The sequence below is a fragment of the Tunturiibacter lichenicola genome (assembly GCF_051013355.1).
Classification (GTDB): Bacteria; Acidobacteriota; Terriglobia; order Terriglobales; family Acidobacteriaceae; genus Edaphobacter; species Edaphobacter lichenicola_F.
Window position 1 is genome coordinate 3,456,092 of record NZ_CP132944.1, and the last position, 230,686, is coordinate 3,686,777.

Here is a 230,686-nt window from a genome sequence, read left to right on the forward strand (position 1 = left end):
GGACAGTCGATTCCTCCGGTCTTATTCGAGAGTGGGAATTCAAGATCAATGCTGATCATCATGCGCTCGGGCAAGTTCTTACCTACATGGCTCACGCGCGCATTGAGTTGAAATTTCGCCCTGTTCGGGGAGTCATCGCCTCCTTCGTCTTTACCGACGAGTTGCGACGCACCGTAGAGGTGATGAACCTCAACATTGAACTTGTCACTCTGGCTTCGTGGATGGCGTTCGGCGGCAATATTCCGGTTCTACCTACGAGCAGCAAACCGTTAGCAGTGATTCCCTCGCTCAATTTCCATGCCAAACCCACCCTCACCAATAAGGAGAAACAATGATCCCCGCCATCCCCACGACTCAACTTATCTCTATCGACGCGATTGCAGGCGACCCTGCCTATCAGGATCTCAAGATTGTTCGCGCGCAATCAGATGCTGTCGCGGCCAAAAACTATAACAGTGTCTCCTACCGTTTTCAACATGAGACCGAATATACCGTCGTGCGGGCAACGTTGACGCGGAAGGGAATGGTAAATGCCAAGAACCGCCTCACCGTTTACACGCACCCTACGTTGCTGCAGTTCACGCACATGGTGCAATACGATCCGTCGAATCCTCCCATCGATAACTATGCGGCACTCGGCATGGTAACGGCCCATCAGCAGACGCAGAGTGATTTCAAGGGACAAAAGCAGTCGAACAAGATGCTCTTCAAGGAGTATCTACACGAAAGCATTTACGGAACCAGGCGTGCCTACCTACCGACCATTTCTGGTTGGCAGACCACAGCAACGTTCGCAAAAACGATCTTTGTTGCCTTCGATGAAGAAGATCCGGATGCCCTCTATGGTTTGATCTATCTCCCAAAATCTCCCATCATGCAAGCAGATGGGCAGACACAGACCGCTGCGCTTTTCGCTCTCTCGGACATGAAAGACGCAAAGGATAAGGGCGCACTCGAGAACTTCCGCGTCACCTTGGAAATCGAGTTGAACATGGACGAGAAACAGGCGGGCCAAAGCTTTGCAGATCGAAACGGTCGTGGTTCGAAGAAGAACAAGAATCTTGTGATTGGCCTGGACACTTCTTCAGCGTTGAGCCAACTTCGCGAAGAATCAATCAAGGGAACAGTCTTTGAGAATCGCATTGCAACAGGGCGCTCTACTGAAACCGGTGAGACGGCGGTCGGCAAGATTGTCGATCTTTCAAGTATGGAACAAATGCTCATGCTCGTAGCAACTGGGAACAATGGCAGCACTGAGATCTTCAAGCACTACCATATGCCAGCTTTTTTGCCTTATACGCGTGACTTCATTCTTCTGCTTGAAAGCCTCTTTGCCCCTCAGTGGCCGGCGCCAACTCCGATCAATCAAGACCCGTTTCGGAAACTCTACGTACACGGTTGGCCGTTTACGCTGAAGGCAATCGCAGGAGCATATCATCGTGCGCGTATCAGCGAGATTGGACCATTGACTAGATCTCTTCGAGCCAAGAACACTGGCATGTCTCTGGAGGAAGCATTCGCCGCACAGGTTGAAGTAGAAAAGGAAAAGGAATCAAGTCAAGAATCGCTCGGTATATCGCTCGCTGAGCTCACCAGTCGTTTGCAAAAGATTGATTGGATTAGGTACCGCAAACACTGGGTCGATCTCACGGGCGCCAAGATCGGCAAGGAGGGAGGGCGAAAGACCTTCAAATTGAAGTCGACCGGAGAGTCCAAGGTGGATGCACAGGCCCAGAACACCGCATCGGTCATCAGCAATGTTCGCGATATGATTCTATCCCCTTCCTGGGAGATCCTCACCGGGACGGAGGATGCTGAACTCATCTAGTTGTTGCGGGGGTTACCGGCTTCCGGTAACCCCTGTTGCGTTGCTTTCAGAACGACTCCATACCGATGTTCTGTACTGGAGGAGGAGGTAATTTGCGAGCAGGCGAATGTCCTTCGTCGTGTTCTGAATTTCATTCCACTTTCGCGTAACATTCCCGCCGAAATCCCAAAATCCATTTGTCCATCGACAGAAGCGTTCCATGCCCTTCAGATCGGCTCGATAGTGATCGAGTGTAATAAATTGTTCATCGTGGTGCCGATCAACGATGGCGTCCATCACAAATCCCATGCTTACAATGCCTGCCCCATGAACCAGTCGAGACCGGTTTGGCGGTAGCTCCCACGCATCTCGAAACACAAGGGCGACAGCAGACCAGTAGGTCTTGAGAAGAAGCAGCATCGCCTCTACATCGCCCTCTCCGTTTGGCCCTCGGTATTGATAGAGGGCCCCGTCGCTTAGGCTGTGTTCGATCATTTTCAGGACTGAATTATCTTGAACCACTCCCTCCTGGTTCGTCGCGGTCTTGATCTTGAGCCTCAGAGGGGAATCAGGATCATAGTTCAGGCGATTAAGCAGCATGGAAGGGAAGCGACGCTTCTCCAACATATCCGGGAGGAGCATCTGCGTGGTTGGCAGCAGTTCGTAGATCAAGCCCTTCGAAAGAGGCTTTGCTGAATTCACCAGAATGAACTGCTCACGCTGTTCCTGCACACTTTCAGCTTTGAACGCTGTGACGCAAATAGGGAAACTGCCGATACGAGCCTCACGGATGGCGGCGATTCGCTGCTGGCCGTCGACCACCCAGGCCGGTTTTTCTTGCTCGGTCCACGACGATTGAAGAGGGATTCTGAGATGCCCAAGACGGCTGAAGGACGAGTTTTTGCTGTTGCTTGGCGTGAAACTGACTCGCTGATCGAACGCGAGCACAACGGCATTCGGAATAAGTGGTGCCTCGGACTCAATGTATTTGCGGATTCCAGAGATGTGGGAAAGAACTTCTGGCCGTTGGTACCCATCAACATCCGTTCCGTCTGGTCTCGAAATCCGAGAAATAGCTGCAAATTGGGGCAGCATCTTGCCATCTACCGCAAAGCTATACAGGATTCGGCCCTCCCCCTGAGTGACCTCTACCGCTGGAAGCACCAGTTCATTGTGTTTCATCATCGTGACAAGGCCTCGTGCGCCTCAAGGTCGAACAAACCTTTTGCCGCTGCTTTTCGTTGTTGGAGCTTGTTGTAGAACACATGAAGGTTGTGAAAACCTCTACGTCTGTTTCGTTCTGCTCCCCTGAAGAGAATGACGTGAATGCCTAGAGCTCCGCAGACATCACAGGGGCATTTCTTCCATGGCTCATCTTGTAAAGTATCTCGGTATTCGTTCGCGAATGTGCGCCTGTCGTCATACAAGGTTTCGTACGTTAACAGCGAATCGAGCGTTTCCTCAAGGCCACAGGTCCCTCGATCGAATTGCTTAAGGCAGGCCAAGCAATGTTGTTCAAGCTTCCTCGCCTCCTGCTGGTTGATTTTTCCGGCCTTAATGTTCCTTACCAATTGGGGGTTCGCTTCTACCTGGGGTACCCGGAGAGCCGTATAGGTGCGATCAGGAGCATAGTAATTGTCCTTCATGTCTTTGAAGGCCTGCCGAAGCGGAGACGTACTATCTATGCTGCTCACACCGAAGTCGGCAAACAGTTGAACGCTTTCGATGCGAGTAATTCCCAAGATATGCATGCGTACGCCGGATTGAAGAATCGGGTGGACCATCTTGAGACAGCTAAGGATGTCCGGTGTTTTCAGACCGATCATGCCGCCTAGTGCGATGTAGTCGTAACCCATCGCCTGCAGTTGCTCAACTGCATCGGCATAGGATGATGGACTCCATCCTTGTGCGACTCCAATTGGAGTGAAGCGGGACTTAGTCTTTCTGTGTTGATCAAGAAATTGCTTCGCGAGTGACAAAGTTAATTCATGTCTGAAACGCCAATCCTCGGGAATATCGTGATCAGATGGCTCATATCCGAAGATGATGTGATCGACGGACATTCCGAAATCAAAGCCCATCGTCTGGTAGTATTCGACGACTTCCTCCACGCTGAATGGTGGGCGCTCCTCGCGGACATAGGTGAAGGCACCACAGTCCCCCATGGTGAGGAGATTCGGGTCAGAAATTCTGAAGAATTCCCGGACTCCGACCCGCAGCATTCGATGTTTTTGAGCGATGCTGTAACGGCCCGCGTCGAGAACGGCCTTAGAGACAAGGACACCGTCGAAGGGCGGTCGCTGAAACAACTCATGGGCGTAGAGATCTTCTCTATGTCGCAGGCGAAGTCGGGAACGCTCCTCCGTATCGAAGTCGAAGCTTGGGTCAACCTGGTCCTGACTATCTGGGAAGTAAAACTTCATGCCCGATGCCCTTTTTGCACATATGTGCGGACTAGGAAGTTAGACAGGAGACGGATGTGACGCGGAACGTTTTGAATTTCGTTCCATTCAAGATCGCCCATATCCTCCCAGCTGCCGGAGGTCCATCTGCAGACCGGCACTAGAATCGCCAGTTCTTTCTCTACAAGAGCTAGCGCCTTAGGATTTTGAATATTGATCGAAGGCATTACTCTGTCCATGACACGGCCGATGGACCGAATTCCTGCTCCGTGCATCAACCGGCTCTTCGCTGCCGATTTGCCCCAGGCATCTGGAAAGACATTTTTAACGGCTTTCCAAAAGACAACTACTGTGGCCCAGATCATATCCATGTCGGACTGCCCGGTAGCTATATTCCTAAAAGGAAATAGACAGCCGGAAGGTGTTGTCAGGCTCTCCTGCAACATACGGAGAATCGAAGTGTCTGTGACTACTGCCGAGTGCTTTGCACCTGCCGGAGTAGATGCTCGCAAGATCATTCCTTTGAATGGGGAGTCATCCATGGTATTCAGAAGATCGCACAATGCGGATGGCATCTTACGCGACTCAAGGTTGGCCGGAAGCACCGTCGAGACTTCGGGTAAGAGTTCTGTGATGAGGCCGCGGGGGAGAGGCTTAGTGTTATTTACTCGAAGAAACTGGTCCCGCTGAATTTCAATATCATCAGCGATAAACGCATTTATAGGGAACATCATGTCTTTGCGTTTGGACTTCGAAATCGCCAATGCGCGCTGCTGCCCATCGACGATCCAAGCCGGGCGGATACCACCCGCGCGAGGCAATTGAATCTCTATTTCACCTGCATCAGCCAAACCGTCATCTACTCGTGGTCCGCGACTAGCCCGAAATTTCGTCCGGGAAGTGAGCGCCAGGATAATGGAGTTGGGAAATAGTCCTGCCTCTGTATCAAGGTAGTTCGTGATGTCCTGAACGTGCTTCTTGACCTCCGGCCGCTGGTAGCCGATCAACTTGCCATCGTCTCCTCGTGAGAGGCGAGAAATATCGGCGATCAGGAGAATCTCAGCGCCAGTGAGGCAGAACATGAAGAGAGGGTGTTTCAAGTTCTGCTTGAGACGGATGGCGCGGCGAATAATGGTCCGAGATTGTCTAGCCAACACGAACCCCCTCTTTTGTGGAGTGAAATAGACCTCGAAAGCGTTTTTGTTCCGCAGCTCTGCCTGACTTCCGAAAACGCTGTAGGAGCACAGTTCCAGAAAGTCTGCGATCTTCGATCAGGCTGTTTGAAATGAACTGTCTAATCTCGTCGTCGGTCGTCTTGTTCCTGATCGGAACATCTCTTACGAATGCAGTGGCGCCAAGCTCCTGGATCGATCGTTCGATTGATGAACGCCGATCGATTTCCGGATGTTCTGCGACGAGCCACTTCAGGACCCGAGCGTTCAGAGAGGTGAGCGCTCCGCCAAGTACCGTTGCCAGATCCGCACTAATACGTACTTCTGAGGCCGCTAAGGAGGCCGGTATGGCTCCCTTGCGACAAAGGATTGTAAGTTGTTCCGGAGTTCCAAGCCGTCCTCTGGCCACGACGAGGTCATCCGACATTGCGTCCAGGTACTCGGCTGAACCTGCGACGAGTATTGGCGAGTCCGGATAACGATCGGCCAATTCGGCGACGTTCCGGGGGGTATTCGCATCGAAAGTTAGTTTCGAGGTCAGTAGTCGCCACCATTCCCGTCGGTCAGTCGGTCTCGCAACGACTGAGTCGATATCTCCTCCAGCGAATGTCGCACCATAGGCAGGAACTGAAGTTTCGGGAGTCAGGAGGCCGCAACCAGCCGAAGCGACCCAGATATTGACCTTGCGTACTCGTTGCTCCGATCTCGCGAGGATTAAGGCTCGAATTGTCGCCCAGTGGTCTCCTTGGTAGAGATCCCAGACTTTAATACCGGCCTGCTTATGCAAAGCCAAGCGATCAACCCACGCATTCGCTCGCCGTTGGATATTTGAATCGGTGAGATTACGAACCAGGAGATCCGGATGCGGAGTAGCGCTCTTGCGATTGGCGCAAGTCGTGATGACGTTAATTACAGGTAGAGTCGATTGGCAGGCCATGTAAATACTTCGATCCGAGCGTTTAGGTTACCATCGGGCGTTTTGGCTGTCATGTGCTTTTGAAAGCGAAATTAGGGACAGGACTATTTAGCCAATGAAAGTTGCGCCACTCGTGCATGTCTCGCGAACCACCACCCGACACAAACCCGGCAGGTTGCCGGCCAGGTGCGACCAGATCCATCGGGCCAGCACCTCGCTTGTGGGGTTTTCAAGCCCTGGAATTTCGTTCAAGTAGTTGTGATCCAGCTGTTTATAAAGCGGATCGAACGCTGCCTTGATGTCGGCAAAGTCCATTATCCAACCGGTCACCGGATCGACTTCACCAGCTACGTGAATCTCAGCACGGAAGGAATGACCGTGCAGTCTGCCGCACTTGTGACCTTCCGGGACATGCGGAAGACGGTGCGCGGCTTCGAAGGTGAACTCCTTAAATATTTCCATGCTGTTGAAATCATATCCCACGTAATTGACAAAATTCCAGGTTTCGCTGGAATCGCTAATTACGTGCGGGGCCTAGAGTGAAGCTGGAGCAGCGGCGTTCCAGTGCTTACCGAAGGCCGATGATTTTATGAGTCTGCAGGCTCAACCGCCAAATCGGGTTGTCGGAACAGAATTGTACCGCCAGAGCGAGATGCTCCCTGGCGTTCGCTCCATCTTTAGCCTGGATGAAGAAGTATTCAAATTGCAATGTTTCGTATGAACGCGGGTCTATCTCTTGGGGGTAGACCACCTTCAGTTCATCGCCAGATGTGACTACCAGCGCGGCTCCACTCTTAGGGCTCACGCAAACCCAGTCAATACCTTTAGGCACAGGAAGTGTGCCGTTTGTCTCGATTGCGATCATGAATCCTTGCTCGTGAAGCGCTGCGGTAAGTGCGGGATCAATCTGGAGGAGAGGTTCGCCCCCTGTGCAGACGACAAACTTCCTACCAGAGGCCTGATTCGGCCATTTGTTGGAGATGGCTTGAGCAAGATCAGCGGCGTTTGCGAATTTGCCACCTCCGTCCCCGTCTGTGCCAACAAAATCCGTGTCGCAGAATTGGCAGATAGCCTGGCTGCGATCCACTTCGCGCCCTGACCAAAGATTACATCCGGCGAATCGGCAGAATACCGCGGCCCGGCCCGTGTGGGCGCCTTCACCTTGGAGCGTGTAGAAAATCTCCTTGACTGAGTAGGCCACTAGAGTGTTTTCCCTTCGACATAAGACGCAGGATCGGCTAAACCAGCTTCTGCAAAACCTTTTAAGCGAAGCAAACATGCGTCGCATTGACCACAGGCCTCGCCGGCAGGTGACGGATCATAACAGGTGCTCGTGATCGAATAATCCACGCCAAGTGCCAAGCCCGCCTGGATGATCTCCTTCTTAGTCATTGCAATCAATGGGGTGTGGACTTCGAATTTGACTCCGCTTTCCGTGCCTGCTTTGGTAGCTAGATTTGCTAGCCTCTGAAACGCTTCGATGAACTCTGGTCTACAGTCTGGATAACCGCTGTAGTCGAGGGCATTAACACCAATGAAAATATGTCCAGCGTCTATCGCTTCTGCCCAAGCTAATCCCAGCGAGAGAAATACGGTGTTGCGTGCGGGGACATAGGTAGCGGGGATCCCTTCGCCCATGGATTCTATGGAACGATTCTTAGGAATCTCGATATCGTCTGTGAGCGCGGAACCTCCAAATGCTCGAAGATCGATTTTCAATATCACGTGCCGTCCCACGCCTAAGCGCATTGCGATACGAGTGGCCGCTTCCAATTCGGATTTATGAGTTTGTCCATAATCGAAACTGAGCGCATACACGTCGTACCCTTCGCTGATTGCAATCGTGAGGACAGTCGTCGAGTCAAGCCCTCCGCTGAAGAGTACGACTGCTTTCTTTCCAATGGTCATTAATCTCCTAAGAACGCCAACCAGGTTTGGGGGAACTCAGCTATATAGGATAATGCACCGTCTTTCGCCACATTTCGCTAGCTGTGGATATGGGGACAACATCGAACTGATTGCTCGAGTTGAGCATCCTGGACATCGATCGTCGATTTTCCTCTATCAACAAATCCACTTACGCTAAGAAAACGCTGGATTTTCAGTCTCATCCACCTGTAGTGAGTAGCTAAGCTCACCTCCTTCTGGTGCCGTATCGTCTCTGGTAGAGTGAATGGGTCGGGAAACCGCCTGGTCTGAAAAATCTGAAAGTAGCGTGAGTTTTAGCAATGACCTCATGGAGAATGCAGCTTCATCCAAACTTCCCGGGTGGCTCGGCCCGTCATGCAGCCGAGAGCCTAAGTGCCGGGTTCGTGGGTTTAGATTTTAAGTGGGACGTCGGGGATCTGTGCCGAGCGAAATATGAGGAACTGCCCCCGGAAGAAAAGAACCAGTGGGCATTCGCTCACGAGATGATCGAAGGTGATCACGTCCTGATTTTCAGCCACCACTATCCATTCGCTCTAGCGCGAGTTGCTGGTCCATACAACTACGTTCGACACCGGTTCCTGAGATAGGTGTCTGGTTCCGTCATTTTAGGCGAGTGACAGATGTTCGGTATTACGGGGACTTCAAAACCAATGCCTCAAATTGGAAGCCCCTTACGATGACGGCCACATTAACTCCTTTGCGAAACAGTGAAAGTGGCTCTCAGCAACTCATAGATGAGTGGCTTGAGGGAGCACCAAATCAGGAACTATAGCCTCGCATCACCTTGCGAATGGCTTCGTCCTAATGCATCTATGCGGCTACTGAGTACGTTGGCAATTTAGAGTCAGCGGATAACAGGCGATACACTTGAGCCTTAATGACGACCTGAGGTGGAATACCTGTGCATGAAACGTACGAGATTGGTCGTTTGGAGTGTGGGTACTGTGGCAACACTGCTCCCTTTACTGTTGTCGCTCAGGATTTCTCGCGGGTAGAGACCTACGATTTTGGGCAAGAGACGCCGTGGGGCATGGCCGAGAATTCAATTCAACGTGGATGGGTTCACCGTATGTCGATCTGTTCTGTATGCAAGCGGGCCAGTTTCGACAGGGTATTCACGCATGATGGTGAACCTGAGGAGATGGAAGTTTTATATCCAGAGCCGATCCTGGTTCCTGATGGCCTGCCGACCACAGTCGCAGCGGAATATGGCGCTGCTTTGAAGGAGCGCAGACGCAATCCGAATGGATACGCAGCCTTGCTGGGACGAGTGTTAGACGCCATCTGTACAGATAAGAGGATTGGTAGTCATCGTCCAAACGGTAGTCCGATCTTTCTAGGGAAGCGCTTGTCGATTTTGGTTAATCAGGAGAATCTCAGTGCAGTAGAAGGCGCAACTGGACTGCGAAACGTAGCAGCGCACGCCGACCTCGGCGCCCTTCTGCCAGAAGATGTCCCATACCTTGACGCGCTAATCAGATACATCTTGGATCACCTCTACGTAATCCCAGCAGTCAATCAGAAGGCAATCGACACACAACAGGCTCGAGACCAGTGATGACGCCTTAGAGTCGAGAGTGCGGGCATTAGTCGGGATACGCTATATCGGTATGTTCCGGTCAAATAGCGGGGGCTGGCAAGCTTGCAAAATGAATTGTATGCAGGGAACCGGAGGAGGAAACGATGAGCGAATCGGAGATGCAAGCGGAGTTGGAGCGCCTGCGGGCTGAGAATGCCCAACTCAAGAGCAAAGACAAGGGCGGCCTCACTTTGAAGGTGAGCGAGAAAGGCGGCCTCTCTCTGTACGGCATGGGCCGGTTTCCGGTCACGCTCTACAAAGAACAGTGGCTCCGCATCCTGGCGAGTGCGCCGGAGATCGAGGCGTTCATCCGCGAAAACGACTCCAAGCTGAAGACGAAGGAATAGGGCTTTGAAGAAAGGGGTCCAGACCGCAATTTGCTGTCCCTGCGGGAATGAGAAGATCCTCGCCCTGGGCCTCTGCGCTACCTGCTACACGCTGAAACGGCAGGATGTCGAGTATTTCGGTGGCCTGCGAGAGCAGATCTGTAGCCGAAACTGCTCTGCTAGCGCCTTCTTGAGGCGAAGGGCGGTCTGATTATCGAGTTCGGCATCCTGCTTGATGATGCCGTAGGCCTCGGCGATCTCTTGCTGGGGGAGCGTTTGCATCCCAACCAGGAGACGGCAACACTCGCCTTCGCCGCCGGTCCAACTTTCAATTTGTTCGTCGAGTTGCCGCCAACCACGCAGATTGAAATATCCAACGCGAAAGTCGGACCGATGTGAGACAGACAGAGTCGTCTTTAGGGAAGGCAACAACTGCTGGTCGATATTGTCAAAATACGTGGCATTTTGTGGCCTGTCTGAATCGAAATCTGGCTTGCCCGGGCGTTCAGTGACACACAGCGGATGAAGCGATCAAATCTTCAACCACCAATTGTGAAGGACGAATGTAAAGCCATACTAACGAATGTTTCCGTGTTCAGAAGTGAGGAGGCGTCGTTCACGAAAAGCCAAGTCCAAACTCTGAACTCATGAGCGTTTCCAAGGGCATGACTTCAGTCTTAGCATCGAGTTTGAATCGCTCCTCCCCTGGATAGAGTACGATCTGCCGCGTAGCTTTGATGTCTTCACATCCGATGTAAAAGCCTTTGCTTGGAGCAGGATTTCCGAGAGAGCGTTTGACCTCAAGGGCCCAGCGCTCCTTTGCGTTGAACTCGATAACGAGATCAATCTCCGCTCCCGCTGAAGTACGGTAAAACGTAGGTCGGGCTGTCGCTGGCAGTGCATCGAGGATGTTCTCGATGAGCATTCCTTCCCAGCTTGCGCCGACAACGGGATGCCCCAGCAACTCCTCCTGATCGCGGATACCGAGCAGAGCGTGCAACAATCCGGTGTCCCGCACATAGACTTTGGGTGTACGAACCAGCCGCTTCTTTGCGTTGGTGGACCACGGCTGCAGGCGGCGAACGAGCAGCAAGTCCACCATGATGTCGAGGTAGCGTGCGACCGTATGTCCGCTTACGCCGAGCCCGCTGGCAAGCTGCGCCGCATTAAGCATCTGCCCCTGGTTGTGCGCGAGCATTTGCCAGTAGCGCCGGAGCGTCTCCGCTGGGATACGCGGCCCGAGCGCGGGGACATCGCGTTCAAGGTAGGTCTGGATGAAGGCAGAACGCCATGTGAAGCTGTCCTGGTCATTGGCGGCCAGGAAACTGTCTGGGAAGCCGCCGCGCACCCAAAGCTGATCAGCCGAGCCGACCCCAGCCGCGGCGACTTCGCTCACAGAAAATGGGGTGAGCTCTTCGTAAGCGATGCGTCCAGCAAGGGTTTCAGCAGACTGCTGCAACAGGTCGATAGAGGCAGAGCCGAGAAGCAGGAAGTGACAATTGCGCTTGCCCTTCCGACGTCTCTGGTCGATTAGGCTACGGAGCGTCTCGAAGATGCCGGGAAGCCGATGAATCTCGTCGAGAATGACCAGCCGCTCTGCGTGCTGTGAGAGGTAGAGTTCGGCGTCGGTCAGCTTCGCTCGGTCGGAGGGAAGCTCCAAATCAAGGTAGAGAGCCTGCTGTCCAAGCTCATCTGCCAAGGAGTGTGCGAGGGTGGTCTTGCCCACCTGCCGAGGGCCGAGAAGCGCCACAGCGGGAAACTGCTGGAGGAGTTTACGTAACTTCGGCTGTGCCAGCCTTGCAATCATACCTTGTAATTATGCCATGTCGCTTCATATTTGCAAGGTGCTATTTTGATGGTACCGTCTTGCTTGCGATCTACTTCACTTAGCCGATTCAAGCTGCAGCGTTCTGACTTCGGGCGGGAGGTATCACTACAAATGTGAAACACTTCGTACCCTTTATTCGCGTAAAGATCCGCTGTGGAATCGTGCCTAAGTCCGGATTCCATTGGTCTATATAGAGAGGCCCTGAGACGGGGCGTTGACATGGGTAAATTCGATCGCTGACGATTTGGAAACATCGCTGCTGAGGTTTCTGGTCAAGCTCGAAGCGTCGTTCGTGTAAATCTCGGCGTCGAACCGTGCGCGGGAAACCGAGACATAGGCGAAGCGAGAGTTGATGAGATCTGGATGGCTGGTAGTGTCGATGTTAACGAGCACCCGATCCGCCGTTAGACCTTGAGAGCTGTGGCTTGTGACCGCATAGCCGTGATCGAAGTGGCGGCTGGAGGACGGGTCGAAGTCAACCGTCTTGCCGCTATCGAGAGAGACGGATATTAGACCATCGGCAATCTGCTTGATGGTTCCCAGTTCTCGATTCGAGACGCCCAGTTCCTTGTCGGGAGCCGTGAACTGAATGCGGTCGCCAACCGCGAATTCTCGTTCGATCTCCCGATAGACGCTCACTCCCGCGAGACGCTTTGGGTCGTAGGTCGCCTGCTCACCGGAGTCTTTCTCTACGGTAACAAGATTTTCCTTTGGGTTTGTGGAGACGACGCGAGCATAGCTGCCGCCTTCTATATCGAGCGCCGCACTCCCGCGTGAGTAGCGCAGAATGTCGTCCGCGTTGTAGCGCTCGGCCCACTGCCGATCAGCGCCTGTCAGGTCCTGGCGCGGAATGAGCACTCGCAAGGCATGATCGACTGTATCGACAACACCCTTGGTTTGTAATTCCTGTCGCACGGCTTGGTTCAAGTCGCGGCGCGAGGCGTTGTCCGGCGAAACGATCAGGGTGTTCTCTGGGTGCTTGGCATCGTCCTTGGCGATGGCCTGAACTCGTTCCCGCGAATCTCCGATTTCCTGCACTCGCCCTTGTCTCGTCAACGCTTCTATACCGCCAGCCACGTTACCCACGGCAAGCTGTTCCACGGCAGTCTTTAGCTCCGGGTCTTTCTGGCGGACGATCTGGTCAAGTTTCGCGGTATTCATTCCGGCATCCTGTAACTGCTGGAACGGACGGCCAGCCTCGACCGCCTGGTGCTGGCGTGTATCTCCTATAAGGATGACGCGATCCTGGGGGCCAAGACGGCTCAGAAAATCACGCACCTGGTTGGTGCTGGCGAGGCTTGATTCGTCCATGAAGTACAGGCGCTTTTCTAGCATTTCCTGTTCTTGCTGCCCCCGTGCAAGAAAACCCTGCAACGTCCCTGAGTGAATGCCGGCCTCCTCAAGCTGCTTGGCAGCGCGGGAGGTCGGCGCGAAGCCTTCGACCTGATACCCGGCGAACTCCGCCCCCGCACGGACGACCTCAAGTGCGGTCGTTTTACCGGCCCCGGCGACTCCCTGAATTCCCTGCACCCGGTCGTGGGAGGTCAGCACTTCTTTGACGACCTCCTGCTGCCCGCGATTGAGGTGAGCGTGCCGCTCCGTCAGGGCAAGCGCGTCCCTACTCAACAGGATCGGTTCGAGCTGGTTCTGTCCATTTCGCATCTGACGAATGATGTCATTCTCGGCAGCTATGGCCTGGGCCGTTGTGAGCTGTCGGCCTGTTTGATGAGGCCTACCGTCAATGGTGGAGAACTCCCCAGCGGCATGACGCGATTCAAGATTGCCGCGCACGAGCGCATAGGGCACTTCGCCCATTCCTCTACGGAGCGCATCACGCATCAAGAGGCGTTCGTCCACGACAGCCTCGCGCTCAAAGTTCTTATCTCGGGCGAACGTAACTGCCTCCTGCGCCCTCAGCGTACTGTTGCTAAGCGGGTCCAAATGCAGGGCGCGTTCGCGGGCTGCCTTGACGACCACGTCGGCCTGATTCCCGAAGTCCGCTCCGAGCTGCCGGTGGGCGGCGAGAACCTCCTGTGGCGTCAGTATCTCCTTACGATCCCGCGTGGAATGCGCGGCAATCTCAGCCGCCTCCTTGCTATTGCGCCCGGTCGATTCCAGATACTCCCGAATCTGCTGACTGCGAGGACTGGAGGCGTCAAGATACTCCTGCGTGTATCCCTTGATCTCGGGCGCGCCGCTTCGGCCCGTCCCCAATTCATAGCCCATCCGCGTTAGGCGATAGGTCAGTTCCGATTGATAGACCGCCGTCGCAAACTGCTGGGTTTGGAAGAGCGCACGCTCCTGAAGAGCGCGGCTCTGACGATCTTCGCGCTCGGTTACGTTGAAGATCACAGCATGGGTATGGAGCTGCGGCGCTGCATAGCCCTCGACGGGCCGCGCGGTGTCGTGCTCGAACTTGGCGGCGATGAACTTGCCTGTTGTCTCCGCCGGATGATTGCCCCCGATTCGCGCCTGGGTATAGTGCTCTAACTGGCCCAAGGCAACACGCACACTCTCACGATGCGCTTCACGAACACGGTCATCGCCACCCACGAGGGCCGTCAGCGAAACAGACTTGGGAGCGGAAAAGGTAGCGTCCCAACCGGCGCGGTGCTCCATTGCTTTGACCGCTTTTCCTCGGTCATCCTCGTACTCATAGGCTGTCCGGTGACGGACAAGCTGCTGCTCTGTCTGCGGATGCTGGCCTTGGCTCAATTTTGCGAAGCCCTCTACGCTGACCGCTCCGGTTAGACCATATTGCTCCGCTAAGCGTCCCTGCCATTCCCCCTGCACAGTGTTCCCCTGCGCCCAATAGCTCTGCTCCTTCGCAGTGAACTCCTTGGCGTGATAGGACTGCGCTTGTCCAGCCGAAAGTGCTTTGGAGATGGTCAGCATAGCGGTTAGGACACCTGCATCCCGAGGTCGTCCGCAGATGACTCGATATCAGTCTCCGGGCAGGCTTCTTTGTCCTTCGATGTGGGCGCTGTCGGCGGTTTCGCCGGATCGATCTTGCGCTTCTTGCGCGGACGGAAGTCATCGAACTTGTCATCGAGCTTCACGAACGGCATGGAGAAGCGCGCGATGTGGTTGCCGTACTTGAGAAACGCATTCAGATCGGGAAGGCCCTGGATCTCAGATGGCATGACCATCGCTTCTCGGAGGCGTTCCAACGTGAAGTTCTTCCCAGCGCGGCTGCCGTCGTAATGGGTTTCCTTGAGCCGCTCAATTTCTATCTCGCCAAGGTTGTCGGAGATCCATTTCGCCGCCTCCGGTTCATCCGTCCTGAAGAAAATCTTGGTCGCGGGCTGCGACAGCATCGCCTCCGCATCGTGACCGTAGCGAGTCTCAAGCTGGCTGCGCCCCTGAAAGCCGAGCACGATGGGATTTTCGCATTTCCGATTCTGCGTCAAGGCTGTATGCAACTGGGGAAGCCGCTGCAAGCTGGCCATCTCATCAATGAAAAACCACACACGTTTCTGGTCTTTGTTCCGCGTTCCCAGCAGGTGCAGGATGAGCATATCGAGCCAAACGCAATGCAGGGGGCGGATGGCTTCGTGTGTCTGGACGGTGGAGGTCAGAAATATCCAGCCGTCACGATTCTCACACCATGATCTCGCGCTCCACTGACGGTTCCCGGCTTCCTTCAGAGTCGGGAGCATTCTCAGAGTCGTCGCAATCTTATTCAGCGAACTCAGCACGCCAACACGCTGCGGGCCTGCCGTCCGATCGACAAGAATCGAATGCTCGGTATCCTCCAGCCGTGCCTCGATCTTGTCCTTGCTTGCCATCCATTCGATCAAGTCTTCCGGCGTCGGCTTCGGTTCTCGGCTAATCAGGTAGGCAAAGATTTTCTGCGGACTTTCAACGAAGAACTGGTTGGGGATTTTGTCTGGCTGGTAGAAAGAAGTTGCAAGCGTCAGGGCCTCGGCCTCATCGTCTACCTCCTCTGCCGGATTCCAGTACGGCATCCTTTCGTCAAGGGGATTGAGCACGACATCGTGTCGCTTCTCGTTGTAAAACTGGCGGATGAACTCGCCTGCCGGATCAAAGATGACGGCACATTCGCCGCGCTCCTGGATGCGGAACGCCAACTGACGAATGCAGCTCGATTTGCCGGAACCGGTGTCTCCAATGACAAGAATGTGCTGGTTCTCGGCCAGTGCCGGAATGCACAGCAACTCGTCCATGTCATCGGTCTTGATGCCGATGCCGTCGCCGTGGATCGCATCATTGAACTCCTTAGCGGTGACGAGATTTGGTCCCTTCAATCGTCGTCCATAGCGGAGTTCCTTGCGACGGTTGATGTCCTTCGGGAGAGCAAACGGGAGCATAAGGAGGATGGCAATTCCACCGAAATACACCTGCGTGGAGAATAACCGCCAGAGATCGTCGCCGCTGTAGACCTGCTGTGAGAAGAAGGTGTGCAGTGGCGTGTTCACATACATCCGTTCAGGCTCACGCCATAACCGGTCGTACCCTTGTTGACTCGCCAGCTTGGAGACCTGGAGGGCAATGGGCTTCCCGTCGGGCTGGGCCGTAGACCCATCCTCGGTATCAGCAAGACTCGCAAAGCGAGACTCCTTTCCATTGCTCACGAAGAGAAGCTGATACTTCGCCATGGGCCGGATGCTGGCGACGGAGCGGACATAGTACGGAAGGTAGTAACGCTCAAGCGGCTTCATCCCAAACTGAAAGCGCAGGTAGATCAGGAAGCCCATGAGGACGAGTCCTATAAAGATCGCCCCATAGGTGTTATAAAAGCCGCGCGGCGGCCAGATGACGGATTCTTTTCTGCCCCACTTCTCGACGTTTGCCATGACTATCTGTCCTCCTGTTTCAGGCGCTGAGCGAGCAGTTCCTTGGCACGTTTGGCTTTGCCAGACTGCACATTCTTCGCAAGCTCCTGACACTGTTCCGCCGTTAGTGTCTGGCCCTGCAGCAAATGGGAGAAGCTGCCCATGAGCAGCATTTGCAGGCCGACAAGCTCGGTGAATACATGGGCGGAGATGCGGTCGTCCTCCGCCCGATTCATTCGCTCCAGCAACTGCTCTCGTGCCCAGTCGCCGACCTTGTGCCCCGTCCGCCACGCCTCTCTTTCGAGCGCAGCGTACTCCATCTCCGTGACACGGACACCGATCTGTCGACTCTTTACAGAAGGGCGACAAACCTCTTCGTTTTGTTCTGCGAGTGCGCTATTTCCAGCCATGATTCCCTCGCTTAGGAAGCTATAGCGGACGATACCGAAAGGTAGCGAGTGCTATCGCAACTTTGTAAGTTGGTCATTCTGTTTCCGGTAACGGGCGCTATCGTTTGGTAGCGAACGCCAACCCTTCAAGGGATGGAGTGTCATAATTCTTCCGGTGCGGAGCACCGTTCTTCCTCCATCCCGGAATTGCATGGCGGATCATGCCTTCAACACCCGTGCAGAATCGACAGCTTCAACAGTCGCAGGAGCTTTACGGATGCGAAGGGTAGAGGAAACTTGCTTTGCCTGCGGACTCTTCAAAAAGTCCTGGAAATCACGGTCCTTCACAAAGACATAGTTGAGAGCCTTATTTACTACGTCATCCGCCGATGCGTGGATGAAGGTGGCGTACTGATCGACCTGGGCGGCAGTTGCTTCGTCTAACCGGACGGAAGCGCTGATCTGACGGGATTGGGTGATTTCAAGTAACGGCATATTGGTTCTCCTTTGAGGTAGGTTTCAAGCAAACTTTCTGCGGCCAATCATCCGCTGCGCGGTGGCTGCAATCTCCCGCGCACGAGCGCAGCAATGTGCGGCGGGGATCTCGCAACGGCGGCGGCTTTCAAGCATCGTGATGACATCTGATACGGTTGTGCCTTCCAGCAGCCAAAGACGAGCGGAAGCCATATCTACCGTCCGTTGCGCGTAATACCGGGGATTCGGTTTATCTTCGCGACGTAAAGCGAGCAGATCCGACAGCATCACCGCGTCCGTGCCGTGGGCAAGCTCATCCACAACCCAGGCCCAATCGTGCTCGGAAGCGGTCTGCATATCGGGACGAATGTGATGCACGGTCGGGCGAGGTAGTACGGCGGCCTCTGGCAGAACGTGCAGGCGGAAGTCCTTTGGGTTCCATGTGGCGTCGGAGAAGTATTCGATAGTGACCGTTTGCGCGGGATCATACTTGCAATTCGAAAATCCTGGTAGGCGAAGGACACGGTTGCAATCCGTGCAGGCGGGATCGCCGCCGAAGGCGATAGCAATCAGCTTGAGCGTGGCCTCTTGGACATCGAAGTCGAAGCCTTCGACCCGCCAAAGCACCTGATACTTGCCACTTGAGGTAGAGAGAATAGCCGTTGGCGTCGGTACTAGATTAGAGTTCCGAAGTGCAGCGAGTCGGGCCTCCCCGTTTACATCGATATCTATATATAGGTGGCGAATGGCGGCGATGTTCTCTTTGGTGCGCCTCCGGCTGCCAGAGCGGAGCGGGTTGGCAGCGACATAGATGTTGAAGCCTTCCGTATTCTGATGAGCAAGCCAGCCGAGGTAACGAGGCGCTAGAGCACGCTCCAGAGGAACGATCCGCTGGAGTGTAGAAGCCGCAGATTCGCGGCGAAGCAGGAGCGCAATCGTCTCGCTCGGAGCGAAACAACGGGTGAGGAAGACGTTGGCAATAGTCTTCATGCCTGCACCTCGAAGACGGGCTCGATAAGGAAGCGCTTGGCGTCACGGTCGTACCCGCGAAGCGCCAGCACTTCGCGGATGACGCGGCGCCCTGGCTGCCGCTCGACATGGATAACGAAATCGACCGCTTCTGCGATCTCTGCCTCGGTGTCGGAGAAGGTCGTCTGCGCGTGATTCCGCATGACGAGATTGGCGAAACGATGCAGAGCCTTCTCTGCGGAGTTCGCGTGGATCGTAGCAAGCGAACCAGCATGGCCAGTGTTGAGCGAATCGAGCAGCGTCCGCGCCTCCATACCGCGCACTTCGCCAAGGATGATTCGGTCCGGTCTCCAGCGGAGAGCGGACTTGAGAAGATCGTCGAAGGAGATGCTTGCCTTGAACGTATCGGTCTGACATTCGACCGCCAGCATGTTCGGTTTGCGAATATGAAGCTCCGACGTATCTTCGATGACGACTATGCGCTGATCCTCGGGGATGGCGTTCGCAAGGACACGGAGGATCGTCGTCTTGCCGGTAGAAGTTCCGCCGCTGATGAGCACGGTCTTCCCGTTGCGAATGTACTCTGAAAGCACTTCAGAGAGCGGCTGCGTCAGCGTGCCGCGAGCGATCAGGTCATCGACCGTGTAATGACGGCTGGGGAACTTCCGAACGATGAGCGCGGGCGAAGGCCGCACGACCGGAGGAATGACCGCCGCAAGCCTGCTCCCGTCAGGGAGCTGCGCGTGGAGGACGGGGTTGTCTTCGTCGAGCCTCTTGCCAAGTTGATTGGCGATCACTTCGAGGCCGGTGCGAAGCCTGCCGGCGTCGAAGGAAACCGTCTCTTCACGTCGCATGATCCCATCGCGCTCATACCACCATGAGGAATCGGGATTGCCCATGATCTCGCTAACACTGTCGTCGAGCAACAGCGGCTCTATGGGGCGAAGGAACGGAAGGATCAACTCGAAACTCATAGCGGGACCTCACAGAGATGGAAGCCCAGCGTGTAGCCAGGCTTCCGGGGGTAAAGAACAAGAGGCCTAAGCGGCCTCTTCCTCAAGGTTGAGTTCGTGCTGCTCCTGGTCTTCCGGGGTTGCCTTCTCTGCGCGGTCGAGCTTCAGGATTGAATCGACCTTGATCTCCCAGATGCGCTGCTTGGTGTCCGTCTTCTTGCTGTCGTACTCCCGGCTCCGTAACTCGCCTTCCACTTGGATATGCGCGCCCTTGGTGAGGGTTTTGGCGAACTCCGAGAGCTTGCCGAAGACGATGCAACGGTGCCATTCGGTGTGCGAGATGTACTTGCCATCCTTCTTGTAGGAGGACTTGGTTGCCAGCGAGAGGGTTGTAAAGCTGCGCTCGTTGTTGGCGCGAACTTCTGCGTCGTTGCCGAGGAAGCCGATGAGGGTTACTTTGTTCTGGTACATGGTCGTGTCTCCGTTTGTTGAATTTCCCGAACTTGCTCGGGGCACTAAATAGCGAAGTGGGCCCGGCTCCCAAGTGCCGAAGCTCTGCATTTACGGAGGGTCCGGAACGGAAACCGTAACCCGCAGGGCGGCGTAGCCGAAGCAGAAGAGCGAGTTGCCGCAGGGCGCCGGATAGGCCCCGAAGCAGTGACCTGCAAAAGGCGGGATACAGAACGGCAGACACATACGGGAACATAGTTCTCATCCACTCTCTGGCTGCGGAAGTTTGCCGCAGCTGCAGCGACATTCGAGCGACCATGAACTCTCCGGAAGGATGGCCTTTCGCCACCGTTATCGCATGGCTTCGGGCTTGGGTTCGCCGCGAAGACCCTGCACAGGCACAGGTGGGGTAAAGCAGCCGGATTGGCAGCAACTTTGGACATCTGTGAGCCTCTGTGAAAGTCGATAAATTCTTAGCTGAACGCCTGGTCGGCCCGGAATCGCACGATGGTCAAACCAAGAGGGTCAACGGCCAGTTCGTTGTTTTTCACGTTCTCGCGAAAGACATAGGTCACGCTGGCAGTCCATCGCTCCCGTTTGAGTTCGGTATGATCCGCCGGGTTCGTGAATACCTTCTCGAACTCGATCCGTGCCGCATAAGGCGACTGCCGAAGGTCGTCAAGCACGACGCTCTTCACTTCTACATCGACGTAAGGAAGAGTGCTGTCGTTCCGATAGGTCAGGATGATGTTGTCGTTCCGCTCCTTCTCGATCACGGCACGCTGAACGTCACCATTGAGGAAGTAGAGAGCGCTGGTTTGATCGCGCTCGATGGTGAAGCGATTGCGGGTGAAGTACAGTTCGGCCCAGCGGGTCAGATAATACTTGTTCTCGGCTTCCTGGGGCCGGTACTGAAAGTTGCGATAGTCGATCGCTTCGGCCCGGCCCACATCGTTGATTCTCACGATCATCGGATGGATGGCAGCGAGGGCTTTCTGACTTTTATAGACAAGTCCCGACAGCGTGAGACAGACCATGCCCAGCACGAGAATCGTTACCTTGAGATAGGTGTTCATCACCAACGAATCGCCGTACTGCTCCATATAGCGTTCCGCTGCACGAGTGATCTCGGGAGACGCCTTTATTGCTGTCGCCATATTCATCCTCCGTTTACTTCAACAGTCCCGCAGTTACCATCCCTGTCATCATTCCCATGCCAGCATCATGTCCGCCAGTGTGACCGGAGAAGAGAGACGCAGTCATGGCGGGAATCTTGAGCAGGATGAAACCAGCTACGAAGCACAGCATGAGCAGCCCCGGCATTAGCGTAATGAGTCTCTGAGGGGCATCTACGTTCATCGCTCCACTGGTCAGATAGGTGATCAGCAAGTGGCTCATCACGCTCATTGTGGCTGCGACAACAACCTTATAGAACTCGAAACTGAGGAAAGCCCTGAGCCAACCCCAGAACAGGAACTCCGTCTTGTCGAAGACCATCCATGGGATAAACACAGGCCCTAAAAGCCCGATGATCGTTGCCCCGATTGCACCGTAGGCAATGATGACCCCAATGATGGCAGTTAGAACGGTAAGGATGATCTGTACCGTGTAAGTGCAGAGAAGAGTATATGGTTCGGTCAATGACGGAGAAAGTGTTCCCACTTTGCCCAGTGCGGTGTGAATGGCGGTCTGCACTTCGTCAGTTGAGTCATGGCCAATGTAATCGACGAGACTGCTAGTACCGCCGCTGACGAAGCCTTTGAGCGAGTACCCGATACCGGGGATGCTGCTGTCATAGAACTTTACAAAGCAATAGGCGAAGGTAATCAGCACGAAAAAGTTTAAGAACTTCGCCATACTGAAGCCCGCACTTCCCTGGGCAGAGGCGAGGGCTTCCTGTACTCCAAACCAGACAAGCATGATGGTTGCGATCGATAGAACCATATGCACCCCCAGAGAGTCTACGGAGGGAGCGACCGTCGCGGTCAGATTTTCGCAGCCGTTCTTAATGAGAATGAGGAAGTCCATGCCGGTCGCTCCCTTCGATCAGTAGTGAAACGCCCACTGTGTTCCCGCGCTTGTCTGCTGCGGCGTAACAGCATTGAATGTCTGTTGATAACCGTTACCCGTTTGAAAGAGGGACTTGAGGTTGTCCTGTTGGACTTTTTGCCCCACAATTTGCTGCAATGCCGGCGCCTGAATCATTTGGTTGGTTTCCTGCTGAGTTCGCAACTCAATCAAGAGCGCCTGGTTGATGCGCTGTAGCGTTGCCATTTCGGTATGCTGGGCCGGATCAGTCGAGTGACTGGCCGCTTCAAGCTGACTGATATCGGTTTCTCGCTGGATGGAGTTCGCCCGGATTGTCCCAACCGTCTGTAGACTTGTCGTGTTTGCCGCATCTGATAGATCGACGGTTGCACCCTGCGCGGCAATTACCTGTTGCCCCTGCGGACTTAGTGAGTTGTACCTCGAAATCTGGGCGGTACGTTGCACACTCGCGGTTTGGTTCGCCGACAATGCGCCGTATCCGGTAGAAGCAGCGTTCATCCACGATAGCGAGTTCCCATAGGTGTTAGCGGGTCGCGTGAGAACGGTCCATTGCTGACGCCCTAGATTCGTATAGGAAGTGTAAAGCGATTGCGGAAGGTTCGCCATGCGTTGCGCGAGATTGTAGGCTCCAATCACGTTCTGAGTCGTCTTCAGCGTGATTGTATAAAGCTGATTCGTCTGGAGGATCTGTTGGGCTGCGTGGGCTGATTGGGTTGGATCGTAGACGATCCCGGAACCGAACTGAGCGTGTGCTATCGGTGCGGCTGTTGCCATCGCGAGAGCTGCAACAAAGAGTGATTTCATCCCTATCTTCTCCTCTCGGGTTATTGCTTGGCGTGCTCGACCTGTAGCCGCGCCCATGCTTCTTTAGTTCTCTTGTCTTCCTCGGAACACTTGGGGCTTAGCGTAGGTGGAACCTTGAAATACTCTGCACTGCAATCTTTCCTAAATTGCGCTTCGAGGCCGTCATACTCCTTCTGAAGTGCATCGATTTTTGCTTGGTGGCTTTCACATCCATTAGAGGCCAGAATTGAAATAGCGAAAGCAGCGACAATGAACTTTCTCTGCATGGACATCCTCCTAGAACGATTGGGCTATCGTGTGGTTGCTGTACGCAGGCAGCAACATATCCTGCGTAAAGTAAACTTTGATGCGATGGCCCTCGCGGATGGTTATCGTTGGCGGAATCTGAATGAAGCGGTCAAGAATGCTGGTTGCCGACTGAGACACGCTGCCGGCGGCCCCAGTGGTGAATGCCTGTGAGCCGCTGGTAGAAATGGTGCCGCCGCCCTGGGTAATTACGCCAGCTCCGGCGATGATGCCCAGAGCAATTGAAGTTCCAAAGATCTCTAGGTAGTGGTTATTGACCTTATCTTTCAGACCCTCCTCGCCGATCTGGTCGAGACCGTGGAACTGGTCGAGGTCCACGGAATAACCATCCGGCATAATCATCCGGTGGAAGGTCACGGACATTCGGCGTTGCTGGCCGAAGCCTGACGAGCCAATCTTCTTCGCCTCTCCCAGCACAATCGTCCCGTCAGGGATGAGGACGTGCTGGTGGTCGTGTGAGTAGACAGGATTCGAGACGAGCACCTTGACCGGGCCAACGGCATCACCGTCCAACCGATTCATCAAGACCGTGTCCATTGTCAGCCCTTCATAAATCACATAAGGTTGTCCAGTAGCCGAGTCGATGTTCACCTCGGGGCCGTGCTTGATCGCAGCCTGTCCGGTCTGGGTATTCCGTTGCTCACCCGCTGCACGGGAAGCAAGCAAGCTGCTTTCCTGTTGCTGGGCACCGGGGGCATAGCCTGTCGGCATAGAAGTCCCGCGCTCCTCTTCGGCACGTTGCGGCAGCGGATCGGCTGGACGCGAGTACGCAAGATTCGAAGAGAACCGCGACTCGAAGGCTTTTTCGCGCTCTTTCACAGCGAGTTGCTGCGCCGCTTCCTGCTCAGGGGTCATCTGCGATTGACCGCCGCCTGCCTGTTGACCGTACCCCTGCGGCGGACAGGTTTGTCCGGGAAGGCATGGGACGGCTTGCCCATTCGGGCTGTACCCGGCTACAGCCGCCCGCTGAGCGGGCGTCGCGTTGGAAAGCGCGGGGTCGATCCCCGCCGCTTGGGCTGCCGCCGCCTGGTCACGCTGCTTCTGCCGCTCGGCGGCAAGCTGGTTCTTCAGGTCCTGCACGTTGTTATCCGTGTTGTCCTGCAAGTTCGGCTGCGGAGGTTCATGCCGTGCCGCCGCCTGTTGCGCGGGCGTTGTTTTGGTGTGCGAACTGGCAAGGGCAGCAAGGATCACAAGCAAGGCTGCGCCGAGATAGACAAACAACTTGATGTTCTTCTGGAGAACGCCTCTGGGCACGAAGGCGTTCTTCGACAACCCCGGCTCGGCATGGGGCTGGCCCTGAATTTGCGGATCGTCGGTCTGCTCTGCCATATCGAACGCTCCTCTCTTAAAGCCCTGAATTAGCCCTTGCGTGTGAAGTCCATGCGCTTCTTGCCCAGTTCGACGTACCCAGAATCCATCACCTTCGGGATGATGTACGTCCCGTCGCGGAGATCGTAGGTGATGAGGTTCGGTTTACCGTCCTTCATCTCGTAGACCGAGAACTTCTCCGGGGCATTCGTCTTGATGTAGGTGAACTTGTCGTCGTGATAAATCGACTGAATATCGAACGGGGCCTCGTTCGCCTTGTACGCATAGTCGAACTTCAATTGCATCGGATAGGCGCTCTTGTACTCATCCACGGCCTGGGTGACGTGTGACTGCAAGGCTTCGACCTGCTGCTTCGTCTGTTCCAGTTGAGCGGCAGGGACATACTGAGCAGGGCCGGAGGAAGCGACAATGGAAGACTTATCAGCAGGCTGGATCAACACCTTCAAGTCGGGCGCTTCCGCAGTACCGGACACGTCCTGCAAGGTGAACGAATAGATGTTGCCCTTGTCGGTGATGAGATTGAGGTTGGAGCTGATGCCGACCTTTGCCGGGTGAACGAAGCAAAAGTTGCCCACTACATCGACGACCCAGAAATCCTTGTCGCCGGTCGCCGCCTCCATGATCTTCTCAGTGGGAGGAACCTGGATCAGCGTCGTGTACTTGAGCTTGGCGTGAATCGGAACGATGTCCTGCGAGTGATACTGCACGGTGCGGGCCGAAGCATCCTGGGCGACCGCAGCAACTGACGACAGAGCAAGAACGACAGAGACAAAGATCGGAAGCATGACGAACCCTCCTTATCGGTTGGTGGTTGATGAGACGGCCAGCGTGCGGGGCCGGAATGGATGGTCTTCGGCTAGTTTGCGAAGCCCTTCGGCGATACCGAATCGGTCGAAGTATTCACGCTTCTTAAGGTTGTCGCGGGCGTTGTTCGTCGCTGTCCAGTGCGAGACGGAATCGACGTTCAACTGAACCTTCTTGCTGGATTGCGCCTTACGAATGAGCATCTGTCCTGGAGGGACGAGCCCCGCAATCAACTCAAGCTCGGTATCGTTCAAATGGAATGCTTCGCGGTACAGGTCGCGGTCCATCTCCGGGTTAGCAAGGAAGATCTTCGTCGGGCAACTCTCGGAAACAATCTGCAGCATCCCCGACTCTTCGAGCTCCTTGATGGACTGCGTGGCGAGGATCATCGCAGCATTATGTTTGCGCCAAGTTTTCTGTCCCTGGACGATGTAGCTGCGGATGGTCTCGTTCTTGATGAACAGCCATGCCTCATCAAGCAGGAACATCTTGAACGTAGCGAGCTTCTTCGGGTCAGCGATCTCATTGCTGGCCCGGTGGAGAACATAAAACAGCAGTGGCTCCAGAACATCGGGAGCATCATTCCAGCCGGCGAAGTTGAAAGTCTGGAAGCGGCTGAACGAAAGCGTGTCGGCCACATTGTCGAAGAGAAACCCATACTGCCCACCCTTGGTCCAGCGATGCAGCCGTTCTTTCAACTCGCCGATGATGTTGACTAAGTTCGATATGGTTCGCTGATCGGACTCCAGAACATAGACCCGCTCGATCGCGTCCCACAGCTTACGCTCCTCCTTGAAGTCGAGCCGGTAACGCTGGTCGTTGCCCTCGATAAGCACACGAACGAAGCTGAAGAGAAACTGCATATTCTCTTTAGTGGGAGGCAAAGAGAAGGGGTTGATGCTGAAGTCCCGGCTGTTCTGGCCGACATTCAGATACGATCCGCCGAAGATCGTTGTCAGCGATAGGAAGCTGCCACCGATGTCGAAGATGAACGTCAATGGCGCGTACTTCTGGCCGTTTTGCAGTACGAAATTAGCTAGGTACGATTTGCCCGAGCCGGTCATTCCGAGAATGAGCGTGTGAGCAACCTCACCGTTATGCAGGTTGAGGAAGTACGGCGTGCTGTTGTCCGTCTCAAGGACCGCTAGGTACTCCGCGCCGAGATGCGCGTTCGTCTTCTCCCCCGGCAGGATCGTAAACAGGAAGCTCAGGTCGGCATAGTTGCTATTGAGCAGGTACAGCTTGCGGAGGTTGAGCGCGTAGTTTCCGGGAACAGTGGCGAAGTACGCATTGAGCTGGTTATAGGTCTCGGCGGAGAGATTACCATCCGCGTTAGTGAAGACGCTGGTGAACTCGCCCACAAGCTGATCGAGCTGTCCCTTGGAATCTCCATACACAACGATGGAAAGAGAGAAGTCACCCAACGATTGGCCGTCTCCGAGAGCGCGGAGGCAGTCGCCCAAGTTCTCGATATCGGCCTGCTTCGATTCATCTACCAGAACATCGCGAGGGTTGGTCCTCGCCACGTCATTACCCATCTGCGACACAAAGCCAGTCTTCGACATATTGAAGTGACGGCGACGCTTGGTAACTTCCTTGCGCGCCTTGGCAACCGTCATCGGTGTCCACTCGGTGCAGACCATAAAGTTGCCTGCAATCTTGAGCAACGAATCCAGCACCAGAGGCCGTGTCTCCGTGATGGCCTCCTTCATCGTCATCACGCGAACGAAGTGGTCGCCCACACGCAGATGATCGCGCTCGGCTTCGATGTTGGAGTTGACGACCTGATAGTCGAGGAACTGAGTGCTCTGCGGTCTGCCCGCAATGCGCGTAGCGTCATAGTTGAGCAGACGACGCAGGAACGTAAACTGCCCCTGCTGGTCAAGCACGGCAATCTGAACAAAGTCCGCAAGCTGCCGGGTGAAGGCCTGGACACGCTGGTTAAGGCGGGCATGGTCGGCCTCGATCTGTGTCCGCAAAAGCGTCTTCATGGCGTTGTTGGTGAACTGAGCGCGGAGTTCGCCAACGGCTCCGGCCGGGTCGGTGAAGAGACGAGCAAGGGCAGTACCGATACCTTGCTTCGACCGCGCACCCTCCAGCAACACCACGTAGAAGATCTCGATCTGATAGAGGTCGTCTCGCTTTGACTCAAAGAAGAGGCGGCGTTGGTCGATGGCAGCCCCTACAACTGGATCGTCGTAGGTGGCGAATGGGATCTCTGGCCGGTTCGACTTGAACAAATATTGATAGATATGGAAGCCAGAGCCGAAGGCTTTGAGCGCAGCTTCGAGCCGCTTGACGGCGTACTCCTGCTCCGCTCCATCAAGGCTTTCGTAGTCCACTCCCTGCACCTGCAGCACAACGCCGAGGTCACCCGACTTCGTAAGGAACGTCGTTTGATCCCAGAACCCATAGAGGTTAATGTGGTCGTTGAGAGCGGCGCTCTCCTTCCACGGCTTGATGACTCGATCCAGTCGCAGCATCACACCACCTCCACACGCGGTACGCCTTGCTTCGCCGCGTCGTACCGCAACTTGTATTTCTCGGACTTCGCCAGGATGCGAAGGAACGCCGGATCGCTGCTCGTCACCCAATGACCGAATGCGAATCCGCCAATGAACACGCCAATCCCAGCAAGGATGCTGTTGAACAGATTGAACGCACCCACAGCGCCAACACATACGAAGTAAAACAGTGTCCGTTCCACACCGAGATAGGTGAGGGGCTTATGCAGGCTCTTGAAGACGCGATTTGTGCGACGCTTCCGATTCGGTTGTTCGGACATAAGCCCCTCGCAGGTTGAGGTTGGTAAGCAGAGAGTGGAGACAGTGGTTTACCCGCCCCAAAGCCAGCTCAGGACGTTGGTCGCAAGAACGGCGATACCTGTGCCGGCGGCAACACCAGCGAGGGCCTTCTTGGCTCCGGGTTCGCCATGCGCGAAACCGTAACCGCCGATCACGATGGCGATCAGCGATGCGACCTTGGCGACGGTTCCGGTGAACAGGGTTTGCAGGTTCGTGAAGCCGCTATCGAAGGGGCTGCCGGACTGCGCGTAGGCTGTGAGGGGAAGGAAAAGGCATACGGTGGCGAGCGGTATGGACAGACGCATCCACCTCCGCAATGCCTGGGCCGTCTTCTGGGGAAGGATGATTCGTATGCTGCGGGACATCGGCACCTCCAGCGACCCGGATTGCAGTCGCGATAGGCCGACGTTAGGCGCGGTCCATCATCCCGTCCAATACTTCCTATTTATCGGGTGATAGCTGCCATGTATCGCCTCTAAGGCCATTCGCAGATTCGAGTAAGGTTCGCTTGACGAAGTCCAACTTCCTGGTTGCCGACCACACACCCGGACCTGGATCTTAGAGCACCATTTACCTCGCTAGGCGAGGTCAAAGTCCGACGCCGGGGAGATCGCAAGACACTGGCGCGTTTCCCAGGACTAATGCGTCTGGGATGCGGCGATCAACGGCCTCAGGGTCTTCATTGTTGAGGTCCAGTGACCGACGAGCGGAAACGAACCACCCGAATTCTGCGGACACAATGGGAAGTGGACCGTATGATGGTTGTTCAGTGAAATTCGGAGCGTGAAATCATGCCCCTCGTGTTCGTCCATGGAGTAAACGTTCGTAAGACCGCCAACTATGAGGCAAGCCAAGCCTCCAGGAACGAGTTGTTCCGAAAATACGCGTTACGTGCCATCTGCGCGAATCCTGCAGCAGCAATCATCGAGAATCCATACTGGGGCCAGTTTGGAGCAAATGCGCGCTGGAGACTGGCCTCCCTTCCGAGTGAAGGCTACGAAAGTTTTGGACAACGCGACTCGATCTATGAGCAGATTTTGGAGGATGCCGGTTCGGATGTTCAGGCCAACTCCGAAGACCAAACCCTTTTGGCGATTGCTCGGATTTCTCTCGTCCGCGCAGTTGATTGTCTCTGGCGAGCTGCAGCTTGCACTGATCTCGACGAACCGACTGCAAAAGCCCTGGCAGAGTTTTCTGAATTGGCTATCGAGTACTGCGGGTCGAATTCCCCAGTAGATTGGCTGGAGCAGGTCAGGAACGACAACGAGTTTGTAGAAAAACTTCTCCGTAACGTTGAAGAATGGAAGTCGCAACCTGCACTCGTTGAAACATTTGGCATTGGCGCGATCATGGCTCATCTGAAAACTGCAACATTTCAGATCTCACAAAGGGCCGCGAGGATGCTGGTGAATCCCGCAGTCCGGAAGGCCCGGCCTTGGGTGAACGGGAAGATTGCGATATTCCTCGGAGACGTCTTCGTATATCTCAAGGATCGCGATATGGAGGGAGGCGGGAAGATCTTAAATACAGTGAGGGGCTCCCTACGTAGAGCGCACGAAGCTAGGGCCGAAGGCGATGACAAGCTCGTGGTCATCGCGCACAGTATGGGCGGAAATATCGTCTATGACATCCTGAGCCATTTCGATCCCGACGTTCAGGTCGATCTTTTCCTCACGGTTGGCTCGCAGGTGGGTATGTTCGAAGAACTGAAGCTGTTCAAATCGAGCGACGACAACATCGGGATACCGTCCAAAGTTCCTCTACCGCATAACATCAAGCGGTGGATCAACGTCATCGACCCGAATGATTTGCTTGCCTATTCGACCAGGCGAATCTTCGATGGCAGCGTGGATTTCACCTTCGATAGTCATACCCCTGTCTGGTCAGCGCACACAACTTACTTAGCGAGTCCTGTCTTTCATCAACGCCTTCAACACCGCATATCAGCAGCGTAGTTGCCTCATGAGCATTATTCTCAATCGCGATCTCGCAGCCGGTATTCCGCAGACCCATGCTTTAATCGTGGGCGTGGGCGCTTACCCTCATTTGATCGACGGAAGCGAATCCGAACACAAGCCGGCTGAGAACTCCTACGGTCTGGGGCAGATCACGTCTCCTCCCATATCCGCGACCGCATTCGCGAACTGGCTTCCGAAGCTCGATAACGCAAGGGCGCCTCTCGGGACCGTTGAATTACTGCTTTCCCCTGCTGAGTACATCGGGAGTTCGGGCGAGAAGATATCCGTCGACATACCGACCATGGAGAACCTGACGAAGGCTTACGGCGAGTGGTTCGCACGGGTGAATTCTCATCGGGACAATGTGGGGATCTTTTATTTCTGCGGTCATGGATTGGAGAGGGAGGGCACGATGATGTTGATGCCCTCAGATTTTGGCGACCCTTCTGTGGCGAATACCAGCCTAAAGATCGTTAACTTCAGCCTTACTTACGACTGTAGTGTCTTGGAATCGACAGCGAATACGATGCTTTTCCTGATAGATGCCTGCCGAGAGACGACTCTGGAGGTGTTGCAATGCCGTACTCCTCCCACTGCTCTTTTAACCTCGCACAAGTGGAAAGTGAAGGAGATCGATGCCCAGATTTTATCGTCCAGTAACGAGGGCGGGCAATCTCATGCGATACCCGATCAGAAGAGCTTCTTTACTGTAGCGTTGCTCGATGGCCTCGAAAAGTTTGGCACGCGTGCAAAGAACAATCGGAAGTGGGAAGTCACAACAAGTTCGCTCGCCACGGCGATGAAGCACCTCATGAGTAGAATGCAAACTCCTGAGATGGAGCAACCAACCTGCCATGTCGGGGGCCGAAGTAACTTCGATACTGTAATCCATACCTTCACCGGTGTCGCGCATGTAATGTCCTGCGTAGATTGCGATCCCAATAGTGCTCTTGAACATGCTGAGCTGACAATCACTACTGTCAAACGCGCAGACCGGTCCATCGATGACGAGCCCAGAGAGGAATTCGGCCGAAAAACACCGGCTCCTGTTCCATATGAAGATGTCGTTCCTGCAGGGGAATACAGCGTCGCAGCCAGGTTTCCCTCAGGTCAATTCGCGGATGCAACAACACCTCAATTGATGCTGCCACCGTACACGCGATGCACGGTAGAGGTGATTCCGTGAGTCGAGTCTTCGCGAAATTCGGCTCGGTGTCGGGATACAACGGCGCCCTGGTGCCCGTTAAAGTATTTAACGATCAGTCTAACGAAATCTACTCAAAAGCGTTGCCGCTCGGAGAATCCAGCGCACCTTTGGATCAGTTGTTCGATCCCGGAGTTTACCTCATGAGGGTTACCCTTCCATCAGGAGACGTGCTCTCACAGACCTTTGTGGCTCCCGAAGGACGAGATGCAGAAGTTACGTTCAAACTCAGAAGAGATGACAGGCAAGAGAATAGAAGATTTTGGCCTTCCTTGGATCTCTTATTGGTTTTATCGAGTGCCCAGTTGTGGGAACGCAACCTGGAAGGTTGGAAACAGTCCAATTCGAACGTCATAGATAGATTCAGGCCCAATTTCCGTCAGACTTCTGAAAACTGGGTTTCCTTGGAGTTGCGAGATGAGTTCGGAGACGCAAATCCAATGAATCTTCACAGTCAACTTTGGATGGAGGTAAAGACTCCGGACCTCTCGATATTTTCAGCGCTTCCAGTCACAAACAGGTCTACTGTTCTGATCTCTCTATCGCTTCCGAACGCCAGTCGGCCTTCATTCGGATGTCGGGTTAGTGGTGGCAAACCCACTGCTGAGGCGATGCTAAGCTTCCTCACTTCGGGTGACTTCCAATCTGCCCGGGATATTGGAGACAGCTTTCTGGATGAAGCTGAAGGCATGCTGCGCGAAAAGGTTCAAGACCCTTTATCGGCGGCGGTAGCGGGATACTACCTTCTTCAAGCTGGCAAATATGAAAGGCTGCATGACTGGACCCGGAATTTAACAGATTGGTTTCGCTGGCTGCCGGACGGCCCCATCATTCGAGCTTGTCATCTTATGACAGGCGACGATCCGAATGCGACAGAGATTCGCACTCTGCTTCTCGAGTCGGTTCGGAGGGGCGTGCCCTATTACTCCATTGGACTCCAACTACTGCACAGCCGGCTAGGGCTTCTGTGGCAGAGAATGACAGAAGACAAGGAACTGGAGGAGGCACTGAACGTCGTTGCTGCCTATATCGGTGCCGCGGATCTGACATCTGGAGTGGTGAGTTTCACCGGCAGTAGCCCCACGGAGCCGCAGGCACGAAAGCGTGTTGCCGCTCAGGAAGACGGTCTCGACTTCGAGAACTCTCGATCGTTCGCTCGGACCTTGAAGGCCCCGATTCGGCAACAGGATCCTATTGAGGAGTTGAGCGCGCCGCCAGATCAGCTATCGTTGCCGGATCTAAGTGCGCAGCCGATCTATGTGTCAGAGGCGCGAAAAAAGCCGCGTGTCAGTATTGGAACGATCGGTCACCTCAATCATGGCAAGACCACACTGACGGCAGCTATCACGAAGGTATTGTCGAAGACCAATCCGAGAAACAGATTTCGTACGTTCGACGCTATCGCTGACGCGCCTGAGGAGCGCGATTTCGGGACGACCATCGCGGCATCCCGCGTGGAATATGAGACGGCCACTCGACACTATGCGCACATCGACTCTCCGGGAAATGCTGACTATATCAAGGAGATGATTACTGGTGCGGCACAAATGGACGGCGCCATCCTGGTGGTTGCCGTACCCGACGGCCCGATGCCGCAGACCAGGGAGCACGTTCTGCTGGCTCGGCAGGTTGGAGTGCCGTCGATCGTTGTGTTCCTGAATAAGTGTGACGTGGTGGAAGACCCAGAGCTCATCGAACTGGTCGAAATGGAGGTCCGCGAGCTGCTGAACAAGTATGGATATCCTGGCGACGAGGTCCCAGTCACACGAGGCTCTGCGCTCGGCGCATTGAACGGGGAGGCAATTTGGGAAGTCGGGGTTGAGGAGTTGATGGAGGCCGTGGACAGAACAGTGCCACTACCCGATCGACAGATAGATCTTCCATTCCTTATGCCCGTCGAGGATGTTTTTTCGACTTCAGGCAGGGGGACCGTGGCGACGGGTCGAGTTGAGCGAGGCCAAATCAGGGTGGGAGACGAAGTTGAAATCGTAGGATTTCGTGAGACCCGCAAGACTGTAGTGGCGGGAGTCGAAATCATTGCCCGGCAAACCGAGTCAGCCTTCGCCGGAGACAACGTTGGCATATTGCTTCGCGGTCTCGCACGAGAGGATCTCGAGCGCGGTATGGTTTTGGCAAAGCCCGGGTCGATCACACCTCACACTCAATTCAAAGGTGAGATCTACATGCTTTCGACAGAAGAGGGAGGCCGCCATACGCCCTTCTTCAATGGGTATCGTCCGCAGTTTGTTTTCGGCACAACCGATGTCGCCGGCACGACAACATTGCCCGGCGGAATAGAGTTGGTAATGCCTGGAGAAGCGATTGAACTAGAGATCAGGTTACAAACTCCCGTGGCCATGGAGAAGGGCTTGCGGTTTGCGATTCGCGAAGGCTCCCGTACGGTGGGCACGGGAGCTATTTCGCAAATTCTGGCCTGAGTTGGTCCGCAGGTGTGCGGAGTGAACCACTTCGCAAGTCTGCGCGAGAAGCCCATCGGAGGCTGGTACCTACTCTCCGCGGCGCTTCGGTTCGATCCTCTTGCGGAGGTGATAGTTACCGTCCTTGTCTTCGAGCAGATTGATAGTTGATCGAAAGCTGACGCGGAAGATCATCTCCAATATCGACTTGTCTTCGAATTCGAATTCGAATTCGAATTCGAATTCTAGTTCGAGGTTGAGGGCCTCTTCATCCCGGTAAACATGGGATAGATTGGATGGGTCTGCCTGCGGCAAGACCAAGCGGAACTCCCGCATAGCCGCTGTTTGCGTCATCGATACGAACACTCCAGGAGTTCTGAATTTTCATCGGTTCCACTGACCATAGTTGCCGTTTGCGAAAATGACCAAATTGCGGAAAAGGTCGAGCGCATCTGGACGCGTATGGATCCGCCCTTCAGACTGTGCACGGGAGTCTTAACGCATGTGGGCCTCTTTCGGGTCATCAGGCCGTTATAGCGGTTCGGGCGATTCTTCAGGAGACTGAATTTCGCTAGTCGAGTTGAAAAGGTGGTCGCTTCGGGATTTACCGGCTAAATTGATCACGAAAATACTATCCAGGTCTCGATCTTTGGCCTGGATAGCACCCAAATCGGCGATGCACTCATCGAAAGCCGATCGGTACCGATATGTCGGCATTGCATCAGGAATCCGCAACGCGGCGGCAAAACTGATGACAGGATGCTGCGGCGTTTGTCGGTACCAATGCGACGTTCGGATCCCATTTGGGCCAATCTCAGAGGGATTCGATTTGACGCTGATTTTCGTACAGACCACAGCGACGGGGAGCGGCAAGAACTCGGGACAGCTTCCGTTACGCAGTCACTCATGGAGGCGTGTGAGACAGAGCAGACGAGGGCCCGCCGATGAGTTTGGGCAGCGAGAGCTTATCTTGCCAGAGCGTCGATTGAAACCCGTAATATTCCTTCTGTGAACTATTTGTTGCTGTTTACGGGCGGCGTCGGCTTTTCCTGCGCGAAAGCTGGCTACCCATTCTTCGAGCGAGTGGGCGCAAATCTGCAGGGTAAATGACCCACGACTTGGGCGCCCCGCCACGTCAAGGCAAATAAGCGAGCAGACGCTGGACGAGCAGCCTGACAGGGCCGTCTCCCGAAGCCTTCTTGTCCATCTCGAACAACCACTTGCCCGTGTGATCGCGCTTAAACTTCACTCGTAGCTGGAGCACCAGCAAGGCCGCAGTGGCCAGCGCGATGCTGGAAGGCTCTAGATACCGCTGCGCCCCAGGGCCGCCCGCCATCGTGTTCTCGGTCATCATCCGGACCGGCTCCGCGAACGCTGGCTCCTCGGTCAGAACATCCAGCGCTGCCCGTGCAACGTCGCCTGCGGAAACCGAGGCCGCCGGCCGCTCGTTAAACGCTTCCGCAAGCGCGGCACGTAAATCGGCGGTGAAGGCAACCTCGGGAACCGCCGCCCTCAGCCGCTCCTGAGCGATCGTGTCGATAATATTGATGACGGACGCGTCATCTAGAGTGTTCATTGGTTTGGCTCCTTTGGAAAATCGCCAAGCGCGGCTCCACGCCAGACAGCTTCGAGTTTCTGTTTGTCTTCGGGGGAAGCATGCTGATGGAACGAGTAAAAGTTCCTTTCATTGCGTTCCGCTCCCTGCCGGTCGTTCGTTCGACGGTACGCCGCAATCGCGCGGACCAGCCACTTGCCAGCTTCCTCGAGCCTGTGCTTCCTTGACGCAATGATGCCAAGTTGGCCATAGGTCATGGCTGCGTGGTTCAGATCACCAAGCTTCTCCTTGATTTTCAGGGCCTTGAAGTACCAATCTCGGGCCTCGTCATCATCCTTCTGAGATTCAGCCAATATGCCCAGTTGATGCAAACTGCTGGCGGCGCCGTGCTCGTCGCCCAGCTTTTCTTTGAGCTTCAATGAATCTAGATAGCACTGCCGCGCCATCACCGGGTCCTTAACTCTTTCCGAGACCATCCCCATTCCGTGAAGGACGAGCGATATACCGCGTTGGTCTCCGACCTGCCGAAAAAGAGCGAGGGATCTCCCATAGGACTCCGCCGCCGCTGCCGCCCCCGCCGGATCATCCTGCTCCAGCGCCAACATGCCGAGCGAGTGGTAAACCGCGGCGAGCCCCCGGTGATCGTGCAGCTTTTCCTTCGCCTTAACGGATTTTAGATACCAAGCTTGGGCTGCCGCTGGGTCACCCAGTTTCTGGGCCATCATCCCCAGATGATGATAGGTGATCGCTGTGGCGCGATCATTGCCACTCCGCTCCGAAATAGTGAGCACTTTGAGGTACCAATCGCGAGCGGTCTCAAATTCCCGCTGCTCTTGAGCGATGATTCCCAGCTCATGGTAAGCGGAGATTTCTGCCCTCACCTCGCATAACGTTGCCGCATGCACCGCCATTTCTCCGAAAAGCCGCTTAGCCTCCCCGAAGTTCCGCGAGTGTACCGCATAGGCGCCCAGCGCCTGTGTCAGAGCCAAGACACTCTCATCCATCGAAAGCTGCCTCGCCAAGGTCAGCGCAAAATGGAAGTTGGCGCCATCCCTGGCGAATGCATCGCGTTGCTCGTGATAGGGCCTCTGGACTAACGCATTTACTCGTGCCGTCAGCACCTCGACGAATGCCTTCCGCCACGACTCCGTTGCACTCCGCTGCGAGCGCAAAAAACTGGTGAGCAGCGGATGCATTTCATAGACGCCTGCGCCTCCCGCTCGAAGCAGACCCGCGGCCCCCAATGCCTCCAAGAATTGACCGATACGCTGTGGCGTCCAACCACCATCCATCCGCTTTCCCATCGCCGCGAGCGAATCTGCATCCACATACTCTTCGTACAACCCGGCACCTTGCAATAGCGGGCGCAACTCCTCCGCCAGACCCTGCTCCACAAATCTGAGTGTCGCAAAGATCTGAACCTGTTCCTCCTGCTCGCTCAATCCCAATTCATCGATATTGCTTCGTAGGGCCTCCGCGACGCTCGCCGGCACCATATCCTCCAGCCTCGGCAGCACCGCGCGCATCGCCAGCGGATGGCCGGCAAGCTGGTCGATGAGCCCGCTCAACGCCGGGTCATTCCGATTCACCTTCAACCCGAGCTCCCTCAGGATGGCCTCGCAATATTCCCAGCGCTCCTCTCCGTCCAAACCGTGTAGCTTCAATTCGAACCGACGCGACGGCCCCAGCCACTCCTCGCGCGACCGACTGGTGATCAACACTTTGCCGCGCCCGCCGCGTATGGCGTCCAAGAAACGACCCAACTCGGTGTGGTCCTCGCGCGATAGATTTGTTGCCGCGGATTCGAAGTTGTCCCACACCATCAGCGTGCGACTCTCGCCCAGCGAGCGCGCCAGGAGTTCGATCTTGTTGCTCGCTACCCCGAAGCTTTGCCCGTAGAACATCTCGCCCGTACGCTGGATAACGTACTCCGCACTGTGTATGTCGCGAAAATCCAGCCAAAGCGCGCCGTCCAGTCCGCCCGTATCGTCCAGCCAACGCAGGAAACCGCGAGCCAGCGTCGTCTTCCCCACGCCGCCCAAACCCTGTAGCAGGAACGCCGGGGCCTTGCGGTGCAGTGCGCGTTCCATCTCCAGAATGGCGCCGTCGCGCCCCACGAACCCGTATGCATCGCGATGCTCCCGCACCTCCGCCGGCAGCCGCGATTCCGCCGCCTCCACCTTTGCTTGTGCCGCAAACCGGAAGTCCTGCGGGTCCTGCTGGTACAGCACCGGCAGCAGCCAGTCTTCCAGCGGGTACTTGCCGCGCACACATACCCTGCCCTTGTGTGCGAGCATTTCCTGACGGCCAGCGCGGACTGCCTCCGCCACACTGCCCTCCTCAAAGAGTCGCCGGTAGAACGCCGGCAGAAATACCTGCGCGCCACTCACATAGAGTGAATACGCCATCGCCACTATGCTCCGCATTCCACTTTGGAGAAGCGCTGTCGCCACAGACGCAAAGGCGTCTTCGCCCTTCGTGTCCAACATACCCGCCTGACAGGCGTTCAGCACCACCGCGGGCAGGGCATATTCGCGAAGAAGGGCGCTTAGGTCGCGAGCAGATTTCGCATCGGGCTCGCCCGTGTCGTTTTCGAAAATCAAACCCTTGTCGTACGCCCCGTGCCCATCGAAGTGCAGCACATGATAGTAGCCTGGCTTCGCGCGCAGCTGGTCACGCAGCCGGTCGAACGTCGGCGGACGCAGTACGTCTACGTGCACGGGCAGTTCTTTTGACTGGATCATTTCAATTAGCGGGCGTGCGATTGACCGGTAGTGGACGTCGTTTTCGTAAGGCCGCGCCACCACCAGCAGCACGTTTACTCGGTCGCGCGGCAGGTCGGCCATAGGAGGCGGATCGGGAATCCGGTTGAGGCGGCGTTCAATGCGGCGCGCGTGGGCCAGATAGCCGCTCTGCGGATCGAACAAGGCTTCCCACGGCCATGAGAGCATACGCGCGTCATCACTGCGCACTTGAACCATGTTCGATGCAGCCAGCCAGTTGGACGTATCGCGGCGGTCAAACAGAGCGTTGAAGGCCGCGGTGCCCCAGGCCCGCAAGGCGGCCAGCACGTGCTCAGCGTGTACGGTTTCAGGATCGAACGGGTAGTTGAGGAATTTCTCCAAGTACCAGCGCAGCTCGCGCATCAGGTCGGAGTTGGGCTGGCCTTCCACCGGAAAGTCGTAAGGCGAGGGAATCACTACGGGCAGGGCGGACCTACCGTCCGGCAGACGGATCAGTGTGAACGTTGGAGGAGACGAGCCATCGTCATGCTTGATTGTCACTGGAGCGGACGCCATCGGCAGCCATTGTACTGCGTCGATGCCCAGGCGTCGCGGCGCGCCATAAATCTCGGATTTTGACGGGGAAGGTGAGTGTATCTGGCACGTTAATCCAAAGCGGAGGCGGCCCACGGTAGTTAAATCGCGGACTAAGCCTGCTCATTCAAGAACCCGGAGGATCATCGGTTTTGTCTCTGTTGAGATTGAACCAGGGAGAAGCCACTGGTTTGATAATGGGTTCGCACCTCAGAACCCGCTGCGCTTCTGCGATGTAACCTCGCGATCGTCACGTTGCCAGAACGGGTTCACACGCACATCATCCATTACTGCGATTGACTGTCGCTGTAGACAGTCATTCCACACCCAGTTTCCCACTCCAAAGTTGCGATATATATGCTCATGTCCGACTGCATACCTATAGCTCAAATCTAATGCCTCCGCCAGGTTAAGCGAATGGTTAGGGAAAACCATTACAGAGAGAACTGCCTGAGATCCATCCGGCCCCATGGTCAATTTGAAGAAACTGCGAAATACTGATCGCGGTGAACTGGCCCCCCGCAGTTTGCTGTTCTGCTGGCGCCAAAATCGCGTCCTCTGGATATCACCGCCGAAGCACGTCGCAATCGGTTCAGGCATTGTGCAATTGCACCGATAGATGCGGTTCGCTTTCAGGAGGAGTGGGACGACGCTTTCCCTCAACACCCTTGTCAGCATCTTCAACCGCAATTAACTTCGGTTTTCCGCGCAAACCTCTGCCGTACAAGATTAAAGGTCAAGTTGCGGATAGGTAATGATAAGTCGGCCAGTGTCCAGGAATTCTGATCGGGCCTCAACGCCGGGATACCGGGATCCTGGAGCGTTTCTTAGTACCAATACATTCCCGATCGTATTTGGTTGGCCTTCCCACTATTCCTGCGCTCAAGTCCAAAGATCCACATCAAACAGAGAGCAAGCGGGGAATGGAGAAGCAAAATGTTAGACCACATCTTTCTATCGGTAAGCGACCTCGAACGGTCGATCGCGTTCTACACAGCAGTACTGTCTCCCCTCGGCATCACCAAACGCGTGGACTATGACGGAAAAGACGGGCCGCCTGGCCATCCCGATCTCAAAGGCTTCGGTGCAAACGGGCGCATTTTCTTCTGGCTCCGACAGGGAGTGGTGGATAGTCGCGCAGCGCATGTCGGTTTCGTGGCAAACGGCCACGCTGAAGTGGATACTGCCTATGCCGCCGCTATCGCCGAGGGTGCCACGGACAACGGCGCGCCGGGCGCACGTCTCTACTACGATCCTCGCTACTACGCAGCCAACGTCTTAGACCCCGATGGCTACAGCCTTGAATTCGTTTACAAGAGCTGGCAGCACTGACGTGCTCTTTCGCAACAACACGAGGGCCGGTAACGGAAAGTCGGCTTGTGGCCAGGTTTCCGGGAGCTGTGACCTCGTTCAGGGCCTCTAACGGGCTATCCGGAAGTCGCGAACTCAATAGAGCAGGACATTGAGAGATCGATCCCTCACCCCAGCAACGACATCTGCTCTGGCCCTTTGCGGGCAGAGAGCGGAGGCTTCTTGCCTTTAGGTGTTTGCGGCGATAGCCGGCCCTTCAAGAGTCGAATAAGCATCGGAACTGTTTTAGGATACCCCTGTTTCTTGTAGATGAATGCAGTGTCCACCGTCCAGTCCACGCCGGCAACGGGCCGCGTGGTGAGTTCGACATCCAACACGGTTCCTTCGCGGATGAGAGCAAAACCGAATCCCTGCTTGACGAGTCCCTGCATCTCCGTAGGGTGGGATGCCCGCGAATACTCTTCAATCTTCACGCCTACTTCTTCAAGCAGTTCAAGCAGCCGAGCATGGGCCTGGGCATTCCGTTGCGGGTGGTAAAGAACAGTGGGGTGCTGCTGCAAGTCGGTTGGCTGGAGCGCAGCCTTCGCTGCGAGAGGATGGTCGGCACGGAGGCAGACCACAAGACGATCTCGCTGAATCTCATCCACACGGAGACTAAGATCGCCTACTGGCAAGGTGACGATTGCGGCGTCGATCTCACCCAAGGCTATCTCTTCCACAAGCTGCGCTGTGTCGCCGTGCACCGGCCGGATTGGGCAGTCGGGAAGCAACTCTCTGTGCATGGCAAAGAATGCGTTGAAGAGAGTCGGATCGGCTTGTGACGAGCACCCTAGTCTCAGGGTACGAACCTCACCCTGTTCGACGGCAAGGAGTGCGGCCATCGCCTCATCCCGCGCACTGAGCAATCCCCTGGCAATCAGCTTGAACGCAACGCCAGTCGGGGTGAGACTGATGCGCCCACTCTTGGATCTTCGATAGAGATGAAGTCCGGAGTTTTCCCGAAACTGCTTGGCGTGAGCACTCAGGTTCGGTTGTGTGGTGTGGAGCTGCTCAGCGGCAGCGCGAAAGCCCTTGAGATCCAGAATCTCAAGAAGATACCTGAAGTGACGATATTCGGCCCAATCGTACATACGCATGCTCCTGGAGAACAAGTCTCGGCGTAACGTCGATTACCAAGGAAAGGCGCAGCAAATAGGGGTCGCCCTTGCCTGTGGAAATTTTACCGGAGCGGAATCAAGTTGAGCAACAGAGAAATTTTCAGAAGCGACGATCTTTGAACGATTTGGCGGGCCCGTTGCCACGTTTTGTGTGCTCGATTTCGGTGGGGTGATAGCTGTGAATTATCACCCGATAAATAGGAAGTATTGGACGGAACGGTCAATCGGCCAGAGGCTGAAAGCAGCCTCGCGCCGTCGTCGCGAAGCCACCGCCACAGCTCTGGAGACACCGATGGCTCTCAACGCAATGGTCCAACAAATGCCCCTCAGAGAACCGCTGCTCACTGTCGAAGATGTCGCGCAACGGCTCAACGTAACGAAGGACTGGGTCTGGGATCACTCCTCACGCAAGGCTCCCTACCTGCCCGTAATCCGCATGAGCGACGGCGTCCTTCGCTATCGCTTGAGCGAGGTTGAAGAGTTCGTCAACGAACGGGAACGACTCTCCTCTTTGCGTCGGAAAAGGCGCTGAAAGTGCCGAAAACCCCGGTAAAATAGAGGTAGCCCGCTCGTTTCCCCCCACAGAAATCGAGGCACTGCAATGGGCAAATCGCACCAGAAGGGATGGGTCGTTGCGCGCGGCAAGAAATGGTACGGCTACTTTCGCCGTGACGTGATCGACCCGATAAGCAGCGAACCCAAAAGCACTATCGTCCCGGTTGTTCTCGGCCTCAAGACGCAACTGACAAAGTTTGAGGCACGCGAATCGCTGGAACGAGAGATCGCTAAACAGAACGGACACGCTCCGAGCGGTAGAGCCGTCAACAGCAGCTCCGTCACGTTTGGATGGTTCGTTCGCAACCGGTTCCTTCCGCTGAAGGAGGCGAGCTGGAAAGAAGAAACTGCAAAGGTGAAGACGTTGCTGATCCAACAAGACCTCATCGACGAATTCGAGGATGTCCCAATGGAGAACTTCGACAAATTCACGTTGCAGGTCCACCTCAACAAGCTGGCTAAAACCAAGTCCAAGGACAGAGTGCTTCAGATGCGGGCGTACCTGCGGGACATCTTCGCTGAGGCAGCCGATCAGGACTTCCTCCCGAAAGACCCTGCGCGTAAGGTGAAAGTCCCAACGCAACTGCGTGAGACCGACAAAACAACCTTGACGTGGGATCAGTTAAGAAGAGCGCTGTCGGAGCTGGACGTCCGGGATCGGCTCCTTCTTGAACTGGACATGACGAACGCACTCCGTCCGAGTGAGTTGTTTGGTCTACGGTGGAAGTGCTTTAGCGAAGCGGCTTCCTCCATGACTGTCGCGGAGACTGTCTACAAGGGCAAGATTCGTCCTTGGGGCAAGACTCAGCGAAGCCTCGCCACGGTGCATCTGCCGAAGGACTTGGCAAATCAACTTGCGGCGTGGAAAGAGCAGTCGCCCGACCCGTCTCCTGAAGCCTTCATCTTCCCGAATCAAACCGGGGGATTTCTGGATACGGACAACTACCGTAAGCGGGTACTGCACAAGCTGGCAAAGGACCTGGGACTGCCGAAGCTGACGTTTCAGGTGATTCGCAGAACGATCGCTACGCTGGCGCAGAAGAAGGGCACAGTGAAGGACGTGCAGGGTGTTCTCCGGCACTCCCGAACGGCAACGACCACCGATGTCTACATGCAGGAGATTCCTGAGAGTGTGCAGGCAACGGTCGACTCCATTCATAGCGAACTGAGGCCGAAGCCGGCATCTCGTGGAGCGCAAGTATGGACGGCAGAGCGCCGCGCTCAGGCGTCGTTGAAGTCGAAAGAAAGAATAGCTGCAAAGAAAATCTGCGCCGGAGGGCGGAAGAGAGGAGAAAGCGGACGCACTGCATCATCCGGTTCTGACAGAGGTTTTGGCAATTTGCTACCAAATGCTACCAAACGCTCCGAGAAGGAGGTTGCGTACTTTCGCTAATTTATTGATTTGTAATGGGTTGTTTGGTGGACCTGATCGGGATCGAACCGATGACCTCTTCCATGCCATGGAAGCGCGCTCCCAGCTGCGCCACAGGCCCACTCTTAGGAAGGACTTTATCTATTCTGGCCGACCCGGCGAGATTAGTCAACGTTGGCGGGAACATATCGCCTATGTTCCGGTGTCTAAAGCTAATAGAGTGAGCGAGCACTCGGCCGCCGGCGGCGCAGTTTCTAACACCTTCGTGAGCGTCGCGCGCTCCATAGTTGCATAGCGATTCATCACGTCGTAATGTAGAGGACACCCGATATGCAGGCGGGCACGATAGTGGGCAATCTAGCCAGCGCGATAGGTATCACCACCGAAGACGTAGCTCTCATCGCTGACCTCAAGGCCGGTTCCGAGGAAGCCTTCGGTATTCTCATCGCACAGTATCATCAGCCGCTCTACTCGCTGATTGCGCGCAGCCTCAACGACCCTGCCGATGCGGCAGACATCACCCAGGAAGTCTTCATTAAGGTCTTTCGCAGCATTCGCGGCTTCCACGGCGGAGCCAGCCTGCGAACGTGGCTCTACCGTATCGCGCTCCACGAGGCTTCCAACCAGCGACGCTGGTGGTCTCGCCACAAGAAGCAGGAGATCACCATCGACTCCTCCTTCGAGTCCGATCCTGACGCGGAAAACAATCATCTTAGCCTCGCCGCCACACTGGCCGACCATCGAGATTCACCGTACGACCACGCTGCTCAAGCCGAAGTCCGCGAACGCGTCGAGGCCGCCCTCCGGCAACTGCCCGAGGCCTTCCGCACGGTCGTCATCCTGCGCGAGATTGAAGGCTTTGCCTACGAAGAGATATCCGAGATCCTCAACGTGAACATCGGAACAGTAAAATCCCGGCTCACCCGCGGACGTTCCGCACTTCGTTCCATCCTCAGCGCAGACGGCGTAATCTCCCCAGCAACTACCAATTCTGCGTCCTCCGGGACTGTGCTGACATCCAAAGAGGCGGTGACACAATGACCCCTCAAGTCTGCCTGAAGTGCCGGTCATCCTTTTCGTCCTATCTCGATGGCGACGTCAGTGGAAAACAGATGCAGAAGATCGCAAAGCATCTGGAGAGCTGCAACGACTGCACGCAGGAGTTCGCTGCGTGGCGTGCCATGCAGCGGTCGCTCTCTTCACTCGGTCCGGCAAAAGCCCCTGCTGATCTGGGCCTCAAGCTTCGCCTCGCCATCTCGCACGAGCACGCAAAGCGCAAATCCAACTGGCTCGACACCATCTCCGTCAAATGGGAGAACGCGATTCGTCCAATGTTGGTGCAGGTTTCGGCCGGTTTCGCAGGCGCAGTCGTTCTCGTCGGCGGCATTGCGCTTCTACTCGGAATGGTCGCCGCACCAGAGCCAGTCATGGCGAACGACGAACCCTTGGGCGCCATGACCGCGCCTCACTATCTCTATTCGTCGGTTCCTCGCGCTATCGTTACCGACCGCGACGCAGTCATCGTCGTTGAAGCGTACGTGGACTCGCAAGGCAAGGTCTACGACTACAACCTCGTCTCAGGACCCGAAACTGCTGCCGTCCAGACCCAGATCGTTGATCAACTTCTGACCAGCGTCTTCCAGCCAGCGAGCGTCTTTGGCGCTCCAGTGCGTGGCCGCGTCGTTCTCACGTTCTCTGGCATCTCCGTCCGCGGCTAAAACAACCAGCCGCCTCATTCACCTCAGCCCCAGTCAAGAGTAGAAGTCTATGCAGACCTCACGAGATCTCCTCGCCTCCGCATACAAGCACTTCAACGCACGCGACATCGACGGCGTACTCAACCTCATGCACCGCGACGTAGACTGGCCCAACCTCATGGAAAACTGTCGCGCCCACGGCCACGCCGAGGTTCGCGACTACTGGACCCGCCAGTGGGCAATCTTCGACCCGCACGTCGAACCGACCGACTTCACCCCGGAACCTGATGGCCGCACCGCCGTTCACGTCCATCAGGTCGTGCACGATCTCAACGGGAAACTTCTCGTCGATCAGATGGTGCAACACGTCTACCTTGTACAGGATGGCCTCATCCGCAGTATGGAAGTCCGCGACCACACTGCATCCTGAGCCTGTCGCTGCAGAAAATATGTGCTCTCATGCCCGATAATGCCATATGAAGCGTAGAGAGTTCGTGAGCATGTTGGCTGCAACCGCTGGGGCCGCTTCAATGGGATCGGCACTTCCCACAGAAGCCCAATCATTCACTAACCGAAGACGCATAAAAGCGATCGCGTTCGACGGATTCGTAATCTTCGATCCGCGCCCCGTAGCTGTGCAAGTGGAAAAAGAATTTCCCGGCAGAGGTGCGGAGTTTACCAATCTCTGGCGGACACGCCAATTCGAATACACCTGGCTTCGCACTCTCGGCAATCAGTACAAGGATTTTTGGCAAGTCACCGAAGACGCGCTCCGCTACACCGTCAGCACAATGAACCTGTCACTTACCACTTCGCAACGCGACGAGTTGATGCAGACGTATCGCTCGTTGCCAGTCTGGCCCGATGTGCCTGAAACGCTCAAAGAACTCCGTCGGCGCGGCATCAGAATGGCCTTCCTGTCGAATTTCACTGCAGCAATGTTGGATGACAACATCAAAGCCGCCAATCTCGCTGGCTACTTTGAACCGCACCTGACCACCGACCGCGTCAGAGCATTCAAACCAAGTCGGATCGCTTATCAGATGGGACCAGATGCTTTTGGCTTGAAACCAGAAGAGATCGCCTTCGCCGCATTTGCTCCATGGGACACAGTCGGCGCGAAATGGTTCGGCTATCCCACCGTTTGGGTGAACCGCGCCAACGCGCCCCTGGACGTTCTCGACGCACAGCCCGATGTCGTAACATCCGATCTCGCGGGCTTGGTGAGTTTTATCGGCTGAAAGGCTTTTAGCGGGCAAGTTGCCACCCCTCCCTCCGCTCCCATAAACTTCACCAGAGCGTCGAATATATAGTGTCTTTTCTAGCAAAACCGTTCCTCCGTCGGCATCCAGCTTTTTTCCCGCTGTGCCTGCTCACACTCGCCACCATGAGTGCCCTCACCGTCCCTGCCAGGGCGCAATCGAGCTCCTCAAGCAGCAGCTCGGAAGCCGCTCCGGACGCCACCGTCTCAAAAGAGCCAACCCCAACCAAAGCCCCGCCTCGAATCGCTCAACCTGAAGCCGGCGGCTCCGCGATCACCCTTGAAACCAGCGAACCGCTCTTCTATCTCGCAGTGGCGTTGAACACATGCGGCTACGACGCCGACCTCGCCAACTCGAGCCCTGTGCGTCTCAAAATTCGAGACGAGGTCAACTCCGAGGTCGCAGCATCAGAGAAGGCCCGCACCAGCAGAGACGCACTCTGCGCCTATGTACGAGAGCACACACTGAACGATGCCAGCCTCAATCTGGCCCAGTACATCTCACTCGCCCTCTATCTGTCGCCTCCGCCCAGTCTTACGCCGACCGTTGACGAGACAGACCTGCCACCCGACTCTACCCAGGTCGTCAACATCCTCCCGTTACTCAGAAACTTCGCCGACGACATCCATCTTCACGCCATCTGGGTCCAACATCGCCCCGAGTACGAAGAGCTCACCAAGCTCGTGCACGATCCCCTGACGAAGATGGTGCTCAACACGAACATCTACCTTCGCCTCCCCGTCAGCAGCTACGACGGCCGCCGCTTCCTCGTCCTGCTCGAGCCCATGCTCGCACCATCGGCCACCAATGCCCGCATCTACGCCAACGACTACATCGTTGCCGCATCACCCGCAGGCGAGCCGCTCGGCGCCGTCCACATGGACGATATACGTCACATCTATCTCCACTACGAGATCGAACCGCTCGTCTACTCCCGCGCCACCGCCATGGAGCGTCTCCAGCCGCTTCTCAAGGGAGTTCAGGAAGCTCCGCTCGAGTACGTCTACAAGACCGAGATCGTACCCCTCATCACCGAATGCCTCATCAAGGCGGTCGAAGCCCACACCATGGATGTCGGCCTTACGAAGCCCGTGCGCCCAGCCGGAATCCGAGAGCGTGCCGATCTCGAGCACTATGATGCCGAGGTCAGTGCATACACCCACCAGGCCGAAGCGAACCGCCGCAAAGCCGTCGACCTCTCCATGCGTCAGGGCTGGGTACTCACCGAATACTTCTACAACAAGATCGGCGAGATGGAGAAGGAGAACGTCAGCCTGAAAGACGACATGGGCGAGATGGTCTACGGCATGGACGTCGACCGTGAGCGCCATCACGCCCAACAAATAGCCTTTCTTCCCGCCGGCAGCCGCGACGTCCTCCGCCGCGCCCCTCAGCAACTGACTGGCCTGCAGCTCGCCGAGGAAAAGATATTCAAAGGGGACCTCTCAGGAGCCTCCGACATCGCAAACAAGGCCCTCGCTGATCCCAACGGCGACCACGCTCAGGCCCACTACGTTCTCGCCCGTGTCAACCTGATGCAGCGCCAGCCCGGTGCCGCAATCGACGACTTCGAAGAGGTCCTCGACTCCTCGAAAGATCCCCGCACCCTAGCCTGGTCGCACATCTATCTCGGTCGCCTCTACGACATCAAGGACGACCGCAAAAAAGCACTCGCGGAGTATCAGGCAGCTCTCACCGTCCGCGACGCGCAGCCCGACACCAAGGCTGCCGCAGAGAAGGGAATCAAAGAGCCTTTCACCGCGCCTAAAGTCGCCCACGAAGAGCCTGCCGACAAAGACGACGAACCCCTGGACCCTAGTGGCAAAGCCGAGAAAGACGCCTATCGTCCGCCACCCCCACACTAACGTTGGAACGATGCGGTCAGTACCCGCATCCGTCCGGTAAAGTAGAGCGCAGGGGAGTTCCATGACGACGCGCCACAGAAAGTCCGGACGATCCCAGCCGAAGGACACCCCTGCGCTGAAGCTCTTCGATCACAAATTCGAGCGCCCCGAACTCCTCACCTGGGCACTCACGCATCGTTCGCTCGCCTACGAGACCAACCCCGAGACCCTCCCCGATCCCGCCTCCGACAACGAGCAGCTCGAGTTCGTCGGCGACGCTGTCCTCGGCCTCGCGGTCGCCGAATCCCTCTTCCGCCGCTTTCCATCCTCTCGCGAGGGCGAACTCACCCGCCTCCGCTCCTCGCTCGTCAGCCGGCGCCACCTCGGCGAGGTCGCCGCCCGCATCGACCTCGGCTCGCTCCTCCTCCTCGGCCGCGGTGAAGAGCAGAGCGGCGGCCGCAAAAAAACTGCTCTCCTTGCCAACGCCCTCGAAGCAGTCATCGCCGCCCTCTACCTCGACGGTGGCCTCACCGCCGCACGCGCCTTCATTGAAAAACACATCATCGAGCCCGCCCTGCCCGACCTCAACCTCGCCATGCAGGGTACAAGCACCTTCAGCGGAGCCATCGGCGACCACAAATCCGCCCTGCAGGAGCACCTCCAGGCCACCGGCTATGGCCAGCCTCACTACGTCCTCACCGACTCCAGCGGTCCCGACCATCAAAAGCGCTTCCGCGTCGAAGTCCGCATCGACGACAAGTCCGGCGGCTCCCGCGCCCTCGCCGAATCCGAGGGCACCACCAAAAAACAAGCCCAGCAGGAAGCCGCTCGCCTAGCCTTCGAGCGCCTCGTCGCAGAAGCCCGCCTTGCCAAATCAAACTTGAAGAATCACACCAACGGAGCCGGGCGAGCGGAGGTGGTCGAATGACCCAACCCGTCATAGCCTCCAGCCAGCAACCCCCTGCCGAAAGCCCTAACACCCAACCTCCGGTCACGCCCCGCCCGCATCTCCCTCACGGCCATCATCACCACGCGCATCACGAAAAGCCCAGCATCTACGCCGCGCTGCAGTCGCTCCTCTATCTCATCGTGGTGGCGATCTTCATCATCACCTTCTGCATGCAGCCCTTCCGCATCCCCTCAGAATCCATGGAGTCCACCCTCCTCGTCGGCGACTTTCTCCTCGTCAACAAGCAGGCCGCAGCTCCCGACGGCGCCGGCACACTCCTTCCCACCGCTGCCATCCGTCGCGGCGACGTCATCGTCTTCCACGACCCCGTCGACGCCACCCTCCACCTCGTCAAGCGCGTCATCGGCCTCCCCGGCGACCACCTCCGCCTCCACAACGGCCTCGTCTACATCAACGGCCACGCCCTCACCGAGCCCTACGCCGTCTACCGCCCCAGCCCGCCCGACAACTTCCGCGACAACTTCCCCCGCTTCCAGAGCGCCGACCCCGAGATCGACTCCCACTGGTGGATCCGCATGCGCTCCCTCATCGAAAACAACGAGCTGATCATCCCCACCGGCAATTACTTCGTCCTCGGCGACAACCGCAACGACAGTGAAGACAGCCGCTACTGGGGCTTCGTCCCACGCGAAGCCATCGTCGGCAAACCCCTGCTCATCTACTTCTCCCTGCAGCAACACGAAGCCGAAGACGCCGACTCCACCGGCACTCTCACCCAGCAAGCCACCGCCACTCCCAGCCGCAAACACTCCAGCAAAATCGACTCCGTAGTAGACTTCGCCCGCTGGGGCCGCACCTTCCAGATCGTCCGCTAACCCGTCGACCTCCGCTACCCTATTTCGGTATATATCGCATTCAACAAAACAGCGGACGCTCCATGAGGAGCGTCCGCTATCAATGAATCGTGTTTAGGACAGTTACTGAAGCTGAACTGCAGGAAGAACGTCCGTTCCCTCAGCGCGAACAGCATCAAGTGCCGAAGGATCGAGCCCCAGAGCCTTCAGGATCGTAGGCGCCACCTGTGCGGTGCCTACTTCGGAGCGAACCGTCGCGTATTGGAACTCCGGATTGGACACCAGCAGCATGACGTTGGTGTCGTCATGGGCGAAGCCGCCGTGCTCCGACAACTTTGACTTGCTGCCTGAGTAAGTAACGCCCACATTTGGAGTCACGATGATGTCCGGTGTACGCGGATCTTCGGCTGGATTGTTGTAGTTAAGTGTGACCGAAGCGCCAAAATAAATCTGCCCAAGTGCGACTCCTGAGGCAGCAGCATTGGCTTCGATGACCTTCACGCTCTCGCCCGTGTAGGTGGCGCTCTTCAGCCATATCAGCGAGACGTCGTCCTCCGTAGGTCCAATGCCAGTTGGGTTATTGGTCGACTCAGAGAGGGGAATATAACCTTTCTGAGAGAGCAGCGTGACCGGCGAAGTACCGTTGATCAGTTGAGAGACATAGCGATTGGGATCGATCGGCGACTGGCCGTGCTTCGCAGTGATCACAATCAGGGTCGAATCGTAAAGACCCCTTGCTTCCAGCTCGCGAACAAACTGGCCAATTGAGGCATCGACAAACTTGATCTCGCTCAGCAGTGGATCGGTCGGTGCTCCTGCGGCATTAAAGTACCCGCCCTTCGTTCCATTCTCGATCAGCTTCTGGCCAACGCTCACGGCCTGAAAGTTCATGCCGAAGATCGTAGGAACCTGGGTTGACTTGTTGCCGAGGTGATTCTTTCCGTCGATCTCGTTGAGAATCGCATTGACCTTCAACGTGTCATAGCACTGAATATTCTGGAAGCTGTTGGTCCACGCCGTCAGATCTGCGTTTGTATCTCGTATGGTTTCGCAGGATGCTCCCGTGGGAGTTTTAACGTTTGGCAGCGCAATCACATTCGAGTTAATCTCAGGCGAGTAAAAATCATCGAGAGCGCCGGGGCCAATGCCAGAGGCTACCGAAGAGTACGCCGGATGTTTATCGGACCAGGCTGCATATCCGCCCGCTCGGTGAATCACGCTGAAGATGCTGTTAGCGCGAACGAACTCCCATGGAAAGACAGGATTGCAGTTGTTCGCCGGATCGCGCGGCAGTCTCCGGCTATCGATAGAAGCGATGCCGCCGTCGGTCAGCGAAGCTCCCGGTGCGCCACCGTTCAACTTGGTCTGGTCGATATCGATGCCTTCTTCATACTCAGTTGTTGTTCCCGACGGTGCTGCGCCCGGAGTGCAGGGGCCAGCAGCAACACCGTTGCCGGTAGTCTTTGCGGGAGCATCGTAGTTACGGGAATAAGCGACGTCGTAATACACGCCAGTAAAGGCAGGGCTTCCGCCAGTGATGATAGCTGTCAGGCCGGGGAAGGAGTCAGACGGCTTCGAGGTGCTGGCAGCAACATAGTTGACGCCAGTCTTGGCAAGGAACGAGAGCGTCGGACAATAAGGATCGCCAAAGTTGACGTTCGTCACGCCGCTTACGCAGTTCGCAAAATCAACAGCATGCATGCCGTCGATGCTAATCAGAAGAACGCGCTTGATCTTACCTCGGGACAAATTATTATTTTGCGCCATCGCGGAAACCGCCGAACACGCAACGGCAAGGGAAAGGAAAGCAACTAACTTTCTCATGGGGAACCTCCGCAGATGATGGTCAATTTATCCCAGGTAGGCTGTCATTGCTGGCGAGTAAATATTGAATGAATTTGATTTTTCGTAAGACAGCACCAGATTCGCCGCGTGCCCATTTTCGATTCTGAGATGTGAATTATTCGCGCAAAGCGCGAACCGCTCATCATCCCCACCGGCAACTACTTCGTCCTCGGCGACGAACTCAAGGACCCCGACAACATCGGCGCTCTCACCCAGCAAGCCACCGCCACTCCCAGCCGCCGCACACCAGCAAAATCGACTCCGTAGTAGACTCGCCCGGGCCGCACCTTCCAGGCGTCCGCTGATCAAATCGCACGAGTAGATTCTTCCCTCCATTCGGACATTTCGACGCGATAGCCGCTAAATAATTCCCACTCAATCTGAGCCATCTTCAGACACAAAATTTAAACAACGTGTTTTTCCATTTACTTAGATGAATCCACAAATCTGGATGTGAAATTGCTTGCACACAACACAATCCAGCGATCGGCATAGCACCGATACAGACCAAGCCCCAGACGTGGCCACGACTCAGGCGAACGCAGAGCTGTTGCCTCTGTCGGTTCGATTCGCCACGTTACAGGCTCTTATACATCGTCTGCTCACTCGCTCCCCGACGATGAGTATCGTGCTCACCTGATAATCGTTCGTTCTGAAGCATTGATAGTTGCACCTGTCTGCTGACGAAAATACGTAAGAGGTTGTTAGGTCGAACGAAGGCCGTTGTGCGCCTGCACCCTTTTTGAACTCTGCTGATCGCCAAAACTCATTGGAACCCGAGCGTCCCGCGTCTCTTCGCTGGCACGCTCCAGGTGAATCACGGCCTCAATCGTCAGCAACGCACCGAGCGCCGCGCAACCTCCACTGACAGTCGACTGCGAAGACACCGCGAACCGGGACGGCTGCGCAAATGCATCTTCAAGAAAGGTCGGAACCTGAAATGTTCGTCACGAATGCACGCATCATCTTTACCGCATTAATATTTGCAACTCTCCTGTGCCGCGCGACCGCCCAAAGCCAACCATCGAATCGAGAGCCCGACACGGACCTTCTCAAAGTCTTTCGACCCATCGGCGGCTCTGGCAACAATCTCGCGAACCCGCGCCTCAACAGCACTCCGGGATCGCCAGAACTTGCGATAGCCCCGTTAAACTTCGCACGCGGAACAAAGAACGGCCTGGTGCCCGCGCCCAATCCCCGCACCATCAGCAACGTGATCGCAGGCGGCACCGGCGCCAACGGACAAAACGCGGACACGGAAGATCCCGTAGCCACAGCGTGGCTCTATGTCTTCGGACAGTTCGTCGATCACGATCTCGATCTTGAAGAGACCCCACTCACCTCAGCTGCAATCAACATCGTCGTACCACCCGGCGACCCCGTCTTCGCAGCAGGAACAACGATTCCCATGACGAGAGACACGCGCAGTCCAGCGACCAACACCATCATCAACACCGTCGCCGGCTACCTGGACCTCTCTCAACTCTACGGCTCAACCCCGGCAATCGCAGCCAGCCTCACCAACCCCGACGGAACCCTCATCAGCTCAGACAACGGTCAGGCTCTTCCCGTCGTCAACGACACCTTCATCACTGGCGATCCCAGGGTGATGGAAAACCCCGAGCTGACCGCCATCACGACCCTCTTCATGCGCGAACACAACCGTTGGGTCGCCATCCTCAAGTCGCAGCATCCCAACTGGACAGGCACGCAGCTCTACAACATGGCAAAAGCCATCACCACCGCCGAATACCAGAACATCGTCTACACAGAGTTCCTGCCAACCCTGGTCGGCTCAGCAGTCGGACCATACAAAGGCTACAACTCATCAGTGAACGCACAGGTCACGCAAGAGTTTTCGACAGCAGCCTTCCGCGTGGGCCACTCACAGGTATCCGACACTCAGGACGGCATCGACAATCACGGAAATGTCATCTTCACCGAGTCGCTGGCACAAGCATTCTTCAACACTCCCGAGATCGACGAGGCCAACGGAATCAACCCGCTCCTGCGCTCCATCGGCGGTGATTCCTCTCAGGCAACCGATGTTTATACCGTAGGCGCTCTGCGCAATCTGCTATTCGCGGGCCTGGTCGGTGGCGGAGTCGACCAGATAGATCTGATCGCCATCGACATACGACGCGAAAGCGATGTAGGTCTGGGAACTCTCAACCAGACACGACGGGCACTCGGGTTGACGCCCTACCATTCCTTCGCCGACCTCACCAACGACCCAGTCCTGCAAGGAAACTTCCAAACCGTATACGGCGACATATCCAAACTCGACCTGTTCATGGGAGGCTTAGCCGAGAAGCACGCTTCAGGCGCGGTCGTCGGCCCCACATTTCAAATCATCATCGCAGACCAGTTTCAGGCACTCCGAACCGGCGATCGTTTCTTCTGGCTCAATCAAGGATTCAACAAAGATCTAGCCTCGGCCATATCCAAAACAACCCTCGCCAACCTCATAACGTGGGACACCGACACCACCCTCGCTCAACAGCAAAACCTCTTCGTGCTGCAATCCACAGGAACCCACACTCCTCCCCACGTGGCTCCTCCCGCAATCATCAACTCACACAACCGGAAACCGTCTTTCCAATACTGAACGTCATACGCGAACGGAATGCCGGGTGTCCCACATCTCGAGTCTGAGATGTGGGCATTCGCGCCCAGCGCGAACCATCACGCTCGGGCAATGAGCCTGTGCATGGGTTTCTTGAGTCGCTCTTAAATCGAGAATGCGCTTCGAGTACGATGGACTAAAAAGGCACGTATGTGTCGACGTGCAACGGAAAGCGTTCTCCCCGGAATTTTTCAAGCACATAGGTTAGAGCAATAAGACGTTTGTAGTACGTTTTTAAGTGGCTCTGCAACTTGATATCCACGATCCGCTTATTGGCCCAAATGTTGGCGATACGATAACCATAAAGCTGATCCAACATCTCCTCGTCTATCTGTCCTGCCTTGTACGCAACATAGATGCGCTCGAATACCCCTAAGTAGGGCTCTACGAGTGGGAATTCATCATCTGTCGGATGCGTCCTTCCCTCTTCGCCCCACCAGGCGCCAAAGGGACGCAACTTGGCGTTGATCTCCGCGTGTGTGGCAAGAACGGCATCGGCCGCCAGCAGAACTTGGCTCGTGCTCAGCATAATCGCATCCCGCCGCTGCGAGCGAGCGAAGTACAACTGCCAGGCGAGCAGCGGAAATCCAACGATGGCGAACAAAGCCCCGACAATAGCAGCGATCCAGCTCCATTCTTCGAGCGACATATATTCCGTAGCGATCATGCGTGTGCCCCTTTCATTGCAATCTCACCGAATGAAAAGCCGGGTGTCCCACATCTGGATTCTGAGAACTTATTCCCTTGCTGAATGAATGCCAAATCGTCCATTGACCGGTCGAACGCTCACCTCTGCGACTCAAGCACTCAGCGTCACTCTACCGGTCCCAAGGTCATAGCTTCCGCTCACAACCTTCACGCCACCATCTTTGATCGCCTTTGCGATCACGGTCGAGCTCTCGCTCAGCAGCTTCGCCTGATAGGCTGCATTCATCTTTACGGCCAGCGAAATATCCCCATGGGCTCCCGCAATCGCCGGCATCAGATGTTGGTACAACACGCTGATCTGCCCCGGCACCTCTTTGGCCTGAATGGCCGCAGCAATCGCTCCGCAGCCTGTATGACCCATTACCAGAATTGCCTTGGTACCAAGCACCGCAACTCCATACTCCAGACTCGCGACGATCTCCGGTGTCACCATATTCCCCGCAACCCGCGACACGAAGATGTGCCCAATAGTTTGATCGAATATCAGCTCCACCGGTATGCGTGAATCGGCGCAGGCAAGCACCGACACGAACGGCTCCTGCTTATCCACCGTCTTCGCCTTCAGTATCTTCAGGTCCTCTGGAAACGACGTGATGTTTCCGGCGACAAATCGTTCATTACCCGCAATCAACTCCCGAATCGCCTCGTCGCTCGACAGTACCGTCTGTGCCAATGCAGGTTCGCCGCGCTGTACAAAACATCCAGCCACGCCCGCAGCCGCCAATCCTGCAAAAAAGCGCCGCCGTGTCCATTCCCCAGTCATTGTCTTGATCACAATCTCTCCTTCTACACGAACGAATGAAAGAGCCTGTCAGGCAACCAAAGGAATTTAGCTGAAGTGAATTTCATCCATCCCCTCGCGAACCAATACAAGCTGGCCCTGGAATGGACACGATCGAAGTCGCGTAGAAATTCCGTCCGCAGTATACCCCTGTGAGTACAACGGACTGAGGCGCGGACGATAAACCTGGTAGAAGTCCAGCCCAAAAGCCGGGTCACTCCCAAAAGCCGGGTGGCCCATCCTTCGCAGTCTTATCGCGAAGGGTGGGTTATTCGCGGAAGCGAACCGCACTTCGCCATTCCGGGCAACGCAGTCCAATGCGGCCGGGTGCTCATTACCCTCATCTCAATGCACAACCGGTTTCGTTTCTATCACCGGAGAGATCGCAAGAGCAGCAGCCTCAGCCGCACAGTCCCGGCTAGGCTTCAATCCCTTGGCAACAGCGACAGCATACTCCGTCTTCGCTGCGTCGAGATCAGCACGAAACCCGGCATCTGCATGCAGCCGCGCAACCGTACTTGCCCCCATAACCCTTCCCTCGTTCACATCACTCTGCCAATGCACGTTACAGACCAGCCGGCTATCTCCAAACGCACGGCCACGCGCCAGAATCGAATCCGTTCGGCTCGGAACAATCTCGGTCAGAATGAGAGCCCACGCCCATCCGATTGCAGTGTGCCCCGACGGGTACGAGCCATCTTTCATCAGAGAATCCTCCTGCCTTGGCGTGCAGGTGGACTGCTTATTTTCAACAAACGGACGAGCTCGTTTGTAACGATTCTTGGCGGCGTAGGTGGAAAGAGCAGCATCGGTAAACGATCGCCGCAACAGCATGTACAGATGTGGCATCTCGGCCTCAGTAATCGGAACCCCCACCGCGCAGGAAAATGTTCCCGTCACCTGCGGAAACGTAAGGTCCGCGTCCATCGTGGCCAAATCCCAACGCTGCGATCCATGCAACGTAAGGTTGGCACGACTGACGGCCTCGTCCAGTGCATACGCAGCAGTCCCTGGCGTAGGCACCTGCGGAACGAGAGCCACACTATCGGGCAGCGCTCCACGCTCCAGATACCCCTCAAGAATTCCGGGAGAGATCTCCGGAACCGTAATCGGCCCGAAGGATGTCGCCTGCGACGGAGCCGAAGGTGCAGAGGTGATAGAGGAGGGAACTGTCGCGGTACTCTGCCCCTTGGACTGAGGCGCAACCAAAACGCAAAAGAGCGGCACAGCAAGCAGCGCACGGAAGAGAGTCATCTTCAAGGCCATCCTTCCACAACAGCACTTTCGTCGTGATCGCCAAAGCGATTGTATGCGCCTCACAAGAGAAACCGTTAGTGAGTCAAAACAAGCGAGTGCCGACATCTCGATTCTGAAATATGAACATTCGCCGGGTGGCCCATTCTTCGCAGTCTTATCGCGAAGGGTGGGCTATTCGCGGAAGCGGACCGCACTTCGCCATTCCCCGCAACGTAATCTATTGCCGCTGGGGTGCCCCACATATCTCGACTCTGAGATGTGGGCTTTCGCGCACCCAGCGCGAACCGTCTTACGTCCTTCGACATTCTTCAGCAAAAATCTACTACGACTGAGATGCCGCCTTCTCCAAAGCCGCAATATCCAGCTTCTTCATCGTCATCATCGCTTTCATCCCGCCCGGATTACTCACCAGCTTGGACATATTCTTCGGCACCACCTGCCAACTGACACCGAACTTGTCCTTCAGCCAACCACACGCTGTCTCCGAGCCTCCCTCAGTCAACTTCGCCCAGTACATATCGATCTCCTGCTGGTTCTCACAACGAAGCGAGAAGGAGAAAGCGTCGCTGAGTTTGTTACTTGGACCACCGTTCAGAAAAGTGACCTGCTGCCCCTCCAGTTCAATGCTGATCACAAGCACCGAGCCCTTGGGCCCCGGTCCGGCCTCGGTCACGCGAAACTCATCCAGCTTGCGCCCACTCGGAAAAATCGAAAGATAGAAATCCGCCGCGGCTTCGGCATCGGCGTTGAACCATAGAAACGGAGTGATCTTGTTCATAGAAGTTTTCCTTGGATGATTTATTCCCTACCCGTGCAAGGGCTTCCACTGTTGCGCTCCAGAGTAGTCGCGCCTCCGCAGATTGGCAAGAAACCGATTGGCAAGAAAACGATTGGCAATAGATCGCCGCCACAGGGCAGGGAAGCCAAAGCGAAGAAGTAAACACGTGAATCTCAAGCCCCGAAGCCCATTGAACGATTCAAAACGACTTCCAAAACAGGAAGCAGCCAAAAATAAATCCAAAGATCGTGGCGTATTTTTCAGGCCTCAAAAAGCGTCCATCAAAACACCACATCCACCACGCATCCCACCACAAATTCACCACAAAAAAACCACATCCAGCCATCACTTTTTCTCAAAACCCCCTGCAAAAACAACAAAACGGCCCGTCTCCCACCACTGCAAAAAAAACCGTGCACAAATCTTCGCCACAACCCCTCGCAAATCCTCCCACCGACCCCCTCCCATCAGCGATACACTGATAGCTGCACCTGTGGAGAAGAGTCTTGCCCGATACCATCACAACCGAAGCCACCAATCCCGAAGTCGCCGAGCAGGAACAGGCCGAAACTCCTCTGGAATCTCTCGCCTCCATCTGCACCGTCCTCGCCATCGGTCTCTTTGTGATGACCTTCATCTTCCAGAACTTCGAGATCCCCTCTGCCTCCATGGTGCAGACGCTCCTCATCGGTGATCACGTCCTCGTCGACCGCATCGCCCTCGCCCCGCCCGCCAAATGGGCTCCCTTCGTCTTCTATCGCGACGTCCAGCGCGGCGACATCATCGTCTTCTTCAAGCCCGGCGAGCCCGACCTCTTCCTCGTCAAGCGCACCATCGGCATCCCCGGCGACCGCATCCACCTCCGCAACGGTGTCGTCTACCTCAACGGCGTCGCGCAAAATGAACCACAAGCCGGCATGCCCGTCTCAGACGGTGACCCGCAACACGCCTTCAACGCCTACCGCGACGACTTTCCCGCCGTCCCACCAGACGAGTACACCGGCGTCACCGCGAGTTGGGCCTACGAACTCCCCAGCCACATCAAAGATGGCGATCTCATAGTCCCGCCCGGCAAGGTCTTCGCCATGGGCGACAACCGCACTGAAAGCCTCGACGGCCGCTTCTGGGGCTTCGTGCCCCGCGAAAACATCGTCGGCCGCCCTCTCTTCGTCTACTGGTCCTTCAAGACCCCAGCCGACCAGATCAACAAGCAAAGCATCGGCGAGCGCATCAGCTTCATGTTCCACATCGTCATTCACATCTTCGACGAGACACGCTGGAAGCGCACGCTGCATCTCATCAAATAAGAGGTCATTCCGGCGCGGCTCACATCACCTCCCCGGACAAATCTTCATGCAGCACACCGATCCCACCTCTGAGCAGGGCGAAGTCTCGGGAGCAGACAGCGCCCCGGTCGTCAGCACCCACACGCTCCGCCGCCTCCTCTACCTGGCGTTCGCGGTCCTCGCGCTGCTTCTGCTGATCCTGCTTCCCCCCTACATCAGCGTCAATCGCTACCAGCGCCGCATCGCCACCAGCATCAGCGACAGCCTCGGCCGCCCCGTCCATCTCGACAGAGTCATCCTCAATCTCCTCCCGCTCCCCGGCTTCACGCTCGAAAACTTCGTCGTCGACGAAGACCCCGCCTTCGGCTCCGAGCCCGTCATCCGCGCCAACTCCGTCCGCGCCACCCTCCGCCTCAGCTCCCTCTGGAGCCGCCGCGTCGAGTTCTCCACCATCAGCTTCACCGACCCCAGCGTCAATCTCGTCCACGCCTCATCCGGCAAGTGGAACCTCGAAAGCATCCTCTTCCACGCTGCCCACGTCGCAGCCGCACCCACCGACCAAAAGAAAGCTGGCCCGGCCCCACGCTTCCCCTACATCGAAGCCACCGGCGCTCGTCTCAATCTCAAGCTCGACCGCGAAAAAACCCCAATCTCCCTAACCGACGCTGACTTCGCCCTCTGGCTCCCCGACCCGCAGCAGTGGCACCTCCGCCTCTCTGCCCGTCCCGCCCGCACCGACACCGATGTCTCCGACACCGGTACCTTCGACCTCGAAGGCACCCTCGGCCGCGCCGCCTCGCTCGACCAGGTTCCCATCAGCCTCCGCGGCGAATGGCGGAACGTCCCCCTCGGCGAAGGCAGTCGCGTTCTCCTTGGTCGCGACGCCGGCTTCCGCGGCGAGATGACCGTCACCGCCAACGCGCAGGGCACCGTCAACAACAGCACTCTGCAAGCCCGCCTCCGCCTCACCGACGCCCGTCGCGCCGACTTCGTACCCGCCCAGCCACTCTCCGTCGATCTCCAATGCCTCGGCACCGCCACCAGCGACTTCCACGCATTTCAAGACCTCCACTGCAGTTGGCCTCCCGCTGGCTCCTCAGACGCCCCAATCCTCGCCGTCTCCGGCTCCCTGACCGACATCCGCAACCTCCGCTCGGCAACCTTCCAGATCGGTACTCCCGGTCTTGGAGCCCCCACGCTCCTCCAGTGGTATCGCATCGCCAGCGCGCGCGTTCCCGCCGACATCTCAGCCACCGGCGCACTCACCGGAAGCCTCACCTACGCCCCCTCCTCAAGCGGAGCCCTCCCGCTGCAAGGCGACCTCCTCATCACCAACGCCAGCCTTATCACCCCCCACGCCGGCCCCACATCCCTCGTCATCGGCGACGTAGCTCTCAGTTCAACCGCGTCCCCGGCACCCGAAGCCCATCACGCAAAAAACCACCCACTCGCTCCAAAAGTTGCCGATGGCTTCCAACTCGCACCCACCGCACTCGCTCTCGGCGGCAAAGATCCCGCAACGCTCGACGGCCACATCGACGCCAGCGGATACACTCTCCATCTGACTGGCATGGCCTCCATCGCACGCCTGCAGGCCTTAACCGCAGCGATCCCACAACTAGGCGATGGCCTCAATGAAGTCCTGCCAACCAACCGCGCCGCCGGCCCCTTCCGCATCGACTACATCGCTACTCGCCCCTGGGGCAAATCCCAAACCTGGACCGACAACTCCAACCATCCCATCGCGCCGCATCACAACTCTCACCGCTAAATCCGGCTGCTCAAGCTGAATCGCTTCCCGTCTTCGGCCACTCCCGAACCGAACCGCGCGAAGAGCCAGCATCGAGATACGCGCTCACCATAACGATCAGTTCGCGGTGCAGAATATCGAACTGCTTCTCCGGTGCACCCGACTCCAGAATCCTCCGGCTCACCCCAGCCATTGCTCCCTGCAGCATCGAAGCGACAAGTTGCGGATCGGTTGTGAGCGCCTCCGACGATGTCGCCAACATTCGCACAATCGCCTTATTAATCCTGCCTCCCATCTGCTGCACGATCTTCATTCCATCCACATCGGCGCTGACGGAGTACAAAGCAACACTCGTCCTCGCATCCCTCATCTTCGCCTTCAGAAACGCGGTGATCAAAGCGGTCGCCATCTCACGCAGCGTCTTACCGGTCTGTTCCTTGCAGACAACGTCGACAGCCTCAGCCACCTCATCCATGTGACGTTTCAACGCAGCTTGAAGCAGCGCGCTCTTGTTAGGAAAGTACTGATACAGCGTTCCAACCGACACACCCGCTCTCAACGCCACCTTCGTCGTGGTTAGCCGCTCCTTTCCCTCCCCAAGCAAAACCTGAATGGTTGCCTCAAGAATCGCATCGACACTCGCAGTCGAGCGCGCTTGAACCGGCGATTTACGCGGCTCCAGAACGATTTGGGAACGTTGCGGCAAATGCGAACTCCTTACCTGAAGCTTTCTTCATCTAACAAAAGGAAATCACGACAACGAACCGAAAAGCACAAACAAGCCACGAACAAATTAGAAGGAGCAACGGCATGACAACACAAACAAATCTTACAGCGAGCATGGGCGGTCCCTTCACCCTCCCCGACACATCGATGACCGTGAATCGCGTGGGCTACGGCGCGATGCAACTCGCCGGACCACATGTCTTCGGGCCACCGCGTGATATGGACGCCGCACTCGCCGTTCTGCGCGAAGCCGTCGCAGCCGGAGTAAATCATATCGACACCAGCGACTTCTACGGTCCTCACGTCACCAACCAGATCATCAAACGTGCGCTGCATCCGTATCCCGACGGACTCGTCATCGTCACCAAAGTAGGCGCTCGTCGCGGCGAAGACAAATCATGGATTCCCGCTCTCTCGCGTCAGGAACTGATCGACGGCATCCACGACAACCTTCGAAACCTCGGCGTCGACAAGCTCGACGTCGTCAACCTGCGCGTCGGTGGAATCGAGGGACCGAAAGAAGGATCCATCGAAGAACCCCTGACCGTACTCGCGGAACTTCAACGCCAGGGCCTCATTCGTCACCTCGGCCTCAGCAACGTTACCCCGAAACAACTGGCAGACGGACAAAAGATCGCACCGATCGTCTGCATTCAGAACCTCTACAACGTGGCACACCGCAGCGACGACGGCTTCATCGATGACCTCGCCAAGCAAGGCATAGCGTACATGCCCTTCTTCCCGCTTGGAGGCTTCACGCCGCTCCAGTCATCCACGCTCGACGACGCAGCCGCATCCCTGAAGGCCACGCCAATGCAGGTCGCTCTGGCATGGCTCCTCCATCGCTCGCCTAACATTCTTCTCATCCCCGGCACATCCTCAGTCGCACATCTTCGCGAAAACCTTGCGGCCGCAAACCTCCACCTCCCTCCCGAAACAATCGCCGAGCTGGACTCAATCGGGAACAAACCGAAATAGTAAACGAGAGGGAGACGCAGTTAGGACTCATCATTCTTATCGAGGCCGTCGCTCTACGCAGAGACAGAGATCACCCTGCGCAGTTACAGCAGTGATTAAGGTCGTCTGCACCAACAGCAGTAATACAGGTCGTCTGCGGCAATAGCAGTAACAAGGGTCGTCTGCGTAGTAACAGAGGTTGTCATTCTGAGCGCAGCGAAGAACCCCCGTATTTGTCTTTGTCGTTACTCTTGCTTTCCTTTACATACTCCAACCCTGCGGGACTGCAAGTGTTTTCCCAGCAAAAGCATGTGTCAAGTCCTCAAATCGCAAAACCCCGCGTCAATCCAGCACATTCGCGTGGCGTATGAGATATGCACCAACCGCTATAATGGATATAGAACATAGAAAAGCCCCGATCATTCGGGGCTCTTTCTATGGAGCTCAGGTAAATCCTTTCTTTTGTCGTATTTACCTGTAAGCCACATGGAATGAAGTATTTACAAGGAGAATGTTTTGTAAGCAGCAGATAATAAAATACTTACTTGGGATAATGGGGGGGGTGGGGGTTCACAGGTTGAACAGTTCTCGAAGTCTCTTCGTCTGTGCACGGCTCACCGGAATCTCGGTCTTCTGCGCGTCGTCCATTCGCAACTGGTAACTCGACTTGAACCACGGCACCACCTCACGGATGTGCTGAATATTGACCACATACGACCGGTGCGCCCGCCAGAATGTCTCCGGATCGAGCTGATCCATCAGCTCCTCCAGGGTTCTGCAGTTGGACTGGCCTTCGACCGTCCGGGTCACCACACTGATCGTGCCCTCTTCGATCGATGCAAAGCAGATCTCACGCTGGTCAACCAGCAGCAATCGGCTCTGTGCCCGCACGATCACCTTGCCCGAGTTGGACTTCGGCGTATGCGTCTGCTCCTCGACAAGTCGAAGCAGGGCATCCAGCTTTGCATCACTGGGAGACTCACCAGGTGCAGACAATCGCGCCTGCGCCTTCTCGAGCGTCTGCATCACCCGCTTCCGGTCAAACGGCTTCAGCAGGTAGTCAATCGCATTCACCTCGAACGCGCGTACCGCGTACTGGTTGAATGCCGTTGCAAACACGACTTGAGGAATCGGAACCTTGCGGTCCAGCAGCTTCTTCAGCACGCCAAACCCGTCCAGGCCAGGCATCTGGACATCGAGAAACACAAGGTCCGGCCTATGAGTCCGGATCAGCTCGACAGCCTCGATTCCATTGGTTCCCTGAGCCAGCACGTCGACGCCGCCGGCGCGCTCCAGCAGATATTGCAACTCCTGCCGGGCCAGAGGTTCGTCGTCGATGATGAGTGCAGTCAGTGACATGCTCGCAACTAGTCACTATATACGCGCAAGCGAGCCGGCGCATGATCCTCGGCGAGATCGTGTCCGCACTGCGTGCAATACACATCGGTGACCTGCACGCCTCGGTAGCATCGCCCGCACACAGGCGCCAGTTGAAACTGGCACTGCGGACAGAAGTGCACGCTCGAAGTAATCTCGGTGCTGCAGTGCGGACAAGGCATCAACATCGGTTGTCGCAACAGGAAGTAAACCACCGCCCCGATTCCACCCGGCAAAACCACCACAATCAACATCCACAACCCGGCCGGCATCCGCCGCCGTCGAACATCGCGGCTCACGTACCCCACCAGCAACACATAACTGGCAAACGCAGTGCCCCACGAATAACCCATCAACAACCGCATCGGAAGCAGCTCATGCTTGTGATGAGGCAGCACGCCATGGAAAAGGTACTGCACCGCACCAAACACGATGATCGCCAGCACCACCGACCACGTCGGTATCATGCTCAGCTCATCTTCACTCCCCGCCACCGGGGCCTGTGATCGATCCGATCCCTGATTCCAAAACCTGATCATCAAACAACCTCACGCTTGCGGCCACGGCGAAACAGTACCACAGCTAACAGCGCCATCGACACTGGAAAAAACCATAGACAAAGCACCAGAAACTGATTACTCGCATCAGGTACACCGGTCGGTGTCACATCATAAGCATCCAATGCGCTCCACACCGCCGTGCAGAGGATGACCAGAAGCGATGAACATACACCCACCGGAATCCACAGGCTCCGAATCCGGCTACGCCTGGCCGCAATCGTCTTAGCCCGCTCCCGCACCACCCGATGTGTGCGGTTCACGACAGAAGCTCGTGCCGACGTATCCAGATTCGTGAATGCCTCCCGCGCAAACGAGCGGGATGAGTCTTGCGAAGAAGATTTATCTATCGCCTCGCTCATACCGTTGCCCCAACAAAAGGACGCGAGGCGCGAAGCCTCTCCATCTCCGGCTTCAAAGCTGCCAGCCCGCGGTACAACCTGGACTTTACGGTCGATAGAGGAGCCTTCGTCATCGTTGCAATCTCCTCCAGCGACAGCTCTTCATAAAAGCGAAGAACCAGAACCTCTCTGTAGTTCGGTTCGAGCTTCAGCAGAACCTCACCGACCTCAGCGCAATCCTCCCGGGATTGAAACTGCTCGAGCGGAGACGGCCCGGACATCGCAATCTCAAATGGGCGATCGTCCTCTCCCCCCTCGCTCATCTCATCTAGACTCGCCATCGTACGCTTGCGCGATAAGTCGATGACCAGATTCCGGGCGATCGTAAACAGCCAGGTATCAAACCGCGCCTTGCCGTTGTACTGTCCACCCCGCAGCAATACCCGCATCCAGGTCTCTTGAAAGAGATCTTCTGCAACCTCCCGCTTGCCGGTGAGAAAGAGTAGATATCGCAGAAGCCGATGTTGATAGAGCTCAATCAGCTGGTCTAAAAGTTCTGGATTTTGTCTCTTCAGTCCATGAGCAATCGCGAGGTTTTCGCTTTGGTCCTGGGCAACCAATGTGGCCGTGAGCGAGATGGATCCCCTTTGCACATTGTTAGAGACGTCAGTGCTATCAGGGAAGACTCGTTTTTTACCGACTTGGCTCATAAAAAGGATATTTCCTTCAAATGCCTTGGATGCTTACCAAAGCGCGGTCGCGATACATACATTCTAAGTCCCCGACGCATTTTCTCCGCGTTGGGGGCGGTAAACTGGGTTAATGGAAGTTCTTTACGGTCTCCACCCGGTTGAGGAGGCCATACGTTCGGGGTCACGTCAGCTTGACCATGTTAGTGTCGCCCGGGAGCGCCGGGATGAGCGGCTGGAGCGGCTGATCGAGCTGTGCCGGACAGCTGGGGTTCGGGTGTCTCTGGAGTCGCGGGACCAGCTGACCAGATTGGCTCGGACGGATGCGCATCAGGGCGTGCTGGCGGTCGTTCGGGAGCGTAAGTTCCTTGGGATAGAAGACCTTCTGGCTCCGAAGGCGGAGGGAGAACACAGGTTCTTCCTGGCGCTGGATGGCGTCGAGGATCCGCACAATCTGGGAGCGTTGCTGCGGACTGCTGATGGTGCTGGCGTCGATGGCGTCGTTCTGCCGGAGCGGCGTTCGGCTCCGGTTACGGCGACGGTCGCGAAGACCTCGGCTGGAGCGTCGGAGCATGTCCGGATCGCGCGTGTCACGAACCTGGTTCGAGCGCTGGAGCAGATGAAGCAGAAGCATGTCTGGGTGCTTGGACTGGATGAGCGCGGAACGCCTGACTATACGGACTATGACTTCAGGAGCGATTGTGTGCTGGTGTTGGGACGCGAAGGCGCTGGATTGCACGATCTGGTGAAGAAGACCTGCGATCATCTGCTGCGGATTCCGATGGCTGGTCAAGTCTCGTCGCTAAACGTGTCGGTTGCGGGTGCGATTGTGATGTATGAAGCGATGCGGCAGCGCCGTCAGCCTGTAGCTCCGGTTGCGCGGAAGCCTGTGAAGGAACGTAAGGGATTGGGATCTTGAAGAGAAATGTTGTGAGTTTTGTGGTGGGTCGCTTTGCTGTGCTGGCGATCTTTGTTTTAGTGAGTTCTGTCGCTAAGGCCCAGGTTGAGCCGCCTCCGACTACCGATCAGGATGCGCCACACGGGAAGGTCTTGTTCAACCGGAATCTGGATTCGCCGGAGGTTGAGAAGAAGGCGGCGGTGCCGGCTGAGCAGGCGAATGTTGACGTCTCCGATGTGGAGCGCGCTTCCTTGACCTTCACGGCTTACGATCTGGACGTTCATCTGGTTCCGGCAGCGTCGCAGCTCTCGGTACATACCGGCTTTACTGTGAAGAACTCCGGTAAAGAGCCGTTGAAGAGGCTGGTATTTCAAATATCCTCGTCGCTGCACTGGGAGAGCTTCGGAGCGCGGACCGACGGACGTGTCCTGCCGCTGTCGTTTGTTGCGCACGTCATCGATACCGATGCGGATCACACCGGCAAAGCGACGGAGGCAGTAGTTACCTTGTCGCAACCGCTTGCGCCGGGGGCGAGTCTTGAGCTGACCAGCTTCTACTCGGGCGAGGTGCCGCTGTCGGCTGAGCGGTTGGAGCGCATTGGCGCGCCTTTGGATAAGGCGGCTGACGCCGATTGGGATCAGATCAGCGCCGAACGAATTGCGCTGCGTGGATTTGGCAACGTGTTGTGGTATCCAACGGCGGCTGCTCCGGTGTTTCTTGGTGATGGGGCGAAGTTGTTCCAGAGCGTTGGGCAGAACAAGCTGCAGCAGGCGGATGCTACGGTGCACCTGAGCCTGACGGTCGAGTATGTTGGCGATGCGCCGGATGCGGCGTTCTTCTGTGGACGTCGCGAGCAGTTGAAGAAGGTGAGTGAGAACCAGAATCTGCCTGTGGCCGAGTCGCCGGGCGTTGCGACTGCTGAGTTTTCGCAGCGGCAACTGGGGTTTCGTGCGCCGAGCTTGTTTGTGACCGACCGGGCAGGCACCGTGACCGATAACAGCCTGCTCTCGGCGGTGACCGACCACTACGATGCGTTGCCGAACTACGGTGCGGCGGCCACGAAGGTGCAGCCGGTGCTGACGGAGTGGCTGGGGACGGGGCCGTTGGGAATGCTGAACATTCTCGACCATGCGGGCCAGCCGTTTGAAGATGACGCTTTGCTGGTGACACCGATTCACGCGTCGACTCCCGAGGAGCTCGCGCCGCCTCTGGCTCACTCGTTGAGCCATGCATGGTTCGGCTCGTCGCACGTGTGGCTGGACGAGGGCGTCGCGCAGTTCCTGTCTCTGTTGTGGATCGAGCAGGCCCAGGGTCGTGAAATTGCCGTGCAGCGCCTTCAGCAGGATGCAAATACGCTGGCGCTTGCGGAGCCTCCGCCAGCTGCGGCAGGTTCTCCTGTCGGCAGTCCATCGGCCAGTGAGGGGCAGAGTCTCATTCTCGCCAGGGACGAGATCTACTATCGGACCAAGGCGGCGGCGGTGCTGTGGATGTTGCGGTCGATTGTGGGCGATGCTGCTTTGCAGCAGGCGTTGCAGAGTTATCGGACCGACAAGATGGACAACGATCCGAAGGAGTTTCAGCGGGTGCTCGAACGATGCGCGAAGCGGGATCTGGCCTGGTTCTTTGACGACTGGGTGTACCGCGACCGTGGTCTGCCTGATCTGAGCATTGCCAATGTGACCCCACGTCCACTCGACAAGATCGGGAACAAAGGGGCGGGGTGGCTGGTTGCGATTGAAGTGAGGAACGATGGCGACGCTGCTGCCGAGGTTCCTGTGACGGTGCGCTCCGGTACGCTGACTTCGACGCAGCGGCTGCGGATCGCCGGACGCTCGAGTGCTTCGACACGAATCGTGTTTGAGGGCACGCCGAGCGAGGTGATCGTCAACGACGGTACCGTACCCGAGATGACCGCGATGATTCATACCAGACAGGTGGAGGCGCATTAGTTCGTTTCCTTGGGGGTGCCCCCCGGGTTGGTATCTCTAAGCTTTTTATTTGCAGATACTTACAAAAATAGCTCCTCGCAAAAATGTCATTCCAAACGAGTTATAGGCAAATATGTGCAAATAAACGGGTTAAGCGGAGAACTCTCCCACAGGCCCACAAAAAGCTAAAGCCCCGATTGCTCGGGGCTTTTTTATCTCTGTATCCAGTATAGCGGTTGGCGCATAACTAATACGCCACGCGAATGTGCTGGATTGACGCGGGGTTTTGCTATCTTGGGGCTTGACAGGATTTGGTGGTGGTTAAGGGCTCTGCTGGCCAAGCGGTGTAATTTGGCTGGGTGGGAGGAGAGCGGTTCGCGCTTCCGCGCGAATAACCCACCCTTTGCGATAAGACTGCAAAGGATGGGCCACCCGACGATATATGGCGATATATTTTGCCTCTTGATTATTTTGCGGCGGATTTGGGTTTGGACGCGGAGCCCTGAACGATGAGATCGTTGTCGACGCTGAATGCGCCGGGAGCAGAGTTTGCCTGCATACCGGCGATGGCAGAGTCACTCTCATTGATGACAACGCCGTAGAGGGTGACTTTGCCCCTGTTCACGATGATGTGAATGGCATGGAAGCCCATCGGTGGAGTGTTGGTGATACCGCCAGCCTGTAGGGCAATTCCTGCACCGGGACCGATGGCACGCCCAAGATTTCCTTGATTCGCGTTGTACTTCCGCAGGCTACCCTGGGTGTAGATGCGGTTGTACACTTCGGCGCGAACGCGGTCGTCGGCGGGGGAGTAGGGAAGAACTTCAATCTGGTTGTCGACTTTTTCGACGCCCTGTATGTTCTTGACTGCGTTCCCCGCATCACTTTTGAGCACAGGCCGTGAGGCGTAGCCTCTGAGGATGATGGTCTTGCCCTGGATACCGAAGGTGATCCAGTCGAAGACTCCGTAGGTGGTGAGGCCGGTGATCTTTTTCTGAACATCTCTGACGATACGGAGAGTGTCTTCCTGCGACCAGGTCGGGCCGGGTGCGGGGTTGTCTTGAGCGATGACGGCCGGAGCAGAGAGGGTAAAGAGGAGAAGGGCGGCAAGGGTCGGTAGCGCGGGACGAGACAGGCGGGGCATGAGTTCTCCACTGCTGCAAAATTGTGCTTCGGCAGTAAGATACGCCAAGCGGGAGGGTGAGTCCAGCGAGGGAGACGGGTTATCGTCAATATTTTGCCGCTCGAATTTTGCCACGCGCTTTTTTACTTCTTGAAGATTTTGCGCACTGCTACTGACTGTGATGATGGCGTGGGTTGAAGTCGAAGACGTAGACGCCGCCCAAGGTGAAGGCTTTGGGGCTGATGCTGCCGGATGGAACCGCGGGCGTGTCCCAGTGTTGGTACTGAAAGTCGGCTTTGACGGCGAGGTTGTGAGTGAGGTTGTAGTCGAGGCCGACGCCGGGGGAGTAGACCACGGTGTTGGAGCTGAGGTACTTGATGTTGCCGAAGATGTAGCCGCCTCTGAGGTAGTCGATGCCGCCGCGACCGATGAGGAAGTCGGCGTACGGATGGAGCCGTCCGATCGGGTATTCCACCTTGGGGCCGACGAGAAAGTTCTTCTGGCTGCTGATGGTGCCGCCGTCGACGGGGTAGGTGCCGCGGATCTCCGCTGCAGGCCTGAAGGCGCGAAAGTGGAGAACTGTGATGTCGAGGCCAGCGGTGATACCGAGATTTTTGCCGCCGCTGAGGTCAGTAAAGGTACCGGTGCCTGCAACGAAGGCGGAGAGTTGAAGCTGCTGGGTTGCGGCTGGGGTGCTTTGCGCGAGTGCCCGACAGGACACCAACGAGAGTGTGGAGAGCAGTGCCAGTCTTAGCAAAGATAGTGTGACCTTCATTCAATCCTCGGACTTCTTATTTACCTTAGACACGCGTTTCCGCAGGACGACTCGTCGATATGGCGCGTGCGCAACGACTTGGCGTTCCTTTTTGAGATTAACTTTCTATCAAGAGCGATCTTCTAAGTCGCGTTGCGATTGATCACGTTGTTGCAATTGAGGAGCTTCCTCATGAAGAGAGTTATCGGCCTATTTGCGGCAATGCTTATTCCTTTCGTGCAATACTTTGGCTGATGGGACTCTGGTTGCGACGTATCGGTCAGGCATTGGTGGTGCTGGGTGTTTTGCTCGTGCTGTTGTATGTGGGCGACTGGTTGGTGCTGCGGGTTCGCGTGTCGCATGGGACGGCCTATCGAGTTGTGTCGGTGAATCAGTTTCTTGCCACTCCGCTGAAGGGGAACAAGGTAGAGTATGACCTGATGGGCACTATGCCGGTGACGTGCAGCCGATCGATCTTTCCGCAGCAGGGAGATCCGGCGTGCTGGTGGCTGGAGAAACATACCGCGCAGTGGGAGTAGTATCAGACGCGATGATAGGTCGCGCACTTCGCAGGAGCGATCGGCTAGACCTCGAATAATATTTGGATGATGTGCCGGGCGAGTTCTGCAGGTTCGCGGAACTGTTTGGGGTGATCACCAAAGGACTGCTTGATGGAGAGGGTGTCATCGGTGTCGACGTGGAAGTCGAAGTGGGACGATTTGCGGTCAAGTGCCGGGTCGCCGGCGACGCCGAGACCTTTGGCGTAGTCGAGTACGACGGTGGAGTCGCGATGGGTGATGTCCGCGTCAAACCAGGGAAATCGGCTGCGAGTGAGTTTTATCTCGGAAGGGCCGCTGGTTTTGAAGGTGGTGTCTGAGGCGGTGGCGTCGCCTTGTAACTGACGCCTGATCTCATTGACGTCTTCTTCCAGGCAGGTTGCGAAGGCAGCGAAGAATGGTCTGCTCTCAGCCGTGACGATGGCGGCGCGATGTTGCGATCGGCCGTACTCTTCTGCCGCTTCGTGGCCTTTTTGTTTTATGTCCTGGGTAAGGCTGGCGATCCACTCTTTGCTCATGTTGATGATGGCTCCGGCATTCATCGCTTCAAGGGGCGTGCGAGCGAATGTGATTGGTTTGACGGCGATTGCGTGTTGGGGGTTGCGACCGGAGAACGGTGAGGAGTAGGATTCCGGCCATGCTTGGTGGACGGAGTTGGGATAGCTGGATTGCGGAGTATTCGGAGAGCCATCAGCACCCGCTGAACCGGCTGACGCATACGTTCGGGATACCGATCATTATGCTGTCGCTGCCTGTGCTGGTGGCCGCGAGCGTGTGGCACCGTCTGCTGTGGGTTGGAGTGGGACTGTTCTGTTTTGGCTGGGCACTGCAGTTTATTGGGCATGCGATTGAGGGCAAACCGCCGGAGTTTTTGAAGGATTGGCGATTCCTGCTGGTGGGGTCGCGGTGGTGGGCGGCGAAGATGCGGGGTAAGGCTTAGGTTTTTCGCGTGGCGACAGGTTGTTGCATCGCCGAGAACCGCGAGGGGGGACGGCGCCAGTCTGGATGATGGCGCCTTCTTTCTGTGTGCTGTTTCGCGAATACCGAAGAGGCAAGTCGAAGGTTGAAGTCCTTTTCGTCGACTGATATGTCTATTTTGCTCGCCGGATAATGATTGCCCATTTTCTATTACTGAACGAGCAGTTTACAATTGCATTCAGGACTCCTGATTTGCCTTCGTCGGTGTAATTTCGACGACCGGGGTTGCGTTTGGAGCGGTCAGTAAGCAGACTATTTGGGGGAGTCGGCGGATGCAATCACTGCAAGAGTCGGGGTTTGTGGAGGAGCGAAAAGCCCGCGGCCGACACCGCAGCATCGAGGCAAAGACCGCGATTCTAAAGGCTACGCTGCAATTGCTGGAGCGTAAACCGTTGCGCAAGGTGACGGCCGATGCCATTGCGAAACGTGCCGGGGTGAGTAAAGCGACGATCTATAAGTGGTGGCCGAACAAAAGTCTTGTTGCGCTGGAGGCTTATCTTGCCGGAATGACGGAGCGGGTCTCAGCCCCCGACACGGGATCGGCGGAGACGGATTTTATCCTGCAATTAAGGTCTGTCAATGCTTTCTACACTTCCTCGCTTGGTCGGCTTTTCTGCCAATTTATTGCTGAGGGCCAAAGCGATGCTGGTTTTCTTGCGTTGTTTCGTGAACGCTTTCTCTACCCGAGGCGCGATCTCGCTCGCGTAATGTGGCGACGGGGGGTGGAGCGTGGGGAGATCTGCGAAAAAATTGATGCAGAGATTGTTCTCGATTTGATCTATGGGCCGATGATCTTTCGGTTGCTGGCCGGCCACGGTTCGATGAGCGATACCGATGCTGAGGCGATCGTGCGGGCGGCATTCGGGGGTTTGAGACGTACGAATCGTCGTAGCGAAAAAAAGGAGAAGCCAAACGGGAGAGGCTCAAAGTGAGGGAGCACATATCTTTGAGTCCGCCAGAAGCTTCGTGTCATCATATTTTCTAGACGTTCGGTTTAGTATCACCCGCAGTCGTCTTGTATGTTTCTGAGTCCACAAAGCGCGTCCAATCGTCCAAGATGTATCAGGAGCCGGGCCAGCCAAAGGAGTTTCAATGTGGATTGTACGTCTCGCACTTAAGAGACCTTACACATTTGTCGTCTTGTCACTGTTGCTCTTCATTATCGGGCCCGTGGTTATGCTGCGGACACCGGTGGATATTTTTCCGAATATCGATATTCCAGTGGTATCGGTGGTGTGGAACTACGCAGGGTTGTCGCCGGAGCAACTGGCCGATCGAATTGTTCTGCCGTTTGAGCGGAACCTGACGACTACGGTCAATGACATCGATCATACGGAGTCTCAGACGCTGAGCGGAGTCTCGGTGGTGAAGATCTTCTTCCGCCCGACGGTTCAGATCTCCCAGGCCGTGGCACAGGTTACGGCTATCGCGCAGACCGCGCTGCGGCAATATCCTCAGGGGACGCAGCCGCCCCTTGTTATTCAGTACAGCGCCTCGAGCGTACCGGTCCTGCAGCTTGGACTCTCCGGGCCGGGCCTCAGCGAGCAGCAACTGTATGACTTCGGCGCAAACTTCATCCGCACACAACTCGCGACGGTTCAGGGTGCCTCGACTCCGTTCCCCTATGGCGGCAAGCAGCGGCAGATTCAAGTTGACGTCGATACGCAGAAGCTTCAGGCCTATGGGCTCTCCGCCTCCGACATTGTTAATACCGTTTCAACCCAGAACATCATTCTGCCTGCTGGCGATATGAAGATTGGCCACATCGATTACCAGGTGGAGACCAACAGCGCGCCGAGTTCGATCGCTGGACTGAACAATCTGCCGATCAAGACCGTGAATGGTGCGACGGTTTACATTCGCGACATTGGTAATGTTCGCGATGGGTTTCCGCCTCAGACGAATATTGTGCGTGTGGATGGGCAGCGCGCTTCGCTGATGACGATCCAGAAGACGGGCAATGCTTCGACGTTGAACATCATCTCAGACGTTCGCGCACAACTGCCGCTGATTTCCGCTCAGTTGCCACCGGCGCTCAAGATACAACCGATCGCCGATCAATCGGTGTTTGTTAAAGGAGCCATCAGTGGCGTTGTGCGTGAGGCGTTAATCGCTGCATGTCTGACAGCTGCGATGATTCTTATCTTCCTTGGCAGCTGGCGATCGACGATCATTATCGCCGTCTCGATTCCATTGTCAGTAATTTGCTCGCTACTCATGCTGGCTGCACTGGGCGAGACGATCAACATTATGACGCTTGGCGGATTGGCGCTGGCGGTCGGCATCCTTGTCGATGACGCAACGGTCGAGATTGAGAACATCAATCGCAATCTTGAGGAAGGGAAGGAGGTCGAACACGCGATCCTGGATGGAGCTGCGCAGATTGCGGTGCCGGCCTTCGTTTCGACGATCTCGATCTGCATCGTGTTTGTGCCGATGTTCTTCCTTGGCGGCGTTGCACGGTATCTGTTCGTTCCCCTGGCAGAAGCGGTCGTGTTTGCAATGCTTGCGTCCTACTTCCTTTCGCGGACCATTGTCCCGACGATGGCGAAGTATCTACTGAAGCCACATAACCCCGATCACGATCAGACGAAGCGCCCGAGCCGAAATCCATTCGTCAGATTTCAAGTCACCTTTGAGCATTATTTTGAAAAGCTGCGTACCTGGTACCGCGGTCTGTTGACCTTCTGCCTGGAGTTTCGGCTTGGGTTCCTGTTTTCGATTGTGGCTTTCTGGATCGCATCGCTTGTACTGCTTTATCCGTGGCTCGGGCAGGACTTTTTTCCCTCGGTCGATGGCGGTCAGTTCAAGCTGCACGTTCGCGCAAAGACCGGCACACGAATCGAAGACACTGCCCGCCTCTGCGATCAGATTGAGGACGTGATCCGAGGAGAGATTCCTCAGGCACAGCTCGGCACGATCATCGATAACATTGGTATTCCTTACTCGGGCCTCAACCTGTCTTACTCGAACTCAGCCCCGGTGGGAACGGCGGACGCGGATATTCTGGTCACGCTGGGGGAAAAGCATCGACCGACTGCGGAGTATACGCATGAGCTTCGCGACAAGCTCACGCAGGAGTTTCCGGGCACGGAGTTCTACTATCTGCCGACCGACATGGTGAGCCAGATCCTGAACTTCGGTCTACCGGCCCAGATCGATGTGCAATTCGTCGGCCAGCAGCTCACGCAGAATCGCGCTGTTGCAGAAAAGATGATGGAGCAGATCAGCCATATTCCCGGAACGACCGACCTGCGGATCCAGCAGCCGTTCAACCTGCCGACCTGGACGATCGATGTGGATCGTACTCGTGCTCAGCAGGTTGGATACAGCCAGCGAGATGTTGCGGTGAGTGTGCTGACCAGCCTTAGCGGCAGCTTCCAGACCAATCCGACGTTCTACCTCAATCCGCAAAATCACGTCAGCTATAACGTGGCTGTGCAGACGCAGCAATACAACGTGCAGACACTGCAACAGTTGGAAAACTTTCCGATTGCTACAAATGGCTCAACGCAGCAGCCGCAGATTCTCGGAAATCTTGCGTCGATTCGCAGAGGCACTGAGCAGGGCACGGTGAGTCACTACAACGCCCGGCCTGTGATTGATATCTATGGTGCTGTCGAAGGGACTGACCTCGCCAGCGTATCAACCAGAGTGGAACAACTCGTAAAGGACACCAAGAGCAAGTTGCCGCGCGGTACGGAGATCTATGTGCGCGGGCAGATCCAGACGATGCACACGTCCTTTACCGGACTGGTGTACGGGTTGCTGTTCTCGATCGTGTTGGTCTACGCGCTGATCGTAGTGAACTTTCAGAGCTGGCTCGATCCCTTCATTATTATCGCGGCGCTTCCAGGAGCACTGGCAGGAATTGTCTGGTTGCTGTTCCTGACAGGAACGCACATTAGTGTGCCAGCTTTGACGGGCGCAATTATGTGCGTGGGTGTGGCGACGGCGAACTCAATCCTGGTCGTCAGTTTTGCGAAGGAGCAGATGGAGTTGGGATTGAACGCCACCGAGGCAGCACTCTCAGCCGGCTTTACACGGTTTCGTCCTGTCATTATGACTGCGCTGGCGATGATTATAGGCATGGTTCCGATGGCGCTCGGACTTGGTGACGGTGGCGAGCAGAATGCACCGCTTGGTCGTGCTGTCATCGGAGGTCTGATGCTGGCGACCTTCGGTACGTTGACCTTCGTTCCTGTCTTTTTCTCCTTCATGCATCGCAACGATCGACCGGTGATAGAAGAGCTGACCGATAACCAGGAAGAGGAGCGCATATGAGCGAGGGGCAGCGAACGGAGCGCACCGGAAACAACGCGGATAGCGGAGGCGGAGAGAGGTCGATGAGCGCCAAGGACCAGAAGACGGAAGCAGATAAGGACGGAGACAGAGTGACAACGCAGGCAGCCGGAAGCCATAACAAGGGGAACCACGAGGGGCAAAAAGTCTCACGTGGATCGCTGCTCACAGTCGTGGCGATCATATTGATAGTGGCCGTTGTCGTCGCCGTCTTCGGCATTGTGGGACGTAAGCATGTTAGTGCGGAGCTTGCGAAGTACACGGAAAACACCGCCGCTCCACCGGTCTCGCTTGAGCAGCCGGTGATGCAGAAGAGTGCCCGCGAGATTGTGCTGCCAGGCAACATGCAAGCGTACACGCTCGCTCCGATCTATGCGCGGACGACCGGATATGTGAAGGCCTGGTATCACGATATCGGTACGCCTGTGCGCAAGGGCGAGTTGCTTGCGGTGATCGAGACGCCGGAGCTGGATCAACAGCTGGCATCTGCGAAGGCGGACCTTGCCACAGCAGAAAGCAACGCCGGAATCGCGAAGGTGACGTCTGATCGTTACAGCGATTTGATCGGTCGCAACGCAGTTTCGCAGCAGGATACTGACACCGCGGCGCAAGCGTTGGAGGCAAGGAACACTCAGGTAGCTTCAGCGAAGGCGAACGTGCAACGGTTGGAGGAGTTGGTCTCCTTCGAGCGGATCGTGGCACCATTCGACGGCGTGGTGACGGCGCGCAACATCGACATCGGTCAACTGATTTCGGCGACGGGAAGCACCACGACAGCCGGAGCCGGCACCGTCACGGGTAATAAAGAGATCTTCGACATATCGGCTGTCCGCACGCTCCGCGTGTTTATTAACGTGCCGCAGATTTACTCGCCCGATGCAAAGAACGGAACGATTGCGAAGTTGACGTTGCCGCAGTATCCGGGGCGCACTTTTGAAGGCAAGCTCGTGCGCTCGTCGGATGCTGTCGACCCGGCGAGCCGGACGCTGCTTGCGGAGGTGGATGTCGATAACCGATCGGGCGAACTGCTTCCGGGTAGTTATACCGAAGTTCACTTGAACGTTTCGAGCGATGCGCCCGCACTGCTTGTGCCTGTCGGAGCGTTGATTTTGTCGCCGGAAGGGCTGCGCGTCGCGACGGTGGACTCAAGTCATCACGCTCACCTGGTGCCGGTCACTCCGGGCCGCGACTTTGGTTCGACAGTTGAGATTCTGGCAGGACTCAAGCCAGGTCAGTCCATCGTTGCTAATCCGCCGGATTCGCTGACCGACGGAGAAGAGGTGCGAGTCATAACGCCGAATGGGAGCAACCCGGGCGCGGAGGCGAAGCGATGAAGACTCGCAACGTAGCTGTTACAGGAGCGCTGCTAGGTGCGTTGGCACTCAACGGTTGCAAGGTAGGACCGAACTACAAGGTTCCCGCCATGCCGGCTCCTCCTGCATTCAGCGACGACGGCCACAATGGTGACTGGGCGGCGGCAAAACCAGCCGATGGAGCCGACCGCGGTATGTGGTGGGCTGTCTTCAACGATGCTGAATTGAATAATCTGGAGCAGCGATGTGCTGCGGCTAATCAGAATATTGCTGCGGCCCTTCATGCCTATGAGCAGGCACACGATCTTGTGCGCGAGAATAAATCAGCTCTGTATCCGACAGTGTCGGTTGGCCCGAGTGCAAGCCGTAACGGTGCTTCACTCAACGCGCCGCTGAGACCATCAACATCGTCCTACTGGGATTTTTTGATTCCTCTGAATATCTCCTGGGAGCCGGATCTGTGGGGTGGAGTTCGCAGACAGGTTGAGTCAAGCGCAGCGAACGCGCAAGCAACCTCGGCGGATCTTGCTAATACACAACTGAGCCTGCAGGGACTACTCGCGGTGACGTTCTTACAAGTGCGCGGGATCGACCTGCAAGCCCAACTTCTTCGTAGCACCATCGATGCATTTACCCAGGCTCTCCAACTCACAGAGGATCGGCTGAAGGGTGGCTTGAGTTCTGATAGCGATGTGCAACAGGCGAAGGCTCAGCTGGAAGAGACTCGCGCACAACTCATCGATCTTGAAGTGCAGCGTGAACAGTTCGAACACGCGATTGCAGTACTGGTAGGCGTGCCTGCCACAGGATTTCATATTGCCGAGCGCCCAATTGCAGGTGATCCGCCCAGTATCCCGACGGGCATTCCATCTCAACTGCTGGAGCGTCGGCCGGACATTGCCTCGGCGGAACGTCGGGTTGCGTCAGCCAATGCGCTGATTGGTGTCGCGAAATCTGCATATTACCCAACTGTTTTTCTCGGAGCGGGCGGCGGCATCCAGAGCTCTCAGATCAGTAGTCTCTTCAATACAAACAGCACACAATGGAATGCAGGAATCTCGGCGAATGAAGTTTTGTTCGATGCAGGCCGCAGAAGGGCTCAGATGGATTTTGCGATTGCGCAGCGGGAGCAGGCTACAGCGCTCTACCGGGAGCAGGTGCTCTCTGCATTTCGTGATGTGGAGGATCAGCTTTCGGCGCTACGGGTGTTGGAGCAGGAGGCCGCAGTGCAGGGAAGAGCAGTGGATGCGGCGAAGTTGAGTACGGAGCTCTCGACGCTTCGTTACAAGCGTGGGCTGGCGCCATATCTTGAGGTGTTGACGAACCAGACCATTGAATTGACCGATGAAAGAGAAGCGGCATCCCTGGTGTCGCGGCGGATTGTGGCCAGCGCACAGCTGCAGATGGCACTTGGCGGTGGATGGAGCGCGACTCAACTTCCGCCGAACTAAGCAAGTCTCACCGATGCATTCACGAAGTAAAACGACGAACGGGGGGTTCCCGTTCGTCGTTTTGCTTCTACGATTGTTCAGTTTTAGAGGGTGTCTAGAGGGGCCACTTCCACTCGCGAATCTCCTTGCTGTCGATGCCGTTCTCGTGGGCGTAATTGACACTCTCGATAATCTGTCCCTTGAGCCATTCCTTCGTGTGCGCTGCCGTCAACTGCAACCGGGGAACGCGGTCGATCACATCGATCGCCAGATCGAATCGATCAATCTGATTCAGAATTGCCAGCTCCAGCGGAGTGTTGATGTTGCCTTTCTCCTTGTATCCGCGGACGTGAAAGTTTTCATGATTCGTTCTCTTGTAGGTCAATTTATGCACCAGCGAAGCGTAGGCATGGAAGTTGAAGATCACCGGCTTATTCCTGGTGAACAAACCGTCAAACTCCTTTTCCGACAGTCCGTGAGGGTGTTCTGTCTCCGGCATCAGACGAAACAGATCCACCACATTGACGAATCGAATCTTCAGATCCACGCACTGTTGCCGTAGGATCGCCACGGCCGCGAGTGCCTCCTCTGTCGGGATATCGCCAGCACAGGCCATTACGACATCCGGTTCATCGCCTGAATCATTGCTCGCGAAATCCCATATCCCAATGCCTTTTGTGCAGTGTATTACCGCGTCGGCCATATTCAGATACTGCAGATGCGGCGCCTTATCCGCGACGATCACGTTGACGTAATTTGAGCTGCGCAGGCAGTGATCCCCAACGCTCAGCAGGCAGTTTGCGTCAGGCGGCAGGTAGATCCGCGTCACTTCGGGGCTCTTGTTCGTCACGACGTCCAGGAACCCAGGATCCTGATGCGTAAATCCGTTGTGGTCCTGCCGCCAAACGAGCGAAGTGATCAGCAGATTGATCGACGAAACAGGCGCTCTCCACCGCAGCTCCAGCTTGCTCTTCTCCAGCCACTTCGCATGCTGGTTGAACATCGAGTCGATGATGTGCACGAACGATTCGTAGGTGGAGAAGAACCCGTGTCGTCCCGTCAGCACATAGCCTTCGAACCACCCTTCGAGCGTGTGTTCGCTGAGAATTTCCATCACGCGGCCATTGCGCGCAAGGTCGCCGCCATCTGCATCTTCAGGCAGCAGCTTTGCCATCCACGTTTTGCCGCTGACTTCGTAGATCGCCTGTAGTTTGTTCGAAGCGGTCTCATCTGGCCCGAATACGCGAAAGCTCGTCATATTCATGCGCATGGCATCACGTAAAAAATGCGCCAATACATCCGTAGGAGAAACTTCGATCTGTCCTGGCTTCGTTACCTTCACGGCGTAGTCGCGAAAGTCGGGCAGCTCCATTGGTTTGCGCAGTAGACCACCGTTCGCGTGCGGATTCGCAGTGATTCTTCGGTGCCCAACCGGAGCCATCTCCCTCAACTCAGAGATCAGCTTGCCTGATTCATCAAACAGCTCCTCAGGTTTGTAACTGCGCATCCACTTCTCGACCAGCTTCAGATGCTTCGGGTTTGTCACGGGATCGAGAACCGGCATCTGATGTGCGCGCCACGAGCCTTCCAGCTTGTGCCCATCAATCTCCTTCGGACACGTCCATCCCTTTGGGGAGCGCAGAATAATCATCGGCCATCGCGGCCGCTCCGGCTCTGTTCCCTTCGGCGCACTGCGCGCCTTCTTCTGAATTGCATGAATCTCCGTCACGCAATCCTCCATCACCTTCGCCATCAGCTGGTGCATCGTTGCGGGGTCGTCCCCTTCGACGACATAAGGCGTCCAGCCGTAGCCTTTAAACATCCACTCCAGCTCCTCCGGCGAAATACGCGCCAGCACCGTCGGGTTTGCGATTTTGTAACCGTTCAGGTGCAGTATTGGCAGCACCGCTCCATCGCGTACTGGATTGAGAAATTTGTTCGAGTGCCATGACGTAGCCAGCGGGCCGGTCTCCGCCTCGCCGTCTCCCACTACAACCGTCACGATGAGATCGGGGTTGTCGAACGCCGCGCCGAATCCATGCGACAGGCTGTACCCAAGCTCGCCGCCTTCGTGGATTGAACCTGGCGTCTCCGGCGTGCAGTGGCTTCCTATGCCACCGGGAAATGAAAACTGTTTGAAGAACTTCTGCATGCCGGCGATGTCTTCGCTCTTATCCGGATAGACCTCTGAATAAACTCCCTCCAGATAGCTGTTCGACAGAGTCGCAGGAGCGCCGTGGCCAGGGCCCGAGAGAAAGATCAGGTCCAGATCGTACTTCTTGATCAACCGGTTGAGATGCACCCATGCGAATGACTGTCCGGGGTCCGACCCCCAATGTCCGAGCAGGCGGTTCTTGATGTGCTCCGGCTTCAGCGGCTCGCGTAGCAGGGGATTGGCCCGCAGGTACAACATGCCGACGCAAAGATAGTTGCAAGCTCGCCAGTAGGCATCGATCTTGCGCAATTCGTCAGCGGTCAGGGGCTGAGAACTATGATTGATTGTGTCGGGTGACTTCTTTGTAGCTGCACTCATCAGAACACTCCTTCGTACAAGATCACAAAAGTATCTGTTGAAGATCCGAGTCCTACTCTTACGATCGAGCCATGTGTTCTACATGGACTGCGATCATCCAATCCTCTTTTGCCGGAACGACAAAAACCGCTGTTTGTGACTGAGATGCGCTGAGTCGACGCAACGCATTGCCTTTGGCGGTATTCAACTCAGAATTAATCGAAATTCCAAAACTGCCTAAGCCACTCAGAATCTCTTCTCGCGACTTCGTGTCGTGTTCCCCGATTCCGCCGGCAAACACCACGGTGTCGACGCCGCCTAAGAGGGCGATGAAGCTTCCAATCGCTTTTTTCACGCTACGCGTAAAGATCTCCACGGCGAGATTCGCTCGCGGATCGCCTTTGGCGGCAGCTTCTCGAACTGTCTTCATGTCGTTTGGCAGCCCGGAGAGCGCCACCATCCCCGCATCATGATTCAGCATTTTTTCTAAAGCCGCGATCGGATCGCCTTGCATCTGCCGCAGCAGATAGAGCATAAGGCCAGGGTCAAGATCTCCCGGCCGTGTGCCCATGACGACTCCGCCGGTCGGTGTCAGCCCCATCGTCGTATCGACGGAACGCCCATCCAGAAGCGCCGTAACGCTGCACCCGCTTCCGAGGTGTGCAATCACCATCCGCTTCGGAAACAGGATTGTCTTTTCTGCCTGCAGTTGCCGCACAATCGATTCGCAGCTCAAGCCATGAAATCCGTATCGGCGCACGCCCTGGTCCCGGTACTTCATGGGTAGTGGATATGTTGTGGCCGTCTCCGGCATCGTCTGATGAAAGACCGTGTCAAAACACGCGTAGTGATGCACGTCCGGAAACTTCGACATCATCTCTTTGATCACTTCAATCGCCGCCGGATCGTGCAGCGGGGCAAAGACAACTGCATCCTCCAGATCCTTCAGCACGGCGTCGGTGATGAGTTGATGCCGATCGAGCTTCGGGCCAGGATGCACGACCCGGTATCCGACTGCTTCTACCTTCGGCAGCTGCGGCTTGCTCACGGCGTTGACCACCAGACGGATCGCATCGATGGGCGTCCGAATGTTAACCTCCGCATGCTCGTCGTTCAGAGCTCGCCCTTCTGCGTCGCGGAACTTAAACGCCGCCTTTTCTCCGCCGATACCGGTGACCTCACCCTCAAACAGCGATCGAGGCTCACCCTCTCCTGTTTTGAACAGAGAAAACTTGATCGACGAAGACCCACTATTGATAACAAGTATGTTCACAACACCCTGTCGCAGAACGTCCGCCCTTTACAGTACACCCCGATTTGTCATCATTCAGTAAATTCCCTGAAACACTCACTAAAACCTGAAAGGCGTCGAGAGTCTTTCCAATTGTTCGGCCTTTGTCTCGCAGTTGTAAAAAGTTTGCAGTACCTTGTGTTCCTTTGACTGCGGCCTGCAGGCAGGCAATAGACTTGCAGCAGCGGAGAGCAGCCGCAGGTATCTGCGCATGCCGCACCACGAGGCTTGTCAATAGTAGATTCCGCGACTACGGGCCTTCCACCACTTATGGCGCCGTACACAAACAAAATTCGGAGTGGCTTACTGCTCCTGCCCGGCGTGGTGGGCTTCGTCTTCGCCTTCCGAACCTGCATCACAATCATCGGGTTCCAGCAAGAGCCCCAGCAAGGTACCGCTGTTTCGGTCGTACTCAGCCTGGCCCTGCTGGCCCTGGCTGTGCTTTCCACCATTGGTGGCAAGCCGTCAATACCTGCGGCATGTTTTCGTACCTCGACTCTTTATTGGTGTGGTGCTCTTCTCGGCTTGGCCCTGGCTAGTCTGGGGTGGTCCGAGGCTCCTTTTGTCGCAGCCGCGGGATACTGGGCTTCGTGGGCTGCCGACGTTGCAACGATATGGTTTCTGCTGCGTGGTGATATCGGGGAAGAGCGAGCCGCAGCCGTCATGAAGGGATATGTCTGGGGCGCCTGCTGTGTCGCCATCCTTGCCTGGGCTCTCCCCGCAAATGCGGATATGCGCTTGGGCGATGAGGATTTTCTACATCCAAATGCACTGGGATTTCTATTCTCCATTGCGACGTTCCTGGCAATTCATCTGACACGCCAAAGGCCCATCTGGCGGCTGTCAGCACTTTTTTTAGCGACAACCCTCCTGAGAACGATCAGCAAGAGCGCCATCGGTGGGTTCCTTGTCGCCTTCTGCTTCTACCTCATATGGGATTCGACACTCTCTCGTGCAGTTAGGGTCAGAATTGGAATCGTCGCTGGGGTAATTTTGGCCTCTCTCGGCGGCGTCCTCGGAGCCTACTTCAGCAATTACACCGTGGGAACGGACCCGGAGACTCTTACTGGACGAACTTTTATCTGGGCCGTTTCTCTCGAGTATGCGTCGGAGAAGCCTTTGCTTGGATATGGGCTCTACTCTTACCGGTTCATCGTTCCCCCATTCGGCAAATTCGAAGCGCAGGAAGCTCACAATGAATTGCTTCAGCAGTTCTTCGCTTATGGGGCTGTCGGCGTCATCCTGACCATCGGGCTCTACTGGATGTTCTTTCGGCAGATTCGTCGCGCACCCCGCTCTCCCCTCAAAAACCTTGCAGCCTCTTTGCTTATCTTTGCTCTCGTTCGTGGCCTCACCGACACACAGACATTCGACCTCTCGTTTCCTCTCTGGCTTATGACGATGCTTTCTATTCTGTTGGCCATTCCTGCGGATCATTCCGAACAATCGGCAATGTTGCCTCCTCCTGGACTTCAAGAAGACGCTTATGCACATTAAGAACACACTTCGATCACTCGCTGAAGCAAACGGTCTTGAGGTACAAAAGACAAGCGTTTACAGCTCGCAAAAGCTACGGCATAGCAAACTTTTCTCGCTTCTAGGAATCGACCTCCTCGTCGACGTCGGTGCCAACGCCGGGCAGTTCGCGACGCTTTGCCGTGCTCATGGCTACCGGGGCAGTATCCTCTCGTTCGAACCCTCCAGTTGGGCGCATCGAGAGCTTCTCAAAACCGCTGCCTACGATCCGCTATGGACTGTTGCCAACCGCATGGCACTCGGTGCTGCCACTGGCGAAGCCGAGATCAATATCGCAGCCAACTCGTTCTCCAGCTCCATCCTGCCCATGTTGGACTCTCACCTCTCCGCCGCTCCGGAATCGCAGTACATCCAGAGAGAGTTGGTCCCTGTGCGTCGCCTCGACGATGTACTCCCCGAGGACGCGGAGTCCTGCAAGATCTTCCTCAAGCTCGACGTCCAGGGCTACGAGCCTCAGGTCCTCAGCGGAGCCGCCCATACCCTCACTCAGACATCTGCCGTGCAGCTTGAGATGTCCCTCCTTCCCCTCTATGAAGGCGAACAGCTCCTTCCGCAGATGTCCGCTGCCATGAAGGCAAGGGGCTTCGACCTTTGGGACCTCGAACCATCCTTCCGCGATACGAACACCGGGCGGTTACTCCAGGTCGACGGCATCTTCACCAGACAGCCCGTCGAGCTTTAGCTCTGTTTCGTGCCGGTACAGTCACCCAAAAGTCTTACGCGGTCACTAGCACAAAATGGCTCTTGCCCATCTAAACTCAACACATGTGTGGAATTGTCGGATACATCGGTCCTCAGTCTGTCGTCCCCGTCATCATTGAAGGTCTTCGCCGCCTCGAGTACCGCGGTTACGATTCCGCCGGCATCGCCGTAGCTGGCGGCCCCGGCGGCCTCGAACTCCGCCGCGCCCCGGGCAAGCTCCGCAACCTCGAAACCGTCATCGCCGGCTCGCCCATCGACGGCTCCTTCGGCATTGGCCATACCCGTTGGGCCACCCACGGCCGCCCCACCGAAGAAAACGCCCATCCCCACCGCGACGGCAGCGGCACCCTCGTCGTCGTCCACAACGGCATCGTCGAAAACTATCTCTCCCTCAAGAGCGCTCTCATCGCCAAGGGCCACAAGTTCGTCTCCGAGACCGACACCGAGATCATCGCCCACCTCATCGAAGACGAGCTGAACCTCGCCGCCGGCACCAAAGCCAACGGCAAAGCGGCACCCGAAGCCAACGAGTCAGAAGCCGTCCTCACCCTGGGCAACAAGCCAACCATCGCACTCGAAGAGGCCGTCCGCCGCGCCGTCAAGCGCATCACCGGAGCCTTCGCCATCGGCGTCCTCTCCGCGCACGAGCCCAACAAGCTCGTCGCCGCCCGCATGGGCCCTCCCGCCGTCATCGGTATCGGCGACGGCGAGTTCTTCCTCGCCTCCGACGTCCCCGGCATTCTCCACCACACTCGCAACATCCACTTCCTCGCCGACGGCGAACTAGCCGTCCTCACCAAAGAAGGCGTCACCCTCACCGACTTCGACGCCAAGCCGCTCCCATTAAAAGTCCAGCGCATCACCTGGGACCCCATCCAGGCCGAAAAGGCCGGCTACAAGCACTTCATGCTCAAGGAGATTAACGAGCAGCCCCGCGCCATCCGCGACACCACCCTCGGCCGCGTCTCCCTCGAAACCGGCAAAGTCTTCCTCGAAGCCATGCAGATCTCCAACGACGACCTCCGCAACGCCAGCCAGATCACCATCGCCGCCTGCGGAACCTCCTGGCACGCTGGCCTCGCCGGCAAGTTCATGATCGAGCGCCTCGCCCGCCTCCCCGTCGAAGTCGACTACGCCTCCGAGTACCGCTACCGCGACCCCATCGCCGACCCCCGCGCCATCGGCCTCCTCATCACCCAGTCCGGCGAAACCGCCGACACCCTCGCCGCCCAGGCCGAGCTCGCCGCCAAAGGCAGTAAAACCCTCGCCATCTGCAACGTCGTCGGCGCCGCCATCACCCGCAAAGCCCAGGGCACCCTCACCACCAACGCCGGCCCCGAGATCGGCGTCGCCTCCACCAAGGCCTTCACCGCCCAGCTCACCGCCCTCTTCGTCCTCGCCCTTCATCTCGCGCAGGTCCGCGGCACCATCTCCGACGAAGAATCCCTCCACCTCGTCACCGAGCTCTCCAAACTCCCTGGCAAGCTCGCCTCCATGCTCAACATCAACTCGCCCGACTCCCCCGGCTCCTCCGAAGGCGTCGCCGCACCCGCCCGCCCCACGGCTCCTGTGCTCGACCGCCGCGCAGCCACACGCCAGCCACTCTCCGCCCAGTGCGAAGAGCTCGCCCGCCTCTTCCACACCGCCGACGACTTCCTCTTCCTCGGCCGCGGCATCCACTACCCCATCGCCCTCGAAGGCGCACTCAAGCTCAAGGAGATCTCCTACATCCACGCCGAAGGCTACCCCGCCGGCGAGATGAAGCACGGCCCCAACGCCCTCATCGACGAATCCCTCCCCGTCGTCTGCATCGCCACCAAGGACCCCAACGACCCAAGCAGCGTCTTGAAATACGAAAAGACCCTGTCAAACATTCAGGAAGTAACGGCGCGCAGTGGCCGAGTCATCGCCATCGCCATCGAAGGCGACACCGAGATCAGCCAGCTCGTCGAGCAGACCATCTACATCCCCCAGGCCCCCGAACTACTCCTACCCATCCTCGAAGTGGTCCCCCTCCAACTCCTCGCCTACCACATAGCCGTACGCCGAGGCTGCGACGTAGACCAACCCAGAAACCTGGCAAAGTCCGTCACGGTGGAATAGCGCGGGTGGAATTGACCAATGACAATTTCCTGCCGATACAGATCTTGAGAGCCACATAACGTGATGCAACTATCGAGGAGTACAGCCGTAAAAGATCTAAGCAATACAATCAAAGAGTGAGAGATGTTTTCAATGCGCAAGTCGTTCATTTACTTGGAAAAGCCGGTAAACGCCAGATTGAGAGTTGCAACTTTTGACTTGATCTTGCATCTTTAAAACAGCGAGATCTACCACGAAAGTGGTATAACTTGCGTCTATACATTAGAAAGTGAAATAGATCGACTAACGCTGGTAACAGCATTACCCTTGACGAAGGGACACGCTCATGACTCAAATCACCGCAAAAAAGATAGCAGCCCTCACGAAGACTACAGACAAGTACATTTCCCGCGTCAGGACGAAGGATAACGCTCCGTTTGCGGCCTCGGCAGCTAAATATTATCCGGCGCTCAAAAAGCTTGCCTCAAAGTAAGCCCCGCACATACAGGCTCTACGCTGCGTTTATTGAAAGCGCTCACGACATAGGAATTGATTACCTATGGCCGGGAGTGGAACCAGTTACACGTGCGAATTGTCTAAACCTGAACCTGCTGCATTCTGCAGCAAGTCAACCGTATCAAGAATGCTTTGGCCGCGAACTCTATCCCACACTCGCGGCCAAAGCTGCATATTTGTTCATGCATCTTGCCTCGGGGCACATTTTTGGAAATGGCAACAAGCGCACAGCCGCCCTTTGTCTCGACCAATTCTTACTGGCCAACTCTACTTATCTAACCCTATCGAATGATGAAGTGCATGATTTGGCTCAGGACGTAGCGTCGTTCGGTGAACGCGGAGAGAAGTTTGCAGACGTGCTAACGAGAACGACGGCGCTTATTGAGAAAAATTTAGTCCCACTGAGCGTTTTCAGGCTTCGTAGCCCAAAGTATTACAGGCTACTGCACCAAACAAAGAACATCATTAGAACAGTGAGAGTCAATCAACCTGACACCCCGCTCGCGCAGCGTAGATAGGCGTCGAGGCAGATGGCCCACACACAAAGCGGAGGCGGGTGGGCGGGTGGCCCACCCTTACCCTTCCTAACCACACACAAAAGCTCGGGTGCCCCATCCTTCGCGCTCTTGCGAAGGGTGGGATGTGAACTGTCCACACAGCAATGCCCAACGGCCTAAAACGTTTCCAACAAACCAAAAACTTCCACTTCATCACCTTCAGTTGTTATCGCCGTCAACCCTTCCTCGCCACCGACCACACGAAAGACACTCTCCACCCCATACTTGAACAAGTCCGAAGGCAACAAGGCCTCTGGCGGGTGGCCCGCCCTTCCACTTCCGAACCAATCACAAAAGCTCGGGTGCCACATCCTTCGCGCTCTTGGTTGAGCGTTCCGGCGGGTGGCCCATGCATAAAATCAAGCCACAATATCGGGTGCCCCATTCATGCAGTTTCACCGCATGAGTGGGCATTCGTGCGAAAGCACGAACCGCTCTCCTCTCTCGGTTCGCTAGGAGATTCACTCGAAGAGAGAGATGGCGACACGCAGGTCGTCGGCAAGGCGCCAATATAACTCCTGTATAGTGCGTAGGCGGGTGGCCCATACATAGACTCAACCTACAACCTTGGGTGGCGGGTGGCCCATACATAAACCAACCACAAACTCGGGTGCCCCATTCATGCAGTCTCACCGCATGAGTGGGCATTCGTGCGAAAGCACGAACCGCTCTCCTCCCCCAACCACTAAAATCCAAAGATGCCTCGAGGCCTCGAACGTCGCCAGAACACCGGCCAGCTCCACTTCATCACCTTTAGTTGCTACAGCCGTCTTCCCTACCTCGCATCCGACAAATCCAAAGACACCCTCGAACAAGTGATCGAACGAACCCGTCGCACTCATAAGTTCATTCTCCGCGCCTACGTCCTCATGCCAGAGCACATCCATCTCCTCAGCGAACCCGAGCACCACCAACTCTCCTCTACCATCCGAGTCCTCAAAGGAGAGTCTTCCAGGTTACTCAAAGGGACACACGAAAAATTCTGGCAGCCGCGCTATTACGACTTCAACGTCTTCACAACTCCGAAGCTGGTCGAGAAGATCCGTTACATCCATCGCAATCCAGTGACGAGAGGCTTAGTCCCCCGTCCAGAAGACTACAAATGGAGCAGCTTCCACCACTACGCCACCGGGAACCAAGGCCCTGTCGAGATAGAATCCCTGTGAAGCATCCGGGCCACCCAACTGGAGCAATCTATGGGAAGAGACATCATCCGAACGCCGAACGCCCCATCCCCACCGCCGACCTACAGCCAGGCGGTACGGGCTGCGGGCCTTGTCTTCGTTTCAGGCACAGGCCCGCACGATCCTGCAACCGGAAAGATCGTTGGCGAAACCATCCAGGAGCAAACCAGACAGTGCCTGGAGAACATCTCTGCCATCCTCAAAGCCGCAGGCACCTCCCTCGACCGCGTCGTGAGCGCCACCGTCATCATCCTCGAAGAAACAGACTTCGCCGGAATGAACGAGGAGTGGATCAAATGGTTTCCGGAGAACCCGCCCGCACGTCAAGGCGCAAAACTACCGGTCCGCATCTCCGGCATGAAAATCTCTATCGCAGCCATCGCCGAAGCCTGACGCACAGCGGTTCCACCGGGAATCCTCACGCCTCGAAACCCACCCCGACGCCACTCATTCCCAAAACGGGAAACCTAAAAATAAATCTCAAAAACGTGGCGCATGATTCAGCCCCGAATTAGTGACCGTCAAAACACCACATCCACCACGCAACTCACCACGTTTTCACCATCAAAACAACACATAAAAACACCCGTTTTTGCAAAACCCCCTGCAAAACACCACAACTCCCCGCCCAAAAAAAAAGCTGCACAAATTTTCAATAACTTTCTCAACAACGAACTCTGGACAGCCCAGGCCTTCGATCAAATCGAAGGTGGCATAGACGTTGCATTCATTGGCGGCATTCTGTTGCACGGGGTAGCGGGTTAACGTAGCGCGGGGTGGCGGAATTGATTCTTTTCAGGAACTGACGTGAGACGGGCAGCGAGATATGGAAGCTTGCGCCGCGGCCAGGTGAGCTTTCGAGGGTAATGGCCGTATTGTGTTGTTCGGCAATCCAGGAAGCAAGGTTAAGGCCAAGGCCGGCGCCCACACGCTGACGGCTGGTATCCCCGCGAACACGATAGAAGCGGTTAAAGATGGCGGCGTGATGCTCCTGTGCGATGCCGGGGCCATTGTCCTGAACGGCCAAAAGAACATCTTGTTCGCCGGGCGTGATCGCGATGGTGACGGTTCCGCCGCGTGGAGTGAACTTGAAGGAGTTGTCGAGGAAGATACGCATCAGCCGGAGGAGGGAGAGGCGGTCGCCCAGGATGATGAGATGAGTTTCGATGGAGGGAAGGCCGACGATTTGAAACTGGATGGATAAACGGTTCGCGATCGGTGTCCACTCTTCAGCGATTACGTCCAGGAGCAATCTCAGGTCGAGTTCAGCAATGGATAACACTTCGGTGCCCGCATCCGAGCGGGCGATGGCAAGGAGACTGTCGATAAGAGTGGACATGTCGAGAGTGACTTGGTGAAGATGCTCCAGGGAGTCGCGGTACTCGCTCGCAGGACGTGGGCGAAGGAGTGCAACTTCGATCTCGGTGCGCAGGCACGTGAGCGGGGTGCGAAGCTCATGGGAGGCGTTGGCAGTGAAGTCGCGCACGCTGCGGAAGCCCGCATCGATGCGGGCCAGCATATTGTTGAGAGTGGTGGAGAGTTGGGAGAGTTCGTCGTCGGCGGCTGAGACGGGGAGCCGGTTGTCTAGATTGCGGTCGCTGATTCGACGTGCTTCGGCAGTAATGAGACCAACTGGGACGAGGGCCTTCCGACTGATGAGATGCCCTGCAGCAGCTGCTGCGAAGACGACGGCCGGTGTAAGGAAGAGAAGCCCGAGGCCGAAGTCATGGAGCAGGACAAGTGGCTTATTCATGGAGATGCCGGTCTCGACCGAGTAGCCTGAGCCGTTGACATTGATTGGCAGTGAGAGCGTGCGGACCGGCCGGTTTCCTCGATCAAGCATGCCGACGAGGCCAGCGTGCGGAAGGGCCTGTGGTGGCGCGAGAGGAGCGCGGAGCGTGGCCATTCGCGAAGAGCGGTAGATCCAGCGGCCCTTCTCGTCGAGAATCTGCAGCCATTTTCCGTCATCGCGAAAGCGATAGATTGCGTCGAATGCGTCTGCAGCCTGATCTCCGGAGGGGTGCGGGCCGAGGTGCTGCAACTGGATGCGTATATCGTCGGTTCTCTCTTGGAGATCCTGCCGGAGTGTCGTTTCGATAGTGTGTCGGAGCATCCACCAACTGGTGAGGCTGAGGAGGAGCGCACCGGTGGCAAAGAGGGCGAAGTACCAGACGGCGAGCCGGAGACGGATGGGGAGTGGCTTCACCGGATCTGCTCCTGGAGTGGGGTGGAGGTATCGCCGGCTGTTGGCGTGATCTCAGGCTGGAGAGAGTAGCCTACGCCGCGAGTGGTGAGAATGGACTTATGCGAGTACGGCGCGTCGAACTTGGCACGGAGGGAGTTGACCAGGACGTCAAGGGCGTTGGGGCCGACTGGCTCGGAACTCCAGATGAACTCAATGAGAGTCTGGCGGAGGACGGTCTCGCCCGTGCGCTGGTGTAGAGCGGAGAGAAGGAGATATTCGCTGCGGGTGAGGTGGATGACTTTGTTGCCGCGACGTACGGTGAGACGAACGGGGTCTAGTTCAAGGGACGAGCCTGGAGCGGTGCGGCGGGTGGCGCGGGTAAGTCCATTGAGGCGGGCGAGCATCTCGGCGAAGGAGAAGGGCTTGACGAGGTAGTGGTCGGCTCCAGAGTCGAGGCCGCGGATGACGTCGTCTTCAGTGTCGCGTGCAGTGACCATGAGGATGAACGCGCGTTTATTTGCTGCGCGAAGGGTGAGTGCGATGTCGATGCCGTCGCGGCCGGGCAGACCGAGATCAAGGAGAATGGCATCGAAGTCGTGACGTAGTGCGAGGTCGAGACCGGTATTCCCGTCTGGTGCAGGTACGGTTGTGTGGCCTTCCTCTCGCAGCCCTTTGCAGAGTAGCTCAAGCATCCGTGGGTCGTCTTCGATGATGAGAATGCGCAGTTTGATTGTGGCTGTCATTGTGATGAACGGAGCTAGAGTATGCGAGGGGCATGGTCTGCTCCGGGTTATCGAGAGTGTACGTGGAGGTAGCGACCTGCGGTCGAGAGGTTCAGGGATTTTGTGGGAGATTCATCATCTTTTCATGCACACGTGGTGAGGAGTATGACTACCAACCTTAGAAATTATTCACCGCTTCGTGAACGGGTGTTTACCTCAATGGAAGAAGCTTGCGACAAGTCATCAACCCAAGACTGTAACGCGAGCCCCGTACTCGGTAGAGGCGGAGACCTATGGAGAACTATGTTCATGAAGTCAGCTATGTTGGCCTTTCTCCTTTTTGCGATTTCTTTATCGCTTCCAGCGCACGCTGTGGAGAGCGATAAAAGCAACGCCAGCAACGGCTCGATCAGTGGCACGGTGAAGGATGCCACCGGATCCGTACTACCGGGCGCACAGATTGTGCTGCTGCCGACGGCGACGAGAGCGGTGTCGGATGCGGCGGGGGACTTTTCGGTTCCGAACTTGAAGCCGGGCACTTACACCGTGACGGTCACTTACATTGGATTTGCCGATTCGGTGTCGACCGTGGTGGTAAGTTCCGGAAAAGCCGCAGTGTTGAATGCGATGCTGACAGTCGGTTCGAGCAACCAGCAGGTCGAGGTTCTGGCTAACCTAGCGGGAGATGCTGCTGCGATCAATGAGCAGCGGACCTCGGAGAACATCCTGAACGTGATGATGGATACGCAGATCCAGTCGCTGCCGAATGCAAACATCGCAGACGCGGTGGGACGGCTTCCAGGTGTGACCCTGCAACGCAATGAAGGTGAAGGTCAGTATGTACAGATTCGCGGGACAGAGCCCAGGTTGAGCAATACGACGATCGACGGTGTGATTGTGCCGGGGCCAGATCCGCAGGTGCGGCAGGTAGATTTGGATACTATTCCGGCGGATCTCGTGGGTTCAGTGGCGATCAACAAGACGTTGTCTGCGAATCAGGACGGTGATGCTATTGGTGGCTCGGTGGATCTGCGTATCAAACAGGCGACTGAGGATGAACCCACTCTTTCTATCTCGGGATTGGATGGATATACGCCGATCGCAGATGGACGCAAGGCCTTCACGATCAACTCGTCGGCGGGCTTCAGATTTGGACCGCGAATCGATGCGGGACAGAAGAAGTTCGGTCTCGAAGCGGGATACAGCTACGACTATAACGGGCGGGGAATCGACGACGTGGAGCCTACGCCAGACCTGGATGGCAATGGTGCGAAGACGTTCGACGCCCTGAATATTCAGCAGTATTTATATGACCGGACACGCTACGGCTTTGCGGGCGCTGGAGACTACAAGCTCGGCCCAAACTCCGATCTGTTCGTGCACGGACTCTTTTCGAACTTCAGAGACTACGGACAGAAGTATGCGTATCAACTCAAGGATGGATCGAAGGCGTCGTTTCACACCAGTGTCCGCAGACCAAACCTACAGGTAGCGGACCTGGCGATGGGCGGGACGCATGTTTTTGAGCATTCGTTTCTCAGATATCAGATCGCGGCGGCGCACTCGCGATTTGGTGGAGCTGCGGGTAATCCGGGAGCGGCGTTCAAGGGATCTTCAGCGACGAACGACTGCGCATATTCAGCATCGGCCACGGTGAGTCAATACAGGCCGCAGTACACGTGCGCGGTTGCCGGCGATGCCATACTGAACCCGGCGAACTACAAATTGGACACGATCGATCTGACGAGCGGCCAGGCGTCACAACTGAACCTGCAGGCGAGCGCGGCGATGGGGATCAACTACCACCTGGGGACGCATGCTTCAACGCTCGAGTTCGGCGGCCTGGTCCGGAATGAGCATAAGGGGCAGAATGCTTATGCCCCGGAGTATGACTCAAACAACGGCACCTTGATGAGCAACTATCTAAGTACGTTTACGAACAACCATTTTTACGGTGGGAGTTACCCATTAGGTCCGGTGACGAACTTCTCATCAATCACCGGCGATCTTGCGGCGAATCCGGGCAATTTCACACTCGATGAAGGCACGACCCATCTTCAGTCGGATGCTGCGAACTACAACCTGCAGGAGCGTGTGTCAGCCGGCTACATCATGAATACCGTAGAGTTCGGACGCTTCCACCTGCAGACGGGATTGCGTATCGAAGGGACGGTAACGAGCAATACCGGCTATCTTGTGGTGAACGATGCGAATGGGAACTATGTCTCAACCACGCCGCAGCATGGGAGCGGATCGTATGTGAATCCTTTGCCGAGTGTGCAGCTGCGATACCGGATTGACGGTAACTCGGACATCCGGGCGGTCTATGGACGCGGCATCTCGCGACCTGATCCATACCAGCTTGTGCCTTACATTACAGAGGATCAATCGACGACTCCATACACGATCGCGATTGGAAATACGGGCCTTGTGGCAGAGCACGCGAACGATTACGACATACTGTATGAGCACTATCTCCCGTCGGTGGGAGTGTTGCAAGGCGGATACTTTTATAAGCAAATCACCCGGCCGATCTTCGCGCAACAGACAATCATTCCAGCGACGGGCTCGCCGTTATCGCATGCGTACGCTGGTGACCTCGTGCAACAGGAGGTGAACGGTGACCACGCCTATGTGCAGGGCGTGGAGCTCGCGTACCAACAGCATCTGAACCATCTCCCAGGCGTGCTCAGTGGTCTACGAATCAACACGAACTTTACCTACACGGCTTCCAGGAACTACAACCTCACCAACCGGACAGACACTCCCGCGCTGGTGGGACAAGCGCCCCTCTCGTGGAACATAGGCCCATCTTATGCAACGAAGCGTGCGCTGGTGACGATGGGTATCTCGCACAATGGCTCGAACATTTTTGCATATCAGTACCAAAACTCGGGACCAGCAGCGGTGGACTTCGGAGTGAAGGGGCCGTTTGGGGACAACTACTTCTACTCGCATACTCAGGTCGACGCCCAGGCGACGTATTACATCGGCAAGGGATTTACGGCGGTGGCTGTAGGGGAAAACATGAACAACGAAGTCTTCGGTTTCTACAACGGCAGCACTCAGTACATGGTCCAGCGGGAGTATTACAAGCCTACGTACTCGGGAGGCGTTCGCTGGACGATGCATCACGAATAGCTGCCAGGCCCACGACTGTGAGCTAGACCGTAAGTAGGCAGCCTAGGTGATATTTCCGCTACAGGCACAACAATCGCTAGTTGAACAAGACTCGTCGTGCGCGAATCGGCTCGATGAGCCGGAAGGATATATGAAGAGAATTTTGGCTGTCCTGATGTTCTACTCGCTGAGCGCCTCTTTTGCTCTGACGCAAATGGCCGCGCCGCTCGTACTGGAGCGCAAGATTTTGCTGCCCGGCGTGAAGGGGAAGTTCGATCACTTTGCAATTGATGAGGTCGGCAATCGCCTCTTTGCGGCGGCAACAGGAAACAAGTCGGTTGAGGTAATTGATCTCGCGAGCGAAAAGGTCACTCAGAGTCTCACGGGAATGGGCAAGCCACACGGGCTAGTTTGGGTGGCTGCAACACGAAGGCTCTTTGTTGCGGACGGAGAGAAGGCAGAGCTCACGGTATTTGAAGGAGAACCGTTGAAACTGCTAAAGAGCATCAAGCTGTTCGAGGACGCCGACGACATGGTATACGACGCGCAGAGCGAGATGCTCTATGTAGGTCACGGAGGCACAGACTCGGCGAATCCTGCATCGGTAGCGATTTTGGATGCGAAAAGACTCTCGGTGCTCAAGCAACTGTCGATGGCCGCTCATCCTGAGGCGCTGGAACTGGACCCGGGCGGAAAGCGGGTCTTTGTGAACGTAAGCGATGCCGGAGAGGTGGTAGTGATTGACGGCAGGACGCATCTCCAAATGAAAACGTGGACACTGGCGAATGCGAAGGGAAATACGCCACTGGCGTACGACGGACCGGACGACCTCTTATTGGTGGGGTGCCGTATGCCCGCAAAACTCCTGGTGTTGAACGGAAAGACAGGCGAGCAACTTAGCTCCGCTCCAGCAGATTCGGGTGCGGATGATCTGTTCTACGACGCAGAGACACATCGCGCCTATCTCATAACGGGGTCGGGTGCGGTAGACAGCTTCTCGCTCTCCTCCAGCGGGAAGCTTCAAGCTCTCGGAGTTACTCACACTGCGGTCGGGGCGAAGACCGGGCTACTTGTTCCCTCACAAAGTGCGATGTACATCGGAGTTCCGGGCACAGGCACACCGTCAGAGGTCGACGTTTACCGGACAGAAGCACAGTGAGCATTTGGGGAGGCGCAGAAATAAGAACAGGACAAAACTCGAAATGAGATCACACTGGATGTTTTGCGCGCTGGCGATCTTTTTTGGATGCAGCGGACTACCTGCAGTGAGAGCCCAAGCGAAATCGCAGGTGGAGGAGCGGCTGAAGTTCGTGCTTGTACTGACGCGGCATGGAGTTCGTTCGCCAACCTGGACTAATGACCGGCTGAACGAATACTCGCGGGATCCCTGGCCAAAATGGGAGGTAGATCCAGGGGAGCTTACGCCCCATGGAAAGATGCTTATGACGCAGTTTGGAGCCTACTATCGCGCATGGTTCGCTGATCGCGGACTGCTCTCGGCAGATGGATGCTCTGACGCTGGAGCGGCATATATAGGCGGAGACACGGATAACAGAACGATAGATACGGCGCAGAGCCTCGTGCAGGGTTTGCTGCCCGGGTGCGGGGCCATCATTCATTCGCTGGAGAAGGGAACGCAGGATGTCCTTTTTCACGGGTCCGCAAAGCTGGGAAAAGCGGATGCACAATTTGGACGTTTCGCTGTGGCTGGACACATAGGTGGAGACGCTGCGGCGCTGCTACCCGCGTACGAGATGCCTTTGCAAGCGATGCAGCAGGTGTTATCGGGATGTGTTGAAGTCGGATGCGCTGTGGACGGCAAGAAGTCTCTGCTGAAGATACAACCGTCTCTTACCGCGGGCGCTGGAGACCATGTGGCGGAGCTCAAGGGGCCGCTGAACACCGCTGCAACGTTTGCTGAAAACTTTCAGCTCGAATATCTGAACGGCATGCCGGACACCGAGGTGGGCTGGGGACGGATCGATGAGGCGAAGGTACAGTCACTGATGGCGCTGCATGCGGCAAGTTCGGAGTTAGTGCAACGCACACCGTATGTTGCTCGGATTCAGGCGTCGAATCTCCTGTTCCACATAGTGTGCACGCTGAAGCAGGCAAAGGAGGGAAAATCCGTTGCCGGAGCTATAGCGTCATCGCAACAAAAGGCCGTGTTTCTGGTGGGGCACGATACGAACATCTCGAATGTGGCTGCATTGCTCGACGCACATTGGCTCATTGATGGTTACCAGCGGGACGATGCCGCTCCCGGTGGTGCACTGATCTTTGAGTTGTGGCAGAGGCCTGGGAAAGAAGACGAAGTGCGTGTTTATTACACGGTGCAGACACCAGCGCAGATGAGGAAAGCGTTGCCGGTGTCGCTTTCAGAACCTCCCGCGAAAGCTCAAGTGTTTATTCCACAATGCAGCCATACAGAAGAGAGCGCGCCGTGCTCCTGGAATGAATTCGAACGCGTCACCGGCGCGGCAATCGACAATCAGTTCGTTCGCTGATCCTTAGTTAGGCAGTCATCTCGAATGCAGTGTCTTCTTAGCGCCCCAGATGTTAACCGCCAGCGGAGGAACGGCGCCCTACACGTACGCGGTCACCGCAGGAGCACTGCCCGCTGGAGTTGCCTTGAGCAGCGCGGGGGGTCTTTCTGGCGTGCCGACCGCCTCTGAGTCGTTCAACTTCACGGTGACGGTTACAGATAGCAGTGGAAGCAAGGTCATGGCGGCCTACTCACTGACCGTGAATGCAGGGACGGTGGCGCTGACCTTCGCTGGGGTTCCGGCACAGACGTACGGTAACCCGCCGTTTATGGGATCGTGCTGGCGTTCCTGCTCTTCGTTGCCAAACGCAGCGTGCGGGAGAAGATGAAGGGCCGGATGCTGCTGCTGCTGATCTTGCTGATGGCTGGGTGTGACGGCGACGCTGACCGGGCGCGGGGCGAACAGCGGCTTCCTGCTGCAGAGCCCGCAGACCTACACGCTGACCGTAACCGCGACCAGTGGGACGCTTGCGCACAGCCAGGCGCTCACGCTGATCGTGCAGTAACGAACCTTTCCGCAACAGGCCGATAGGAGAGTAGCGATGAAGGGTATGAGTAGCGGAGTACTGTCGATGGCGGTGATGCTGGCCGCGGGCGCGGCCGCAGCGCAGGGAGTGCCGAGCGCGCCGATCGATCTAGCAGTTACTTACGATGGGCTGCACATCAACCACATCGCGGCGCAGAACCTCGGGGCCGCGCTACATGTGGGAGACGTGCAGCCACAGGTATGCGCTCTTCGGCAAGGGGTTGGCCCGGTACCTCGAATGCAATAAAACGCCGGAACTTATAGATAGCACAAAGCGATTGGCCCAAAAATAGCTATTACGCGCTCAATTTCTTGTTTAAAAATTAATAAAACCTTCACAATCCATTAACAATCGATTATTCTGGCCACCTCTCGAGAAGTGGTCAGCGCACCCGTTGACCCCGGAACAGCTACAACAGAGGAGGTCTCCGATGGGCGTGACGGGCGTATTGGGCGTAGGTGCTTTAAGGGATGTCCCTATCATAAGCGAACCAGCTTTTATAGGCGCAAACGAGCGATGGCAGATGCTAGGCACGTTGGGGAGGATGGTAGAGCAGCAGTCCGCGCTTGAGAGGTGTCAGTCTCGCCCAATGGCAGTTTGGCACACCGTCCTCGGGGCAATTTCCCCGGCTGTCTATCGAGATTCCACGGTCTTTATTCCTTGCGGCCGCAGCATCCGCGGAGAACTCCGCCTCGCCCAACCCGCCACATCGAAGGCAGTCCGCGACTCACTCACCCACGGAATCCCAGCGTTCGTCCTGAAAGGCAAGCTGCAGCAGGTGACTGACTTTTTCAGGCTCGATCCGGCATCTGAAGTCCGCGTCATCCTTGCGAACTCCGGACTGTTTGTCTGTTTTGGCCAGCTCAATCATCAGGATGTCGTCGCGTATGCAACCAATCTTCCGCAGTACCGGCGTTCCATCGAACACCAGTTCCACGGCATCGGTCTCGGCCGCAAGGTAATCGGCTCTCTTGCGCCGGAGATCATCCTTAAAGGCGTCGATCGCATGATCGTCTCTCGCCTTCCCGGTTCCCCGGTCCGCATCAAAAAACTGGCCGAAACCGAGCTCCAGAAAGTCATCATGAAGGGGCTCGGTCCGCTCCTGCAGATCTTCTCGACCAGCCCCGCGAGACGAGGAGGGGGCGATCAGGCGATGATCTCAAGCACACTCAGCTTCCTCCAGAATCACCCCCACCTCGCAAAGATTCCGGGAGCCTGCGAGTACCTGAGCAACTGGGACCGCACGAATCTACCCGTAGTTCCTGTTCACGGAGACTACTGGGCCGACAATCTCCTTCTTCAAAACGATGAGGTCAGTGGAGTCGTCGATTGGGACCGTTCCAGAGAACTCGGCTCCATTGGATTCGACGCCCTGACCTTGGGTTTTATGAGCTACGCAATGTGGGGTGATCGAGTTTACCTCTCCGATCTTCTCTCCGATATCTGGCGGCCAAAGGAACAGTGGCGCCATCCCTGGCTTTACGACTACACCGAAGTTGTTCGCCAAGCTTTCTCTCTCACGCAGGATGATGTCAAAGGGGTGGCAGTCCTGTTGTGGATGAGCACGTTGATGTTCAACAAAGACAACCAGGATCAGGAGTTTATTAATGCAATGTACCGACCAATCTTCCAAACATGAAGCTCTCAATATCGGAGAATCATTCGGGCCAGTGGCGGGTTTCGTCTACCGCCGAGCAGTGCACAGCATCTCAGCGAGCTTTGATCCATATCACCCAGTTCAAATTGGCGAAACGCAGGTCAGTGAAGGAGAACGTTCCTGTGCCGACCGCTGGGCCATCATTGAAACAGAGATAAACGCTAGTAAGTCCGTTACGATGTTGGACATCGGCTGCGCAGAGGGATTTTTTGTACAGAAGGCTGCCTCGGTGTGTGGATGCCTGTCACTTGGAGTCGATGGTGACGTGCGTCGGCTGTCTCTCGCTCACGCTTCCGTTCTGCTCAACGGCGTCAAAGGCGCAGGATTTATCTACGCCGATATCTCTCCCGACCTCATGTCACGCCTGCCTGTATCTGACTTGGTCCTGTTCCAATCCGTCCTGCATCACATCATGTATAACCGGGGCGTTGACTACGCAAGAGACATCATGGCCGCCCTTCGTCTCAAGGTTGGCAAGGTCCTGATCTTCGACATGGGCCAGAGCGATGAGACCAACAACACCTGGGCCAAGAGCCTCCCGGACATGGGGCCAACCCCCCACGCCTGGATCGAAGAGTTCCTAAGATCCGCCGGCTACACCTCCGTCGAAAAAGTAGGAGACACAGACTCCTACCGCAGCGCAACCAAACGAGCACTGTTTCGCCTCACCACCTAAGTCCACGATTTTTCCTAAGGTCACCACCCGCTCTGGCCGTGTCATCGCCATCGCCTCGAAGGCGACTCACAACCTCGCCATAAATCCGACCATCGAACAATCAGCACATACAGCAAACTCCCTAACATCAAGGAGAGGCACATGCCCTCACTTCCGCACGACGATCTAATCCGCAGCCTGATCCTCGCCACCGCCGACGACAAAAGCCGGTCTCACATCGGCTTAGTAGGAGACACCTACACCATTCTCCTCTCCGGAAAAGACACAGCAGGCCGCTTTTGCCTCATCGACATGCACATTCCTCCGGGCGGCGGCCCACCTCCGCATCGCCACGACTTTGAAGAGACCTTCATCCTCCTCGACGGCGAGATCGAAGCCACCTTTCGCGGTGCGCAGTCCACCGTAAAGGCCGGTCAAACCGTCCATGTCCCCGCGAACGCACCTCATCAATTTCACAACGCCAGCGACAAGCCCACCCGCCTCCTCTGCATCTGCTCTCCCGCCGGTCAGGAAGAATTCTTCGCCCAGATCGGCGTTCCCGTAGCTACCCGCACAACTCCACCCCCAAAGCTAGATCCCGTCACCGGAGCCGAACTTAAAGCCAAAGCCGAAGCCCTGGCCCCCGAATACCGAACCGAATTTCTACAACACACCTAAGCCGCAGAGCCGAGCAGCCGCCCCGAAAAATAACGCCAGCTGTCATACCTGCCAGTTACAATTCCCACGAGGTGAACCATGCGAAAAGCACCGTCACTCGCGATCTTTGCCGTCGTACTCCTCGCCACTCTTCCATCCTTCGCCGACAAGATCAAGGGAGACTCCACCCTGAAAGACAACCAGCCCTACGGCACCAAGGACACAGAGCACAAGCATCAAGGCTATGACCTCACCTTCGACGCCAAGGGAAAGACGTACACCTGCCGCACCGATCCGAGCCACTCCATGAACGCCACAGACTTCGTCGTAGGCGGGGCCATCCACTATGAGATCGACAACAACAAAGCCAATATCAAAACTCCTCAGAACAAAAAAGTAGACTGCAAGATCGTCCGCGCCGCAATAATCTCTGCCACCCCCTAAAGACCGTATCGCGCATCTCATCAAGATCCCGTCGCCCATCCTTCCTGCAGAGAACAGCTTAGCCGGGCCTTGAATAATGCATTTGACACCCATCGACTTCTAGGGCTAGTCTGTGCCCAAGACTAAGAAGTATAGGGGTAATGCGCTTTGGCGAGGAACGACTTTCAGGGAAGCCTCGATCTGCTGGTCCTCAAAACCCTCGCACAGCGGGGGGAACTGCATGGGTATGGGATTGTCCTGCATATTCAGAGAGCCTCTGCGGAGTTGCTTCGCGTCGAAGAAGGTTCGCTCTATCCAGCTCTTCACCGCATGGAGCAGAGTCGATGGATCAGCTCCGAGTGGGCGCTGACAGAGACCAATCGACGAGCAAAGTACTACCAACTGACTGCTGTGGGCCGGAAGGAATTGCGAGAGGCGGAAGAGAGCTTTGAACAGCTGGTGAAGGGTATCCGCGCAATGCTGAAGTACGCATGAGGTGGTTCTATGTCGCTCGTCAGGCGTATCACGAATCTTTTCTCCCGTTCGCGTTTGGATCGTGAGATCAACGCGGAGCTTCAGTCCCACATCGACCTGCGTACCGACGATAACCTGGCTGCTGGTATGACTGCTGCCGAAGCACGACGCGATGCACTCGTCCGCTTTGGCAACCCTACATCAACCAGAGAGCGCGTTGCCTCTGCCGACGTCGCCCTCAGTCTCGACAACGTCTGGGCAGACTTTCGCTATGCCGCGCGTCAGTTACGTCGCTCGCCAGGATTCACACTTACGGCAGTATTGACACTGGCACTTGCCATCGGCGCAAACGCCGTCGTCTTCGGTGTTTTGAACGGACTGATTCTTCGTCCACTTAATGTGCCTCAGTCGGAGAGCCTCTACGGAAGTGAGTATGGAGATGGTGGCGGGTGGCAGTCTTATCCCAACTATCTCGATCTGCGAGCCCGCAATCACAGCTTTGAGGATCTGGCCGCTTTCAACTTTTCCTTCGTATCGTTTGATACCGACAAGAATCCCGAGGTCTCCTCGGGCTTCGCTACGAGCGGAAATTACTTCGACGTGCTCAAGATTCAGCCTTATCTTGGCCGCGTCTTCCATAGCTCCGATGAGCACGGCGAGAACAGTGCTCCCTATCTCGTGCTCAGCTACTCCTATTGGCATAGCCGCTTCCAGGACGATCGCGGAGTTGTGGGCCGAGTCATTCAACTCAACCAACATCCCTTCACCATCATCGGCGTGGCGCAGCCGGGCTTTCAGGGAACCTTATTATTTATCTCTCCGGATTTTTATGTGCCGATAGTTAATCAGGGACAGCTGGTTGCGGGCTTTGACCTGAATGCGAGAGAGAATACGGCAGGACTCTTTGAAGTTCTCGGACATCTGAAGCCGGGTGTAACTCCCAAACAGGCTATCGCCGACATGAACGGCGTTCGAAGCTATATCGAGAAGACCTACCCGAAGCAGGCTGGTCTTAAAAGCGCTACCCTTTCACGTTCGGGCCTCACATCGTTTCGCCGTCCGGCTCAGGCATTCGTAGCCGGCTTGATGTTGCTGGCTGGCCTGATCCTGCTGGGTGCATGCGCCAATCTGGGCAGCCTGTTTGCAGCACACACTGCCGACCGCTCCCGCGAAATTGCACTCCGTCTTGCACTAGGATCGAGCCGAAAACGAATCCTGCGAGGACTATTGACCGAAGCGTTCCTGATCTCGCTCGTTGGGGGAGTTGCGGGAGTCTTTGGAAGTGCCCTTTTGTTGCACCGGCTCAGTACGTGGCAACCTTTTTCCGGAACTCCTGTCCATTTGCCCATAGCTCCCGATGCCATGGTGTACGTGGTAGCGCTGGTTTTGTCGTTGGTGAGTGGACTTCTCTTCGGTATTGTGCCGATACGTCAGGTCCTCCGCGCGAATCCGTACGAGATCGTCAAAGCGGGATCGGCCGGCCGCCTCGGACGACGACTGACCGCTCGCGACGTTTTGCTCGTCGTGCAGATTGCGACATGTGCCGTGCTCATCACATCATCTTTGGTCGCGATACGCGGACTTGTAAGAACGCTGCATAGCAACTTTGGCTTTGATCGGAAGACGATGCTGGTCAGTGCAAACCTGGCAATGGCGGGTTACAGCGTTGATAAAGCACCGGCCATGCAAAGGCGGATGATTGATGCAATCGAGACGATTCCGGGCGTTGAGCGGGCAGGGCTGGTAAACAACTACGCTCCCTTAATCTTTGGAGCTGGAAGCAGAGCGAATGTCTTCAAGGAATCTGATACGGAGTTGAAGCAGGCGAATGTTGCTGCCACACCATACCGGTACGACATATCTCCCGGATACTTCGATGGGGCCGGCACCAGCTTGTTAGCGGGCAGAAGCTTCAGCTGGCACGACGATAAGAGTGCGCCACCCGTTGCAATCGTGAACAAAGAGTTTGCCGAAAAGATGTTTGGCGCAGTCCATAGCGCAATCGGCGGATATTACAAGCTGCAGGATGGGACCCGCCTTCAGATCGTGGGTGTTGTCGAAAACGGGAAGTATCTTAGCGTTACGGAAGATCAGGAGCCGGCGATATTTCTCCCGTCGTCGCAGTCACCCACAAGCGCTGCGGCCTATTTGGTGGTGCGTTCGCATCGTGATCCTCAAGAACTTGCCACGGCCATCAGGAGTAAGGTGCGTGAGTTGGACGCGGGCTTACCAGTCGACACCCAGACGTGGAACAGCATGTTAACCGTCGTGATGTTTCCCTCGCGGGTGGCAACCATGTCGCTGGGCGTGCTGGGCGCAATGGGGGCTATGCTATCGATCACCGGCATATTCGGCATGGCGGCGTACTCAGTCAGCAAACGGCTGCGGGAGTTTGGAATTCGTGTCGCCCTCGGCGCCCAACGAACTGAGGTGTTGCAGGCAGCATTGGGACGCGCAATCAAACTGTTGGCAGTTGGCTCCGCGGTAGGACTCCTCCTCGGGATTCTCGCAACACGCGTGTTAGCTTACATCGTTTATGAAGCGACCCCGCGTGATCCGTTGGTATTGGCAGGAGCAGTCTTAGCCATGTCGTTGCTGGGGATAGTAGCGACCTGGATCCCTGCACGACGCGCGCTTTCAGCCGATCCCATGACCTTGCTGCGCGAAGAGTGAAATTCTCCGCGTCACGGACGATGACCCAGCATCTGCAGGATATTGTCCTGAGCGAAAAAGAGACCCAACCTTGCTTCCAACAGAGATGCCTTTGTGTCATACACGGCAGCATCATCCTTGGCGGCACTGGATGCGAGTTCCGCATCCTGCGCTACTCGCTGCGCGCTGATCCGAGACGCTTCGACTCTAGCCGTGAGAGCCTCGTCGACGACAGACACGAGCTGTTGAAGCTGCTCGGTTTTGTCGTAAGCCGCGGAGATCTGGATAGCAACGTCAGATTCTGTCTGCTGCAATTGAGTCTCCGCCATTTGCAGTTCAATCTTCGCCTGTTTGAGCTTCGCCTCCCGCGCGCCGCCGTCGAAGAGGTCGTAGCTGACCAAACCTCCGAATGTACCGAAGTTGTGTACCAGGAATGGAACGCCGCTCTGATAGCTATAACGCGCCATCCCGCTGATATCGGGAATGTAAGCGTCGCGCGCAGCGGACACCGCGGCCTTTGCCTTCTCCACCGTTTGCCTGGCAGAGAGCACTTTGGTGTTGCTTGCTTTGAACGCAGCAATCGCCTCGGAACGAGAAGGCAGCATCGGCGGTAGTCCCAGGGATTCGCCGTCAAGCATCAATCTGGTTCCAAGTGGCAACCCAAGGACATCATCGAACTGAAGCATCGAATCATCGATCGCGAGTTGTTGAGTTAGCACGGTTTGTTGTCGATCAAGATAAGCCGCGTGCGCCTGCAAAGCCGCCACATCGAGGGACTTGCCCTCGGCGACCGCACGTGTGTTCTCCGATTCGTTGATGGAAGCCGCCGACGCGGACCGTCTCGCAGCATCCAGATGCGCCTGTGTCGTGAGGATGTCGAAATACAGCTGATGGACGATCAGCGAGATTGAATTTTGCGCATCGGTTTCATTGATGCGAGCGATTTGAACATCCGCTGCTGCCGCTCGATCGCCTGCATGAATCTTGAACATCTGCGTGAACGGTTGGATCAGGCCCGTACCGCTTGTATAAGCTGCCTGCGCGCCCTGACCAAGCCGGAGCGACTCACCGGGGATGGGACCTGTAACGCCTGAATTCCCAAATGCTCCAGCGGGAACGACAACGCCCTCAAGCTCCGTGAGATAGAGCACTGTCGACTGATTGCTAATACGCGGATAGTAGTTCGATTGAGCAATGCTCCGTTTCGTCTCGCTCTCGGCCACCGAAAGACTGGCAAGTTTGAGACGGCGATTCTGCTGCATGGCCATCTCGATAGCCCTGGGAAGAGTTAGCGATACCGTGGGTCTTCCGGCACCTTCCTGACTGGCAGCTTCCTTATCTTGCGCAACCATGCAGGCAGCCATAGGGAAACAGAACGTAAGCGTGATGAGTACTACGTCAAAACGCAAAGATCCGCTCAAGATCCGGTGTGTTGCGCGCGTCCTTTGGCATCGTTTGTTCATTGGCATCATGCCCTCTGGGCTTTCAAGGAAGCGAGTAACTGTTTGTATTGAACCTTCAGAGGTTCCAGGAAGGAGATAATCACCAGGCACGCGACAGATGCGCAGGCCAGTAGTAAGAAACAATCGGTTATCGCCAGAGTGAAGGCCTGCTTACGAACAGTCAGAGCAAGTAAGTCTGACGCGCGTCCCAACGCGACATCGTGGGTACTGGCCTGCGCTCCCATCGCTGCGGTGAGACCGGCGATCCGTTCATTGGTAGCGGGCGAACCCGCCTGCACATGCAGGCCTACGATATTGGAGTGGAACTGCTCGCGAGTCTGCAGGAAGTGCTGCATGAACGTGGATCCAATCTCGCCGCCGAGAAGACGTATCGTCTGGAAGAAGCCAGAGAACGTCAGAAGATCAATACCCCGGCTCATCGCGCCGGAGTTCAGAATGTCCAGGATAAGCGAGCCAACCAATCCATTAAATGCAAGACCTTCTCCCAGCGCGAGAACCAACTGGCTCGTCATGAAGTTTGTTCCCGACCAGGCAGACGAGAGGCTGGCATTCATCAAACAACCCAGCCCCATCAGAGCGAAACCCGAACCAAGGATAATGCGATTGTCGATTCGGCCCAGGAGATAGACGGCGAAGAGGCCGGCAAAGATCTGTGGGATGGCAAGCCACAACAATACCGGACCAACTTCTTGATTGTTGTAGCTCTGAACGCTTGCCAGATAGCTGGGGACAACGACGACGGCAGAGAGCAGCATAAACCGGAAAAAGACAAGCACAAACGCCATTAGCAAAGGATTGCGCCGGCGGATAAAGGGAAAATTGATCAGCGGGTTTGGCAGCAGGAAGTGCCGCACCGCAGCGCAAACAACAAGAAATATGCCTGTAACGAACAGAGCGACGAAGGTCCTTGAGCTCCACCAGTCCAGTCGCTGCCCCTGATCGAGAGCTCCAAAGACCATCGCAGCGCCCAGACTGAAGTATAGGAAGCCACGCCAGGATGGCGTCGGTTGTCCAGGCTTCGGTTGAGGCAATGGTTGGGGAGCAATACCGAGATAGACGAAGATCATCATCAGCGGCGTGAGGCAGGCGTCTGTCCAGAAGATCCAGCGCCACGACAGCGACGTCATGAACCATCCCTCGTAAGAATGAGCAATATGGGTCGAGACAACAATGTCTACGGCATAAGCGGCGATGCCGTAAAGCGCATAGCGTTGTGGGATATTCCGGAGAATAAAAGACAGACTTAGAGGATAGAACGTCCCCGCTGCCAGTCCTGCAAGAACCAGGAGGGTGATAAGCAATGAGTAGTGTGTTGCAAACGGCATGAAGGCGCAGAGAACACTAAAGATCGCGGCGCAGGCCAGAAGTACACGTCGTGGACCAAGCAGCCCTCCCAGATAAACCGAGAACGGCCCGATAAACATAAGACCCATGTTGTACGAAGTGCCTATCCAAGAGGCCGCATCGAAATCAAGATGGAGTGCGCCGCGCAAGTCCGCAATGCCCACGCTCAGCAGACGGCCTAAAAAGGTTGCAAGCGCTGCGCCGAGCAGAACTCCGGCAATCCCCAAATAGGGGTTATATATTCGCCCGCTCGCATTCTCCTGTGGTGCTTCTGACATGGATAAAATTACCTCGCAGTGGAGCTGCCAGAAGGATGCATTTCGACCTCAGCGGAGAAACCCGGCCGAAGTTGTTCCATCGCGGAGTTTTGGTCCAGCACGATTTTGACTGGAATTCGTTGGACAACCTTGGTGTAATTTCCCGTTGCGTTATCCGGCGGCAGGAGAGCAAACTGCGATCCGCTCGCTGGCGAAACATCTTCGACATGGCCGTGGAAAGCTATGGATGGAAGAGCGTCGATCCGTACATCGACACTGTCGCCTCGGCGAACATGTCCCAGTTGGGTCTCCCTGTAATTTGCCTGAATCCAAACGCCGCTTTGTACCAGGTCGACGACTTGAAAGCCGGCTCCAACCAGTTGTCCTGGGTGGACACGAAACTCCCCAACGGAACCATCGGACGGTGCAAAGATCTTCGTGTAGCTGAGATTGACCTGCGCAACGGTAATGGCGGCTTTTTTTGCTGCAATCTGTGCGAGTAATCCAGCGTCTTTCGCATTCAATGCGGATCGCTGCTGCCTCGCGCCGGCCAGAGCCGCCTGGGAGCTTGCTGCAGTGGCCTGAGCTCTTGCGAGATCGGCCTGATGCCCTTGCAGAGCTGCGACCACACTTAGTCGTGCCGCTTGCGTCTGTTCAAATTGCTGCTTCGTTGCTGCTTTGTTATTGAGTAAGGCCTGCTGCCGGGCGAACTCCGATTCCGCCTGGTCAACGTTTGCCTGTGTTGCGGCAATACCTGCATGCGCCGCGGCGACTACTGCCTGTGCTTGTGCTATACCGGCCTCGGCAGCAGCTACATTCGCATCCGCAGCGCGCTTTGCATCCTGGTTGCCGGAGTATTCAGCCTTCGCGGCTTCGAGCGCGGCCTCAGCCTCCCTGACGATCGCCTGATAGTCGTCGTCATCCAACTCGACAAGCAGCTGTCCTGCCTTGACTGCCTGATAGTCATTCGCGGACACGCGTCGTACCGTCCCACTGATGCGGGTACTCAAAGGTGTTTGATCCGCCCGCACGTACGCATCATCCGTTTTTTGAACTCCAGCCCCAACCTCGTCTCTCCAGGGACTTCGAATGAGAAGAAAAAGAGCTACAGCTATCCCAAGCACCACAATTGGGACGACAGCGCGTTTAATCATGGTTTATGAACACCCTCCGTCGTTCCGTTAAATGATTTCTGCGACCTAGAGTGTCTCATAGTAAGCAAAGCACACCAAGTTCGCTCTATGTTTTAGTAAATGCCGCTCATGCACAAACGCTGTCCCTCGCTCCCAGTCAACATCTCGGCAGACAAGAAGCCGATCGCACACTTCACTCTGGAAGGCGGCAATAATGGCGTGGCCAAAAAAAAGTTCTCACTCCGGATCGCGAAGCCGCTCCCGTACCAGTCGGATCACACTGATCGCATTGTTGATCCACTTACCGAAGAGCCTGTGCTGCGTCTCAGAAAGCGGAGACAGCATCTTCGATATCGCTTTCCATTCGGCTAGTGTGTGGAGATGCGTTCCCGCCAACTGTAGAGACAGGCGCGAGGGGTTTGACGTACGTATCAAGCCAGCGATTCATCTCCCAGAGCATGTGCTGGATGCTTTCATGAGCCTCGTAACCATGTGCCTCCAGAGGAAGAAAGACGAGGCGAACTGTAGCGCCCTGGCCCTTCAGCGCGGCGTAGAAGCGTTCGCTCTGAATCGGATAGGTACCCGTATTATCGTCAGCCTCACCGTGAATGAGCAAAATCGGAGTTTTGATCTTGTCTGCGTAGTTGAAGGGCGACATCTTGTAATACGTCTCTGGCGCCTGCCAGTACGTGCGCTCTTCAGCCTGGAAGCCGTAGGGCGTGAGAGTTCGGTTGTATGCCCCGCTGCGAGCGATCCCTGCACGAAACATATCGGAGTGGGCCAGCAGATTTGCTGTCATGAACGCACCATAGCTGTGGCCCATCACGGCAACGCGTTTCGAATCGACCACTCCGAGAGACGAGCCATAATCGATGGCTGCTTTAGCTCCGGCAACAAGCTGCTCCACGTAAGTGTCGTTCGGCTGAGCCGTTCCCTCTCCGACGATGGGGATGCTCGCGTTCTCAAGAACAGCGTATCCGGACTGAGTAAAGAACACCGGCGATCCTGCTGTGATCCGCGGGAACCTGTTTGGCGAGCCACTAACCTGCCCCGCGGTGCTGCGGCTTTTGAACTCGAGAGGGTACGCCTCCATCAGCGTCGGAAGCGGACCTTGCGATTTGTCGTAGCCTGCCGGGATCCACAGGGTTGCGGTGAGCTCGATGCCATCGGCTCGCTTGTATTTGAGAAGCTGCTTGGTGGGCAACTTCAGTCCGGCATAAGGAGAGGCGAAGCTGGTGATCTGTTTATAGCCATCGGCGTTCGATTCCAGAGACACCCGGAAGTAATTCGGAGGTTCTGTCTGTGTCTCGCGCCTGACCAGTGCGGTCCCACGGTCGAGCAATCCTATCGGAGCAGCGTAGAAAGGATCCTCACTACGCCACAGAATCTTTTCCGCCCCGCCAGTCAGAGGCATGGTCGCGATGAACGGCTTATCGCCGGTCGGAGTTGCGCCAACAGAGAAGAAATAGACGGACTTGCCATCTGGCGCGAACTGAATAACATCATGTCCAGTGCTGTTCGGCGCCGAGTAGGGCGAACCGGGACTACGATATCGGTCCTGTTGAGAGCCTTCATAGAGTGTGACTGTCGGATTCGCTGGATGTGCCACATCGAATGCGATGTAGCGTATGCGACGATCCGACCAGCGTGCTTCCGTGGCCACCGCAAAATGGGGAGTACCCCAGTCGACGACCGACAACCGCATGGGCGATTCAAGTAGAAGCGTCGGCTTCCCATCGAAGGGTGCGTCCAGTGCGAAGAGTCGATCATGCACCTCGACCTTGGCGTTCGGATCTCCGCGATCTCCGGCTTCAGTCCAGGCCAGCGTGGCTGGCGCGTCACCTCTCCAGTTGTAGTCGCGCGGACCAACTGCGACAGCATCATTCGCGATTGGAAGATAATCGACCAGAGGGCGATCGAAGAGAGCCTTGCGCTCACCTGTTTTGAGATTGAAGACTTCGGTTTGAAGAGGGAACTCGCTGGCCGGGAAGCTGTAGCTGAAAGGTCTGTGAATCTCCTGCACCAGCGCGTACAGACCGTTGGGAGAAACGCTCACATCGCCGATCATGCCCTTCGCCACAGGCGGATGAACCGCGCCTTTGAGCGGAGCAACAACGAGCTGCGCCGTCGCATAGAGCTCGAAGATCGCCTCCTCCTCAGGTGTCTTCAGCATGTCTTCGTAAGTAGGGGCGGGACTCACGTTTCCAAGATTTTCAGAGACGTGCGGGCCCGTCGGTACATCGCTTATCTTCGGCGCGTCCCCTCGATCGGCCGGTACGACTTTACAAAGCAGCCCCGAACTGTCTGGCAGCCACGCGAACGGTGAACCAAGTATTCCATTCAGTCGAACACCCTGCAGCTGTTGGGCGTTTGCGGAAGCAACGTCGATCGTCCACAGTTCAAGCCCCGATGCAGTCCGTTGCACAAATGCGATCGAGCGACTATCAGGAGACCACTGTGGACTGGTGGCTTTGAGAGCCGATGGCAGTCCGCTGATCTGCTTCGCTACGCCACCCCCACTTGGCTGCAGAGAGAGGGAGACGTAGTAAGGCTCACGACTTGGTCCGTTCGTCGCAGGATTGAAACGCAGACCAGCCAGCCGAAAGCGAGGCTGCGCCACGTCCGCGATCGTCGGGAACGTGGCAGGCTGCACCACCAGCAACATCCGGCGGTCCGGCGATAGACGAGCAATTGGAGAAGCAGGCGCGTCGAGGAGTGCCTCAATGGGCTCAGGAGGTTTTTGATAGGTCATAGAATTTTGGGCAACAACGACGCTGCTGAGCAGACAGGCTGATGCTACTCCGGCAAGATAAAACCTTAACAACATAGATCACACCTCGATTGCAGTCTGAAACATCGAAACACACAGTGACACTCGCCTCGACCGCGCAGAAACTCCGAACGCCGCGACTCTCGACACACCTTGCCAAACGATAGAATAGGCTCCCAAAGGAGCATACATGCCTGCTGCCACGCCCCCACCCTTCACGCTCGAGATCGAAGACCGCGGCAGCACAGCCGTCATACGCTGCCACGGCAAACTGTTGGCTGGCTTCACCGATCTCCTCTACGTTCCCGTCTTCCACCTCCTGCCCACCCACAAGCGCCTCATCCTCGATCTCGCAGACCTCACCCACATGGACAGCATGGGGCTCGGCGCTCTAGCCCGCCTCTACGTGTCCGCGAGCACAAAGGGGTGCGAGCTCCAACTGCTTCACCTCGGCAAAAAAGTTCGAGAGCTTCTCATCATGACAAACCTGCTCCCGGCTTTCACCATCGTCGGAGAACACGACATACGAATGTGATCCGCCTGACCGCTTGAGACGGATGCCGAAATTTGATACCTTCCACAAAATCGGATACTGTTTCCCAACCAGAAATATAGACAAACACAATGGGCGTGACCGGGCTCCTCGTCTTAAAATTGTGCAAGGCCTGAACCCTTCGGGACGGCTGACGCATCTTTTCTTTGAAATGGGACGTCGTCGGAGACTCTCTCTATGTGCTTCCGTCACCTTTTCTTGCTTCTCATTCTCGGTGTGGCTCCGATCACCGCGCTGAGCCAACAGTTCGTCGCGCCTGAACTGCCGCGCGGAAGCATCAGCGGCAATGTGACGGATGTGGACGGCCTCATCATCCCTGAGGCAATTGTTAAAGTGAGCGAACCTGATCCGAACCAATCTCGCACCATTACAGCGAATCAGGCAGGATCTTTCGAACTCGAAGACCTCGATCCTGCAACTCCTCACACAATCATTGTGAGTGCGAAGGGATTCTCGGATTGGACCTCGCCGCCCATCACTCTCAAGCCTGGCCAAAGGCTGCAGCTTGTTAACATCACGCTTAAGTTAGCAGTGGTGGAGACGACGGTAGCGGCTGTCACAGTGGAGCAACTCGCTCTCGAGCAAGCCAGGGCAGAAGAGAAGCAACGAGTCTTCGGCATCATTCCCAACTTCTACGTCTCCTACGACAAGAACGCCGTACCGCTTACGAAGAAGCTGAAGTACGAACTCGCCTTCAAAGCAGGCACCGATGTAGCCAGCATCGCTGGCGACCTCCTCTTTGCAGCCATCAATCAGGCAGCCGACACTCCCGACTACCAGCAAGGTTGGAAGGGCTATGGTCAACGCTTCGGCGCTGCCTATGCCGATAGCTTCTCCAACATAATGATCGGCGGCGCCGTTCTGCCTTCGCTTCTGCATCAGGATCCGCGCTACTTCTACCAGGGCACCGGCACGGGCAAATCTCGCGCTGTCCACGCCATCTCAAGCCCATTCATCTGCAGGGGAGACAATGGCCGTCACCAGGTCAATTTTTCAAGTATGGGTGGCGATCTCATCGCATCATCTCTTGCAAATCTCTACTATCCGGATAGCAATCGCGGCCCAGGATTGGTCTTCTCTACCTTCGGCATCAACTCCGGAGCTCGAATCGTCAACTCCTTGATACAGGAGTTCGTCTTGCGCAAGCACACGACCAACTCGACTAAACGCTAAGAGGGCGGTCGGCCAACACCGAATCCTTGTTTCACAAAGCCGTGTGCCCATATCTCGATTCTGAGATGTGGGCATTCGTGCGCCGGTACGACCTCGTCACGGCTCCGGTAACATCCGACAAGTTCTATAAATTCGTACGAATCACCGACAACTAAAACCCAAACTACCTGTTCATACCTAAAACGCAGGTTTCTCTCAGGAGCAAACACAATGCGCACTCATCATTCCGTTCGAAATCTTTTGCTCAGTCTTCTACTAGTAGTCATCTCTTCAACTGCATTCGCGCAGGTTGGCATCTCCGTATCCTTCGGCCCACCCGCACTTCCGGTCTACGAGCAGCCAATCTGCCCCGGCGACGGATACCTCTGGACACCCGGCTACTGGGCCTGGGACCCAGATTACGGCGACTACTACTGGGTGCCGGGCACCTGGGTTCTCGCCCCGCAAGTCGGATATCTTTGGACTCCCGGATGGTGGGGTTGGGGTGGAGGCGGCTACTTCTTCCATGAAGGATACTGGGGGCCGCAAGTCGGCTTCTACGGTGGAATCAGCTACGGCTTCGGCTACTTCGGCAATGGCTATGAGGGAGGACGATGGGACGGAGGACACTTCTACTACAACCGCACCGTAAACAATGTGAACATCGTGAATATTCACAACACCTACAACACCACCATCGTTCACAACACCACAGTCATCAATAATCGAGTCAGCTATAACGGCGGTACAGGCGGTATCGAGGCACGTGCTACGTCGCAGCAGGAAGCGGCAGCCCAGGAGCGTCATATCGGCCCCGTGCCCGCTCAGGTGCAACACTTCCAGACAGCGCGCTCTAATCCGCAGCTCCGCGCTTCGGCCAATCAAGGTAAGCCTCCAATCGCCGCGACCGCGAGACCAGCGGAGTTTAGCGGACAGGGCACCGTCGCAGCTCGCGAAGCGGGAGCTACCTATCATCCACCGGCCAACCGCCCCAACGCCGACTCTCGCCCCGCCAATCCCGCGCATGCCAGCGAAGTTCAGCCGCACGTCGCCCCTCAACCAGCCAGCTCAGAGGACGACAAAGCCAATCAAAAGTATCAACAGCAGCAGAACAAGCTGATTGCAAAACAGAATCAGCAGCACCAGCAACTCCAGCAACAGCAAGAGGCAGAGCATCAGCGCGCCCAACAGCAGAGTGTGAACGACGCACAAAAACAGCAGATGGAGCAACGGCATCAGCAGCAGACTCAGCAGATGGAACAACAACATGTGCAACAGCAACAACACATGGAGCAACGGCAGCCGGTAAGCCACAACGAGGGAGGACATCCAAAGTAGTCACAATGGGATGGACCAGCGGTCCATCCCATTCGACGCAGCGAAATACAAACGGTAACGAATTTCTGTAATAGTGCAAATCCTTGCAACTTGTAACTATCGTTTTACTAAGTAACGTTGTGGCCAGTGACTTTAGGGCGCGCTAACAAGGGTTGTCTGATTGCAGCAATGTATCCACAGCTCACTATTCCGGTCTTGAGCCGAGGGACAACCATGAGATGCACTTCCTTACTTAGCCTCGCGGCGGCTGCAATCCTCCTCGCCCCCACCCTCACCGCGCACGCCGACACTGTCGATGTGTTTACGCTAAAGATCAGTACCATGCCTTTTAACGGCACCACCTGGAGCGCACCTTCAACTATTTCATTTTCGATTCCCGTAGGGCAGCCTCCCCTCACATGGGACGACGCGGGAGAGACCTTCTTCATTTCTCCGGTTGTGGACAATGGAGTTTCATCGGGTGGTTACAACCCCTCCGATCCCACGGCTGAGGAAGTATTTACACCGCGTGGACTTCTTTTGGGGTTCACTCTGCCCACACCAGCGCCACAGCCCGAGTATGATTTTCTGGAGTACGATCTCTTCACAGGACCACCAAGCGCGCCAATCTTCACCCTTGGTACGTATCTCCTGAATCCAAACTTCAACGGTTACTTTTATCCCAACAACGTACACGACGCTGGGTTTGTCGAAGGAGAACTTACCATCAGTCAGGTCTCAAGTTCGCCCTCCCCCGTTCCTGAGCCTTCATCGCTGACACTCTTGAGTATCGGCTTGCTTGGCGCAGCCGAAGCCGCGCGTCGCAGATTCAACCGCACGTAGTTGTTCCTGCCGCGATCCTTGCACAAAAACGAGTGAGCGGTTACATCCGATCTTTCAACAGGGTTCCCTATGTCTTGATCTTGACAGGGTAGGCATCTATGTCACACATCTTCCCAGCTGCACATCTTCCCAGAACGGGAAGCCTCGAAAATAAATCCTCAAAACCTGGCGCATTTTTTCGCACTGAAAAAGTGGCTGCTAAAATACCACATCTACCATGCAATTCACCATAAACTCACCACAAAAAACCACGGTCCAGACACCCGTTTTTTGCAAAATACCCAACAAAACCGCCAATACTCTCAAGGCCAAAAAAACGGCAATTCGAGAAATCAGTTCCACACGAAAAATATCCATATCTCAGGTCCCGGGCAGAGCACTGAACCTCACTCCCCTAAAGGTCGTATCGCCCAACATCGTGCGAACCATGAAGCTGGAAGGATGAGTCTCTACAAGAGCATTCTCCTTGCAATCTTCGTCTCTCTGTCGGCGCACGTCTACGCAGAAGGTTGCCTGAATAACTTGCCTCAGTCGATCCGCTCCGCTGTCGAGCAGGACAACTGGACCATCCTGCAGCCTCAAGACTTAGCAGGCACCGACCTGAAACTCTGGAAGGTCAATCACCCCGGCGAATGCCCGGGAATTGCCTCTGGAGACTTCTATCCCAAAGGCAAACCGGCATTCCTCGTGGCCCTCATCCACCGCGATCAGACTCAGGCAAGTGACCAAAGAAACATGCTCGAAAAACTCACCCTGATCTACTTCAAAAAGGACCAACCCGTCACCGAAGTCATCGTCTCTCCCACCCAGGTCGATGCGCCGTTCGTCGTTTGGAAGCTTCGCCCGGGCCACTACATGGGCATTGATGGCACCAGGGCCTCCATCTCGCGGGACTCATTTATCTACGAAAGACCTGCGGGGTCGGCGAACCAGTTTTACTACGACGGCACTCGCCTCAAATCCTTCGTGATCTCACGATAGTAGCCTCGCAATTCGTGCAGTCCAGGATGATAGGCTCTTAGCCATGCCTGGTCCCACGTTGCAAGACCGACTGAATATCCTGCTTGAGCATCTCGCTGAGGCCGAACGGGAGTACGCCGCCGGCGTACCCTATCCGGACCCGACTGGAGGCGCGTGGCCTGACAAGATCGCAGGGATCAAGAAACGTATCGCCACAGTTCGCGAGATGATTTCCAACGAATAGACCGCAGGCAGGGGAAGTTCTTAACTACGGGGATGTCGACGAATTGTCGTACTGTTGCAGATGCAGCACAATATCTTTCGAAATTGTGGAGGCGGTACTTTTGACAGTCTTCTCTGGTGCGTTCTTCTCCATGACAAACTTCGCCGCGGCAACATAGGGATTCATACTGATCGCAGCGCCGGGCTTATCTTTGCTAGCGCCTTCAGTGGAAGCTTCATAGAGCGGTTTTTCGGGGCGTGACAGATCGGTGAGTGTTACAAACAGCTCCATCTTAGCCTGACCAGAGCCGAAGCCGATGACCGCGCGGTGAAGACGATTGCCCTCATCAGCCTGTGTAAATACTCCATGTACCCAAGCGCCCGTGGATGGTTTGGGCTCGTCGCTCGTTAGTCGCTGAGCTTTGTAGCCAGCCTTCTGAAGATCACTGACGATACCTTGCGACATGGTATCAACCAGCATCTTTGCCTGGGCTGCGGGATCCTGTTGCGCTTTCTTTTGTGGCCGTTCCAGAATTCCCGGCCGTCTCTGACCTATTGCAGAACCCTGATCCACTTGGACATCTTGCGCGTCCAGCTCAAAGTCGCTGACGTAGACCGTCATCTCCTTTGTGAAGGTGTGCCCTGCTGGCTTTGGGGAGCCGACGGGGTCCTGTGCACGTAAGAGCTGTGAGGCAAAAAAGAGTAAGACGGAAAATAAAAAGAGCGCGCGGCATAGCCGATTTGGTTTCATGGGAGCCCTATCAGTAGAGATAGCCAGATTTCTCCGGCGAGACTTGGCCCGGTTGCACATCGCATCTCGAACGAAACCAAATTCTATTGGTAAATACGATGGTCAGCAAAAAAAATTATGAGACTCGCTAGACCAGTATTTGCGAAGCGCAAACAAAATTCTACAAATACGACTGTTATCGGGTACACTCAGGTCGCACAAAAGTGGGCCTGTTATCACTCATTCCGATCATAAGCGAGGTAGGCCATTTTGAGAGCATCAAAAGGCTGTCGGATTCTTATCGTCGCGATTTGCCTCGTGAATAGTGCAGTTTTTTCCTCTGCGCAGTTAGCTGCTCCAGCGACTAATAAGTCCGTCGGTTTGCCAGTCACTGTTCCCTCATGGCCAAAGGTCTTTGACCGGAACGGCACTCATCTTGTTGTCTACCAGCCGCAACTCCGAGCGTGGCAGAAATACCAAACGATGGTGGCCGACAGTGCAGTTTCAGTAACAGATAATGGTGCAAAACCGGTCCTTGGAGTTATTTCCTGGCGTGCTAATACGATCGCCAACGTAAGCGCGGAAACTGTCTTCGTCAGCAATATCGAGGTGCTTGATGCGCGGTTTCCTTCGCTAAGCGCAGAGCAGGAAGCGTTGATGCAGAGGCGTGCCCATCAGCTTTACCCGACCATGACGTTCACGATCGAACTACCTAGAATGATTGCGAGCCTGGAAAAGGTGAACGAGCCTGTCAGGTCAATCGCAGCAAGCGCAGATGTGCCACCGATCCTTGTCACGACGGTGCCAGCGATTATGCTGTTGATCGACGGCAAGCCTGTATTGGTCCCAATTCCAGGCACAACTCTGGAGTATGTCGTTAATACGAACTGGGATCTTTTCTTCGATAAATCTAACTACTACCTATTGAGTGATAAGACCTGGCTCGTATCACGAGAGTTACGTGGGCCATGGGCTATGACAACTAACCTCCCCGCAGACATTGCGAAACTACCCGCTCACGAGAATTGGGACGATGTTTTGAAGGCCATTCCGCCACGACTCGGCGCAATTGTGCCAAACGTTTTGTTCACGGAAAAACCGGCTGAGTTGATCTCATTCAGGGGAAAGCCGATCTACTCAAAGATTATCGGCACGAGTCTCAGCTATGCGATCAATACAGAGAACAAAGTATTCGTCCATCAGCCGGACGGCAGTGTTTACGTTTTGATATCAGGGCGTTGGTTCCGTGCGGCCAGCCTTGAGGGGCCATGGACTTATACTGGCGACTCTCTCCCAGCAGACTTCAAGATGATTCCGCGAAGCAGCCCGTGCCATGATGTTCTTGTTGCCGTACCTGGGACGCAGGAGGCTAGTGACGCTGTATTGCTTTCGCAAATCCCCACGACAGCTATCGTTAATCGTGCTGCAGCTGAGGCGCAGGTCAAGGTAGCTTATTCGGGGACGCCTCAATTCGAAAAGATCCCATCGACCACGATGTACTACGCCGTCAACACACCGGATAAGGTAATTCGTGTTGGAGAACTCTACTATCTTTGTTTTCAAGGCGTATGGTTTGTATCTCGAAGCCCGAGTGGTCCATGGAAGACGGCCGATTCGGTGCCTCAGATCATCTACACTATTCCTCCGACGTCGCCGGTATACAACGTCACTTATGTCGTTGTCTCAAACCCGACGCCAACCACCGTACAGACGAGTTATTCAAGCGGCTATCTCGGGGTCTTTGTGATTGGGATGGCAGTTGGATCCACGGTTGTTTATGGGACAGGGTATTACTACCCTCCCTATGTTTATTGGGGGCCGCACCCCGTTTATTATCCCTACCCTTATTCTTACGGCGTAGCCGCGGTATACAACCCATACACCGGGGCGTACGGAGTTGGGCGTGCTGTGTATGGGCCTTATGGTTCGGCGGGCACAGCAGCCTGGTACAACCCAACTACCGGAACTTACGGGCGCGCCGTCACTGCTCAAAATGCTTACGGCGGCCGTACCTATGCCCAGGCCTATAACCCATGGACAGGAAACTATGCTGCGACCTCGCAAGGTCACAACCAATACAGCCAGTGGGGGAGTTCGGTCGTTACCAACGGCGACAACTGGGCGCAGGCGCAGCATGTAACCAACAGCCAGGGGACCGCAGGATCTTTTCAGACCTCGAAGGGTAGTGCTGGTGCCGGATATTCGGGCGCCAATGGCAACAGCGGTTTCGTTGCAAAAGATGCCAATAACAACAACGTTTATGCTGGTGCCGATGGGAATGTCTACAAAAAGGACTCCAGCGGGAGTTGGAGCAAGTATGACAACGGTGCCTGGACGCCGGTAGATCCATCTACCGGAGCAAGCCAGACCAGGCAGCAGAAACAGAATTCAAATAGCTCCAACACATTGTCGCAGTCACGATCCTCGGGTTCCTCCACTCCCAGCGCGCAAGGAGGAGGTACGTCTACTACGCCTGCAAATGGCAGAGGATTGAACCAGACTACCCCTGGTGCGACTGAGCGAGGAACGCTGAGCAAGCCCGTCCAGCCTACTGCCCAGACTGCTCCTCGTGGTTCTAACTCGCCCAACACGATGGGGCAGTTGCAGAACGATTCACAGGCACGCGCACGGGGAGATCAACTCGAACAATCGCAAAATCGTGGGAGCGGCGCTGCACGAGGTTCACGCAGGCCGCATCGATAGAGAACAGACGCGTCAAATTTTTGTTCTCGAACTCAAAAATTAAAATGGGATGCGGCGGAGAAAAACGTACCGCTGACGCCACCAGCGCATAATTGTTCAAGTCTGCTCATGGAGCGCCAAATGAAAGCCATAACTGTTCTTCGACTTGCACTCTTTTGCGTTGCGGTTTCGTTGCCCGCCGACGGGCAGAAACCTGCAAAGCAGGCGAGTACGCCGCCCATGGATCGGCCTGGAATCTTGCAGGAGTACGACGAAGCTATTGATGACGTCGCCGAACGGGCGATGCATTCCGTTGTAGAGATAGAAGTCACTGGTTTTGGCAAACCCGAGAGCAGCGACGATGAAGACCAGCAGACCTTACAACGGCAGCGTGTTATTGGATCAGGCGTAATTGTCGATCCGGACGGTTACATTGTCACCAACAACCATGTGGTTGCAGGTGCGCTTCGCATTCGAGTGATCGTTGCTCCCACTACCGTCGAGCTGGTAACCGGTCACACTCAGCTGGCGAATTCACAGCGCGTTTATGAAGCGAAATTGATCGGCACAAATCGATATGCCGATCTCGCAGTCATCAAGATCGATGCCCATGACCTTCCGATCATTGCACTGCCTGAACCATTTCACGTGCGTTTAGGAGAGACAGTAATCGCCATTGGATCGCCCCAAGGGCTTGACCACACAATCACCAAAGGGATAGTGAGCGCCGTAGGGAGACAACCCGAATTGGATCGTCCCATGGTTTACGTACAGACCGATGCGCCTATCAATCCAGGCAACAGCGGCGGGCCGTTAGTAGACCGTGACGGCAATCTGATTGGTATCAACACCTTTATCTATAGCTCCGGAGGTGGAAGCGAGGGGCTGGGATTTGCCATCCCGGAACCGGTTGTTCGCTTCGTGTATTACGAATTGAAAGCACGCGGCTTTGTTCCGTCCGTTTCCATTGGGGCTCATGCTCAGTCGATTACCCCCGACCTCGCTGCGGGCTTGAAGTTGCCTCAAGACCACGGAGTGATCTTCTCGGATATCGATAAAGCGGGTCCAGCTGCCGATGCTGGGTTGCGATCTGGGGACATTGTGGAGCTAATGGATGGCGTTCCGATCGACTCGTTCCCGAAATATACCGCGTATCTATATATTCACAAGCGTGGAACGCAGTTGCGAATGGAGGTTTTACGCGGTGGCAAGCCCGTCACATTATTCATCACAGCAATTAATTCGCTCCCCACAGTGGACAGCCTATCGGACCTGACAAATCCAAGAAAAGACTTAATCCCGTCGCTTGGCGTCTTCGTCGTCGATCTTAGTGACCTGATTACAGCAGCATTGCCGGGGCTCCGCTCCAAACATGGAGTAGTCGTGGCTGGCGTTTTGGAAGGAGAGCCTGCTACCCTCACCAATCTCGAAGTGGGCGACGTCGTCCGATCGATTAATGGCAAGCGGCTCAGCACCGCCGACGAGTTGCGGCAACAGCTTGCAAACTTTAAAACCGGAGACTCGGTAGCATTCGAGGTAGAGCGTCAGTCTGTTTTGCAATATGTGGCTTTTGAAATTGAATGACAAGCTTCGATGATCGCCTCCTGAGCGGCCGCTTCGCCTTTATCAGAAGTTGCTAAGAGTGGTTAGGCAGATTGGAGAATCACACTGAGAAATTCGTATCGAGGTTGGGCTGGAATCTGTCACTCCGTACTCTTCATCTTGCTCCTCTGTCAGTTCAGTAGCCAGGTAGGAGCAAGCGGACAGAGTCTGCCCACTGCAGTGAAGACGCTTAGCGGAAGTCCCACGCCACCCCCTACGAACAACGATTCTACTGCGAATACCGCAGCAACCATACCTGAGCCTGTCGATCCACTGGGGCGAATGTCTCCTCATGGATGTGTGCTGGGTTTTCTGCGTGCTGCCGAGGCAAAGGACTATGACAGAGCTACGCAATATCTTGACGGAAAGCGATCCCCAAAACAATCGGAACAGTTAGCGAGCGAGTTGAAATATCTGCTGGATCAGGGAATGTCGACCAGCATTGACGATGTTTCGCGGTCGCCCAACGGAAACATAGAAGATCAACTACGGCTGTCACGGGAGTACATAGGAACGGTAAAGACGCCAAGTGGCGACCTAAAACTAATGCTCGATCTGGTAAAACGCCCCGAGCAGCCTTCGGTTTGGCTCTTCTCGCAGGAGACGCTCAACCTCGTTCCGGGAGCGTATGCCAGCATGCAGCATACAGATTACGAGCATCTTTTCCCAGCGTGGGCCTCCCGAATACGCATCGAGTCAGTGCCGCTGTGGCGGTGGGTAGTGATTTTCCTGTCCCTCCTGCTCGGATTTGGTATTGCATCCGCCCTCACCAGAGCAGTGCTTTGGTTGTTACGTCGGGCCTTTCGTAAGAGGCTATCTGTAGAGGTTGAAGCATCAACTCTAGCATTGAAGATGCCTATCCTCTGTCTGATGCTGGCGTTTATCGCCTATGTGGACAGTGCGCATGCCATTACGGCACTTGGGCGGCATTACTGGGCGACAGCTGGATTCGTCCTGATGTGGGGAGGTGCCGCCTGGTTGTCAATTCGCGTTGCTGACACTGCCATTAGTTTTGCGCGCCAGCACCTTCTACTGCGAATGCAGACAGAGCGAGCTACCTTCATTAGTTTATTGGGGCGCTTGTTTAAGATTTTTGTTGGGCTGGTTCTTATCATTGTGCTACTCACTCATGCTGGCGTGAATGTCTCTGCTCTGGTAGCGGGTTTGGGAATCGGCGGAATAGCACTCGCCCTGGCGGCTCAAAAAACTCTTGCAGATTTGTTTGGCGGATTCTCCATCGTTATGCGTGGGACGATTCGGGTGGGGGACTTGTGCCAGATCGACGGCATCATCGGAACGATCGAAGACATAGGAATTAGTGCACTGAACTTGCGAACGTTAGATCGATCACTGGTCTCGATTCCGAACGCCAAGGTTGCAGAAGAGAAGCTCGAAAATTTTTCCCTCCGCGACCAATTTTGGGTGCATCAACTATTCACTCTGAAAATCGACACTCCTCCTGGCGTTGTCAAAACCGTATCGGATGGCATCTATCAACTGCTGGAGTCTGATCCTGACATCGAAAAAAGCACGGCAAGAGCGAGGCTAATCAACTTGGCATCGACGGGCCCACAGATTGAGGTGTCTGCTTACTTCCGCACACCGCGCGCCAACTGGGCGCTCTTCCTGGCCTATCAGGAGAGTCTGATCCTCAAGATATTGGCAGTGATTGAGACAGCGGGAACCAGCCTTGCGTCGCCAATCGGTCTGTTGAGAACAGACGCGTACAAAAATACGGATTCTCCCTCTTCGGGTATTCGATGATCAACGACGTGGCTGATCTCATATTCTTCCTGATCAACCAACCAGCAAGTGCCAGAACGCAAACGATTGATATACCGTGATCAGTATTGATCGATGCAAGAGAAATTTTCTGACTATATGAAAAAGTTCACCGTTTGATGAGCGGCCGGCACTCAAAAATCAGATTTTAGGATCTTCCACTAAATATTCCCAATCCCAGGTAGGTTATGTCCAAACTCGAATATCCAAGGTAGATCAGATTATAGGGCTGTTATGTGGAGGAGGTGTGGCAGACCTGTGCACTTAGGTTCTACGAAAGTGTCAGTTAATGAAAAAGATGGTGTCGCCGGTGGTACCATTAAATTCCTCAACGAAACGAATTCCTCCAACTTTCGGAGCATGAGCGAATCCGATGTTCGACACTAAAGACTCTCTGTCAGTCGGGGAGTTGATTGAAGACAACTACGAAATTCTCGGTGTAGTCGGGGCGGGTGGCATGGGCGTCGTCTACCGCTCCCGCGACTTAAAGCTGCAACGCATCGTCGCACTGAAGTTTCTGCCCACATCTTTGAACGATGACCCCCGCGAACGAGAGTACTTTCTCAGTGAGGCCCGCATGGCCTCGTCTCTCGACCATCCCAACATCGGTATCATTCACGGCATTGAAGAGACCTTCGACGGACGTGCTTTCATCGTGATGGCTTTCTACGACGGCCTTTCCCTGTCGCAAAAGATGAACGCCACCCCCCTGAATACGTTGGAAGCGATAGAAATCGCCAGTCAGATCGCTTCGGGGCTCTGCGAAGCCCACGCCCACCAGATCGTCCATCGCGATATCAAACCCTCCAATGTCATGCTCAGCGGTACAGGTTCGATTAAGATTGTCGACTTCGGTCTCGCCCGAGCCGTCAATGCCGAGACGGCCACCGTCACCGGAATCGTCGGCACCGTTAAATATGTCTCACCCGAGCAGGCGTTGGGGCAGCGCATCGATCCGCGAACCGATATCTGGTCCCTCGGCGTTGTTCTCGCTGAGATGCTGACAGGCGTCAACCCGTTCGAGCGCAAGACAATTCCTGCAATCCTGGTAGCGATCCTGCACGAACCGCCGCAATCGCTTGATGGTCTGCCGGTCGAACTGCAACGCATTATCTATTGTGCCCTCTCGAAGAACCCAGAGAAACGATACCAACACTGCTCCGAGATGCTCCTAGATTTGCAGCGCGTACATGCGGAGATGCCCGCTGGTTCAAAAAGCAATAGGGCCGTCTCGACAAGAAGAACCACAGGCCGTTCTTCGGAGATGCGGAAGTATATCGAAGAGGCCTCCACCTCCCAATGGAGTAAACCCGATCGCTCACGAAGCCAGTGGCTTCCCTGGGTGATTATTCTCTCCGGACTTGTACTCTTTAGCTGCCTGCTGGCATTCTCCTCAACCCGTCACTATTTTTCTATGTTGCACTTTGGATCCAGCGAAAAACACATTGCTGTTCTGCCCTTCAACGATCTGGGCGGTAGGGTTGACAGTGAGGCTTTAGGACAGGGGCTAATGGACTCGCTGGCGGGCAAGCTTTCCAACCTCGACCTTGGCCACAAGTCTCTCTGGGTCATTCCCAGCAGTGAGGTGCTTCGCCTGAAGGTAACTGATCCTGCTGCTGCCCTTAAACTCCTCAATGCAAATCTCGTTGTCAGTGGAGTCGTCAGGCACGATGGGAAGGCAGTGGACCTAAGCCTCAACCTGATAGACACCAGAGACCTGCGTCTGATTGGATCGGTGAATGTCGAGGATCAGGGCGGCGACTTGGCGATGCTGCAGAATGAGGCGGTCTCGCGGCTTGCTCACCTGATGACCATCAACGTCAGCACGGCGATGCTGCATGACACTGAAGGTGCAGTTGAGCCAGCGGCCTACGAAGACTATCTTACGGCCCTGGGTTACATGCAGCGCTACGATAAGTCCGGCAACCTGGACAAGGCGATTGACGTTCTCAATGCATCGCTGAAGACAGACCCGAGGTTTGCCTTAGGGTATGCGCAGCTGGGGGAGGCGTATCGACTCAAGTATCAACTCGATCGTGATCCTCATTTACTTGACGAAGCTCAGGCCAATCTTGAGCAGGCCGTGCGAATCGACAGCCATATTCCAGCGGTGTACGTGAGTCTTGGTCGCATCCACGACGCTCAGGGGAAGCGCGATCTGGCGCTTCAGGAGTTCCAACATGCTCTGGATCTCGACCAGAGAAACGCATGGGCGCTAAGAGGTCTGGCCAGCGTCTACCAACACGCTGGGAGGAGTGCTGATGCTGAGACAACGTTCAAAAAAGCCATCGCCCTCCAGCCCGACGAGTGGGAGGGGTACAACTTGCTGGGGAACTTTTACGATGAGCAGGGCAGATATCCCGAGTCCATCTCCGAGTTCAAGAAAGCCGTTGAACTGACGCCCGACAACGCCGAAGTTTACGTCAATCTCGGCGCGACCTACCTAGACGAGGGCAGCACACGGTGTCTTTCCTTAGCCGAGGAGGCACTGAAAAAGTCGATTCAACTAGGCCCAAGTTATCCAGCGTACGCCAATCTCGGCGGCGTGTATGCTCTACAACGCCGACACGCAGAATCGGTCGCCATAACTGAGAAAGCACTACAACTCAATGGGAAAAACTACATGGTCTGGAACAATTTATTGGTAGAGTACGAGTGGCTTCATGACGAAGCCAGAGTTGAAGCAGCCGCGAAGCATATTGTTCCTCTGCTTGAGCAGACGGTGCAGTTGGAGCCGCAGGATGCAGTCGCGCAATCGCTACTCGCAGTGATGCAGGCTAAAAACAGCAAGCGCCAACAGGCAGTGGATCATATTCAGACTGCATTGGCGCTGGGGCCTGAAAATACTATGGTTCTCCAAAATGCAGCCGATGTGTATGAGATGGAAGGTGACCGCAAGCGAGCGCTCAGTTACCTTGAGCAGGCCCTTCAGAGGGGCCTCGATCTAAATTACGCAAAGAAGGACCCAAGCTCACAAGCGTTGTTTCTGGATCCCAACTTTCACGCTGCCAAACCATAATTCGTCCAAAGTAACATCAGACCTCAAGGAGAAGAGTAATGAACCCGTCAAGTCCTGTATGCCTCACTACCGGGGCAGTTGATATCAACATGCAAGCCACTGACTACTTCTTCTTCCAATTGGAAGTTGATGGCGTATTCGAAAGTCCGCACGCTAAAGAATTTCAGCCACATCTTCCTCATGACCGTTCGTTCAAAGCTGGCTCAGTATGGCCCAACCCAAAAGATCACCCGGAGGGGGTCAAACCCCGTGCAAACGGAACCTACACTTATACCTGGACGCCCGATGCCAGCAAACCGAAGCCTCCTACCGAAAAACCAGGCTCGATCCACGTCGGTAGTGGCATGGGCGATAGTTAGTCTAGCTCCAGCCGGTCCCCTTTGAATTTCTTCAAATTCCACCACCCGATCTAAGCTCACCGCCTTTAGGCGGTGAGCTTAGCTCTTCTTTCTTTGCGATACGGCTCGAGGCAACGAAGGCTGATGGCGATCGTGCGTCTGTACCGGCATAGCCGGGCCAAACACTGGAGACAATGACGTGGACCCCACAGATGACGGAAGTATAGGGACTATCCGCGTCGGTAGTGGCATCTGGTCTCAGAACCAGATTGCCATAGTGAACTTCTCCAATTCACCATGGCAATCTGGACTAAATTTCGAGACACGAATGGCCGGGATGCTCACCCCGTTCAGCCTGATACGCCAAATCTCTGAACTCGACGGTTCGATGCGCTCACACGCACAGGACATTGATGTGCTTGCTCCGGAAGACTTCGACCAGTTCTGGATCAATGTTGTCGTCTGTGATGATTGTGTGGATCTGGGCTGGTTCACAAACCTTATTTGTACTGATCATACCCAGCTTGCTGGAGTCGGCGACGGCGACAACCTGGCGTGAATGTTTAACCATCTCTCCAAGGATCAGGGCTTCATCGGACTCGATGACGGTGAGACCATGTTCGGGATGGATGCCGGTAGCGCCCATGAAGACCTTGTCGAAATAAAGCTTTTGGATCGCATGGAACGTGGTCGCTCCAACCATCGAAAATGAACCGGGCCAACGAATCGTACCCCCGGTGAGAGTCACCTTAGCATTTGGCTGGCTGGACAACTCCATACCGATGTTCACGGCGCTCGTAACGATGTGGATCCCTTCGCGATGTCGAAGGCTGCGAGCGACCTGGGTGGTAGTGGTTCCGGGGGAGAGCGCGATCGTATCGCCCTCGAGAACCATTTCAGCTGCTGCTATCGCAATGCGACGCTTTTCGTCGGCGAAACGTTCTTCGCGAAGCGGGAAGGCTGCGTCGAAGCGGAATGGCTCATAGGTCAGCTTGCCAGCCAATTCAACCCCACCATGGGTGCGATGGACCAGACCGCGCTGTTCGAGCTTAATGAGATCACGTCTCACGCTGGCGGGCGAGGAGTTCACCGTGGCGGAGAGATCCTCGACACTGCTTGTCCCCTTTTGCAGGAGAAGGTGAAGGATCTGATTGGCACGATCGTTCGTCTTTGCAGCCACTTGTGTAATTCCTTTCTCTAACAAATAAGGAGTTTCTAGAATTTGTCGATAATCATCAAAATGATCATATGGTCATTTTGCTTTCACTATTTGTGAAAAATGTTTGACAATCGTATGTTCACCTTTCTATCCTCTGCCTCATGGTTGAGGTTTCCGTAGCGTTTCAGAGGCAGTCAGTCCTAAAAATTGAAACGTTTGTCTATTTTCACCTTTCCCTGCCTTTGCTGCAGCTTATTTAGCCAGATGTACCTAATGAGGAGTTGAATGAGGACCAGATTTTTTCAGTATCTTGCCGGGTGTGCGCTAGCGGTCTCCGTAGGCATCCCGGTGACGTTGGCACAGACCGTAACGGGCTCAATTACAGGTGAGGTGACCGATCCGACCGGTGCTGTTATCCCCAATGCCAAGATTACGGCTGAGAACATCGACACAGGCGTAAGGAACATGACGACCACCAACTCTGATGGCGTATACAGCATCCGCTTCCTGCCGATCGGTCACTACAAGGTAGTGATCGACGCCGAAGGATTTTCTTCCGAGACGGTTCCGCCATTCACGCTGGAGATCAACCAGACCGTTAAACTGAATGAGCATCTATCCGTTGGCGCCACCAGTGTGATCGAGGTCGACAGCTCCAGTGCGCCGATCCTCAATACAACCGACGGCACCCTCGGAATCACGGTCTCAACGAATGAAATCGCAAACCTTCCGCTGAACGGTCGAAACTTCTCCTCAATCACGCTCTTCCAACCCGGAGCCGTTACCTCGACTCCGCAGGGATTCGCGGGTACAAACGCGATTGAACGCAATACCCTCACTAGCGGAATCGCCTCGATCAACGGCAACCGTACGCAGGCGAACAACTACACCCTCGACGGTATCGACATGAACGAGGGGCAGAATAATCTGATCGCCTACACGCCTGCTCCTGATGCCATCGGGGAGGTCAAGGTTATCTCGGCCAACGCGCCTGCCACGTACGGCAACGTCAATGGTGGCGATGTGGTTTCCGTGCTCAAGAGCGGCACCAACCAGGTTCATGGAAGCGCCTACGCGTATCTACAGAATCAAACGCTCAACGCGAACTCGTGGAGCAACAACTTCAAGGGCATCCCGATAAACCCCTACACGCAAACTCAATTTGGTGGAACGATTGGAGGGCCGATCTGGAAGGACAAACTCTTCTTCTTTGCCGATTACGAAGGTGTACGTGAGCATACGGGGGGATCGGGTAGCGCTAGTGTATTGACCGATGCGATGCGCGGCGGGGATTTTTCTGCATTGGAATCCCTGAAGGATGCCACCGGCCAGCCAGCTCCTGTGCAACTCTACGACACCCAAAAAAACTTCACTCCGTATATGAACGATCAAGGCATTCCGGTCCTGAATCCTGTAGCGCAGTATCTCTTTGCCCACCCTGAGCTTTACCCGCATGCGAACCGAACACCAACCGATTCCATTGCTCAGAATGATTTTGTAGGTCCGCAGCGCTCTTTCAAGGTAAACAACCAAGGTGATGCCAAGATCGAGTGGAACCCTAATTCTGCTGATAAGATAACCGGCTTCTACTCTCAATCAAACGCATTTGATGGCACGGTGGCTGTTCTGGCCATTACATTTCCCTCACAGAACGTCTTCCCGACGAAGCTCTTCGGCGCCACGTGGGTCCATGTCCTCTCTCCCGAGATCGTCAATCAGGCGAGAATTGGGTTTACGCGTGTTCGCTGGGATGACAACATCCCAACCGACCCCACCGGCGCCTTCGGTCTGAATGGCAACTCTCTCGTCGGCATTCCCTTTGGTGTTCAGCAGTATGTTGGGTTCTCCTTTCAGAGCTTCGGTCAGGATCTCAGCAGCAATGGTGGTATCGGCACACCTGCTGCTCCACAAATTCTCCGAGACAACACCTTCAGCTATGGTGACGACCTCACCTGGCAGCGTGGTAAGCACCTTTTGAGCATGGGCGTGCAGGCGGTGCGGTATCAACAGAACTATCTCGTTCAGTCTTCCCAAGGCGCGCTTGGTCAGTTCAACTACGACGGCAGCTTCACCGGCCTCGCCACTGCCGGAGGACTAACCAACGGTTACTCCGGCGCCGATTTCATCCTTGACCGGGTTCAGAATGAGCAAATCCAACTACCCGGCGCCCTGGTCGGCAACCGGCAATGGCGCGCCGCCGCATACTTTCAAGACGATTGGAAGGTTACCGGTAAGCTTACCTTAAATCTTGGCTTGCGCTATGAATACGACCAGCCCTGGACCGAGGTCAACAACAAGACAGCTAACGTGCTGCTCAGCTCGGGCACGGTCGAATATGCGAAGCAGGTTCCGGTCGGTGCGCCTGCTGGCTCCATCGTCTGCGACAACCCGGCCTGCTACCAGCCAAACTACGCCCAGATCATGCCGCGCATCGGTTTTGCGTATCAAATGTCACCCAGATTTGTCGTGCGCGGTGGATATGGTGCGACTAGCTTCTTTGAAGGAAACTCCAACAACCAACGTCTCACCTACAACTCACCGTTCGTCCAGTTCAGCCAGCTTACTGCTGCTCCCCCAAGTCAAGGCAACGGCGGCGCCCCATTGGCTGCGTCGCAAGGCTTTGCTGTCAACGCCAATTCCGTTACAAACGTTGGTTTTGGAGCTTGGCCGCAGAATATTAAGCCTGCCTATATCAATGAGTTCAATTTGACGACTGAATACGCGATCAACAGCAAAACTTCGCTGACGATCGGATATGTCGGAGAGACCGGACAGCATATCGAGGATTATCGAAACGCCAATCAACTTACTACTACTCAGGCTGCCAACATAGCAGCTCTTCCATCGGGTGCCCCCCTTCCTGCGGCAGATTTCGCTCCCTTTGCCGGGCTGGTAGGCCAAGGCAATCCGTTACTGCTCACAGAGTCTGAGGCAATGATGAACTACAACGCTCTTCAGGCCTCGCTGCGTCAACGTGCCAGCAAGGGCTTTGAGTACACCATCAACTACTCATATGCCCGAGCAATGACCAACAGCGCGGGCAACTATGCTGGCTTGATCGATGTCAATACTCAGGATGGAGCCTTCCAAAACGGCTATGACGGTCATGCAGACTATGGTCCGGCACCGCAAGATGTACGGCATAACCTGTCGGCTATTGGCGTATACGCCCTTCCCTTTGGTCGTGGCATGATCTATGGAGGTAACACAAACCGAGCCCTTGACCTTCTGTTGGGCGGCTGGTCCATCTCAGGCACGGCAATCGCCTACTCTGGCTTCCCAATTTCGATCTTCGGGCCACGCAGCGACGGCACGAATACATTTGGTGACTCTCGCGCGAATCAATTCCGCAAACTCCATTTGCATGGACGCACAGTCGCAAACTGGTGGGGTAATGACCCATCGGCAAGTCCGTGCACTGGAGCGGACAATGGCAGCTGTGCCTATGGCCCGGAGGCGCCTTTCACCTTTGGCACCGCCGCAGTCGGCACCGAGCGCGCACCCGGATTCGATCAGATTGATACCTCAGTCTTCAAGAACTTCCGTATTACGGAGCGCCAGTCGGTCGGTTTTCGTGCAGATGGCTTCAACGTCTTCAACTTTGCCAGCTACGACAATCCTGACAATAATATTGGTGATTCAAACTTCGGACAGATCACCGGAACACGCAGCCTCCCTCGACAGATTCAGCTAGCCCTGCATTACAACTTCTAACCCTAAGCTGACGCATCCATTGTTCCGACAAAATGGATGCGTTCACACTTGGCTGTCTTTGCAGTTTTGGCGCCAGCGCCGGTTCGAATCTTGGGTGGGCGCTGGCCTTTCGTATATGTCTCCTCTTTACACAAGAAAGCTGGTTATGATCAGCTTTCAACTGGAATATCTCTAATGCAAAAGATTGTGTTTGAACTCTGCGCCGAAAGTGTAGACGCCTGCCTCGCTGCACATGCCGGCGGAGCTCATCGTATTGAGCTTTGTAGCGCACTCAGCGAAGGCGGATTGACGCCGAGTCATGGTTTGCTTCAGGAAGCAATACAAAAAAGCGGTCTGCCAATCCATGTATTAATTCGTCCGCGGGGAGGAGACTTTCTGTACACCCCATCAGAGATGGCAGTAATGCGGGAGGATTTGGAGTATTCCCGTTCGGTTGGAGCAAGCGGAGTGGTTTTAGGTGTGCTCTGCGCAGACGGTACTGTCGACATCGAGCAGACACGTCATTTTGTTGAGATGGCAGGCCCACTCGAGGTGACCTTCAACAGGGCGTTTGACTGCACTGTGTCCAAGGAGCAAGCGCTTGAAGATGTTATTGCCGCGGGGTGCAAACGTGTGCTCACCTCCGGCGGCGAATCTGACGTGGTTCGAGGGGCTGAGTCATTGGCGCGCCTTATGGATCAGGCTGCCGGGAGGATCGACATCGCTGTTGGCGGGGGGTTGCGGCTGAATAATGCTGCAGTCGTCGCGCGCACTACCGGTGCACAGCACTTTCATGGTTCACTGCGGCGTCGTGTGGCGAGCCCTATGATCTGTCGCGGGCCGGGTATGCTGGAAGAGAGCTCTTCTGCCGATACGAGGTTTGTTGTTGATAGCCGAGATGTGCGTCAGATGATCGAGAATCTCAGCAACGCATAAAACGCAATTGCAAAGTCTGAAAGAGCACATTTGGCGATGAAATATTTTCTCGGTCTCGATATAGGGGGCACGAAGACGGCCTGCGTACTGGCGGATGAGCACAAGGTGTTGGGCCGCGCTCAGGCTGGCAGTGCGAAGGTGCTTCGCGTCGGCAAAGCGGAGGCAGAATTGCACTTGAGAGAGGTGCTGGATGCAGTCTCACGCCAGAGTGGTGTTGCACTCTCTGACCTGACCGCATCATGCATAGGCACATCTGGCGCCGCCATACCCAATGTGGTGGAGTGGCTTGAACAGCAGATGGCGATGCGGGTCGGAGGAAGCCTGATCTTATTGGGAGACGAAATTATCACGCTCGATGCAGCGTTCCCGCAGGATGCCGGTGTCGTGGTGATTGCTGGAACCGGCTCGAACGTGATTGGGCGCGGCCGCGACGGAAGGGCAGTGGGAGCGGGAGGATGGGGGCCTGCTCTTGCCGACGAAGGTTCAGGAAATTTACTAGGACAACAGGCGCTGCGGGCTATCTTTGCTGCTATCAATGCTGGCGAGGAACCTCCATTTCTGCATCGAGTTCTCAGCAAGCTCGGCCTACAAACAAAGGATGATTTGGTGGCGGTTGCCAATGCGTATGGTTTTTCTTTCGCACAGATTATGCCGGTAGTTGCAGAGGCAGCGCGTGATGGCGACAGCTTAGCGCAGGCGACGCTCGAGCGTGGAGGAGTAGAACTTGCCGGACTTGTGCGCCATGTGATCCATAGACTGGTTGCCGCCGAGCCTGGCATCGACGATGGACTAAAGATCGCCGGCACTGGCTCCGTCTGGCAGCATGTGCCTGAGGTGTCGGATGCGATGCGCCGCACCTTATTGTGTACCTATCCCTTGCTGAATTTCTTGTCGGATCCGGTAGATCCATTGGAGGGCGCTCTCTGGCATGCCCGACATGCTGGGGCTGACTTGGCGAATTAGTCTGCCGTCCTGCAGGCCGGTCATAACGATAGCTGTTCATTTGTGTTCCGGCAAGATGCTCCAGATGGCACTATCTTCTTCGCCAAGAACCCAGGCGCAAATGCCTTGCAGGTGATTCTCAGCAGCGAGATTATAGCGATCTGCAAAGCCTCGTTTTTCGGTGTAAAAGATCCACTCGCGCATCTGATCGCGATAGAAGAAAAAATATGTAGTGTGGTCCTGAGCGTCCCACATCTCTTGCCCTTGGTAGGTATCCCGCAAAGATTGCGCGTCGACGGCGCTAATGTAATCGGCGGTGATGTTAGGTTTTTGCTCTTTTTCATTTAGCCCTGGGTCTCCGGCATACCAGTGGTAGCCATACAGAGCAATGCCTAGAGAAAGTTTTTCCTTTGGCACGACCTTCAGGGCATAGGCTAGATTCTCGTTCACCCACATCCATCCGCCGACTGGTCCAGGCGTCGTCCAGCGCGTGTGCTGATCGTAGGTCATCAGACAGAGCAGGTCGACTGACTCACCGAGTGCTTTGAGGTCAAAAACTCCGCGCCAATCCGAGAAGATCCACTTACTGAACGCACCGTGACTGGGATGTCCTGGGGCGTTTGGAACGACAGCGATCTGCAGTTGCAGATGCTCTTGATGCATTGCGTCGGCAATACGTTTGACCGTTGCCGAGAGAGCATCGCGGTCTGTCCATGCGATATTTTCGAAGTCGAGCTGGAAGCCGTCGTATCCATTCTGCTTGCATTCCGAGATAAGCGATCCGGTCATCGCTGTTTGCGCCTTATCGTTTGTCAGCAGTGTGTGAACTCCAGCTTTGTCGAAGATGGCGACAATAGGAAAGAGTAAAATGTGGCGCTGTTTTGCCGCGCGCTCGACAGTGGGGTCCGGTTCTCCATAGACCAACCCATTCGCATCGACGTTATACCAAGTCGGCACAATGATATCGATCTTGTCTTGGTGCTGTATGAAATCGCGGACAGAATCAGAATGGTCTGTCATGTAGAAAAGAGTCTTAGTCTGGGCCAGAGCACAGGGAACGGTCAGTAATAAACAGAACAGGAGTTTCTTCATATGAACTCATTTTGGGGCCAGCTTGATTGATATGTGTGGGTAATGCGTGTGGCATAGTTGCGAGATATGCCACACACTTCATATTCCGTAAGACGAAGACTGCGTAGTTCGGCAGGATCGATCTGCATTTATCAAACTAAAACAGTCTATGCACCTGCGAGGTTCAGTGACGGCGGAATATCCTCTGTCTTGGAGCCAAACTCGAGGTTAGGCTCACTACCCATTTGAAATACGATGCGCGCGCCATTGACGATGTCGCGATGATTAAACCAAGAGCGCGTGTACGGCTTTCCGTTGAAGGTGATGGACTGAATGTACTGATCGGACGGTGACTTTCGGTGTGCTACGATCTCAAGTTTCTTTCCACCACCGAGTTGCATACTGACGTTATCGAACAGTGGAGTTCCGAAGATGTAGTTGCCGCTTACGGGGTCGACCGAGTAGAAGCCCATCGAGCTCATGATGAACCAGGCCGACATCTGACCGACGTCTTCATTGCCCTGCAGCCCGTCGGGAAGAGCCTTGTACATGGTCTCCATCAACATACGCACGCGAGCCTGGGTCTTGTGTGGCTGGCCAGCGTAGGCATACAGGTAGGCGATGTGATGCGACGGTTCGTTACCGTGTGCGTACTGTCCAACAAGACCGGCGATGTCTGGAGGAGCATCTGCAGGTAGCGTCGATGGTTGATCGAAGAGCTCGTCCAGCTTGGCGAGAAAGAGCTTTTGTCCGCCCATGATCTCGATCAGCCCTGCTGCGTCATGCTGAATGCCGAAGGTCGTCTGCCAGGAGTTGGACTCTGTGAAGTCGCGCCACTTCTTCGATGTCCCCATCTCGATTGGGCTGAAGGGCGTCGCCCATTCACCATCTGAGAGCTTAGGCCGGGCGAGATTGATGGAACGGTCGTAATAATTTCTGTAGTTGCGCGAACGCGCAACAAGCATTGCTGCATCGTCAAAGTGCCCGAGCTTCTTCGCCACATGCGCGATCGACCAATCGTCATAGCAGTATTCGAAGGTTTTACTAACCGACTCCTCTTCCAGATCGCAAGGAATGTAACCCTTTGATCGGTAGTAGCCAAGACCGCGGTAGTCGTCCACCATGGCCCGTTTCATCATCACCTTATAGGCGCGTTCGTAGTCGACACCGGCGACGCCCTTATTGCAGGCTTCGGCAATGACTGCTGCAGAGTGATAGCCAGTCATTGTGCCAGTCTCGCAACCCTGGAGCGGCCATACCGGCATACCCGATGGGCTCTCCTCGGCCATGCGAATTAGAGTGTTGGCGAAGTCGGGAACGCGATCAGCGCACATCAGCGTGTACATGGGATGGGCAGCGCGATAGGTATCCCACAGCGAGAAGGCGGTGTAGTTGTGCTGGTTGTGGGCGAGTTGATGGATCTGCTTGTCCATCCCACGGTATCGGCCATCGGCATCATCGAAGAGCGAAGGCCCGATTGACGCGTGATAGAGCGCAGCATAAAAGATTTTGCGATGGGTCTCATTCTCCGTCTGAATACTGATGCGCGAAAGTTGCTGGTTCCACTTATTGCGTGCGCTACGACGTACCGCCTCAAAGTCCCACCCTGGAATTTCAACCTTCAGATTGTTTGCTGCAGACTCAGCATTGACGCCAGAGACGCCGGTCTTCACCAGGATCACTGGATTGTGTGCGAGGTCGAAGAACAAGACGCACTTTAGAGACTTTCCAGTGAGCGGCTGTGTCCCCGCTGGAACCTCTGCCCCCTCTTGATAAAAGACAATGCGAATAGGCTGCTGCGAGAACTGCATCGTGAAGTAAATCTGTCGTCCATCGCCCCAGGCCTTGGTGGTACGTCCTCCGGCAAGCGTGTCAGCGGCGGTGTGCTCAAGCGACGCCGTGACCACTGCTGACTGGCCGTTATACGCGTAGCTGTGCTCGAGATCGACGATGATGTGCCCGGTTGCTGGAGCGTTCTTACCAGTAGGGAAGGTGTATCGGTGCAGCCCAGCGCGCTCCGTGGCAGTCAACTCTGCGTGAATGCCGTAGTCCTTCAGAAGAACGGAGTAGAACCCCGGCTCAGCATGTTCGTCGTCGTGACTGAAGCGCGAGCGATAGCCGGCGTCGGGATTGCTGCGTGGGCCGGGTACGATCTTCGACTCCCCTGTCCCAGGCATCACTAGAAAGTCGAGCAGGTCGCCACAGCCGGTCCCGCTCAGGTGAGTGTGGCTGAAGCCCATAATGGAGGTGTCGGAGATGTGATAGCCGGAGCACCAGTCCCATTGATCGTTGAAGGTGTCGGGGCTCAACTGAACCGCACCGAACGGAACGGCCGCACCGGGGAAAGTGTGCCCGTGGCCGCCAGTGCCAATCTTTATATCCACAAACGAGGAAGGATCGGTTGGGGTCGCCGTTTTGGAACCGTCGATGATCTTGCCGAGTGCGCTAGTTTCCGTTGCTCCGACAGCGCAGACAGCGGAGACGCCGCCGAGGAATGTTCTTCTTGAAATCACTGGTACTCCATCGATCTGAGATCCAATTTGTGCGCGTTATATGACGCAGCAAAGTGAGAGATTAGCTGGGCATTTGAATTTGCTCAGTGTATCTATTATTGACGTAGAGTAAACGGAATGGAAAGATGTATTGATCAAAATAGTGATCATTTTGAAATAATTAATTCAATTAATGTGAGCGGTTATGATCTCGAGTAGACGTAGCTTGCATCTTGTTAGCAACGTAGCTTATCGACTGAAGGGAAATAATGGGTTCAACAATTACTCGCCGTCGTATGTTACAGATTTCGGCAGGGGCGGGAGCAGCGGTCACACTTAATCCGTTGAGCGTGCTAGCCGGTACAGGGAGTGATTCGTTTCCTTCTCGGCGTCCGGCGTTGCAAGACCGAAAATTTCACAGCCCAAGCGTTGAAGCATGCATATCGGATGTGAGTTGTCGGATAGGTGATCCGGAACTGGCATGGCTCTTCCAGAACTGCTATCCCAACACGCTGGACACCACGATTGAGCTGAGCAGCTTCAATGGCAAGCCCGATACGGCAGTTATTACGGGCGATATTCCGGCGATGTGGATGCGAGACTCTTCTGCACAGGTGTGGCCCTATCTTGCGTTGGCGGCCAAGGATGTCGGGCTTCGCCACATGCTCGAGGGGATCATTCGGCGGCAGGCCAGGTGCATCCTTATCGATCCTTATGCCAACGCGTTTATGGCCGACCTTGACGCGCCACCTCTCGAATGGAGCCAGAGTGATGCGACAGAGATGAAGCGCGGGGTTGGCGAGCGCAAGTGGGAGCTTGACTCTCTCTGTTACCCAATACGTTTAGCCTACGGTTACTGGCGTTCAACTGGAGATATTGCTCCCTTCGACCAAAATTGGCGTGCCGCGATGAAACTCGTGGTCGAGACTATGCGAGTCCAGCAACGCAAAGACGGCCCCGGCCCGTACAACTTCCAGAGGACGTCCAAGACTCCTACTGAGACCTTAGCGGGCGACGGATACGGCGCACCGGTGCGGCCTGTTGGCTTGATTGCCTCGGGATTTAGACCGTCCGACGACGCCTGTACCTTCCCATTCCTGGTGCCCTCCAATCTGTTCGCTGTCACGGCGCTCGGTCATCTCTCGCAGATGGCTCATGAGATTTTGCACGATGATTCTTTGGCCAATGAAGCGTCAACGCTGGCCGCTGAGGTTGCAAGAGCCTTACAGCAATGTGCTGTGGTAGAAACCGCAGCCGGATCAATCTGGGCCTATGAAGTTGATGGCTACGGCAGTAAATTGTTGATGGATGATGCAAACGTGCCGAGCCTGCTTGGGTTACCGTATCTGAACAGTTCGCCTGACGCTGCCCTCTACGCGCGTACCAGAAAGTTTGTCTGGAGTGAAGGCAATCCGTGGTTCTTCAAAGGAAGCGCCGGCGAAGGTATTGGCGGCCCGCACGAAGGCAGAGACATGATCTGGCCTATGGCAATTACTGTTTATGCTCTCACCAGCCGGTCAGAGGTCGAAATCGCTCGAGCACTCGCTATGTTGAAGTATGCCAGCGCCGGGTCGGGTTTCATGCATGAGAGCTTCAACCGTAACGACGCCGCGAAGTTTACAAGAAGCTGGTTTGCCTGGGCAAACTCCTTGTTCGGAGAACTCGTTGCTACCGTTGCGGAGAAATATCCTGCGTTGCTCAGCGCGTCACGCTAGACGCGAAATGGCAAACTTCCTCAAGTGGCTGATCTCGTGAGAGCTCGACTGTGCTTCAAAACAGGATCAAGAGCAACTTTCACTATGTACGGTTCATCTGTTTTGCGGGATTACAAGTGGTTGTTGATCGAAAGACTGGGTAGGACGACCAACGTCTTCCCGCGCCAGTAGCCTAGAATTCCGCGCTGATTGATTCTTCGGTTGGTCTCTCTGAACGCATCTTCATGGTCAAGGATGAAATGATTCGCAGTCGTTTGGGTTTCGAAAGTGACGAAATCATTTGGATGAATGGCAACATCATGTCTCAAACTTTCGATGATAGTTGCTGCATCCAGAGTATCTTGTAGCCTGACATTCACCGTGGGCGGAGCTGAAGTCATTCCGCCGACAGAAGTAGTGGACGCTCCCACTACGTGCGTGCTGATAAAGAGAACAACTGCAGGAAGCCAGCTCTCTCGCAGGGTAAATCTCATGTTTTAAGTGTGCGCTACTAGCTGCCAATCGAGGTATCCCCAGAATGGGTGATCGGATCCAGCCCATTCTAGGGATACGTATGTGCTCGGTGTCTAATGTCAATGATTTGCACCATCGATTTGAATAAGCACCAGCGCATTCTGGCTAAATTTGACGTGCAGTACACCATTGCGAAGGGCAGTTTGTTCTGGGAAGGGAAGCGCGGTTTCGCGGTTGAGCTGGTCAGCCTGCACCGGGGTTGGGTTTTTCGGCTTGCCCATCGCAGCCCATTGTGGCAACACGTTGCCGTGATCGCGATCTACACGCTGTAGCTTCACGGTTGCATTGGGAGCAACGCCCAGAATATGGAGCTCCATTTCGCGATCCGTACCGTGTTGGTCTGGATCGACCAGGTTCCATGCGGCAATGGCGATACCCCCATTCGCTATGCGAGTAACGAGTACGTTGTTGGATGGGTTGGCAAGGCGCTGGTCACCAAGTTGATGTAGCAGGCCGAAGGCGTAGTAGCTCGGTTTGTTGATTCCGTCGAAGGCGCGCAGACCGAAGTCACCGCGGAAGGGACCCGTCGTCGGGCCGCCCTCCTCGAATACATCCGAAAACGTCCAAAACGACATCATGTCGACATGACGATCGCATTCGCGCACTGTATTTGCCAGAGCCGGGCCGACGTAGATCGTATCGCGTGCCTCCATCATGCCGGGGACATTCCACTCCGTCCAGAAGAGGGGCAGCCGCGGCATTGCGGAGTGATCGATCTCACCGCGAACTTTCGCAACGGCCCGGCCAACGCGGTCGTCCATGGCGATGTCTTCATTCGTGCCAAACATATTCTTGACTGTATCGTCGGCGTACCCGTGAGTGGAGACAAAGTCGACTGGAACGTTACTCTCTGCGGTGTGTTGCAAGAACTCCGGCACCCATTGCGCCGCAGCCGTGGCCGGCCCCCCGACCCGCAGGCGCGGACTAACACCCTTCAGGGCGCGGGCAGTATGGTCGTAGAGATCGAAGTACGACTCTTGGCGCGGAATGCCATTCCAGAAATCGATATTCGGTTCATTCCACACTTCGAAGTACCACTGCGAAACTTCCTCGATGCCATAACGATCTACAAGATGTTGCGCGAAGTGTTGTATCAACGCGTCCCACCGCTCCATGCTTTTAGGGGGCGATACGTTTTGTTTGTACCAAAAGGGATGGAGGGCGTCCGGATTGAAAGCTAGCTTCTTGGGCATGAAGCTGATCTCGACGATGGGCCGAACCCCATTCTTGAGCAGGCCGTCGTAGATGGAATCGACATAAGCAAAGTTGTAGACAGGATTGCCGTGCTCGTCCTCGTTATAGACGCCTACCTCATCGTGAAGGATAGCGTGAAAGCGAACGTACTTGAAGTCAGCTACTTTTTTTACTGCCCGCAGATCTTCGCGATAAGCCTCGCGCAGCGTGAGGATCGCTCGTCCAGATCCAAACATCTCCTCCCAGAAATGAGGAAAGGGAGTTGACGCGGCTTTTGCATCGACGGTAACAACTTCATCTGTGGTTTGCTGTGCCTGTGAAAGATACGGCCTGGTATTGCACAACAGGATGAAGAGAAGTGGCAAAAATCTACGCTTGATGTGAAGCATCTGACGACCTCGTTCTAAGTTCGAAGGTACTTTTGGCAATTTGCTAATGCTCTTTCGACGCTGCCAACGCGTCTACCTGCAACCGCGGAAGAGTCTGCGCGCCATCGGAAGAAAATTACAAAGCAGGAAGATTCTCTATGGACGTTTTTCCTTGACTACGATCAGGGCAAGTCCGTGCTCAGGCACGCTGATTTGTAGGTGTCCACCTGTGAGATGAACTTTTTCCGGAGGATTCATGGCGCCTGCTGCGCGCAACTGTTTAATTTGATCTTGAGTCAGGCTTCCTGCAGGACGTCCCATGGCGTCAAATTTCTTCACGGCATTGCCGTGGTTGTCGTCGACTCGCCACACCTCGACGGTTGCATTCGACGCTACCCCTGCAAACGTCATGTCAAAACTCTTTGCTGCTCCCGGACTCGTAGGTGGTGGTGTATAGCTTGCCCCCGATCCGAAAGGTGGAGCGTAGTTCCAGAGCGCGATTTCGACTCTCCCATCGTCCGACTTCGTTGCCAAGACGCTCTCGCTTTCAAGTTTAATTCTATGGTCGCCAAGTTGATGCAGCAAGGCGAAGGCGTTCAGCGCAGGCTTCGGAATGCCATCAGCGGCGACAAGTCCAAAGCCGCCATAGAAAGGCGTCCTCACAACGCCTTGCTCTTCAAAAATGTCTGAGAATGTCCAATAGCTCATGGCTTCGGTGAGGCCATCGCATTGGCGAATGTTGTTGGCCATCCATGGCCCCATATATGTGGTGTCGGTTACGTCAGGTTCGTTCGAGTAGCTCGCGTTGTATTCGCTGAAGATGAGTGGCATCTTTGGGTACGGCGAAGCAGCGATTTCTTCATGTACTTTCCTGACGGCGCGATAGACCATTTGATCGCGGGGAATCTGTTCGTCGATGTGGAAGACGTCCTTCGCGGTGTCGTTTGCATAGACGTGTGTCGAAGCGAAATCGACAGGAATGTTCTGGTCTTTGCAGTGTTTCAGGAAGTCCGCGACATATGCGGCCTGGGCTGTAGATGGTCCTCCAACACGAATTCTTTGATTCACTTTTTTAAGCGCCATTGCGGTGTGATCGTACAACTCAAAGTAGGTTGGCATGTTTGGGCGGCCGCCCCAGAAGTCGAGGTTTGGCTCGTTCCACACTTCGAAATCCCAGGTTGCTACCTCATCGATGCCGTATCTTGCAATCAAATGCTGGGCGAATGCAGTGATCATCGCGTCCCACAGCGCGTAATCTTTCGGCGGGGAGACGACTGGCTTATAGAAGAATGACTGCGTCTGGTTCGGATCTGCGGCCATCTTTCGCGGCATAAAGCTTAGTTCGACGAAAGGTCGCACACCCGCGGCTAGTAGGCCATCGTAGATCTGGTCGATGTAAGAGAAGTTGTAGATGCCAGCGCCCTTTACCTTTTCTGCTGCTTGGCCGGGGTTTTGCGTCATTGCGTCAGGATCGTAGAGGCCGACTTCGTCGAGGAATATGCCGTGAAAACGCACGGCTCGGAGATCCGTGACGTTCTTCACTGTGTGGAGGTCATCGCGATAGCTTTGTCGCAGTGAGAGGATGGCGCGGCCGGAGCCAAAGATTTGCTCCCAGAAATGGGGGAACGGGGTGGTTTGGGCGCGTGCGTCGATCTGAATATGCTCTGTTGTCTGAGCGTGAAGTGCTATCGGGCTGAAAAGGCTGAGGCTAAGTGCGGCAAGGGCGAGTGTGCGACGTCGAATCATGAGAGGCGTCTCCATGTCATGCAGCGTGTGGTGATTTTGTGGTCACAACGTGGTTTTATGGTGGTGAAACGTGGTGAATTGTAGCCTCTTAACGTGGTGCGGAGACAGGAATGACGCGGCTGTTTGCACTTTGTGCGCTAAAAAAATGCTGGTGGCAGAAGTGCACCATAAATGAGGCAGCCACTTTTCTGGAGAGAGGCCATCGTGTGACCTCATGGTTCTGGCCTCATGCTTTGATTTCACTTGGCACTCTAAAGGTGGATCGTTTGTAGGGAAAGAGGATGCTCCTGATGAACATCCTCTTTCTTTATTTTGCGACAAGCGACGTTAGAAGCTGAAGCGAGCTTGCAGGTTGACGATACGGCCACTGAGAGCTGACTGTGCCTGGCCGAAGTTGGTTGCGGTGATGTTATTGGAGACGCTGTTCGGGTTGAAGTTGAGGTTGTTTAGGAAGTTGAAGGCGTCGGCGCGAATTTCGATCCTTGCGTTTTCGCCGAGTACGGGCATTTTAGGCAGGCCGAAGGCCTTGGTGAGCGTTCCGTCGAGGGATTTGTATCCAGGACCTACGAGTGAGTTTCTGCCGACTCCCGGAAGCTGCGGGACGCCGGAGCCGGGGGTGAATGCGGGCGTCACGAAGTAGGCGGTCCCGGTCTCCGCGGCGGCCAGGGGGAAGTTCTGATTGACGCCGTTGCCTACGCCGGGTCCGGATTTGAAGGCATCGTTGCTGTGATTGTTGTGCGCACCGCCCAGATAGGCAGCGGGACGAAGGGTGGTGTAGCCGCTGTTGGGGTAGTAAAGGTTGCTTCCGGTGCTGACACTTGGCGTCCAGGGGAAGCCGGTGTGGAGGTTGAAGATGCCGCTGAGAGACCAGCCTCCAACGATCTTTTCAAGCCAAGCGTGACCGCCGCTGAAGATCACCGGTTGCCAGACCCCGTAGATCTTGAAGGCCTTGCTTACGTTGTAGTCTGAGGGGCCCCAGGCGAGGGATGAGTTGAAGGGATACGGATCTTCGTAGTAGGGCTGTGAGGTGTTGTCCAAGCTTTTCGACAACTGGAACTGAGCGTCGACCTGGAAGCGATGCGCCATGGCCTGCTTGAAGCCGAGGAGCAAGGCGTTGTAGCTAGCAGCGCCGTAGTTGCCGAAGTAGTCCACCTGGTTGGCGAGAGGGTTGAGAGGAATACCGTTCGCTATGGCAGTGACGTAGGCGTTGGACTGGATGATGGTGTGATGCGCTGCGCTGCCCGAGTATCCGACGGTGGCGACGAGTTGATGGCCGAGATCGAACTGGGTATCGAGCGAGTAGTGCTCTGTGTAGGCTGTGGGCAGATGGGCGGGAAAAGCAGTGAGGCCGATGCCGCCTTTAACCGGGAGACCGGCACTGTTAAAGGTACCGATGGTATTGGGGTTTGGAGGAAAGCCGAAGAGCGAGTGAGAGGTTGGCGCGATGGCGTAGAGGATAGCCGGATTGATGGAGGTTGGGCCGCCGCTGGTGAAAGAAGCGTTAATGACGCCCGGCGGATTGTTGTATGCGTTGCCTGTGATGGCGATCTCCTCCTCGTCGTAGTTGAGTCCGAAGCCGCCGCGGAGGACGAATTTACTGTGGAATGCGCCTGGACTCCAGGCGAACCCTAACTGCGGGCCGAAGTTGCCCTTCTGGGGACTCCAGAGGTTGCCTCCCTGTCTGATAGAAAGGCCCGTGAAGGTGTTGGCTCCTGAGCCCAGAACGACGGTGCTGAGGTTGTTCTGCTTGGTAGAGAGCGAGTCGAAGTAGGTATAGCGCAGGCCCAGATTGAAGGTGAGGTTGGGACCGGCCTTCCAGTCGTCCTGAACGAAGAAGCCCCAGAGATTTTGGCGGTCGTCCTGCCGGTTTGTGGTGGGTGTACCGGTGATCGGGCTGAAGCTGCCGTTCTCTGTATGTGGAGCGTCGTTGAGGAAGTCCCAGATGTTGTAAAAGTTGTAGCTCGGTCGAGCGGCGTAGGTGGGGTTGTTGAGGTAGGACAGACGAGTGAGTTCGCCGCCGAATTTAATAGTGTGATTTCCCTGGACCTTGGTGGCTACGTCTTTGTAGGTGTAGGTCCACTGGTTGAAGTCCGCAGGTCCGGGAAAGCCGAAGGTCTGGAAGGTGTTTGCTGTGTTTGTTGCAGTGAGGCTGCCGATGTTGTCGACTGTGTCCTGCGGCAGCCCTAAGGGAGCCTGTGGGTTGGAGGCGACCTCATTGAATCGCCAGCCTGCAGCGTTGGCGCGGGCCTCGTTGAGGAAGGTAGGAGAGAAGATGTGGTTCCAGATGACGGAGAAGGCGTCGTTGATCTGGTCATGATGGAACAGGTTATAAGGGCGCACAGGGCCGTTGTAGCTGGTGCTGGAGACGGGCACCCAATAGATGGCGAAGGCAACGTGATCTTTTTTAGTCACGTCAGCATCGAGACGTCCGTTGTACTGGACATCGGTGTTGGAGGTGGGATTGACGGTGGTAAAGTCTGCGATATCCGGTGTGTTGGAGAGACCGTTTCCTACACCTGGATTTGTGGGGTTCTGGAAGGTGAGGTCCTGCGTGCCGAGACCGCTGGTGAGGGGGGAGCCGAGATTGAGGCCCTGTCCTGGAATGTGATGGCAGTTGGTGCCTTCAATGAGACCGATGCTTGCGCAGTTCTGATCGATGAGTCCGGATGAAGCTACGCCAGCGCCGGGGAAGGTGAGAAAGGTTGCGGCGATGCTGTTGGGTGGTGCAAGCGCGTCGAATGCGGAGGTGTCGTACCAGCTTGTTGCGGTGAGCGAGGAGCTGTTGCGAATGGTCTCGTAGGCGAAGAAGGCGAAGACGCGGTCTTTCCAAACGGGACCGCCGACACTGCCGCCGTACTGGTTGAACTGCTGCGTATCGCGAGTGAGGCCTTTTTCCGCAGGCGTAGTATTTGCCGGGTTGTAGAAGGACACGCCGTTGTAGCGTTGGTAGGCGTTGAGGCCGGGGCGGTTGGCGCGGAAGAAGAGGCTGCCGTGCCAGTTGTTGGTACCGCTCTTTGAAGTGACCTGCAAACCGGCTCCGCTGAAGCGACCGTTTTCCGCGTCGTAGCTATTGGAGACGATTTTGACGTTATCAACAGAGTCTTCGTTGGGGGTGATGATGGAGGCTCCGCCCCAGACGGCGCTGACGGTGCTGATGCCGTCGATGCTGATGCCGTTGCTGGAGTTCTGCGCGCCGTTTGCGATGACCTGCGGATTGTTTTCAGTTTGAAAGATGCCTGCGCCGCCGGAGGAGCCTCCGGGGCCGGTGGTGCCGGGAAGGTTGTTGGTGCCTCCGCCTGAACCCTGGGAACCGTCGCCGAAGACTCCGGGGGCAAGTTGGGCAAGCTGGAAGACATCGCGGCCGGCTGAGGGAAGGTGCTGAATCTGATTGCTGCTGACGACGCCGCTCGTGGATGCGGTTGCAGTTTCGAGCGGGGCGATGGCATCGCCCGATACGGTGACACTGGTGCTCGCCTCGCCAAGGGCCAATTGAACGTTAATCGCGTTGGCCTGCTCTGGAATGATCTGCACGTTCTGAATGAGCTGCTGCTTGAAACCCTTAGCCTCAACGGTCAGGTTGAAGTGATCGGGCGGAAGTGCATTGAAGTTGTATACGCCGCTGGCGTTGGAGGTTGCCGTGACTGCGTGGTTGGTGTCGGCGTCGGTCAGAGTGAGGGTGGCTCCTGGAATAACTTCGCCCTGCGGATCGGTGACTGTGCCCTGGATGGATGCTCGGAACTGAGCCTGTGCGACTGTGGTGCTGAGGCACAGAATGGTGATGGCGACGACTGCCCGGCTCAGCAAGTACTGCCGTAGTCTCGGGCGTTGGGGGGATTTTTTTGAGTCAAAGTGAAACATGAGGCCTCCTGAGTGGAAACGCCGGCAACTCGCGCTTCTAGGCGCTTTGATGCTGCGTTCGTACAAAAGGTAGGCATCTTAGGCAAACGTTTAACCTCAAAGACTATGCGCGTCCATTGAGAGGGCTGTCAATGGCGGGCGGGCTCCGTGGCAATGCGATGAAGACACACAGAATCGGCTCGCATAGATAGCAAGATGCTGCGGCTGATGATTTGGTCATCGGATTGAATATGCCTAAGCGTTACCAACTGGACAAGGTGATACGCAAGTGACACGCGCTGCGCTAGGATGATCAAGACTCTGGACAACGAAGCGGTCGGACGTCTATTACCCGATGGCGTTGATTAAAAGTTCAAGGATGAACGAACCATTGATGAACCGAAGAAGTTTTGTCGTCGGGGCTGGAGCAGCGTGGGCAAATGCGAGTGTGCCTTTGGGGCTGGCGTCGTCCCATGGTGGATCGCCAGATCTGCGCTTGCGAATCGAAGCTTGTACGTTGGATATTGGCCGAGGAGTGCAGATCGCGACGGTTGCTTATAACGGCCAGGTGCCGGGTCCGCTGCTCCGCTTGAAGAAGAATAAGCCGGTGACGATCGATGTAACGAATGCGACGTCGAAGCCGGATCTCGTGCATTGGCATGGACTGACTACCGATTCTCTCAATGATGGTGCGGTCGAGGAGGGGTCTCCGATCATATCGCCGGGGGCGACGCTTCGTTATCAACTTATGCCGAATCCGTCTGGGACGCGTTGGTACCATACGCACGCGATGGCGATGGGAGATCTGTCGCTGGCTGCGTATACCGGGCAGTTTGGATTTCTTCTGGTCGATGGTGCTGATCCTGGGCGGCATGACAGGGAAGTCAACCTGGCGATTCATCACTGGGGACCGCACTTTGTCCCAATGGTTGAGACGATGCGTGCCGAATCGCAGAATATGCCGCAGACTTCGGGGTCTGACGTTGGGTATAAGTACGCCACTGTCAATGCGCATATGCTGGGCGCTGGGGAACCGATTCGCGTGAAACAGGGGGAGCGCGTGCTGTTTCGGTTGCTGAATGCGAGCGCAACCGAGAATGTGATGCTCGCGCTGCCGGGGCACACGTTTCGGGTCATCGCGATGGATGGTAATCCTGTGCCAAATCCAACTTCGGTTGAAGTGATTTCGCTGGCAGTGGCTGAGCGAGTTGATGCCATTGTTGAGATGAATTCGCCGGGTGTGTGGGTGCTTGGATCGACACTGAAGGATGGGCGCGATATGGGGTTGGGGGTTGTCGTGGAGTATGCGGGGCGGTCGGGCGAGCCGGTGTGGCACGATCCTGAACCTGTTGAGTGGGATTACACACGCTTCGGTTCGAAGGATTCGGTTGTGCAGCCGGACGAGACTTTTACTCTTACGTTTCGCGATGCTGGCGCGCTTAAGGGAGCGAACTTTGATACGTGGACTATCAATGGTGATGCATGGCCGGATGTGAAGCCGCTGAAGGTAAAGCGTGGAAAGCGATATCGGATGGTCTTTCGCAATGCCAGCGGCGATCAGCATCCGATTCACCTGCATCGACACAGTTTTGAGGTGACGCGAGTTGGGGATCAGACTATGAGTGGTCTCATCAAAGACACGATTAATGTCATGCCGCTTCAGACGCTTGCCGTGGATTTTGTCGCAGATAATCCTGGTGATTCACTACTGCATTGTCATCAACAGCTCCACATGGACTACGGGTTCATGCAAATCATCAAGTACACGGATTAGTGGATGCGCGTGACGAAAACTTCAGCGAAATTCTCAGATATATTAGCCCGCACGGTGGGTATGCGTCGGGTTGTTTTGGTAGTTGTTGGTGGAGTCGTTGTTTCGCTGTGCTTTGGTAGCCGCAAGACAATCCTTGCGGAGGTTGGTGCTAAGGATCATTCCGTCGGCAGGACGGACTGGCCGGTCTATGGTGGTCAGAGCGCGGATGATCGTTATTCTGCTTTGCATCAGATTGATCGCAGCAATGTGGGCAAGCTGAAGGTTGCCTGGACATTCGACACAAAAGAGGCAGGTGGGTTGCAGACCAACCCCTTGATCGTGGGACGAGTGATGTTTGCGTTCACCCCGACGCAGAAGGTGATTGCGCTTGACGCTTCTACAGGAAAGAAGCTCTGGACCTTCGATTCTGGTACTCCGGGACTTCAGCCGACGCGTGGGTTAAGCTACTGGACTGATGGAACACAAAGCATTCTCTTTGCTGGTCTATTGAGCAATTTGTACGCGATCGATCCAGCAAACGGTAAGTTGGTTTCGAGCTTTGGAGATGGCGGCAAGATCGACCTGCGCAAAGATCTTACTGAGGGCGATATCTCGCAGGCCTTTGCCGCTCTCACGTCGCCGGGGCTGGTTTATAAGGATACGATCATCGTCGGCTTTCGCGCACCGGAGACGCGGCCTGCTCTTCGGGGTGACATTCGCGCCTACGATGTGCATACCGGCAAACTCCGCTGGATCTTTCACACTGTTCCTCGTCCGGGAGAGCCAGGGTACGAGACGTGGCCGAAGGATGCATGGAAGGTAACCGGCGCTGCGAACAACTGGGCCGGCATGGCTCTCGATGAAAGGCGCGGCATCGTCTATGTGCCAACGGGTTCGGCTGTCAACGATTTCTATGGAGCAGATCGCATAGGCGACGATCTCTACGCCAACACGCTGCTGGCGCTTGATGCGAATACGGGAAAGCGAATCTGGCACTTTCAGGGTGTCCATCACGATATATGGGACCGTGATTTTCCTTCACCACCCTCTCTGGTCACGGTTCGCTCGCACGGAAAGCAGGTCGACGCCGTGGCCCAGACCACGAAGCAGGGCTATCTGTTTCTCTTCGACCGCACGACGGGTAAGCCGCTCTTTCCGATCGAAGAGCATCCGTTTCCCGCTTCGACTGCGCCCGGCGAAAAAACTTCTCCCACGCAACCAGTGCCACTGTTGCCTGAGCCTTATGCGCGCCAGAGACTGACTGAGGATATGCTCACCACGCGTACTCCTGATGCCCACGCGTGGGCTGTCGAGCAGTTCAAAACCTTCGTCAGTAATGGGCTATTTGTCCCCTTCAGCGTTGATAAACAAACGGTCGTCTTTCCCGGCTTCGACGGCGGCGCTGAGTGGGGTGGTTCGGCCGTGGATGTAAAGACCGGCATCATCTACATCAACGCGAACGATCTCGTATGGACTGGAGGGCTCACCGAGAACAAGGTTGGCGGAAGTCTTGGCTCGAGTGTCTACCAGAGCCAATGCTCGATGTGCCATGGAGGCGATCGAAAGGGCGCACCGCCTGCATTTCCATCACTCATTGATGAGCAGAAACGCCTCTCTGATGCGGAGATCACTGCGATCATCCACAATGGGAAAGGCCGGATGCCGTCGTTTCCAAATGTCGAAGCGGCGCGTCTCACCGCTGTGCTTGAATATCTGAAAACCGGTGATGCAGGGGCTGGCGGTGCATCAGGAGCTCCCTCACCGAAGTCAGGCAATCGCGCAGAGATCGCCGGTGCAAAGATTTATGACCATAACTGCGCAATCTGCCACGGTGATGACCTGCTGGGCGCGCCGTCAAACTATCCTGGCCTTATCGGTGTTCGGATTCGCCTCTCCGATAAGCAGATTTTGGATAACATTCACAATGGCAAAGGCCGCATGCCGTCGTTCCACAAGCTGACCGACACCGATACCGCGTCTCTGCTGAAGTTTTTAGGGGACAGCAACTCGCCCATGGTCGAAGAGGCAGTTGCATCGGGCAACTCTTCAAAGAAAGAGGTAGAGTCCACACTTGCTCCTCCCGGCGGCCTCGCAAAATACCGCTTTACCGGTTATCGCAAGTTTCTCGATCCTGACGGATATCCTGCTGTGGTGCCACCCTGGGGTACTCTCAACGCCATTGATCTGAATACCGGCCGCTATCTCTGGAAGATACCGCTGGGTGAATATCCGGAGCTGGCGCAGAAGGGGATGAAAGATACTGGGAGCGAGAACTATGGCGGACCAATTGTCACCGCGGGCGGAATCGTCTTCATCGCTGCCACCAACTTCGACCACACGATGCGGGCCTTCGATAGTCGAACAGGCGCGTTGTTATGGTCGGGCGATCTGCCCTATGCAGGCAACGCCACACCAGCTACTTATATGATCGATGGCCGTCAGTATCTTGTCATCGCAACCAGTAACGCACGTAACCCCAAAGGGCCGCAGGGAGCCGCGTACGTGGCGTTCGCGCTGCCGACTGGACCCAGCAAGTAAGATTGAACTTCGAAGACGAGAAGGGACGGCAACATCGTGAAGATGCAGATCAGGGCACGGCTTGGCGCAATGATGTTTCTGGAGTACTTCATCTGGGGCTCCTGGTATGTAACTCTCGGCACCTGGTTGGCTTCGTCGCTGCACTTCACCGGCCAACAGATCGGTCTCGCTGCCGGAACCACTGCGGTCGGAGCTATGATTGCCCCCTTCTTCGTTGGCCTCGTCGCCGACAAGCTCTTCGCTACCCAACGCGTTCTCGCCGCGCTTCATCTCATCGGGGGTCTGCTTCTCTTCTTCGCATCTCAGCAGGTGGCTTTTGGCAACATCTACATTCTCCTGCTGCTCTACTGTCTGTGCTTTATGCCGACGCTGGCTCTTACGAACTCTCTTGCATTTCGCCAGATGCGTGATCCTAAAGAGGAGTTTGGCCCAATCCGTGTTCTTGGCACAGCCGGTTGGATCACAGGCGGCCTGCTCGTCGGATCGTTGCGGTTGGAAAGCACCGCTCGTCCTCTTCAACTCGCCGCAGCCCTGTCCATCTTGATGGCCATCTATTGCCTCACGCTCCCAGACACCCCGCCATTGGCGCGTGTAGGGCGCTTTACGTTGGCGAGTGTATTTCCGCGCGAAGCGGTGGCGTTGCTGCGTGAGCGTTCGATGGCAGTCTTCGCTATCGCCTCATTTCTCATTTGCATACCGTTGCAGTTTTACTATGCTTTTACCAACCTGTTTCTGAACGAGGCGGGAGTACAGAACGCGGCAGGGAAGATGACCGGCGGTCAGATGTCGGAGCTCTTCTGCATGCTGCTGATCCCGTGGTTCTTTCGCAGACTCGGTGTTAAATACATGCTGGTTGCGGGCATGTCAGCGTGGGTCTTGCGTTACGTTCTCTTTGCGTATGGCGGCGTGGGCGATCGTATGTGGATGTTCTGGCTTGGCATCCTGTTGCACGGCATCTGTTATGACTTTTTCTTCGTCACTGGACAGATCTACATTGACCGCAAGGCGTCGTTGGCTCTGCGTGCTGCGGCGCAGGGTCTCATCACCTTCATTACGTACGGCGCCGGTATGTTTGTGGGCTCGTGGCTCTCTGGCGCGGTCGTTGAACACTATAGCGCTGTAGCAGCAGGCGGTGAGACCATGCATGCATGGCGTTCTATCTGGCTGTTTGCTGCGGGTGCTTCAGGGGTCGTTCTCGTTTTATTTCTGCTTACTTTTTCGGATACTGAGAAATCTTCGGTCAGCACGCTTGAGAGCGCTGGGGCCTTGCCGGTCGAGTCGCCTCTGTAGCTGTTCTCTCACTGCTAAGCGCTACGTCCACCAAGGCTCGACCGGCGGCTCTTTCAGGAGTACACGGGAGAGCATTGATATCGCGGAAGACAGTCCCTCATGTGTGGATGCCAGCGCATCCTCATGCTCAATGCTCATGACGTAGTCGTATCCTGCGAGCCTTAGTGCTGAAGCAATCCGCTTCCACTCCAATTCACTGTGTCCCCAACCCACGGATCGAAACAGCCACGATCGTTGAGCCATCTCACGATAGCTCTTTGTGTCGAGTACGCCGTTGCGATTGCGCATCGCTTCGTTGATCGCGACGTCCTTCGCATGAAAATGAAAGATCGATTCGCCTAACTCGGTGATGGCAGTAGGGATATCGATGCCTTGCCACCACATGTGGCTCGGATCCAGATTGATCCCGATGGAGGCGTTTGTGGCGGCGCGCAGCTTCAGGAGGGTCTCGGGGTTATAGACGCAGAAGCCTGGGTGCGCCTCCAAGGCAATCTTCACTCCTGCGTCTGCAGCGAAGGTGCCGGTGTTTTTCCAGTAGGGGATGAGTCGCTGCTCCCATTGCCACGCTAAGGCGTCTGCGAACTCCGGAGGCCATGCCGCTGTGATCCAGTTCGGCGTTACGTCTTCGGCGGAGGCTCCTGGACATCCTGAAAAAGTTATTACGACAGGCACATGAATCTGCTCGGCTAGTTGTATGGTCTTGCGCAACACCGCATCGTCGCGACGAGCGATCTCTTTATTCGGATGCACTGGATTGTTGTGGCAGGAGAGTGCGCTGATCGTAAGGCCTGCATCGTTCAGCTTTGAGCGGAATGCATGCGCCTTCTCTTTATCTGCAAGCAGGGCGTCCAGATCGAGATGGTTGCCTCCAGGCCACCCGCCTGTACCGATCTCGATCATGCTGATTTCGGGATACCGCTTTATCTCGGCAAGTGCCGCGTCCAGAGAAAGGGCGTTGAATATTGGTGTGAACAGGCCTAACTGCATTTAGGAACTCCTTTTGAGCTTCCGTTGTGGTGTGTCGCTGCGCTGATCCAAGAGGGCTTACGGAATCAAAATATATGGCATAACATTGTCCGGCAATGTTCGCCGGATAAAAGCGGCGACGACTTGAAAATGAGATACACCTCGAAGACTGTGGGTGAGGCACGTCGGAAGGAGAGTATGTCTGGAAATAGTGTTCCCCGGATCGTCGGCATCGGTGAGTTGCTGTGGGACATTCTACCCAATGGGCCCAGATTGGGTGGAGCGCTCGCAAACTTTGCCGTCTTCTGTGCGAGGTTAGGCGACCGTGCCGAGTTAATCACCAGCATTGGCGACGATGACTATGGCAGGACCGCGAGCCGGGTGTTGGCGCAGCCAAATCTGGATCTGCACAATGTTCAGGTCAGCACTACATACCCGACAGGCACTGTCCAGGTCGCTTTGTCGTCTGAAAATCAGCCGAGTTATACGATCTCCACCGGCGTCGCGTGGGACTACATTCAGCTGACCCCGGAGATCAGCGCGAGCGCGCCGTTAGCGGACGCGGTTTGTTTTGGCACACTTAGTCAGCGATCGGAGGTCTCTCGTTCGACCATTCGAAGCTTCGTCGAATCGACCCCATCCAACTGCGTTCGGGTGTGCGACGTCAATATTCGAATGCCGTACATCGGGCCGGAGATCTTGTCCTGGTCGATGCTGCACGCAACGATGATCAAGATTAGCGAAGAGGAGTTGCCTCTGGTCTTTTCTCAGCTTGGCAGGCCGCTAACCTCGAACATGCCACAGGTTGCCGCGCGATCTTTGCTGGCTAATTTCCCCCAGTGTCAGTTGGTGGCTGTGACTCTGGGAGCACACGGAAGCCTGATTGTTACTCGACAAGAGGTTCATATTCATACTGGCTTCCCAATCAAGCTTGTGGATCCCGTTGGAGCTGGGGATGCCTTCACGGCCGGGCTGGTGCATGCCTACTTGAGTGGTGCTCCACTGGCAAGAATGCCGGAGATCGGCAATCTTTGCGGCAGCTTTGTAGCGTCTCAGCCTGGTGCGACGCCGTTACTTCCTCGGGACCTGATCGACATGGTTTCTACCCTGGTGGACGGAGGAGTGCCTCGATTCGCTCGATAACTTCACTTTTAGGGAGTATTCCGTCTGTCTAGACAGCAATAATCAATGCTTGTCGGGCAAGCTGGAGGCGGCACAGCCTCTCTAATTGAAAAAACCTGTAAGCTTATTGATTGAAATTCGCTCACATCCTGCTACCCTTATAAGTAATGGCGAAATATCGCCTTACGAAAGCAGGAAGCATCATGGCAAACGGAACAGTGAAGTGGTTTAACGACGCAAAAGGTTTTGGCTTTATCACCCCGGAAGACGGTGGAGAGGATCTCTTCGCGCATTACTCGGCAATCAACTCCAGCGGCTTTAAGTCCCTCCAGGAAGGGCAGCGCGTAACGTTTGACATCACCACTGGCCCCAAGGGCAAGCAGGCTGCAAACATTCAGCCCGCCTAATTCACCCGATCTCGAGCGGCACGCTGCGGAACAGTATGTAGCCTTGCCGTGCCCAACAGAACAGCAAACGGGGTTGCAAGCAGACGTTCATGCGTCGGCCTGCAACCCGTTCGCAATTTACGCCCCATTTCAGTCTTGTCGCGTTCGACCTTGTACAACTATCGAGTAATTCTGTACCTCCTTGGTAACTGCTAAGTTACCTCTACTGCGATGTAGCAGGAGGTCACCAATGACTCAAATTCAAAAACTCTCCCTCCTCTTCGCCCTCACCTCCCCAACCTTGTCATTCGCCGCGAGTGTTCCTAAGACCATCCTCCCCGATAACGTTATTACCTGTCAGGTCAATGCAAACTGCACGAACAAAACCCTGTACGGTCGTACCTATAAGGTGATCAACACACCTCGCTTTACCGTAATGGTCGCAGTGTCCCAGGAAGGTGCTTACACTCGTGCGGACGTCAGCATCGCTAACAACACGGTCATGTCGCAGAGTCTCACGCCGGAAGACTTCCGCGTCGAAGTTGTGACTCCTAAGCCTAAGGTGTTGCTCTATATTCCCCCCACCGGCTTGAAGGACCTCCTTCCGGCAACCCAGAACCCTTCTGCTCCTCAGACTGCCTCCGCTGCTTCCTCTGTCGCTGTTCCATCAGCCCCGGTAGCTTCTACCGCGCAGGCGACGGACGCCAGCCAGACCGCGAACGTCGACCAGCTTTACGAAGAAGCGAAGCGAAGGGCTGCTTTGAAAGAGGAGGCCGGTAAGGCCGCAAGCCAGCGCGATCTCTCGGCGACCTCTCTCCCTCCGAATGAGGTCGCTCTAGGCCGAGTTTTCTTCGAACGCGATAAGCACGCTCAGCTTGTAAACGTTGTGCTGCCAATCGCTGGACTCGTCTTCGAGTTTCCTTACACATTGAAGTAAATCTCCAGCGAGCAGATTGTATTCTCTCGAATCAGTCTGGTCGCTGGTACATCGCCTACGAGCGATCTAGCATCTCATCCCGCTAAGTACCAACCAATCGGGCAAGCTTTCCGCCGACAGACCATCTGTGGTGAGCGGTATCGCACATTGCGTGGATACTTCGGGGGTATCAGATGTCTTATCCTGATAAGAAGCGTTTTGAAGCGGATATGGATGACCAGCAGGCTCAGATCGAAACCATCGAAGTCCATCTCAATCTCAAGGACGCATCGGTTGCATCCGAGTGCGAAGTGAATAACCTTCAGGCGGCACAGCAAGTGCACCGCGATAAGATTCACGAGCTAAAGAGGAATCATGATGAGAGCGAAGGTCGCGACTAGTAATCCGTCGGGACGGCGACCGCTACGTCTGGATTCCCTGAGTCTATGAGCGGCCGCCTCATTCCCGCGTCGCTTGGGTAGACGGTCATTAGGCCCATCGGCGCGGGGTATGTCTGGACCGAGGGTTGGTGGCGGTAATGATCTAAATTTTTACCGAACCCCTGACGGGTTGCCCTTACCGTGACCTGCCACGCTATCATCGTTCCATGACCGCAGAAGCCCGCGCAAAAAATATCAAAGTTCTTATCTTCGACGTAGATGGCGTACTGACTGACGGCCAGATCTTCGTCATACCAAATGCCGAAGGCCATGGAGTTGAGGCGAAAGGCTTCGCTGCACACGATGGGCTCGGCATCTCACTGGGCCGTCTTGGAGGCCTCCGCATCGGCATCATCACCAAACGTCAGTCCCAGACAGTCGCCATTCGCGCCAACGACCTCAAGCTCGAATTTATCTATCAAGGGCAGTCTCACAAGATGACTGCCATCAAAGAGATTCTTGCAAAGACTGGTTACACCATCGACCAGCTCGCTTATGTCGGGGACGACATCATCGATCTGCCTGTCTTGCGGCAGTGCGGACTTGCCATTGCGACTGCCAATGCTCGCAAAGAGGTTAAGGCCGTGGCTCACTACGTTACCCCGAATCCGGGCGGTTTTGGAGGCGGCCGCGACGCGATCGATTTCATCCTCACGGCACAGGGAACACTGGAAAAAGTGATTGAACAATACCTTGACGAATCGAGCGCCGCTGCGGCCGCTTCTGATGTCGGCACCGGCAACATGTAGATAACAAAGCGGCGAAGAAAGAACGAACAAAATCGAGCTACAATCAGCGGATGCCGCTGGAGATTCCACAATCGCTCGCCTGGGCACACCCTGTCACAGCCGAGTGGTTTCTCACGAAATTCGGCAGCCCCACCGAGCCCCAAGTCCATGGCTGGCCCAGCGTTGTGTCGGGGGAAGCCACACTGATCTCGGCACCCACTGGATCGGGAAAGACTCTCGCAGCATTTTTAGTCTGTATCGACCAGCTTCTACGTGAATCGATCTCGGGGCGACTTGCTCCAAGCACGCAGGTCGTCTACGTCAGCCCTCTCAAGGCGCTCTCGAACGATGTTCAAAAGAATCTTGACGGCCCACTTGCAGAGATTCAGCAGCTTGCGCTTGAGCGCGGCTATCTCTGCCCCGAGATTCGTACTGGCGTTCGCACTGGCGACACTCTGCCCAAAGAGCGCGCCGCCATGCTTCGCAACCCGCCTCATATTCTTGTCACTACTCCTGAATCTCTCTACATTCTGCTTACCGCCGGTAAGAGCAGGGAACACCTTCGGCGCGTCCGCACTGTCATCGTGGATGAGATTCACGCTGTAGCCGATGACAAACGTGGCGCGCATCTCGCTCTGTCTCTTGAACGTCTCGATGCGCTCGTTACTGGAGAAAACCGTCTCAGCCCCGGACAGTTTCTTACTGGTCTCAACACCCCTCCGCAGCGAATTGGCCTGTCTGCCACGCAGAATCCAATTGAACTCGTTGCATGCTTTCTGACAGGCATCCACGAAGATCGTAGGCCAGCCAACATCATCCAGGTTGGCCAGCGACGCGAGCTCGATCTCGCCATTGAGGTGCCTAGCGACGAACTCAGCTCTGTCACGACGAATGGGATGTGGTCCGAGATCTTCGATAAGTTGGCCCTCCACGCTCAGAATCATCGCTCTACCCTTGTCTTCGTCAACACCCGCCGCCTTGCAGAGAAGATTGCCTTTGAACTCACCACTCGACTCGGCTCCGAACATGTCGCTGCGCATCACGGTTCGCTCTCACGCACTCTTCGCCTCGATGCCGAACAGCGGTTGAAAAACGGGGAGATAAAGATACTGATAGCGACGGCGTCGCTTGAACTTGGAATAGATATCGGCGATATCGACCTCGTCTGTCAGATCAACACGACGCGCGCGGTGGGCGTTGCCATGCAGCGTGTGGGCCGCGCTGGTCACTGGCGCGGGGCCATTCCGAAGGGGCGCTTCTTTGCCACTACTCGCGACGACTTACTCGAACAGGCCGCGCTTGTTCGTAAGATGCGTGCGGGAGAACTCGATAGATTAGAGATTCCTCCGCAGCCCGCGGACGTTCTGATGCAGCAGATCGTTGCGTGTTGCGGAGCCGAGCCATGGCAGGAAGACGCGCTGTACAACACTCTTCGTCGCGCTTACCCCTATCGCGGCCTGACTCGCGAGGCATTCGATGCCCTAGTCACCATCCTCTCCGAAGGGATCGAGTCCACGCGAGGCCGCTATGGTGCCTACCTCCTCCGCGATGGTGTGCAGCATCATCTTCATCCCCGACGTGGCGCTCGCATGATCGCCATCTCAAATGGTGGTGCCATTCCAGATGTTGCGCTTTATAACGTCATCCTCCAGCCAGAGGGCGTTCAAATCGCGACGCTTGACGAACACTTCGCCGTCGACTCGAGCCCTGGGGACGTTGTTCTCCTTGGTAATGCGAGCTGGCGGATTCAGCGTGTTGAAGCTGTGGGTCGCGTCCTGGTTGAAGATGCTCACGGGGCTCCGCCTAATCTTCCTTTCTGGTTCGGCGAAGCCCCACAACGGACGAGCGTTCTCTCCGATGGTGTCAGCGAGCTACGCGAGCAGATCTCTGCGCTGACGCCTAACGTCGTTCCTGGATACATCTCGCCTGCTCAACCTGAAGTTGCCGACGCAACCGCGTGGCTGACGGAAGTCTGTTCCGTCTGCGCGAGTGGTGCACATCAACTCATCGCTTACATTGTCACTGGCCGCGCGGTCCTCGGTGCCGTCCCGTCGAAGAACACGATCATCGCCGAGCGATTCTTCGACGATGGTGGCGGTATGCAACTCATCCTTCATGCTCCCTTTGGGGGGCGTATTAATAAAGCCTGGGGCCTGGCGCTCCGTAAACGCTTTTGCCGCGGTTTCAACTTCGAACTTCAGGCTGCCGCCACGGATAACGGCATCAATATTTCTCTCGCCGAGCAGCATAGCTTTCCCCTCGCTGATGTTTTTCAGTTCCTTACGGAGCACACCGCAAGGGAGCTCCTCGAACAAGCCTCGATCGCCTCACCGATCTTCAAAAACCGCTGGCGCTGGGCTGCCGGCCGTAGCTTGCAGCTTCTTCGTTTCTCAAAAGGGAAGCGTATTGCTCCACAGATTCAACGGACCCGCTCGGAAGACCTTATGGCAAGCGTCTTTCCGCAAGCTGCTGCCTGCTTCGAGACCATCGTCGGGGACATTCAGATTCCCGATCACCCTCTCGTGAACGAAGTCATGCAGGACGTTCTTCAGGAGGCGATGGATCTCGAAGGCCTCATCGAGCTACTCCGCGGAATAAAAGAGGGAAGCATCCGCTGTCTTGCCGTCGATACGCCAACTCCGTCGCAGTTTGCGCACGAGCTGCTCAACGCCAACCCGTACGCCTATCTTGACGAGGCGGGTCTTGAAGAGCGCCGGGCGCGCGCGACCTCACTTGGCCTCAGCCTTCCCGAAGAGCCTGGCAAACTCGACCCGCAGGCCATCCTTGCTGTTCGCCACGAGATATGGCCAGACCTGCGCGACGAGCATGAACTCCACGATCTTCTCCACTCGCTCATAGCCCTTCCATTGCACGTCCTCGACACGGCCGAGGCCCGCCACTGGCCTGGCTTCTACGAGCGACTCAGCCACACCGGACGCGCTCAAACTATCGATCTCGGTGGTAATTCCTGCTGGGTCGCAACCGAGCGTCTCTCTCATGTCGCCGCACTTTGGCAGGGGGCGGATCATGAAACCGTAGGAGTTACAAAAGAGGCAGCTCTGCAAAAATGTGTTCAAGGATGGTCGCAAATCCTTGGACCTACGACTGCCAACTCCTTCGCCCGTACACTGGGCGTCGACCCCTCCGCTGTATTCCAGGCGTTCGTTGCAATGGAGATGCAAGGCCTTCTCATGCGGGGAGCGTTTGAGTATCCCTCCGCAACCGAAGACCATGACGTTGAGTGGTGCGAGCGCCGCATCCTCCAGCGCATTCATCGACGCACCGTGGCGACTTTGCGTAAACAGATCGAACCTGTCACGCCATCTGTTTATATGCGGTGGCTCCTCACGTGGCAACATCTCGCTCCACAGACGCAGCTCTCTGGAGAAGAGGGAGTTTTTGAAGCTCTTCGCCAGCTCGAAGGGTTCGAAGCTCCCGCAGTCGAGTGGGAGCGCACACTGCTTCCCGCACGAGTCGCAAACTACGACCAACGCTGGCTGGATGCCCTTTGCCTCTCTGGAGCGGTGGGCTGGGGCCGCATCTCGCCTCATCCCGCCTGGTCGACCGGCGATGGCGCTGCACCCCGGCGCGTCATCCCAACCAATGCCGCGCCGATTACCTTCTACATTCGCGAGACGGCAGATTGGCTCCCCCATGCACTTACACAACAATGCGTGGAAGAGGCCAAACTCGCTGCGGCGCTCAGCCCTGAGGCCTTGCAGCTCCGTACTCTCCTAAAGCAACGTGGGGCCTGCTTCGCCAATGACATCCAGCGGATCGCCAACCTCAGCCGTCAGCAGATACAACAAGCGCTCTGGGAGCTCGCTACGGCAGGTCTCGCATCCGCCGACGGGTTCGACCAGCTACGCACCATCATGGATGGGCGTCGCAAGTCTGTCATCAGCCAAGACTCGGGCAAACGCGCCACACGCAGCACCGCTGGACGGTGGTCGCTTCTCTCCGCCGAACTCCACGCCGCCCCAACTGCGATTGAGCAGGCTCGCCGCACCGACGCTGCACTTGAATCTTTTGCACGCCAGCTCTTGAGCCGCTACGGCGTTCTCTTCCGCGACCTGCTTCTGCGTGAATCCAACAGTCCAAAGTGGCGTGACTTGCTTGGTATCCTTCGCCGTCTTGAAGCGCGGGGGGAGATTCGCGGTGGCCGCTTTGTCTCAGGTTTTGGTGGCGAGCAGTTTGCTTTACCCGAGGCTGTTGAATCTCTCCGTGCCGCGCGCACCCGTGACTGCTCTGCAGTTATAGGAGTCGCCGCTGCCGATCCCATGAACCTTGCCGGCATTGTGTTGCCGGGGGAGCGAATCCCCTCTGTTCCTGGAAAACAAGTGCTCTATCGCGATGGCAAGTTGTATTCGCCCGATCAACCACCTGTCGCAGAAGGCCTCGCCGATGGCGTCCCGCCGCCGATGCTCCCCGTAGTTGCGCCATCTACGGGGCTCACGTTGTTCTAGGATTGTTTTAGCGTGATGTCGAACTCAGAACAACCCGAAGCAACTCCAGTGGTCGATAAGTCGCCACAAGAGTTGCCCCCGGAAGACTTCTACTACGAAGGTCCCTACCTCGTGTTCACCGCCGTCTACCACCTCAAGCGCGGCTATTGCTGCAACTCAGGTTGCCGTCACTGCCCCTATAAATAACTGCCTCAATCGTGCGTTGCTGCTGGCAGAGGGGGTACACCGTTTTGCGCATCGGCGACGGAGATCCGGCCATTTCGGAGTAGGCGGGCATTCTGCACGAGGGTTAGCACGCGTACGTCTTTGCGATAGGGCGCCATCACCGAATCCTCGCGCATCGGGCCAAGCACCTCGAATCCACCTTCACTGGCAAGCTGCAAATAGTGCAGCATCTCGGCCTCATCTCCGCGATGTGCGTAGAGCCGCGCTATCTCGAAGCAGAAGTGTGCATGGTCCACGGGCGATAGCATGTGCGCAGAGATACCGGTCGATCCATGGTGATCCATCATCTCGGGGTCGATCCTGAGAGCGATATCGAATTCGCCCCGAGCCTTGTCGAAATCCTTCTCTTCAAAGTAGGCCGTTCCAAGATTGGAGTGATACGTCGCCGATTTCTTATCGAACTTGATTGCCTTCCGATAGTCGGCGATAGCACCGCCGTAGTGGCCATCGAGATATTCGACAGCGCCAAGGTTGTTCCATCCCTGCGGGTTCTTCTTCTGCAGACGGACAACCTGTTGGAAGTAGCCTCGTGCCCCCGTGATATGTCTCAGGTCTAACTCCGTGACACCAAGCTTGTTCATGAGGGTTGCCTGGTCGCCTCCTCGTTTCAACGCATAACCGTAGTACTTGACTGCTTCTTCCGGGAAGCGCCGCGCGCGCAGTACATCGCCTACTAACTCGAGTTGCGCCGCGCTCGTCACTGCGGGATCAGGAAGGTGCGGTTGGATCGTAAACCATTCGGGGCTTTGATACCTGATATCAGTAATAACGTCAGAGGGGGGCGCGATCTTCTGCGCATTCAACGGAGAGCTGGCAATGATCAGACCGGAGAGAAGTAGGAGACTGGATATGCGACGATAGGTACTCATGGGCGGACCTCACGAGACAGGCCATCATCATGATCCTCTGTTTAATGCACTGTCAATAGCCACTTAGCTATGGTTTGTTAAGACCACTTCCTGGAGTCTGGCCGGTGGGAGCAATAGCCACTGTCGTTCCCGGCTGCACCATAATCGCCATTCGCGGAAAGCTGAAGCTACCCCCTGCATCATCAATCACATTGACTTGGCATATATACGTCCCGGGCTTCAGCTGTGTCAGCGGAACATCAAATTGAAACGCCACAGCTCCCCGCTCCGGAATGTTGACCAATTTGGCCTCAACCACTGGTGTCTCATATACCTTCACGCCACCGTTCAAAAACTCAATGCTGGTCAAAACTCTTACGGGCCCTCCCTCGCGACGCGTCAGGCCAGGAGAGCTAGCCGGGGCGGGTGAACCCTTCTGCCTCGCGGGGTCATAGACCTCGTAAAGAAAAAATAAGTGTTGATCCTGCCGGAATACGTGCGGCACATTCGGAATCCACTCGACTCCGTCCCTGATCAGTGGGCTTGTTGTCTTTTTCGCCGTATTAGGTATCCGCTGACTCGAAAGAACAATGGAACTTAGCTTCAGCGTAAGCTTTTTCAGATCTGGCACTTGAAGGTCCGTTTCAAAGCTGCCCATCGCGCCCGTCTGGTTTTCCCGTACCACAAACTTCAGATGGTATTTGCCAGGGGCGAGAGTAAATCCTGTTGAGTATTGAATGTTCTTCTTCTGTACCTGTTGAGCGGCGTCCAACGCGAGCTTCACCGTATCGCGAACGTTCCCGACGACGATTCCTTGCGCATTCTTCACTTCGCCGATGACGTCAATATTCGCCTTGTCGCGATCACCATTCTTCACGGTATGAATCTGCGAACCAGGCACAATCAACGACACCGGAACGAAAAACTTATTGTCATCCATTCGAAAGTAGAGAGCCTGCAGGTATACGGCAACATCGGTCGCCGGGAGATCGCTACGCAGCTGCTCTGTCAGGGCTTGCTCGCGGTCCTCTGATTTTTGATGGAGAAAGTCTGCCGGGGCATAGTATCCGGGCCGATAACTCATCTTCACATCGTTACGGTTGAGCTTCACCGTCAAATGGCGATAGCTGCCATCCCGTCTGGTATCGGTCGAGTGGAACCCGAGGATGTAGTACGCCTCTGTGTCATGTTGCACCTGCTGAAACGCTGGCGCAAAATCGTTCGAATCAAGAAACGCCTTGCCGCCCGTATCCGACGACAGTGTGGCAAGAACCTCCTGCGACCCGAAGTTTGCGTCCAACTGGCTCTGCATCGCCCCGCCGCTGTATGCGGATGTTCCTCGCAGACTGCCGGTTGAAGCAGTTCCCACCGCCGGCAATGCCTCCAGTCCACGTGAATCCACGCTGTAGATTGCCATGTTTGCCTTTACGGCTTCATTCGTCGCTGCGCGCATACTGGCCTGGTTTTCGATACCTTGACGTGTCAAGCCGCCGGAGAAATAGAGCAGGCTCTTCTTCTGATCCACCCGCTCGAGGCTCTTTGCAATGGTGCGAATCGCATACAGCTCGCGATCCGTGTTCAGCGCGTTGTACTCGCTATCGTCCGACGTGAAGCTTGAGCCATCATCCGCTGTCCCGCTCGAGTTTCCACCTTCATTTCCATTGGCTAAACCCGTTCCCTCGGTGCCGTTGTACTTGCCCAGCCCACGCAGCAGAGCTGTTTTGTCAGAAGTAAAATCCTGGTCCATGCTTAGGCCGGTATCCATGCTCACCAGCGCCACCAAGTCTGCCGGTTGCATCTTCTTGTTCACATAGTCCTGCGCGGCTTCCACCGCGCGGTCTACATCCTCCGGCTGCATACTGCTTAGATCGAAGAACATAACAATCAGCCGATGATCGCGCAGCGAAGCTGGATTTGCGGCAAACTCCCCGTTTACCAGGTCCGCGATGGAGGCTTTGCCCACTACGGTCGATTTCTCCCGTAGTACGGCAGCTTCATCGACATTCTGGTAGTCGAAGCTGGCAATCTTCTGTGGTTTGCCGTTCTCCAAAATTGTGAAATCGCTCGCCTTCAGCTCCTTCACCACCTCGCCTGTTTTCTTGTCCCGAACCACGACGTTGGTCAGCACAATATCGCTCTGCACCTTCAGCGTGAAGCCGCCTGATTGGTCTGGCTGTTGTGCTCGTCCAGCGACTGGCCCTATCGCCAACAAACCGAGCATCAATGCCGACATCGTTCTATGTATCGCGCTACGCATCGCAATCTCCAACAGATGACTCGCTCTCAAAATCTGTACCGCGCAAACACCGTAAGCGTCCGCATCGAGGCCGCTCCCGTCACCTGACCGAACGTCGGCGAGTTGAGGGTCGTGTTGATCCCTGAGAAGGAGACGATATTCAACGCATTCGCCGCCGTTACCCTTGCCTCAAACGAGCGTGTCTCGCCCAGTGCTACCGTCCGCGACAGCGACGCATCCACCACTTTCGTCCCCGGTCCTTCAATCGAGTTTCGCGAGGCTGTCCCAAACTGACCCGCTGGCGGAGCGGTAAACGCCGACGGATTGAACCATTGTCCCAGCGTTTTTGCACCGCTGATCGGCACGCTGAAAAGCCGGTCGGGTCGCAGCGTATTCGTCGTTCCTGTTGCTGCCTCCTGCGAGGTCAACTGATACTGGGGCGTGAAGTAGTTCCCCGTCTGAAATGTAAAATCTCCCGAGACGGAGAACCCGTCCAGAGCCTTCGACCAGAACCCTCCTCGCGAAAGCAACGCGCGGTTCGGCCCAAACGGCAGTTCAAAGACCCAGTTGCCAGTTACCTTCTGCCGGATGTCGAATGAGCTATTCGACTCCTCTGCGTTCAGGTTCAAGTCGTTCTGCGCCACGGTTTGCCCGCTCCCGCCCACCGACGAAGCATTATCAATCGAGTGTCCGTACTGGTAGGTCGCCTGGAGCGAGATGCCCTTTGTCATCCGCTTGCGTGCATTGACCCGCAGCGCCTCAAACCGCGAGTAGCCAACCGAATCCTCGTACGCAAACGCCTGTGCATCGGAGTTCAGCAGCCCGGTCGCTGTACGATTCGGCGCGCGTACCAGATCCAGGTTGCCGCCCTTTGCGCCGTTATAGCCGATGTTCAAGACAATCTCCCAAGGCATCGTCCGCTGAATGTCCACATCCCAGATCTGCACGTGTCCAAGGCGATAGTTGAGGTTCGCCGAATAGTTGTTCTGCACCGGCGCAGTGGAGCAGTTGAACGCGGCCGCCAGCGTAAACGCCCCTACCGTTCCGCAGCCCTGCTCTCCGGCGATGTTTGATTGTGTGATCGCAAACGGCGGCTGATTCGCCAGGTACCGCGCAATCGTTGCGTACTGCCCCGTGTTGTAGTTGATCCCGTAGCTACCGCGCAACACTGTGTCTTTGGTGAACTTCGGTCGGTACGCAAATCCCACCCGCGGCGCATACATTGCCCGGTCCGGATTGACCAGCGACCGCGGAAAACTTCCGCTGAACTCGCCCGATTGTCCCGGCTGCACCGGCTGAACGACGCTGAAATTCGCATTATGATCCAGGTTCACCAGGTGGTTGTCCTTCTCCACATACGGGGAGAAGTACTCATACCGCAAGCCATAGTTCAGCGTCAGGTTCGACAGAACTCTCCAGTCATCCTGTGCGTACCAGTCGAAGATATTTGCCCGTAGATAGGTCTTGCTCAGCCCCGCCTGCACCTGCGCCTGCTGCGGCAGCCCCAGCAGAAAGTCCGCAAACCCCGAACCGCTCGCTGGCAGCACCGGGCAGGTCGTCGATGTCGCAACGCAGTTTCGAGCTGCCGGATTCTCCGTTGCATATCCCGTAAAGCTGAACGCTCCGAGCGGAGAGATCGACGGCGAGAGCAATGACTGCGTCACACCGATTGAATCTGCATGTACGCGGCGTATGTCGAGCCCATAGCGCATGTTGTGCTTCTTGTGGCTCCAGCTCACAAAGTCGCTGAACGAGATGGTCTGATTGATCGTGTCGTTGGGCGTTGTATTATTCAGTCCCGTAAACGCTGTCGATCCGCCAAAGGTCAGCGAGGGTAGCCCGTAGTAGAACGGAGTGCTCTGAATCGTGCTGTTACCCACCAGCACTCCCGCTTGCGCCGCCGGATTCACCAGCCCATTCGTGAAGTAGTTCTCGGTCTGTATATGCGAACGGTTCCAGTTCACTGACGCGTTGTTGGTTAGTCTGCCGTAGCCGATCGTATATCCCGCAGTCACTCCATAGCCGTCACTTTCGGTGGTCCCGCCCAGCGGCAGGAAGATATTGCGCTGATCGCTGGCGCTGTGCGAGTAACTTCCATTGAAGTTGATGTTCTGCCGGAGCGTCTTTTGTGCATTCGCCTGCCTGCGGCCTCCGCCCTGGCCAAAGTTATTGCCCTGGCCAAAGTTCCTCACAAACCGTAGCGCTGCGGCCGTAGAATTCTGGCCGCCATTGGTCACCGTCTGGTAGTTGTTCAGCAGCCCTGCGTTCGGAATGTTGGGCGCCGGATAGTAGTTCAACAACGCCACCGCCTGGGGTGAGATCGGCGTCGTCGCATTCTTCAGATTGTTTCCTGCAACCGGCAGCCCTGTGTTCGGGTCGTACAACGTCTCAGCGATCGATGAAAAATCTCCGCTCCGCTCCGCCAACGTAGGCACCGTGCCGTTGAAGACATCCGGCGTGAGGTTTCTTTGGCCTGTCACGTTGAAGAAGATGAATTGCTTCGGGTTCGGCTTGGTCAGCCCTGGAATGAAGGGCGAACCCGTAAAGCTCACGCCAAACCGGTTCTGCATCGAAGATGGCTTGACCACCGTCGCGCCCGGCTCTCCCAGTGCTGCCGCAATCGAGAACGGCGCTGCGTTCAACGCACCATTTCCACCCTGATAAAAGATCGCTCCATGGGGCTGTGTAGGATTGAACCCGCGGAATCCACCACCTCCTCCTCCGCCACGACCACCTCGACCGCCTCCGCCGAATCCACCACCACCGCCTCCGGGGCCGCCGAACCCGCCGCCACCCATCATCCCACCCAGCATTCCGGCTACTTGGCTTGCCATATCGCCGACGGCGCCACCCTGCCGCTGCGCCTGCGCAATCGCGTCCTGCACACGCTGTCGAATATCGTCTTCGCTATAGTTCGCGAGGCCATTCGTCTGGCCCATCGCGCCGTTCACCGCTACCGAGTCGGTAGCCGCAGCATCGCTCCCACCTACCCCCGCCAGCGAAGGCATCTGCGCCCCGGAGTTCCCGCCACCCGTAGTTGCATCGGTTGCCGCTAATCCGTCGCCGGTCACACTGAGTGCCTGCACCCCGCGTGCTACGCCTGCGCTCGTCGCTGCCGCCTGTCGCTCCTCTTCCTGTTGCACCCGCGAGGCTAGTTGCAAACCAAAGTCCGCAACCTGTGCTCCCTTCCCACCATTCAGTCCCGCAGCGTTGATCAGGACCTCCTTCGTCTCTGTCGCAAACGCCGCCAGTTCTGCCTTCACCACGTAACGCCCATTGCGTGGGATCGCCATGGCAAATGCGCCATTCACATCTGTTGTCGTCGCATACTTCTTGCCTGTCAGGGTGTTCGTTGCTGTTACGCTGACCCCAGGCAGCGGCACAGTTCCAGCCTTTACTGAACCTGTAATCGTTCCACCGCTCGCCTCAGTCGCAGCGGTTGGTGCCGGTGCGACTGACGGAGCTAATGGCTGAACGTCAGGCGTAGCCTGCCCAAAGGCGCTCCCTACCAGCACGAGGCCAACCGCCATCCATTGAATAAATCCTTGCACCTGCACCTCGTTTTGTTTCTTCCACCGACAAGCGACTACAACGTTCCGTGTTACTGGGGGGGTGTTGGCTTCGCGGGGGCCACCGGCGATGTCGTAGCCGCCGGCGCCACCGCTCCGGAGGCTTCCGCTGCACGTCTTCGTCTCTGCTGAACCATCGCAGCATCCATTACGCCCAGCTCCGTGGGTACAAACACTCCGTTCTTCAAAGCTCCGCGTCCGGCAACCGAATCCCCAACCTTAACGTCCGCGAACGTAATACTCTCTCCGCTTGAGTTGCCGCTGGAGGTGGCTCCATTGCTTCGTTCTGCGGCAGAACTTCCAACTTCTCCCACACCAGCGCCACTTGCCAGTGCAGCCATGCGGCGTCCTCCACGCTTGAAGGATGTCTGCTCATCCACTCCAATCACCTGGCTTACGCCATCCGGTCGCAACACCGTCAACTTCAGCCCATCCATATCGATCGCCGTCACCTTTCCGGTGATGTAGACCTTGCCCATACCCTCTCTCGCCTTCTTGATCTGCTCCGCGTCGATCGCACCGACGAATACTGCATGAACCGTCTTCGTCGCCGGATCCAGAACGCCCATTGCCCCTACGCCATCTCCGGCCTTGATGTCTGTGAGCTTCAGCGGCTGCCGCTCTTTGGTCACCCGCGTATTTGCGGAGATCGCTACCTGATAGATGTCACCCGCCTCCGTCTTTACAGTAAGGCGATCAGCCGCGACTGCCGTCACGGTACCCCTCACCATCTGGCCTCCGGCAAACGACACACCACCTTCACGCTCATCATCCGGTTGTTGCTGTGGCCATGCCCTGAGGGACATCGTGGACAGCGTTATTGTGGCTGCAAACAGTAGCAGCTTCGCCACGCTTTGCCGATTTATTCGCTGTCTCATTTCGCTTCGTTCCTTCATGATTGCTGATCCTGATGCCTGTGCTCATACAGACGTACCCTTTGTACGAAAGACTCTCGCACTCCTGCAAAATTCGGGCGGGGAACTGCCTCAACTAGCTCATCTTCACCCTGAGCCGCATGCTGCACTACACTACCGAGATGCATGAGGTAGTACACGTTCCTCACACTCACGACCCGCACATCGAAGGACACTTCGAGTCCACCGAAACCGTCCGTGACATCGTTATTGGCCTCTCCGATGGCCTCACCGTTCCCTTCGCTCTCGCGGCTGGTCTCTCGGGTGCGGTCGCCTCTTCGCACATCGTTGTCCTTGCAGGGCTTGCCGAAATCGCCGCCGGCTCAATCGCCATGGGTTTGGGTGGTTACCTCGCAGCTCGCGGCGATGCCGAGCACTACGTCTCCGAACGGCAACGTGAAGAGCGCGAGATCATCGAGCGCACTCGCGACGAAGAAGAAGAGATCTATGAGATCTTCGAGCAGTACTCGGTTGACCGTGCCAGCGCTGCTCCTGTCTTGAACGCACTCAAACAAAACCCCGCTGCGTGGGTGGACTTCATGATGCGTTTCGAACTGGGCCTTGAAGAGCCTGCCTCGAATCGTGCCCGTCGTTCGGCCCTTACCATCGCACTGTCCTACATTGCTGGCGGTCTGATCCCCTTGCTCCCCTACATTCTTGTCAAAGATAACTTTGCCGCTCTCAAGCTCTCAGTCATGATCACGCTGCTAGCGCTCGCCATCTTTGGAGCGCTGAAAGGCAAGTTAGTGGGCACTGGCTGGCTCCGCAGCGCCACGCAGACCGTCCTTATTGGGGGAGCTGCAGCCGCCGTTGCCTATGCTCTAGCGAGCCTGCTCAACACGCACCCGATCTAATCTGCGGGCTGACTTCTAATTCAAGGGAGCGGGGACCTGACAGGTCATGCATCCCATTCGAGCTAAAAGCGATTCCAAAAGGGGATAAGTCTCTCGACAAGTCATTAGGAAGCAAGCCGCTATAAATAAACGACATAGTCTCCGATTTCAGATACTGCTCAGTGGATGAGCAATCCAGAAACCGCCACCATGAGCCCCGCAGCTCCCAACGAAAGCCCGAGAAGAAAGTAAGCCCGCTTTCGTGTGAAGAGAGTAATTGAGCAAAGCACCACAGCAATCTGCAGCAACGCCTCGCCTAGATCGTAGCGCGAGGCTTTGGCCTCCGCCCTGGTCACTTCCGATTCAAATTCGCGCGCCTTTTCCTGCGCTTCCGCCAGGTCTTCCTTCCACTTCTCGATATGAACTTCGTATTCATGGCGCTTTGTATCGGCCGCTGGTGCATTGACCGTGGGCTCGATCGCAAGCAAATCTACCGTTACCGAAAGGTTATCCATACGAATCTTCTTGGCCTGATACTCATTCCACTGATCACCAGCACGCGACTGCATAAGAACGGCCTCTGTATGGCTGCGATGCCCAAGAACAGTGACCATTGCCACAAGAACTGCAAGAATCGAGATGCCGAGCGAGATGATCTTGAGCGACTCGCCCCCCTCTTTCACCTGCTTTGCGAACTCTTGAACCTCATCAGCTTCCATAGTGCGGTGATTCTAGCTCGAACGAACATCAATCTGCGATCGAAAGCGCTCAGTTAGTGCGTAGCTTTGGAGAAATTTCGGTAACCTCGCATTTTTTTCACCCCCGTCTTTACTGGACGAAAACGACTTTTCGACAGGAAGTCCAGATTATTCACAGCCTTGAGCTTGCACAGAGCCCCAGTCACTGATAATCTCAGGAAGTCGCAAAGAGGCATACGGCAAGAAACGAAGTGGAAAGCATCAAGCTTGCACGGAAACAAAAAGCACGATACTCTAGGTGAGAAGTAAAGTAACACTGCTTCGCACCTTGGCTCTGGTAATAAGAGAGCAAGTAACAAGGTAAGACGGAGCGCAGTCCAAGCGTTTGATATCGGTTTAGAGCCTGAGGGCCTACCGGCAATCCAAACCCAAGCCACTGCTGTTGATTTGAGGAATGCCAGGAGCTAAGTGCTCCGCGCTCAATTTCGAGCGTTACGATATTTTGATATTTTGTGCTAAGCGAATGTTGGTCGACTTGTTTCGGGTTCTGTGGGCTGAAGTAAAGCGTGAAGAACACGAAAATAAAAGTTGACAGACACTCTGAAGATTGATAATCTCAGAAAGTTCGCTAAAACGTCACACGCTACTGAAGTGCTTCTCGAAGAGCAGATATAAGGCCAAAGAGAAAGCTGGAAGTAAGTAGCAAATACAGACGACAACAGCGCATCAAGTTCGAGGACACGAATATGGCTTATGCCGATTCAGTCCTTGATCCAAAGCTGCCCGCTAAGGCGGATGCAGTTCGGATCTTTGACAACATAGTTGAACGTGCCAGTCGTGAGATGATACGAAATTTGGTTTAGTCATTCTCACTAGTTATATCCTTCGCTCCTTTCGAGCGAGCGAGGGCGCTCGATCCATCCCGACCCCTGTCGTTGGATGGCGAGCAAACCAAGATTAAACGAGAGTTTGATCCTGGCTCAGAATCAACGCTGGCGGCGTGCCTAACACATGCAAGTCGCACGAGAAAGGGTAGCAATACCTGAGTAAAGTGGCGCACGGGTGAGTAACACGTGACTAATCTACCCTCGAGTGGGGAATAACTGAGAGAAATCTCAGCTAATACCGCATAACACTTACGAGTCAAAGCAGCAATGCGCTTGGGGAGGAGGTCGCGGCCGATTAGCTAGTTGGCGGGGTAATGGCCCACCAAGGCGATGATCGGTATCCGGCCTGAGAGGGCGCACGGACACACTGGAACTGAAACACGGTCCAGACTCCTACGGGAGGCAGCAGTGGGGAATTTTGCGCAATGGGGGAAACCCTGACGCAGCAACGCCGCGTGGAGGATGAAATATCTTGGTATGTAAACTCCTTTCGATGGGGAAGATTATGACGGTACCCATAGAAGAAGCCCCGGCTAACTTCGTGCCAGCAGCCGCGGTAATACGAGGGGGGCAAGCGTTGTTCGGATTTATTGGGCGTAAAGGGTGCGTAGGCGGTTTGATAAGTCTGATGTGAAATCTATGGGCTCAACCCATAGTCTGCATTAGAAACTGTCGGGCTTGAGTATGGGAGAGGTGAGTGGAATTTCCGGTGTAGCGGTGAAATGCGTAGATATCGGAAGGAACACCTGTGGCGAAAGCGGCTCACTGGACCATAACTGACGCTGATGCACGAAAGCTAGGGGAGCAAACAGGATTAGATACCCTGGTAGTCCTAGCCCTAAACGATGATTGTTTGATGTGGCAGGTACCCAATCCTGCCGTGTCGAAGCTAACGCGATAAACAATCCGCCTGGGGAGTACGGTCGCAAGGCTGAAACTCAAAGGAATTGACGGGGGCCCGCACAAGCGGTGGAGCATGTGGTTTAATTCGACGCAACGCGAAGAACCTTACCTGGGCTCGAAATGTAGTGGAATCCGGCAGAAACGTCGGCGTCTAGCAATAGACCGCTATATAGGTGCTGCATGGCTGTCGTCAGCTCGTGTCGTGAGATGTTGGGTTAAGTCCCGCAACGAGCGCAACCCTTATCTTCAGTTGCTACCATTTAGTTGAGCACTCTGACGAAACCGCCTCGGATAACGGGGAGGAAGGTGGGGATGACGTCAAGTCCTCATGGCCTTTATGTCCAGGGCTACACACGTGCTACAATGGCCGGTACAAACCGCTGCAAACCCGCGAGGGGGAGCTAATCGGAAAAAGCCGGCCTCAGTTCGGATTGGAGTCTGCAACTCGACTCCATGAAGCTGGAATCGCTAGTAATCGTGGATCAGCATGCCACGGTGAATACGTTCCCGGGCCTTGTACACACCGCCCGTCACATCACGAAAGTGGGTTGCACTAGAAGTCGGTGCGCTAACCGCAAGGGAGCAGCCGCCCAAGGTGTAATTCATGATTGGGGTGAAGTCGTAACAAGGTAGCCGTAGGAGAACCTGCGGCTGGATCACCTCCTTTCTAAAAGAGAACGCCTCGGCACACTTCAACGTCCTGCGATTGCAGGCAGCTTAGAGCTGAGTTGATAGTGACGTTGCCGAGAACCATCTGCAAGCACTTCGGTGAGTTGCAGATGAGCCTGAACTAAACCTTCTTTTTTTCGTTATCTGTCAACACCGATGGTCAATAGCTGCGTAGCGGCTATGCACGTTCAGCTGTGTCCTCGAAACCTTTCGAGAGAGCTCGATTTTTGATTCTCAGGAGTCAACAACAGAGCAGCCTGCGCATTGGATCTTCTTGCTGATAAGCTAGAGGTCGGTGCTGTAGAGTCGGGCCTGTAGCTCAGTTGGTTAGAGCGCACCCCTGATAAGGGTGAGGTCGGTAGTTCGAATCTACCCAGGCCCACCACCTTATCCCGGCGATCAGGTAACTGATCATCAAGGGGCTGTAGCTCAGTTGGGAGAGCACCTGCTTTGCAAGCAGGGGGTCAACGGTTCGATCCCGTTCAGCTCCACCATAACTTCTCGATTGGAATGTTCGATATGTAAGCCAAGCGACGTCTGCTTGAGGTTGAGTCTCTGCGCTGCAGAGGTTGAGCCTTGAGCAGGAATGCTCAAGCCGCCTGAGGGCGCGAAGTGATGACGCAGCAATGCGAATCGCTCCATGATTTTTGACAACTGAATAGATTGGGTAAATATAACTACAAGGCTGAGCAGCTAGCTTTCAGGTTGTTTCTGATAGCGATGCTGTCGTCAGTATTGAGTGTCTTTAGAATAATTTTCGTGTTACCGACCTGATTCTCGCAAGTTGAGATGATGGTTGTACGACACAGGCGTGGACTATATCAAACGTAGATAGCTCTATGTTGCAGAGGTTTTCACTCTGCTGCGTGCGAGTAAATTCTATGGTCAAGCTACTAAGGGCGCACGGTGGATGCCTTGGCAGAAACAGGCGATGAAGGACGCGGCAAGCTGCGATAAGCTTCGGGGAGCGGCACACACGCGTTGATCCGGAGATTTCCGAATGGGGAAACCCACCCAGGTAAAACCTGGGTATGTCCTACTGAATTCATAGGTAGGAACAGGCGAACGGAGGGAAGTGAACCATCTCAGTACCTCCAGGAGGAGAAAGAAACCTCGATTCCGAAAGTAGTGGCGAGCGAAATCGGAACAGCCCAAACCCGTACTATTTAGGTAGTTCGGGGGTTGTAGGGCCTGCAAAAGTAGAGTTACCAATCTGGTTGCTAGTCGAATCTTCTGGAAAGGAGATCCAAAGAGGGTGACAGACCCGTAGACGAAAGCGATCCAGACTCGAAGCAGGTACCTGAGTAAGGCGGGGCACGAGAAACCCTGCTTGAATCCACGGGGACCATCCCGTAAGGCTAAATACTCGTTTCTGACCGATAGTGAACCAGTACCGTGAGGGAAAGGCGAAAAGCACCCCATTGAGGGGAGTGAAAAGTACCTGAAACCGTGTGCCTACAAGCAGTGGGAGGACTATGCCCGTAAGGGAATGTCTGACCGCGTGCCTATTGCATAATGAGCCGGCTAGTTATTCTTGTCAGCAAGGTTAAGCGTGAGCGAGCCGCAGCGAAAGCGAGTCTGAATAGGGCGATAAGTTGGCAGGAATAGACGCGAAGCGGGATGATCTACCCTTGGCCAGGTTGAAGGTGAGGTAACACTCACTGGAGGACCGAACCGGTGTTTGTTGAAAAAAGCTCGGATGAGCTGAGGGTAGGGGTGAAAGGCTAATCAAATTCCGTTATAGCTCGTTCTCTCCGAAATAGCTTTAGGGCTAGCCTCGGGTGATTTGGATCGGTGGTAGAGACATGGATAGACTAGGGGGCTTTCCGGCTTACTGAATCTAATCAAACTTCGAATGCCGATCACAACCAGCCCGGGAGTCAGACTGTGGGGGCTAAGCTTCACAGTCGAGAGGAAAACAGTCCAGACCGCCTGCTAAGGTCCCAAAATTACAGTTAAGTGGGAAAGGAAGTCGGAACGCTCAGACAGCCAGGAGGTTGGCTTAGAAGCAGCCATCCTTTAAAGAAAGCGTAATAGCTCACTGGTCAAGCGGTCCGGTGCCGACAATACAACGGGGCTAAAACTGTATACCGAAGCAGCGGATGCACACCATTAGGTGTGCGTGGTAGGAGAGCATTCTGTCGTGGATGAAGCGCAACTGGGAAGATGCGTGGACATTACAGAAGAGACCCTGCCGGCATAAGTAGCGATAATGAAGGTGAGAACCCTTCACGCCGAAAGTCTAAGGTTTCCTGAGGAAGGTTAATCCGCTCAGGGTTAGGCGGTCCCTAAGCTGAGGCCGAAAGGCGTAAGCGATGGAAATCCGGTTAATATTCCGGACCTCCCAGTTTTTCGTTATTACGATGGGGTGACGCATAAGGATAAGCAGGACATTATATGGCTATGGTGTTCGATACGCGTAAGCTGGATTCTCTAGGCAAATCCGGAGAGTCTTAACAGTGAGGCGTAAAGCAGTAAGCCGAATGGCTGAAAGCTGCTGATTTCATGGTGCCAAGAAAAACCTCTAAGGAGAGAAATTGGGAACCGTACCACAAACCGACACAGGTAGACGAGGAGAATATCCAAAGGCGCTCGAGTGAAAGCTTGTTAAGGAACTCGGCAAATTAGACCCGTAACTTCGGGAGAAGGGTCGCCCTTCAGGGTGCAAGCCCAGAGGGGCCGCAGTGAAACGCGAACGGCGACTGTTTAACAAAAACACAGGTCTCTGCAAAGTCAAAAACGACGTATAGGGGCTGACTCCTGCCCGGTGCCGGAAGGTTAAAGGGAGAGGTTAGGGCGCAAGCTCGAAGCTTTGAACTGAAGCCCCGGTGAACGGCGGCCGTAACTATAACGGTCCTAAGGTAGCGAAATTCCTTGTCGGGTAAGTTCCGACCTGCACGAATGGAGTAACGATCGTTCGACTGTCTTAACGAGTTGCTCGGCGAACTTGTAGTACCGGTGAAGATGCCGGTTACCCGCAGCTAGACGAAAAGACCCCGTGCACCTTTACTATACTTTTACTATGAGTTACGGCCACTGCTGCGCAGGATAGGTGGGAGGCTTTGATACCGGACTTTTGGGTTCGGTGGAGCCAACGGTGAGATACCACCCTGCGGTTGTTGTGATTCTAACCTGCTCCCGTAATCCGGGAGAGGGACATAGTAAGACGGGTAGTTTGACTGGGGCGGTCGCCTCCTAAATTGTAACGGAGGCGCGCGAAGCTACACTCAGGTCGTTTGGAAATCGACCGTCGAGTGCAAAGGCATAAGTGTGGTTAACTGCGAGACCTACAAGTCGAGCAGATGCGAAAGCAGGCCTTAGTGATCCGGTGGTTCTGTATGGAAGGGCCATCGCTCAACGGATAAAAGGTACGCCGGGGATAACAGGCTGATCGAAGCCAAGAGTTCATATCGACGCTTCGGTTTGGCACCTCGATGTCGGCTCATCACATCCTGGAGCTGTAGAAGGTTCCAAGGGTTCGGCTGTTCGCCGATTAAAGTGGTACGTGAGCTGGGTTCAGAACGTCGCGAGACAGTTCGGTCTCTATCTGCTGTGGGCGTAGGAGATTTGAAGAGGGCTGTCCTTAGTACGAGAGGACCGGGATGGACGAACCTCTTGTGTTCCAGTTGTCCTGCCAAGGGCACGGCTGGGTAGCGAAGTTCGGTTGTGATAACCGCTGAATGCATATAAGCGGGAAGCACGCTCTAAGATGAGATCTCCCAACCCAAAAGGGAAATGAAGGGCCCTAGAAGACCACTAGGTTGATAGGCTGGAGGTTGAAGTGCAGTAATGCATGTAGCTTACCAGTACTAATCGCCCGTTCGGCTTGTCCATAGAATTTACTCTGCGCAGTGAAGTCCACTGTTCTGGAGTCATTCAATACAAGCTTTGTAGTTATATCTTTTGGAAACTACGCAATGAGCAATAAACGTCTAATCCCAATCTATTCAGTTGTGGAAGATCGCGAGAGCGATATTTCTCAAGTTTGCCGGTGAGTTTACCGCGAGGGTCACACCCGTTCCCATCCCGAACACGGAAGTTAAGCCTCGTTGGGCCGATGGTACTGCACGCGTAAGTGTGTGGGAGATTAGGTGATCGCCGGCATATTATCAAAACCCCATCCTTTCGAGGATGGGGTTTTTGGTTTAACCTTCTTTTCTCGGCCACTCCCGGCCTGGATTCGTCTCCGATTTGAATTGTTATCTTTACTTCCCACCCTCTTCCTCACGAGGCAAAAGTCAAGAGGAGAGGACGGACCACTTCCTTGTGGATAAAACTGATCTTCGGCATTTGTGGTGAGTTGTGGTTGATTTTTGGCTTTTATGGGTTTGATTTTGCTTTGTTGCCATGGATCTTTGGTGTTTCGATGATCCATAGGCCGATTTTTTGAGTGCAAAACGTGGTCGAAAGTGTGGTGGTTGGGTGCAAAATCGTGGTTGTTAGCTGGCGGATTTTAAGAGTTGGCCTCGAAAGGGAAGAGATGAGCACGATTGAGAGTAATAAGGCTGTGATCGGCAGGTTTATTGAAGAGGTGATCAACCAGAACCGATTGGACCGGGCGGACGATCTCGTGGTGGAGGATTTTGTGGAGTTGGATCCGTTTCCTGGGCAACGACCGGGGCGGGAGGGTTTGAAAGAAGTATTGGGGATGATGCGTACTGCGTTTCCGGATATTCATTGGGTGGTAGATGAGATGGTGGCCGAAGGGGATAAGGTGGTCACGCGGTTTACCTGGAAGGGTACACATCGGGGTGCCTTTCTTGGGGTGCCGCCTACGGGCAAAGGTGTGACGGTGAAGGGCGTCGTGATCGATCAGTTGGCGGACGGGAAGATGAGCAAGAGCCGGATTCTGATGGATAGTCTGGGGATGATGCAGCAGCTTGGAGTGGTTCCCTCGGCGTAACTGTGCTGAGCAAGTTTGGAGGATTACTTCAGAGTCTCCCAGCTGCGGAGGGTGTGTTCGTAGATCTCCATGTTGACGCGCTTGCCTCGAAACTTTACGCCTTCCATGCCGAGGCGAAAGCGTTGCTCGGCTGCGGCTTCGCCTTTTAGTTTGATCTCGCCGCCGGCGCCTACGATACGTTGCCATGGGAGTCCTTGAAATGGGGCGTTGCGTAACAGCTTTGCGACGGCTCGGTGGTACAGGGGGTAGCCTGCGGCTGCGGCGACTTTGCCGTAGGTAGAGACCTTGCCTTTGGGGACCGAACGAATGATGCGGCGAAATGCTTCGTCGCGCGTCTCATTTTTGCGAAGCGCATCTTTGAGGATGCGTCGCTTGAGGTTTTGCGGGACGGGTGGGGTGCGCATGAGCAAACTTTATCAGAGGATTGTGGGCTGACTTTCAGTGGCAGGCTCTACCATGCGTCTTGCGTGTCTGCGCGGGAGGTGCGGAGACACGGGAGGGGCACAGTCTTAGCGGGGCCGCCACTTTGATGATGGGTCTTCAGCGAATTCCCGCTGGTATCAACGGTAGTGAGGCAGATCTTTCGCTTGCGGCGAAGGTGGCAAATAAAAAGCACGACAAAAACAAAGGCAACTACTAACAGCAGATTCCTTCGCTCCGCTGCGGAATGACAACAAAAAAACAGGCAACGGCCAAGGCAGAAACGTATCTTCCGCCCTGCGCGAAGGAAGACAACAAAAAAGCAACAACAACGCCAAACGCCAAGGCATCAGCTTTAGCGGTTCTTCTTTAGTGTGGGCCTCGCGATAAGAAAGACAGGGATCCTTCACTGCGTTCAGGATGACGGCGAAAAATAATGTGTCACGATGACGACGAAATGCTGCATCAGTGAGAACCGGGTCTGGCCCGTGGGTTTATTTGATGGTTGTTAGTGGGGTTGGTGTGTACTCGAGTTTTGGATACCAGTCGGTGCCGCGGCCTTCGGGGTTGAGGTCGAGGAACGTCCAGAGTGGGTCGATCTCGGGGGCGCCGCGTGGATCTTGGCCGGGGTCGGTCATCTCGCCGCTGATCTCGCCGCTCCAGAAGTGACGGATGGTGCCGTCGCGTCGGGTGAAGACGCTGAGGCCTGGAACATCGGCGTCATCGGCGTTGACGTAGGTGCGGGTGTAGTTGCCGCTCATGTCGGAGTAGAGTTGCACGTTCTGCCAGCCTCGCTCTTTTTTGTAGTCGAGAAGGCGCTGGATGGGTGAGCGTGCGAAGACGGCAAGGGCGACGCGCTCGCGAAGGTTCCTTGTAGTTCCGTCCCATGCGGAGAGGAACGAGGTGCACACCGGGCACGCCCGTTCGCGTTGTGGCCCGAACATCATGCTGTAGATGATGAGGGTCTGCTTGTCGCCGAACAGGTTGGAGAGGTGGACTGTTCCTTTCGCGCCTTCGAGGGTGTAGTCCTCGGGCACGGTGCCGCCTGGGGGTAAGGCACGGCGCAACTCTGCGACTCGCTCGATGTGTCGTCGGAGTTCAATCTCTTCGGCGAGGAGGGTGGTGCGCGCCTTCCTGTACTCAGGGCTTTCATTTGGAAAGTGTGATGTGTTTTTTGCCGCGAGTTCGGTTGCCGGGGTGAGAGTGGCGCTGACGGTCATCCAATCCTCCTTGCAGAGTCCAGATCAGGTTTTGATGAAGTTTGAAGGATGCTCAGTCTCTACATCATTACTGAGAGATGGATGCAGCTGGCTGCGATTCGTTAGCTCAATGGACGAAACTTTGGCCGGGTCAAGGTGGTTCGTGCTTTCGCACGAATGCCCACATCTCAGAATCGAGATATGGGGCAGCCGATTTAGTGTCCATTCATTGGGGAGCAACTCGCCAGGAATGAGATTAGTTCACCGTGAGGGTGAAGGTGGTTGAGGCGGTAATTGTAGTGTTGACTGAATCGGTGCCGGTTAATTTCAAGGTGTAGTTCGTTGAGTTGGCTGGAGGTGCGGATGTGCCGCCGTTGCTTCCTCCATTGCTCCCTCCGCAGCCGATGAGGCCCACGCTGGCTATTGTTAGAATTATGGCGGTGAGCATTAGCGGCATGCGGGTGTTGCGCCTCTTCGTAACGAACGAACCGCAGACCATCAGACCTGCGACCATAATCATCTGCGTGTTCCCCCATGGGGAGGAGTTCTGGTTTTTCGATGAAGCGTGTGAACCAACCGGTCGAAAGTTCGCTCGTTGGGCAGGCGCAGGTGAGTTGCATGCCGAGCCGACGCCGATGGTGAGAGTTGCTGCGTTCGGGTTGTTAGTGGATGGTGCACCGATGGAATAACACAATTCGGCGGTGCCATTCGTAGTTGTGGCTGCGAGAGACCAAGTAACCCTGCCACCGTAGCCGCCGGTCGGTGTAGTGGCGATTTGTGTGCTCCCGTTACTGCCGTTTGTGATCGTGAGATTCGCAGCTGTAACCGTGAAGCTTCCGGTAGCTGTCACGTTTCCTACGAGGATCGAAGTGGTTGCGGCCGCGGGCAGATGAGAGGCATCACCAGGGTAGGTGACGGTGATCAAGTGAGAACCGGAGGTTGCGGGTGCTACGAATGTGTAGATTGCGGTCGCGTTTGACACAGATGCATTTGTTGAGGAGAACGGTAGGGAGGGTTGCGAGATAATGTCATCGACATATACCGCGAGGGTGCCTGTGGGCACTTCGTACTGCGCGTTGGGGCTCACTGAGTTGAAGTATCCCACCATGATCTGGACTTGAAGGCTTTGCCCCGGCAAGGCCGAAACTGAATATGGAATGAGCTGGATGCTTGTGGGGGTTCGCGTCGTAGTGCTGGTTGAGGGCCACGCAGTCACCAGATGGCCGAAATCAACGCTGCCGAGACCGGTCGCTTCGTCGTAGCCTGGAGTTGCGGCATAGCCTGACTCTCCTGGTGTGGCGCAGTTGCCAGTGCCAGAGATGCAGGCGTTTGAACCGGAGATGATGTCGTGAAAAGCAGCCTCGTAGGACGCTGAATTAGCAGCCAGAGCGTACAGTTGAGGGTTGATATTGCCTAATCCATTTGTTTGCTCAATCTGGTTCAGGATTGCGAGAAAGCCTGCAAAGATGGGGGTGGCAAAGCTAGTGCCCCCGGCCACGGTGTACTTACCTTGACTGCCCTGAAGTCCTTCAGGGCCGTTACAGCTTGTCTGGCCCTGAGTGAGCGTGGGGTCACTGGAGCATAGGAGGAAGCCGGGGTCTGCAATAGAAGACTGTAGAGCTATATCGGGGAGAAGACGAAATGCTCCTGAGGGTATGCCGGGGACACCGCTTTGCCAGTTGGGACGAGAAAAGTGGGTGCTGGTACCGCCGCCGCCCGCCGCGATACCGAATGAGGTCGAACCCTCATTCCAGACAACCTCGGGCACGTAGGAGAGCAACGTATTAGGCGCATCGTAGGCACCCGCACTTGCCCAATATTGATTGGATCCTGCGGCAAAGGTTCCTGCCGCCATCTGAGTTCCGCCCACCGCCGTGACATAGGGGCTGTCCGCTGGATAAGAGACTGAAAGAGCCTGTTGCTGGGTGGGCGTTAGTCCAGCCGAGGTGAAAAGAGCGCACGCGGTAGAGCCGCTGTCTCCTGAGGCTGCGACGAGGGTCTGTCCCTGAGCAGAAGCCTGTTCGAAGAGGGCATTCCCCTGGTCGAGGGCTGATAGACTCATCAGCGGCTCGCAGCTGCTGTAGCTGATGCTGATCACTGGGGCGATGTTCTGGTCGATTGCAAAAGCCAAAGCATCGAAGACGTCGTAGTTCTGGTTGTTGCCCACATAGACCAGAAAGATGTTGGCACTCGAGGCGATGCCAGAAGCGTACTCAAGGTCGATCTCAGATTCTCCTTGATCCCCTGGAGAGATGGCTTCTACCCCGGAGCTTGGAACCAGAACGGGGGTAATCGGAGTCGTTCGGCCGGAATATGTCTGGAAGTAAGCAATCTCGGAAGAATCCACCGAAGTGTTTACATACGACTGCCCTACGACAGCGAGTGCTTGCCCCGCACCGGTAAATCCATTCTTTGCGAGAGTGGTCAGGTCGTACATCGTTTCGATGTCCACTGGCGCCAAATAGTGGGCTTGCGTTGCAGACGTCGTGTAGTCGGGATTGGGGCGGGTTTGTAATTTGATGGACGGTTTGGGGCGGAAGTTGGAGAGGTGGAGAACGGCCGCTGTGACTGAGGCAAGTTCTGTCGGCAGGGTGAGGTCGGCTGCCGGGGCGAAGTGGTGTTCGCCATCTACCTGGTAGTAATGCAGACCGGTGCCGAAGGAAGATTGTACTTGCGCGGCAGTGCCGGAGAAGGTGATGCGATCACGACTGCGTGCGATGCTTTCGACGTGGAAGCCACGCGATTGCAACCAGGTCTCGGCGGCTGCAATGTCCTCATCGGCCATGCCAAAACGGGCCGCGAATGTATCCGGGGTCAGCCAGTGGTGGTAGAGAGGGGAGGCCGTGTTCTGCTGCGCGGTTAGCAGTTGTTGCAGCGCGTCTTCCTGCTCAGGGGAGCGCTTGAAGACCAGAGTGATGCCGGGGATGGCCATCTCTGGCGAGACGGGGCCGAGGTCTTGTCCCCTTAGCGCCTGCGGGGTACGTGATCCGGCAAGAACGGTTCGTGCGCTATCCGCGATGGTTCTCGCTAGTCGCGGTGTGGGTTGTTGGGCAAAGGCAGATGAGGAGCAAAACAGCAGGCCCATCAAGAGAAACGGCGGTACAACTCGGCAAATCCGCTTCATACAGAGTGATCAGTCTTTCTCGAGAGCTTAATAACTGAAGTGTTGGGTCTCGAGAAACATTAGCACAGCATGCTGATCGAAGCTTGCGCTACTTTTGCGCGGCGTATCTTCCGTACTGTTGTGGTCGGTTGGCTAGTAGGCGAGGGCGCAGCCGTCGGCTCGCATCTCGCTGGCGGCGGAGTAGACGCGGTCGGGGCCGTCCATGCGGTGCTCGATGCATTCGTAGCGGCCAAAGCCGCCGTCGGAGGGGCCCATCGGCCAGCCCAGGGCGATGAGGGCTTTGCGGGTGGACTCGGGGACTCCGGCTTCGAGGCGGAGGACGCCCTTTGGTCCGAGGCCTTCGGGATCTTCTCCCATGGATTGCGAGCTGCCTTCGTGGTGCCAGCGTGGGCTGTCACCTGCGGCCTGGATGTCGAGGCCGTAGTCGACTCGGTTGATGATGATCTGGGCCTGGCCTTGTGGCTGCATGTCGCCGCCCATGACGCCGAAGGACATCCAAGGTTTGCCGTCTTTGGTGGCGAAGCCCGGGATGATGGTTTGGAAGGGGCGCTTGCCGGGAGCGTAGATGTTGGGGTGGCCGTCCTGGAGGGAGAAGAGCTCGCCGCGATCCTGGAACATGAAGCCGAGGCCGTCGGCGACGAGGCCGGAGCCCATGCCGCGGAAGTTGGACTGAATCATGGAGATCATGATGCCGTCTTTGTCGGAGACGGTGAAGTAGGTGGTGTCGCCGTGGCTGGGGGCCTGGCCGGGATGGATCGGGGTGAGGATGCTGTCGGGCTTGATGAGCTTGGCGCGCTCGGCGGCGTAGGACTTGGAGTTGAGGAACTCGTAGGGGATTTTGGCGAAGTGGGGATCGGCGTAGTAGCGGGCGCGGTCTTCGTAGGCGAGGCGCTTGGCTTCGATCTGGATGTGGAGGGACTGTGGGGACTGGAAGCCCATGTTGCGGAGGTCGAAGTTTTCGGCGATGTTGAGGAGCTGGAGGGTGGCGAGGCCTTGCGTGTTGGCGGCCATGCCGTAGACGTCGACGCCGCGGTAGTTGGTGACGAGCGGGTCGCCCCACTCGGCGTGCTGGTCGCGTAGGTCTTCGGCGGAGAGCCAGCCGCCGATGCGCTTGAAGTAGGCGTCGATGGTCTTGGCGATAGGGCCGTCGTAGTAGGCGTCGCGGCCGCCTTCGGCGATCATTTTGTACGTGCGGGCCAGATCGGGGTTGCGGAAGACATCGCCTTCGTTCGGAGCTTTGCCGTTCGGGGCCCAGGTGTGCAGGGCGTTGGCTGTCTCTTCTACTCCTGAGCCGGGGCGCGTGAATGCGGTGAGGTTGCGCTTGATGTAGAAGCCGATGATCTGTGGGACGGGGACGCCGGATTCGGCGAGATGGATTGCGGGTTCGAAGAGCTCGGCCCATTTGAGCTTGCCGTAGCGCTGGTGAAGGGTCCACCAGGCGTCGAGTGCACCGGGAGTGGAGACGGTGATTGCTCCGAGGGATGGGAGGACTCCGTTTTTTGCGCGGGCACGAGCGGTTTCGAGGGTGAGGGATTTTGGCGAGCGGCCGGAGCCGGCGAGGCCGACGACCTTGGAGAGCTTGGGGTCCCAGATCATGGCGTAGCAGTCGCCGCCGATGCCGGAGCTTGTTGGTTCGAGGAAGCCGAGGCAGGCGTTGGCGGCGATTGCTGCGTCGATTGCAGAGCCTCCGCGCTAGGATTTCGATTGCAGTGAGGGTTGCGATCGGATGGGCTGTGCCGGCTGCTCCGGAGCAACCCATGGCGGCGGAGCGGCTGGCGAAGCTTGCGCCGGAGACGCGGTCGCCAGCGTGAACGTCTGGCCGCACGAAGCGCTCGGCGCCTGCGGGCTGGAACTTTGGTAGAGATGCGTCGGGTGCGCTTGATTTTTGCTCGCCGCTTTGGCCTAGGGCGATGGATGGCTGAACGGAGGCGATGGAACCAGTTACAGCGAGGGGAAGGGCGGCGATGAAGGAGCGACGGCGCAATGTGTTCTCCTGGGCATGATGTCTGAAGAGCTGGAAGGCAATGGCATCAAACGCATCCTACGCGTTTTTGGTTTGAGATATTCAATATATCAAGCCGAGGCGTACGGCGACGCAAGAAGATGGCCCGGACTTGAAGGTCAGGGCCATTATGGATTGCCTGTGTGATTCTTCTCGGCGATATTTCGTCAATGTTCATCGGGCTCTGCGAGCAGGTCACCCAATCGGTCGAGGCGTTTCTCCCATGGGGAGCGACGATCGGCGATCCACTGCTGTGCTAGCGCGAAGCCTGCTGGATCGAGGCTGCAGGTGCGCACTCTGCCGCTCTTTTCGGTGCGTATCAAACCGCTCTCTTCCAATACCTGGAGGTGTTGCACTACGGCGGCGAGGGTCATCTTGAGAGGAGCGGCTAACTGCGAGACAGAGATTGGTCCCGCAGTCAGCGTTTCGAGAATCAATCGACGGGTGGGGTCACCGAGAGCGTGAAAGACACGGTGGACGTTGGCTTTTTTAGCTGGCATTCGTTTGATTCTCCCGTGCCATTGCTGATTAGCTTGCCAGTTCCTTTGCGAGGTTTTCGAAGAGTCTCCGCCAACCTGCCTCTCGCATTTGAGGACCGTCGGCGCCTTCAAAGAACGCTCCCTGATGGGTGCAGATGAGGTCGGTTCCTTTGTTCGTCGGCAGGAGCTCGATGGTGACGAGCGAAGCGGAGATGCGCTTGTCGCCAAGAGCCATTCTTGAGGCCATGACGACACACTTATTTGGAAGGATGTTCTGATAGGTGCCTTCATTGGTTAGCAGGACGCCTGGGAATGGTGTTTTTTCATTCATGCGGTAGATAAGCCGATCAGTCCCTCCGACGCGAAAGTCAGATTCAAATGCTTCGATTTCATGGGTATCGCCGTCGGCAAACCAGCGACGTCTTTTAGCCGTGTCGGAGAAGGCGGAGAAGACGACTTCAGGCGGCTTGGGATAACTGCGCTCGATGACGAATGTGTTGTGGATGACGGATTGTTCTGCCATTGGAGTTCCTCTTTCGTAAAGAGAATTACTTAAGTACGTACTTAACTATGGAGTCAAGCCGATGGTTTGTCAAGTGGATACTTAAGTATTTTATTTTGGTTCGGTGAGGGCTCGCAGGCGTTTGTTCTCTTCTTCGAGTTTTTCGATGCGTTGACGCATCGGCTCGAGTGCCTTGACCAACTCTTCTTCTGTGTAGCGTGGGGTGATGTGCTGTGGGCAGTTCCAGTCGAATCCTTCGACGTGAATGAGCATGGCGCGTTCGGCAGGAGTTTTTTCTTCCGGCATACGCAGTTGGTCGATGAGCTTGCGTGCTTCGGCGGTACCTTCGTGAACCTTGGCGCGACCGAGGAGCTTCAGGCGCGTCTGGTGCGGGTAGTCCATGAAGAAAAGAGCTACGCGATCTTCGTGCTGGAGGTTGCCGACGCTGATGTACTGCTTGTTGCCGCGAAGGTCGGCGAAGCCAAGGGTGCGGTCGTCGAGGATGTGAAGGAAGCCTTTGAGGCCTCCGCGATACTGGATGTAAGGCCATCCGGTTTCGGTGACGGAGGCCATGTAGAAGCCGTCGCTGGCTTCGATGAAGGCGCGCTCGTGGGGGCCAAGACTGTCGCCAGGATCGTTGGAGCGCTCCATTCGTTCGTAGAGATGGCGGCTGCCGTGCTGTTTCTGCTGCTCTTTGACGAGAGGAGTGAAGGCGAGTTCTGCGTAGCGTCGGCCCATGGGTCTTCTCCTGGAATGCCTGAAGTTATTTAGATGACTGCGAGACGCCGATCGGCCCAGGAATTGGGTGCTACTGATTTGAGCACCGTTTGATCACCGCTCATGTGTGATTTGGAGTTAGAGTTAGCATATTCCCTTTTCTTTTGGAGCGTCCGCCTTGATACGACTCGTTTCTTTCAGGAAGTTTTGCGCTGTATTGGCGCTGAGTGGTTCGCTTGCTTTGCCGTTCGTGGGTGTTGCTGCGGGACAGATGTCCGGGACGTCGCCGCAGGAGCGGAAGACGCTGCGGACGATTGGGTTTATGACGGACTTCGATGTGAAAGATGATGCGGTAGGAATTTGTAAGGCAGTGATGAACGGGGTTGCTCCCGGGGTCGAGGTGATCGACATTACGCACCAGGCGACGCCGTACAACATCGCAGAGGGGGCGCGATTTCTTGCCGGGTCGGCACCTTACTTTGAGAAAGATGCGGTGTTTGTGGTGGTGATCGATCCTGGGGTGGGAAGTACGCGGAGGGCGATCATTGCGCGGTCGAAGAAGGGACAGTTTTTTGTGCTGCCTGATAACGGGCTGTTGACGCTGGTGCAGGATCGCGACGGAATTGAGGCGGTGCGAGAGATTACGAATCCGGAGTGGATGATTGGAGCGAAGATGTCATCCACTTTTCATGGACGGGATATCTTTTCTCCGGCTGGGGCTCACCTTGCGCGGGGTGATGACTGGACTACCGCAGGGCCAGTGGTCGATGTGGCGAATCTGGTGAGGCTGGATATTCATACGGCGATGGTGGATGATGCGGGGCTGCACGGCGAAGTGATTGGGACCGATGGGCCGTTTGGGAATCTTGTGCTGAATGTGCCTGCGGAGACCTTTGCGAAGATTGGATACCGGCTTGGAGATACGGTGCCAGTGCAGGTTGGCGGGAAGACGTACGATCTTCCGTTCGTGAAGACGTTCAGCGATGTTGCGGTAGGAAAGCCGTTGGCTTATATCGATTCGCGAGGGCGGTTGAGTCTGGGGATCAACCAGAGGAACTTTGCGGAGACGTATGGGGTTCATGCTCCGGCTGAGGTGTTGATCGTTCGGAAGCGTTGAGGCTTGATGGCTGAAGGTGAATTAAAGAGCGATGGCGCTTTCTCTGTTTGAGAAAGCGCCATCGTTGCTGTGTTGCTATTGAGGATCTTTGTCCTGTTGCTTGAGGTCTTTCGCTGCCCGGTTCGCTTGCCTGGTGGCTTCGGCAGCAGCCTGTTTTGCTTCGCGGGTGGCTGCAGCGGCTTCCTGCTTTGCTTCTTCGATCGATTGGCGAGCTTCAGGCGGAAGCGTCGTGATCTTCGGTGGCATGGGCGGCAGGGGAGGAAGGGGCATGATGCTTGCCTTCTTCAGAGAGATGTCGCCCTGGCTGGTGGAGATGCGCAGGAGCGGACCACCTTTGCCTTGGGTGCCGTTGATGGTCTTCTTCTCGAGGCCGCCCTCAGGGATCTTGATCTCGGAGAATTCGCTCTCGATGTCTCCGTTGGCGGCCTCAAGCTGATAGTTGAAGCTGGCCTGCTCGGGGAGACTGAGATTGACGGAGCCGTTGCGGTTTTCGATGGTGACGTTGCCGATTGGCGGGGCACTGGTGAGATCAACGGAGCCGTTGCGATTGGTGACGAAGACGTCTCCGGCGACGCGCTCGAGCGAGACGTTGCGGTTGCCGGCGGTGAGGGTGAGTGGGCCGACGGCTTCGCTGGCAGTGATGTCGGAGTGGCTGATGTCGATCTCACCGTCGAGGCGGGCGAATTGGAGATCGGTGCGGCTGGTGTGGAATTTGATGGGGCCGCGAACGCGCTCGAGGTGAGTGGTGCCGAAGAAGTCGCCGCTCATGGTGACGGGGCCGCTGAGGTCGGTGAGGGTCGTGTCGTGGCCACGGCCCTGAACGGTGATTGGGCCAGTAACACTGTGGGCAGAGATGTCGGAGTCACTATTGTTGATGCGCGTGATGATGGAGCCGGTGATGGCGCTGAGTTCAATGTTGCCGTGGTTCGCGGTGACCTGAACTGGGGCCTTAAGGGCGGTGACGCGGACGTCGCCGTGGTTGGCATTAACCATGACAGGGGCAGCAGCGGGAATGGTGATGGTGAGGTCGGCGCGGGTGCCGTCGAGGGCAGGCACGGAGAGTGTGACGTTTCCTCCGCTGGTATTCAGGCTCGGGCTAAGCTTCTGAGCCTTGCTGTCGGCTTCGGAGTCAGAGCGAGTGTAGACCTGCTTGTGGACGGTGACGTGGATCTGGTTGTCGTCGCTGGTGCCGGAGATGGTGACGTCGCCGCGAGGATTGTCGACTGAGAATCCTGCGCCGGCGGGAAAGGTCTCGGAGAGGGTCTGATCGCTCTCGTGCTTGTCGCCGAGGAACTCGTCGAGATTGTCCTGGTTGATGTTGAGGCCGTCGATGAGGTTGCTGTGGCCGCCGTTGCGAACGCTGCTGAAGAGAATGCCGGTGAGTCCGAGGAGGAGGAGCAGGGTGAAGACGCCTCCACCGAGGCGGCGGCGATAGCGGGGTTCGGTGGAGTCAGACTGCATGTACTGGTCGTAGGCCCACTCGAGGAGCATGACGATGCCGGCGCCGACGAGGAGCATGGGCCAGAAGCGCCCGTACCAGTCCCATAGGCTGTGAGCAGCGAGGCGTCCGGTCTGTACGAGCAAAAAGAGGATGCCGATGGTGATGAGGAGCAGCGGCCCAAGGATGGAGCTGCGGCGCATGCTGCGAGCCTGATAGCGGTAGGCGTCACGCTGAGCGCGGGCTACGTCACGCTGGGCGCGAGCCTGCTCCTTGAGGATGCGACGCTGATACTTCCAGTCGCCTCCGTAGGGTGGACCGGGGGGTGGCGGGTACGGTGGTGGTGGGTAGCTTCCCATGGCCTAGTTTCCTTCCTGGTCGTGATGGTTGGAGGGAACGATCGAGGTGGTGGAAGCGGTAGGTGGTGGAGGTGAGGTGTGGGGCGCCGGATAAGGGTAGGCAACGGCGGCGGCGGAGTTGAAGGAGACACGCTGGAAGACGGCCATGAGACCGGCAACGATGATCAGGAGCGGCCAGCTGTGGGCCCAGGAGAGGATGTCGAAGGAGTCAAGCAGGAACAGGACGCCGACGACGATGACCCAGATAGACCCGCGCAAAGCCGCGAAGAGACGGTATTGATAGGCAGGGGTGCCATCGTCCGTAATGCTGGTGCCGGTGCCGGTCATCTTGTGAACGAAGAGCCAGACGCCAAGCCCGATCAGGAAGAAGGGGATGATGCGGTGAACGGGGAAGTGGTGAAAGAGGCCCGCGTTGCCGACCAAAAAGATGCAGCCAAGTCCGATGAGCCAGAGGGCACCTGCGGGGAAACGGTTACGGGGGACGGTCAAGTCCGGATCAATAGGGTAGGGCGGGACTCCGTAAGGAGGAATCGGTGGGACTGGGGGGACTGGCGGGCCGTAGCCTTGCCACGGAGTGCTCCAGGCAGCGGTGGGTGGTGTGTAGCCGGTAGGTGGCGGAACGTATGGAGCTTCGGTGTATGCAGTTGTTGAGGCGTCGGGTGTGGGAGCGGCGCCTTGCGGGACGAAAGGGCTCGCTGCGCCGGGCTGGTGGGGTGTGCCGGACCACGATTTGCCAAAGCCGAGACGTTCGCCGAGGTCGTTCAGACCGAAGGGATTTGGAAGCAGTGTGCCGTCACGGCGGGCGCGGGCGGTGTGGTGTGCTTCGATGACCTGGTAGCAGACCCAACCGGCGATGAAGAGGCCGAAGATGCCGTGTTCGTCGGCGAGGCTGACGAGGACGGCGAAGACGATCAGGTGCACGACGCCTTTGGCATATTGGCCGTTGTACATGGCGCCGACGCCGGGGATTAGACCGAGCAGCGCGGCTAGACCTGGGTTGGGCGCTCCTGCCGGATAGGGCGGAGGGATGGCACCGGCTACTGTGTAATCGACTCCACCAGCGTTGCCGGTGTAGACGTAGTTGCCGCCTGCTGGAGTTTCGGTGTAGGTGCCGACGGGGTTTCCACCGGCCAGCTTCGCGGCAAGGCAGGGTTCGCAGAAGACAGCAGAGCCAACGGTGCGGGCGCACTCCTGGCAGAGCGGCTTTCCGCAGTTTTGGCAAAAGGCAACACGTTCACGGTCAGGATGGTTTGCGCAGTTCATACCAATCCCCCTTCCTTCTTGACGCTGGGAGTAAGTACAGCAAGAGCTTGAATGGCGAAGGAGGGAGGGGCCTGGGTGCGAACTGACTCGACCAGCCGAATGTTGCCGCCGGGTGTCTCACGTTGACTGGAGCCGGGGTTGGGGTGGGGGCTGGTCTGCTTCTGGTTGCCGGGCTTTTGGTCCTTCTGATTGTCCGGCTGAGTGCCAGCAGGTCTTTGGTTCGATTTGGCTGGATCACTCTGGTTATTCGGGGTGTTGGTCGATCCGGTTGATCCGTCATCGTCCGAGGAGCGTTGCAGGTCGCGGACGCGGGATTCGAGTTCATACACGACGCGAAGGTTGTCGGAGTAGCGGACTACCTTCGCTTTGGCCTCGTAAGCACTGCGCAGAATGCTTGAGGGTTTGAGGTCGCTGGCGTGAAGCTGGCTGAGACGAACGCCGGTGAGGTTCATGGTAAGGGCGATCGAGAAGAAGGCCATGGCAGCAGTCATCGCGAGACGCGGCTGCAACATAGTGTGGCCGAAGGAACGGAGCCCGGAGGTGACGCGAGTACGGAAAGGGAGGACGTTGGTGGGGACGTAGGGGACAGACCCGGCGGCCAAAGCAGCGGGAACGAGAGTGGGGCGGCCGAGAAGTGTATTCGGGGGACGCGGAGGCGCAGGAGCGCGGAGAAAATCAGTTGGCCCGAGGACGATTGCGGGTTTGGTGTCTTTCTCACTGGTCTGGGCGATGATCCGCTCGAGCAGGGAGGCGGGTGGTTCGGGCCGGGGAGACTTTAGCATCTCCATCCAGGCGGCTCCGCGCTGGGCGTCGGCCAGCATGCCGGCGCAGTTGGTGCAGCCTACCAGGTGGAGGTCGAAGGTGGCCTGGTCTGCCGGGGAGAGGGTGCCGTCAAGCACGTCGGTCAGCATGGCCTCGCATTGAGCGCAGTGCTGCGGGTCGCCGGGTCCCCCGGGTTTGGGGCTGCCGAATTGGTTGAAGTCTGCCACTTTAAACCACCTGCCCTTCTATACGTTGCAAAAGCTTTGCGAGTTCCCCGCGGCCGCGGCTTATACGGCTTTTTACCGTACCTTCGGGGATGCGGAGAACCTGAGATATCTCTTTGTAATCCATATCCTCCAGATCGCGAAGGATGACGGCTTCGCGGAGCTCGGGAGAGAGCTGTTTGAGGGCGTTCTGGATGCGGACTTTGAGCTCGAGACCGGCGACGTGCTGCTCCTGAGATTGCCGGGGATCGGCAAGCCGGTCGGCCATGGTGGGGCCGTCTTCTTCGCCGTCGAAAGTGGCGTCGAGGGACTCGGAGGCGCGCTCGAGGCGGGTGCGGCGGAAGTGATCTACCAGAAGGTTACGGGCGAGGGTGGTGATCCAGGTCTGAAAGCTGCCCTTTTGGGTGTCGAAGCTGCCTAAGTTCTTGTAGAGCTTGAGAAAGACCTCCTGGGTGAGGTCTTCTGCGTCGCTGCCAGAGCCTGTGAACCGATAGCAGATGGCATAGATACGGCGATGCTGGGAGGCGACCAGCTGCTGCCAGGACTGGGAGTCGCCGGCCATGCACTGGCGCACCAGTTTGGCTAGGGCTTCCTGCGCTGCTTCCTGTGCCGCATCCTGTTGTGGGGTACGCTCCAACTTCGCCTCAAGTGATTTTGTCGGTGGGAGAAGTGTACCGCGTGGAGCAGGGGATGGCTGGATTTGTTGGAGGACCTGTTGATCTTCCTTGGTCCGTGGAACGGGCTTTGAATTGTGGCGGATGACGTGCCTCGGCGTGGATTTGAGACCCGGCAGCCGGCCCGTCGTTGGAATCGCCATGTGCAAAACGCCCATGCATTGCTATACGCATGGGCGTTTCGGTTTGTTCAAAGATGGACAGTAGATGTTAGTTAGGGCGTTGGAGCCGAGATGACGCCGCAGGCGATGCGGTTGCCGGAGTTGCCGGAGGGGTCGGTCTTCATGTCGTCAGCCTTCTCGTGGATGACGATGGAGGTGCCGCCATTGGCGATGATGCTGTTCGGGGCAGAGGGATCGAGTGAGAGGTAGTTGGCGTTGAAGGTGGCCTGGCCGAGGTGGCCTTCGCCGATGACGACGTTCTTGGGGAGATCGCCTGCGTGGTGGCCCATGGGGTTTTCAAAGCCGTGCTGCTTATTGTCTGGGTTGAAGTGACCGCCGGCGGTCTTGAAGTCGGGGCCGTCACAGAGGGCTTTGGCGTGGATGTGAACGCCATGCTCGCCTACGGGGAGGTTCTTTAGATCCAGCTTGATCTGGACGCCCTTTTTGCCTGGGCTGATGGTCGCAGTGCCCGCATCTTCGCCGGTGCTGGTCTTGATGGGAACAACGACGGCGTTCTTCGGAGTTTTTGCGAGGGCGGGAATGGTGAGAAGACAGATTGTGACGGCGGCGAGGGTCTTGCGCATAGTCTTGATCTCCAGATCAGTTACTCCATGAGAATACCGAAGTGTTTGTTTGGGTTGCGCGTGAAGAGGGAACATCTATGTAAAATTTGGATCATGATTTCGAATCGGTCTCTCTCCTTTCCTAAGTTCGTCGTTTTATCATGCGTCTTTGCCGCAATTCCAGTGACGATCCCGTCCATTTGCCTCGCAGAGCCCGTTGGGCACGTTGTGTCGGAGGGTGCTTCGGACGACACCAAGACTCCTGCGCCCGATACGAAGTCTACGACTCCTGATGCGAAGACCGTGTCGGGGTTGCTGGTGGCGCAGCCGCCACTTCCTGGGGATGCGCATGTGGAGCAGACCATGCAACTGGAGGGGAAGACGCTGCACTACACCGTCACGGTGGGGACGCTCCCGGTGCGGGATAGCAAAGGTGTGTTGAGCGGTGAGGTTGTTTACACGGCATATGTTGCGGAGGGTAAAGACCGGCCGGTGACGTTCGCCTTCAATGGCGGCCCTGGTGCGGCGTCAGTGTATTTGAACCTTGGGGCGATTGGGCCGAAGAGGGTGGCGTTTGGCGCGGAAGGGCAGAGCCCTTCGGATCCGGCGACTCTGATGGACAACCCGGGGACGTGGCTGGACTTTACGGACCTGGTGTTCATTGACCCGGTTGGGACGGGGTTTTCGCGTTCGCTGGTGTCCGAGGAGGAGTCGAAGAAGCAGTTTTATGGGCCGGATCAAGATATCGAGTATCTTTCGCGGAATGTGTATGACTGGCTGGTGAAGAATGGGCGGCTGCAGTCTCGCAAGTACATCGTCGGCGAGAGTTACGGTGGGTACCGAGGACCGCGGTTGACGGCTTATCTGCAGTCGAAGATTGGTGTGGCGGTGAATGGATTGGTGCTGGTGTCCCCTGCGCTCTCGCCTGATGCAGGATCGCAGGATCTGTCGCCGATTCCGTGGATGATGACGCTGCCTTCGATTGTGGCTGCGAACTACGAGCGGCAGGGCAAGCTGACGAACGAGAGTATGGCTGAGGTGATCGATTACACGCGCAGCGAATATGCGGTGGATTTGATGAAAGGGACCAGCGATCCTGCTGCGACGCCGCGGTTGGTGAAGAGGGTGACCGAGCTGACGGGGCTGGATGCGACGTTTGTGCGCCAGTCGGGTGGAAGGCTGGAGACGCAGGCGTTTTTGCGGGAGGAGTTTCGTGAGACGGGCAAGCTGGGCAGCCGGTACGACCCGAATGTGACGGCTTACGATCCGTTTCCTTATAACCCCACGCAGGAGACGAATGACCCAATTCTGTTGAGTATTATCGCTCCGACGACGACGGCGATGGTCGATTTTGTGACGAGGACTGTGGGCTGGAAGACGGAGGCGCGGTATAACGCTCTGTCGTATGACGTAGGCCGCCTGTGGGATCAGAGCAGCAGCAACGGTGCGTTTTCAGGGTCGGCTTCTGCGACTGATCTGCGCGTGGCGGTTGCGACGGATCCGAAGCTGCGGGTTGTGATTGCGCATGGATGGGCTGACCTTTCTTGCCCGTTTATGGGGTCGGTGCTGACGGTGAGCCAGATTCCGACCATGGGAGATCCGACACGGGTGCAGGTGCATGAGTATCCCGGTGGGCATATGTACTACGCGCGGCCAGCTAGCTCGCTGGCGCTGCGGAAGGATGTGATGGAGATGGTTTCGAAGCACTGAGTGATTGCTGATAGGGTCCTGCCGGACGGGCCGCCTGCGCGGCGGGCGGCCACTTCGTGGCGGGTATAGCTTGTTTTGGCTGGGTTGGGGCGGTGGTCCTCGCGTTGCTCAGCGCGTGCGTCCGCTTTCAGATGGAGAGAAGCTCTAGTTGCTCGGTGTGCTGATCGTCGGCAAAGGGCTCGAAGTGGGTGCGGCAGCGAGCTTCGTATAGGCCTGCTGCGCCTACCAAGACTAGCTCCTGGCTTTGGCCGAGGCGCTGGGTGTGGATGGCGGGGGCGCCGCAGGTCATGCAGACGGCAGAGAGCTTAGTGACCTCATCGGAGATGGCCATGAGCGCAGGGATTGGGCCGAAGGGCTCGGCGTTGAAGGTGGTGTCGAGGCCAGCGATGAGGATGCGTTTGCCGAGGTGAACGAGCTCGACGATGAGAGGGATGATGGTTGCGTCGAAGAACTGGGCTTCGTCGATGCCGATGACGTCGATGTCTTGTAACTGAGGGAGTAGCTCGGCTTTGAGGTGCTCGACGTTGGTGACGGTGCAGGCTTCGTGGGTCTGCGAGCTGTGGCTGGCGATCGAGGTGCGGTGGTAGCGGAGGTCGATGTCGGGCTTGTAACAGGCGACACGCTGGCGGGCGATGCGGGCACGCTTGAGGCGGCGGATGAGCTCTTCGGATTTGCCGGAGAACATGGGGCCAGTGATGACTTCAATGCGGCCGGGTACAGGGAGGGTCATTGTGCGGAGCCTTTGCTTGGGGTATCTGGCTATCCTAAACGCCGACGAAACGGGTAGCGGTGGATTTCGTGGCCGGATTTTTTTCTGGTGTGGTGGAGTGTGGTTTTTGCAGGGGTTTTTGAAAAAAAACGGATGCAAATCGTGGTGTTTTGCTGGTGAGTCTGTGGTGAATTGCGTGGTGGACGTGGTGATTTTGCGGCGGGTTTTTCGGCGCTGAAAAATGTGACAGGTTTGTGAAGTATTTTTTTAGCCTGACGCAAGTGCGATTTTGGCGCTTGACCGAAACCTTGGGGTGACCGTAGTATCCATCCACCGACGGCCCATCACTAAAGCCAGCACCACGCAATCCCATTTTGGTTGTACTGCCACGTTTCTCCCGCAACGGCTCCGGACAGACAAACCCAATTCAACGAGGATATTGCTATGAAGCAGCGCTCCATTCGTAATCTTGCTTTTCCCTGCCTTCCCTTTGCCGTTGCGCTCGGAGTCCTGACGCTTACGGCAGGTTCGGCATTCGCCGCACCCGCCGGCCAGGCAAAGAACATAGGGCCTGAAGACGAGTCCAAACAGGTTTCTGTGACTGTCTGGCTGAACCCGCACAATAAGGCGGCTTTGGATAATGCGGTCGAGCAGATGTATGACAAAAGCTCACCGAACTATCACCGTTTTCTGACGCTGAAGGAGTTCAACGAGCAGTATGCGCCGACGGAGAAGGAAGCCGGCGTGGTTCGCGACTACCTGTCGGCTCATGGCATGAAGGTGATGTCGACTCAGAAGAACAACCGTTTTGTGGTGGCGCAGGGTAAGGTCGGCGACGCACAGACTGCGTTCAACACCAAGATCAACAAGGTCATGATGAACGGAGAAGTCCATCGAGCCGCCGCAACCGAGGCTTCTGTTACGGGAGAGGCAGCTCCGCTGGTGGCTTCGGTGCAAGGGCTGAGCAATCTCCGCTATCGAGCGTATGCACAGCGTGCCAGCAATCCTGAGACGAAGATACCTTATGCGGGAGTTTCGCCTTCCGCCGTTGGTGCCGATGGACTGTTCTTCAGCGCGGAGTGCCTCCGTCCGCCCCAGTCGAAGGTCTTCAAAACGGATGGTGGTTTCCCTGAGGCGTTCTACGCCGGCAACCGCTATGGAGCGGATATCACGAATACCAACCCGCCCAACCTGCCTCCGTGCGGCTATGATGCCGCTGAGATGCAAACCGCGTACGGCCTGAAGCCACTGTATAAGCGCGGCCTGGATGGGACTGGCCAGACGATTGTCATCGTCGATGCGTTCGGTTCGAACAGCATACTGTCCGACGCCAACCTGTTTTCGGAGCTGAACGGACTGCCCGCGCTGACATCGTCGAACTTTCAGATCGTCAAACCGACCGGTCCTGTGACTTGTACGGACACAAATGGTTGCATCAGCGGGAACTGGCAGTTTGAAACGACGCTCGATGTTGAGTGGGCGCATGCGATGGCTCCGGGCGCCAACATCGTACTTGTGGTGGCTGCGGACGACTCGTCTTCACTCGATCTTTCGAACCTTGATGCGATCGAGAACGGATATGGCAATGTGATCTCGAACAGCTTCGGGATCCCGGAGATAGTACTGCAGCAGCTTGACCCAGCGCAGCTTGTGGTGGAGAACGGCATCTCAGAGATCGCTGCGGCGTTGGGGATCTCCCACAACATCTCCAGTGGAGACGACGGTGACAATCTAGCCCTGGATCAGACTGACTTCGGCATTGATTCTGTGTCGGTAGGTGCGAATGCCGATTCGCCGTTTGCGACCGGGATTGGCGGCACCAGTACATTTCTGGACTCCAAAAGCAATATCGAGCTGCAGACTGGATGGGGCTTGAACTTTGCCCGAATCGCCGACCCGACTCCGAACCCACCGGTTATCCCGCCGCTGCTTTTTGGCTTCAATGGGGGATCCGGGGGAGGCACCAGCGTTGTTTATAAGAAGCCTAAATACCAAAAGAGCCTGAAGGGTAAGTTCCGTCAGGTGCCGGACATCTCGATGAACGCGGACCCGCAGACTGGCAACGAGGTCGTCGTCTCACCTGACGGTATCCCCGCTCACGCAGAGGTAGATGTGTTTGGAGGCACCAGCCTCTCTTGCCCGATGTTCTCGGCCATTTGGGCAATTGCGAACCAGGCGGCCGGGGGAGGGCCGATCGGTCAGGCTGCACCGATCCTTTATGAGCTGCCGGAGAGTGCAATCATTGACGTCAATCTGACGCCGGTTGATACGCTGCTGAATGTCTCGGGACTGATCATCGATCCGCCGAAGGCTCCTTTGTTCGAAACCCCGGCTGATCTGGCGCAACCGTTGGAGAACACGAGGCGGTTTGTCAGTGCGTTGTATCAAAGCCCCAGTTCGACTCGCTGGGATGTGTTTACGTTCGGAACAGACAGTTCGCTGGTCACAGGCCCCGGTTGGGATAATGTGACCGGGCTGGGTACGCCGAACGGTGCAACGTTCATCAACAAAGTTGTGAAGGCTGTGCAGTAGAAAAGCGGTCCCCTATACTACTGCGTTTTATCTAAGTGCAGGCCTTCTAACGAAGGCCTGCACTTTTCTGTTGATCCGGTCATGTCAAGTTCACTTGTGCAAATTCACATGGCACGAAGGAGCAGCTTCTTTTGTTAGTGGCTGGCTGTTGGTGGATGGAGGTTGCAATGAAAAAGCAATTTACCGCGAAGCTGCAAAAGTCGCCTGCGAAGGGTGGATGGACTTATATCGTGATGAAGGATTCAGCGGAGTTTTTCGGGACGAAGGGGCTGGTCAAGGTTCGGGGCACTATGGATGGCCGGCCATTTCAGAGCGCTTTCATGGCGCTCGGAGATGGCACGCACAAACTTCCTGTCAAGGCTGAGATCAGACGATCAATCGGTAAAGACGAAGGCAATGTTGTGACAGTCGTTCTAAAAGAACGATTGACCAGCTAGCTCTGGACGCAACAGCATCGCCTCTGAGAGAGGAATTGTCAGGGGTGCAAACATACATTTTTTTTGAACTATCTTTTTACTTTTTTATGCGGGTGAGTGCGGAGTCTGGCCGACCGAACGAGGCGTATTGAGTGATCGGGGTTGGGGACTGGGCTTTTCTGATGAAGTCCTTGCCATGTGAGTGTTGTGTCCCGTTGGCACCCGATCTGCGTGCCAGTTCTGCGTTCAGCTGGCGTTCGCGACAGTGCCTGGCGGCGACTTCATGGATGAAGACAACCTCTGAAAAGCAGTCTTCTAATTGACGCAGGGCATCAGCGGCTGCTGCGTAATCGTCATCGGTCAACTCAAGCTCTGGTAGAAGAACATGACTCGATGCATCGGGGAGGATTGCGTTGGGCCATTCTATCGAGTTCATCATGATTGACTAGATGCGTGGGATTGCTCGCGGGGTTTTCCTGGAACGTGGTCTTATTCGTAGAGCTTCTTTGCGTGCAATAACTTGCAGGAAGATTTGTCCTGTTTGTGCGAAAGAATTGCTGGATGCTCGCTAAATTCAGGTCATTTTTGGGCTTGTGTAGACGGAATCTTCGGGGGCGTCGGTGGGACTTTCAAAGTCGAGTTTGTAACCGTCCGGGTCTGTGAGGATGGTGACCCACATGCGGTTGCCGACGACGGGGCGTTGCGGTTTCAGACCATGAGCGATGGCGTCGTTATAGATGGCGATGGCGTCTTTGCACTGGAAGCAGATGGAGACGCCTTCGCCGCGTTTGGTGGAAGGGATTGTGTTGGGGCGATACTCCTGCAGCATGTGAGCTGCGCCACCGAGTTCGAGCCAGCACCAGCGGAGCTTGCCTTCGTCGATCCACTCTTTTGTTTTTTTGAAGCCGAGGCCGTCGACGTAGAAGCGGAGCGAGGCTTCGAGGTTGGAGACCCAGAAGAAAGGAACGGCTTGCTGGACGTTTGTTTGAGTTAGTTCGGCCTGGGCTTCGAGAGTCGGCATGAGCTTCCTTCGATCGATGATTTTAGCGATGGTTATTTTGTTGGCTGCTCATCTTTGTCGGCGAGGGGCTGCCAGAGTTCGACGCGGTTGCCTTCGGGATCGGTGATCCAGGCGAAGCGTCCGTAGTCGGCGTCTTCGCGTTTGGGGTCGATGGGGACGCCTTCGGCTGCGAGTTGAGTGAGGAGGGCGTCGAGATCGTCGACGCGGTAGTTGACCATTACCTGCTGTGGGCCTCTATCGTTTCCTGGGCCGAAGTGCTTCGTGTCTTCGGGGAAGAGAGACCACGTGGTACTGCCGGTGGTGGCTGGAACTTCGTCGGTCCAGAGGAAGGTGGCGCCGCCGTACTCGCTGAGTTGGATGCCGAGGTGTTTCGCGTACCAAGCGTTGAGGGATTTGGGATCGCGGGTGCGAAGGAAGATTCCGCCGATGCCGGTGACTCGAGCCATTGATGCCTCCGTGAGAATGGAGAAGAGTATATATGCGGCGGGTGTTGGCAATGTTAGCGGTGGAAGTGACCTGCGAGTTGGCCGGCGGCGAGGATGTGGCCCTGCATGGCTTTGGTCAGCTGGGCTTTGTCTGGCGCGGCGTCTGGTGTGGTGGGGAGCGTCAGGGTGGTGTCGAGTGCGTAGAGCGTGAAGACGTATCGGTGGGGAGAGTCTCCGGGAGGGCAGGGGCCGGAGTAGCCGATTTGCGGGTCGCTGTTGGTGCCCTGCTTCGCGCCGTTGGGTAGGGATTCGGTGCGGGGGATGGCCTCGGGAAGGGTGTTTGGTTGTGGCGGCAGGTTGTAGAGGATCCAATGGGTGTACGGGCGGAGGGGCGAATCTAAATCGATGACGAGGAGGGTGAGGCTCTTTGTGTTTGGAGGGAGAGCGCCCCAGGAGAGTGCGGGTGAGGTGTTGGCTCCGCTGCAGGTGAACTGCCGGGGGATGTCTTCGCCCTGGTGAAAGGCTGTGCTTTCGAGCGTTATTGTCATTGGGACTCCATCGTTGATGGAGTTTCGTTTACAGCCTGATGGGGTGATGAAGATGAGGGCGGCGCAGCAGAGAGATTTCAGCGTCTGGGTGCGTGATCGGGATCGACTGAAACTTGAGATCTGCATAAGACCATCAGGTTACAGCAGAGGCTAATCTTTGGTGCGTTCGACGACGACGGCGGTGCCGTAGGCGAGGACTTCGGTGACTCCGTTCATGAGTTCGTTGGCGTCGTAGCGGAAGGAGATGACGGCGTTGGCGCCGAGCTGGGCGGCGTGGAGGGTCATCATGGCGAATGCGTCCTGGCGGCTCTTCTCGCAGAGCTCGGTGAAGAGGGTGATGTCGCCGCCGACGAGGGTTTGGAGGCTGGCGCCGATGGTGGCGACGATGTTGCGGGAGCGGACGACGATGCCGCGAACGATGCCGACGTTGCGGACGATGCGGTAGCTGGGGATTTCGAGGGCGGTGGTGACGAGGGCCGGGTCGAGCGATGATGCCGGGGGTGGGTAGGTCGACATAACGGAAAGAGCTCCTGTCTTGCTGGAGATGATACGAAGTTGGTTGGGGTTTGGTTCCGGTTGGTTGTTTTGCCAGGTGCTCTGCGGCGTCTTCTCGTCTCCTCGTCTAGTCGATGTGGAAGACTTCGTCGAGTGGTGACATCAGTTGGTCCGGATCTTTGTCGCCGGTTTCGATGAAGAAGTCCCGCATCTCGGCCTGCCAGAGCTGGTTGATGGGTTCGGCGCGCATTTTGGTCTGGGCGAGCTGGAAGTTGTCGGTTTCGAGGTAGCCGATGAGGTCACCGCGGGGTGTGAGGAAGAGTGAGTAGTTGTGCCAGCCAGTGCGTTGGAGGGCCTCGATCATGGCGGGCCAGACGGAGGCGTGGCGGAGGCGATACTCTTCGAGGCGGTCTGGTTTTACCTGGAGCATGAAGCAGACTCGTTGCTTGCTGGTCACGATGGTTTCCCTTATGGGTTTTTCTTGATGCGGAGTTTGGCGATGAGAGTGGTGACGGCGCCGGTGTCGATGGCCTTGGCGGCGAGGGCGATGCCATTTTGCAGATCGGGGGCGAGGTCGGCGGCAACGAGGACGGCGGCGGCGTTGAGCAGGACGATGTTGCGGCGGGGGCCTTGCTCGCCGGAGAAGATGGCGGTGAGGATGGCGGCGTTGGTGTGGGCGTCGCCGCCACGCAAGGCTTCGAGTGGAGCGCGTTCGAGGCCGGCGTCTTCGGGGGTGATTGTGCTGAGCGTGACGATGCCGTTGTGAACTTCGGCAAGTTGGCTGGTGCCGGCGATGGAGAACTCGTCCAAGCCGGTTTGGCCTGGGGCGTCGGCGGTGTTGGCTCGATTGCCGTGGACGACGAAGGCGTGGCGAGTGCCGAGGAGGGCCATGGCTTCGGCGACGAGAGGGACCAGATGGGGCGAGTAGACGCCCATGACCTGCGAGGAGGCTCCGGCGGGGTTGGTGAGGGGGCCGAGGATGTTGAAGATGGTGCGGAAGCCAAGAGCGCGGCGGACAGGCATGACCGCTTTCATTGCGGGATGAAGGCTTGGTGCGTGGAGGAAGGCGAAGCGATGGGTGCGGAGGGCGAGTGCAGCTTCTTCCGGGGTGAGGTTGACGGAGATGCCGAGGGCTTCGAGGACATCGGCCGAGCCAGTTTGTGAGGTGACGGCGCGATTGCCGTGTTTGGCGACGGTGGCTCCGGCTGCTGTGGCGACGAGGGCGGCGGCGGTGGAGATGTTGAAGGTACCGCTGGAGTCTCCGCCGGTGCCGCAGGTGTCTACGAGTTGAAGCTGCTCGGCTTGATCGAGGGGGAGGTGGGTGGCGGCGGCGCGCATGGCGTCGACGAAGCCGGCGATCTCGGCGGCAGTTTCGCCGCGGGCTGCAAGGGCGCCGAGGAGGGCGGCGATCTCGATGTCGGAGAGCTTGGAGTCGAGGATCTCCTGCATGAGGGCGCGTGCTTGTTCTCGCGTGAGGGTGGTGCGGCCTTCAATGATCTGTTTGAGGTGAGGCTGAAGAGGCATTGAATTAAGCGTAGCAGGTGATGGGTGGTGCGGTTGTTATGGCGTCATCCTCTGACGCTGCGGTTGGGGGCGTTGCGGGCCTTACGGAAGTCGCGGTTGGGGGGTACTTGTTCTGTTTTGGCACTGAGAGACAAACGAGCTTGCTATTTTCCTCACGGTGACTCGTTTTCGGACGATAGCGTAGACATCATGCGTTACGAATACGCGTCGTCTTATCGACCAATAAAAATTCGAGTCTTCTTTGTAGTCTTTGTTTATCTTGTCGCGGCAAATATTCCGCTCTGGATCGCAAGTCGATCGATAGGGTTTCTACTCATAGGTTTGTTTAATGCGGAGTTTTTGATCCTTGGGATTCTCTCTGTTTTTATTCGTCGGAGGCTGACGGTTGGGCTGCTGCTGTGTGCGATCTCTGTAGATATGATTCGGGGGATTGGGTCGACGTATATGCTCAGTCCGTCGGAGATGCTTCGCAGCGTCCGCTATCTGTTCGGCGCCGGACCCTCTCATCTATGGCAGGTCGCGGTGATTGCGATCTGCATTGCCGTGATCTGTGTTTTGGCGGCCTTCGCCTCGCGTGGTGAGGCTAATAGTCGGGAGCGAGGATGTGTAGCGCTGACGCTTTTGGTCCTCTTTATTTTCTGCGGAGTGTTTGATGCCCTAACGGGATACGGCACGTTCTTTCGAAGAGACGTCCAGCTAAACGTTCCGCGCCTGACTCGATTTCCGAGCCACTTTCTGATCAAGTCGGAGTGGCAGGATGAGATGTACCGAGTCTCACGCCGATCTGGTTCGACTCTCTCGGTGGTGTCTGCGTCAACGAAGCTGGTTGGGGTAGACACTTCATCTGCGTTGGAGAAGACGAGTGCGACGCTACCCAATGTCGTGCTCATTCTGGTGGAGTCCTGGGGCAGGCCGCGCGATGCGGATCTGGATGAAGCCTTAGTTAAGCCGTATGAGGATAAGGGTCTCACAGAGAGATACACCGTACGCCAGGGGACAGTTCCTTTTTATGGCGCTACTGTGGCTGGAGAGGCGAGGGAGCTTTGCGGAAGTGCGATGGGTTTTGGGTTGTTGGCCGCTTCGGCTTTGCAGTTGAAGAGCTGTCTCCCTACCAGGATGAATGGCATGGGGTATCACAGCGTGGGGGTTCACGGGTTTAGTGAACGGATGTTCGATCGGGGTGAATGGTATCGCCGGATTGGATTTAACGAGACCTGGTTCCGAGATGGGCTGCAACGCAATGGCTTGCCACTGTGTCCGGGAGCATTTCCTGGAGTGTGTGATTCTGCCATTTCAGGATGGATCGGGGACCGACTGCAAAGGGACTTCGATTCGCCTCAGTTCATCTATTGGGTGACGCTGAATTCGCACCTGCCGGTGCCGGTTCCGAACATGGTTAAGTCTCCTCCCGCTTGTGACGATAGACGGATTACCGCGGAGAGTCCGGCGCTTTGCTCGTGGTATCAGCTGGAGTTCAATGTTCATCGATCGGTTGCTGCGCTTGCGTTGCGAGAGACGGCTCGTCCCACCGTATTTTTGATTGTTGGGGATCATGCGCCGCCGTTCGGGTCGGCGAAGTTGAGGGGCCAATTCTCGGATCTGGTGGTGCCTTACATTTTGCTTGTGCCGAAGAGGGGCGCGGAGGCACATTCGTTGATGGCCGCAACACATTCTCCTGCGCGGGTGCGAGTCCCTCACTTTAAAAGCGGAACAAATTTAATTGCGGCGACCGGCGGACAGTGATTGTTTGCTTTAGGTGGCATAGTGGCAGATTTGTTGAACGAGCGATAAACGCACGTTTGTGCGAGATTGCGTTGCGAGGAGTTGTTGGCGTCCGCTACACTTCTCGGGCGAGCGAAATTGTAAACACCTATGAAAATTCACGAGTATCAGGCAAAAGAGATTCTGCGGAAGTATAGTGTGCCGGTTCCGGGCGGCGAGATGGCGACAACCCTGGAACAGGCTGACACCGCTGCGAAGAGTCTGTTTGGCGCGGGGAATAAGGTCGTTGTGGTGAAGGCGCAGATTCATGCCGGTGGTCGTGGCAAGGGTGGTGGCGTAAAACTGGCGAGAACGCTGGAAGAGGCGAATGCGGCTTCGAAGGCGATTCTGGGGATGCAACTGGTGACGCATCAGACCGGGCCTGCTGGGCAGAAGGTGCAGCGGTTGCTGATCGAAGAGGGATCGGCGATTGAGCGGGAGCTTTATCTGGGCTTGGTGCTGGATCGGGCTTCGGCGAAGGTTGTGTTTATGGCCTCGCAGTCGGGTGGGATGGAGATTGAAGAGGTTGCGCATGCGACTCCGGAGTTGATTTACAAGGAGTACATCGATCCGGCGGTGGGTTTTGCGCCGTATCAGGCGAGGAAGCTGGCGTTCAAGCTGGGGTTGAAGACGACGCAGATTAACGATGCCGTGAAATTTATGACGGGCTTGTATAAGGCTTTCGTCGAGACAGATTCGACGCTGATGGAGATCAATCCTTTTATTACAACGAAGGATGACAAGCTGCTGGCGCTCGATTGCAAGATCAACTTTGATGACAATGCGATGTTTCGGCATAAAGATTTGAAGGAGCTTCGTGACCTTGCGGAGGAAGATCCGCTGGAGGTTGAGGCTTCGAAGTTTGCGCTGAACTACATCAAGCTGGATGGCACGATTGCCTGCATGGTGAATGGCGCCGGGTTGGCGATGGCGACGATGGATATCATTCAGTATGCGGGTGGAAGTGCGGCGAACTTTCTTGATGTGGGTGGTGGAGCGAATCAAGAGCAGATTGAAAATGCGTTTGGGATTTTGCTGAGCGACCCGAATGTGAAGGCGATCTTCATTAATATCTTTGGCGGGATTCTGCGCGTCGATGTGCTCGCTACTGCGGTTGTTGCGGCTGCTAAAAAGCTCGGCGTGAAGATACCAATTATTCTTCGACTTGAAGGCACGAATGTGGAAGAGGGTCGCAAGATTTTGGCGGAGTCCGGGCTGAAGTTTGAGGTGGGAAGCACGATGAAGGAAGCTGCGGATTTGGCCGTGGCGGCTGCGAAAGGTGGCAAGTAATGGCTGTACTGGTTGATAAGAATACGCGGCTGATTGTGCAGGGGATTACTGGGCGTGAGGGGACTTTTCATGCCAAGGGTTGCGCGGAGTATGGGACGAAGGTTGTGGGTGGTGTGACGCCGGGTAAGGGTGGTACGACTCATGAGGGGTGGCCGGTGTTCAACACCGTCGAAGAGGCGGTTAAGGAGACGGGCGCGAATGTGTCGGTAATCTTTGTGCCACCGCCGTTTGCTGCGGATGGGATTTTGGAGGCTGCGGCTGCGGAGGTGCCTCTGGTGATTTGCATTACTGAGGGGATTCCGGTTCTCGACATGGTGAAGACGTGGGAGTTTGTGAAGGGCTCGAAGTCGCGGCTGATTGGGCCGAACTGTCCTGGGGTGATCTCGCCGGGTAAGGCGAAGGTTGGGATTATGCCGGGGCGGATTCATAAGGAAGGCTCGGTCGGGATTGTGTCGAAGTCGGGGACGCTGACGTATGAAGCGGTGTACCAGTTGACGACTCGGGGGATTGGGCAGTCGACGGCGATTGGGATTGGGGGCGATCCGATTATTGGGACGACTCATATCGATGCGCTGAAGCTGCTGAATGAGGATCCGGAGACTGAGGCGATCATCATGATCGGCGAGATTGGCGGCTCGGCGGAAGAGGCTGCGGCGAAGTACATCAAGGCGCATGTGAAGAAACCGGTGGTTGGGTTTATCGCCGGGCAGACGGCGCCTCCAGGACGACGGATGGGACATGCTGGCGCGATCATCTCTGGTGGCGAGGGTACGGCTGCGGAGAAGATGAAGGCGATGACGGAAGCTGGGATTACTGTCGTGAAGTCGCCTGCGGAGATAGGCGAGGCGATGGCTCGGGTGTTGGGCAAGGCTTAGCTTTTACTTTCAACTGCGAAATAGAAGGCCGGAGGGTTATGCTCTCCGGCCTTCTTGTGTTTGCTGATATGTCGTTCGAGTCAGCGGTCAGCTCAGGCGCGAACGCTCACGCCGGTTGCGTTTTGCGCCGGGTTGGGGGAGTAGTATGAATTTGAAAATTTTGAGGGTGTTATGAAGAAGATTCTGCTGTTCGCTGTTCTTGCGATGAGTGCTACTACGCTTCATGCTCAGTTCGAGGGTATCTGGGAAGGGTATGACGGTGAGTGGGGCCACGTTTCCCGGCAGTTGATAGCTTTGGCTGAGGCTACGCCGGCTGATAAGTTTACGTGGCGTCCGGCGCCTGGGGTGAGGTCGATCAGCGAGGTTTATATGCACATTGCGCTGGCTAATTTTTACCTGCTGAGTGTGACCGGTCCGCCGATGCCGCCTGACATAAAGTCTGAGGATATGGAGAAGACGGTGACCGCGAAGGCAGATGTTATCGCGTTTCTCAAGCGGTCTCTTGATGCGGTTAAGACGGCCCGCGCTCAGCTGAAGCCGGGTGATCTTCAGCGGCACGTCAAGATCATGAACAAAGATGCGACGGTGGATGGGATGTACCTGCGCATCATCGTTCATGACAACGAACACATGGGACAAGAGATTGCTTATGCGCGGATGAATGGAATTGTTCCGCCGTGGTCGCAGAGTTCTGCTGAAACAAAACGATTTTCAGATTAGTGCGCGATGCAGGGAGGTTTGTATACTCTCTGGATGCGAATGATTGCGTTTGTTTTGGCGGCTTCTCTGGGGCTGAGTGCGTCTGCTGTTGCGCAGACTGGTGTTCAGGCTGTGTCGGTTTCGTTTCCTGCTGCGCAGTCGAGTAAGCCGCTGGATGGGCGCGTGCTTTTTCTGCTGTCGAATGATCCGTCGGAGGAGCCGCGGATGCAGATCGACGATACGCCGCGGAGTCAGATGGTGTTCGGCGTTACGGTTGATGGGTTGAAGCCGGGACAGAGCGTGGCCGTTGGGGATACGGCTGCGGGATATCCGATCAAGAGCTTGAAGGATGTGCCGGCGGGTGACTATACCGTGCAGGCGGTGTTGAATATTTATGAGACCTTTCATCGTGCGGATGGGAAGACGGTCAAACTTGCTCCAGATCGGGGGGAAGGGCAGCATTGGAACCTGGCGCCGGGGAATTTGTACAGCAAGCCGCGCAAGGTTCATGTCGGGCCGGGTGGTGCGCCGATTGTGATCTCGCTGGATCAGGTGATTCCGCCAATTGTGCCTGAGGCAGATACAAAATATGTTCGGCATATACGGATACAGAGCGCGCTGCTGACGAAGTTCTGGGGCACGCCTACTTATTTGAGCGCCGTGGTGCTGGTGCCGGAGGGTTTTGATGAGCATACGGAGGCGCACTATCCGCTGCTGATCTTTCATGATCACTTTGTGACGGGATTCGATGATTTTCGGACGACGCCTCCGGACCCGAACTTGAAGCCGAACTACTCGGAGCGGTTTCATCTTGCGGGTTACAACCGGATTCAGCAGGAGGAGGCGTACAAGGAGTATCAGCAGTGGAGTGGGCCGAAGTTTCCGCGCGTGCTGGTGATGAAGATTCAACATGCGAACCCTTTCTACGATGATTCGTATGCGGTGAACTCGGAGAATCTGGGGCCTTATGGGGATGCGATTGAGACGGAGCTGGTTCCTGCGGTAGAGAAGCAGTTTCGCGGGATTGGGCAGAGCTGGGCAAGGTTTATGTATGGCGGATCGACGGGTGGGTGGGAGTCGCTGGCCGTGCAGATCTTCTATCCGGACCACTACAACGGAGCGTTTGTGGCTTGCCCTGATCCGGTGGACTTTCATGCGTACATGACGCGGGATTTGTATAAGGACGACAACATGTTCTATGTGCAGGGCGCGACGAAGCGGGTGGAGCAGCCGGCGATGCGGGACTACCTGGGCCATACGTTGATTTCGATGAGAGACAACATTGCGTATGAGGCGGCGCTTGGGGATCATGGGCGGTCGGGTGAGCAGTTCGATATATGGCAGGCGGTGTACTCGCCGGCGGGGAAGGATGGATATCCGCAGCCGATCTTCGATAAGGAGACTGGAGCGATTGATCATAAGACGGCGGAGTATTGGAAGGAGCACTACGATCTGAATGCGAAGCTGCAGCGGGATTGGGAGACGCTGGGGCCTAAGCTGCAGGGGAAGATTCATCTGTACGTGGGTAGCGATGACACGTACTTTTTGAATGATGCGGTTTACCTGATGGAGGATTTTTTGAAGACCACAGGTACTCCGGGGCGTGGTGTGCCGTATGACGGCGAGGTGCAGTACGGGCCTCGGGCGGAGCATTGCTGGAATGGTGATCCGACGCTGCCGAATGCGCTGTCGCGGCTGCACTACAACACGATGTATCTGCCGAAGATTATGGATAGGATTGCGAAGACTGCGCCTGCGGGTGCGGATGTGACCAGCTGGCGGTATTAGGTCTGGCGGCGGTAGAAGAGGCCGGCGGTGAAGAAGACGATGGCGACCATGAGGGCGAGGCGGGCGTGAAGGACGTTGTGGAGACGGAGGCTGAGGAGGCTGTCCGCCAGCCACGCTGCAAAGCCCAGGAACCATATCCACGCTGTCTTTCGCATCATGCCCATGCTCCAGAGAGAGGTCGCGGCCAGGGGTGAACGGGCGCGGTTCGCTGGCCTTTGTTCTACACTAAGTAATAGAGACTCACCTAGGAGAAATACGTTGTCACAACGCACATTCAGCATCATCAAGCCGGACGCCGTACGTAAAGGCTACTCCGCAGCTATCCTGGCCGAGATTGAAAAGGCAGGGTTTAAGATTGTTTCCATCAAGCGGCTTTCGATCTCCAAGGCTCAGGCCGAGGGCTTCTACCACGTTCACGCAGCGCGGCCGTTCTTCGGTGAACTGACGGAGTTCATGTCGAGCGGACCCATCTTTCCGATGGTGCTTGAAAAGGACAATGCGATTGCCGATCTGCGTAAGCTGATGGGCGCGACCAACCCGGCACAGGCTGAAGAGGGTACGATTCGCAAGAAGTTCGCTTCGTCGATTGGCGAGAACGCGATCCATGGTTCGGATGCCGAGGATACGGCGGCGTTCGAGATTGGATACTTCTTCGCAGGGATCGAGCTTAAGTAGGTATTTTTTTACGTGGAGAGCAACAGAGGTGGTGGGCCTGGTCGGTAAATCTAACGATCGGCCTGCCGCCTCTAATCGCTTTTAGAAGAGTCGTTTCGCGTCTTGTTCCACAGCGATTTTAGTGATTCGTTGATAGAGAGGTGCTGATGCCTGTTGATTTGAAGACAAAGCGTGCCAACTTTCGTGAGCTGCATAAGGCGGGGTGCTTTGTGCTGCCGAATCCGTGGGATATCGGCAGCGCACGCCGGTTGGAGCGTCTTGGGTTTAAGGCCCTTGCGACGACCAGCGCAGGATATGCGTGGGCGATGGGTCGTGATGACGGAGAGCTGACGCGTGATGAGGTGCTGGATCACTTGCGGGTGGTCTGCGGCGCGACTGATCTGCCGGTGAATGCAGACTTCGAGGCTGGGTTCGCTGACTCGGCTGAGGGCGTGGGTGCGAATGTTGCGCTTGCAGTGAAGACGGGAGTGGCGGGGCTGTCTGTTGAAGATCGCGTGGGGAAGGAGCTCTATGAGTTGGGGCTCGCTAGCGAACGAATTCGAGCGGCGCGTGAGGCGATCGATCGATCCGGCGAGGATGTCATGCTGATCGCTCGCTCGGAGGGCTTCCTGATTGGAAATACGGAGTTGTCCGCGACGATCGATCGTCTGGTTGCTTATGCAGAGGCTGGTGCTGATTGTCTGTATGCTCCGGGGATTGTTGACGGGGCTGCGATAGCGGCTGTTGTCTCTGCTGTGGCGCCGAAGCCGGTGAATGTTTTGCTGTTTCCGGGGATGCGTGTTGCGGATCTGGAGAAGGCAGGAGTGAGACGGGTGAGCGTTGGAAGTGCGCTCGCCGCTGCAGCGTGGGGTGGGTTTGATCGTGCTGCAAAACAACTTGTGGAAGAGGGAACTGTGCCGCCGCGCGGCTGAGGAGATTTTGTTGAAGAGCGAGATGAAGTTGAAGTTGCCGAAGGGGCCGTTCAAGGCGTATTTGTTCGACTGCGATGGGACGATTGTTGATTCGATGCCGTTGCACTATGTGGCGTGGAAGAGAGTGCTGGCGGAGTGGGGCTGCGAGTTCGGCGAACAGACTTTTTATTCGTGGGGCGGAATGCCCGTGACGGAGATTATTGCTGCACTGAATGTGCGGGACGGGCTAGCGATGCCGATTGAAGAGGTGCAGAGGCGGAAAGAGGCGCTGTACTTTGAGATTCTTCCGGAGCTGAAGGCGGTGCCGGAGGTGTTGGAGCATATTGAATTGAGCCATGGGCATGTTCCATTTGCGGTGGTGTCGGGGAGTACGCGGGAGTCGGTGACGGCTTCGTTGACGACGCTGGGGATACTTGATCGGTTCGAGACGCTGGTTTGTGCGGGTGACTATGAACGGAGCAAGCCGGATCCGCAGCCGTTTTTGATTGCTGCGGAGAGGCTTGGGGTCGCGCCTGAGGATTGCCTGGTGTTTGAAGATACGGATATGGGGATTCAGGCGGCTACTGCAGCGGGAATGGCTTCGGTGAAGGTGATGCAGCCATGGGAGCGGGAGATGGTGTCGGTTGGTTGAGGCTATCTTCGGGTAAGGGCTTCAAAGAGCTTTGCGAAAGTGGACGCAGCGATCGACGACCTCGAAGCCTAAGGCTCGGTGGGCTTTCTGCGAGACGACATGATCGATCCATGTGTCAGAGGCCATCTCTATGCAGCCATGATGACGCGCCCAGGTTTCGGCAGCGTGCATGAGGGCTTTACCGACGCCTTTGCCTCGGAGGCGCTCGTAGACAAACCAGCCTTCCACAAAGCCGACGGGTTGGGTGGGGTTGCACCCGTCGGCGTGAGAGCGCAGTCCTACCTCGATGAAGCCGTTGAGGGTTCCGCCATCTTCGTGAGATACCAGAATCGCGCCTGGCAGAGTTCCGCTCAGGCCCGACTTTAACATGAGGTCAACTTCTTGTTGGTGTTCTTCGATCGATGTATCGGGCCATAGCAGGGCGCACATCTCCGCAATCCCTCTGTGATCGGAGGTGTGCGCCGGGCGAACTTTGTAGGCAGTCATACTCGGCTCCGGTGCGAGTGGTTATTTGGTGAATAGCTTCAAGTCGATGGATTCGCCCATGGTTTTGTAGCCGTAGTCGCCGGGGTGGAGGTGGTCGCCGGAGTCGTCGAGTGGCAGAAACATTCCGGGGTGGGTTGGGTCGGTGGTGAGTTTGTCGAAGTCGATGACGGCGTCGAATTGACTGGAGGTGCGGATCCACTGATTGACGGCCTGACGCATGGCTTCGCCTGCGGGGGATTGATATTTCGCGCCTACGAAGGGGGTGAGGGTTGCACCGATTACCTTGATGCCGTGGGTGTGGGCGCGGGTGGCGAGCTGGCCGAGGCCGACGATGAGATCTTGTGCGGTGACGACGTCGTAGGGTTTGTTGGGGTCGGTGGCGTGGCCGATGTCGTTGATGCTCTCCATGATGACGACGTATTTGACGCCGGCCTGGGCGATGACGTCGCGGTCGAAGCGAGCGAGGGCGGAGGGACCGGTGGTGTCGTGGAGGATGCGATTGCCGCCGATGCCCTCGTTGAGTATGCCGAGCTTGCTGGTCTTCTTGTCGACCTGAAGGCGACGGGCGAGAACGTCGGGCCAGCGGGCATTTGCATTGCGGGTGCTGAGTGCGCCGTCGGTGATGCTGTCGCCGAACGTGACGATGGAGGCGCTGTCGCCGGCGGAGAGGACGTCCACTCCTTTGAGGAAGTCCCAACTGAAGAACTCTTGTGGAGTGTCGAGCGAAGGGGCGCCGACTGCGTTGCCCGGGACGAGGTAGTTCGTCTGGTCGGCGAAGGAGTGGAGGGTGAGCTGGGTTATGGGCTGGTCGGGGAGGAAGATGCTGACGGCGAGGTTGGAGAGAGGAGCGACTTTGAGGGTGACCGGATCGCTGACCAACAGGGCGCCGGGGGGAATGATGACGGATGCCTGTCCGCCGAAGGTAAGTGGGGCTCCAGTTCCGGTGATTCCGCTGACGCCTGCGCTGAGGGCGATCTGCGCCGCGCCGATGGTGAGCGGATCGAGGCCGAATTCGTTGGTGAGGATGACTCGTACGGTGCCTCCGCCGAGTGAGATGTGGACGATTTCTCGGAGGGTGGTGCCGGTTGTCCCTTCTGCTCCAAACTTCGCAGTGGGGTTACTGGCCGCTATGGGAGAGGTCGCCCAGGTTCCTACCCAATGGTCAGGGGCGGCGGCGGTGGCAGGCAGTGTGGTGAAGCAGTGGAGGCAGAAAAGCGCAAGAGTTGGTAGGAGAGATCTTTCAAGATGCCTGGTCATGACCGTCCTTAACGCGATTTGGGTGACGGGTCAATGTTACCGCTGTTTCGCTGCTGCGGGGAGCATCACGTATAGTGGCGAGGGCTGCTGACGCACCGGATAATCCGCAGCGAAACGGACTGCATGGCGTGCGCCAGGCGGTTGAAATGACGAGGGAGTATGACGATGAGATGGCTAGGGATTATGCTGCTTAGCATGACAACTGCGTTGGCAGCACATGGCTCGGTAACGAAGACGGCATTTGGAACCGCTCCGGATGGTACGGCGGTGGACCTTTACACCTTGAAGAGTGAGGGTATTGAGGCGAGCATTATGACGTATGGCGCGCGTGTGGTGTCGATCAAGACGCCGGATCGCGATGGCAAGGTGGCCAATGTTGTGTTGGGTTACAGTGCGCTGGATGGGTACGTTGCGGATAAGTCGACATACTTTGGCGCGATTGTAGGCCGGTATGGGAACCGGATTGCATTCGGGAAGTTTTCGATCGACGGTCATCAGTATCAGGTTCCGACGAATAACAATGCGAATTCGCTGCATGGCGGCACCGTTGGCTTCGATCGCCTGGTGTGGCAGGGGAAGGCGATCACAGATGGAGTTGAGATGACGCTGGTCAGTAAAGATGGCGATCAGGGGTATCCGGGAACGTTGACGGTGCATGTGCGATATACCGTGCATCATGGAGCGCTGCGTATCGACTACGTCGAATCCACGGATAAGCCTACGGTTGTCAATCTGACGAATCACTCTTACTTCAATCTGGCGGGTGATGGGACCTCGACGATTCTTAATGATGAGGTGATGTTGCCGGCAGATAAGTACACGCCTGTTGATGCAGGTTTGATTCCTACGGGTGTGTTGGCTCCTGTGGAGGGAACTCCATTTGATTTTCGGAAAGCGACTGCGATTGGCGCACGGATTCATGATGACAATGAACAGTTGAAGATCGCCGGCGGCTATGACCATAACTGGGTTTTGCGTGGAAACAATGGAGAGGTGAAGACTGCGGCACGTGTCTACGACTCGAACAGTGGACGTGTGTTGACGGTGACTACGACGGAGCCGGGCGTGCAGTTTTATACGGGCAACTTTCTCGATGGGACGAAATATGGCGCGGTGCAGGAAGGCCATGCCAAGAACACGGGATTGTGCCTGGAGACGCAGCACTTTCCTGACTCGCCGAATCATCCGGCGTTTCCGACTACGGAGTTGAAGCCAGGGGAGATGCGTCATAGCACCACGACGTTTACCTTTTCAACGCACGCGAAGTAAGACATAGACAAAAGGCGCGGCGTGTCTCTTCCGCCGCGCAGGGAATTCGATCGATGAATAAAGTTGTTAAGACAGCAGAGGAAGCGGTTGCGGACATCGCCTCCGGTTCCACGATTATGCTTGGGGGCTTTGGCCTCTGCGGGATTCCGGAGAACCTGATTGCCGCGTTGGTGAAGCGTGGAGTAACTGGGTTGCACACGATCAGCAACAACATGGGTGTGGACGGCTTTGGCATGGGACTGATGCTGGAAGCGGGAATGATTGCCTCGCACATTGGCAGCTATGTGGGAGAGAATCGCAGGCTAGAATCGCTGGTGCTGAAGGGTGAGCTTGATTTGACACTGATTCCGCAGGGAACTCTGGCTGAACGGATTCGTGCTGGTGGTGCGGGGATTCCGGCGTTCTACGTGCCGACGGGACTGGGTACGATTGTTGCCGAAGGCAAAGAGACGCGGAAGATCGGCGATAGAACTTACGTGATGGAGCATGCACTCCATGCGGATGTTGCGCTGATCAAGGCGTGGAAGGGCGATCGTCTGGGAAATCTGGTGTATCGCAAGACTGCGAGGAACTTCAATCCTTCGATGGCGACTGCTGCGGATCTGACGATTGCTGAGGTGGAGGAGTTAGTGGAGCCGGGAGAGCTTAATCCAGACCATGTTGTTACGCCGGGCGTTTATGTAAATCGTATTTTGGTTGGTGCGGCGTATCGTAAACCGATCGAGTCGAAGTTTATTCAGTCCGGAGGTGCAGCGTGACAGGTAAAGAGCGGATTGCACGACGAATTGCGCGAGAGTTTAAGGATGGATTTTATGTGAACCTCGGAATTGGTTTGCCGACGATGATTGCGGGGTACGTGCCTGCTGGGATTGATGTGATGTTTCAGTCGGAGAACGGAATGCTTGGTGTTGGTGCGCCGCCGACGGATGAGTGTGCCGATCCGGATTTGATTAATGCGGGAAAACAACCCGTGACGGAGTTGCCGGGCTGCTCGTTTTTTTCGAGCGAAGAGTCGTTTGCGATGATTCGTGGCGGGCATATGGATATGAGCATCCTTGGAGCGATGCAGGTGGATGAGCACGGCAACCTCGCGAACTGGACGATACCGGGCAAGATGGTGAAGGGCATGGGTGGGGCGATGGATTTGGTGGCGGGGGCGCGTCGCGTGATTGTGGCGATGGAGCACCAGACCAAAGACGGTGGTTCAAGGATATTGAAAGAGTGCACACTTCCATTGACGGGACAGAGTGTGGTGCACGATATCGTGACGGAGCTTTGCTGGATTCGTGTGACCCGCGACGGGCTGCTGTTGACCGAGGTGGCGGAAGGGCTTGACGCTGCTGCGGTGCAGGCGAGGACGGAAGCGAAGCTTACTGTCTCACCTGATCTATGCGTGATGACTGCTGGGTGACGGCGTTGAGAGATCTGGTTGATTCAATAGGTTAGGCGTGCGATGACCTCAGCCTGACATCCACCGAATATTGTTGTGGTATAACGAAACTGTCTCGGGTGCCCACCAGGGCATAACAGGGAAGTCCGGTGAAGAGCCGGCGCGGTTCCGCCACTGTAAGTGAGGAAAGCTGCTTTGAAGTACCACTCGGCCGATGGCTGGGGAAGGTAAAGCGGCGATGCAGGCAAGACCTGCAGCCTCCAAGCCAGGAGACCTACCCGAGAGTAACCAGCAGCCTTCTGCGGAGAACAGGAAGATGCATGATCGCTACTCTTTTCGTACCCTATTCTCCTTCGTTGTTCCATCCACCGAGTCTGCGCAATGGCAAGGACAGAGAGGGTGTGGACCGTGAGTGAGATGCATCGGCAACGGGTTGTGCGTGCGGACGGTCGTCCGGTGAACATAGTGCAGCGACGCGCACACCTCTCTTATTGCTTTACGGGTTGCTGCTGCGGCAGAACGGAACGCGGCTACGCTCAGGTTCCAGTCGATACCTACAAAGAAGAGTGGACGCGACGCAAGATGCGCAACGCCGTCCATCTGACGAAGGCTGGATGCCTTGGTCCGTGTGTACTGTCGAATGTTGCCAGCCTTGTCTTCGATGGTCGGTCGGTCTGGTTTCATTCAGTCAATAGCCCGTGGCAGGTGAAGCAGATATTTGCTTACATCGATGCGATGTTAGAGGCGGATCGTTTTCTGCAGCCGCCTGAAGAGCTTCTCGAATATGTTTTCAATTTCTACGACTGGGATGCGCGACCTGCTGATCTTGTGTCTCTTCCTGTTGTGATGACGCCGCAGAAGGTCCAGGGCATCGCACTTTTGTCCCATGCTGATACTGATCTGGTGACACTGAGGACGGCGCTTGCAGATCTATCTGCTGATATCGATGTGATCCCCTATTCGTTGAATGGGCTGCGCAGCGAGGAGCAGATGATCGCGCTGATAGAGGGAGCGCTGGCACGTGCGCGAATCGTTGTTCTCCGACTGCATGGTCCATTGCATTCGGTTCCAGGATTTTCACTCCTGCGAGCAATGTGTGTCGAGCAGAACAGATTTCTGGTCGTAACGAGTGGTACCGGCGAATTCAATCCTGAGTTTCTTCGTGCAGGTACCGTTGATCCCGACGTTGTGGCTTCAGTGACGACTTATCTGGAGCGCGGCGGGGTGGCCAACGTTGCAGAGTGCTTGAAATTTTTGTCCGATCGATTGCTGTTGACTGGATACGGATATGATCAGCCAGCGACTCCCGCCGAGCACGGCATCTACATGCAAGATCTCGAGCATGCGACGTATGAAGACTGGTTGTTGCGTGCGAACCCGGCTAAGCCAACTGCCGCAATTCTTTTTTATCGCGCTCATCTTCTTAGTGGAAATACAAGTTTTGTTGATGCCCTTGCGGACGCTCTGGAGTCGCGCGGTATGAACGCGTTGTGCGTCTTCACCTCGAGCATGAAGGCAATGGATGAAGGCTTTCCAGCGGCACTGCGGTTGATTGAAGGACGTACCAACGTTGTTGTTACGACGTTGTCGTTTGCGCTCGGCGAGATTAACACGGGTGATGTCACATTGGCTGGTGATAACGTTTCGATCCTTGAACGGCTAGGTGTTCCCGTGATTCAGGCAGTATCGAGTGGCATGTCACGTGGTAATTGGGAGGTCTCACGTCGAGGCTTGAATGCGTTGGATACAGCGATCAACGTAGCGCTTCCGGAGTTCGACGGCCGCATTGTTACTGTGCCAATTTCGTTTAAGGAGCGAAGCAATACTCAGTCGGGCGATCTCTATGTTCCTCATCAGGAGCGTGCGGATCGTGTGGCTGGAGTTGCGTTCCGGCTTGCGAGACTGCAGACTCTGGCGAACCGATATAAACGCGTTGCGTTCGTTTTGACGAACTCGTCGACGAAGGCCGCGAAGGTTGGTAATGCGGTGGGGCTTGATGCGCCGGCAAGTCTGCTGAATCTGCTTCGTGCAATGAAGGGGCGGCGATATTCCATCGGAGAACTGCCAGAGTCTGGTGATGACCTAATTCACGAACTTCTCTCCCGCGGCACCTACGATGATGCGTATCCGCTCGATGCTGCTCGTGCCCATCGTTACTCGCGTGCGGTATATCGAGAACGATTTGAACGTTTTCCAGATGTCCCGCAGAAGCGGATGAAAGAGATGTGGGGGCAGCCCGCCGAACATGGGTACACACTACGATCGTCTTCGCCTAAGATCGATAAAAAGTTGATGAACGAAGTGGCGACGAAGATTGCTTCAATGGACTTTGAACCATGGAGCGCGGCGGATGATTATTTATTTGCGGCGTTGCATCTGGATAACGTGTTGATTGCGATTCAGCCGCCGCGTGGATACGGGTTGAATCCAGATGCGATTTATCACACCCCAGATTTGCCACCGACACATCACTACACTGCGTTTTATCAGTGGCTGGCTACGCCAGTGGAGGCCGGTGGTTGGGGAGCGGATGCGATTGTGCACGTAGGAAAGCATGGGACGCTTGAATGGCTGCCAGGAAAATCCGTGGGACTTTCGGGAGATTGTTTTCCAGACTTGTTGCTGGAAGATATGCCGCTGATCTACCCATTCATCATTAATGATCCGGGAGAAGGAAGTCAGTCGAAGCGTAGAGGGCACGCAGTGATTGTGGATCATCTGACGCCACCGATGACGAGCGCCGAGACCTATGGTCCGCTTGCGGCATTGAATCAACTTGTCAATGAGTACTATGCGGTTGAGAAGCTGGATCCGTCGAAGCTGCCGTTCATTCAGCAGCAGATCTGGGAGCTGATTCAGGATGCGAATCTGAATACGGATCTTGATTTAAGAAACATGCTCTCGCGAGACCACGGAGATCATAAACATGAGTGGGAGGATGAACTCACACCAGAAGGAGTTCCGGTTACGCTTGCGGAGATGAGCGGAAGCGAGGTTGCCCACCTCATCGAGGATATTGACGGGTATCTGTGTGAGCTTGGCATGGCGCAGATTCGCGATGGACTGCATGTTTTAGGTAGTATGCCGCCATTGCCGGAGATGCTGCGGTCGATGACGCGACTGGTGAATGTGGGTGCGCCGAGTTTACTGGATGGGATCGCTCGCAACGTTGGTTTTGATTACCGCGAGCTTCTTGATGCACCGGGGAAGAAGTTCGATGATGCAATCACGATCGATGGTACTGCGTGCTATACGCATGCGGACGTTCTTGAAGTGCTGGATCGCGTTGCGCTGAAGCTTTACTCACATCTGGAAGAGTCGGGTTTCCGCGTCGACGGATTAGAAGAGTTGCAACGTACGATCGTGGGTTCTGCTTCCAACGACGTTGCCGAAGCTCTTATCTTTGCATGTCAGCAGCTTGTTCCGAATCTGGAGCGAGCCGGTGAGGAGGTCGAGCATGTTCTTGACGCTCTGGATGGGAGGTATGTTCCTGCCGGGCCGTCTGGTGCGCCGACGCGTGGGATGGCACACATTCTTCCAACGGGGAGAAACTTTTACGCTGTCGATCCGCGTGCCTTACCGTCAGAGGCTGCGTGGCGCGTAGGCCAGCAACTCGCACGTGAGGCCATTGAACGTTATCGTACGGAGGAGAACCGGTATCCGGAGACGGTGGGACTTAGTGCCTGGGGTACCTCGCAGATGCGGACGCATGGAGATGATGTGAGCGAAGTACTAGCGCTGCTTGGCGTGCAGCCGGTGTGGAATAAGCAGTCAAGACGACCTGAGGGGATGACGTTGATCCCTCTCGAGAAGCTTGGGCGACCTCGAATCGATGTGACGCTCCGCATCAGTGGGTTCTTCCGCGACGCGTTTCCTCATCTGATCGATATGATCGACGATGCTGTTTCACTGGTGGTGAATCAGGATGAGCCGTTGGAGATGAACTTTCCACGCAAGCACTATCTGCGCGACGTCGATAAGAATAAGGATCAAGGAGTTGAGGAGGCCGAGGCTTCGGCGCGGTACAGAATCTTCGGTGCCAAGCCCGGTACGTATGGCGCCGGTATTCAGGCACTGATGGAGACTCAACACTGGAAGAACGATGGGGATATTGCTCAAGTATTTCTAGAGTGGGGTGGGTATGCGTACGGGAAAGAGGCGAATGGTGTGGACGCGCGTGGTGTCTTTGCGGAGAGACTAAAGAGCGTACAGGTGGCGTTGCACAACCAGGATAATCGTGAGCACGATATCTTCGATTCGGACGATTATTTTCAGTTTCACGGCGGCATGGTCGCGACCATTCGTGCTCTTACAGGAGTGCAGCCGAAGGCCTACTTCGGTGATAGCTCGCGGCCTGATGCAGTGCGAGTGCGCGATCTTCGAGAAGAGGCTCTGCGTGTCTATCGTTCGCGTGTAATCAATCCGAAGTGGATTGAGAGTATCAAGCGGCATGGTTACAAAGGGGGATTGGAGTTGACCGCGACGGTCGATTACATCTTTGGCTTTGATGCAACGGCACATATCGCACCTGATTTTGTGTATGAGGGTCTTGCCCAACACTATGCGCTGGATACCGATATGCAGGATTTTCTGAAGCAGTCCAACCCATGGGCATTGAATGCGATTGCGGAACGTCTGCTTGAGGCAAGTGAGCGCGGGTTGTGGGAGGAGCCAAAGCCGGAGATTCTCGATGCGCTCCGCGGAGTTTTGCTGGACAGCGAAAGCCTTCTTGAAGCCCGTGGCGAGTCAAGGAGGACGACAGTATGACGCGCCCTGCTTATCCTTTCGCTGCGATTGTTGGACAGGAACAACTGAAGATGGCGCTGCTGTTGGCGGCGGTGGACTGGCGTCTCGGCGTATTGCTGCGCGGTGATAAAGGCGCGGGGAAGACTACAACGGCACGAGCGCTTGCTGATCTTCTGCCAAGGCCTGCACGTTTTGTTAATCTGCCAATCGGTGTGACGGAAGATCGGCTGCTCGGCGGCATGGATTTAGGGAAGACGTTGAAAGGAGAGCCGGAGCTTCGTCCGGGTCTTTTGGCGGAGGCAAGTGGTGGCGTGCTTTACGTCGATGAGGTGAATCTCTTACCTGACCATCTGGCCGACTCGCTTCTTGATGCAGCAGCGACCGGGGTAAGCACTGTTGAGCGCGAGGGTTTTAGCGCGGTTCAGGAGGCCCGGTTTGTTCTGTTAGGGAGTATGAATCCGGAAGAAGGGTTACTGCGACCGCAGTTGCTGGATCGATTTGCTCTTGCGGTTGATATTTTTGCAACTCAGCTGGTTACAGAAAGACGAGAGGTCGTTGAACGGCGCCTAGCGTACGACACGGATGCGACTAACTTCGTTGAGCGTTGGGCAGAGGAGCAAGCACATTTGCAGCACCAAATTGTTGTTGCGAGATCGCGATTGTCCGCCGTCCGATGTTCCTCTGCGATGTTAGAACGGATCAGCACACAGGTTTGTGAGCACGGGGTCGTATCACTTCGAGCTGATCTGGCGATTGCGCGAGCTAGCTGCGCCCAGGCTGCACTGTTGGGAGTTGAAGATGTAACCGCAGATCACATCGATGCGGTCTTGCCTCTGGCTCTCACCCATCGCACAACGCGTCCCACACAGCCGCCGCGTTCTCCTCGGTCTTCGCCGCCACCGAACTGGACGGAGAAGTCTGAACCGCCGACCGGCAAACAAGCTGACGAAGAGGCAGCAGGGGCAGAGGAACGCCGGTTTTCTGCAATGCCGCTTTCCACTCCGGAGCTTCGTTGGATGGTGGATGACGGGAGGAGCGGAGCTACGGCGGCGCGAAGAGGCCAAGCGCCCGGACCTGCGATTCGAGTTCGAAAGAGTGAGGTGCCTGCGGAGTTAGACGTTCGATCGTCAGTGCGATCGGCACTGACGGAGACTGGTCAGAGCAAACTTCGCGTTCAGGATCTCTACGAGAAGGTTCGTGAACCGCTGGTTGGATCGAGGTTTTTATTTGTTGTGGATTCAAGCGGTTCGCATGCGGCGCGTGAACGTATGCGTGCGGTGAAGGGGGCCGTCGCCGGGCTGGTTGAGCGCTCGTTACGACGTCGCGATGAGGTTGCGGTGATCGTGTTTCGCGGTGAATCTGCGGAGGTTCTGGTAGAACCAACAAGCGATAGTGCGGCGGTACTCGCCGCACTGGAGTATCTGCCGACGGGAGGACGCACGCCACTGGCCCATGCGCTTGAACTTGCTCAGCAATTCATCAATGAAGAGACACTTCTTCTGTTGCTGACCGATGGCCGTGCCAACGTTCCGTCACGGACGGCGGACCCCTGGGCTGATGCACTGGAGGCAGCAGCGAAGATTCGTTGCGCTGCGCTGGTTGTTGATACCGAATTGTCCAATACCGCGTTTGGCAAGGCGAAAGAGCTTGCCGATGTGATGCATGCGGAGTCGATCAGTCTGGCAAGCTTCGAGGCCGGTTATGATCTGCCGATCCTGCTCAAGAGTGTTGCGAAGTAGGTTTTGTCGCGGAAGATGCTGTAATGCTGCGTGACGCTCTTTGTAGAGCATCACGCAGCATTGGTCAGTTTTTTTAGATCAAAGGCCAACTTTCCCAGTCTCTCTGCAATGTGGGAGTTCCTCGGAAATCGGTTGAAAGGGTGGGACCCTGCGATTTTTCACCTTCGGTCGAACGCTGGCAGCTGCCTAGTAGACGTCGCGCTGGTAGCGCTTTTGCTTTTTCATGTTGGCGAGGTACTCGGCGGCGTTGTCGAGGGTGCCGTTTGAGCCTCTGGCGATGACGTCGAGAAGGGCTGTCTCTACGTCCTTGGCCATGCGGGTGGCGTCGCCGCATACGTAGAAGTAGGCACCGCGCTCGAGCCACTCGTAGAGTTCGTTGGCGCGCTCCTGCATGCGGTCCTGGACGTAGACCTTGCGGGCCTGGTCGCGGGAGAAGGCAGTGTCGAGGCGGGTGAGGACGCCCTCTTTGTGCATTGCCTGGAACTGATCTTTGTAAAGAAAGTCCATGGCTTCGCGCTGTTCGCCGAAGAAGAGCCAGTTATCGCCCTTCTGGCCGGTGGCCTGGCGCTCTTCGAGGAAGGCGCGGAAGGGGGCGATACCGGTGCCGGGGCCGATCATGATGACCGGCATGGTGGTGTCTTCGGGGAGGCGGAAGCTGTTGTTGGAGTGGAGGAAGATCGGCATGGTGGTGCCTTCGCCGGCGCGGTCTCCCAGGTGGCCGCTGGCTACCCCTTGACGGTCGCGGCCGTGGGCCTCGTAGCGGACGACGCGGACAGTGGTTTGGACGTTGTCCTTGTGCATGGCCTGGCTGGAGGCGATGGAGTACATGCGAGGGGTGAGGCGCTGGAGGACGTTGAAGAGCTGCTGCGGATCGGTGACGACCTTGGGGAAGTCGGTGGCGAGGTCTACGAACTCGCGGCCCCAGCAGTATTCTTCGGCGCGGGCCTTGTTTTCCGGGCCGACCAGGTGCTTGAGGCCTTCGACGGTGGGGGCGAGCTTGGCGTACTGGCCTACGGAGCCGCGTGAGAGCTTGCCGATGCCGAGGCGGGTGCGGAGGGCCTCTTCGAGGCTGATTTCGACTTTGTAGTGGTCGAGGACGCGCTCGCGGCCGGTGTAGTGGAGGGCTTCGAGGACCTCGGCTACGGCGATGGCGCGGTTTTCAGGGATGATTCCGACGGCGTCGCCGGGGGTGTAGGTCATGCCCTCATCGAGGGTGAGTTCTACGTGGCGGGTCTCCTTCTCCGAACCCTCGCCGGTGAGGAGGCGGTTGTAGGTCACGGTGGAGAGGAAGGGGTTGTTGCGGGTGTATTTGGAGGCGTGTCCCGCGGACGGATTGGCTTGCTGGTCTACCTGATCTGCAACTTCGGTCATGCTTTCTATGGTAAAACGCATCGGGGAAAAACGCAGTTGCATTTGAGCGAAATTGCCTGGCGTGGCGCGTTCTTTTCGTGCATTTTTGTGGTCGTTTGATGCTGCTTCGGTGATGTTTCGCTGGTTTGAAGGTGGTGGTTCGTGGTGCGTTGGTTGTTGTGTCTCGGACGGTCCGAGCTGATCTCAATCTCCCTCTACCCCCTCCCCCCTTTGGGGTATCTTGCGGCGATGTGCTTTGGTTTCAGTAGTTTGCAATGAGGCTTTGCCGGTAAAATATTGTATTCAGATAGTTTACCTGCAAAATGTAGATTACAAATGGCTTACGGGTCTCGGATGATGACTCGGCTGGTCCTTGTCATCATTTCGTTTTGCTTAAATGAAAAGGCTGCAAGGGGTGCGCCCTTGCAGCCTTTTTTCTTTCTACTTCAAGTATAGCGAATTGGAGGGATGGGATGCGCCACGCTAATCTCCTTGTCTGGCGCGGGGATTTGTCGGTCTGGGGCTTGACAGGGGTTTCTGTTGTTGACGGCTTTGCCTTCGGAAGAGGGAGAAGAACGCAACGGCAGATCGGGCTTTCGCTCGGGAGCGTGTGGTTTTGTGTAAAAAATGGAAGTTCTATGGAACTCCCATGACACGGGCTCCGTATTGTCTACCAGAGGGTCATCCCATGACACAGCCTCCGTATCGTCCACCAGGCGATCCTTCCATGCGCCGCTTCGCTCTCTTCCTAACCGCCTTTTTCGTCATCGTAGCTATCGGTGCTTCGCAGTCACGGCACACCGGCAGATCGAAACAATCCATATGCGTGTGCGTTCCGACTCGAGCGGCATTGCTCCTGAGGTCCGCGGTTGTGAAGACGCAGGTGCGGACAGCCGCGCTGTTTACCCAGTAGCGGGATCCTGCGCAGGTCAATTTTAGGAAATGTTCGAGGGTGCGCTGTGGCATGTTCGTTGTGACACGGCTTGCAGCGAACCGGGTGGGTGTGTGCGTCGGCGACACGCCTTGTCTGGCGCAGGGATTTCCTCGCTATGGCAATTTTTCTTTTCGGTGTAGAGACTGCAAACGCAGATTCCCTTCGGGAATGACAAACGAAAAGTGAAAAGCGACTGTCGATGAGCGCTTTATTTCAGGGACTAACGGTTAGGGCGTGGCACTGATCTGACTGGCGGAGGGTGTTGGCTCGTTTGTTTTTACATATCGCCCGGAGTCGTTTTTTCCGCTCACGATAAGCAAGGCGGCACCTGAAATGAGAATGGTCGTCACGATTGAAACGGCGACAGCCGAGTTGCTCAACAGGGGGACAGGTAAGCCGAGAGCCTTCAGTCCGAGATAGTGCAGCGACCAGTTCCCTATTCCCATTGCGAATGCGCCACCACCGAGCCACGCAAACCAGGCCGCACCTCGTGCCGACTTGATTCGTCCTCGCAACGCGAGTGTCGCAGAGGTTGCGACGATCAGCACGAAGCTCGTCAATACGACCAATCGGAGATCGAAACCAGCGAACGGAGAACTCTGTGTTGCTGCAAAGCGATAACGTCGCTGCTTCTGCAAAGCGGTTCTGTCATCATAACGCGTCGTAGTCGTCGTGCGGTGCGTAATGTGGGAATCGATGTACTCTATCGATTTCCAAGGGCTGTGGGAAGCGTGGGACAGTTTCATCGTTCCATGCTTTCCATCAGACCGTCATTTCCACCGCGGGGGGCGCCACGATTTTTGCTTTGTAATCGGGTCCGTAAAGCTGTCGGCCTCGCTTCTGATATCCAAGCTTCTCGCTGTTGGTCTTTATCTTCGGTTGATGCTTCACATCCTGCTGCGCCTTGACCACAGCGAGGGCATGGCCAAGGCGTTTGTTTTCGACGACGGCGGTATGGCTTACCCGCTGATCCTTGCTGAAGACGCGGTAGGGAAGCGAGTACCCTTTCCATCGCACCTCTAAAGGCCTGTTGGAGAAGTCAAAGATCTCGACGTACTGACCGGCCAGCTTCTCCGATAGTTCACTCCGCTCCAGAATGATCTGCTTGCGATCATAGGCAAGAGTGAGTTGCTGGCCGACATGACGTTGCTCGCGGTGGCAGAGGATATCGGTGAGTTGACTTGCCTTGACATGGAGTGAGCGGTGCAGGTTCTCTGGCTTCTGAGCAGGCACGGCGAAGCGCTCGTTGAAGTGCTCCAGGAACGCCGGCAGGAAGACGTTGCCAGCTGCCATATCGCAGATGCCAGCTAGTCGCAGCTCCTTGACCAGGCGGTCCTGGAGAGTGCGATTGACTCGCTCGACCCGTCCCTTGGCCTGACTGGAGTTCGCGCACAGGATCTCGATGTTGAGTTCGGCCAAAGCACGACCGAACTGGGTCATGCCTGAGCCTCCGCTGGCATCCGGCTTGTTGACGCGGAAGACGGTGTGTTTGTCAGAGTAGAAGGCTACCGGACAGCCATGGGCTTCGAGGTAGCCCTGCAGCGCCTGAAAGTAGGAGTCCGTGCTCTCGCTGGGCACGAAGCGCAGTTGCATCAGCTTGCTCGTGGCATCGTCGATGAATACCAGCAGGGTGCAGGGCTCGCCGCGGTCCTCGAACCAGCGGTGATCGCTGCCGTCGATCTGGATCAACTCGCCATAGGACTCACGTCTCAGCCGCGGCTGGTGAAAGCTTCGGCGCTGCTTGCGCGACAGCCATAGACCTTCGGCGACCATCCACTTGCGCAGCGTCTCACGCGAGATCGTAACCCCATGCCTCTCGAGTAAGGCCTCGGCAGCAAGCGTTGGACCAAAGTCGCGGAAGTTCTGCCGGACCAGCCCGAGCACGTACTCCTGAACGCCTGGACCTAAGCGGTTGGACGCGGGCCGACCCCGAGACCGATGGATCATCGCTCCACCACCACCAGCTCGATACCTGGCCGCCAGCCGCTGCGCCTGCCTCAAGCTCACACCCAGCACACCCGCCGCCGACTCCGTCGTCCGCCGGCCAGCAAGTACCTCGGTCAAAACCTCAACCCGTCGTAACTCCTGCTTGCTCATCTGTAGCCAGCCCAATCTTCGCCTCACGATCCTTGTTCCAAGGATCACCCGGCGACACTTTGGCTTTGCAGAGCTACGACATTATTGCTTTGCTCCTACACTCTGAATGTTCATACGATTGGTTATCGGCCACGAGGAGCGTATTCGCGATAGCTCAGAAGTTGCATTTTCCACTCGCTGGCAGATGGAGCAAGACAACCCCCATTCGGCGTTCGAAAGACTGTCGCTGTGAGCTGGATTTCACCAGTTACCCAGCTCTCAATCGAGCGCTCTCTTAAGGTTCATTTAAGGATGATGAGCGATACCGTTCCAGTGAGCATTTTTTTGATCGAAGCGAGATAGACCGGCGGTGACGCTTGCAGCATGCGCTGACAATGGAGCATCTCTCTTCTCCCGCGCTATACGTTTTCGATAGCATGCGAACACAACCAACCGACAGCACCGCCCCCCCGAAAGTGAGGGTTAAGCCTTACCGCACATTTTGAGCACGAACGAATCAAGGCAACAGGTGAAGTTACATTCGTGTGGCATCAATGTTGGTTGCCTTCACACTCCTGGGCAGCAGTGGCTATGCTCAAACGGACTCTGCCGGCAACGCGAAGGCGTCGCAAAACTGGTTTGCTCAGTTCAATCAGGATCAGCCTATGTGCCGATCGACAGTTGGATCTGAAGATCAGCTTAGGGATTTGTCATCGGTGGGACTTCGGACTGCTTAATCTGAGGCTTCCTGGTACAGCAACAGCATCTGCGACGGTGTTTCGTTGGGGACGGAGGATGGCTGCTACCTTCGCCCCCGGCGGGCTGTGGTGGTGGCTGGGGTGGCGGAGGAAGAATGCAGTTCACGGTAATGGGTTTGGTATCCGGTGGGATGTGACCGTTTACGGCGAATAGTCCAAATACGAAGAGCAAAATGATCCCCGCCCCGAACGTTAAGATCTGTCCTATGGATAAAAAGGGGATTCCTTTGGCGGTGACGCTGGGATACTGGTGTCTCCCATCAGCAGCGTGCTGAAGATTTCCGCTCAAGTTCAGAAGTACTGCAATCCCAAACATGACAGAGACGACGAGCGCTACCCATGCCGCATAAGCGAGGTAACGGGAGATTTTATCGAGGTCTTTCGAAAACAAAATTGTTACTGTGACGACTCCAGTAGCGACCGTGATCAACTGTTTCGTTGATTCTGCCGAGAGGTCGAATGCCTGTTTCCGCCACTCTTGGACTGGCCGATCGTTGGAGGGCATGGGCTCACCTCATCATGGACAAAATGGAATGAAGTCCGGGAAGCGTTGGCAAAAAGAGCTGAGCAAAGTACTGACGTGATCGATAGTAATCTCGCTCGCTTTGCCGTGCAGCTGTTGGTCAAAGAGGATCTGAATGAATTCGGCTGAGTTATGTTGAATTCTGTCTATCAACTGTCCGGTCAGCTCTCCATCCTTATTCAGTCTAGTGAGGTTCGGCAGCGTCTTCTGAAGGATCGCCTGCTTTGCGCCCTGGGAGAGAGTCAAGCCCAGATCCCTGGCCTTCGCTTCGATGGCATCCACAACCATCGACCGCACTTCGTTGGGAGGGAGAATCGTCGGCATCGAATCCATAGGGTCACTCCGATCGAGGGAATAGTATCACGGCAAAACGTTGTGAATTCACGATCTTCGGGACAGTTTAGCCAAGTGTGAGAGCGGGATCGCTGTTCTCGATGATCGTCGCGCTCACCATTCCTGAATGTCTTCCGTTGTCGGTGTGGCGAAGATGTTGAAGAGACATGCCTGTTGGTGCCGACGAGATGAGGGCCAACAGACTGCACTCATCCGGCCAGGTTAGGCGGGGATTGGATGTGGTGTGGTGTCTGCCAGGGCTAGCAGCGGCGAAATGAGTGTAACGACCGTGTCTACGATTTCGTGTGAGGGGGGGCGGTTGGGGGTTTGGGCCCACTGTTTTGCGGCTCCGTACATGGCCCAGCTTGCGGTGGTGGCGATCATCTGCGGGGAGACGGGCGCGCTGGAGGGATGATGTTCGAGGCCTTCGAGCAGCATGCGGCGTACGACGGCGATGACGGCCGACTCCATGTGAGGCTCCATCTGGCCGGGGCGCTCGGAACAGAGGAGCTGGGAGGAGGCGATGAAGTCGCAGACGCCGAGGACCATGGCCTTGAGGGCAGAGGTGCAGCTGGAGTTGAAGGTGACGCCGCGCTCGGCCAGTAGTTCATTGAAACGGCTTCCTACGGTGCACTCGAGCAGTGCGAATTTGTCGGGGTAGTGGTCGTAGAAGGTGGCACGGTTAATGGTGGCGGACTCGGCGATGTCCTGCACGGATATCGTGTCGAACTGCTTTTCTTTCATGAGTTGGACGAGGGCCTGTTGGAGGAGCTTGCGGGTTCGAAGGATGCGGGGATCGACGGATCTCTCCGGCATCAGTTCGGGGATGTCGGAGAGTCTCCCGTTGGATTCGGAGATTTGAGCTGCTCTGGTGGCGGCTTCGGCGATGTCATCCACTGAGATCACGTCAAGCTCTTTTTGTTTCAGTAGATTGCCAAGTTCGTGCTGGATGAGCTGGCGGGTTCGCACTACGCGGTGGTCGGTCGCTTTTACTGGCGTCCTCTCAGTCGTCGTGGTTTCCTCGGGTTTGCGGATTGGCTGTGACATTGGCCTGCCCTCATTTTACTAGACTTTGGCGACATTATTTGCTTAAACGACATTTGTTGTGTTTTATTGAATCGACAGTAGTAGCTTAAACGTCAGATGTCGTATAGGAGATTTTGCCATGCCAACTTTGCTCGTTGTAGATTCCAGCCCCTTTTCTGAGACCTCCGTTTCGCGCGGCCTAACCAGTGAATATGTCGAGAACTGGAAGAAGGCGAACCCGAATGGGAGGGTGATTACTCGCGACCTGAACGCCAGCAGCCTGAAGACGATCGATGCTGCATGGGTTGGTGCGGCGTATACGCCGAAGGATGCGCGTACCGCGGAACAGAATGAGACGCTTGCGCTCTCTGACACGCTGCTGGCCGAACTGAGGGCAGCCGATGAGTACGTTCTTGGCGTGCCGATGCATAACTTCGGGGTGCCTGGGGTGCTGAAGCTGTGGATCGACCAGATTGCGCGGGTCGGTGAGACGTTTTCTTATGCAGATGGAACGCCGAAGGGCTTGTTGCTCGGGAAGAAAGGTACATTCCTGATTGCATCAGGCGGCGTCTATGATTCTGGGACTGTGATGGCCTCGCTCAATCACGTCGAGCCTTATCTGCGTGACGTGTTTGGTTTCCTTGGAGTGACGGATACGACCTTCCTGACGGCTGGTGGAGCTGCTGCGTTGATGTACGGCCAGACCGATCGTGCGACGTTTTTGCAGCCACACTTTGAGGTGATTCGCTCGCAGTTTGTGGCGGCTTAGTCGGAGATTTTTGGAGTTAATTTAGTTCTCATGCGGCTCGGCCGATGTCGAGCCGCGTGAGAAGGCTTATAGTGTCAACGATGTGTTTCAGGAGACTGTCATGAACGTTGTGGTGTATGGAGCGACAGGGAATTCGGGCAGCGCGATTGTGAAGGAGCTGCTTGCGCGTGGACATAAGGTAACGGCCGTGGCGCGAAAGGTGGCCTCGCTGAAGGCAGAGCAGGGGCTGACCACCAAGGTGGACGATCTCTCGAATGTGGATGCGATTGCGGCGGTCATCAAAGACGCGGACGCTGTGGTTAGCGCGTACGCTCCTCCGATGGAAGATACGGATGCGATTCTTGGTGTGACGGAGAGGGAGATTGCCGCGGTGAAGAAGGCGGGCGCGGGGCGACTGCTGGTGGTGGGTGGTGCGGGCCTCTTGGAGGTTGCGCCGGGAGTGACGTTGATCAAGTCCGGTTTTCTTCCTAAAGAGTATCTGCCGATTGCTACTTCGCATGAGAAGGCGCTGGCTGTGCTGCGGAAGTCGGATATCAACTGGACTTACCTGAGCCCGGCAGCGTACTTCGTGCCGGGAGAGCGGACGGGTAAGTTTCGGCTGGGAACGAAGGAACTGGTCTCAGACGCAAAGAAAGAGAGCAAGATCTCGTTTGCTGATTATGCGATTGCTTTGGTGGATGAGATCGAGAAGCCTGCGCATGAGCGGGGTTCGTTTTCGGTTGGATATTGATTGCTGGAAGAGTAGATGCGAGGGGCGGCCTGATTGGCCGCCCCTTTCTTTTAAGTGCGTTTTTACTGATTGCTAGACGCGCTCGTTATCGGCGCGCCAGTTGATGATGGCTTGCTTGATGGCTTTGGGCTCGAGACGCTGGGTGAGTGCGGTGTGCGCGAGCGCTGGGAGTTCGGCGTCTGAGGCGAAGCGGAGGGCGATGAGCTGGCGGGTGGTGAGGTCGTCGATGTGGGTGCGGTCGGCGGGTGGGAGGAGCGCTGCGAGACGGAGGCGCTCTTCGAGACGCACGATGCGGTCTTGAGCTTTGAGGGCGCTGCCGCGGGCGTCGCCAGCCATCAGGATGAAGACGACGGCCATGACGATCCACCAGAGATGAGTGTGCTGATAGGCGGGCCATCGGTGGATGGTGATGTAGATGGAGAAGATGAGGTTGAGAACGAGTAGAGGAAGGATGGTGAAGTGAAAGAGGGGGTTAAAGCGGGCGTGGTTTTTCAGTGTTTGCGGAGTGGGCATGGACGTCCTCTTTGTTTGGCACAGCATAGCATTTTGGTGAGAGGTGAGTGTACGCGTACTGGTCACGGATTCCCTGCTTCGGTGACTGTGCTGGGTGCTGAGAGAGAAGTGCAACGGCAAGTCCAAGTACAAGTGCAACAGCAAGTACAAGTGCAACAGCAGATTCCTCCACTTCGTTACGGAATGACAACAA

190 protein-coding genes, 3 tRNA genes, 3 rRNA genes and 1 riboswitch (2 of these 197 cut by a window edge) are annotated in these 230,686 nt (G+C 56.1%); of the genes, 100 read left to right on the top strand and 96 right to left on the bottom strand.

All coding sequences use genetic code 11. The features are described 5' to 3' along the window. Together RBB82_RS14505 and RBB82_RS14510 are read left to right on the top strand one after the other, a co-directional pair. Positions 1-335 carry the 3' portion of a hypothetical protein gene (locus tag RBB82_RS14505; RefSeq protein ID WP_433971360.1) on the top strand. 166 nt of this gene lie to the left of the window's left edge, so the window shows 335 of its 501 coding nt (coding positions 167-501); the start codon falls outside the window, past its left edge; the stop codon is at positions 333-335. Beyond that, entirely contained in the window at positions 332-1,828 is a 1,497-nt protein-coding gene (locus RBB82_RS14510) for a hypothetical protein (protein WP_433971361.1), read from the top strand. The genes RBB82_RS14505 and RBB82_RS14510 overlap by 4 nt, the downstream gene beginning before the upstream one ends. Before the next feature lie 12 nt (positions 1,829-1,840). Here the strand turns inward: RBB82_RS14510 and dbpB (RBB82_RS14515) are convergent, their stop codons facing one another. The 7 genes from dbpB (RBB82_RS14515) to queC all read right to left on the bottom strand — a co-directional run bounded on the left by dbpB (RBB82_RS14515) (position 1,841) and on the right by queC (position 8,205). After that, entirely contained in the window at positions 1,841-2,992 is a 1,152-nt protein-coding gene (dbpB, locus tag RBB82_RS14515) for a DGQHR domain-containing protein DpdB (protein ID WP_433971362.1), read from the bottom strand. Further along, on the bottom strand, positions 2,989-4,230 hold the full coding sequence (dpdA, locus tag RBB82_RS14520) for a tRNA-guanine transglycosylase DpdA (RefSeq protein WP_433971363.1): 1,242 nt from the start codon (positions 4,228-4,230) through the stop codon (positions 2,989-2,991). Before dpdA ends, dbpB (RBB82_RS14515) begins: the two co-directional genes overlap by 4 nt. Further along, on the bottom strand, positions 4,227-5,363 hold the full coding sequence (gene dbpB, locus RBB82_RS14525; RefSeq protein WP_433971364.1) for a DGQHR domain-containing protein DpdB: 1,137 nt from the start codon (positions 5,361-5,363) through the stop codon (positions 4,227-4,229). The genes dpdA and dbpB (RBB82_RS14525) overlap by 4 nt, the downstream gene beginning before the upstream one ends. Continuing rightward, a complete protein-coding gene (locus RBB82_RS14530; protein WP_433971365.1) occupies positions 5,356-6,318 on the bottom strand; it encodes a hypothetical protein in 963 nt (320 codons plus the stop codon). The genes dbpB (RBB82_RS14525) and RBB82_RS14530 overlap by 8 nt, the downstream gene beginning before the upstream one ends. An 87-nt stretch (positions 6,319-6,405) precedes the next feature. Beyond that, positions 6,406-6,759, bottom strand: coding sequence for a 6-carboxytetrahydropterin synthase QueD (gene queD, locus RBB82_RS14535; RefSeq protein WP_433971366.1), 354 nt, complete (start codon positions 6,757-6,759; stop codon positions 6,406-6,408). A gap of 106 nt (positions 6,760-6,865) precedes the next feature. Next, positions 6,866-7,585 carry a 7-carboxy-7-deazaguanine synthase gene (gene queE, locus RBB82_RS14540; protein ID WP_433971367.1) on the bottom strand — a complete coding sequence of 240 codons (720 nt, stop codon included), beginning with the start codon at positions 7,583-7,585 and terminating at the stop codon, positions 6,866-6,868. Further along, complete coding sequence (queC, locus tag RBB82_RS14545) at positions 7,498-8,205, bottom strand: 7-cyano-7-deazaguanine synthase QueC (protein WP_433971370.1); 708 nt, start codon at positions 8,203-8,205, stop codon at positions 7,498-7,500. Before queC ends, queE begins: the two co-directional genes overlap by 88 nt. A gap of 1,162 nt (positions 8,206-9,367) precedes the next feature. Here queC and RBB82_RS14550 point away from each other — a divergent pair. Next, positions 9,368-9,784, top strand: a complete 417-nt coding sequence (locus RBB82_RS14550; protein WP_433971372.1) for a hypothetical protein — start codon at positions 9,368-9,370, stop codon at positions 9,782-9,784. Between the two features lie 125 nt (positions 9,785-9,909). Beyond that, on the top strand, positions 9,910-10,152 hold the full coding sequence (locus RBB82_RS14555; RefSeq protein WP_184224552.1) for a hypothetical protein: 243 nt from the start codon (positions 9,910-9,912) through the stop codon (positions 10,150-10,152). Positions 10,153-10,236: 84 nt separating this feature from the next. Here RBB82_RS14555 and RBB82_RS14560 read toward each other — a convergent pair whose 3' ends face one another. The 18 genes from RBB82_RS14560 to RBB82_RS14645 all read right to left on the bottom strand — a co-directional run bounded on the left by RBB82_RS14560 (position 10,237) and on the right by RBB82_RS14645 (position 28,451). After that, positions 10,237-10,560: a hypothetical protein gene (locus RBB82_RS14560; protein WP_433971373.1), complete on the bottom strand. Its 324-nt coding sequence runs from the start codon at positions 10,558-10,560 to the stop codon at positions 10,237-10,239. 187 nt (positions 10,561-10,747) lie between these two features. After that, positions 10,748-11,938, bottom strand: a complete 1,191-nt coding sequence (locus RBB82_RS14565; RefSeq protein WP_433971375.1) for an ATP-binding protein — start codon at positions 11,936-11,938, stop codon at positions 10,748-10,750. 207 nt (positions 11,939-12,145) lie between these two features. Then, on the bottom strand, positions 12,146-14,854 hold the full coding sequence (gene mobF / locus RBB82_RS14570) for a MobF family relaxase (protein ID WP_433971377.1): 2,709 nt from the start codon (positions 14,852-14,854) through the stop codon (positions 12,146-12,148). 5 nt (positions 14,855-14,859) lie between these two features. Next, positions 14,860-16,776 (bottom strand): type IV secretion system DNA-binding domain-containing protein, encoded by a 1,917-nt coding sequence (locus RBB82_RS14575; protein ID WP_433971378.1) that lies wholly within the window; start codon positions 16,774-16,776, stop codon positions 14,860-14,862. A gap of 2 nt (positions 16,777-16,778) precedes the next feature. Then, positions 16,779-17,165, bottom strand: a complete 387-nt coding sequence (locus RBB82_RS14580) for a plasmid mobilization protein (protein WP_433971379.1) — start codon at positions 17,163-17,165, stop codon at positions 16,779-16,781. A 198-nt stretch (positions 17,166-17,363) separates the two neighbouring features. After that, on the bottom strand, positions 17,364-17,639 hold the full coding sequence (locus RBB82_RS14585) for a hypothetical protein (RefSeq protein ID WP_433971381.1): 276 nt from the start codon (positions 17,637-17,639) through the stop codon (positions 17,364-17,366). A 24-nt stretch (positions 17,640-17,663) separates the two neighbouring features. Further along, positions 17,664-18,608, bottom strand: coding sequence for a DNA-primase RepB domain-containing protein (locus tag RBB82_RS14590; protein WP_433971383.1), 945 nt, complete (start codon positions 18,606-18,608; stop codon positions 17,664-17,666). Then, on the bottom strand, positions 18,605-19,561 hold the full coding sequence (locus RBB82_RS14595) for a CpaF family protein (RefSeq protein ID WP_433971385.1): 957 nt from the start codon (positions 19,559-19,561) through the stop codon (positions 18,605-18,607). Before RBB82_RS14595 ends, RBB82_RS14590 begins: the two co-directional genes overlap by 4 nt. Positions 19,562-19,627: 66 nt before the next feature. Further along, positions 19,628-20,011, bottom strand: a complete 384-nt coding sequence (locus RBB82_RS14600) for a single-stranded DNA-binding protein (protein ID WP_433971387.1) — start codon at positions 20,009-20,011, stop codon at positions 19,628-19,630. Positions 20,012-20,463: 452 nt separating this feature from the next. Continuing rightward, a complete protein-coding gene (locus RBB82_RS14605; RefSeq protein ID WP_433971389.1) occupies positions 20,464-21,147 on the bottom strand; it encodes a VirB8/TrbF family protein in 684 nt (227 codons plus the stop codon). Between the two features lie 13 nt (positions 21,148-21,160). Further along, on the bottom strand, positions 21,161-22,018 hold the full coding sequence (locus RBB82_RS14610) for a type IV secretion system protein (RefSeq protein WP_433971391.1): 858 nt from the start codon (positions 22,016-22,018) through the stop codon (positions 21,161-21,163). Between the two features lie 18 nt (positions 22,019-22,036). Beyond that, positions 22,037-22,843, bottom strand: a complete 807-nt coding sequence (locus RBB82_RS14615) for a hypothetical protein (protein WP_433971393.1) — start codon at positions 22,841-22,843, stop codon at positions 22,037-22,039. Positions 22,844-22,863: 20 nt separating this feature from the next. Beyond that, on the bottom strand, positions 22,864-23,109 hold the full coding sequence (locus RBB82_RS14620) for a hypothetical protein (protein WP_433971395.1): 246 nt from the start codon (positions 23,107-23,109) through the stop codon (positions 22,864-22,866). 10 nt (positions 23,110-23,119) lie between these two features. Continuing rightward, positions 23,120-24,478, bottom strand: a complete 1,359-nt coding sequence (locus tag RBB82_RS14625; protein ID WP_433971397.1) for a TrbI/VirB10 family protein — start codon at positions 24,476-24,478, stop codon at positions 23,120-23,122. A 29-nt stretch (positions 24,479-24,507) separates the two neighbouring features. Continuing rightward, positions 24,508-25,263 carry a TrbG/VirB9 family P-type conjugative transfer protein gene (locus RBB82_RS14630; protein ID WP_433971398.1) on the bottom strand — a complete coding sequence of 252 codons (756 nt, stop codon included), beginning with the start codon at positions 25,261-25,263 and terminating at the stop codon, positions 24,508-24,510. Between the two features lie 12 nt (positions 25,264-25,275). After that, positions 25,276-27,765 carry a VirB4 family type IV secretion system protein gene (locus RBB82_RS14635; protein ID WP_433971400.1) on the bottom strand — a complete coding sequence of 830 codons (2,490 nt, stop codon included), beginning with the start codon at positions 27,763-27,765 and terminating at the stop codon, positions 25,276-25,278. Next, the gene (locus tag RBB82_RS14640; RefSeq protein ID WP_433971401.1) at positions 27,765-28,067 is read right to left on the bottom strand and encodes a VirB3 family type IV secretion system protein; all 303 of its coding nucleotides are present in this window, start codon (positions 28,065-28,067) and stop codon (positions 27,765-27,767) included. The genes RBB82_RS14635 and RBB82_RS14640 overlap by 1 nt, the downstream gene beginning before the upstream one ends. 48 nt (positions 28,068-28,115) lie before the next feature. Then, on the bottom strand, positions 28,116-28,451 hold the full coding sequence (locus RBB82_RS14645; protein WP_433971403.1) for a TrbC/VirB2 family protein: 336 nt from the start codon (positions 28,449-28,451) through the stop codon (positions 28,116-28,118). Positions 28,452-28,877: 426 nt separating this feature from the next. On the opposite strand from RBB82_RS14645, the gene RBB82_RS14650 reads away from it, so the two are divergent. The 3 genes from RBB82_RS14650 to tuf all read left to right on the top strand — a co-directional run bounded on the left by RBB82_RS14650 (position 28,878) and on the right by tuf (position 33,686). Then, entirely contained in the window at positions 28,878-30,041 is a 1,164-nt protein-coding gene (locus RBB82_RS14650; RefSeq protein WP_433971405.1) for a hypothetical protein, read from the top strand. Between the two features lie 7 nt (positions 30,042-30,048). Continuing rightward, positions 30,049-31,230, top strand: coding sequence for a caspase family protein (locus RBB82_RS14655; protein WP_433971407.1), 1,182 nt, complete (start codon positions 30,049-30,051; stop codon positions 31,228-31,230). A gap of 458 nt (positions 31,231-31,688) precedes the next feature. Next, complete coding sequence (gene tuf, locus RBB82_RS14660; RefSeq protein WP_433971409.1) at positions 31,689-33,686, top strand: elongation factor Tu; 1,998 nt, start codon at positions 31,689-31,691, stop codon at positions 33,684-33,686. Positions 33,687-33,755: 69 nt separating this feature from the next. On the opposite strand, the gene RBB82_RS14665 is transcribed toward tuf, so the two are convergent. The 3 genes from RBB82_RS14665 to RBB82_RS14675 form a co-directional block, all read right to left on the bottom strand. Then, the gene (locus RBB82_RS14665) at positions 33,756-34,019 is read right to left on the bottom strand and encodes a hypothetical protein (RefSeq protein WP_433971410.1); all 264 of its coding nucleotides are present in this window, start codon (positions 34,017-34,019) and stop codon (positions 33,756-33,758) included. 781 nt (positions 34,020-34,800) lie between these two features. Next, positions 34,801-35,241: a hypothetical protein gene (locus RBB82_RS14670; RefSeq protein ID WP_433971412.1), complete on the bottom strand. Its 441-nt coding sequence runs from the start codon at positions 35,239-35,241 to the stop codon at positions 34,801-34,803. Continuing rightward, positions 35,238-38,504: a tetratricopeptide repeat protein gene (locus RBB82_RS14675; RefSeq protein WP_433971413.1), complete on the bottom strand. Its 3,267-nt coding sequence runs from the start codon at positions 38,502-38,504 to the stop codon at positions 35,238-35,240. Before RBB82_RS14675 ends, RBB82_RS14670 begins: the two co-directional genes overlap by 4 nt. A gap of 969 nt (positions 38,505-39,473) precedes the next feature. On the opposite strand from RBB82_RS14675, the gene RBB82_RS14680 reads away from it, so the two are divergent. Beyond that, positions 39,474-39,869 carry a VOC family protein gene (locus RBB82_RS14680; RefSeq protein WP_433971414.1) on the top strand — a complete coding sequence of 132 codons (396 nt, stop codon included), beginning with the start codon at positions 39,474-39,476 and terminating at the stop codon, positions 39,867-39,869. Positions 39,870-40,015: 146 nt separating this feature from the next. Here the strand turns inward: RBB82_RS14680 and RBB82_RS14685 are convergent, their stop codons facing one another. Continuing rightward, positions 40,016-40,978, bottom strand: coding sequence for a LysR family transcriptional regulator (locus RBB82_RS14685; protein ID WP_433971416.1), 963 nt, complete (start codon positions 40,976-40,978; stop codon positions 40,016-40,018). A gap of 319 nt (positions 40,979-41,297) precedes the next feature. Between RBB82_RS14685 and RBB82_RS14690 the strand changes: the two genes are divergently transcribed. Together RBB82_RS14690 and RBB82_RS14695 are read left to right on the top strand one after the other, a co-directional pair. Beyond that, entirely contained in the window at positions 41,298-41,537 is a 240-nt protein-coding gene (locus RBB82_RS14690; RefSeq protein ID WP_433971417.1) for a helix-turn-helix transcriptional regulator, read from the top strand. Positions 41,538-41,606: 69 nt separating this feature from the next. Next, positions 41,607-42,953, top strand: a complete 1,347-nt coding sequence (locus RBB82_RS14695; RefSeq protein WP_433971419.1) for a site-specific integrase — start codon at positions 41,607-41,609, stop codon at positions 42,951-42,953. 24 nt (positions 42,954-42,977) lie between these two features. Here RBB82_RS14695 and RBB82_RS14700 read toward each other — a convergent pair. Further along, a tRNA-Ala gene (locus tag RBB82_RS14700) sits at positions 42,978-43,053 on the bottom strand. 209 nt (positions 43,054-43,262) lie between these two features. Between RBB82_RS14700 and RBB82_RS14705 the strand changes: the two genes are divergently transcribed. The 7 genes from RBB82_RS14705 (at position 43,263) to lepB (RBB82_RS14735) (ending at position 49,520) form a co-directional block, all read left to right on the top strand. Then, positions 43,263-43,973: an RNA polymerase sigma factor gene (locus RBB82_RS14705; RefSeq protein ID WP_433971420.1), complete on the top strand. Its 711-nt coding sequence runs from the start codon at positions 43,263-43,265 to the stop codon at positions 43,971-43,973. Beyond that, positions 43,970-44,650 (top strand): anti-sigma factor family protein, encoded by a 681-nt coding sequence (locus RBB82_RS14710; RefSeq protein ID WP_433971421.1) that lies wholly within the window; start codon positions 43,970-43,972, stop codon positions 44,648-44,650. The genes RBB82_RS14705 and RBB82_RS14710 overlap by 4 nt, the downstream gene beginning before the upstream one ends. A 49-nt stretch (positions 44,651-44,699) precedes the next feature. Then, the gene (locus RBB82_RS14715) at positions 44,700-45,059 is read left to right on the top strand and encodes a nuclear transport factor 2 family protein (RefSeq protein WP_433971422.1); all 360 of its coding nucleotides are present in this window, start codon (positions 44,700-44,702) and stop codon (positions 45,057-45,059) included. A gap of 100 nt (positions 45,060-45,159) precedes the next feature. Continuing rightward, positions 45,160-45,870, top strand: coding sequence for a haloacid dehalogenase type II (locus RBB82_RS14720; protein WP_433975388.1), 711 nt, complete (start codon positions 45,160-45,162; stop codon positions 45,868-45,870). Positions 45,871-45,941: 71 nt separating this feature from the next. Then, complete coding sequence (locus RBB82_RS14725; RefSeq protein ID WP_433971424.1) at positions 45,942-47,756, top strand: tetratricopeptide repeat protein; 1,815 nt, start codon at positions 45,942-45,944, stop codon at positions 47,754-47,756. Positions 47,757-47,817: 61 nt separating this feature from the next. Beyond that, positions 47,818-48,663: a ribonuclease III gene (rnc, locus tag RBB82_RS14730; protein ID WP_433971425.1), complete on the top strand. Its 846-nt coding sequence runs from the start codon at positions 47,818-47,820 to the stop codon at positions 48,661-48,663. After that, entirely contained in the window at positions 48,660-49,520 is an 861-nt protein-coding gene (gene lepB, locus RBB82_RS14735) for a signal peptidase I (RefSeq protein WP_433971427.1), read from the top strand. The genes rnc and lepB (RBB82_RS14735) overlap by 4 nt, the downstream gene beginning before the upstream one ends. A 102-nt stretch (positions 49,521-49,622) precedes the next feature. Here the strand turns inward: lepB (RBB82_RS14735) and RBB82_RS14740 are convergent, their stop codons facing one another. Beyond that, a complete protein-coding gene (locus RBB82_RS14740) occupies positions 49,623-51,323 on the bottom strand; it encodes an alkaline phosphatase family protein (protein ID WP_433971429.1) in 1,701 nt (566 codons plus the stop codon). Positions 51,324-51,350: 27 nt separating this feature from the next. Beyond that, positions 51,351-51,680: a hypothetical protein gene (locus tag RBB82_RS14745; RefSeq protein ID WP_433971430.1), complete on the bottom strand. Its 330-nt coding sequence runs from the start codon at positions 51,678-51,680 to the stop codon at positions 51,351-51,353. 604 nt (positions 51,681-52,284) lie between these two features. Between RBB82_RS14745 and RBB82_RS14750 the strand changes: the two genes are divergently transcribed. Further along, positions 52,285-53,952, top strand: a complete 1,668-nt coding sequence (locus tag RBB82_RS14750; RefSeq protein WP_433971431.1) for a peroxidase family protein — start codon at positions 52,285-52,287, stop codon at positions 53,950-53,952. A 154-nt stretch (positions 53,953-54,106) separates the two neighbouring features. On the opposite strand, the gene RBB82_RS14755 is transcribed toward RBB82_RS14750, so the two are convergent. From RBB82_RS14755 to RBB82_RS14770, 4 genes are all read right to left on the bottom strand, one after another. Beyond that, positions 54,107-54,637 (bottom strand): DUF4760 domain-containing protein, encoded by a 531-nt coding sequence (locus RBB82_RS14755; RefSeq protein WP_433971432.1) that lies wholly within the window; start codon positions 54,635-54,637, stop codon positions 54,107-54,109. Between the two features lie 132 nt (positions 54,638-54,769). After that, a complete protein-coding gene (locus RBB82_RS14760; RefSeq protein ID WP_433971434.1) occupies positions 54,770-55,453 on the bottom strand; it encodes a carbonic anhydrase in 684 nt (227 codons plus the stop codon). A gap of 351 nt (positions 55,454-55,804) precedes the next feature. Further along, on the bottom strand, positions 55,805-56,713 hold the full coding sequence (locus RBB82_RS14765; RefSeq protein WP_433971435.1) for an acid phosphatase: 909 nt from the start codon (positions 56,711-56,713) through the stop codon (positions 55,805-55,807). A 325-nt stretch (positions 56,714-57,038) separates the two neighbouring features. Next, positions 57,039-57,494: a VOC family protein gene (locus RBB82_RS14770; protein ID WP_433971437.1), complete on the bottom strand. Its 456-nt coding sequence runs from the start codon at positions 57,492-57,494 to the stop codon at positions 57,039-57,041. A gap of 506 nt (positions 57,495-58,000) precedes the next feature. Here RBB82_RS14770 and lepB (RBB82_RS14775) point away from each other — a divergent pair. Then, positions 58,001-58,801 carry a signal peptidase I gene (gene lepB, locus RBB82_RS14775; RefSeq protein ID WP_433971438.1) on the top strand — a complete coding sequence of 267 codons (801 nt, stop codon included), beginning with the start codon at positions 58,001-58,003 and terminating at the stop codon, positions 58,799-58,801. 46 nt (positions 58,802-58,847) lie between these two features. Next, positions 58,848-60,551, top strand: a complete 1,704-nt coding sequence (locus RBB82_RS14780; RefSeq protein ID WP_433971440.1) for an AsmA family protein — start codon at positions 58,848-58,850, stop codon at positions 60,549-60,551. Between the two features lie 10 nt (positions 60,552-60,561). Here the strand turns inward: RBB82_RS14780 and RBB82_RS14785 are convergent, their stop codons facing one another. Beyond that, a complete protein-coding gene (locus RBB82_RS14785) occupies positions 60,562-61,236 on the bottom strand; it encodes a TetR/AcrR family transcriptional regulator (RefSeq protein ID WP_433971442.1) in 675 nt (224 codons plus the stop codon). 104 nt (positions 61,237-61,340) lie between these two features. Here RBB82_RS14785 and RBB82_RS14790 point away from each other — a divergent pair, with 104 nt between their 5' ends. Next, complete coding sequence (locus RBB82_RS14790) at positions 61,341-62,234, top strand: aldo/keto reductase family oxidoreductase (protein ID WP_433971443.1); 894 nt, start codon at positions 61,341-61,343, stop codon at positions 62,232-62,234. Between the two features lie 549 nt (positions 62,235-62,783). On the opposite strand, the gene RBB82_RS14795 is transcribed toward RBB82_RS14790, so the two are convergent. The 4 genes from RBB82_RS14795 to RBB82_RS14810 are packed head-to-tail and all read right to left on the bottom strand — an operon-like array spanning position 62,784 to position 65,198. Next, entirely contained in the window at positions 62,784-63,572 is a 789-nt protein-coding gene (locus RBB82_RS14795; protein WP_433971444.1) for a LytR/AlgR family response regulator transcription factor, read from the bottom strand. Positions 63,573-63,580: 8 nt separating this feature from the next. Then, positions 63,581-64,129, bottom strand: a complete 549-nt coding sequence (locus tag RBB82_RS14800) for a zinc ribbon domain-containing protein (RefSeq protein ID WP_433971446.1) — start codon at positions 64,127-64,129, stop codon at positions 63,581-63,583. Then, positions 64,129-64,509 (bottom strand): hypothetical protein, encoded by a 381-nt coding sequence (locus tag RBB82_RS14805; RefSeq protein WP_433971447.1) that lies wholly within the window; start codon positions 64,507-64,509, stop codon positions 64,129-64,131. The genes RBB82_RS14800 and RBB82_RS14805 overlap by 1 nt, the downstream gene beginning before the upstream one ends. Continuing rightward, positions 64,506-65,198: an RNA polymerase sigma factor gene (locus tag RBB82_RS14810; RefSeq protein ID WP_433971449.1), complete on the bottom strand. Its 693-nt coding sequence runs from the start codon at positions 65,196-65,198 to the stop codon at positions 64,506-64,508. Before RBB82_RS14810 ends, RBB82_RS14805 begins: the two co-directional genes overlap by 4 nt. Before the next feature lie 112 nt (positions 65,199-65,310). On the opposite strand from RBB82_RS14810, the gene rlmB reads away from it, so the two are divergent. Both rlmB and RBB82_RS14820 read left to right on the top strand, forming a co-directional pair. Then, the gene (gene rlmB / locus RBB82_RS14815; protein ID WP_433971450.1) at positions 65,311-66,096 is read left to right on the top strand and encodes a 23S rRNA (guanosine(2251)-2'-O)-methyltransferase RlmB; all 786 of its coding nucleotides are present in this window, start codon (positions 65,311-65,313) and stop codon (positions 66,094-66,096) included. Between the two features lie 11 nt (positions 66,097-66,107). Next, positions 66,108-68,024 carry a M1 family aminopeptidase gene (locus RBB82_RS14820; protein WP_433971452.1) on the top strand — a complete coding sequence of 639 codons (1,917 nt, stop codon included), beginning with the start codon at positions 66,108-66,110 and terminating at the stop codon, positions 68,022-68,024. 445 nt (positions 68,025-68,469) lie between these two features. Here the strand turns inward: RBB82_RS14820 and RBB82_RS14825 are convergent, their stop codons facing one another. Further along, positions 68,470-69,147, bottom strand: coding sequence for a BON domain-containing protein (locus RBB82_RS14825; RefSeq protein WP_433971454.1), 678 nt, complete (start codon positions 69,145-69,147; stop codon positions 68,470-68,472). 148 nt (positions 69,148-69,295) lie between these two features. Beyond that, positions 69,296-69,901: an outer membrane beta-barrel protein gene (locus RBB82_RS14830; RefSeq protein WP_433971456.1), complete on the bottom strand. Its 606-nt coding sequence runs from the start codon at positions 69,899-69,901 to the stop codon at positions 69,296-69,298. A gap of 245 nt (positions 69,902-70,146) precedes the next feature. Here RBB82_RS14830 and RBB82_RS14835 point away from each other — a divergent pair, with 245 nt between their 5' ends. Then, positions 70,147-70,419 carry a hypothetical protein gene (locus tag RBB82_RS14835; RefSeq protein ID WP_433971457.1) on the top strand — a complete coding sequence of 91 codons (273 nt, stop codon included), beginning with the start codon at positions 70,147-70,149 and terminating at the stop codon, positions 70,417-70,419. A gap of 44 nt (positions 70,420-70,463) precedes the next feature. Here RBB82_RS14835 and RBB82_RS14840 read toward each other — a convergent pair whose 3' ends face one another. Beyond that, positions 70,464-70,955: a hypothetical protein gene (locus tag RBB82_RS14840; RefSeq protein ID WP_433971459.1), complete on the bottom strand. Its 492-nt coding sequence runs from the start codon at positions 70,953-70,955 to the stop codon at positions 70,464-70,466. Between the two features lie 119 nt (positions 70,956-71,074). On the opposite strand from RBB82_RS14840, the gene RBB82_RS14845 reads away from it, so the two are divergent. From RBB82_RS14845 to RBB82_RS14865, 5 genes are all read left to right on the top strand, one after another. Next, entirely contained in the window at positions 71,075-71,377 is a 303-nt protein-coding gene (locus RBB82_RS14845) for an Mpo1-like protein (protein ID WP_433971460.1), read from the top strand. A gap of 310 nt (positions 71,378-71,687) precedes the next feature. After that, positions 71,688-72,347, top strand: a complete 660-nt coding sequence (locus RBB82_RS14850; protein ID WP_433971461.1) for a TetR/AcrR family transcriptional regulator — start codon at positions 71,688-71,690, stop codon at positions 72,345-72,347. 160 nt (positions 72,348-72,507) lie between these two features. Then, the gene (locus tag RBB82_RS14855; RefSeq protein ID WP_433971463.1) at positions 72,508-75,699 is read left to right on the top strand and encodes an efflux RND transporter permease subunit; all 3,192 of its coding nucleotides are present in this window, start codon (positions 72,508-72,510) and stop codon (positions 75,697-75,699) included. Further along, the gene (locus tag RBB82_RS14860; RefSeq protein ID WP_433971465.1) at positions 75,696-77,051 is read left to right on the top strand and encodes an efflux RND transporter periplasmic adaptor subunit; all 1,356 of its coding nucleotides are present in this window, start codon (positions 75,696-75,698) and stop codon (positions 77,049-77,051) included. The genes RBB82_RS14855 and RBB82_RS14860 overlap by 4 nt, the downstream gene beginning before the upstream one ends. Continuing rightward, positions 77,048-78,481: an efflux transporter outer membrane subunit gene (locus RBB82_RS14865; RefSeq protein WP_433971467.1), complete on the top strand. Its 1,434-nt coding sequence runs from the start codon at positions 77,048-77,050 to the stop codon at positions 78,479-78,481. Before RBB82_RS14860 ends, RBB82_RS14865 begins: the two co-directional genes overlap by 4 nt. Positions 78,482-78,575: 94 nt before the next feature. Here the strand turns inward: RBB82_RS14865 and RBB82_RS14870 are convergent, their stop codons facing one another. Both RBB82_RS14870 and RBB82_RS14875 read right to left on the bottom strand, forming a co-directional pair. Further along, positions 78,576-80,993, bottom strand: coding sequence for a phosphoketolase family protein (locus RBB82_RS14870; RefSeq protein ID WP_433971469.1), 2,418 nt, complete (start codon positions 80,991-80,993; stop codon positions 78,576-78,578). Positions 80,994-81,051: 58 nt separating this feature from the next. Further along, the gene (locus RBB82_RS14875) at positions 81,052-82,245 is read right to left on the bottom strand and encodes an acetate/propionate family kinase (protein WP_433971470.1); all 1,194 of its coding nucleotides are present in this window, start codon (positions 82,243-82,245) and stop codon (positions 81,052-81,054) included. 246 nt (positions 82,246-82,491) lie between these two features. On the opposite strand from RBB82_RS14875, the gene RBB82_RS14880 reads away from it, so the two are divergent. The 7 genes from RBB82_RS14880 to RBB82_RS14910 all read left to right on the top strand — a co-directional run bounded on the left by RBB82_RS14880 (position 82,492) and on the right by RBB82_RS14910 (position 89,605). Then, complete coding sequence (locus tag RBB82_RS14880; RefSeq protein ID WP_433971472.1) at positions 82,492-83,760, top strand: O-antigen ligase family protein; 1,269 nt, start codon at positions 82,492-82,494, stop codon at positions 83,758-83,760. Beyond that, entirely contained in the window at positions 83,750-84,481 is a 732-nt protein-coding gene (locus tag RBB82_RS14885; protein ID WP_433971473.1) for an FkbM family methyltransferase, read from the top strand. The genes RBB82_RS14880 and RBB82_RS14885 overlap by 11 nt, the downstream gene beginning before the upstream one ends. An 83-nt stretch (positions 84,482-84,564) precedes the next feature. Continuing rightward, positions 84,565-86,604 carry a glutamine--fructose-6-phosphate transaminase (isomerizing) gene (gene glmS / locus RBB82_RS14890; protein ID WP_433971474.1) on the top strand — a complete coding sequence of 680 codons (2,040 nt, stop codon included), beginning with the start codon at positions 84,565-84,567 and terminating at the stop codon, positions 86,602-86,604. 548 nt (positions 86,605-87,152) lie between these two features. After that, on the top strand, positions 87,153-87,617 hold the full coding sequence (locus RBB82_RS14895; RefSeq protein WP_433975389.1) for a type II toxin-antitoxin system death-on-curing family toxin: 465 nt from the start codon (positions 87,153-87,155) through the stop codon (positions 87,615-87,617). A gap of 737 nt (positions 87,618-88,354) precedes the next feature. Further along, positions 88,355-88,822, top strand: coding sequence for an REP-associated tyrosine transposase (locus tag RBB82_RS14900; protein ID WP_433971476.1), 468 nt, complete (start codon positions 88,355-88,357; stop codon positions 88,820-88,822). Positions 88,823-88,852: 30 nt separating this feature from the next. Beyond that, a complete protein-coding gene (locus tag RBB82_RS14905; RefSeq protein WP_433971478.1) occupies positions 88,853-89,233 on the top strand; it encodes a RidA family protein in 381 nt (126 codons plus the stop codon). 102 nt (positions 89,234-89,335) lie between these two features. After that, the gene (locus tag RBB82_RS14910) at positions 89,336-89,605 is read left to right on the top strand and encodes a hypothetical protein (RefSeq protein WP_433971479.1); all 270 of its coding nucleotides are present in this window, start codon (positions 89,336-89,338) and stop codon (positions 89,603-89,605) included. Here the strand turns inward: RBB82_RS14910 and RBB82_RS14915 are convergent. Together RBB82_RS14915 and RBB82_RS14920 are read right to left on the bottom strand one after the other, a co-directional pair. After that, a complete protein-coding gene (locus RBB82_RS14915) occupies positions 89,568-91,046 on the bottom strand; it encodes a HAMP domain-containing sensor histidine kinase (protein ID WP_433971480.1) in 1,479 nt (492 codons plus the stop codon). The genes RBB82_RS14910 and RBB82_RS14915 overlap by 38 nt on opposite strands. Next, the gene (locus tag RBB82_RS14920; protein WP_433971482.1) at positions 91,043-91,768 is read right to left on the bottom strand and encodes a response regulator transcription factor; all 726 of its coding nucleotides are present in this window, start codon (positions 91,766-91,768) and stop codon (positions 91,043-91,045) included. Before RBB82_RS14920 ends, RBB82_RS14915 begins: the two co-directional genes overlap by 4 nt. 288 nt (positions 91,769-92,056) lie before the next feature. Between RBB82_RS14920 and RBB82_RS14925 the strand changes: the two genes are divergently transcribed. From RBB82_RS14925 to RBB82_RS14980, 12 genes are all read left to right on the top strand, one after another. Further along, positions 92,057-94,888 carry a TonB-dependent receptor gene (locus RBB82_RS14925; RefSeq protein ID WP_433971484.1) on the top strand — a complete coding sequence of 944 codons (2,832 nt, stop codon included), beginning with the start codon at positions 92,057-92,059 and terminating at the stop codon, positions 94,886-94,888. 130 nt (positions 94,889-95,018) lie between these two features. After that, on the top strand, positions 95,019-96,026 hold the full coding sequence (locus RBB82_RS14930) for a YncE family protein (RefSeq protein WP_433971486.1): 1,008 nt from the start codon (positions 95,019-95,021) through the stop codon (positions 96,024-96,026). 106 nt (positions 96,027-96,132) lie between these two features. Beyond that, on the top strand, positions 96,133-97,374 hold the full coding sequence (locus tag RBB82_RS14935; protein WP_433971488.1) for a histidine-type phosphatase: 1,242 nt from the start codon (positions 96,133-96,135) through the stop codon (positions 97,372-97,374). A gap of 49 nt (positions 97,375-97,423) precedes the next feature. After that, positions 97,424-97,741 (top strand): Ig domain-containing protein, encoded by a 318-nt coding sequence (locus tag RBB82_RS14940; protein ID WP_433971489.1) that lies wholly within the window; start codon positions 97,424-97,426, stop codon positions 97,739-97,741. A 42-nt stretch (positions 97,742-97,783) separates the two neighbouring features. Beyond that, positions 97,784-97,918, top strand: coding sequence for a hypothetical protein (locus tag RBB82_RS14945; RefSeq protein ID WP_433971491.1), 135 nt, complete (start codon positions 97,784-97,786; stop codon positions 97,916-97,918). Between the two features lie 36 nt (positions 97,919-97,954). Then, entirely contained in the window at positions 97,955-98,185 is a 231-nt protein-coding gene (locus RBB82_RS14950) for a hypothetical protein (protein ID WP_433971493.1), read from the top strand. A gap of 343 nt (positions 98,186-98,528) precedes the next feature. Beyond that, positions 98,529-99,578: a phosphotransferase gene (locus tag RBB82_RS14955; RefSeq protein ID WP_433971494.1), complete on the top strand. Its 1,050-nt coding sequence runs from the start codon at positions 98,529-98,531 to the stop codon at positions 99,576-99,578. 283 nt (positions 99,579-99,861) lie between these two features. Beyond that, complete coding sequence (locus RBB82_RS14960; RefSeq protein WP_433971495.1) at positions 99,862-100,272, top strand: hypothetical protein; 411 nt, start codon at positions 99,862-99,864, stop codon at positions 100,270-100,272. A 141-nt stretch (positions 100,273-100,413) separates the two neighbouring features. Further along, entirely contained in the window at positions 100,414-100,929 is a 516-nt protein-coding gene (locus tag RBB82_RS14965) for a cupin domain-containing protein (RefSeq protein ID WP_433971496.1), read from the top strand. A 78-nt stretch (positions 100,930-101,007) separates the two neighbouring features. Continuing rightward, a complete protein-coding gene (locus RBB82_RS14970) occupies positions 101,008-101,352 on the top strand; it encodes a hypothetical protein (protein WP_433971497.1) in 345 nt (114 codons plus the stop codon). 147 nt (positions 101,353-101,499) lie between these two features. Next, entirely contained in the window at positions 101,500-101,826 is a 327-nt protein-coding gene (locus RBB82_RS14975) for a PadR family transcriptional regulator (RefSeq protein ID WP_433971499.1), read from the top strand. A gap of 9 nt (positions 101,827-101,835) precedes the next feature. Beyond that, positions 101,836-104,478, top strand: coding sequence for an ADOP family duplicated permease (locus tag RBB82_RS14980; protein WP_433971501.1), 2,643 nt, complete (start codon positions 101,836-101,838; stop codon positions 104,476-104,478). Between the two features lie 11 nt (positions 104,479-104,489). Here RBB82_RS14980 and RBB82_RS14985 read toward each other — a convergent pair whose 3' ends face one another. The 4 genes from RBB82_RS14985 to RBB82_RS15000 all read right to left on the bottom strand — a co-directional run bounded on the left by RBB82_RS14985 (position 104,490) and on the right by RBB82_RS15000 (position 111,406). Then, positions 104,490-105,866 (bottom strand): TolC family protein, encoded by a 1,377-nt coding sequence (locus RBB82_RS14985; protein ID WP_433971503.1) that lies wholly within the window; start codon positions 105,864-105,866, stop codon positions 104,490-104,492. Positions 105,867-105,925: 59 nt separating this feature from the next. Then, positions 105,926-107,542, bottom strand: a complete 1,617-nt coding sequence (locus tag RBB82_RS14990) for an MFS transporter (protein WP_433971505.1) — start codon at positions 107,540-107,542, stop codon at positions 105,926-105,928. 8 nt (positions 107,543-107,550) lie between these two features. Further along, the gene (locus RBB82_RS14995) at positions 107,551-108,675 is read right to left on the bottom strand and encodes an HlyD family secretion protein (protein ID WP_433971506.1); all 1,125 of its coding nucleotides are present in this window, start codon (positions 108,673-108,675) and stop codon (positions 107,551-107,553) included. A gap of 304 nt (positions 108,676-108,979) precedes the next feature. Then, on the bottom strand, positions 108,980-111,406 hold the full coding sequence (locus RBB82_RS15000) for a S9 family peptidase (RefSeq protein ID WP_433971508.1): 2,427 nt from the start codon (positions 111,404-111,406) through the stop codon (positions 108,980-108,982). Between the two features lie 208 nt (positions 111,407-111,614). Here RBB82_RS15000 and RBB82_RS15005 point away from each other — a divergent pair, with 208 nt between their 5' ends. The 6 genes from RBB82_RS15005 (at position 111,615) to RBB82_RS15030 (ending at position 116,493) form a co-directional block, all read left to right on the top strand. After that, positions 111,615-111,959, top strand: a complete 345-nt coding sequence (locus RBB82_RS15005; RefSeq protein WP_433971510.1) for an STAS domain-containing protein — start codon at positions 111,615-111,617, stop codon at positions 111,957-111,959. A gap of 195 nt (positions 111,960-112,154) precedes the next feature. After that, positions 112,155-113,150 carry a carboxypeptidase-like regulatory domain-containing protein gene (locus RBB82_RS15010; protein ID WP_433971512.1) on the top strand — a complete coding sequence of 332 codons (996 nt, stop codon included), beginning with the start codon at positions 112,155-112,157 and terminating at the stop codon, positions 113,148-113,150. Positions 113,151-113,360: 210 nt separating this feature from the next. Further along, complete coding sequence (locus RBB82_RS15015; protein WP_433971514.1) at positions 113,361-114,467, top strand: YXWGXW repeat-containing protein; 1,107 nt, start codon at positions 113,361-113,363, stop codon at positions 114,465-114,467. 213 nt (positions 114,468-114,680) lie between these two features. Continuing rightward, positions 114,681-115,289, top strand: coding sequence for a PEP-CTERM sorting domain-containing protein (locus RBB82_RS15020; RefSeq protein WP_433971516.1), 609 nt, complete (start codon positions 114,681-114,683; stop codon positions 115,287-115,289). A 441-nt stretch (positions 115,290-115,730) separates the two neighbouring features. After that, complete coding sequence (locus RBB82_RS15025) at positions 115,731-116,270, top strand: hypothetical protein (protein ID WP_433971517.1); 540 nt, start codon at positions 115,731-115,733, stop codon at positions 116,268-116,270. A gap of 43 nt (positions 116,271-116,313) precedes the next feature. Continuing rightward, positions 116,314-116,493, top strand: a complete 180-nt coding sequence (locus RBB82_RS15030) for a hypothetical protein (protein ID WP_433971519.1) — start codon at positions 116,314-116,316, stop codon at positions 116,491-116,493. 24 nt (positions 116,494-116,517) lie between these two features. On the opposite strand, the gene RBB82_RS15035 is transcribed toward RBB82_RS15030, so the two are convergent. After that, complete coding sequence (locus tag RBB82_RS15035) at positions 116,518-117,222, bottom strand: DUF4410 domain-containing protein (RefSeq protein WP_433971520.1); 705 nt, start codon at positions 117,220-117,222, stop codon at positions 116,518-116,520. A 297-nt stretch (positions 117,223-117,519) separates the two neighbouring features. Between RBB82_RS15035 and RBB82_RS15040 the strand changes: the two genes are divergently transcribed. The 5 genes from RBB82_RS15040 to RBB82_RS15060 all read left to right on the top strand — a co-directional run bounded on the left by RBB82_RS15040 (position 117,520) and on the right by RBB82_RS15060 (position 126,645). Further along, positions 117,520-119,904 carry a hypothetical protein gene (locus RBB82_RS15040; RefSeq protein ID WP_433971521.1) on the top strand — a complete coding sequence of 795 codons (2,385 nt, stop codon included), beginning with the start codon at positions 117,520-117,522 and terminating at the stop codon, positions 119,902-119,904. A gap of 108 nt (positions 119,905-120,012) precedes the next feature. Beyond that, the gene (locus tag RBB82_RS15045; RefSeq protein ID WP_433971523.1) at positions 120,013-121,467 is read left to right on the top strand and encodes a trypsin-like peptidase domain-containing protein; all 1,455 of its coding nucleotides are present in this window, start codon (positions 120,013-120,015) and stop codon (positions 121,465-121,467) included. 198 nt (positions 121,468-121,665) lie between these two features. Then, a complete protein-coding gene (locus RBB82_RS15050; protein ID WP_433971524.1) occupies positions 121,666-123,249 on the top strand; it encodes a mechanosensitive ion channel family protein in 1,584 nt (527 codons plus the stop codon). Between the two features lie 391 nt (positions 123,250-123,640). Further along, on the top strand, positions 123,641-126,286 hold the full coding sequence (locus RBB82_RS15055) for a protein kinase domain-containing protein (protein ID WP_433971525.1): 2,646 nt from the start codon (positions 123,641-123,643) through the stop codon (positions 126,284-126,286). Positions 126,287-126,324: 38 nt separating this feature from the next. Beyond that, positions 126,325-126,645, top strand: coding sequence for a hypothetical protein (locus RBB82_RS15060; RefSeq protein WP_433971527.1), 321 nt, complete (start codon positions 126,325-126,327; stop codon positions 126,643-126,645). Positions 126,646-127,018: 373 nt separating this feature from the next. Here RBB82_RS15060 and RBB82_RS15065 read toward each other — a convergent pair whose 3' ends face one another. After that, positions 127,019-127,804, bottom strand: a complete 786-nt coding sequence (locus RBB82_RS15065; RefSeq protein ID WP_433971528.1) for a DeoR/GlpR family DNA-binding transcription regulator — start codon at positions 127,802-127,804, stop codon at positions 127,019-127,021. 264 nt (positions 127,805-128,068) lie between these two features. Here RBB82_RS15065 and RBB82_RS15070 point away from each other — a divergent pair, with 264 nt between their 5' ends. The 3 genes from RBB82_RS15070 to RBB82_RS15080 all read left to right on the top strand — a co-directional run bounded on the left by RBB82_RS15070 (position 128,069) and on the right by RBB82_RS15080 (position 133,375). Next, positions 128,069-131,497 (top strand): carboxypeptidase regulatory-like domain-containing protein, encoded by a 3,429-nt coding sequence (locus RBB82_RS15070; RefSeq protein WP_433971529.1) that lies wholly within the window; start codon positions 128,069-128,071, stop codon positions 131,495-131,497. A gap of 174 nt (positions 131,498-131,671) precedes the next feature. Further along, a complete protein-coding gene (locus RBB82_RS15075) occupies positions 131,672-132,412 on the top strand; it encodes a copper homeostasis protein CutC (protein ID WP_433971530.1) in 741 nt (246 codons plus the stop codon). Between the two features lie 36 nt (positions 132,413-132,448). Continuing rightward, complete coding sequence (locus RBB82_RS15080; RefSeq protein ID WP_433971532.1) at positions 132,449-133,375, top strand: N-acetylglucosamine kinase; 927 nt, start codon at positions 132,449-132,451, stop codon at positions 133,373-133,375. Positions 133,376-133,411: 36 nt separating this feature from the next. Here the strand turns inward: RBB82_RS15080 and RBB82_RS15085 are convergent, their stop codons facing one another. Next, positions 133,412-134,446 (bottom strand): glycosyl hydrolase family 18 protein, encoded by a 1,035-nt coding sequence (locus tag RBB82_RS15085; RefSeq protein WP_433971533.1) that lies wholly within the window; start codon positions 134,444-134,446, stop codon positions 133,412-133,414. 146 nt (positions 134,447-134,592) lie between these two features. Continuing rightward, positions 134,593-136,938, bottom strand: coding sequence for a GH92 family glycosyl hydrolase (locus RBB82_RS15090; RefSeq protein ID WP_433971534.1), 2,346 nt, complete (start codon positions 136,936-136,938; stop codon positions 134,593-134,595). 428 nt (positions 136,939-137,366) lie between these two features. Here RBB82_RS15090 and RBB82_RS15095 point away from each other — a divergent pair, with 428 nt between their 5' ends. Then, positions 137,367-138,632 carry a glycoside hydrolase family 125 protein gene (locus RBB82_RS15095; protein ID WP_433971535.1) on the top strand — a complete coding sequence of 422 codons (1,266 nt, stop codon included), beginning with the start codon at positions 137,367-137,369 and terminating at the stop codon, positions 138,630-138,632. A 572-nt stretch (positions 138,633-139,204) separates the two neighbouring features. Here RBB82_RS15095 and RBB82_RS15100 read toward each other — a convergent pair. From RBB82_RS15100 to RBB82_RS15110, 3 genes are all read right to left on the bottom strand, one after another. Then, positions 139,205-140,728: a GH39 family glycosyl hydrolase gene (locus RBB82_RS15100; RefSeq protein ID WP_433971536.1), complete on the bottom strand. Its 1,524-nt coding sequence runs from the start codon at positions 140,726-140,728 to the stop codon at positions 139,205-139,207. Positions 140,729-140,863: 135 nt separating this feature from the next. Beyond that, complete coding sequence (locus RBB82_RS15105) at positions 140,864-142,453, bottom strand: GH39 family glycosyl hydrolase (RefSeq protein WP_433971537.1); 1,590 nt, start codon at positions 142,451-142,453, stop codon at positions 140,864-140,866. Positions 142,454-142,780: 327 nt separating this feature from the next. Beyond that, the gene (locus RBB82_RS15110) at positions 142,781-146,311 is read right to left on the bottom strand and encodes a carboxypeptidase regulatory-like domain-containing protein (protein WP_433971539.1); all 3,531 of its coding nucleotides are present in this window, start codon (positions 146,309-146,311) and stop codon (positions 142,781-142,783) included. Between the two features lie 373 nt (positions 146,312-146,684). Between RBB82_RS15110 and RBB82_RS15115 the strand changes: the two genes are divergently transcribed. The 3 genes from RBB82_RS15115 to RBB82_RS15125 are packed head-to-tail and all read left to right on the top strand — an operon-like array spanning position 146,685 to position 151,871. Next, on the top strand, positions 146,685-148,064 hold the full coding sequence (locus tag RBB82_RS15115) for a multicopper oxidase family protein (RefSeq protein WP_433971540.1): 1,380 nt from the start codon (positions 146,685-146,687) through the stop codon (positions 148,062-148,064). Between the two features lie 60 nt (positions 148,065-148,124). Continuing rightward, positions 148,125-150,581 carry a c-type cytochrome gene (locus RBB82_RS15120; protein WP_433971541.1) on the top strand — a complete coding sequence of 819 codons (2,457 nt, stop codon included), beginning with the start codon at positions 148,125-148,127 and terminating at the stop codon, positions 150,579-150,581. A gap of 42 nt (positions 150,582-150,623) precedes the next feature. Beyond that, the gene (locus RBB82_RS15125; protein ID WP_433975390.1) at positions 150,624-151,871 is read left to right on the top strand and encodes a nucleoside permease; all 1,248 of its coding nucleotides are present in this window, start codon (positions 150,624-150,626) and stop codon (positions 151,869-151,871) included. A gap of 21 nt (positions 151,872-151,892) precedes the next feature. Here the strand turns inward: RBB82_RS15125 and RBB82_RS15130 are convergent, their stop codons facing one another. Continuing rightward, entirely contained in the window at positions 151,893-152,858 is a 966-nt protein-coding gene (locus RBB82_RS15130; protein ID WP_433971542.1) for a sugar phosphate isomerase/epimerase family protein, read from the bottom strand. A 177-nt stretch (positions 152,859-153,035) separates the two neighbouring features. On the opposite strand from RBB82_RS15130, the gene RBB82_RS15135 reads away from it, so the two are divergent. The 7 genes from RBB82_RS15135 (at position 153,036) to RBB82_RS15165 (ending at position 161,081) form a co-directional block, all read left to right on the top strand. Further along, positions 153,036-153,980, top strand: a complete 945-nt coding sequence (locus tag RBB82_RS15135) for a carbohydrate kinase family protein (RefSeq protein ID WP_433971543.1) — start codon at positions 153,036-153,038, stop codon at positions 153,978-153,980. 182 nt (positions 153,981-154,162) lie between these two features. Continuing rightward, complete coding sequence (locus tag RBB82_RS15140) at positions 154,163-154,366, top strand: cold-shock protein (protein WP_020712649.1); 204 nt, start codon at positions 154,163-154,165, stop codon at positions 154,364-154,366. 229 nt (positions 154,367-154,595) lie between these two features. Then, positions 154,596-155,282 (top strand): hypothetical protein, encoded by a 687-nt coding sequence (locus RBB82_RS15145; protein WP_433971545.1) that lies wholly within the window; start codon positions 154,596-154,598, stop codon positions 155,280-155,282. Positions 155,283-155,455: 173 nt separating this feature from the next. Further along, positions 155,456-155,662, top strand: coding sequence for a hypothetical protein (locus RBB82_RS15150; protein ID WP_433971546.1), 207 nt, complete (start codon positions 155,456-155,458; stop codon positions 155,660-155,662). Positions 155,663-155,868: 206 nt separating this feature from the next. Beyond that, the gene (locus tag RBB82_RS15155) at positions 155,869-156,450 is read left to right on the top strand and encodes a KdsC family phosphatase (protein WP_433971548.1); all 582 of its coding nucleotides are present in this window, start codon (positions 155,869-155,871) and stop codon (positions 156,448-156,450) included. 50 nt (positions 156,451-156,500) lie between these two features. Then, positions 156,501-160,895 (top strand): DEAD/DEAH box helicase, encoded by a 4,395-nt coding sequence (locus RBB82_RS15160; RefSeq protein ID WP_433971549.1) that lies wholly within the window; start codon positions 156,501-156,503, stop codon positions 160,893-160,895. 15 nt (positions 160,896-160,910) lie between these two features. Then, a complete protein-coding gene (locus tag RBB82_RS15165; RefSeq protein ID WP_433971551.1) occupies positions 160,911-161,081 on the top strand; it encodes a DUF5522 domain-containing protein in 171 nt (56 codons plus the stop codon). A gap of 5 nt (positions 161,082-161,086) precedes the next feature. Here RBB82_RS15165 and RBB82_RS15170 read toward each other — a convergent pair whose 3' ends face one another. From RBB82_RS15170 to RBB82_RS15185, 4 genes are all read right to left on the bottom strand, one after another. After that, the gene (locus RBB82_RS15170) at positions 161,087-161,989 is read right to left on the bottom strand and encodes a tetratricopeptide repeat protein (RefSeq protein ID WP_433971553.1); all 903 of its coding nucleotides are present in this window, start codon (positions 161,987-161,989) and stop codon (positions 161,087-161,089) included. Between the two features lie 67 nt (positions 161,990-162,056). Beyond that, positions 162,057-164,225: a VWA domain-containing protein gene (locus tag RBB82_RS15175; RefSeq protein ID WP_433971554.1), complete on the bottom strand. Its 2,169-nt coding sequence runs from the start codon at positions 164,223-164,225 to the stop codon at positions 162,057-162,059. A 26-nt stretch (positions 164,226-164,251) separates the two neighbouring features. Further along, positions 164,252-167,755, bottom strand: coding sequence for a carboxypeptidase regulatory-like domain-containing protein (locus tag RBB82_RS15180; RefSeq protein ID WP_433971555.1), 3,504 nt, complete (start codon positions 167,753-167,755; stop codon positions 164,252-164,254). A gap of 50 nt (positions 167,756-167,805) precedes the next feature. After that, positions 167,806-168,651 (bottom strand): hypothetical protein, encoded by an 846-nt coding sequence (locus tag RBB82_RS15185; protein WP_433971556.1) that lies wholly within the window; start codon positions 168,649-168,651, stop codon positions 167,806-167,808. 137 nt (positions 168,652-168,788) lie between these two features. Between RBB82_RS15185 and RBB82_RS15190 the strand changes: the two genes are divergently transcribed. Next, complete coding sequence (locus RBB82_RS15190; protein WP_433971558.1) at positions 168,789-169,541, top strand: VIT1/CCC1 transporter family protein; 753 nt, start codon at positions 168,789-168,791, stop codon at positions 169,539-169,541. A gap of 158 nt (positions 169,542-169,699) precedes the next feature. On the opposite strand, the gene RBB82_RS15195 is transcribed toward RBB82_RS15190, so the two are convergent. Beyond that, positions 169,700-170,239: a DUF4337 domain-containing protein gene (locus RBB82_RS15195; protein ID WP_433971559.1), complete on the bottom strand. Its 540-nt coding sequence runs from the start codon at positions 170,237-170,239 to the stop codon at positions 169,700-169,702. 936 nt (positions 170,240-171,175) lie between these two features. Here RBB82_RS15195 and RBB82_RS15200 point away from each other — a divergent pair. From RBB82_RS15200 to RBB82_RS15225, 6 genes are all read left to right on the top strand, one after another. Further along, positions 171,176-172,675 (top strand): 16S ribosomal RNA (locus RBB82_RS15200). 310 nt (positions 172,676-172,985) lie between these two features. Continuing rightward, positions 172,986-173,062: transfer RNA gene (locus tag RBB82_RS15205), tRNA-Ile, on the top strand. Positions 173,063-173,095: 33 nt separating this feature from the next. Further along, a tRNA-Ala gene (locus tag RBB82_RS15210) sits at positions 173,096-173,171 on the top strand. 389 nt (positions 173,172-173,560) lie between these two features. Then, positions 173,561-176,511, top strand: a 23S ribosomal RNA gene (locus RBB82_RS15215). 153 nt (positions 176,512-176,664) lie between these two features. After that, a 5S ribosomal RNA gene (gene rrf / locus RBB82_RS15220) occupies positions 176,665-176,781 on the top strand. The 16S, 23S and 5S rRNA genes sit together here with 2 tRNA genes alongside, the layout of an rRNA operon. A gap of 376 nt (positions 176,782-177,157) precedes the next feature. Next, positions 177,158-177,580, top strand: coding sequence for an ester cyclase (locus tag RBB82_RS15225; protein ID WP_433971560.1), 423 nt, complete (start codon positions 177,158-177,160; stop codon positions 177,578-177,580). Between the two features lie 23 nt (positions 177,581-177,603). Here the strand turns inward: RBB82_RS15225 and RBB82_RS15230 are convergent, their stop codons facing one another. The 7 genes from RBB82_RS15230 to RBB82_RS15260 form a co-directional block, all read right to left on the bottom strand. Beyond that, positions 177,604-177,984, bottom strand: coding sequence for an MGMT family protein (locus RBB82_RS15230; protein ID WP_433971561.1), 381 nt, complete (start codon positions 177,982-177,984; stop codon positions 177,604-177,606). Positions 177,985-178,494: 510 nt separating this feature from the next. Continuing rightward, the gene (locus RBB82_RS15235) at positions 178,495-179,220 is read right to left on the bottom strand and encodes a DUF899 family protein (RefSeq protein WP_433971563.1); all 726 of its coding nucleotides are present in this window, start codon (positions 179,218-179,220) and stop codon (positions 178,495-178,497) included. A gap of 235 nt (positions 179,221-179,455) precedes the next feature. Further along, positions 179,456-182,323, bottom strand: a complete 2,868-nt coding sequence (locus RBB82_RS15240; protein WP_433971565.1) for a protease pro-enzyme activation domain-containing protein — start codon at positions 182,321-182,323, stop codon at positions 179,456-179,458. A 132-nt stretch (positions 182,324-182,455) separates the two neighbouring features. Next, a complete protein-coding gene (locus tag RBB82_RS15245; protein WP_433975391.1) occupies positions 182,456-184,000 on the bottom strand; it encodes a gamma-glutamyltransferase family protein in 1,545 nt (514 codons plus the stop codon). Between the two features lie 492 nt (positions 184,001-184,492). Next, entirely contained in the window at positions 184,493-184,825 is a 333-nt protein-coding gene (locus RBB82_RS15250; protein WP_433971566.1) for an ArsR/SmtB family transcription factor, read from the bottom strand. Between the two features lie 28 nt (positions 184,826-184,853). Further along, on the bottom strand, positions 184,854-185,327 hold the full coding sequence (locus RBB82_RS15255) for an SRPBCC family protein (protein ID WP_433971567.1): 474 nt from the start codon (positions 185,325-185,327) through the stop codon (positions 184,854-184,856). A gap of 90 nt (positions 185,328-185,417) precedes the next feature. Next, complete coding sequence (locus RBB82_RS15260; RefSeq protein ID WP_433971569.1) at positions 185,418-186,044, bottom strand: pyridoxamine 5'-phosphate oxidase family protein; 627 nt, start codon at positions 186,042-186,044, stop codon at positions 185,418-185,420. Between the two features lie 157 nt (positions 186,045-186,201). Between RBB82_RS15260 and RBB82_RS15265 the strand changes: the two genes are divergently transcribed. After that, positions 186,202-187,140 (top strand): SAM hydrolase/SAM-dependent halogenase family protein, encoded by a 939-nt coding sequence (locus RBB82_RS15265; protein WP_433971571.1) that lies wholly within the window; start codon positions 186,202-186,204, stop codon positions 187,138-187,140. A gap of 75 nt (positions 187,141-187,215) precedes the next feature. On the opposite strand, the gene RBB82_RS15270 is transcribed toward RBB82_RS15265, so the two are convergent. The 5 genes from RBB82_RS15270 to RBB82_RS15290 all read right to left on the bottom strand — a co-directional run bounded on the left by RBB82_RS15270 (position 187,216) and on the right by RBB82_RS15290 (position 192,605). Then, positions 187,216-188,937, bottom strand: a complete 1,722-nt coding sequence (locus RBB82_RS15270) for a DUF4097 family beta strand repeat-containing protein (RefSeq protein WP_433971572.1) — start codon at positions 188,935-188,937, stop codon at positions 187,216-187,218. 3 nt (positions 188,938-188,940) lie between these two features. Continuing rightward, complete coding sequence (locus RBB82_RS15275) at positions 188,941-190,200, bottom strand: B-box zinc finger protein (RefSeq protein WP_433971573.1); 1,260 nt, start codon at positions 190,198-190,200, stop codon at positions 188,941-188,943. Beyond that, positions 190,197-191,189, bottom strand: a complete 993-nt coding sequence (locus RBB82_RS15280) for an anti-sigma factor family protein (RefSeq protein WP_433971574.1) — start codon at positions 191,187-191,189, stop codon at positions 190,197-190,199. Before RBB82_RS15280 ends, RBB82_RS15275 begins: the two co-directional genes overlap by 4 nt. 1 nt (position 191,190) lies before the next feature. Continuing rightward, the gene (locus RBB82_RS15285; protein ID WP_433971575.1) at positions 191,191-192,003 is read right to left on the bottom strand and encodes an RNA polymerase sigma factor; all 813 of its coding nucleotides are present in this window, start codon (positions 192,001-192,003) and stop codon (positions 191,191-191,193) included. Between the two features lie 71 nt (positions 192,004-192,074). Continuing rightward, a complete protein-coding gene (locus RBB82_RS15290; protein WP_433971576.1) occupies positions 192,075-192,605 on the bottom strand; it encodes a superoxide dismutase family protein in 531 nt (176 codons plus the stop codon). 162 nt (positions 192,606-192,767) lie between these two features. Here RBB82_RS15290 and RBB82_RS15295 point away from each other — a divergent pair, with 162 nt between their 5' ends. Further along, complete coding sequence (locus RBB82_RS15295) at positions 192,768-194,294, top strand: S10 family peptidase (RefSeq protein WP_433971577.1); 1,527 nt, start codon at positions 192,768-192,770, stop codon at positions 194,292-194,294. Between the two features lie 127 nt (positions 194,295-194,421). Here the strand turns inward: RBB82_RS15295 and RBB82_RS15300 are convergent, their stop codons facing one another. Beyond that, positions 194,422-195,024, bottom strand: a complete 603-nt coding sequence (locus tag RBB82_RS15300; RefSeq protein WP_433971579.1) for a thymidine kinase — start codon at positions 195,022-195,024, stop codon at positions 194,422-194,424. A gap of 34 nt (positions 195,025-195,058) precedes the next feature. After that, the gene (locus RBB82_RS15305; protein ID WP_433971580.1) at positions 195,059-195,406 is read right to left on the bottom strand and encodes a hypothetical protein; all 348 of its coding nucleotides are present in this window, start codon (positions 195,404-195,406) and stop codon (positions 195,059-195,061) included. A gap of 41 nt (positions 195,407-195,447) precedes the next feature. Here RBB82_RS15305 and RBB82_RS15310 point away from each other — a divergent pair, with 41 nt between their 5' ends. Both RBB82_RS15310 and RBB82_RS15315 read left to right on the top strand, forming a co-directional pair. After that, positions 195,448-197,535, top strand: coding sequence for a S53 family peptidase (locus RBB82_RS15310; protein WP_433971582.1), 2,088 nt, complete (start codon positions 195,448-195,450; stop codon positions 197,533-197,535). 167 nt (positions 197,536-197,702) lie between these two features. Further along, entirely contained in the window at positions 197,703-197,972 is a 270-nt protein-coding gene (locus tag RBB82_RS15315; RefSeq protein WP_433971584.1) for a DUF1905 domain-containing protein, read from the top strand. Between the two features lie 76 nt (positions 197,973-198,048). Here the strand turns inward: RBB82_RS15315 and RBB82_RS15320 are convergent, their stop codons facing one another. The 7 genes from RBB82_RS15320 to trpD all read right to left on the bottom strand — a co-directional run bounded on the left by RBB82_RS15320 (position 198,049) and on the right by trpD (position 201,964). Continuing rightward, entirely contained in the window at positions 198,049-198,390 is a 342-nt protein-coding gene (locus RBB82_RS15320) for a hypothetical protein (RefSeq protein ID WP_433971586.1), read from the bottom strand. Between the two features lie 135 nt (positions 198,391-198,525). After that, entirely contained in the window at positions 198,526-198,972 is a 447-nt protein-coding gene (locus tag RBB82_RS15325) for a VOC family protein (protein WP_433971588.1), read from the bottom strand. A 32-nt stretch (positions 198,973-199,004) separates the two neighbouring features. Beyond that, positions 199,005-199,418, bottom strand: coding sequence for a VOC family protein (locus tag RBB82_RS15330; protein ID WP_433971589.1), 414 nt, complete (start codon positions 199,416-199,418; stop codon positions 199,005-199,007). A 53-nt stretch (positions 199,419-199,471) separates the two neighbouring features. After that, complete coding sequence (locus tag RBB82_RS15335) at positions 199,472-199,945, bottom strand: YbhB/YbcL family Raf kinase inhibitor-like protein (RefSeq protein WP_433971591.1); 474 nt, start codon at positions 199,943-199,945, stop codon at positions 199,472-199,474. 150 nt (positions 199,946-200,095) lie between these two features. Next, positions 200,096-200,461, bottom strand: a complete 366-nt coding sequence (locus RBB82_RS15340; RefSeq protein WP_433971592.1) for a YbjQ family protein — start codon at positions 200,459-200,461, stop codon at positions 200,096-200,098. Positions 200,462-200,567: 106 nt separating this feature from the next. Next, complete coding sequence (locus RBB82_RS15345; protein ID WP_433971593.1) at positions 200,568-200,870, bottom strand: L-rhamnose mutarotase; 303 nt, start codon at positions 200,868-200,870, stop codon at positions 200,568-200,570. A 38-nt stretch (positions 200,871-200,908) separates the two neighbouring features. After that, complete coding sequence (trpD, locus tag RBB82_RS15350; protein ID WP_433971595.1) at positions 200,909-201,964, bottom strand: anthranilate phosphoribosyltransferase; 1,056 nt, start codon at positions 201,962-201,964, stop codon at positions 200,909-200,911. Positions 201,965-202,153: 189 nt separating this feature from the next. On the opposite strand from trpD, the gene RBB82_RS15355 reads away from it, so the two are divergent. The 5 genes from RBB82_RS15355 (at position 202,154) to RBB82_RS15375 (ending at position 208,377) form a co-directional block, all read left to right on the top strand. Further along, positions 202,154-203,707 carry a sulfatase-like hydrolase/transferase gene (locus RBB82_RS15355; protein WP_433971597.1) on the top strand — a complete coding sequence of 518 codons (1,554 nt, stop codon included), beginning with the start codon at positions 202,154-202,156 and terminating at the stop codon, positions 203,705-203,707. Between the two features lie 129 nt (positions 203,708-203,836). After that, positions 203,837-205,015, top strand: coding sequence for an ADP-forming succinate--CoA ligase subunit beta (gene sucC / locus RBB82_RS15360; protein ID WP_433971599.1), 1,179 nt, complete (start codon positions 203,837-203,839; stop codon positions 205,013-205,015). Then, positions 205,015-205,890, top strand: a complete 876-nt coding sequence (gene sucD, locus RBB82_RS15365; RefSeq protein WP_433971601.1) for a succinate--CoA ligase subunit alpha — start codon at positions 205,015-205,017, stop codon at positions 205,888-205,890. The genes sucC and sucD overlap by 1 nt, the downstream gene beginning before the upstream one ends. A 171-nt stretch (positions 205,891-206,061) precedes the next feature. Continuing rightward, positions 206,062-206,610 carry a DinB family protein gene (locus tag RBB82_RS15370; RefSeq protein ID WP_433971602.1) on the top strand — a complete coding sequence of 183 codons (549 nt, stop codon included), beginning with the start codon at positions 206,062-206,064 and terminating at the stop codon, positions 206,608-206,610. A 39-nt stretch (positions 206,611-206,649) separates the two neighbouring features. Continuing rightward, positions 206,650-208,377, top strand: a complete 1,728-nt coding sequence (locus tag RBB82_RS15375) for a hypothetical protein (RefSeq protein ID WP_433971604.1) — start codon at positions 206,650-206,652, stop codon at positions 208,375-208,377. Here the strand turns inward: RBB82_RS15375 and RBB82_RS15380 are convergent. Further along, a complete protein-coding gene (locus tag RBB82_RS15380) occupies positions 208,374-208,535 on the bottom strand; it encodes a hypothetical protein (protein WP_260734766.1) in 162 nt (53 codons plus the stop codon). The two genes, RBB82_RS15375 and RBB82_RS15380, sit on opposite strands and share 4 nt — an antisense overlap. 100 nt (positions 208,536-208,635) lie before the next feature. Here RBB82_RS15380 and ndk point away from each other — a divergent pair, with 100 nt between their 5' ends. The 3 genes from ndk (at position 208,636) to RBB82_RS15395 (ending at position 210,594) form a co-directional block, all read left to right on the top strand. Then, complete coding sequence (gene ndk / locus RBB82_RS15385) at positions 208,636-209,052, top strand: nucleoside-diphosphate kinase (protein ID WP_433971606.1); 417 nt, start codon at positions 208,636-208,638, stop codon at positions 209,050-209,052. A 146-nt stretch (positions 209,053-209,198) separates the two neighbouring features. Further along, entirely contained in the window at positions 209,199-209,963 is a 765-nt protein-coding gene (locus RBB82_RS15390) for an isocitrate lyase/PEP mutase family protein (RefSeq protein WP_433971607.1), read from the top strand. Between the two features lie 22 nt (positions 209,964-209,985). Continuing rightward, positions 209,986-210,594: an HAD family hydrolase gene (locus RBB82_RS15395; RefSeq protein ID WP_433971608.1), complete on the top strand. Its 609-nt coding sequence runs from the start codon at positions 209,986-209,988 to the stop codon at positions 210,592-210,594. Positions 210,595-210,615: 21 nt separating this feature from the next. On the opposite strand, the gene RBB82_RS15400 is transcribed toward RBB82_RS15395, so the two are convergent. Together RBB82_RS15400 and RBB82_RS15405 are read right to left on the bottom strand one after the other, a co-directional pair. Next, positions 210,616-211,080: a GNAT family N-acetyltransferase gene (locus RBB82_RS15400; protein ID WP_433971609.1), complete on the bottom strand. Its 465-nt coding sequence runs from the start codon at positions 211,078-211,080 to the stop codon at positions 210,616-210,618. 21 nt (positions 211,081-211,101) lie between these two features. Continuing rightward, positions 211,102-212,337: an SGNH/GDSL hydrolase family protein gene (locus tag RBB82_RS15405; protein ID WP_433971611.1), complete on the bottom strand. Its 1,236-nt coding sequence runs from the start codon at positions 212,335-212,337 to the stop codon at positions 211,102-211,104. Positions 212,338-212,520: 183 nt separating this feature from the next. On the opposite strand from RBB82_RS15405, the gene RBB82_RS15410 reads away from it, so the two are divergent. The 5 genes from RBB82_RS15410 (at position 212,521) to RBB82_RS15430 (ending at position 221,481) form a co-directional block, all read left to right on the top strand. Continuing rightward, positions 212,521-213,606 (top strand): aldose epimerase family protein, encoded by a 1,086-nt coding sequence (locus RBB82_RS15410; RefSeq protein WP_433971612.1) that lies wholly within the window; start codon positions 212,521-212,523, stop codon positions 213,604-213,606. A 53-nt stretch (positions 213,607-213,659) separates the two neighbouring features. Continuing rightward, positions 213,660-214,364 (top strand): CoA transferase subunit A, encoded by a 705-nt coding sequence (locus RBB82_RS15415; protein WP_433971613.1) that lies wholly within the window; start codon positions 213,660-213,662, stop codon positions 214,362-214,364. Beyond that, positions 214,361-215,017 carry a 3-oxoacid CoA-transferase subunit B gene (locus RBB82_RS15420; protein ID WP_433971615.1) on the top strand — a complete coding sequence of 219 codons (657 nt, stop codon included), beginning with the start codon at positions 214,361-214,363 and terminating at the stop codon, positions 215,015-215,017. The genes RBB82_RS15415 and RBB82_RS15420 overlap by 4 nt, the downstream gene beginning before the upstream one ends. A 79-nt stretch (positions 215,018-215,096) precedes the next feature. Continuing rightward, positions 215,097-215,292, top strand: a riboswitch (cobalamin riboswitch). An 85-nt stretch (positions 215,293-215,377) separates the two neighbouring features. Next, on the top strand, positions 215,378-219,763 hold the full coding sequence (locus tag RBB82_RS15425; RefSeq protein WP_433971617.1) for a cobaltochelatase subunit CobN: 4,386 nt from the start codon (positions 215,378-215,380) through the stop codon (positions 219,761-219,763). Then, positions 219,760-221,481, top strand: a complete 1,722-nt coding sequence (locus tag RBB82_RS15430) for a VWA domain-containing protein (RefSeq protein WP_433971619.1) — start codon at positions 219,760-219,762, stop codon at positions 221,479-221,481. The genes RBB82_RS15425 and RBB82_RS15430 overlap by 4 nt, the downstream gene beginning before the upstream one ends. Before the next feature lie 186 nt (positions 221,482-221,667). Here the strand turns inward: RBB82_RS15430 and RBB82_RS15435 are convergent, their stop codons facing one another. From RBB82_RS15435 to RBB82_RS15460, 6 genes are all read right to left on the bottom strand, one after another. Further along, positions 221,668-222,852, bottom strand: a complete 1,185-nt coding sequence (locus RBB82_RS15435; protein ID WP_433971620.1) for a diflavin oxidoreductase — start codon at positions 222,850-222,852, stop codon at positions 221,668-221,670. A gap of 1,140 nt (positions 222,853-223,992) precedes the next feature. Beyond that, complete coding sequence (locus RBB82_RS15440; RefSeq protein WP_433971621.1) at positions 223,993-224,403, bottom strand: MHYT domain-containing protein; 411 nt, start codon at positions 224,401-224,403, stop codon at positions 223,993-223,995. A 124-nt stretch (positions 224,404-224,527) separates the two neighbouring features. After that, positions 224,528-225,877, bottom strand: coding sequence for an ISNCY family transposase (locus tag RBB82_RS15445; RefSeq protein ID WP_433975354.1), 1,350 nt, complete (start codon positions 225,875-225,877; stop codon positions 224,528-224,530). A gap of 663 nt (positions 225,878-226,540) precedes the next feature. Next, positions 226,541-227,104 (bottom strand): hypothetical protein, encoded by a 564-nt coding sequence (locus RBB82_RS15450; RefSeq protein ID WP_433971623.1) that lies wholly within the window; start codon positions 227,102-227,104, stop codon positions 226,541-226,543. Positions 227,105-227,116: 12 nt separating this feature from the next. Continuing rightward, positions 227,117-227,455 carry a hypothetical protein gene (locus RBB82_RS15455; protein ID WP_433971625.1) on the bottom strand — a complete coding sequence of 113 codons (339 nt, stop codon included), beginning with the start codon at positions 227,453-227,455 and terminating at the stop codon, positions 227,117-227,119. A gap of 222 nt (positions 227,456-227,677) precedes the next feature. Beyond that, positions 227,678-228,502, bottom strand: coding sequence for a TetR/AcrR family transcriptional regulator (locus tag RBB82_RS15460; RefSeq protein ID WP_433971626.1), 825 nt, complete (start codon positions 228,500-228,502; stop codon positions 227,678-227,680). 118 nt (positions 228,503-228,620) lie between these two features. Here RBB82_RS15460 and RBB82_RS15465 point away from each other — a divergent pair, with 118 nt between their 5' ends. Together RBB82_RS15465 and RBB82_RS15470 are read left to right on the top strand one after the other, a co-directional pair. Further along, positions 228,621-229,250: an FMN-dependent NADH-azoreductase gene (locus RBB82_RS15465; RefSeq protein WP_433971627.1), complete on the top strand. Its 630-nt coding sequence runs from the start codon at positions 228,621-228,623 to the stop codon at positions 229,248-229,250. Positions 229,251-229,350: 100 nt separating this feature from the next. Further along, positions 229,351-229,980 (top strand): NAD(P)-dependent oxidoreductase, encoded by a 630-nt coding sequence (locus RBB82_RS15470; RefSeq protein ID WP_433971628.1) that lies wholly within the window; start codon positions 229,351-229,353, stop codon positions 229,978-229,980. A gap of 72 nt (positions 229,981-230,052) precedes the next feature. On the opposite strand, the gene RBB82_RS15475 is transcribed toward RBB82_RS15470, so the two are convergent. Next, positions 230,053-230,493: a DUF6526 family protein gene (locus tag RBB82_RS15475; RefSeq protein ID WP_433971629.1), complete on the bottom strand. Its 441-nt coding sequence runs from the start codon at positions 230,491-230,493 to the stop codon at positions 230,053-230,055. Positions 230,494-230,601: 108 nt separating this feature from the next. On the opposite strand from RBB82_RS15475, the gene RBB82_RS15480 reads away from it, so the two are divergent. After that, on the top strand, positions 230,602-230,686 hold the 5' portion of the coding sequence (locus RBB82_RS15480; protein WP_433971630.1) for a hypothetical protein. It continues 182 nt past the right edge of the window; 85 of the gene's 267 nt are visible here — the first part of the coding sequence; its start codon is at positions 230,602-230,604; its stop codon lies off the right edge, out of view.

What these genes read in the sequence shown, in the direction of transcription:
- RBB82_RS14510 (WP_433971361.1), top strand. Translation starts at nt 332, where the DNA reads ATGATCCCCGCCATCCCCACGACTCAACTTATCTCTATCGACGCGATT.
- dbpB (WP_433971362.1), bottom strand. Translation starts at nt 2,992, where the DNA reads ATGATGAAACACAATGAACTGGTGCTTCCAGCGGTAGAGGTCACTCAG.
- dpdA (WP_433971363.1), bottom strand. Translation starts at nt 4,230, where the DNA reads ATGAAGTTTTACTTCCCAGATAGTCAGGACCAGGTTGACCCAAGCTTC.
- RBB82_RS14530 (WP_433971365.1), bottom strand. Translation starts at nt 6,318, where the DNA reads ATGGCCTGCCAATCGACTCTACCTGTAATTAACGTCATCACGACTTGC.
- queD (WP_433971366.1), bottom strand. Translation starts at nt 6,759, where the DNA reads ATGGAAATATTTAAGGAGTTCACCTTCGAAGCCGCGCACCGTCTTCCG.
- queE (WP_433971367.1), bottom strand. Translation starts at nt 7,585, where the DNA reads ATGCGACGCATGTTTGCTTCGCTTAAAAGGTTTTGCAGAAGCTGGTTT.
- queC (WP_433971370.1), bottom strand. Translation starts at nt 8,205, where the DNA reads ATGACCATTGGAAAGAAAGCAGTCGTACTCTTCAGCGGAGGGCTTGAC.
- RBB82_RS14550 (WP_433971372.1), top strand. Translation starts at nt 9,368, where the DNA reads ATGGAAGTTTTATATCCAGAGCCGATCCTGGTTCCTGATGGCCTGCCG.
- RBB82_RS14555 (WP_184224552.1), top strand. Translation starts at nt 9,910, where the DNA reads ATGAGCGAATCGGAGATGCAAGCGGAGTTGGAGCGCCTGCGGGCTGAG.
- RBB82_RS14565 (WP_433971375.1), bottom strand. Translation starts at nt 11,938, where the DNA reads ATGATTGCAAGGCTGGCACAGCCGAAGTTACGTAAACTCCTCCAGCAG.
- mobF (WP_433971377.1), bottom strand. Translation starts at nt 14,854, where the DNA reads ATGCTGACCATCTCCAAAGCACTTTCGGCTGGACAAGCGCAGTCCTAT.
- RBB82_RS14575 (WP_433971378.1), bottom strand. Translation starts at nt 16,776, where the DNA reads ATGGCAAACGTCGAGAAGTGGGGCAGAAAAGAATCCGTCATCTGGCCG.
- RBB82_RS14580 (WP_433971379.1), bottom strand. Translation starts at nt 17,165, where the DNA reads ATGGCTGGAAATAGCGCACTCGCAGAACAAAACGAAGAGGTTTGTCGC.
- RBB82_RS14585 (WP_433971381.1), bottom strand. Translation starts at nt 17,639, where the DNA reads ATGCCGTTACTTGAAATCACCCAATCCCGTCAGATCAGCGCTTCCGTC.
- RBB82_RS14590 (WP_433971383.1), bottom strand. Translation starts at nt 18,608, where the DNA reads ATGAAGACTATTGCCAACGTCTTCCTCACCCGTTGTTTCGCTCCGAGC.
- RBB82_RS14595 (WP_433971385.1), bottom strand. Translation starts at nt 19,561, where the DNA reads ATGAGTTTCGAGTTGATCCTTCCGTTCCTTCGCCCCATAGAGCCGCTG.
- RBB82_RS14600 (WP_433971387.1), bottom strand. Translation starts at nt 20,011, where the DNA reads ATGTACCAGAACAAAGTAACCCTCATCGGCTTCCTCGGCAACGACGCA.
- RBB82_RS14605 (WP_433971389.1), bottom strand. Translation starts at nt 21,147, where the DNA reads ATGGCGACAGCAATAAAGGCGTCTCCCGAGATCACTCGTGCAGCGGAA.
- RBB82_RS14610 (WP_433971391.1), bottom strand. Translation starts at nt 22,018, where the DNA reads ATGGACTTCCTCATTCTCATTAAGAACGGCTGCGAAAATCTGACCGCG.
- RBB82_RS14615 (WP_433971393.1), bottom strand. Translation starts at nt 22,843, where the DNA reads ATGAAATCACTCTTTGTTGCAGCTCTCGCGATGGCAACAGCCGCACCG.
- RBB82_RS14620 (WP_433971395.1), bottom strand. Translation starts at nt 23,109, where the DNA reads ATGCAGAGAAAGTTCATTGTCGCTGCTTTCGCTATTTCAATTCTGGCC.
- RBB82_RS14625 (WP_433971397.1), bottom strand. Translation starts at nt 24,478, where the DNA reads ATGGCAGAGCAGACCGACGATCCGCAAATTCAGGGCCAGCCCCATGCC.
- RBB82_RS14630 (WP_433971398.1), bottom strand. Translation starts at nt 25,263, where the DNA reads ATGCTTCCGATCTTTGTCTCTGTCGTTCTTGCTCTGTCGTCAGTTGCT.
- RBB82_RS14635 (WP_433971400.1), bottom strand. Translation starts at nt 27,765, where the DNA reads ATGCTGCGACTGGATCGAGTCATCAAGCCGTGGAAGGAGAGCGCCGCT.
- RBB82_RS14640 (WP_433971401.1), bottom strand. Translation starts at nt 28,067, where the DNA reads ATGTCCGAACAACCGAATCGGAAGCGTCGCACAAATCGCGTCTTCAAG.
- RBB82_RS14645 (WP_433971403.1), bottom strand. Translation starts at nt 28,451, where the DNA reads ATGTCCCGCAGCATACGAATCATCCTTCCCCAGAAGACGGCCCAGGCA.
- RBB82_RS14650 (WP_433971405.1), top strand. Translation starts at nt 28,878, where the DNA reads ATGCCCCTCGTGTTCGTCCATGGAGTAAACGTTCGTAAGACCGCCAAC.
- RBB82_RS14655 (WP_433971407.1), top strand. Translation starts at nt 30,049, where the DNA reads ATGAGCATTATTCTCAATCGCGATCTCGCAGCCGGTATTCCGCAGACC.
- tuf (WP_433971409.1), top strand. Translation starts at nt 31,689, where the DNA reads ATGAATCTTCACAGTCAACTTTGGATGGAGGTAAAGACTCCGGACCTC.
- RBB82_RS14665 (WP_433971410.1), bottom strand. Translation starts at nt 34,019, where the DNA reads ATGACGCAAACAGCGGCTATGCGGGAGTTCCGCTTGGTCTTGCCGCAG.
- RBB82_RS14670 (WP_433971412.1), bottom strand. Translation starts at nt 35,241, where the DNA reads ATGAACACTCTAGATGACGCGTCCGTCATCAATATTATCGACACGATC.
- RBB82_RS14680 (WP_433971414.1), top strand. Translation starts at nt 39,474, where the DNA reads ATGTTAGACCACATCTTTCTATCGGTAAGCGACCTCGAACGGTCGATC.
- RBB82_RS14685 (WP_433971416.1), bottom strand. Translation starts at nt 40,978, where the DNA reads ATGTACGATTGGGCCGAATATCGTCACTTCAGGTATCTTCTTGAGATT.
- RBB82_RS14690 (WP_433971417.1), top strand. Translation starts at nt 41,298, where the DNA reads ATGGCTCTCAACGCAATGGTCCAACAAATGCCCCTCAGAGAACCGCTG.
- RBB82_RS14695 (WP_433971419.1), top strand. Translation starts at nt 41,607, where the DNA reads ATGGGCAAATCGCACCAGAAGGGATGGGTCGTTGCGCGCGGCAAGAAA.
- RBB82_RS14705 (WP_433971420.1), top strand. Translation starts at nt 43,263, where the DNA reads ATGCAGGCGGGCACGATAGTGGGCAATCTAGCCAGCGCGATAGGTATC.
- RBB82_RS14710 (WP_433971421.1), top strand. Translation starts at nt 43,970, where the DNA reads ATGACCCCTCAAGTCTGCCTGAAGTGCCGGTCATCCTTTTCGTCCTAT.
- RBB82_RS14715 (WP_433971422.1), top strand. Translation starts at nt 44,700, where the DNA reads ATGCAGACCTCACGAGATCTCCTCGCCTCCGCATACAAGCACTTCAAC.
- RBB82_RS14720 (WP_433975388.1), top strand. Translation starts at nt 45,160, where the DNA reads ATGGGATCGGCACTTCCCACAGAAGCCCAATCATTCACTAACCGAAGA.
- rnc (WP_433971425.1), top strand. Translation starts at nt 47,818, where the DNA reads ATGACGACGCGCCACAGAAAGTCCGGACGATCCCAGCCGAAGGACACC.
- lepB (WP_433971427.1), top strand. Translation starts at nt 48,660, where the DNA reads ATGACCCAACCCGTCATAGCCTCCAGCCAGCAACCCCCTGCCGAAAGC.
- RBB82_RS14740 (WP_433971429.1), bottom strand. Translation starts at nt 51,323, where the DNA reads ATGAGAAAGTTAGTTGCTTTCCTTTCCCTTGCCGTTGCGTGTTCGGCG.
- RBB82_RS14745 (WP_433971430.1), bottom strand. Translation starts at nt 51,680, where the DNA reads ATGGAGGGAAGAATCTACTCGTGCGATTTGATCAGCGGACGCCTGGAA.
- RBB82_RS14750 (WP_433971431.1), top strand. Translation starts at nt 52,285, where the DNA reads ATGTTCGTCACGAATGCACGCATCATCTTTACCGCATTAATATTTGCA.
- RBB82_RS14755 (WP_433971432.1), bottom strand. Translation starts at nt 54,637, where the DNA reads ATGATCGCTACGGAATATATGTCGCTCGAAGAATGGAGCTGGATCGCT.
- RBB82_RS14765 (WP_433971435.1), bottom strand. Translation starts at nt 56,713, where the DNA reads ATGACTCTCTTCCGTGCGCTGCTTGCTGTGCCGCTCTTTTGCGTTTTG.
- RBB82_RS14770 (WP_433971437.1), bottom strand. Translation starts at nt 57,494, where the DNA reads ATGAACAAGATCACTCCGTTTCTATGGTTCAACGCCGATGCCGAAGCC.
- RBB82_RS14780 (WP_433971440.1), top strand. Translation starts at nt 58,848, where the DNA reads ATGCAGCACACCGATCCCACCTCTGAGCAGGGCGAAGTCTCGGGAGCA.
- RBB82_RS14790 (WP_433971443.1), top strand. Translation starts at nt 61,341, where the DNA reads ATGACAACACAAACAAATCTTACAGCGAGCATGGGCGGTCCCTTCACC.
- RBB82_RS14795 (WP_433971444.1), bottom strand. Translation starts at nt 63,572, where the DNA reads ATGTCACTGACTGCACTCATCATCGACGACGAACCTCTGGCCCGGCAG.
- RBB82_RS14800 (WP_433971446.1), bottom strand. Translation starts at nt 64,129, where the DNA reads ATGATCAGGTTTTGGAATCAGGGATCGGATCGATCACAGGCCCCGGTG.
- RBB82_RS14805 (WP_433971447.1), bottom strand. Translation starts at nt 64,509, where the DNA reads ATGAGCGAGGCGATAGATAAATCTTCTTCGCAAGACTCATCCCGCTCG.
- RBB82_RS14810 (WP_433971449.1), bottom strand. Translation starts at nt 65,198, where the DNA reads ATGAGCCAAGTCGGTAAAAAACGAGTCTTCCCTGATAGCACTGACGTC.
- rlmB (WP_433971450.1), top strand. Translation starts at nt 65,311, where the DNA reads ATGGAAGTTCTTTACGGTCTCCACCCGGTTGAGGAGGCCATACGTTCG.
- RBB82_RS14825 (WP_433971454.1), bottom strand. Translation starts at nt 69,147, where the DNA reads ATGCCCCGCCTGTCTCGTCCCGCGCTACCGACCCTTGCCGCCCTTCTC.
- RBB82_RS14830 (WP_433971456.1), bottom strand. Translation starts at nt 69,901, where the DNA reads ATGAAGGTCACACTATCTTTGCTAAGACTGGCACTGCTCTCCACACTC.
- RBB82_RS14840 (WP_433971459.1), bottom strand. Translation starts at nt 70,955, where the DNA reads ATGAGCAAAGAGTGGATCGCCAGCCTTACCCAGGACATAAAACAAAAA.
- RBB82_RS14845 (WP_433971460.1), top strand. Translation starts at nt 71,075, where the DNA reads ATGCTTGGTGGACGGAGTTGGGATAGCTGGATTGCGGAGTATTCGGAG.
- RBB82_RS14850 (WP_433971461.1), top strand. Translation starts at nt 71,688, where the DNA reads ATGCAATCACTGCAAGAGTCGGGGTTTGTGGAGGAGCGAAAAGCCCGC.
- RBB82_RS14855 (WP_433971463.1), top strand. Translation starts at nt 72,508, where the DNA reads ATGTGGATTGTACGTCTCGCACTTAAGAGACCTTACACATTTGTCGTC.
- RBB82_RS14860 (WP_433971465.1), top strand. Translation starts at nt 75,696, where the DNA reads ATGAGCGAGGGGCAGCGAACGGAGCGCACCGGAAACAACGCGGATAGC.
- RBB82_RS14865 (WP_433971467.1), top strand. Translation starts at nt 77,048, where the DNA reads ATGAAGACTCGCAACGTAGCTGTTACAGGAGCGCTGCTAGGTGCGTTG.
- RBB82_RS14870 (WP_433971469.1), bottom strand. Translation starts at nt 80,993, where the DNA reads ATGAGTGCAGCTACAAAGAAGTCACCCGACACAATCAATCATAGTTCT.
- RBB82_RS14885 (WP_433971473.1), top strand. Translation starts at nt 83,750, where the DNA reads ATGCACATTAAGAACACACTTCGATCACTCGCTGAAGCAAACGGTCTT.
- glmS (WP_433971474.1), top strand. Translation starts at nt 84,565, where the DNA reads ATGTGTGGAATTGTCGGATACATCGGTCCTCAGTCTGTCGTCCCCGTC.
- RBB82_RS14900 (WP_433971476.1), top strand. Translation starts at nt 88,355, where the DNA reads ATGCCTCGAGGCCTCGAACGTCGCCAGAACACCGGCCAGCTCCACTTC.
- RBB82_RS14905 (WP_433971478.1), top strand. Translation starts at nt 88,853, where the DNA reads ATGGGAAGAGACATCATCCGAACGCCGAACGCCCCATCCCCACCGCCG.
- RBB82_RS14910 (WP_433971479.1), top strand. Translation starts at nt 89,336, where the DNA reads ATGATTCAGCCCCGAATTAGTGACCGTCAAAACACCACATCCACCACG.
- RBB82_RS14920 (WP_433971482.1), bottom strand. Translation starts at nt 91,768, where the DNA reads ATGACAGCCACAATCAAACTGCGCATTCTCATCATCGAAGACGACCCA.
- RBB82_RS14925 (WP_433971484.1), top strand. Translation starts at nt 92,057, where the DNA reads ATGAAGTCAGCTATGTTGGCCTTTCTCCTTTTTGCGATTTCTTTATCG.
- RBB82_RS14930 (WP_433971486.1), top strand. Translation starts at nt 95,019, where the DNA reads ATGAAGAGAATTTTGGCTGTCCTGATGTTCTACTCGCTGAGCGCCTCT.
- RBB82_RS14940 (WP_433971489.1), top strand. Translation starts at nt 97,424, where the DNA reads ATGTTAACCGCCAGCGGAGGAACGGCGCCCTACACGTACGCGGTCACC.
- RBB82_RS14950 (WP_433971493.1), top strand. Translation starts at nt 97,955, where the DNA reads ATGAAGGGTATGAGTAGCGGAGTACTGTCGATGGCGGTGATGCTGGCC.
- RBB82_RS14955 (WP_433971494.1), top strand. Translation starts at nt 98,529, where the DNA reads ATGGCAGTTTGGCACACCGTCCTCGGGGCAATTTCCCCGGCTGTCTAT.
- RBB82_RS14965 (WP_433971496.1), top strand. Translation starts at nt 100,414, where the DNA reads ATGCCCTCACTTCCGCACGACGATCTAATCCGCAGCCTGATCCTCGCC.
- RBB82_RS14970 (WP_433971497.1), top strand. Translation starts at nt 101,008, where the DNA reads ATGCGAAAAGCACCGTCACTCGCGATCTTTGCCGTCGTACTCCTCGCC.
- RBB82_RS14980 (WP_433971501.1), top strand. Translation starts at nt 101,836, where the DNA reads ATGTCGCTCGTCAGGCGTATCACGAATCTTTTCTCCCGTTCGCGTTTG.
- RBB82_RS14990 (WP_433971505.1), bottom strand. Translation starts at nt 107,542, where the DNA reads ATGTCAGAAGCACCACAGGAGAATGCGAGCGGGCGAATATATAACCCC.
- RBB82_RS14995 (WP_433971506.1), bottom strand. Translation starts at nt 108,675, where the DNA reads ATGATTAAACGCGCTGTCGTCCCAATTGTGGTGCTTGGGATAGCTGTA.
- RBB82_RS15000 (WP_433971508.1), bottom strand. Translation starts at nt 111,406, where the DNA reads ATGACCTATCAAAAACCTCCTGAGCCCATTGAGGCACTCCTCGACGCG.
- RBB82_RS15005 (WP_433971510.1), top strand. Translation starts at nt 111,615, where the DNA reads ATGCCTGCTGCCACGCCCCCACCCTTCACGCTCGAGATCGAAGACCGC.
- RBB82_RS15010 (WP_433971512.1), top strand. Translation starts at nt 112,155, where the DNA reads ATGTGCTTCCGTCACCTTTTCTTGCTTCTCATTCTCGGTGTGGCTCCG.
- RBB82_RS15015 (WP_433971514.1), top strand. Translation starts at nt 113,361, where the DNA reads ATGCGCACTCATCATTCCGTTCGAAATCTTTTGCTCAGTCTTCTACTA.
- RBB82_RS15020 (WP_433971516.1), top strand. Translation starts at nt 114,681, where the DNA reads ATGAGATGCACTTCCTTACTTAGCCTCGCGGCGGCTGCAATCCTCCTC.
- RBB82_RS15025 (WP_433971517.1), top strand. Translation starts at nt 115,731, where the DNA reads ATGAGTCTCTACAAGAGCATTCTCCTTGCAATCTTCGTCTCTCTGTCG.
- RBB82_RS15030 (WP_433971519.1), top strand. Translation starts at nt 116,314, where the DNA reads ATGCCTGGTCCCACGTTGCAAGACCGACTGAATATCCTGCTTGAGCAT.
- RBB82_RS15035 (WP_433971520.1), bottom strand. Translation starts at nt 117,222, where the DNA reads ATGAAACCAAATCGGCTATGCCGCGCGCTCTTTTTATTTTCCGTCTTA.
- RBB82_RS15045 (WP_433971523.1), top strand. Translation starts at nt 120,013, where the DNA reads ATGGAGCGCCAAATGAAAGCCATAACTGTTCTTCGACTTGCACTCTTT.
- RBB82_RS15055 (WP_433971525.1), top strand. Translation starts at nt 123,641, where the DNA reads ATGTTCGACACTAAAGACTCTCTGTCAGTCGGGGAGTTGATTGAAGAC.
- RBB82_RS15060 (WP_433971527.1), top strand. Translation starts at nt 126,325, where the DNA reads ATGAACCCGTCAAGTCCTGTATGCCTCACTACCGGGGCAGTTGATATC.
- RBB82_RS15070 (WP_433971529.1), top strand. Translation starts at nt 128,069, where the DNA reads ATGAGGACCAGATTTTTTCAGTATCTTGCCGGGTGTGCGCTAGCGGTC.
- RBB82_RS15075 (WP_433971530.1), top strand. Translation starts at nt 131,672, where the DNA reads ATGCAAAAGATTGTGTTTGAACTCTGCGCCGAAAGTGTAGACGCCTGC.
- RBB82_RS15080 (WP_433971532.1), top strand. Translation starts at nt 132,449, where the DNA reads ATGAAATATTTTCTCGGTCTCGATATAGGGGGCACGAAGACGGCCTGC.
- RBB82_RS15085 (WP_433971533.1), bottom strand. Translation starts at nt 134,446, where the DNA reads ATGAAGAAACTCCTGTTCTGTTTATTACTGACCGTTCCCTGTGCTCTG.
- RBB82_RS15100 (WP_433971536.1), bottom strand. Translation starts at nt 140,728, where the DNA reads ATGCTTCACATCAAGCGTAGATTTTTGCCACTTCTCTTCATCCTGTTG.
- RBB82_RS15105 (WP_433971537.1), bottom strand. Translation starts at nt 142,453, where the DNA reads ATGATTCGACGTCGCACACTCGCCCTTGCCGCACTTAGCCTCAGCCTT.
- RBB82_RS15110 (WP_433971539.1), bottom strand. Translation starts at nt 146,311, where the DNA reads ATGTTTCACTTTGACTCAAAAAAATCCCCCCAACGCCCGAGACTACGG.
- RBB82_RS15115 (WP_433971540.1), top strand. Translation starts at nt 146,685, where the DNA reads ATGAACCGAAGAAGTTTTGTCGTCGGGGCTGGAGCAGCGTGGGCAAAT.
- RBB82_RS15120 (WP_433971541.1), top strand. Translation starts at nt 148,125, where the DNA reads ATGCGTCGGGTTGTTTTGGTAGTTGTTGGTGGAGTCGTTGTTTCGCTG.
- RBB82_RS15125 (WP_433975390.1), top strand. Translation starts at nt 150,624, where the DNA reads ATGCAGATCAGGGCACGGCTTGGCGCAATGATGTTTCTGGAGTACTTC.
- RBB82_RS15130 (WP_433971542.1), bottom strand. Translation starts at nt 152,858, where the DNA reads ATGCAGTTAGGCCTGTTCACACCAATATTCAACGCCCTTTCTCTGGAC.
- RBB82_RS15135 (WP_433971543.1), top strand. Translation starts at nt 153,036, where the DNA reads ATGTCTGGAAATAGTGTTCCCCGGATCGTCGGCATCGGTGAGTTGCTG.
- RBB82_RS15140 (WP_020712649.1), top strand. Translation starts at nt 154,163, where the DNA reads ATGGCAAACGGAACAGTGAAGTGGTTTAACGACGCAAAAGGTTTTGGC.
- RBB82_RS15145 (WP_433971545.1), top strand. Translation starts at nt 154,596, where the DNA reads ATGACTCAAATTCAAAAACTCTCCCTCCTCTTCGCCCTCACCTCCCCA.
- RBB82_RS15150 (WP_433971546.1), top strand. Translation starts at nt 155,456, where the DNA reads ATGTCTTATCCTGATAAGAAGCGTTTTGAAGCGGATATGGATGACCAG.
- RBB82_RS15155 (WP_433971548.1), top strand. Translation starts at nt 155,869, where the DNA reads ATGACCGCAGAAGCCCGCGCAAAAAATATCAAAGTTCTTATCTTCGAC.
- RBB82_RS15160 (WP_433971549.1), top strand. Translation starts at nt 156,501, where the DNA reads ATGCCGCTGGAGATTCCACAATCGCTCGCCTGGGCACACCCTGTCACA.
- RBB82_RS15165 (WP_433971551.1), top strand. Translation starts at nt 160,911, where the DNA reads ATGTCGAACTCAGAACAACCCGAAGCAACTCCAGTGGTCGATAAGTCG.
- RBB82_RS15170 (WP_433971553.1), bottom strand. Translation starts at nt 161,989, where the DNA reads ATGAGTACCTATCGTCGCATATCCAGTCTCCTACTTCTCTCCGGTCTG.
- RBB82_RS15175 (WP_433971554.1), bottom strand. Translation starts at nt 164,225, where the DNA reads ATGCGTAGCGCGATACATAGAACGATGTCGGCATTGATGCTCGGTTTG.
- RBB82_RS15185 (WP_433971556.1), bottom strand. Translation starts at nt 168,651, where the DNA reads ATGAGACAGCGAATAAATCGGCAAAGCGTGGCGAAGCTGCTACTGTTT.
- RBB82_RS15190 (WP_433971558.1), top strand. Translation starts at nt 168,789, where the DNA reads ATGCTGCACTACACTACCGAGATGCATGAGGTAGTACACGTTCCTCAC.
- RBB82_RS15195 (WP_433971559.1), bottom strand. Translation starts at nt 170,239, where the DNA reads ATGGAAGCTGATGAGGTTCAAGAGTTCGCAAAGCAGGTGAAAGAGGGG.
- RBB82_RS15225 (WP_433971560.1), top strand. Translation starts at nt 177,158, where the DNA reads ATGAGCACGATTGAGAGTAATAAGGCTGTGATCGGCAGGTTTATTGAA.
- RBB82_RS15230 (WP_433971561.1), bottom strand. Translation starts at nt 177,984, where the DNA reads ATGCGCACCCCACCCGTCCCGCAAAACCTCAAGCGACGCATCCTCAAA.
- RBB82_RS15235 (WP_433971563.1), bottom strand. Translation starts at nt 179,220, where the DNA reads ATGACCGTCAGCGCCACTCTCACCCCGGCAACCGAACTCGCGGCAAAA.
- RBB82_RS15240 (WP_433971565.1), bottom strand. Translation starts at nt 182,323, where the DNA reads ATGAAGCGGATTTGCCGAGTTGTACCGCCGTTTCTCTTGATGGGCCTG.
- RBB82_RS15250 (WP_433971566.1), bottom strand. Translation starts at nt 184,825, where the DNA reads ATGCCAGCTAAAAAAGCCAACGTCCACCGTGTCTTTCACGCTCTCGGT.
- RBB82_RS15255 (WP_433971567.1), bottom strand. Translation starts at nt 185,327, where the DNA reads ATGGCAGAACAATCCGTCATCCACAACACATTCGTCATCGAGCGCAGT.
- RBB82_RS15260 (WP_433971569.1), bottom strand. Translation starts at nt 186,044, where the DNA reads ATGGGCCGACGCTACGCAGAACTCGCCTTCACTCCTCTCGTCAAAGAG.
- RBB82_RS15270 (WP_433971572.1), bottom strand. Translation starts at nt 188,937, where the DNA reads ATGGGAAGCTACCCACCACCACCGTACCCGCCACCCCCCGGTCCACCC.
- RBB82_RS15275 (WP_433971573.1), bottom strand. Translation starts at nt 190,200, where the DNA reads ATGAACTGCGCAAACCATCCTGACCGTGAACGTGTTGCCTTTTGCCAA.
- RBB82_RS15285 (WP_433971575.1), bottom strand. Translation starts at nt 192,003, where the DNA reads ATGGCGATTCCAACGACGGGCCGGCTGCCGGGTCTCAAATCCACGCCG.
- RBB82_RS15290 (WP_433971576.1), bottom strand. Translation starts at nt 192,605, where the DNA reads ATGCGCAAGACCCTCGCCGCCGTCACAATCTGTCTTCTCACCATTCCC.
- RBB82_RS15300 (WP_433971579.1), bottom strand. Translation starts at nt 195,024, where the DNA reads ATGACCCTCCCTGTACCCGGCCGCATTGAAGTCATCACTGGCCCCATG.
- RBB82_RS15310 (WP_433971582.1), top strand. Translation starts at nt 195,448, where the DNA reads ATGAAGCAGCGCTCCATTCGTAATCTTGCTTTTCCCTGCCTTCCCTTT.
- RBB82_RS15315 (WP_433971584.1), top strand. Translation starts at nt 197,703, where the DNA reads ATGAAAAAGCAATTTACCGCGAAGCTGCAAAAGTCGCCTGCGAAGGGT.
- RBB82_RS15320 (WP_433971586.1), bottom strand. Translation starts at nt 198,390, where the DNA reads ATGATGAACTCGATAGAATGGCCCAACGCAATCCTCCCCGATGCATCG.
- RBB82_RS15325 (WP_433971588.1), bottom strand. Translation starts at nt 198,972, where the DNA reads ATGCCGACTCTCGAAGCCCAGGCCGAACTAACTCAAACAAACGTCCAG.
- RBB82_RS15330 (WP_433971589.1), bottom strand. Translation starts at nt 199,418, where the DNA reads ATGGCTCGAGTCACCGGCATCGGCGGAATCTTCCTTCGCACCCGCGAT.
- RBB82_RS15335 (WP_433971591.1), bottom strand. Translation starts at nt 199,945, where the DNA reads ATGACAATAACGCTCGAAAGCACAGCCTTTCACCAGGGCGAAGACATC.
- RBB82_RS15340 (WP_433971592.1), bottom strand. Translation starts at nt 200,461, where the DNA reads ATGTCGACCTACCCACCCCCGGCATCATCGCTCGACCCGGCCCTCGTC.
- RBB82_RS15345 (WP_433971593.1), bottom strand. Translation starts at nt 200,870, where the DNA reads ATGCTCCAGGTAAAACCAGACCGCCTCGAAGAGTATCGCCTCCGCCAC.
- trpD (WP_433971595.1), bottom strand. Translation starts at nt 201,964, where the DNA reads ATGCCTCTTCAGCCTCACCTCAAACAGATCATTGAAGGCCGCACCACC.
- RBB82_RS15355 (WP_433971597.1), top strand. Translation starts at nt 202,154, where the DNA reads ATGCGTTACGAATACGCGTCGTCTTATCGACCAATAAAAATTCGAGTC.
- sucC (WP_433971599.1), top strand. Translation starts at nt 203,837, where the DNA reads ATGAAAATTCACGAGTATCAGGCAAAAGAGATTCTGCGGAAGTATAGT.
- sucD (WP_433971601.1), top strand. Translation starts at nt 205,015, where the DNA reads ATGGCTGTACTGGTTGATAAGAATACGCGGCTGATTGTGCAGGGGATT.
- RBB82_RS15370 (WP_433971602.1), top strand. Translation starts at nt 206,062, where the DNA reads ATGAAGAAGATTCTGCTGTTCGCTGTTCTTGCGATGAGTGCTACTACG.
- RBB82_RS15375 (WP_433971604.1), top strand. Translation starts at nt 206,650, where the DNA reads ATGATTGCGTTTGTTTTGGCGGCTTCTCTGGGGCTGAGTGCGTCTGCT.
- RBB82_RS15380 (WP_260734766.1), bottom strand. Translation starts at nt 208,535, where the DNA reads ATGATGCGAAAGACAGCGTGGATATGGTTCCTGGGCTTTGCAGCGTGG.
- RBB82_RS15390 (WP_433971607.1), top strand. Translation starts at nt 209,199, where the DNA reads ATGCCTGTTGATTTGAAGACAAAGCGTGCCAACTTTCGTGAGCTGCAT.
- RBB82_RS15395 (WP_433971608.1), top strand. Translation starts at nt 209,986, where the DNA reads ATGAAGTTGAAGTTGCCGAAGGGGCCGTTCAAGGCGTATTTGTTCGAC.
- RBB82_RS15400 (WP_433971609.1), bottom strand. Translation starts at nt 211,080, where the DNA reads ATGACTGCCTACAAAGTTCGCCCGGCGCACACCTCCGATCACAGAGGG.
- RBB82_RS15405 (WP_433971611.1), bottom strand. Translation starts at nt 212,337, where the DNA reads ATGACCAGGCATCTTGAAAGATCTCTCCTACCAACTCTTGCGCTTTTC.
- RBB82_RS15410 (WP_433971612.1), top strand. Translation starts at nt 212,521, where the DNA reads ATGCTGCTTAGCATGACAACTGCGTTGGCAGCACATGGCTCGGTAACG.
- RBB82_RS15415 (WP_433971613.1), top strand. Translation starts at nt 213,660, where the DNA reads ATGAATAAAGTTGTTAAGACAGCAGAGGAAGCGGTTGCGGACATCGCC.
- RBB82_RS15425 (WP_433971617.1), top strand. Translation starts at nt 215,378, where the DNA reads ATGGCAAGGACAGAGAGGGTGTGGACCGTGAGTGAGATGCATCGGCAA.
- RBB82_RS15430 (WP_433971619.1), top strand. Translation starts at nt 219,760, where the DNA reads ATGACGCGCCCTGCTTATCCTTTCGCTGCGATTGTTGGACAGGAACAA.
- RBB82_RS15435 (WP_433971620.1), bottom strand. Translation starts at nt 222,852, where the DNA reads ATGACCGAAGTTGCAGATCAGGTAGACCAGCAAGCCAATCCGTCCGCG.
- RBB82_RS15450 (WP_433971623.1), bottom strand. Translation starts at nt 227,104, where the DNA reads ATGCCCTCCAACGATCGGCCAGTCCAAGAGTGGCGGAAACAGGCATTC.
- RBB82_RS15455 (WP_433971625.1), bottom strand. Translation starts at nt 227,455, where the DNA reads ATGGATTCGATGCCGACGATTCTCCCTCCCAACGAAGTGCGGTCGATG.
- RBB82_RS15460 (WP_433971626.1), bottom strand. Translation starts at nt 228,502, where the DNA reads ATGTCACAGCCAATCCGCAAACCCGAGGAAACCACGACGACTGAGAGG.
- RBB82_RS15465 (WP_433971627.1), top strand. Translation starts at nt 228,621, where the DNA reads ATGCCAACTTTGCTCGTTGTAGATTCCAGCCCCTTTTCTGAGACCTCC.
- RBB82_RS15470 (WP_433971628.1), top strand. Translation starts at nt 229,351, where the DNA reads ATGAACGTTGTGGTGTATGGAGCGACAGGGAATTCGGGCAGCGCGATT.
- RBB82_RS15475 (WP_433971629.1), bottom strand. Translation starts at nt 230,493, where the DNA reads ATGCCCACTCCGCAAACACTGAAAAACCACGCCCGCTTTAACCCCCTC.